Genomic DNA, 222,548 nt, shown 5'->3' with positions numbered 1-222,548 from the left:
CATGCTTGAGCCGCGGCGGGTGGCGGCGCGGGCCGCCGCCGAGCGGCTGGCCGCAAGCCTCGGTGAAACGCCGGGTGGCCGCGTTGGCTATCGCATCCGCGGCGAGAGCGTGCCCGGCAACCGGATCGAGGTCGTGACGGAAGGGATCCTCACCCGCATGATCCAGTCCGATCCCGAACTTCCGGGCATTGGCTGCGTCATCTTTGACGAGTTTCACGAGCGCGCGCTTCAGGCCGATCTCGGCCTTGCGCTCACACTTGAGCTTCGTGCCGCACTCCGGCCCGAGCTGAAACTCATCGTCATGTCCGCAACCCTCGATGCGGAGCCCGTCGCGGCTCTGCTCGGAGATGCCCCGCTCGTCACTTCGGAAGGGCGAGCCTTCCCGGTCGAGACCCTCTGGCTCGATCGCCCCTGGGCGAGCGGCCCGCCGCGGCGTGGCCAGTTCGAGGCGGCGGCGGCCGATCTCGTCGAGACAGCACTTGCCGGAACCGAAGGCGGTGTGCTCGTCTTCCTGCCAGGACAGGCGGAAATCGGGCGTGTGGCTCAGCTTCTCGAACGCCGCGTGCCGCGAAACGTGATGATCCAGCCTCTCCATGGCGGTCTCAAGCTCGCTGCGCAACGGGCCGCGCTGACGTCGCTCGCCGAAGGACGCAAGCTCGTGCTCGCCACCTCCATTGCGGAAACCTCCCTCACCATTCCCGATGTGCGGGTTGTCGTTGATGCGGGCCGTGCGCGCCGGGCACGCTTCGATCCCGGCTCCGGCATGTCGCGCCTGGTGACGGAACGCGTGACGCGCGCAGAAGCCGAGCAGCGGCGTGGCCGCGCCGGACGCGTTGCCGCCGGTTGGTGCTATCGGCTCTGGACGAAGGGGGAGGAAGGGGCGCTTGCCGCCTTCCCGCCTCCCGAAATTGCTTCCGCCGATCTCGCGCCGCTCGCACTTGAACTCTCGCTCTGGGGCGCGGCCGAGACCGACGGGCTCGCGTTCCTCACGCCGCCGCCCGATGCGGCCTTCACCGAGGCACGTATGCTGCTCGCGGAGCTCGGTGCGCTCGACCCCGACGGGCGAATCAGCAGCCACGGCAGGCAATTGGCCCGGCTGCCAGTCCACCCCCGGCTCGCCCACATGCTGGTTGCGGCACAGGAGCGTGGCGGTGCCGGGCTCGCGGCCGATCTCGCGGCGTTGCTTGAAAATCGTGATCCGTTGCGCGCACGGGGAGGTGGTCGCGCGCCTGCGGACCTTCTCCTGCGGATCCGGGCGCTTGCAGATGCCGCCAAGCTGATGCGGGACGTGCCGGTCGAGGTGGACCGCGGGGCGCTCGCCGCGATCCGGCAGGAAGCCGCGCGCCTTCGGCGTCTCGTTCCAGGAGCGTCCGGCGCGGGAGAGCTCTCCGTCGGAGGGGCGCTGTCGCTCGCCTATCCCGATCGGATCGGCAAGCGCCGCGACGGCGAGGCGCCGCGCTTCCTGCTGTCCGGCGGCAAGGGGGCTCTGACCGCACCAGGCGAGCCGCTCGGCGCCGCGCAGATGCTGGTGGCCGGCGATCTGGACGGCAATCCGCGCGAGGCCCTCATCCGGCTTGCCGCGCCCGTCACCGAAGCCGAAATCCGTGCGCTGCATGGCGGACGGCTGCGGCATGTTCAGTCTTGCGAATGGTCGCGGCGGGATCGGGCAGTGATCGCGCGCGACCGCCTGATGCTCGGCGCACTCGCGTTGGAGGACAGGCGCTGGAGCGATGTGCCACCCGAGGCGCTTGCAGCGGCAATGGTGGAGGGGGTGCGTGATCTCGGCCTCGAGATCCTGCCTTGGAGCGATGCCGCGCGGCGGTTTGCGGGACGCGCGGAATGGCTCCGCGCCCATGGAGGTGCGGAACTGCCCGACTTTTCGCCCGACGGCCTGATCGCGACGCTTGAGAACTGGCTGGCACCGCATCTTGGCGCCGTCCGCCGGGCAGAGCAGCTCGGGGGGCTCGATCTGCTCGCCATCCTTGAGGCGCGGCTTTCATGGGAGGAGCGGCAGATGCTTGATCGCCTTGCGCCGCCTGCGATCACCGCGCCCACCGGCACGCGCCTGCCCGTGGATTATGGCGGCGATGCGCCCTCGGTCTCTGTGCGGCTCCAGGAGCTCTTTGGCCTTACGCGACACCCGACGGTGGGGCCCGAAGCCATTCCGCTTGTGCTTCACCTGCTGTCACCGGCGCAGCGGCCGGTGCAGACAACCTCGGATCTGCCGGGCTTCTGGGCCTCTTCCTATGCCGATGTGCGGCGCGACCTGCGCGGCCGCTACCCGAAGCACTCCTGGCCCGAGGACCCCGTCGCCGCTGAGCCAACGCGGAGAACGGTGCGGCGGCGATCCTGACCGGCGCCGCTTTTCCTTGAGAGCGCGGCGCAGGAGTGCTCTAGTGCTCAAGGAAGAGGCAGACAAAAGCCGCTCAGGGAGGATCGAGATGAACGCTCCGCTTCGGGAACCGAGTTTCCGCGAATCCGTCGACATTATGTTCAACCGGGCCGTGCGCCTGATGGATCTCTCACCCGGTCTCGAGGAAAAGATCCGGGTGTGCAATTCGACCTACACCGTGCGTTTCGGCGTTCGCCTGCGTGGCTCGATCCACACCTTCACCGGCTACCGCTCCGTTCATTCCGAACACATGGAACCCGTCAAGGGCGGTATCCGCTTCGCGCCCAGCGTGCATCAGGACGAGGTCGAAGCGCTTGCCGCGTTGATGACCTACAAGTGCGCGTTGGTTGAAGTGCCGTTCGGCGGCTCGAAGGGCGGGCTCCGGATCGACCCGCGCGAGTGGGAGGAGCACGAAATGGAGCTCATCACCCGCCGCTTCGCCTATGAGCTCGCCAAGCGTGACCTGATCCACCCGTCCCAGAACGTGCCCGCGCCCGACATGGGCACCGGGGAGCGGGAAATGGCCTGGATCGTCGATCAGTATCGCCGGATGAACACGACCGACATCAATTCCGCTGCCTGCGTCACCGGCAAGCCCCTCAATGCGGGTGGCATCCATGGCCGCGTCGAGGCAACCGGGCGCGGTGTGCAATATGCGCTGCGCGAGTTCTTCCGGCACCCGGACGATCTCAAGGCGGCCGGTCTTGATGGCACTCTCGATGGCAAGCGCGTGATCGTGCAGGGGCTCGGCAATGTCGGCTTCCATGCCGCGAAGTTCCTCTCGGAAGAGGATGGCTGCCGGATTGTCGCGGTGATCGAGCGCGACGGCGCCATCGTCAATCCCAAGGGCATTCCGATCGAATTCCTCAAGACCCATATCGGCGCGAACGGAGGGGTCAAGGGTTTCCCGCGCGGCACATATGTCGAGGATGGCTCTTCCGTCCTGGAAATGGAATGCGACATCCTGATCCCGGCGGCGATGGAGGCGGTCATCACCATCGAGAACGCGGCCCGCGTCCGTGCGCCGCTGATCGTGGAGGCGGCAAACGGCCCGGTCACTGCTGGCGCAGACGAGATCCTTCGGGCGAAGGGCACGGTGATCATGCCCGATCTCTACGTCAACGCAGGCGGCGTGACTGTCAGCTACTTCGAGTGGGTGAAGAACCTCAGCCATATCCGCTTCGGCAGGATGCAGCGGCGCCAGGAAGAGGCGCACAGTCTCATGCTCGTCAACGAGATCGAGCGCATCCTGCACGAGACCGGCGCGCAGATGAACCTCTCGGATGCCTTCAAGCAGGAGTTCGTGCGTGGGGCAGGCGAGCTTGAGCTTGTGCGCTCCGGCCTCGACGACACGATGCGTATCGCATACCAGTCGATGCGCGAGATCTGGCATGGCCGCAAGGATGTGGAAGACCTCCGTATCGCCGCCTACATCGTCTCGATCAGCCGGGTTGCACAGAGCTACCGTTCCAAAGGCCTCTGACGGCATGTCTGGTCGGAACTGCCGCTTCTGCGGATGAGAAACGATCCGCGCAGCCGCGTCTTGCTGTGGCCCAGATGTTCCTCTCAGATCCGCAGTCAGTCCGGCTTTCGGATCAGAAAGGCTCGCACGCCGTCGCCTATGTCGGCCTCGCCCGCGAAGGTATAGCCCTGCTCGGCGCAGAAATGCGGGAAGTCGATGCGGGCGGCGGGATCGTCGGCCAGCACGCGCAGCACCGTGCCGGGGCCGAGGCCGAGAAGCCGCTTGCGCGCGCGCAGGACCGGCAGGGGGCAGAGGAGCCCCCGCGCATCGAGTTCCGCATCCCAGCTCGTGCCCGTGTTCATGGGCCGAGAGCTAGCTTCCGGCCTTGCGCTTGTCCACGCCAATGTGACGCGTTCCGGAGGTGACGGAGCGGCGGGAAGCCGCTAGGTTGCGCGCCAGTCCGGGGCAGGCAGACGGAGAAGAGATGTTCGGTGTGGATCTTTGGGATGCCTCGCTGGTGCCGGCGCTCGGCGTGGCGCTTGCCGCGGGGGTGTTGAGCTTCCTGTCCCCTTGTGTCCTGCCCATCGTTCCGCCCTATCTCGCCTTCATGGCCGGGGCATCCATGGACGAGATGGCGACGGGTCGCGGTGGCACGCGGCGCGCGCTTCAGGCCGCCGTCTTCTTCGTGCTTGGGCTCTCGACAGTCTTCCTCTTCCTGGGCCTCGCGGCCTCGGTTTTCGGACGGCTGCTGCTCAGCCATCAGCGCGAGATGGCGATGCTCGCAGGTGCGGTCATCCTCATCTTCGGCCTGCATTTTCTCGGCGTGATCCGGATTCCGCTGCTTTATCGCGAGGCGCGCTTCGAGACCGCTGCAAAGGGCGGCACGGCCTTTGGCGCCTATGTGCTGGGGCTCGCATTCGCCTTTGGTTGGACGCCCTGCATCGGCCCGGTTCTGGGCGCGATTCTCTCGCTGGCCGCGACGGAAGGCTCGGTCGAGCGGGGCATGCTGCTCATGGGATTCTACGCGGTGGGGCTTGGGCTTCCCTTCCTGCTCACGGCCATATTTCTCCAGCGCGCGCTGGGCGTGATGGCGCATCTCAAGCGTCACATGGGGGCGATCGAACGCGCCATGGGCGTGCTGCTGGTGGCCGTCGGGCTTCTCATGATGACCGGCGCCTTCAGCAGCCTTTCCTTCTGGCTGCTCGAAACCTTCCCGGCACTCGGTCAGATCGGATAGCCCCAGGTCGCGGACCCGGTTGACCCCCGGCTGGAACCGGCGGTAGCGCTGCCCGCCGGTTCCGTTTGTGCGCTGCGCGGCTTATTCCTCGGGCAGCGCGTAGACCGCGACCTGATCGCCGACCTGATCCTTGATGATCGTGTTGCCTCCGGCGACGAAGGCCACGTACTCGCGGCCCTTGTATTCGTAGACCGCCGGGTTCGCGACGGCGGGGGCCGCGACGATGTCTTCCCAAAGCACTTCTCCGGTCTCGAGCGAATAGGCGCGGACCTTGGCATCCATCGAAGCGCCGATGAAAATCAGCCCACCCGCGGTGACCGCCGGGCCACCGATTGTTGGCGAGCCCATGCTTTCTGGCATGTAGAAACCGTATTTCTGCGATGCGCCCATCGGGACGCGCCATTTTACATCACCGGTGTGCATGTCGAGCGCAACAAGCTCGCCGTAGGGGGGCTTCCAGCAGGGCATGCCGAGCCAGTTCATCGCCACATCAAGCGACATCCCGTACGGCGCGCCGGCCTGGGGATAGAAGCCGCTCTCGTTGCCGGAGCCGCCCGCGAGCTTCTCGTATTCGTCCCGCGGGTAAAGCTTGATCTCCTGCACGATGTGCGAGGTGTTGACGACTGCCGTCTGGCTCTCCGGGTCAAAGGCGACGCCGCCCCATTGCACGCCGCCCGAACTGTCGGGGTAGGCAAGCACGCCCGAGCCCTTCGTGGTCGGCGGCGAATACATCCCGTCGTATTCCAGGTTGTCGAAGAGGCGCGAGCACTGGCCGAAGCCGAGGAGATTGGCGAGCCACCAGACCTCGGGCTTCTCCGCCTGATCGAGCAGCGGAGCGGGCTTGGTCGGGAAGGGCTGGGTCGGCGCATAGACCTCGCCCTCAATCCTGCCGGCCGGCACGGGGCGCTCCTCGATCGGCCAGACATCCTCGCCCGTCTCGCGATTGACCACGAACAGGAAGCCCTGCTTCGTGGACTGGATGAGCGCCGGGATCTCCTCGCCATCGACGGTGATGTCCATGAGCGTCGGCGCTGCGTTGATGTCGTAATCCCAGATATCGTGATGCACCCACTGCCGCGACCAGACAACTTCGCCGGTCTCGATATCGAGCGCGGTGGTCGAGGTCGCCAGCGGGATCTCTTCGGTCCGGTTGCCACCCCAGTAGTTCGGCGAGGGTGAAGAAACCGGCAGGTAGACCAGTCCGCGCTCTTCGTCGACCGACATCGCCGTCCAGACATTGGCGGTTCCCGTCTTCGCTCGGACCGCCTCCGGCAGCGCCTGGAAGGTCCATTCAAGCGCGCCGGTTCGGGCGTTGAAAGAGAAGACCGACCCCGGCGGTGCTTCGGCGAAGGCCCAGTCCTTGCCGGCCCAGCCGAGGATCAGGTGATCGCCCACCACCGTCGGTGGCTGCAACAGCGAGAGCGGCCAGCGTGCATTCGTGGTGTTCCACTGGTTGAGATCAAGCACGCCGTTGTTGGCAAAACCGCTGCAAGGCGTGCCAGTGTCGGCATCGACCGCGAAGAGCTGCGCGTCCATCGTGCCGAGATAGACGATCTTCTGGCAGCTTTCGCCCCCGGCCGGGGCGCTCGTCTCCCAGTAGGCCACGCCGCGGTTCTTGAGCGCCGGTTGCGTCAGCGCCTCGAGCGTCGACTCGGTGTCGAAGGTCCACTTCTCCGCACCGGTCTCGGGATCGAGCGCCACGATCCGATAGAAGGGCGTGCCGATATAGAGTGTGTCGTTGGCAAAGATGGGCGTTGCGGACCAAACGGTTGCGGGACGTTCGCCCGATCCGTCCGAGACATCGCCGGTATGATACTCCCAGGCCTTCTCGAGCTTGCCGACATTCGAGGTGTCGATCTGATCGAGGGGCGAATATTTCTGCGCGCTGAGCTGGCCATGGAAACTGTTCCAGACCGGCCCGTCGGGCACGAGCGGTACAGGCTCCGTTGCGGCTTCCTCCGGGGCAGGAACGGCTGCGGGAGCGCTTTCTGAGCTCGCTTCTTGCGCAAGCGAAAAAGGTGTGGCGGCAAGGCTGGCGAGGAGGGCGAGAGGGGAGACGAGACGGATCATGCCGGATACCCCCGCTTCGCAATCGAGTCGAATAGAACGAAGACAAGTGCCGCGATCATCGCACCGAGCAGCCAGGGGCTGTGCAGGAACCAGGCCGCCGCGGCGGTGCAGGCTGCGCCTATGAAGCCAAGGAAACGGAAGAGGGTCGCCGCTTCGCCCGCGGGCTCGAAGATCATCACGAGGCCCGCGATCGCCAGCAGCCCGCAGGCGACTGCGACGAGCATCGCCCCGAAGCTGCCCGTCACACCGGTCAGCGGAACAAGATAGAGATAGAGCGAAATGCCAAGCCCCGCGAGGGCGCTCACAAGGAAAAGGACGGCGGCAGGCGTGTAGCGCGGCGGGGAGTGAGGCATCGCGTGATCTCCTGAGCTTCAATGACGGCTTGGCGAATTACTTGTTCAAGTAACGGTCAGGGAGTGCTGCCGTTCCATCAAAACATGGCAGGGGGCCGCGCATCAACCGTGCGCGCCCGAAAGTAGGGCATTGGCCTGATCCTTGGGCACATGCTCCGTCGGAGCTCGGCCGCCGTCAGCGGGCGGGTGTCTCCGCGGCCTTGGCGCGCGCCTGATACCAGGCGAGCACATGAAGGCGGATCGCAGAGGCCAGGCCGCAGTCGGCGCCGCGTGCGGCATCGATCTCGGCGGCGAGATCGTTGAGGCCGCGCCCCTCGGCGGCTGCGATTGCACGGAACGCCATCCAGAACGCCGGCTCGAGCGAAACCGAAGTGCGATGGCCGCGCAGGGTCAGGGAATGCTTCTGCGGGCGGGACGTGTGCATCGCGAACGCGCTACATCCCGCTCTCGCCGCCATCGCCGTCGCTGCGCCGGTGGCCGTCGAGCTGGCGCGCGGCGCGTTCGGCCTCGAGGCGGCGCGCGGTCTTGTCTGCGCGGCTTTCGCCGGCTTTTGCAGCCGTGCCGCTGCCGTCGCGGCGAGCAGCGTCACGGGCACGCTGCTTGCGGATGGTACGCAGGTTCATGATCTTGCTCATCGCCGCCCCTCCGCGTCCTTGCCTCAGAGCGCGTCGGTTGCGAAAGTATCGCAGGCGGCAGGATCGCCGGTGCGGAAGCCGGTGTCGAACCAGCGCTGGCGCTGGGCGCTCGTCCCGTGCGTGAAGCTGTCGGGCACGACCTGGCCTCCTTGCGCGCGCTGGAGCGCGTCATCGCCAATCCGTGCCGCAGTGTCGAGCGCGCTGCGGATGTCGTCCTCGGTCAGCTCCAGCCCGCTCGCCGCATCCCGGGCCCAGAGCCCGGCATAGCAATCGGCCTGCAGCTCGATGCGGACCGAAAGCGCATTCGCCTCCGCCCGGCTCACCGAACTCCGTCTCTCGTTGACCTTGCCAAGCAGCCCGAGCTGATCCTGCACGTGATGCCCGACCTCATGGGCGATCACATAGGCCTGGGCGAACTCGCCCTGGCTGCCGAGATCCTGCTGCATGACGCGGAAGAAATCCATGTCGAGGAAGATGTTCTGATCGGCCGGGCAGTAGAACGGCCCCATGGCCGAGCGCGCATAGCCGCAGCCCGAGGTGGTGCCGCCTTCGAAGAGCACCAGCGTCGGCTCCTCGTAGGTGTAGCCCGAGCGCGCGAAGATGTCGGACCAGACGGTCTCCGTTTCGCGGAGCACGACGGCCACGAACTCTTCCTGGGAATCGTTGATCTGGTTCGGCCCCGACGGTGCGCTCTGCTCCGTGAGACTTCCCATGCCCCCGCCGCCCTGGAGCAGCGGGGTCACGTCGACGCCGAGAAAGGCGCCGACAATCAGAATGGCCAGCAGGCCGAGCCCGCCGATGCCGCTGACGTGACGTGTCGTGCGGCTGCCCCGGTAGCCGGCGGCTCCGCGCCGGTCCTGGATGTTGCTGCTCGTGTTGCGTCCGCGCCAGCGCATGGCTGCCTCCGTTCAGGGTTTCGGGCCAAGCATGTCCTTTGGCTGAACCACTCTATCAAACGTTTCCTCGTCCACGAAGCCGAGCCTGATCGCTTCTTCCTTCAGCGTGGTGCGATTCTTGTGCGCGGTCTTCGCCACCTTGGTCGCGTTGTCGTAGCCGATGGTCGGGGCGAGGGCCGTCACCAGCATCAGGCTTTCCCACATCAGCTTCGAGATCCGCTCCTCGTCGGCCTTGATGCCCGCGATGCAGTTGTCGGTGAAGGCGCCCGCGGCGTCGCCGAGAAGCTGCATCGACTGAAGAACGTTGTAGGAAAGCATCGGCTTGTAGACGTTGAGCTCGAAATGGCCCTGCGAGCCTGCGAACCCGACGGCGGCATCGTTGCCCATCACATGGGCGCAGACCATGGTGAGCGCCTCGGCCTGCGTCGGGTTCACCTTGCCCGGCATGATCGAGGAACCGGGCTCGTTCTCGGGCAGGATCAGCTCGCCAAGGCCGCAGCGGGGGCCGGAGCCGAGCAGGCGCACGTCGTTCGCGATCTTGAAGAGCGAGGCGGCGACGGTCTTGAGCGCGCCCGACATCTCGACCATCGCGTCATGCGCGGCGAGTGCCTCGAACTTGTTGGGGGCGGTCACGAAGGGCAGCCCGGTGATCTCGGCGATCTTCGAGGCGACCGCTTCGGCAAAACCCGTCTTGGTGTTGAGCCCGGTGCCGACCGCCGTGCCGCCCTGCGCGAGCGGATAGATGTTGTGAAGGGCCGCGGTCACCCGCTTGATCGCCTGCTCGACCTGATAGGCATAGCCGGAGAATTCCTGGCCGAGCGTCAGCGGCGTCGCGTCCTGGGTGTGGGTGCGGCCGATCTTGATGATGTCCTTGAAGGCTTCCGCCTTCTCCACCAGCGCGGCGTGGAGCTTGCGCAGGCCGGGCAGCGTCACGTCCCGCGCGGTCATCGCCACGGCGACATGCATTGCGGTCGGGAAGGTGTCGTTCGACGACTGGCTCATGTTGCAGTGGTCGTTCGGGTGTACCGGCTTCTTCGAGCCCATCTCGCCGCCGAGCATCTCGATCGCGCGGTTGGAGATCACCTCGTTGGCGTTCATGTTGGACTGGGTGCCAGACCCCGTCTGCCAGACGACGAGCGGGAAATGGTCGTCGAGCTTGCCCTCGATCACTTCGGTTGCCGCCGCCGAGATCACCTCGGCGAGCTTCGGATCGAGCTTGCCCTGGGCTGCATTCACCTCGGCACAGGCCCGCTTGATGACACCGAGCGCGCGGACGATCGCCACCGGCTGTCTTTCCCAGCCAATCGGGAAGTTCAGGATCGACCGCTGCGTCTGGGCGCCCCAGTAGCGGTCGGCCTGAACCTCGAGCGGTCCAAAGCTGTCGGTTTCGGTGCGCGTCGCGGTCATCTGCCCCTCCTGCATGTGGAATTCGCGCTTCGTATATCGCTGCGGAGCTGTGAAATCCAACGGCTAATTGATGCCGAAGCCGGGTGTTTCGCAATATTCTTTCGCGAGGTGAGCGGGCCCGGGCTTGCCGCGCAACGCGAAAGGTATCATGTGATTGACACTTCCACGCGAATGGCGCGTAGTGAGACGCGCCAAATTCACAGTATGAAAGGGGAAATCCGATGGACGCGCTGTCGCTCAACCCTCGGTTCCTGCAAGAGCTGATCCTCAAGACGCGAGCGGTGATGGCGCAGACCAGCGAGCTCTCGAACGAAGACAGCGATACCGTCGATGAAGTGGCCTCGGCCCGCTATCTCGGCGATGATCGCAATCTCTCCGTCGACGAGGTGATTTCCGAGATCGAGGATCTCGAGCCCGACCAGCAGGCCGAACTCGTCGCGCTGATGTGGATCGGCCGCGGCGACATGGAGCCCGAGGAATGGGACGAGGCGGTGCAGCTTGCGATGCAGCGTCGTTCCGGATCTACCGCCGAGTATCTGCTCACCCACCCGCATCTCGCCGAACACTGGGACGAGGGTGTGGACAAGATCTTCGATGGCAGCGATCTCGTCGAGACCGGCGAATACTGAATCGCCGCCTCACCTGAGCCGGACCTGTCCGGCTTGATCTGCGTCATGGCTGCGCGGCCCGCACATCCCGAAGGCTTCTGCAGGATTGGCCGGAGGCAGAGGCACAATGTTGGGGCGGCGCGGAGTTCTGGTCGGAGGCGGCGCGCTTGCGGCCGCGGGCGGCGGGTTGTTGGCCTTCAACGCGGCGGCGGGGCGCGCCTACGAGGCGGAGGTCACGGCGGTCTGGGCCGATGCCGGGATGCCGTCCGGATACGGGGCCGCGGAGGTCTATCGCCGCCTCGTCCACTTCGCGACCCTGGCGGCAAATGCGCATAACACCCAAGCTTGGTATTTCGACCTCTTTCCCGACCGGATTGCGATCCGCCCGGATTTCTCGCGGCGCACGCCGGTGGTGGATCCCGACGACCATCACCTCTATGCGAGTCTTGGCTGTGCGGCGGAGAACCTGCGCATCGCCGCCGAGGCCTCGGGTTTCGTGGCCTCTGTCACCGGCAATGACCAGGGTGTGATCGTTCGCCTCGATCCCGCGGCGCCACGACCCTCCGAGCTCTTCGCCGCCCTGCCGCGCCGCCAGTCCGTCCGGTTCGATTTCGCCGGCATGCCACTCGATGCGGCGACCATCTCCGCTCTCGCCGAGGCGGCTGCGATCCCCGGCGTGGAGATCCGGCTCCTGACCGACCGCCAGGCGCTCGTCCGGATCGCCGAGCTGGTGGTCGCCGGAAATACGCTGCAGCTCGGCGACCCGGCCTTTCGCGAGGAGCTGCGCCGCTGGATCCGCTTCAACGGCTTCACCGCCGCCGAGACAGGTGACGGTCTCTTTTCGGCGACCACGGGCGCGCCCTCGATGCCGACGTGGCTCGGGCGACGCCTGTTCGATCTTCTGCTGAATGCGGATGCGGAGAACCGGAAATACGAGCGTCAGGTCGCCTCGTCTTCGGGTGTCGCGGTATTTATCGCCGATCGGGCAGAGCCGGAGGGCTGGATCGCCGCAGGCCGAGCAGCGCAGCGGTTCGCGCTTGCCGCCACCAGTCGCGATATCCGCTGCTCGTTTCTCAACCAGCCGATCGAAGCGGTGCCGGTACGTGCCGAGCTTCAGAGCTATCTCCAAACGGATAGGCGGCCGGATCTTCTGATGCGCTTCGGGCCTGGCCCCGCCGCCCCGCGTGCGCTTCGGCGCCCGGTGGCGGCGGTCCTCGCCTGAGGCGGCCCCGGCTCAGTGCTTGCGGAACTTGTCGAGGCTCACCACCTCGGCATCATGTTCCTTGGGCTTTGACGAGGCTTCGGCGGTTTCCTCATCGGCCGCATCCTCGTCGTCTTCGTCCTCATCGTCGTCCTCGATGTCGAAATCCTGCTGCCCGTCGAAGCGCAGGCCGAATTCGACCGAAGGATCGACAAAGGTCTTGATCGCCTCGAACGGGATCACGATCGGCTCGAGCACATTGCCGAAATTGAGCGTCACCGTGAAGCGGTCGGACATGACGGCGAGATTGTCGAACCACTCCTGGAGCACGATCGTCATTTCCTTCGGATAGCGCTGCCGGAGCGACTCGGACATGTCGACCCCGGGGTGGGCCGTGTCGAAGGTGATGAAGAAGTGGTGGTTGCCCGGCAGGCCTTCTTCCGCGACCTGGCTCAGCACATCCATGATGAGCTGTCGCAGCGCCTTGTGCATCAGGCGGCCGTAGTTGATCGTGTGCGTCATGGCGGGCGGTTCCTAACTGGGTTTCCACGACAATATATGATTCAGGTGTCAGGAAAAGGGGGGGCGCGATTTTCGCACGCGTCGCGCCGGACGTTGGCGCTTCGGCGCTTGCGCGGATTTGCATCCGCCGCCGCCCCGGTTTAGGGGTTGGCGTCGGTTTTCTGGGGGTGGCTGCATGGCATTCTTCCGCAAGCTCAAGGACAAGCTGTTCAAATCCTCCTCGAAGATCGAGGAGGGCCTTGATGCGATCATCAGCGAGGGCGAGGATCAGGCTCCGGACGCGGCGGAGGTTCCCGAAGCTCCCGCCCCGGAACCGGCTGCGCGTGCAGCCGAGCCCGAGCCCCGGCCTGCCACGCCGGCACCGGCGCCTGCGTCCACGCCGGATACGTCAGCGGCGGAGGAGCCGCGGCGCGGCCTTGCCGGGCGGCTCTTCGGCGGGGCCGAAAAGGGCCGTGTGCTCGATGACGAGATGCTCGAAAGCCTCGAGGATCTGCTGATCACGGCGGACATGGGAGTCGAGACCTCGCTCAAGCTCACCTCCAACATCGCCGAGGGCCGGTTCGGCCGCCGGGTGGGCGCGCGCGAGATCCGTGAGGCGCTCGCGACCGAGATTGCCGCGGTGCTGGAGCCGGTGGCGCGGCCGATGCCGATCTATCCCAAGCGGCCGCAGGTGGTGCTGGTCGTCGGGGTGAACGGTTCGGGCAAGACCACGACGATCGGCAAGCTCGCGAGCCAGTTCCGCGCCGCGGGCAAGTCCGTGGTGATCGCGGCGGGCGATACCTTTCGCGCCGCGGCAGTCGAGCAGCTCCAGGTGTGGGGCGAGCGGGCCGGGGTGCCTGTGCTCACTGCGCCGCATGGCTCGGACCCTGCAAGCCTTTCCTTCGAGGCGATGGAGAAGGCCGAGGCGGAAGGCGCCGATCTGCTTCTCATCGACACCGCCGGGCGGCTCCAGAACCGCAACGACCTGATGCAGGAGCTCGCCAAGATCGTCCGGGTGATCCGCAAGAAGGATCCGGAGGCACCGCACAACACACTCCTCGTGCTCGACGCCACCACCGGGCAGAACGCGCTCGCCCAGGTCGAGATCTTCCAGAAGATCGCCGATGTCTCGGGCCTCGTGATGACGAAGCTCGACGGCACGGCGAAGGGTGGGGTTCTCGTGGCGCTGGCCGACCGCTTCGGGTTGCCGATCCATGCGATTGGCGTGGGCGAGGGGATCGACGATCTCTCGCCCTTCGATCCGGAGGACTTCGCCCGCGCCCTGACGGGGCTCTGAGGCGATGGAAGCGTGGATCGCAGGCTTCGAGGGCACGCCGGCCGCGGAGCACCTCGCGATGGCGCTCGCCCTGCTGGCCGCGGTCAGCCACGCGGTTTTCGGCGCGCTCCAGAAGGGCCGGCACGACCCCTGGCTTTCCCGCGGGGCGATCGACATCAGCTATTCGCTGATGGCGCTGCCGGTCGCGCTGCTGCTCGTGCCCTGGCCGGAGGGGCGGCAGTGGCTGATTCTCCTCGGCGCGGCGATCATCCATCTTGCCTACAAATACGCCCAGGCGCGGGCCTATGACCGGGGAGACTTCACGGTCGTCTATCCGATCGTGCGCGGCATGGGGCCGCTCGTCACGGTCGCGGCGGCGGGGGTGGTCTTCTCGGAGAGCTACTCGGCGGTGCAATGGGCGGGCGTGCTGCTCCTGTCGGGCGGGATCTTCTCGCTTTCGGCCTTCAATCTCGCGAGCGTCAGCATCGGGCGGCGCCGGCTTCTGGCCGCACTTGCCTGGGCGATGGTGACCGGGGTGCTGGTCTCGACCTACACGACCTATGACGCCTACGGGATCCGCGAGACCCCCAACCCCTTCACCTTCCTCGCGTGGTTCTTCGTGCTAGACGGGGTGCTCTTTCCCTGGATCGCGCTGCGCCACTACGCGACCATGCCCGATCCGCCCGACCTCGGGCCGCTGTTCCGACGGGGGATCATCGGCGGGCTGGTGGCCTATGTGAGCTTCGGCTCGGTCATGATGGCGACCCGGCTCGACAAGGTGGGGGAGGCGGCGGTCCTGCGCGAGACCTCGGTGGTCTTCGCCGCGCTGATCGGCTGGCTCTTTCTCGGCGAGCGGGTCGGGCCCTGGCGGGCGGCTCTCGTAGTTCTGATCGCGCTTGGCGCGGTAATTGTGGAATTCGGCTGAAAGCCGCGGTAGGAGCCGGACATGGCTGAGCGCAAGATACATCCCCTTCTCAAGATCGCCCTCGAAGTCGGGCCGATCGCGATCTTCTTCCTGGCCTACCGGATGGCGCCGGTGCCGGACGGGCTCGATGCGACCGAACGCCAGCTCGAGCAGATCCTGTTCTCGACCAAGGTCTTCATCCCGACGATCCTCGCGACCCTCGGGATCAGCTTCGCGCTCACCCGGAAGCTTCCGAAGATGGCGGTCATCACGGCGATCGTGGTGGTGGTGTTCGGGGGGCTCACGATCGTCCTGCATGACGATACCTTCGTGAAGATGAAGCCGACGATCCTCTACTGCATCTTCGCGGGCATCCTCGGCTTCGGGCTGCTCCGTGGGCAAAGCTATCTTCGCTATCTGATGGACGAGCTCCTGCCGATGCAGCGGGAGGGGTGGATGAAGTTCACCCGGCGCTTCGTGGTCTTCTACCTGTTTCTCGCGGTGCTGAACGAGGTGGTCTGGCGCGGGTTAGGGACGGACATGTGGGTGAATTTCCGTACGTTCGTGCTTCCGATCGCCAACTTCGGCTTCGTCATGGCCCAGCTCCCGCTCTTCCAGCGCTATTCGATCGTCCAGAAGGCCGACGAAGGGGTGTGAGGGGCCGGGGTGCCCTGACCGTGAAAACGGGGGTTTTCACCGTGAAAATTTTGGTAAGTTGCTGAAATTTCGGATTAAAGTGGCTAACAAATTGTGAATGGGCGTTTTGTTGGCCTTTGAGGGCCGACATTGCGCCGGTTTTGGTTGGTCGGACCTTGGATTCGTGTGCGGCGGTGCACTGCATCCCGGACATGAAGGGCGGGAAGCGGTTGTTCGCTGCGCCCAAAACTAATGTCCGCAAGAGTGCAAACGAAGCCGTTGTGGGTTGCCATACAAGGAGCGATTAGCACGCCTGCCCAGCGCTCTGGCCCTGTGTACAGAGGAGGCGGACTGATCAACCGAACCTTGTTGACGAGGTCAGAGGCTGGTGAGCTTGCCCGCGATGCGCAGAACTATGTCGTCAATAATCGCGTCTGCCTGCGCATCGATGTCGCCACTGTAATCGAAGTGGATCGAAACGAGATCGGTAGGGATGCCAGGGAAAATCGTCTTGTCGAGAAAGACGGGGATCACCTCAGCCTCCGAAACCCTTTGGGTGAAACAGTCCCGCTCGAAAGTGGGCCAAACCTTGTCCTTGTGGTGCTGGTCAAGAATTGCGACAACCAAACGCGATTTTCGGACAAATATGTCCAAGAACTGTTGGGACCAAAGGCCGCCCAGATAATTGTCTTCATAGTTGCGGTCGTAGAACACCGAGATGTCGAGTTCCCGGAGTTTCTGGCCGATGAAGTCGGCAATGTCGCGGTTTTCACCCGCAAAGGATATTGCAATATCCCACTCGAAATCACGAGGATCATCGCGGAAACCGCAGCGCTGGCGAAGGTCTTCCCAGTTCAGGTTCTTGATGTAGTAGAAAAGGGCTGGGTCTTCGATCGCGAAGTTTTTGGTGTCGGCGTCATAGTAAAACAATCGGGCGCAGGTCTCCTTCTGATCAAGTAGAACTCGCAACCGGTGATCCTTGACATTGTTTATGCTGCCCTTGATGTCGTGACGAGCATTCGCGAGTTCGTTCAGGTCGACGTTCGATTGCTCCAACTCGGATACAGCCCGCAGCAGCTTGTAGTAAGGATCGTTCGTCGGACGGAAACGCCTACCGCGGCAAAATTCGCGAACCGCCGGATCGTAGTTGTGATGGAGCGTCTCCACGACTTGAGCCTTGATCGTGTCCTGTGTCCAGTTGATGTGGTGCGTCACTTCGCGAGTTTGATCGACATTCGCCGAGATGCAGATCGTTTTGCATATCTGCTGGGTGAGCCAATAGTCGCCCCTACTGTCCGTTATAATGGCTTCTTGCTCTTCGATTTTGATGTTCAGTCGAATGCTTCCGAGCTTGATCATCTCGCCGATCACGGCAGGAGTACCCGGGGCAATGCGGTGAATGCCCATGCGCTTCGCAATGTCCGGGACCAGTTGGATGAGGTCCGATCCAACGTTGTTGATCCCAATAATGATGAGCTTTGGCAGCCCATCACGATTATCCCGTTCGGCAATCACTTTTGCCAGATTAGCAAGACGTTCTTTCGTTTCTTTGTTGAGACGGTGGAAGTCGTCAACGACGAAGGTCTCATCACCGGATTCTTCGCTAATAGCCTCGATGATCGGGAGATCCTTGGGCTCGCGCGGCGTCAAAAGTCTTGGTGCGTTCTCAGGGAAGATTTCCGCAAGCGCTTTCTTGACGGTTGTAGTCTTACCTGTGCCTGATTGACCTTCGACGACGACCGGCTTTCCTTTGCGTCGCAAATCGACGAGAAGTGCTGTGAAGTTAGGGGGCTTCACGAATGTGAATTCAGGCACGCCCTCCGTAACGAAAACATCTTCCAAATATGCCATTTGAGTCCCGAAATTGCGGACACTTTCGTTTTCCGATCACCGAAGGTGGCGCAATTACGTTTTTTCTTCAAGAGCGTCTGCACGGCAGATGGACAAATCGAGCGCTGTATGGTGGGCACCGCACATACCGCTGGTCATCTTCGAGCAAGGCGGATCGCTTATCCGCGATGGTTAACCACTATCGGTTGGAAGCGGCCATCCGACGAATGCAGAACGAACGACAGCTTAGGGCCGAAGGTAGTCGTTTGGTTCGGCAGATCAGAGGAAGGGCCGCAGGCCCGGCGGCGCTGCGCGCCTTGTTCGGGGCCGGGGGCCGAGTTGTTTCGCAGTAGGTTAGGCGGCAGTTGTGCATGGACGATCCGCCCTACCGCCGGATCAGGTCCAGCGGGGCCTGCGAGAGGGGTTCGGCGCCGGTTTCCGTGACGAGGGAGGTGCGGGCGAGGGTCATCGCGAGGCCGTTGGCCTCGTCGAAGAGGATCATGTGGATGAAGAAGGTGTTGCCGGGGCGGAGGATGTAGCTCTGGCCCTCGTAGAACATCGGCCAGTCCATCCAGTTCGGCGCGAAGGTGGTGCCCAGGGAATAGCCGCAGGCGTTGAGCTTGTTGGCGCCCTGGCCGCGGGCCTCCATCACGGCGGCATGGGCCTCGAAGACGGCGCGGGCGGGCTCGCCGGGGCGCAGCGCGGCCTCGGCGGCCAGCAGCGCCTCCTCGCAGGCGGCGTGCATCGCGGCGACGCGCGGGTCGAGCCGGCCGATGACGACCGTGCGCATGAGTGCTGCGTGGTAGTGGCGCCAGGCGGCGGCGAATTCCAGCGTGAGGAGGTCGTCGGGATCGAGCGTGCGGCGGCCGGTGAAGTAGCGGCACATGAGCGCGCCGGGGCCCGAGCCGATGATCTGCTCGTTGGCCGGGTCGTCGCCGCCGCCGCGGTAGATCGCGCCCTGAAGCTCGGCGAGGATGTCGCCCTCGTAGGCGCCGGGGCGCGTGGCTGCGGTCGCGGCGGCGAGGGCCTCGTCGGCGAGGGCGGCGGCGCGGCGGACATGGGCGATCTCGGCGGGGCTCTTCACGGCGCGCAGGCGCGTGACGAGGAGCGAGGCGTCCTCGAGGCTGCCGAAGCCTTCGAGGGCGTCGGTGAGGCGGCGGCCCTTGGCGGCGGTGAGCCCGTAGGCCTCCCACTCGACGCCGAGGCGGCGGCCGGAGAGGCCGAGCTCGGCGAGGATGCCGCGGAGCTCGCGCTCCGGGGCGGCATGTTCGCCATCGGTCCAGATGCGGATGTCGCTCACGCGCGAGGTGAAGCGGGCCTGGAGGCGGTCGGCGGAGCGGGTGAGCAGCACGAGGCGGCCGTCGCCGGTGAGCACCATGGCCTGGAAATGCACGTAGCCGAAGGTGTCGTAGCCGGTCAGCCAGTACATGCTTTCCTGGCGGAAGAGCAGGAGCGCGTCGAGCCCCGCGCGCTCCATCTCGGCGAGCACGGCCTGCTGGCGGGCGCGGAACTCGGGCTCGTCGAAGTGGAGGTTGCGGGGCGGCGTGCTATCCTGCGGCATCGATCACCGGCTTCAGGCGTTTCTCGATGACCTCGCGGGTGAGCGGGCCGGGGTGGCGGAAGAGGATCTTGCCGCCCGGGCCGACGACGAAGGTTTCCGGCACGCCGTAGATGCCCCAGTCGATGCCGGTGCGGCCCGAGGCGTCCTCGCCGACCATGGCGTAGGGGTTGCCGAGCTCGGCGAGGAAGGCGGCGGCCTTCTCGGGGCTGTCCTTGTAGTTGATGCCGATGACGGGGCGCTCGGGGGTGCCGAGCTCCATCAGCACCGGGTGTTCGGCGCGGCAGGGCGCGCACCAGCTTGCCCAGAAGTTCACGAGCTTGATGCCGGGGCCGGTGAGGTCGGCGTCCGTGGGCGTGGGGCTGCCGGGAAATTCGGAGACATAGGCGAGCGGCGGGGTGGTCTTGCCGATGAGCGCGGAGGGGAGCGCGTTCGGGTCCTCGCGCTGGAGGCCGAACCAGGCGGCGACCGCGAAGGCGATGAAGAGGAGCGGCGGCAGCGCGATCAGCGGGTTGAAGCGACGCTCAGCCACGGCTGCGCCCCCGGATCTCGGCCTCGGCGCGCTCGAGCGCGCGGCGGACGCGGGCGCTGCGCCAGAGCGAGACGGCGACGAGGGCGGCGAGGAGGGCGATCGTCGCGCCATAGGCGCCGAGGACGGTTCCGGCGTAGCGTCCGAGGTCGGGCATCATGCCTTGTGGGCCTCCATGGGGCGGGGGGCGGCCTGCTGGGCCTGCATCTGTTCGATGGCGCGCAGCCGGCGGGCGCGGATTTCGGTGCGGGTGCGCAGGAGCACGAGGGTGATGAAGAGCAGCACGAAGCCCGCGATGCAGAGGAGCAGCGGCCAGTAGAAGGCGTTGTCGACGTTTTCGCGCTGGTCCATCGAGAGCGACGGGCCCTGGTGCAGCCCCTGCGACCAGAAGAAGACGGCGTAGCGCGAGAGGACGGCGAAGACGGAGCCGACGAGGCAGAGGATCGCGGTGAGGTCCGCGGCCTTTTCCGGGTCGTCGATGGCGGACCAGAGCGCGATGTAGCCGAGGTAGAAGACGAAGAGGATGAAGAACGAGGTGAGGCGCGGGTCCCAGGCCCACCAGGTGCCCCACATCGGTTCGCCCCAGATCGCGCCGGTGAAGAGCGTGATGAGCGTCATCACCGCACCGATGGGCGCGGCGGCACGGGCGGCTAGGGCTGAGACGTGGTGGCGGCGGATGAACCAGATCATCGAGGTCACCAGCATCATGAACCAGGCGTTGATGGCCATGAGCGCCGCGGGGACGTGGATGAAGAGGATCTTCACCGTGGCACCCTGCTGGTAGTCGTCCGGGGTGCCGAAGAAGCCCCAGCCGAGCCCGGCTGCGAGGCAGAGGACCGTGAGCCCCGAGAACGCGGGCAGGAGCGCCCCGGAGAGGCGCATGAACTGCACGGGATTGGCGAATTTCCAGATCGACATGCCGCCTTTTAGAGCCGACGGGCGCGCGGTTCAATCGCCTGAAAGTACTGTAACACCTTCGTGGGCGCGCGAGGGCTCAGGGCAGGATCACGCCGGGCTCGCCGACGGGCCCGGCAAGCGGGTCGAGGGGCAGGTCGGCGGGCGGCGCGGATGCGGTTGCCGGCGCGATGGCGAGGGTGGGCGCTGGCGCGACGGGGTGCGCGGTCTGCGGCAGGGCGATGGGCGTGGCGGCGCGGGGGGCGGCCTCGGCCGGTGCGACGGTTTCCGCCGAAGCAGTGTCCTTGCCGCCGCAGCGGGTGAAGGCATCGCTCCAGCCGCGGGCATAGGCGGTGTCGTTCTCGAAGGAGGTGGCATCCCGGAGGCGCGGGCCGCTGCCCGCCGCGGAGGATTGCCCGGAGGTGCAGCCGTCATCGAAGCCCTGACGGTAGGCGGGAGGGGCGTCTGCCGCGGGGGCGGGCGGGGCGGCTTCCGGGCGCGCGTCGGGGTCGCCGCCGGCACAGGCCGCGAGGAGGAGGCAAGCGGCGAGGGCGCGTCCGGTCATGTCTCTCAACTCCTCTCCGGGAGATATTCCCGCATAGGTTGAATAGCATGAACGGTATGCGCCGGGCAATCATGCCGCGCAGCAATCTGTGCAGGCGTCAGCGCAGGTTGATGCGCAGGGCAGCGGCGGCGGCGAAGGGGGCGAGGGCGAGGATGAAGAGGGTGAGGCCCGCCAGCAGGGTGAGGGCGGGCATCGGGTCGGTGCCTTCGGCGGCACTGGCGACCGCGCGGGCCCCGAAGATCAGCGTCGGGATATAGAGCGGCAGGACGAGCACCGAGAGGAGCAGGCCACCGCGCCGCAGGCCGACGGTGACCGCCCCGCCGATTGCACCGAGAAAGCTGAGGCCGGGGGTGCCGAGGGCGAGGCTGGCCATCAGCCAGGCGAAGGCATCGCCCGGCAGGTTGAGGGTGATGGCAAGCACCGGCGCCACGATCACCAGCGGGAGGCCGGTGGTGAGCCAGTGGGCGAGCGCCTTCAGCGCCACGAGGCCCTCGAGGGGCAGCGGCGAGAGGGAGAGGATGTCGAGGGTGCCGTCCTCGTAATCGGTCTGGAACAGCCGGTCGAGGGAGAGCTGGCAGGCAAGCAGCGCGGCGAGCCAGAGCGTTCCGGGAGCGATGGCGCGGAGCCTTTCCGGGTCCGGGCCGGTGCCGAAGGGGACGAGCAGCACGACGATGAGGAAGAAGGAGAGGCCGAGCCCGGCGCCGCCGCCGGAGCGGAGCGCGAGCCTCAGTTCCCGGCCGAGGACGGCGGAGGCGGTCTTCATGGGGCAAGGCCTTCGAGGAACGGATCGTGATGGCCGGCGGTACCGGGACTGGCGGCCACGACGGGCGCAAGCGTGAGGTCGCGGGCGCTGCCGACATCAAGGGGCACGTGGGTTGCGATGATCGCGGCGCCGCCGCGGGCGCAATGCGCGCGGATGGCGGAAAAGAGCAGGGCGCAGGCGGGGCCGTCGAGCGAGACGGTGGGCTCGTCGAGCAGCCAGAGCGGCCGGTTGGGGGCGAGCGCCAGGCGGGCAAGGCCGAGCCGCCGTTTCTGGCCCGCGGAGCAGGCATGGGCGGGGCGCGCGGCGATCGCACCGAGATCGAAGGCCGCGAGCGCGGGCGCGATGTCGGGCGAACCGAAGAGCGCGCCCCAGAAGGCGAGGTTCTCGGCTACGGTGAGCTGTGGCTTGATGGCGTCAAGGTGGCCCGCATAGGCGATGCGCTCGGCATAGGCGTCATGGTCGCGGCCGAGCGGGATGCCGTCGAGGGTCACCGCGCCGCGGCTTCGCGGCAGGAGGCCTGCGAGCACGCGCAGGAGCGTGGACTTGCCCGAACCGTTGGGTCCGCGCAGCCCCAGCGCCTCGCCGCCGTCGAGCGTGAAGGAAACGCCCTCGAGAACGGGGCGACCGGAGCGTTGACAGGCGAGATCGGAAACGTCGAGGCGCATGAATCTCCGCATAGACTATTGACGCGGCGCCGGAAAGGGCGAGGCTGGCAAGGGACGGTGCAGATTTCTCCGAAATGTATACCGTTGTATTCTTTTCACCGTGCCTGCCATGTGCTAGAGGACGCACGGGCGGCACGGGAGCCGCGATTCACACAATCACGAGGGAGCATAGAGCCACCATGACCATTCAAGTGGGAACGGACACTGCAAAGACCCGCCGTTCACTGAGCGTGGACGGGTCCGAATATGCTTACTACTCGATCGCTGCGGCGGAAGAGGCTGGCCTTGGCGCATTCGAGAAGCTTCCCGCATCCCTCAAGGTCGTTCTCGAGAACCTGCTGCGCTTCGAGGACGGTGGCAAGACGGTCTCCGTCGACGACATCAAGGCCTTCGCCGAATGGGCGACGAATGGCGGCAAGAACCCGCGCGAGATCGCCTATCGCCCGGCCCGCGTGCTGATGCAGGACTTCACCGGCGTTCCGGCCGTCGTGGACCTCGCGGCGATGCGCGACGGCATCGTGACGCTCGGCGGTGACGCGCAGAAGATCAACCCGCTGAACCCGGTCGATCTCGTCATCGACCACTCGGTGATGATCGACGAGTTCGGCAATCCGCGCGCCTTCCAGATGAACGTGGACCGGGAATACGAGCGCAACATGGAGCGCTACGTGTTCCTCAAGTGGGGCCAGAAGGCGTTCAACAACTTCCGCGTGGTGCCGCCGGGAACCGGCATCTGCCATCAGGTGAACCTCGAATACCTCGCCAAGACCGTCTGGTCCGATACCGATCAGGCGGGCGGGCTGGTGGCCTATCCCGACACGCTGGTCGGCACCGACAGCCATACCACGATGGTCAACGGCGCGGCCGTGCTCGGCTGGGGCGTGGGCGGCATCGAGGCCGAAGCCGCGATGCTCGGCCAGCCGATCTCGATGCTCATCCCCGAGGTCGTGGGCTTCAAGCTCACCGGCTCGATGGTCGAGGGCACGACCGGCACCGACCTCGTACTCAAGGTCGTCGAGATGCTGCGCAAGCACGGCGTCGTCAGCAAGTTCGTGGAGTTCTACGGCGAGGGGCTCGACAACCTGCCGCTCGCGCAGCGCGCCACGATCGCCAACATGGCCCCCGAATACGGCGCGACCTGCGGCTTCTTCCCGATCGACAGCGAGACCCTGCGCTATCTCACCCAGACGGGCCGCCCCGAGGAGACCATCGCGCTCGTCGAGGCCTATGCCAAGGCCAACGGCATGTGGCGCGGCGCCGACTACGAGCCGATCTACAGCTCGACCCTGCATCTCGACATGGGCGAGATCGTTCCGGCGATCTCCGGTCCGAAGCGCCCGCAGGACTACCTGCCGCTCACCAGCGCCTCCTCGGCCTTCGAGAAGGTCGTTGCCGACTATCGTGGTCTCGATCTCTCGGATGACGCCAAGAACATGGCGGACGAGGGCCCGGTGGCGACGAAGCCCGTCGACGTCTGCAAGACGGCCAAGGTCGAGGGCGAGGCGTATGAGCTCAAGGACGGCTCGGTCGTGATCGCCTCGATCACCTCCTGCACCAACACCTCGAACCCCTATGTGCTTATCGGCGCCGGTCTGGTCGCCCGCAAGGCGCGCGCACTCGGCATCACCCGCAAGCCCTGGGTGAAGACCTCGCTCGCTCCCGGCTCTCAGGTCGTGACCGAGTATCTCGAGGCCGCAGGCCTGCAGGAAGATCTCGACGCGATCGGGTTCAACCTCGTTGGCTATGGCTGCACGACCTGCATCGGCAACTCCGGGCCGCTTCAGCCGGAAATCTCGAAGGCGATCAGCGAGAACGATCTGATCGCGACCGCGGTGCTCTCGGGCAACCGCAACTTCGAGGGCCGCATCAGCCCCGACGTGCGTGCCAACTACCTCGCCTCGCCGCCGCTCGTGGTCGCCTATGCGCTCGCCGGCGACATGAACATCGACATCACTTCGGAGCCGCTGGGCCAGGGTTCGGATGGCAAGGATGTCTATCTCAAGGACATCTGGCCGTCCGATGCCGAGATCGCCGAGCTCGTCGAGAAGGTCGTGACCCGCGAAGCCTTCGTCTCGAAGTATGCCGATGTCTTCAAGGGCGACGAGAAGTGGCAGGGCGTCGAGACCACCGACAGCGAGACCTACGACTGGCCGACGAGCTCGACCTATGTCCAGAACCCGCCCTACTTCCAGGGGATGGGCATGGAGCCGGGCACGATCAGCGACATCGAGGGTGCGAAGGTTCTGGCGATCCTCGGCGACATGGTCACCACCGACCACATCTCGCCGGCGGGCTCCTTCAAGCAGACCACGCCCGCGGGCAAGTATCTGATCGAGCGTCAGGTCGGCGTGCGCGACTTCAACTCCTACGGCTCGCGCCGCGGCAATCACGAGATCATGATGCGCGGTACCTTCGCCAACATCCGCATCAAGAACGAGATGCTGGACGGGGTCGAAGGCGGCTACACCAAGGGTCCGGACGGCGAACAGACCTCGATCTACGATGCCGCGATGGCCTACCAGGCCGAGGGCACGCCGCTCGTGATCTTCGGCGGCATGGAGTACGGCGCAGGCTCTTCGCGCGACTGGGCGGCGAAGGGCACGAGCCTTCTCGGCGTCAAGGCGGTGATCGCCGAGAGCTTCGAGCGCATCCACCGCTCGAACCTCGTCGGCATGGGGGTCATTCCCTTCGAGTTCACCGGCGGCGACACCCGCAAGACGCTGGGCCTCAAGGGCGATGAAACCGTCTCGATCAAGGGCCTGTCGGGCGATCTGAAGCCGCTCTCGCAGGTTCCGGCGACCATCACCTACGGCGATGGCTCGACCAAGGAGATTACGCTCAAGTGCCGCATCGATACCGCGGTCGAGATCGAGTATGTCGAGAACGGCGGCGTGCTGCACTACGTGCTGCGCAACCTCGCCCGCGCCTGACCCGCTCCGCGATGAAGGGCGGGTGCCGGAGCTGATCCGGCGCCCGCCTTCTCTTCCCCCTGCCTTCTCTTCACTTCGGCGACAGAGTGCCCGGCGCTCGCGAAGGCTTTACTGGCGCCCCCCGTGCCGTGCGGCTACCCCTGTAAGGCCCCAAAAGACACGGAGCATCGATGCCTCTTCTCGCGCTTGTCCTTGCGCTACTCCTGTTCGTTTCGCCGCAGGCCGGACGCGCGCAGCAAAACGCGGTGGTGCTCGAGCTCTATACGAGCCAGGGCTGTTCGTCCTGCCCGCCCGCCGACGCGCTGCTGCCGAAACTTGCCGACATGCCCGGCGTGATCGCGCTCGCCTTGCATGTCGATTACTGGGATTATCTCGGCTGGAAGGATTCCTTCGGCAACGTCCAGTACACCAAGCGGCAGAAGGCCTATGCCAAGGCGCTGCATCACCGGCCGCTCTACACGCCGCAGGCGGTCATCCAGGGTCAGGACATCATCGTCGGCCATCAAGAGCCGCAGATCGTCAAGGCGCTCAACGCCTATATGTCCGAGCCTTCGCCCGTCCGGCTCGATATCGATCGGGGCGCAGGCGGGATCCTGTCGATCCGGGCGACCTCGCGCGATGGCGCGGCTCTGCCCGGGCCCTTCGATGTCCAGCTCGTGCAGTTTCTCGAATCCGAAGGCGTGGATATCGAGGGTGGCGAGAATGCCGGCCGGAACATGACCTATACCAACATCGTGACCGACTGGCGCACGGTGGCGCATTGGGACGGGCTCACGCCGCTCGATCTCGAGATCACCGATCTCGCGCCGGATCAGCCCGTCGCGGTCATCGTGCAGGAAGCGGGAACCGGACCGGTCGTCACGGCCGCCGAGCTGCACTGAGCCGCAGCCCAGGCCGCGCGCGGCTTCAGGTCGGACCGGGTTCCGTCGCCGCCGGCAAGGATTTCGACCAGCGCCGGTGCAGCCAGTAATACTGACCGGGATGGGCGCGGATCCGGGCCGCCAGCGCGTCGTTCACTGCCTGCATCATTTCCCTGGCAGTTCCGCGCGCGATCGGCGGATCGACCTCGACCTCGATATGCATCCGGTCGGTCAGGCGATGGCTGAACGTCGGGATCAGCGGCACGTCGTATTTGAGCGCGAGCTGGGCTGCGACCAGGGAGGTGGGGGCGGGACGGCCGACGAAATCGAGCGGCTCGGCGCGGTGATCGTACTGGTCGATGAGGAGTGCCACGATGTTGCCCTTGGCGAGATGGGCCACGAGGCCGCGGGTGCCGCGGGCGCCCTTCTCGAACATCGGGGTGCCATTCGCATCCAGCCCGCGCTTGTAGATTGCGTTGATATAAGGGTTCTCCGTCCGCCGGTAGACTCCGGCGCAGGTGATACCGAGCGATGACATCCAGGCCCGCGAGCCTTCCCACTGCCCGAAATGCCCCGAGACGAGCACGGCTCCCTTGCCGTTGATGGCAGCCGCGCGAATGGCCTCCACGCCCGGCCCGGAGGGCGGCGGCGTAAGCAGATCATCGTCGCGAAACCGCTCGCCATGCAGCGTCTCGAGAAAGGTGCGCCCGAAGTTGTCGCCGGTCTCGCCCACGATGCGTGCTCGCTCTCCGGGCGAAAGCTCGGGGAGGACATAGGTGAGATTGGCTTCGATGCGGCGGCGCAGGCGGCGGTTGCGGGTGACGATCTGTCGGCCGATGAAGCCGCCTAGGCCGGCGCGCGCGCGATGCGGCAGGAGACGGGTGAACTCCACCAGCGCATAGACCGGCACGCTGGCGAGCCGGTCGAGGAGCGCGTTTCTATTCTTCTTGGCCATGGAAATCCCGGTCCACCGGAGGCGGCGGACCCGTCTGCGAGGGGCGCGTGCGCTCTGCCGCGCGCGCGGGGGCAGAGGAAAGCGGGAAGTGCCCTGCGCCGGGAGCGGGCCCCGGCGCGCGGAAGTTCAGTGCTTGATCGGGTTGATCATCATCACCATCTGGCGACCTTCGAGGCGCGGCATGGATTCGATCTTGCCGAGTTCCTCGATATCGCCGGCGACACGTTCGAGCAGCTTGCGTCCGAGATCGGCATGCGCCATCTCGCGACCGCGGAACCGGAGCGTCACCTTGACCTTGTCGCCACCCTCAAGGAACTTCACCACCGAGCGCATCTTGACGTCGTAGTCATGCGTATCGGTGTTGGGGCGGAACTTGATCTCCTTGACCTCGATGGTCTTCTGCTTCTTCCGGGCCTCGGATTCCTTTTTCTGCTGTTCATACTTGAACTTGCCGAAATCCATGATCTTGGCGACCGGCGGCGTGGCATTCGGGGAGATTTCCACCAGATCCAGCCCGGCCTCTGCCGCGAGCATCATGGCGCGGTCCGGAGAAATGACGCCGATATTCTCACCTTCGGCTCCGATGAGACGGATCTCCGAAGCACGGATGCGTTCGTTCACGCGGGGCCCGGTATCCCGGGTCGGCGGAGCATTATGTGGTCTGCGGGCGATGGTCGTTGCTTCCTTTTGATCGTTGACGGGACGAAAAAACCGGAGCACTGCCCCGGTATCGTGCCTTAACATAGTGCAAAACCGCAGCAAAGTGAAGGCTCTTCGGTGTCCGTCCGCCGATTCGTAGCGCTGCGCGGGGCCGCGCCGAAATCGTCGTGAGGCGATCACAGAACCGTGGGACATGTTGCAAGCGAGCGAGCAGCGCTGCATTTCATCGCTGGCAGAAGTCATTCGGCTCGCAGACCTCAGGAGGAAATTTCGCATGTCGCGTTTCATTTGGGTGATCGTCGTCATCATCGCAATCGTTCTCGGATACACCCTTTTCATGGGGTCGGAAGAGACCGAGACCCCGGTTCCGGTCACGGAGACCACCCCCGAATCGCCGGCGGATGCTGCTGTCGAGAATGCCGGCGAAGCGGCGCAGGACGCGGGCCAGGCCGCACAGGATGCGCTCGAGGCCACGGGCGATGCGGTGGACAACGCCGCCGAGAGTGCGGGCCAGGCGGCTCAGGACGCGCAGGATGCGGCCGGGGAAGCGGTCCAGTCGATCGAGGAGAAGGCGCAGGAGGCGACTGACGCGGTACGCGAGGAAGCCAACGAGGCAATCCAGAAGATCGACAACGCCACCACGCCCGAGACGACGGCCCCGGAGACGCCGGAAACCACCACACCGGAGACCACGGCGCCCGCGGGTGACGAGTCCTCGATCGACAGCCAGATCCGCGGCATGGTGAACGAGAGCACCCCGCCCGCCGCGGAAGAAACCCAGCCTGCGCAGCAGTAAGACTGCGCGGCAAAGCTCCTGCAGCCGAGCTTCAGCTGAGCCGGCTGCAGAAGCGCGCGATGCGGGCGCAGGCCTCTTCGAGGGTTGCGTCCGCGGCCGCATAGCTGATGCGGAAATTCGGCCCGGACCCGAAAGCGGCCCCAAAAACCACGGCAACGCCTTCGGCATCCAGAAGCTCCCGCGCGAAATCCTCGTCGGTCTCGATCCGGGCTCCCTCGGGTGTGTGGCGCCCGATGAGTTTCGCGACCGAAGGGTAGACGTAGAAGGCGCCTTCCGGCACCGGGCAGAGCAGCCCCTCACAGGCATTGAGCCGCTCGACCACGAGATCGCGGCGGCGCCGGAACGCGGTGCGCGCTTCGGACAGATAGTCCTGCGGGCCTTCGAGCGCCTCGACCGCGGCCCACTGGCTGATCGAGCATGCGTTGGTGGTCGACTGGCCCTGGAGCGTGATCATCGCACGGATGAGCGGCGTGGGGCCCGCGGCATAGCCGATGCGCCAGCCGGTCATCGCATAGGCCTTGGAGACGCCATTGACGGTCAGCGTGCGATCGATGAGGCGGGGCTCGACCTCGGCTGGGGTGCAGAAGCGGAAGGGGTCATAGGCGATGTGCTCGTAGATATCGTCGCTTAGCACCCAGACATGATCGTGGGCGACGAGGACATCCGTAAGCGCCTTCATCTCCTCGTGCGAATAGCCCGCGCCGCTCGGGTTCGACGGCGAGTTGAGGATCAGCCACTTGGTCTTCGGCGTAATGGCGCCCTGCAGCGCGCCGGGGGTGATCTTGAAGCCGTTTTCCATCGTGCCGGGCACGATCACCGGCGTGCCGCCGGCGAGGCGGACGATGTCGGGGTAGCTCACCCAGTAGGGCGCGGGGATGATGACCTCGTCGCCGGGATCGACGGTGGCCATCAGTGCATTGAAGAGCGCCTGCTTGCCGCCGGTGGAGACGATGACTTGTTCGGGGGCATAGTCGAGCGAATTCTCGCGGGAGAACTTGCCGCAGATGGCGCGGCGGAGCTCGATCAGTCCCTCGGGCGAGGTGTAGCGGGTCTCTCCGCGGTCGATCGCGGCCTTCGCGGCGGCACGGATGTTTTCCGGCGTGTCGAAATCGGGTTCGCCGGCGCTGAGGCTGATGATGTCGCGCCCCGCCGCGCTGAGCTCGCGCGCCTTGGCGGTGATCGCCACGGTGGGGGAGGGCTTGATGCGCCCGAGAGCTGCGGACAGGAACGACATGGGGCACCCCTTTGCAATCGCGACCCCGGTGTCTTAGGGTCCACCGCGAAGGCAGGCAAGCCTGCAGGCAGACGAGCGCGAGGGGTTCAGCGCAAGGGAGACGCAGATGTCCGGCACCAGTTCCGGCAACCCCGCGGCTTCGGACGGCGAAGACTATTCCGATGCCGCGGCCACATTCGGAGATCGCATCACGCTGGCGCGCGAGGCGCTCGGCCTTGACCAGTTGGGGCTTTCCGAGAAGCTCGGGGTGAAACTCACGACGATCCAGAACTGGGAGGAGGACCGGGCGGAGCCGCGGGCCAACAAGCTTCAGATGCTGGCAGGTGTGCTCAACGTCTCGATGATCTGGCTGATAAGCGGGCGCGGAGAGCAGCCGGGTTTTGCCGGGCAGGAGGCGCATCGCGTGGTGGAGGAATGCCTGGCCGAGCTTCGGGAACTGCAGGGCGAACAGCGACAGATTTCGGAGCGCATGGTGCAGGTCGAGCGCAGGCTCCGCCTTGCCTTCGACGGCGTCGAACCCATCTGAGGCAAACCGGGCGATCGCGCGGTTCCGGGCGGTTGACAGGGCCTGGAGCGAAGGGGATACCCGAGAGGTTTCCAGGTTGCGCCGGCATTCGCGGCGCAGAATCCAAGAGGGGCGCACATGAAGGGCGACAAGAAAGTCATTGAATATCTGAACGCGGGGCTTCGCAGCGAGCTGACCGCAGTCAGCCAGTACTGGCTGCATTTCCGGCTTCAGGACGACTGGGGCTTCGGCAAGCTTGCGGCGAAGTCCCGGGCCGAAAGCATCGAAGAGATGCACCACGCCGACAAGTTCATCGAGCGGATCCTCTTCCTCGAAGGTCATCCCAACCTGCAGAAGCTCGACTCGCTCCGGATCGGAGAGACGGTGAAGGAAACCCTCGAGTGCGATCTCGCCGCCGAGCATGACGCGCGCAAGCTCTACATCGAGGCGCGCGAGCACTGCGAAAAGGTCGGCGACTATGTCTCGAAGAACCTCTTCGAGGAACTGATCGCCGATGAGGAAGGCCATATCGACTACCTCGAGACCCAGCTCGATCTGCTTGGCAAGCTCGGCGAGGAGAAATACGGCCTGCTGAACGCCAAGTCCGCCGACGAAGCGGACTAAGCCGCTTCAGAACGCGCCAGCCAGCCCCCTCGGGACGGAGCCGCTGCCCTGCGCTCCGTCCGCCTCGGGGCAGCCAGCGCGGAAGACGGGTTCCCGGGCCCCCGGCCTCGGTGGCCGCACCTGCTCCCTCGGAGATCCTGATGATCCCGCGCCGGAGCGCTATTCTTCCCGGTCTTTTCCGACATCACCGCGACCCGAATGGCTTTGCGGCCAGCTCTTGGCCTGTGGCTTTTCATCGCGGCGGAAATGGTCTTAAGGTGGGGCGGGGCATAATCAGAAAAACAAGCGTGCCTTGAAACAGGGAGGGGAAAATGTCCGAAGATTTCAGGCGCGATGCGCTGGCCTATCATTCCGCCGAGCCACGGGGGAAGCTGCAGATCCTGCCGACAAAGCCAATGGCAACGCAGCGCGATCTGGCACTGGCCTACAGCCCCGGCGTGGCGGTGCCCTGTGAGGAAATCGCCGCCGATCCCTCAAAGGCCGCGCTCTATACCGGGCGCGCCAATCTCGTTGCGGTCATCTCCAACGGCACTGCGGTGCTCGGGCTCGGAAATATCGGGGCGCTCGCCTCGAAGCCGGTGATGGAGGGCAAGGCCGCGCTGTTCAAGAAATTCTCCGGGATCGACGTGGTCGATCTCGAGGTGGATGAAACCGACGTTGATGCCTTCTGCGAGACGGTGCGGCGGCTGGAGCCAAGCTTTGGCGGCATCAATCTCGAGGATATCGCCGCCCCGGCCTGCTTCGAGATCGAGAGCCGGCTCAAGCGCGAGATGGGTATTCCGGTCTTCCATGACGACCAGCACGGCACGGCGATCGTCGCGGCCGCAGGCATGATCAACGGGCTTGATCTCGTCGGCAAGTCGCTCGAGGAAGCGAAGATCGTCTGCAACGGCGCGGGTGCCGCGGCGCTCGCCTGCATCGGGCTGCTGGTGAGCTTCGGAGCGCGGAAGGAAAACATTCTCGTCTGCGATTCCAAGGGCGTGGTGCATTCAGGCCGCGCCGCACAGCTCGACAAGTACAAGACCGCCTGGATGCGGGATACCGAGGCCCGGACGCTGGCCGATGCGATGAAGGGGGCGGACGTGTTTCTCGGCGTCTCGGTCGCCCGTGCGGTCGATCGAGACATGGTGGCTTCGATGGCGCCGAACCCGCTTATCTTCGCCCTCGCCAATCCCGAGCCGGAGATCCGGCCGGAAGAGGTGGAGGCGGTGCGCTCGGATGCGATCGTCGCGACCGGGCGTTCGGACTATCCGAACCAGGTCAACAACGTGCTCTGCTTTCCGTTCATCTTCCGCGGCGCGCTCGATGTCGGCGCAACGGAGATCAACGATGCGATGAAGCGTGCCTGTGCCGAGGCAATCGCGCGCATCGCGCGGGCCGAAGCGGCGGACATGCAGTCAGCCTATGCCAATCAGGATCTGAAGTTCGGGCCCAATTACATCATTCCCAAGCCGTTCGACTCGCGGCTCATGCTGGAGATCGCGCCGCTGGTCGCGCAGACGGCGATGGATACCGGCGTCGCGACGCTTCCAATCGAGGACATGGCGGCCTATCGGGAGAAGCTCCAGAGCTTCGTCTACCGTTCGGGCATGCTCATGAAGCCGGTCTTCGAACGGGCGCAGCGCGATCCGCGGCGGGTGGTGTTCGCCGAAGGGGATTCCACGCGCGTCCTGCATGCCGCCTCCCGCGCGGCGCGCGACGGGATCGCGCGGCCGGTGCTTGTCGGCAACGCGGAGGCGATCCGTCAGAAGATCGCCGAGCTCTCGCTGAGCCTGACCATCGGCAAGGAGATCGAGGTCGCAGATCCGGAGAAGATCGATCCGCAGAGCTATGCCGACCAGCTTCACCGTCTTGTCGGCCGCGACGGCATCTCGCCCAAGGAAGCGCTCCGCGGCGTGCGCAGCGATCCCTCGGTCTTTGCCTTTCTGATGCTCGAGCGCGGTGAGGTGGATGCGGCGATCTGCGGCACCGGCGGGCGCTTTGCCCATCATCTGACCCGGCTCAAGGGCATCATCGGGCTGAAGCCCGGAGCGACGGGGCTTTCGACGATGAACGCGCTGGTCATGCCCTCCGGAACGTTCTTCATTGCCGACGCCTATGTTTCGGTCGATCCCTCGGCTGAGGAGGTGGCGGATCTTGCTATCCGCGCCGCAGAGGCGGTCCGGCGCATGGGCCTCGAGCCGCGTGCGGCCCTCGTGAGCCATGCGAATTTCGGTGACCGGCCGAGCGCCTCTTCACGCAAGATGCGCCGGGCCGTGGAGATCCTGCGCCAGCGGCAACCGGATTTCGAGTTCGATGGCGAGATGCATGCCGATACTGCGCTCGTCGATTCGCTCCGGGCGAAGGCGCTGCCAGGAAGCAGCCTCAGGGGCCCCGCGAACCTTTTCATCATGCCGAATGCCGATGCGGCGCATATCTCGCTCACCCTGCTCAAGACACTGGGAGGGGCGGTGCCCGTCGGGCCGATCATGATGGGTGCGGCGAAGCCAGCCTATATCGCCTCGCAGTCGGTGACGGTGCGGGGGCTGCTCAACCTTACCGCGCTGGCGGTTGTGGAAGCGCAGGCATCGGCGGAGGCCGACGAGAACCGACTCGCGGCGGAGTAGCGCGCAGCGGCTTGAGCCGGGGTGGCGGGCGCACGGCGCCCCGCCATCCGCATGTGCAGCGGTGCCGTGTGGCGTCACGGAGATAGATGCAAGGCATTGAAGGCGTGCTATCCTACGGGGCTGGCGCAACCTTTTCGAAGACACGCATCATGACGCCCTCAACCTCCGTTTCGGCCTATGACGAGATATCCATCAATACGCTCGGCCTGCCATTCGTTGCCCTGATCCTGCTTGTCGTTCTGCCGCTCTCGGTGGCTGCAGGGTTTGCGTCGGGCCGGCACAGACGGCAGCGATTGCTCGCGGCGGGCGGCGCGGTCGATGTCGTGGTCGGCGAGATGGCCATGAACGCCTTTCTCGCGCTTCTCGGTCTGCTGCTGGCCTTCACCTTCGGCAATTCGCTCGCCGTCTCGCTTTCGATCAAGGCGGCGACCACGGACGAGGCCTCCGCGCTCGGCACCGCCTTTCTCCGCGCGGACTATCTCGCCGAGCCCGGACGGACCGAGCTTCAACGCGCGCTCCTCGAGTATGGCCGGACCAGGGTCGTACCGAAGCATGCGCCGATCGACAGTGAGGAAAAGCTCAACGCCTTTCTCGAGACGACGCTCACGGCTCAGGCGCGGCTCTGGCCGCTGACGCTCGAGGCGACGCGCGATCCCACGCCGCCGCCGATCCAGACCTTCGTGGCCGGGGCGATGAACGCGGTGCTGGACGCACATCTCTACAGGGTTTCGTCCTTTTCGGTGCCGGTTTCGGCCTTCACCCAGGCCATGGTGCTCGCGGCCGCCGCCACCGCGCTCTTTCTCGTGGGCAATCGCGCAGGCATGCTCGGCCAATTTCTCACTTGGCGGGCCTATGCCTTCGCGTTCTTTCTCAGCGCGATCATGTACACGATCATCGATCTCCGGCGCGGCAACGCGGGCTTCATCCTCGCCGATGACAGCACGCTCCGCGCAACGATCCTCGACATGGAGCAGGCTCTTGCGGACAGGCAATAGGTGGAAGACGCGGCTGGGGGACATTGCGCTGATCGGGGCGATTCTGCTGGCCGCGGGGACGATGGCTGCCGTTGCGGAGAGCGCATCGCTGCCGGTGAGCGTGCGCCTGGAGGAGGAGCAGCCGCTGCCACCCGGCGCGGAGCTGGAGGTGGAACTGCTGGATGTTTCTCGGGCGGACGCATCCTCGATCCGGATCACCTCCGGGCGGGTGGCGGTCAGCACGTTTCCGGTCTCGCTGCGACTCTCCTACGATCCTGCCGCAATCGACCCGCGGATGACCTATGTCGTTGCCGCGGTGCTCCGGACGGGGGGACGTGTGAGCCATCGCACCATGACGGCCTGGCCGGTGCTGACGCGCGGCGCACCGGAGCGGGCCGATATCGTTCTGGAGCAGGTGGCGGAGGCGCCTCCGGCGGATGCGGCGCGCATCAGTGGCGTGCCCTGGGCCGTGACGGAAATCGGCGGCCGGGCGCTCGTGGCAGACGATCCGCCGACCATCGCCTTTCTCGAGGATGGGACCTTCTCGATGTTTGGCGGCTGCAACCGCTTTCGAGGGAGGGCGGCGCTTTCGGCGGGGCGGATCGCCTTCGTGCAGCCGATTGCCGGGACGAAGATGATGTGCCTGTCCGAGCGGATGAAACTCGAGCAGGATATGCTGGAGGCACTCGACCGGACGGCCAGCTATAAGCGGTCGGGCGCGCGCCTCAGCTTCACAAATGCGGCGGGCGTCGTGACCGTCCGGTTTGTGGAGCGGCCGGAGGGCTAGAGCGCGGCGACGCGCAGCCTTCCAATCTGGAAAGGCTGCACGCGCCCCGCCGGGCGGAGTTCTGGCGCGGCTCAGATCTCCGAGATCGCCTCGAGGGATTCGGGCAGGATCTGGCCGCCGTCGACCACCAGGGTCTGACCGGTGATGTAGCCGGCCTCGTCGGAGGCGAAGAAGAGGGCGGCGTTGCCGATGTCCTCAACCTTGCCGAGACGCTTCAGCGGGATCGAGGCGGTCATGGTTTCGAGATATTCCTCTCCCAGGCCGGTGAGGCCCTCGGTCATGATGTTACCCGGCATCACGGCATTGATCGTGGTGTTGTAGCGCGCGAGCTCCATGGAGGCGGTGCGCAGGAAGCCGAGCTGTCCCGCTTTCGAGGCGCCGTAATGCGACCAGCCGGGGAAGCCCGTCACCGGGCCGGTGATCGAGGAGGTGAGGATGACCCGGCCCCGGCCCGCCTTCTCGAACTGCGGGATTGCCGCCTTCACCGCGAGGAAGGCGCTCTTGAGGTTGGTCGCGAGCACCTTGTCCCAGTCGTCCGGATCCATCTCGATGATCTTGGTCTGGGGGAAGATGCCCGCATTGGCACAGAGGATGTCCAGCCCACCGAATTTGCGGACGCAGTCCTCCACCATGGTCTGGACATCCGCCCAATCGGAGACATCGCCGCAGACATAGGCTGCGGTTCCGCCGGCTGCGGTGATCTCCTCCGCGGTCTGGCGGGCACTGTCCTCGCCGCGGGCCGCGATCATGACCTTGGCGCCCGCATTGGCGAAGACCCGGGCGATCCCCTTGCCGATGCCCTTCGAGCCGCCTGTAACGAGAACGGCTTTTCCGGCGATGGGTGTGAGCATGGGCGTCTCCTTCCTATTCTAGTCGGTCGTTTGGCCGCGCAGGAGGCGCAGCAGGGCGGGCAGGGTGAGCCCGATGGCAAGCAGCAGCGCGGAGGCGGCGACGCTCAGCATACCCACGGTCGGAACCAGGGGGGAATAGCCGGAGACCATCTTTGCATACAGCCATTCGGGTAAGGTCGAGTCGGCTCCCGTGGTGAAGAGCGAGAGCGGGAAGTTGCCCCAGGAGAGCAGGAAGGCGAAGAGGCCTGCCGAGATCACGCCGGGCATGAGCAGCGGTATCGTCACCTCACGCATCACGCTCCAAGTCGTGCAACCCATGTCGCGGGCGGCTTCCTCGAGCGCCGGATCGAAGCTGTAGGCGCGGATGGCGATGACGAGCGTCGCGATCGGGCCGATCCAGACCAGATGCGCGATGACGGCTGTCTTCCAGGTGGGGGTGACGCCGATCGCGTTGAACCAGATGAGCAGGGCGAGGCCGAGCACGGTCTGGGGGAAGAATATCGGCAGCAGGATGAGCTTCTGGAAGAGGCGCCGGTAGCGCCACTGGTAGCGGGCATAGGCGAGCGCGCCGAAGAATCCCGCAACCATCGAGATGACGGTGACGATGGCAGCGACGCGGAGCGAGGTGGCGAGAAGGTCGGACACGGTCGGGCTTGCGATCGCCTCGCCATACCAGTCGAAGGCGTAGCGGCGGATCGGGAAGGTGAGGTAACGCGCCTTGGAAACGGATGCGAAGCCCACGGCGACGATGGGGAGGTAGAGGATGGCGAGTACGAGGATGCCATAGCCGAGGAGGAGCGCACGGGTGACGGCGGTGGGTTTCATCTCACTTTCTCCCGCCGAACATCGCGTCGAGATCCACGCGGCTCACGCTGAAGAGCGCCACGGCTCCTATGATGGCGATGAGCACCATGGCAAGTGCAGCGCCAAGCGGCCAGTTCTGGCCGTAGGTGAAGGCGGTCTCGACCTCGTCGCCCATCACGATCACCGCCTGGCCGCCGAGGAGCTTCGATTCGGCGATGGCGCCCGCGGAGAGCACGAAGCAGAGGAGGCAGCCGATGACGATGCCCGGTGCCGCGAGGGGAAGCTCGACCTCGCGCAGCAGCTGCCAGCGCGAGGCACCGAGATCGACGGCCGCCTCGCGGGCGTCGTCGGGCACCATGGCGATGCCCTGGGCGAGGGGGAAGAGCATGAAGGGGAAGTAGACGTAGACGAGGCCGAACACGATCACGGGAACGTTGTAGAGCAGCCCGTCGAAGCCGGCGAAGCCCCAGGACCGGAGGTAGCCCTCGATGAGCCCGCCCTTCATCAGCGTGAGCACCCAGCCGAAGAGGCGGATGTTCTCCGAGACGAAGAGGGTCATCACCACACCCACAGTCAGCACCAAGGTGAAGCGGCGGTAGACCTTGGCCATGGCGAAGGCGAGCGGCCAGGAGATCACGAAGAGTATTGCGGTTGCGGCGATCGCCATGCCGAGCGACCAGATGAGCGAGCGCCAGTAGCCCTGGCGCAGGATCTCGCCATAGGCCGAGAAGTCGGGCAGATGCGCGAGCGAGAAGACCTTCTGGGGCATGATCGAGAACGCGGCCACAACGACGAGCGGTGCGACGAAGCTCAGGAGCAGCAGCGCCGTGATCGGCAACGCGGTGAGATAACCGAGGCGGGCATTCAGCCGGTCCATGGCTCAGGCCCCCTTGATGAGATGGCAGCTCGAGAGATCCCAGCCGAGACGGACGTCAGTTCCGGGTTTGCCTGTGATACGCTGCTCGCGCAGGACCTCAACCGTGCCCTTCCGGTCGTCAGCGAGGTCGATCTCGTACTGCAGGCGGCTGCCGAGGGCATATTCGGCGTGGAGGACGCCCTGGATCTGGAAATCCGCGGCTTCTCCGAAGTCGAGGAAACGGACGGCTTCGGGCCGGACGACCAGGGTGCCGGGGCCCTTGAGGCCCGTCTCCGCCGCGAGACCCGGCCGGATCACGAGGCCGGAGCCGGCCATGTCCGTCCCATCCGCCGTCACGTCGAAGAGGTTCACCTCGCCCATGAAGCCCGCGACGAAACGGCTGACGGGGCGGGCGTAGATCTCGTCCGGCGTAGCGATCTGCTCGAAGCGGCCGGCGCGCATGATCGCAATCCGGTCGGACATCACCATCGCCTCTTCGAGCGAGTGGGTGATGTAGATGAAGGTCTTGCCAGTGCGGGCATGAAGATCCTTCAGTTCCTTCTCGAGCGTCTTGCGCAGCCGGTAGTCGAGCGCGGAGAGCGGTTCATCGAAGAAGAGGATCTCGGGGTCGAAGGCGAGTGCGCGGGCAAGCGCCACGCGCTGCCGTTCGCCGCCGGAGCACTGCTGAATGCGCTTGCTGTAATAGTCGGGTGGCAGGCGCAAAAGGGTGAGAAGCTCCAGCGCGCGGGCCTTGCGCTCAGCGGCCGGAGTGCCCCGGATCTTGAGCGGGAACTCAATATTTTCGCCAACGGTCCGATGCGGGAAGAGTGCCAGCGACTGGAAGACCATGCAGGTCGGGCGCTTGTTGGGCGGCAGTTCATCGATCCGCTGATCGCGGAGCCAGATCGAGCCGCTCGTCGGGGTCTCCATTCCGACGAGCAGGCGGATCAGGGTCGTCTTCCCGCTGCCGGAGGGACCCACGATGGTCAGGAATTCGCCGTCCTGCACGTGGAGATCGATCCCGTGCAGGGCGGTGAAGTCATCAAAGGTCTTTTCCAGCCCGGCAATCGTCAGGATTGTCCGGGCGGGAGCCTTGATGGCGGCGGGGGCGGATGCCTCAAGCACGTTTGGCCGCATTGTAGATCGTGTAGAGTTCGTCATAGGACGTGACCACGTCGTACTGGACAGAGCGGGCCATCTCTTCCTCGAGGCTGTCCCACTGGATCGCGTCGAGCTCCTCCTCGTCCCAGAGCGCGAAGACCTCCGGATTGCCCATCTGGGCCACGGGATTGTAGGTGCCTTCGGCGAAGCCCACGGCCTTGCAGATCTCCGGCGCCTGAACGAATTCGAGAAAATCCTCGGCGAGCGGCGAGGGGTCAGGGTTGTTGACGGCAGATGTGAGCTCGATCCAGACGACGCCGCCCTTGCCGTCGAGGGGGCCGGATTTCGGTGTGATGCCGCGGATATTCGTCAGCCCGTCGAGGCGGGCGGGGCTGGCGGTGTAGGTGCCGCCCGTGAAATAGGCATCGATTTCGCCGTTGATGAGTGCAGTGTTCATCGCGACGAGATCGTCAGAGAGAAGTTTCGCGCCGCCAAAGATCTGGCCGGCTGTGGCTCTGAACGTCTCGAGCCCGTCACCCTCAAGGGGCGCAAACGGGTTCTGGTCGCCCGTCAGGCACATGTGGATGATGTTCCAGTTGTCGTAGGTGAGGATGCCGTAGCGATCCTTCATCGCCGGATCGAGGAAGAGTTTCCAGCCCTGGTCCTCGGCCATCTCGCGGCTGATCTTGTCGGTGTTCACCACGAAGGAGAACGGGCCGTAGCGCTGGGGCATGCCGATCAGATCACCATTGTCGGCGAAGGCGAGCGGATAGGGCGGGTTTGCGAAACCCTGGGCCATCTTCTCGAAATAGGGCATGAACCGCTCCTTCTCGAGCGGTTTGATGAGGCCTTCGGGATAGAGCCGCGCTCGGGCCCAGGGCTGGTTGAGGTTTATGAGGTCCCAAACCTTGATCTCGCCCGCGCGGAGCTTGTTGACCATGTCCGGATCCGAGGTGCCGCTTTCGGCGCGGACGGTGGCACCGGCGTGCGCCTCGCGGAAGGGGCCGAGCACGTCGTCGGTATTGTAGCCTTCCCAGCACAGAATGTTGAGTTCGTCGGTGCGCGCAGCAAGGGCACGGGAGCCCAGACCCATCGCGCCGAGACCCGCCAGCGTGAGAACGCCGCGGTTAAATTCTCTTCGGGTGAATGTCATTGTCACGCCTCCTCTTCTCTCTGTCTGCCGCATACCTGAGCAGCGTCGGCCTGATGCCTGGATGCGGATCCTGGCGAGGGGCGCAACGCCGAAAACATGAGCAGGAGACCTGCTTCTGTCACATTCTGCAAGAAGTTTTGTTGTGAGTCACAGGAAAACTGTTTAACTTGCATCAAAACTGGGCAGCACCGGGACCGGATCATGGGCGGATTGTATACTGAGAGTTTCCTCGAGCGGCTGCGGGCCGGAGCCATGGCGCTGGCTGGGGAATGGGGGCTCTCCGGACGCACCGAGGTTTCTCTCCTGACGATTTCCGAGAATGCGACCTTCCGCGCAGATGACCCGGAGCGGGAAGCGCCGGTAATCCTGCGGGTTCATCGCCCAGGGTATCACACACGGGCCGAAATCGAGTCTGAACTTGCCTGGATTGAGGCGCTGCGGGCTGAAAACGTCTTGCCGACGCCCGCGCCCTTGCCCTGCCGCTCGGGCGGGCATGTGGCGGGGTTCGATCTTGATGGCGAGCGGCGCGACGTGGTCGCCTTTGCGTTCATGTCAGGCCGGGAGCCCTTGCCGGAGGAGGATCTTGAGGAGGGTTTCCGCGAGCTTGGCGAGATCAGCGCCCGATTGCACGCCCACGTGCGGCGCTGGACGCGTCCGGCTGGATTCGTGCGCAAGACCTGGGATTTCGACACGACCGTGGGCCGGCGGCCGCATTGGGGCGACTGGCGTGCGGCGTTGGGCCTGCGGGAACCGGGCAGGAAACTGCTCGAGCGCGCAACGGTTGAACTCGAACGGCGGCTTGCCGAGATCGGCACGGGGCCAGAGGTCTTCGGACTGATCCATGCCGATCTTCGGCTCGCGAATCTGCTGATCGATTCGGGGCGTATCGCGGTGATCGATTTCGACGACTGCGGTTTTGGCTGGTTCCTGTTCGATTTCGCGGCGGCAATCAGTTTCTTCGAGACAGATCCTGCGATCCCCGGTTTGCAGGCGGCCTGGCTCGATGGCTACCGTTCGGTTGCAGAGCTGCCCGTAACGGCAGAAATGCAGATGGAAACCTTCATCATGTTGCGCCGCCTGCAACTGACCGCGTGGATCGCGAGCCATGCGGAGACACCGACGGCGCAGGAGATGGGGGCGGGCTTCACTGATGGCACGCTTGCCATCGCCGAGCGCTTCCTGTCCGGGCGGTCCTGAGAGATGGACGCGAAACCCCGCCAGATTCTCGACATGAACGCTTTCGACGCCTCCCGCGACGGCAATGGCGGCGATCCGCTGCTTGTGCGGCGCCAGCAGAACATGGGCGCGGCCTCGGTGCTGTTCTTTCGCCGACCGATCGAAATGGTCCGGGCGGAAGGTGCCTGGATGGAGGCTGCCGACGGCACGCGGTATCTCGACTTCTATAATAACGTCCCCTCGGTCGGGCATTGCCATCCGCGCGTGGTGGAGGCCGTGTCACGCCAGATCGCAACGCTCAATACCAACAGCCGCTATCTGACTCAGATTCTCGAGACCTATCTGGAGCGGTTGAAGGGAGAATTGCCCGAGGCGCTCTCGAATGTGGTGCTGACCTGTTCGGGGAGCGAGGCGAACGATCTTGCGCTCCGGCTCGCGCGCATGTCGACGGGCGGCACGGGCGTTGTCGTCACCGAGACGGCCTACCACGGCAATACCGATCTGGTGATGCAGGTCTCGCCGTCCGCCTTCAAGATGGGCGGGCCGCCCGACTGGGTCGAAAGCGTGCCGCCGCCGGGGCCGGAAGCCTATGGCGACGACATTGCGGGCGGATTTGCCGCCGCCATCGAGCGCGCGGCCGAGGCGCTTGCTGCGCGCGGCCACCGGCCTGCCGCGCTCATCTGTGATTCGATTTTTTCAAGCGACGGTGTCTTTGCCGATCCGGCAGGTTTTCTTGCTCCGGCGGTGGCGCGGATGCGGGCCGCGGGCGGGCTCTATATCGCCGACGAGGTGCAGCCCGGCTTTGCGCGGACAGGCAGCGCGATGTGGGGCTTCACCCGGCACCGCGTGGAGCCAGACATCGTGACCATGGGCAAGCCGATGGGGAACGGTTTCCCGATGGCAGGCATGGCCGCGCGGCCGGAGCTTCTCGAGGCCTTCTGCGCCCAGTTCGGGTATTTCAATACCTTTGGCGCCAATCCGGTGGCTGCTGCTGCGGGACTCGCTGTTCTCGACGTGATCGCCGACGAGCGGCTCATGGAGAATGCCGCCCGGGTCGGTGCGCATCTCGCGGCCGGACTCGCCGGGCTTGCTGCACGGGACGACCGGATCGGCGCGATCCGGGGCGCGGGGCTCTTTCTCGGGCTCGATCTCTGTCGCGAGGGAGATGCGGGGATGCCGGATCCCGAACTCGCAGCGACGGTTATCAACGGGCTGCGCGGACATGGCGTGCTGATCGGTGCGGCAGGGAAGTTTGGCCATACGCTGAAGATCCGGCCTCCGCTCTGCCTCAGATTTGCCGAGGCGGATCGCTTTGTCGCCGCGCTGAGGGCGGCCCTGGCCGAGGCCTAGGCGATCCGCGTGGTGTGTATATGCTGCGGCCGGGCAGGGTTCGCCCGGTCTCGCCCTCCGTGCGCTGTTTTCGGGCTCCAGGGCTTGCGAAACGCGCTTATCCCTCGGGAGCAGGAAGACTTGCACGACAGCGCCAAGGGAATAGGCCCGCGCGCTTCTCCGAAGCCCGAAGGCGTGGATGCCCCGGATGATCTAAGATCTTATTTTAAGAAGAAGATTTGGTGGAGCCAAGGGGAATCGAACCCCTGACCTCTTGCATGCCATGCAAGCGCTCTCCCAGCTGAGCTATGGCCCCATTTGCGCGACGGCCGGTGGATGTTTCCATCTGACCGTCGCTGCAGGTCCGCTTCATATTGAGCTGCCTCAGACAGCGCAAGCCCAAAAAAGCAGGTTTTTCACTCGTCGTCGTCGTTTCCGCCAACGTCGGCGATTTCGTCGAGAGAGACGTTGTCATCGTCATCCTCGAGGAGGTCGTCGTCGAGATCGTCGTCGCCGTCGATGACGTCATCGGTCTCTTCGATATCGGGCAGATCCTCGACCTCATCGGCGGCCGCTGGCTTTGCCTTCTCGGGCCGCAAGGCCTTGGGTTTGCTGTCAGTCAGGCTTTCGAGCGAGAAGCTCGCGCCACAATTGGGGCAGGTGAGCGGATCCATGCGGAGATCATAGAACCGCGTGGAGCAACTCGGGCAAATACGTTTCACGCCCCACTCTTCTTTGGGCATATGTGTCCTCGTTCAGGTTGAGAGCGAATCCGGCGTGCGATGCCATGCGGGTCCGGTGTTGTCAAAGGCTTTGCGGATCGTCACCAAGGTTTAACCTCACCGTCATACATTTGCCGCGGAGTAATAAAATTGCTTGAAGGCGGCCGTGAAAATATTACTGTTGCGGCAAGCGATAATACGGGATGCTGGTGGACTATGCTGTACCATGCCTATGAGATGACTCATGCGGCGATTTCGCCGATGCGCACAGTTGCGCGAATGGGAAAGGAAGTGCTGCGGAACCCATTGAATCCGGTGGCGGAAACCTATGGTTCCCGCACCGTCTCTGCCGCGCTCGAGATGTTCATCAATGCTACGCGGCGCTATGGAAAGCCTGAATTCGAGATCGAATCGACGGTCGTTGACGGAATCGAGACCCCAATCCAGGAAGAAGTTGTCTGGACGAAGCCCTTCTGCGACCTGCTGCATTTCAAGCGCGACTCGGCCGCGGCCGACGGCCGCGACGATCCGAAGCTGCTGATCGTTGCGCCGATGTCGGGCCATTATGCCACGCTGCTCCGCGGCACGGTGAAGGCGATGCTGCCCGAGCATGATGTCTATATCACCGACTGGAAGGATGCGCGCGACGTGTCCGTCTCCGAGGGCAGCTTTGATCTGGACGATTATTCGGATTATCTGATCGAGGCGATCGAGTTCCTTTCCAGGAGCGGCGAGCGGGTGCATGTGATGGCGGTGTGCCAGCCCGGGATCCCTGTGACGGTCGCGGCCTCGCTGATGGCGATGTCGGACAATCCGCGGCGCCCGGCGTCGATCATCCTCATGGGATCGCCGATCGACACGGCTCAGAATCCGAAGCAGCCGAACATTCTTGCCGAGGGCAAGCCGCTCAGCTGGTTCGAGCATAATGTGGTCACCCATGTTCCTTGGCCGAATCGCGGCTTCATGCGCCGGGTCTACCCGGGATTCCTGCAGCTTTCCTCGTTCTTTGCCATGAACCTCGACCGCCACATGGATGCGCATGTTGGCCATTTCCGCAATCTGGTGCGGGGGGACGGTGAGAGCGCCGAGGCGCATCAGCGTTTCTACGATGAATACATGGCTGTGATGGATCTCACGGCGGAGTTTTATCTCCAGACCATCGAGCGGGTATTCCAGAAGCGTCTGCTGGCGGAGGGCAAGTATTACCACCGCGACACGCATGTCGATCCGGGTGCGATCACCGACATCGCGATCATGACGGTGGAAGGCGAGACCGACGACATCACCGGCCTCGGCCAGACCGAAGCGGCGCATACGCTGGCCAGGAACCTTCCTGACGACAAGCGGAAGCATTGTGTTGTCGAGGGTGTCGGCCACTACGGCGTCTTCAACGGCTCGCGCTGGCGCAACATCACCCAGCCGCAGGTGCGGGATTTCATCCGCGCGAACCGGCAGGCCGTCGCCAGCTGATCTCCGCGCAATGGCGGAGACGCTCAGGATCGGAGATCCGGCGATCGAGATCCGCCTGCGCCGACACGCGCAGGCCCGCCGATTTGTACTGCGCGTGTCGCGGGACGGGCAGGGCGCGGCGCTGACATTGCCGAGGGGCGTACCTGCCACCTCGGCAATTGCGTTTCTTCAAGCGAACGAGGGCTGGCTGCGCACGCGCTTGATGGCGAGCGGCGCACGCGTCGCCGTGGCTGACGGTGCCATCCTGCCGTTCCGGGGTGGCTCCCTCAGCGTGCGCCGGGCCGAAGGGCAGCGGCGGATGTCCTTCGCGGACGGTGTGCTGAGCGTTCCGGGGGCGCCCGAGATGGTTCCTGCAAAGGTGCGGGGCTGGCTGCGTGAGGCGGCACGGCAGGTTCTGATCGCGCGGAGCGAGTTTCATGCCGCGCAGCTCGGTCGGCGTTTCTCCGGCGTCACGCTGCGTGATCCCCGCTCACGCTGGGGATCGTGCAGTGTCGATGGCAGGCTGATGTATTCTTGGCGGCTCGTCATGGCGCCGCCCGAGGTGCTCGACTATGTCGCGGCGCATGAGGTGGCGCATCTGGCGGAGATGAACCACTCGCCCCGATTCTGGGCGGTGGTGGAGCAGCTGTTGCCGGATCATGCCGCGTCGCGGGACTGGCTCCGGCGCAGCGGGGCGACATTGCATCTCTTCGATTTCGGGCCAGCGTGAGGCGCGGAGGGGAATTTGACATGGAGGCTGTTTGTGATCACATGTTCAACATGGCTGACAGAGACCGCCCCACCGAAAATACAGTTCCGGCGCATGAGCGTGTCTACCGCAACTTGCGGGCGCGGGTGATGCATGGCGCGCTGCCGCCCGGAGCAGCGCTGACGCTCCGGGGGATTGCCGCGGAGTTCGGCGTGAGCATGACGCCTGCGCGCGAAGCGGTGCGGCGGCTTGTGGCCGAAGGTGCCTTCAAGCTCTCGTCTTCCGGGCGGGTCTCGACACCGGAACTCACCAACGACCGTATCGAGGAGCTGGCGGCGTTGCGCGCCCTCCTCGAGCCGGAGCTGGCGTCACGTGCCTTGCCGCGGGCACATTTCGCGCTGATCGAGCGGATGCAGGCGATCAACACGGTGATCGAGCAGATGATCGAGAAGCACGACGCGGGCGGCTATGTGCGCTCGAACCTCGAGTTTCACCGCACGCTCTATCTCCGGGCGCAGGCACCCGCGATGCTGGCTCTGACCGAGACGGTCTGGCTGCAATCCGGCCCGACGATGCGATCGCTTTACGAACGGCTGCAACGCAAGGCGGCGACCGAAAACCACCGCAAGATCATCGCCGCGTTGCGGGCCGGGGACGATCCGGGTCTGCGTCTCGCGATCCGTGTTGATGCGACGCAGGGCCTCCGCATGCTCACCACCTGATTTCGCGGGGCGGCTACTGGAAAAGCTGCCCTTGCACCCCCACCTTGCCCTCGCGCGCTTCCGCGCCTGAGGTCATCGGTTTATGGAAATCCTTCTACCGCTTCTCGTCGGCCTCGTTCTGCTCGTCGGTGGAGGCGAGCTGCTTGTGCGCGGGGCCGTCGCCGTTGCGGAACGCTTCGGCGTTTCGCCACTCGTTATCGGCCTCACTCTGGTGGGTTTCGGAACCTCGACACCCGAGCTCGTCACCTCGGTAAAGGCTGCCCTCGACGGTTATCCCGGCGTCGCCTACGGCAATATCGTCGGCTCCAACATTGCCAACATCCTGCTGATTCTCGGGGCGGCGGCGCTACTCTTTCCGATCGGGGTGACCTCGGCGGCGCTGAAGCGCGATGGCGCAACGATGGTTGCCGTAGCTCTTGCCTTCGCCATGCTGGCGGCTTTTGTGCCTATAAGTCGCCCGCTCGGCGCACTCTTCGTCCTGGCGCTCGGCGGCTACATCTGGCTCGCCTTCCGGCAGGAACGCCAGATCCCGGACGATCATGGCGCAGTCTACGACAAGGGGCTTGCACTGTCGGAGGTCGAAGCGGCGCTCGTGCCGCGCCGGGCACAGACGGGCGCTCTGCTCTTGCCACTCGCGACCGCGCTCCTTGGCATTGCGGCTGTCGTGGGCGGCGGTGCGTTCTTCGTGAAGGGGGCGGTGGGTCTTGCCCATCAGCTGGGCATTTCCGACACGGTGATCGGCCTGACCGTCGTTGCGCTCGGCACCTCGCTTCCGGAGCTCGTTACCTCGGTGATGGCTGCACTCCGGCGGCAGACGGACGTTGCTTTCGGGAACATCGTCGGGTCGAACATCTACAACATTCTCGGCATCGGCGGGGTGACCGCGATGATCGCGCCGACCGCGGTGCCGCAGGACATAGTGCGCTTCGATAATCTCGTGATGGTGGGTATTTCCGCCATCGTCATGGTCTTTGCCTTCACCGGGCGGCGGCTCAGCCGGGGCGAAGGCGCGGTGCTGCTCGCGGGATATGCGGCCTATGTCTTCCTGGTCTGGCCGTGACCCGTCGGGTACTCAGAACATGAAGTAGCGCTGCGCCATCGGGAGCTCTTCGGCAGGCTCGCAGGTGAGGAGTTCACCGTCTGCGCGCACCTCGTAGGTTTCTGGATCGACCTCGATCCGGGGGCAGGTGTCGTTGAGCTTCATGGCGGCCTTGCCGATGCCGCCGCGGGTGTTCTCTACGGCAAGCGTCTGCTTTGCGAGGCCGAGTGCTGCGCCGACACCTTCGGCCTCGGCGGCGGCGGAGACGAAGAGCACGGCGGAGTTCTCGACCGATCGGCCATAGGCGCCGAACATCGGCCGGGTGTAGACCGGCTGCGGTGTCGGGATCGAGGCGTTGGGGTCGCCCATCTGGGCGCAGACGATGGTGCCAGCCATCAGAACCATCTCGGGTTTCACGCCAAAGAAGGCGGGCGACCAGAGCACCAGATCGGCGCGCTTTCCGGTTTCGACGGAACCTATGTGCCTGGAGACCCCGTGCGCCACCGCGGGATTGATGGTGTATTTCGCGACGTAGCGCTTCACGCGGAAGTTGTCGTTCGCACCGGTTTCCTCGGGCAGCCGGCCGCGCTGGACCTTCATCTTGTGGGCGGTTTGCCATGTGCGGATGATGACCTCGCCGATGCGCCCCATCGCCTGACTGTCGGACGAGATGATCGAGAAGGCCCCCATGTCGTGGAGGATGTCCTCGGCGGCGATGGTCTCCTTTCGGATCCGGCTCTCGGCGAAGGCGACATCCTCGGGGATCGCCTTGTCGAGGTGGTGGCAGACCATGAGCATGTCGAGATGCTCCTCGAGGGTGTTCACCGTGTAGGGGCGGGTCGGGTTGGTGGAAGAGGGGATCACATTGGCCTCCCCGCAGACCTTGATGATGTCGGGTGCGTGCCCACCGCCGGCGCCCTCGGTGTGGAAGGCGTGGATGGTGCGGCCCTTGAAGGCGGCTACGGTGTTTTCGACGAAACCGCTCTCGTTGAGCGTATCGGTGTGGATCATCACCTGCACGTCCATGTCATCCGCGACCGAGAGGCAGCAGTCGATGGCCGCGGGCGTGGTGCCCCAGTCCTCGTGGAGCTTCAGGGCGCAGGCGCCGCCCTTGACCATTTCCTCGAGCGCGGCTGGCCGCGAGGCGTTACCCTTGCCCGCGAGCCCGAAATTCATCGGGAAGGCGTCGAGGCTCTGGAGCATCCGGCCGAGATGCCACGGGCCTGGCGTGCAGGTTGTGGCGAGCGTGCCATGGGCGGGGCCGGTGCCGCCGCCCAGCATCGTCGTGATGCCGGAGTGCAGTGCGTCGTCGATCTGTTGCGGGCAGATGAAGTGGATATGCGCGTCGAACCCGCCTGCAGTCAGGATCCTCCCTTCGCCTGCGATGACTTCCGTGCCAGGGCCGACGATGATGTCGACGCCGGGCTGTGTGTCCGGGTTCCCGGCCTTGCCGATGGCGGCTATCCGCCCGTCCTTGAGCCCGACATCCGCCTTGTAGATGCCCGTCCAGTCTAGGATCAGGGCATTGGTGATGACGGTATCGACCGCGCCCTCGGCGCGGGTGCACTGGCTTTGCCCCATGCCGTCGCGGATGACCTTTCCGCCGCCGAACTTCACCTCCTCGCCATAGGTGGTCAGATCCCGCTCGACCTCGACGATCAGGTCGGTGTCCGCCAGCCGCAGCCTGTCACCCGTCGTAGGGCCATACATGTCGGCATAGGCGGCGCGGGAGATGGGCGTGGGCATGGGGTCTTGTCCTCCGGGGTGCTGTTGTCGCAGCGCGCAATTGAGTGCAGACTGACACACACGCCGCCGGGGGCAAAAGCCCCCACTGGAGCGGGATCGACAAATTGCTCAGAAAATAGTCATTTTTGGCCGTTGAATCCGGTGTGAATGCCGGAACCGAGGCAGTTCGCTTCCATCCGGTATCTGCCGCGATCGCTCAGGGTCGCGAGAATTCCCGAAGATCCGTGCTGCGCCGTTCGGTCAGCCGGGTGAGGCAGGAGAGGCGGATGAGCGGCTGGATCGACCCGCCCTCGTATTGCGCGGCCTCCGCCTCACAGGCTGCGTCGCGATAGGCAATCCATTTGCGCTGTGCATCGAGCAGTGCAGGGCCTGCGCCGACCGCATCCGCGGTGGCTTTCGCCTCCGTCCAGGCTGCGTTGAGTTCGGCATCGGCAGCCTTGTAGTCTTGGTCGGCGCAGACATTCATGTCGAACTGGGTATAGGCCTTCGCGCAATCGACATCCTGGGCGAGGGTTGAGGATGCGACGAGGCCGGCCAACAATGCCGTCGGCCAGAATATGGGATGGGCCATGGGGCCTCCGGTGGAAGTTCAGAGCGTCATGCGAAGCGAGACGATCTCGGGATCGCGGCGGGTGAAGGCGGGCGGATCGGGGTCCGGTCCGAAGCCGAGCTTGCGGTAGAGCGGCACCGCATCGACCCGTTCGTTGAGCGCATCGAGGCGGATTTCACGATAGCCGAGGGCACGGGCTTGCGAGATGAGTTCTTCGCAAAGCCGCCTGCCGAGCCCGTGCCCGCGAGCGGCGCGGGTGACATACATGCGGTTGAGTTCGCAGACCTCTGGCGCATAGGGTTTCAGCATGACGATCCCGACCCCTTCGCCGCCGAGTCGCGCCAGCAGGCACTCGCCATGGGGCGGCGTGAAGTGATTGCGAAAATCGGCAAGCTGACCTTCGAAATCCTGCGCGATCAGATAGTCATCGATCAATCCGGCGCGCTCGGGCCAAGCCGCGCGCATGTAGTCGAAAAAGGCACGGGCGAGTTGCGAAGCCAAGGCGATATCGTCGTCACTCCGAACGGGCGTGATTGCCGCCGCGTGGGTGTCGGGCCCCATCATGGGGTGAGTGCCCTGCGCCGGGGTAGGGTTCCGGCAAGCTCGGTCGAAGCTTCACGGCGGCTGTCAATCATGGCGCAGTCTCCTTTCCCCCTCGTTTGCCGGAGCCGAGATTGCGCGCAAACCGGCTCGGCCGCAAGCCGGGCGCCACATGTGCCGTCAGACGCTGGCTTCGGAGGCCGCAAGCACGGACTCTGCATCCTGATACCCGGCCTCGATCCGGCGGCGGATCGCGGTAGCAGAGAAATCCGAGGCGCCGGTCACGACGCGCGGGTCCGAGCTGCCGATATGGATGATCTCGTCGAGATAGCTCTCCGGGGCGAGACCGCGCGCGCCGGGGAAGGCGTCCATGAAGCGCCGCTGCACCTCCGGCTCGAGATCCCGAATGATCTCGATGAGTGTGTTGCGGGTCTTGAGGCGCTGTAGCTCGGAGTGGAGCCGGCCCGAAAACTGCAGCTCCACCATGCGTTCTGAGACCTCGTTGATGTTTGTCGGCACCTTGCCGCGGCAGGGGAGCGGGGCGACAAGAATGAGGCGGCGCCGAATGTTGGGTCCGTGGTCGAAAAGATCGAGCGCGGGTTGCAGCGGGGTCGAGTCGAATGGTCCCCCATCCCAGTAGCTGTGACCGTCGATCTCGGTCATTGGAAAGCCCGGTGGCATGCTGCCGCTCGCGACGATGTCGTCAAGGGCGACATAGGCGCCGCCACGATTGCGGAAGCACTGGATCCGGCCGGTTTCCACATCGATCGCGGAGGTCGCGAAGGCGACGGGGCTGTCGTTGAGTTTGTCGAAATCGACATGGCGCACGAGCGTGCTGCGGAGCGGATCGGTCGAGAGCAGTGCCGTCCAGGTGGGTGCAGCCCAGACGTCGAGACGGGGCCGGTACATGCCGAAATTGATGACCGAGGAAAGCGCCCGGCCCGCCTGTGGCAAGAGGAACGGCGCGCCGACCGTGAATTCCTTCCAGATGTCCTCAAGCTCGCGAAGCGGGTCTCCGCTCGCGGCGCCCACGAGCACGGCTGCGGTTATTGCACCGATCGAAACGCCCGTGACGATATCCGGCTTGATCCCAGCTTCGTGGAGACGTCTCCAGACGCCGAGATGATAGGCTCCGACCGCACCGGCGCCCTGAAATACGAGCGCGGTCTGGGTTCGTCCCGCCATTGCGTTTCCTCGATATGGTCTTCTTCTTCGGGTCCTCTGACGGGGCCCATGGCGCAATGTTACTACGTTTGAAAGGCGCGTGCAGACCCAAAGATGCGCAAACACACCAGTTTCGTCGTTATGCGATTATTTATCTGCGTTCTGGAACGCCCACAGGTGTATGGTCTGGAGGCCTTCAGGGCTCAGCCGAGCAATGAAACCTTTCGGCGGTCGCCGGCGGCAAAGCGGCGCAGCACGGCCGGATAGAGCTTGTGCTCCATGGGCAGGAGGCGCGCGGCAAGGCTGTCGGGCGTGTCCTCCGGTTCGATCGGAATAGCGGCCTGGCCCAGGATCGGCCCGGCGTCGAGATCCGTCGTGACCTCGTGAACGGTACAGCCATGGATCGCCATGCCGGCATCAATGGCGCGGGCATGGGTGTGAAGGCCGGGGAAAAGCGGCAGGATCGAGGGATGGATGTTGAGCATCCGTCCGGCCCAGCGCTCGATGAAGCCCGGAGTGAGAACGCGCATGAAGCCGGCGAGGCAGACGATTTCGGTGCCGTGCTCCTCGAGCGTTCGGGTGAGCTGTGTCTCGAAGGCGGCACGGTCGCCCTTGAAGATGCGGTGGTCGATGGCAAGCGCCTCGACACCGAGTTCGGTGGCCTTGGCGAGACCGCCCGCATCGGGCCGGTTCGAGACCACGACGCAGGGGAGCGCCGGATGCTGGCGGTCGGACATGTCGCGCAGCAGCGAGACCATATTGGACCCGCTGCCGGAGATGAGGATGGCGACGCGCTTGCGGATCACAGGTTGCCCCGGTAGCTGACGCCCGCGCCGGGCACGAGCGTGCCAATGCGGAAAACGGTTTCGCCTTCGGCCGCGAGCAGTTCGGCAAGCGTATCGGCGGCTTCCGCATCAACGACGGCGACGAGGCCGATTCCGCAGTTGAAGGTCTTGAGCATCTCGGCGGTCTCGATACCACCTTCTGTCCGGAGCCAGGCGAAGACCGCTGGCAGCGTCCAAGCATCGAGGTCGATCTCTGCCCCGACGCCTTCGGGCAGGATGCGCGGCAGGTTCTCGGTAAGCCCGCCGCCGGTAATGTGGGCAAGGCCCTTGAGCCCTCCGGCCCGGAGCGCCTTGATCGCCTGCCTTGCGTAGATGCGCGTTGGCGTCAGCAGCGCGTCGCCCAGAGCACCTTCGCCGAACGGGCAGGGTGTGTCCCAGCCGAGACCGGCTTCGGAGACGATGCGGCGCACGAGCGAGTAGCCGTTCGAATGGACACCCGACGAGGCGAGGCCGAGCAGAACATCCCCTTCGGCGATGCCGGAAGGCAGGTGGCCGCCGCGTTCCATTGCTCCCACCGCGAAGCCTGCAAGGTCGAAATCGCCCTTGGCGTAGAGCCCCGGCATTTCCGCGGTCTCGCCGCCGATGAGCGCGGCGCCGGCCTGGGCGCAACCCTCCGCGATGCCCTCGATGATGCTGGCAGCCCCTTCGACATCGAGCTTGCCGGTGGCGAAGTAGTCGAGAAAGAGTAGCGGCTCTGCGCCCTGGCAGACGAGATCGTTGACGCACATCGCCACGAGGTCGATGCCGACCGTATCGAGGCGGCCGGTGTCGATGGCAATCTTGAGCTTGGTCCCGACGCCGTCAGTGGCGGCAACGAGGATCGGGTCGCTGTAGCCAGCGGCGCGGAGGTCGAACATTGCGCCAAAGCCGCCGAGCCCATCCATCACACCGGGGCGCTTCGTGGCGGCCGCAGCGGGCTTGATGCGGTCCACGAGCGCATTGCCTGCGTCGATATCGACGCCGGCTGCGGCATAGGTGAGCCCGGTCTTGCGTTCGGTCACGGATTATCCCCCCGTCCTTTGGGTGTTGCGCCGTGAGCCCTCTAGCGCAAGTCTCAAGCCAAGGGAACATGTGCCGGTATCCCTTGGCTGAGGGAGAGGGCAATGGCGCACACGTCTCCGGCTGGCGGAACAGGCGCTTGACCCGCTTACGGCGACTGGCTAGCACGGAGGCCATGGCGGGCCTGTAGCTCAACGGTCAGAGCAGAGCGCTCATAACGCTTTGGTTGGGGGTTCGAATCCCTCCGGGCCTACCACGAAAGCCCGTGGTTTCCGCGCCATGCGGTTTCAGGCTTCTGCCGGTCATGCTCAGGCTGACATCGCAGCTTTGAGTGCCGCATAGACCCTTCCCTCGCTCATGTGGGCGACATTGAAGCGCATGAATGCGGCGGCCGACTGCGAGGGGCTGAAGACATTTCCGGGCGCCATGATGATGTTTTCCTCAAGACAGCGCTGCGCCACCTCTCCGGTATCGATACCGTCGGGAAATTGGCACCAGAGATAGAAGCCGCCGCGCGGCACGACCCAAGGCGTGATCCCGAGCGGCCGGAGGTTGGCGATGGTGGCCCTGCGGGCCGTGGCAAGCCGGGCGCGGATTTCGGCCAGATGCTTGCGATAGCCGCCGCCCGAGAGCGCGCCGGCGATCAGTTCGGCCGATACCGGGCTCGGGCCGCCAAAGCTCGTCGCGACCTGAAGGTCGGTCAGCGCCTCGATCCAGTCCGCGCGTCCGGCAATGTAACCGCAGCGGACAGAGGCCGAGAGGGTCTTGGAGAATCCGCCGATTCTGAGCACGCGGGACAGGCCGTCGAGCACCGCAAGGCGCGGTGAGGGTTCGGGTTCGAGATCGGCGAAGGTATCGTCCTCCACGATCGTCACGTCATGGGCCTCCGCGAGTGCCAGCACCCGGTGGGCGGTCTGGGGCGAGAGCGCGGCGCCGGTCGGATTGTGGAGCGCGGAATTGGTGATGTAGAGTCGTGGCGCGGTCGCAGTGCCAAGCGCGGCCTCGAAGGCGGCAAGATCGGGTCCTTCCGGCATGCGGGGCACACTGGCAATGTCCACCCGGTGGGCGCGCAGGAGTGCATGAAAATTGAAATAGCCGGGATCGTCCACCAGCACCGTGTCGCCGGGCTGAAGCAGCAGACGGCAGATGAGATCCATCGCCTGAGATGCCGAAGCGGTCAGCATGAGCTGATCCGGCTCCGCCGGGAGGCGCTCTTCGGCGAAACGGCCGAGAAGATACCGCCGCAAGGCGGGTGACCCGCGGGCCGCGGCATAGTTGGTGAGCAGGGCCGGGTCAGCTTTGGCAAGGGCCCGCAGGCCGCGCCGCAGGGCGGCGTGTGGCATCCAGTCCTCCGGGAGCCAGCCGCATCCCGGCTGGAGCGCACCGGGCTCTGCATCGAGCGCCTGACGTGAAACCCAGAACGGATCGACATTGCGCGGGCGCCGTGCACCCATCGCAGCGACATTCAGCGGCGGAATGGCGAGGCCGGTCACGAAAAATCCCGAGCCGGGCCGGGCGTGAATGATGCCCTCGGCAGCGAGGCGGTCATAAGCTTCGACCACGGTTGCGGGTGACACTTCCATCGCTCGGGCGAGGCCGCGAATCGAGGGCAGCCGGTCACCAGCCACAAGCGCCCTGCGCGCGATCTTGTCGCGCACCACCTGCATCAACATCCCGGTCTTGGTCATGCTTCCGTGCGTTCCCCCCCCAGACTGTAATGCTTCTGAAGGCAATACAGTTTGGGGATATTGTATTGCTGTGTGTCTGTTCGCGCCAGCCCTTCCGACCTATGCCAATCGGATGAAACGCGAGGCTGATATGGGACATCACAGAACAGGTTGGGGCAGCGGGCTGCTCGGGGTGCTGATCTTCAGCGGGTCGCTGCCCGCAACGCGCGTCGCCGTGCAGGATTTCACGCCGCTTTTCCTCACCTCGGCACGGGCGGTGATCGCGGCGTTGATCGGCCTGCTGGTGCTGCGGACCCTGAAACAGAACCGGCCGGCGCGGCGCGATCTCGGACCGCTCCTTGTTGTCGCGCTGGGCGTGGTGATCGGTTTTCCGCTGCTGACCGCACTTGCGCTCCGCCATGTCACCGCGGCGCATTCGGTTGTTTTCATCGGGCTCCTGCCGCTCGCAACGGCGGGCTTCGGGGTCCTGCGCGGTGGCGAGCGGCCGAAACCGGCATTCTGGTTCTTCTCGATTCTCGGCGCGGTTTCGGTCGCGGGCTTTGCGCTCTTGCAGGGGGCCGGCGGTTCCATAGAGGGCGATCTCGCGATGCTTGCCGCGATTATCGTCTGCGGGCTCGGCTACGCCGAGGGCGCCGTGCTTTCGCGCCGTCTCGGCGGCTGGCAGGTGATCTGCTGGGCGCTCGCGCTGTCGCTGCCGGTCATGTGCGGGCTGGCGATCATGGCCTGGCCGGGCACCCTGCGCGGTGTCTCTCCCTCCGGCTGGATGGGCCTTGGGTATGTTGCGGTGTTCAGCATGCTGTTGGGTTTCGTATTCTGGTACAGGGGACTCGCACTTGGCGGCATCGCAGGCGTCGGGCAGCTGCAACTCCTGCAGCCCTTCTTCGGGCTTGGTATCGCTGCGGTGCTGCTCGGGGAGCCGATAGCCTGGCCGATGATTGCCTGCACGCTTGTCGTCGTGCTCTGTGTGGCCGGAGCGAAACGCTTCGCGGCATGACGGCGGGCCCGCCCAGGCGCATATGGGCCGTGACGGCGACTCGCATGGCTGACCAAAAGACCGTGTGGAACGCTGGGTCCGGGTTCGTTCGTACTGGACAAGGCCGTGCCCTGCGCCGAAGCTCCCGCCGCGCCGCGCATCTCGGGAGCTCACGAATGAAGAAGATCGGCTTTCTCTCCTTCGGGCACTGGAGCCCTGCTGCCGGATCCGGCACGCGCTCGGCCTCGGATGCCTTGCTCCAGTCGATTGAACTCGCGGTTGCTGCGGAGGAGCTCGGTGCGGACGGCGCCTATTTTCGCGTGCATCACTTCGCGCGCCAGCTTGCCTCTCCCTTTCCGCTTCTTGCCGCGGTGGGCGCGCGTACGAAGCGCATCGAGATTGGCACTGCTGTCATCGACATGCGCTATGAAAACCCGTTCTACATGGCCGAGGATGCCGGTGCGGCGGACCTGATCGCGGGCGGGCGGTTGCAACTCGGGATCAGCCGCGGCTCGCCCGAACAGGTGATCGACGGCTGGCGCTACTTTGGCTACTGCCCGCGCGAAGGCGAAGGTGATGCGGAGATGGCGCGCGAACATGCCGAGGTGTTTCTCGACATGTTGCGCGGAGAGGGCTTTGCCGAGCCCAATCCGCAGCCGATGTTCGAGAACCCGCCGGGTCTCCTGCGGCTCGAACCGCATTCGCAAGGCTTGCTTGAGCGTATCTGGTGGGGGGCCGCGTCGGATGCCACGGCCGTCTGGGCGGCGCAGCGGGGCATGAACCTCCAGAGCTCGACGCTCAAGAACGACGAGACCGGGGAGCCCTTCCATATCCAGCAGGCGCGGCAGATCCGTGCCTACCGCGAGGCCTGGGCAAAGGCGGGCCATGCCCGGACCCCGCGGGTTTCGGTCAGCCGGTCGATCTTTGCGCTGACCGACGACCGGGACCGGATGTATTTCGGCCGCGGCAACCAGAGCCGAGACCAGATCGGCATGCTCGATGCGACCACGCGGGCGATTTTCGGGCGCAGCTATGCTGCCGAGCCCGATGCCCTCATCGCGGAGCTCGCGCGCGACGAGGCGATTGCCGAGGCTGATACGCTGCTCCTGACCGTGCCGAACCAGCTTGGCGTCGAATACAACGCCCATGTGATCGAGGCGATCCTGACCCACGTCGCGCCGGCACTCGGCTGGCGGTAGGCGCTGCCGGCTGGTTCAGCCGGTTGCGCCGAGGCGGCTGCGGATGCGGGCGCGGGTCTCTTCGGGCTCCTCGGCCAACGCTTCGCCGAGCGCGCGCAGTTCGCGCCGGAGGCCATGGATCTGGTCGACCAGCCCGAGCACCATGGCCGCGGCGTCCTCGTCAAGCTCGAAGTCCGAGGCGAGTTCGGTCAGGAGCTGGAGCCGGGCAAGATCCGCTTCGGTAAAGGCCGGGGCGCCGTCGCGATTGCAGGGAACGACACAGTTGGCGGCGACGTAGGTTTCGAGGTGTGCGACCGTAAGTCCCTCGACCCGTGCGACAATCTCGGTTCGGGAATAGAAGCGGCCCATCAGAACACCCCCTTGCGTGGATCATAGGCGTGGGTTTCGCGCCAGCGACGGAAGAACTCCTCGAGCCCGGGATCGACCTCCGGCGGCGCCACGATCTTGAGCGTCACGAGTTGGTCGCCGTGCGTCGCACCTTTTTTTATCCCGCGCCCGCGGAGGCGCATCACCTGGCCGGTGGTGGCCCCCTTCGGAATGCGGAGCGCCACGCGGCCATCGATGGTCGGGATCTCGATCCGGGCGCCGAGCACGGCCTCGTCGAGGCCGATCGGCAGCTCGACATGGATGTCCTCGCCCTCGCGGCGGAAGGTGGCGTGGGGTTCGACGTGAACGAGCACGAGTGCATCTCCCGCGGGGCCGCCGCCGAAACCCGCACCGCCCTTGCCGCGCAGGCGGATCGTCTGGCCATCGGCGAGGCCTTCCGGGATCTTCACATCAAGCGTCGCGCCTGTGGGCAGGGTGATGCGCTTCGTTGCGCCCTTCGCTGCCTCCAGGAAACTTACTTCGAGCGCATAGCGCTCGTCCGGTCCGCGCATCTCGAAATGGGCCTCCTGGCCGCCCGCCCCCTGTCGGAAGCCACGCGGGTCGAACCCGCCCTGCCGGGAGCCGCTTTGGCGTGCGCGCTGGCCGAAGAGATCGGCGAAGATGTCGGAATAGTTGCCGAAATCCTCGTAGCCGCGCGAGGTGTGGTAGGTCGCTTCCGGGCCTTCGGCATATTCGCGGTAGAACCGGCGCTCGGGCTGCTCCTGGCCACTTGCGTCGATCTCGCCGGCATCGAACCGGGCGCGCTTCTCGGGATCCTTGAGGAGATCGTAGGCCGAAGCCGCGGCCTTGAAGCGCGCCTCCGCACCGGCATCGCCTGGGTTGAGATCCGGATGGCTCTCCTTCGCGATCGTCTTGTAGGCCTTCTTGATTTCGTCCTGGCTCGCCGTCCTTGCGACGCCGAGATCGGCATACGGGTCCTCGCTCATCCCCATCCGTCCGTCTTGTCTTCTGCTCGGCCGCGACAGTCCTGCGCCGGGCGCGGTTTGTCAACGGCACCTCAGAGGATGAGAATGGCGCGGAAGTCGTTCACGTTGGTGCCGGTCGGCCCGGTGACGAGGATGTCGCCCGCATGATCGAGCGCAGTCCAGGCGTCATTGCGCGCAAGAAGCGCCCGGGGATCTGCTCCGGCGTTGCGGATGCGGCCCGCGGTGCCGCCATCGGCAAAGCCCCCGGCGTTGTCCTCCGAGCCGTCAATGCCGTCGGTATCGGCGGCGAGCGCGTGAATTCCCTCGATCCCGTCGAGCGCAAGTGCAAGCGAGAGCAGGAACTCGCTGTTGCGTCCGCCCTTGCCCTTGCCGCGCATGGTCACGGTGGTTTCGCCGCCCGAGAGCAGGACCACGGGTTTCGTGAAGGGCCGGTCGCGGGTCGCGATCTCGCGGGCGATTGCGGCATGGACCCGGGCAACATCGCGGCTTTCGCCCTCGATCGCATCCGAGAGGATCATGGCGGGGATGCCAGCGTCTTCGGCGGCGGCCTGTGCCGCTTCGAGCGAGACGGCGGCCGAGGCTATGACATGCACCTCGTTTCGGGCAAACGCCTCGTCTCCGGGCTGCGGTGCGGCGCAGTCGGGGCCTGCAAGGTGGTCATGCACCGCTTGCGGCAGATCCAGCCCGTATTCGGCGACGATGGCGCGCGCCATTTCCGGCGTCGCGGCATCCGGTACGGTGGGGCCGGAGGCAACCATCGCGGGATCATCGCCGGGAATGTCGGAGACGATGAGCGAGACGACCCGGGCCGGGTAAGCCGCGGCGGCAAGGCGGCCGCCCTTGATGCCAGAGACGTGCTTTCGGACGATGTTCATGTCGGTGATCGGCGCGCCCGAGGCGAGCAGCGCGCGGTTGACCGCAAGCTCATCGGCCAGGGAGAGCCCTTCCGGCGGGCAGGGCAGCAGCGCCGAGCCGCCGCCGCAGACCAGCGCCACGACGAGATCGTCTTCGCTGAGGCCCTCGACGGTGTCGAGCAGGCGTCTTGCAGCGAGGAGCCCGGCTTCGTCGGGCTCGGGATGGGCGGCCTCGAGCACCTCGATGCGCTCACAGGGCGCGGCATAGCCGTAGCGGGTGACGACGACCCCTTCGAGCGGACCCTGCCAGTGCGCCTCGAAGGCTTGGGCGAGCTGGGCCGCGCCCTTGCCCGCGCCCACGACGATGGTGCGCCCTTTTGGCCGTTCGGGCAGGAAGGCCGCGACGGAGCTGTCGGGAAGGGCGGCGGCGACGGCAGCGTCGAGAAGGCTGCGGAGAAAGGCGCGGGGATCCTGGTGAGCTTTCATCCGCGCGCTCACTTGCCGACGAAGACCGGCGGGCGCTTCTCTGCCTGCGCCGCCAGCCCCTCGGCGTGATCGGCGGAAGCAAAGCAGGCGGCGACGCGTTCCCGGGCCGCCTCCGCGTCGAGCGTGCCACGCGAAAGCTCCACGATGGTGCGCTTCATGCCGCGCTCCGCGAGCGGGGCGAGGCTCGAGAGGATTGCGACGAGCTCGTCCACCTTCTCGTCGAGTTCGCCTGTCTGCATCAGGAAATCGAGGAAGCCCATGGCATGCAGATCCTCCGCCTCGAAGCGTTCGGCGAGGAGGAACATGCGCCGGGCCATCTGCGCGCCGACCCGGTCCATGGCGCGACGGATGCCCGCGGGTTCGTAATGAATGCCGAGCCGGGCGGGCGGGGCGAAGGCCTTCATGCCGGTGATGCCGACCCGGAAATCGCACGCCAGTGCGATCTCCACGCCGCCGCCGTAAGCGCCGCCATTGAGCCGCGCGATGGTCGGGGCGGGAAACTCCTCCAGCGTGTCGCAGAGCCTGGTAAGCGGATTGTCGGACCAGTCGTTGCCGCCCGCGGCCACATCCCCGAGCGAGGCCCCGGCACAGAAGCTCTTGCCGGTGCCGGTGACGACAAGCACGCGGAGGTCAGGGTGCTCCCACCAGCTTTCGAGCACGCCCGTCATCTCCGCCATCGCGGTGCGGTCGAGCGCGTTGTGCGCTTCGGGGCGGTTCAGGGTGATGCGGCCCACCGGACCGGTGATTTCAGCGTCGATCATGGCCTCAGACCTCGAATTCGGCAAAGACGGGAGCATGGTCGCTGGGCTGGTCCCAGCCGCGGACATGGCGGGCAATGCGGCTGCCGCCGGATTTCGGCGCGAGATCGGGGCTTGCCCAGATATGGTCGAGGCGCCGCCCCTTGTCGGCGGCGTCCCAGTCGCGGGCCCGGTAGGACCACCAGGAATAGAGAAGGCCCTCGGGAATGTCCTTCCGGGTCACATCGACCCAGCCCCCCGCGGCCTGCATCGCGCCCATCGCCTCGGTCTCGACCGGTGTGTGCGAAACGATCTTCAGGAGCTGCTTGTGGTTCCAGACGTCATCCTCGCGCGGCGCGATGTTGAGATCACCGACGAGGATGGCGGCTTGCGGCGGCTCTGCTCTGAACCACCCCTGAAGTTCGGCGAGGAAATCGAGCTTGTGGCCAAACTTCGGGTTCACCTCGCGGTCGGGCACGTCGCCACCGGCCGGAATGTAGAAATTGTGCAGGAGCACGCCGGAGGGCAGGCGCGCCGCAACGTGGCGGGCATCCCCCTTGAGGCAGACGTCGCGATGGCCGGCATCCTCGATCGGCACGCGGGAGAGGATCATCACGCCGTTGTAGCCCTTCTGGCCGCGTGCGACGACGTGCGTGTAGCCGCGCGCGGCAAACCCTTCGAGCGGCAGTTTCTCCACCGGACACTTGGTTTCCTGAAGGCAGAGGATGTCCGGCGCTTCCTCCTCGAGGAGCTTCAGCACGATCGGCTCGCGCAGGCGGACCGAATTGATGTTCCAGGTGCAGATCTTGAGCGGCATGGAGGCTCCGGCGTTGTTCTGCCGGAGTTTTAACGTTCGCACCCGCCGCGACAACCTCGAATCCGTCCCTGGCGCTGCGGACGTGCCCTCCGGACGAAGGGCGCGTCCGTCGAGGGGCCGGTCTCAGGCCGCCACGAGACGATAGCCGCCGGGCTCGGTCACGAGGATGCGTGCATTGGACGGATCGGGCTCGATCTTCTGGCGCAGGCGGTAGATGTGCGTCTCGAGCGTATGGGTGGTGACGCCCGCATTGTAGCCCCATACCTCGTGAAGCAACACGTCGCGCGGCACGACATCCGCTCCGGCGCGGTAGAGGAACTTCAGGATGTTGGTTTCCTTCTCCGTAAGCCGGATCTTGTGATCCTGCTCGTCGAGCAGAAGTTTCGCGGCCGGCTTGAAGGTGTAGGGCCCGACCGAGAAAACCGCGTCTTCCGATTGTTCATGCTGCCGGAGCTGGGCGCGGATGCGCGCAAGCAGCACGGGCAGCTTGAAGGGCTTCGCGACATAATCGTTGGCGCCCGAGTCGAGGCCGAGGATCTGGTCGCTGTCGGTGGCGTGGCCGGTCAACATGACGATGGGGCTCTTGACCCCCTGCTTGCGCATGAGGCGGCAGACCTCGCGGCCGTCCATGTCGGGAAGGCCGACGTCGAGCAGGATCAGGTCATAATGCTGTTCCTTGGCGCGGGTGAGACCGTCGGCACCGTCAGAGGCTTCGAATACGTCGAATTCCTCGGTCAGGACCAGCTGATCGGCGAGCGCCTCGCGCAGGTCGCTGTCGTCGTCGACCATCAGGATCTTTTTCACTGCACTCATCTTGTGATCTCCCTTTCGCGTGATGACCTGCTCGTTCACATCGGGTGGAACAATATCTGCACATCGGAACTCACGGCACTGTGTCCCCTGGATGGCTTATGTTTCATTTTGCTGTGAATGGCGGTAAACGCGCGACGGGAAAATCCGATCGGACCGACATCATGAGCCTGCTCTTCTCGCCTCAGGAACGTCTTGCGCGCGCCCGCGCTGACCTCCGGATGGGGGCGGCGATCCTCGTTTCGGGTGCGGCAGGGGATGCCGTGGTGCTTGCGGCCGAAGCCGCGACGGAGGAGCGCCTTGCGGATCTCCGTGCGCTCGGGCCCCTTGATCTTGCGCTCACGGCGCGACGGGCGCGGACGCTCCGCGCGCGGGCCTATGACGGCGATCTGGCGCGGGTCACGGTGCCGGGGGACGTCGATCTCGGCTGGGTGCGGGCTTCGGCCGATCCCTCCTTCGATCTCCTCTATCCGATGAAGGGGCCGTATCTCTCGCGGCGCGGCGGCGATGCCTCGTTGCATCTCGCAGCAATAACCCTTTGCAAACAGGCGCATCTCCTCCCTGCGGCGCTTGTCGTTCCTGTCGCTTCGGAGGTTGCGGAGCGGCTTGTCTCCACGGCCGGTCTCATCCGTGTGGAGCTCTCGCACCTGCCTCTCGAGCGCCCGGATCCGGAGATGGTCGAGATCGCCGCGGCGCGGGTGCCGCTGGAGGTTTCCGAGGCGGGGCGGGTGCATGTGTTTCGGCCTCGGGATGGGGCGGAGGAGCATTATGCGGTGGAGATCGGCACGCCGGACCGGGCGGAGCCGCTGCTTTGCCGCCTGCACTCGGCCTGTTTCACCGGGGATCTCATCGGCAGCCTCAAATGCGATTGCGGCCACCAGCTTCGGGCCGCGCTGGCCCAGATCGGAGCGGAGGGGGCGGGTGTCCTGCTCTATCTCAATCAGGAGGGCCGGGGGATCGGGCTTGCCAACAAGATGCGGGCCTATTCGCTGCAGGATCAGGGCTTCGACACCGTCGAGGCAAACCACCGCCTCGGCTTCGAGGATGACGAACGCGATTTCCGTATCGGCGCCAACATTCTGAGAACAATGGGTTTTTCCAAGGTTCGCCTGATGACGAACAACCCCGCCAAGGTGGCGATGATGCAGAACTGCGGCCTGAGCGTCGTCGAGCGGGTGGCGCTGCGGGTGGGGCGTGGCGTGCACAATGCGCATTACCTCGATACCAAGGCGAAGAAGAGCGGGCATCTCCTGTGAGATCCGGCGATCTCGCCGTCGGGCGCTGGGGGGCGCGGTTTCTCGGGCGGCGCTTTCCCTGTGCCACGGGGCGCGGCGGGATCGGGGTCAAGACCGGCGAAGGTGACGGGGTCACGCCCATGGGCAGCCACCGGATCGAGGCGGTTTTCTGGCGTATGGAACGCATATGGAATCCGTATGGACTCCGTATGGCAAGTTTTCCTGTCAACTTTCGCCCGATCGGGCTCCGCGACGGCTGGTCGGACGATCCGGCGGACCCGGCCTACAACGACCTCGTGAAGCGGCCGCACCGCTTTTCGCACGAAGCGATGCGGCGGGCCGATCCGATGTACGATCTCGTGGCGGTGCTCGACTGGAACCGCGCTCCGGTGGTGCCCGGCCGGGGCAGCGCGATCTTCCTCCACGTCTGGCGCGGCCCGCGCCGCCCGACGGCAGGCTGCGTCGCCTTCCGCCGCGACGACCTGCGCTGGATCCTCGCGCACTGGCGGCCGGAGAGCCGGGTGGTGATCGGGAGGTGAGGCGCGGCATGGACGCTGACGGCGACATCCTCGCGCGGCTGGCGCGGTCGCGGTTTCGCAGCCGCTTCCGGCTTGGCGCGCGGGAGCGGGCCTATGCGGATGCGAAGGGCCGTGCGGTGATCGCGGCCCATGCGCAGGATTTCGTCGCGGAGCGCCTCGCGCCCGCCTTTCCGCGCAACGACGGGCGGCAGACACCGATGCGAGGGCATCCGGTCTTCATCGCCCAGCACGCCACCGCCTGCTGCTGCCGGACCTGTCTCGAGAAATGGCACGGGATCGTGCCGGGGCGGGAATTGAGCCCGCAGGAACAGGCGGCTATCGTCGCGCTCCTCGTGCGGTGGATCGACCGCGAGATGGGATATGACCCCGCACGGGCCTGCGCGACGGGAAAGGGGGCGCCATGAGCACCGGCACACCGGCCACACGGTTTCTCGCGAGCGCGAATGTCGCGTTCCGTGCCGTCGAATACGACTATCACCCCGGCCATGACCGGGTGGCGTTGCAGGCGGCCGAGGCGCTCGGGTTGCCGCCGGGGCTGCTGCTCAAGACGCTGATGGTGGAGGTGGGCGGCAAGCCGGCCTGCACCGTCCTGCCGGGCGACCGGACGCTTTCGATGAAGCGGGTGGCCGCGGCTTTCGGGGCCAAGGCGGCGGCGATGATGCCGCCCGAGAAGGCGGAGCGGCTGACCGGCTATCACACCGGAGGCATCAGCCCCTTCGGCCAGCGCCGCCGGGTGCCGGTGGCCTTCGAGGCCTCGGCCCTGGGGTTCGACGAGGTGGGTATCAATGGCGGCAAGCGCGGCCTGATCCTGCTCCTCTCGCCCGAGGCCGCGAGAGCCGCGCTCGGGGCAACGGCCGCACCGCTCTGCGCCGAGGGGTGATCCGGGCGGCGCGGGGCCGGGGGCTGCGCGCGGCGGCCCTTGCGCCCGGCCGGAGTTTGCGGTGAAGGTCGCGCCCGTTATGCCGGCCCGTATGCTTCGCGGCCGGGCAAAGGGGCGGCCAGGAGACAAGATGCTTGAACTGGACCTTCGGGACGAGATCGGGTTCGCGACGCACCCGCACTACTGGTTCGATGCCGGCGGGACGCGCTTCGGCTACTGCTATATCCGCAAGAATGGCTGTACGTGCTTCAAGAAGCTGATCTGCGACACCTCCCCTGCGGGGCGGCCGGGGACCGAGCGCGGGGCGGAGATCCAGTTCATGAACGCCCATCACCGCATCCGCAGCCATGCCGAACTCGAGCGCTGCGCCCGGATGATTCTCGTCACGCGCGATCCGTATGAACGGCTGATCTCGGCCTATCTCAACAAGTTCGTCGTCCGCAGTGGAAATCGCGGCATCTTCAACAACTTCCGCCGCGTGATGCAGGAGGAGCCGGAGACGGCGAGCTTCCGCAGCTTCGTGACCGGCTACTGCCGTGAGCCTGCTCGGCGGGACGTGCATGTGCAGCCCCAGCGCGCCCATCTGCTTCCGATCCGCTATGACGCGGTCTTCCCGCTCTGGGAGCTTTTCGAGGGCATGGCGGCGCTGGTCGGGACGGAGATCGCCGGGCAGTATTTCCGGAAGCCGGAAAATCCGACCGCCTATGGCTCGGAGGGCACGAGCGCGGTCGATGTGCCGGCCGAGGTCCTGCGCGAGGCCTGGGTGGCGGGCGAGGGGCTGCCGTCCCGGGCGGCGCTGGCCGATGAGGAGCTGGGCGCATGCGTGCGGGAAAGCTACGACGGCGATTACCGGATGCTCGCGGCGCTGCATGCGCACTGAGGTTGGTGTTCCGGCTCCGGTCGCGTAGGCTCTCGGCCGGGGATCCCGGCTTCGGGGCGCGCGGGCGTGCTCCCCTGGCTGCTTACGGTTCGGGAGGACGGCGATGGCGCGAGGCGCCCGGAGGGGCAGGGGATGCGGGCGGCTGGGCCGCCGCGCCGTTCTCGCCCTCGGCCTGCTGGCGGTTTCGGCGGCGAAGGCCGGCGCGGCCTGCAGTCTTTCGCTGGTGCTCGCGCTCGATGTCTCCTCCTCGGTCGATGGCCGGGAATACCGGCTTCAGCGGGAGGGGCTGGCCGCCGCGCTTGCCGATCCGGCGGTGGTGGAGGCCATAGCGGCGCAGGGCGGCATCTGGATCACCGCCTTCGAATGGAGCGGGACGGAACAGCAGTTCGACTGGCTCGAGTGGACGCATGTCGAGGATGCGGGCTCCATCGGCCGGGCCGCCGCGCGGGTCGCGGCCGCGCGGCGCGCCTCGGAGGGCTTTCCGACCGCGCTTGGCTATGCGCTCGGCCATGCTCTTGCCCGTCTGCGGGACGCCCCGGAGCGTTGTCTGCGGCAGGTGATCGATGTGGCGGGCGACGGGGTCAACAACCACGGCTTTCCGCCGCGGAGCACCTACAGGGCCAATGACATGACGGGCATCACGGTGAACGGGCTCGTCATCGAGGGCGAGGTGCCGCCGCCGGTGCCCTTCTACCGGGCCGAGGTGCTGCACGGGCCGGGGGCCTTTCTCGAGGTGACGGCATCCTACGAGGATTACGCTGAGGCGATGCGGCGGAAGCTCCTGCGCGAGCTTGCCGCCCAGTATGTGATGGCCCGGTGAGCGGGCGCGGTGCCGCGCCACCGGGCCGCGCCGCGCTCAGGCGGGCAGGATGTTGTGCGCCGGGCCGAAGGGGAAGCCGGTGATGTTCTCGGCGCCCGTCTCGCCCACGACGAGGATGTCGTGCTCGCGGTAGCCGCCCGCGCCCGGCTGGCCCTCGGGAATGGTGAGCATCGGCTCGATCGAGACGACCATGCCGGGCTCGAGCACGGTGTCGATGTCCTCGCGCAGTTCGAGCCCCGCCTCGCGGCCGTAGTAGTGCGAGAGGATGCCGAAGGAGTGGCCGTAGCCGAAGGTGCGGTATTCCAGCAGGCCGCGTTCGGCGAGGAAGGCGTTGAGGGTCTCGGTGATCTCCGAGCAGCGCGCGCCGGGCCGGATGAGCGAGAGGCCGAGCTCGTGGGTCGCGACATTGGCCTCCCAGATGCGGAGGCTCGCGGCGTCGGGTTCGCCGAGGAAGAGCGTGCGTTCGAGCGCGGTGTAGTAGCCCGAGATCATCGGGAAGGCGTTGAGGCTCAGGATGTCGCCGGGCCGGAGCGCGCGGGCGGTGACCGGGTTGTGGGCGCCGTCGGTGTTGAGGCCCGACTGGAACCAGACCCAGGTGTCGCGGTATTCGGCTTCGGGGAAGGCCTCGGCGATGGCGCGCTCCATGGCGTCGCGACCGGCCATCGCAATGTCGATCTCGCGCGCGCCGGGGCGGATCGCGTCGCGGATCGCCGCGCCGCCGAGATCCGCGACGCGGGTGCCTTCGCGGATGAGGGCGATCTCGGCGGGCGATTTCACCATGCGCTGGGCCATGATCGCGGGCGCGATGTCGGCAGAGGCCGAGGGGGCGAGGAAGCTGTCGAGCTTCGCGCGGGCCTGGAGCGTCAGGTGATCGCCCTCGATCCCGATCCGGCGTCCGGTGCCCGTCCGGCTGGCGGCGGCGCGCCAGAAGTTGTCGCGCTGCCAGTCGGTGTAGGTGAGCGCCTCGCCGTGGCAGCGGCGGCCGGGCTGGCCTGCGTCGATGTTCGCCGCGATTACGGTGCTGGCCTCGGCGGTGACCACGAGGCCGTAGGGGCGGCCGAAGGAGCAGTAGAGGAAGCCCGAATAGTAGGCGATGGCCTGCATCGAGGTGAGCAGGGCCGCGTCGAGCCCGGCGTCGGCGAGGATGGCGCGGAGGCCCGCGAGGCGGGTCTCGTATTCCTCGGCCGCGAAGGGCAGCGTGGCGCTCGGCCCATTCGGGAAGGCAAAGAAGTCGGGGCGTGAAGACGGGTGCGTCATGGCACTTTCCTCGTCTCGGGCATTCCGGTGGAGCCGGCAATGCCGTGCTTCCCGGCGTACAGGACGAGGGGGGTATGGGATGTGGCCCAATGCCGGCCGGCGACGCCATCGCCGGACCCCTGCGCGCGTTTCTGCCAGATCGCGGGGGGAAAGGAAAGAGGCCCGCTGCGCGCCGCAGGCTCAGGCGGAGTTTTCGAGGCGGCCGATATCGTGGTGGAGCGGCGCCGCGGCAAGGGGGCCGAGGGCCGGGGGGGCGAGGGCGCGCTCGATGGCGCCGTAGAGGCTCTCGGCGGTTACGGGCTTGCCGAGAATGGCGGTCATGTCCGCCGCACGGCATGCGGCGGCCTTGTCGCCAAAGGGGAGGTCGGCAATCCCGAGCACGGGCACGGAGCCCATCGGCGCGGCGATGCGGCGGACCCGGCGCGTCACCGAGGCCGCATCGAGCCCCGGCATGTCGAGGTCGAGCAGAACGAGATCGAGCCGCCCGCCGAGCACACCCTCGATCACCTCCGAACCATGGGTGGCAAAGGTCACCTCGTTGCCGCCGAGGCAGAGGTAGGAGGCGAGAATGCGGCGGGCATCGCCCGGCTGTGCGGTCAGGATGATCCGCGCGGCGCCGCGGGGCAGTGGCGGCTCCGCGGCCACGCTGTCTTCCTCGCAGAGGGCCAGGGGCTCGGGGTCTGGCCATTGGCTGCCCTGCGGCTGCGCGGCGGGGGCAGGAATTCGGAAGCGGAAGACGCTTCCCTTGCCCTCGCGGCTCTCGACACCGATCTCGCCGCCCATGGCCACGATGATCTCCTTGCAGATCGCAAGGCCGAGGCCGGTGCCGCCGCGGCGGCGGGCTTCATCCGCGTCGGCCTGGGTGAAACGCTGGAAGAGGGTATCCAGCGCCACGGCCGGGATGCCGATGCCGGTGTCGCTGACCTCCACGGCGAGCATGCCGCCGCCCTCGGGCACGTGGTCGAGGCTGAGCTTGACCGAACCCTCGTCGGTGTATTTGAGGGCGTTTCCGACGAGATTGGTCAGGACCTGCCGCAGACGCATCGGGTCGCAGATCACCGCGCCGGGGATCCCCGGGGTGAAGGATGCCGTGAGCGTCACCGCACCGCCACGGATCGAGGCGGACATGAGCGAGACGACCTCGCGCGCCAGGTCGCGCACATCGGTCTCGGTCGGGTGAATCGCGAGTTGCGTGGCATGGAGCTTCGAGAGATCGAGGCAGTCGTTGACGATGTTGAGGAGCTGTCGCGCGGAGGAGTGGACGATCTGCGCGCGTTTGCGCTGGGCGGCGGAGAGGGTGTCGTGGAGCATCAGGTCGAGCACCCCCATGACGCCGTTGAGCGGTGTGCGGATCTCGTGGCTCATGGTTGCAAAGAACCGGGAGCGATTGGCGGCGGCGCGTTCGAGCTGGACCTGCCTGCGCTCGAGCTCGCCATTGCGCTCGACCGTCGCGGTGATGTCGCGGTTCACGCCGATGATGATGAGCATTCCGTCGGCTTCGCGGGCGCAGTTCGATGTGGCTTCGATATACTTCACCCGGTGGCGGTCACAGATCCGGAACGTCGTGGAGAGCGGCGTGCCGCAGGACAGGGCGGTGCGGACCGCGGCGTCGGCCGCGAGGCGGTCCTCGGGGTGCACCCGGTCGAGCCAGTCGATATAGCGCAGCTCCGCCTGATCTTCGGGGATATCGTAGAGCTCGCGCATCCGCGCATCCCATTCCACCTTGCCGGTGGTGGCGTTGTATTCCCAGACGCCGAGCCGGGAGGCCTCGACCGCGACGGTGAGGCGGCGTGTCGCGAGCGAGAGCGCCTGATCGTTGCGGCGCAGCGCAGCGACGTTGCGCCGCCGTTGCTCGGTCAGATTGCGCATGCGGATGAGCAGAAGGCCGAAGCCGATCGCGGAGGCGATCGTGAACCCGCGGATGGACCAGAGCGCCGTGGAGGAGGGGTTCCAGCCGTTGACGGGGTGGGCGGCGAGCATCCAGTCGCCGCCGGGTACGTGGACGGGCGATATCACCGGATCGGCGCCGAGTACCTCGGGGCTGCCGACGAGAAGCGCGCGCAGACCCGGACCCGCCTGCGTCTGCCGGTCGCCTTCGGTGAGCGCGACATCGAACAAAGCGCCGCTGTCGCGAAGCCCGGCGCGGGCAAAGAGCATTCCGGCGTCGATCGCGGCAATGGCCTGACCCCAGAGCTGATCGCCGGCATTCGGAGCGGCAAGGCGGACCGGCGCCCAGAGCAGCAAGGCCGGTGTGACGGCGCCGGGAAGGCTGCGGGCGCCGTTTTCGTCCGGGTTGCCCTGGCGCAGGAGCGTGAGAAGCGTCTCGTTGCTGGGCATCTTGCCGGCCGCGACGAGCTTGTCGCCGCCTCCGGGAAGCAGTGCGAGGCCCATGATGGGCGCAGGATCCGATGCGATTGCGGCGGTTATGTCCTCGAGGCTTCCATCGAAGAGGCCGGGGTCGGTGGCGGCCACGCCCGCGAGCCGGACGAGGGCTTCGAACTGGGTGTCGAGCATCTGCTCGAGGCGCAGTCTCAGGGTATCGAGATGGTGCTCGACGGCATCACGTTCGGTCTGGAGCGCAAGCTCGCTGGTGGTGCGGTCGGCGACGGTGCCGAAGGCGAGGATGAGAGAGATGGCAGCAGCAGCGGGGGCGTAGCTCGAGATGCGATGCGCCGCGCCGCCAATGCTCATGCAATCCCTCCGGCTTACAGCGCGATCCCGCTCCCTTGGAGCGGTCGCGTTGGCCCAAGACCGGCGGTGAAGCCGTTCGCGGTTCCAGACCCCACTGCGGCGACTCTCGTTCGAGCGAGGCTCAACAATTCAAGGTTGTTGGTTCTGGTAAATTACTGCCAAATGGTGGAGTCGCGGTCAAGTTGTTTCTGGGGAGAACAGAAAGCTGAAAACTTAGGCATGGATGAATAAATTTTTGAAACATAAAATAAATTTTTATAGTGCTGTGGTCCTGGTTCAGATACAGGGGCGGCCCTGGCTTGAGGCGGGGCCGGGATACTCCGATGCGTCTTGTCGTATCGCGTGCAGGCGGCGCGTGTGTGAGACTCGACAAGGATCGCTGATCGGAGATTGACCCTGCGCCAAACCGTGCCAGTTTCCGCAGGCATGACCAGGCACCCACCGCTTCTTTACTGGATCCGGCGCGACATGCGGCTTTCCGATCACCCGGGGCTCGCTGCGGCACAGCAGTCGGGACGCCCCGTGATCCCCGTCTTCGTGCTCGATCCGGAGACCGAGGACATCGGCGCCGCGCCGAAATGGCGGCTCGAGCAGGCGATCGCGGCATTTCGCGAACGCCTGCGCGGCATTGGCAGTGATCTGGTGCTGCGGCGGGGCAAGGCACTCGACTGCCTTCGGGCGCTGGCCGAGGAAACCGGCGCGGGCGCGGTGCACTGGACGCGGCTCTACGAGCCTGCCGCCATTGCGCGGGACAGCGCGGTGAAGGCGGCGCTGCGCGCGGCGGGGCTCGAGGCCGAGAGCCACCCCGGGCATCTGATCTTCGAGCCCTGGGCGGTGGCGCCGAAGTCGGGGGGCGATGTCTACCGGGTGTTCACGCCGTATTTCCGGGCGCTTGAAGGGATCGAGCCGGGGCCCTGTCTCGATGCGGTGGAGGCGCTTGCCGCACCGCGGGACTGGCCCGGGACGGATGCGCTTGCCGACTGGGCGCTCGGGGCGGGGATGCGGCGGGGCGCCGACGTCGTCGCGGGGCATGTCGAGGCGGGCGAGCCGGCGGCGCAGGCGCATCTCGAGGCCTTTCTCGACGCGCCGGTGCGGGACTATGCCAAGGGCCGCGACCGGCTCGATCTCGACCGCTGTTCGGGGCTTTCGCCCTATCTCACCTGGGGCGAGATCTCGGCGCGCGAGGCCTGGCATGCGGCGGGCCGGGCGGCGCGCGGGGGCAAGCGCGACGGCGCGCTCGCCTTCCGCCGCGAGCTGGGCTGGCGCGAATTCGCCTGGCACCTCGGCTATCACACGCCCGAGCTTTTCGAGCGCGAGTGGCGGGCGGAGTGGCAGGGATTTCCCTGGCGCGGCGAGAGCGCGGATGCCGCAGCCTGGCGGCAGGGGCGCACGGGCGAGCCGCTCGTCGATGCGGCGATGCGCGAGATGTATGTGACCGGCCGGATGCACAACCGGGCGCGGATGATCGTCGCGAGCCATCTGACCAAGCATCTGCTGACCGACTGGCGGATCGGAATGCGCTGGTTCGCCGATTGCCTGATCGACTGGGATCCGGCCTCGAATGCGCTGGGGTGGCAGTGGGTGGCGGGCTGCGGGCCGGATGCCGCGCCCTATTTCCGCGTCTTCAACCCGGAGACGCAGGCGGAGAAGTTCGACCCGGAGGGCGCCTATCGTGCGCGCTACCTGCTGGGCTTCGAGGGGAGCGATGACGCGGTGGCGCGCTCCTATTTCGACGCGGTGCCGGAAAGCTGGGGGCTCTCGCCGGAGGATCCGTTGCCGGAGCGGCGCGTCGGGCTGGCCGAGGGGCGAAAGCGCGCGCTGGCAGCTTACGAGGCGTTCAAGGACGGCGGCTGACCGGCTTCTGCTGCCGGCAGGACACGGAGGCGCGCTTCCTGACCGGGCCGCGCTCATCGACCGCATGCTCGTGTCGAGCGCGAGGCAACCCGGATCCAGGGTCCGATCGGAGGTTCGCCTGATCCGGGCTCAGCTGAGAGGAAGGGCCCGCTCCACGAGGCGGACCCAGTAGGAGCAGCCGACCGGGATCGCCTCGTCGTTGAAGTTGTAGCCCGGATGATGGAGCGCCGGGCCGACGCCGTTGCCCATGAAGATGAAGGCGCCGGGGCGGGCGTTGAGCATGAACGAGAAATCCTCCGCCCCCATGATCGGAGGCGCCCCGCGCACGACGCCGGTGGCGCCCGCGATCTCCTCGGCTATTCCTGCGGCGAATTCCGCCGGGGCGGCGTGGTTGGAGGTGACGGGGTATTCGCGGGAATAGTCGACCGCGGCGGTGGCGCCGAAGGCGGCGGCGGTGTTCTCGACGAGCGTTTTCAGGCGGGCCTCGCAAAGATCGCGGATCTCCGCGCGCAGGGTGCGGATCGTGCCCTTCATCCGCACGCGCTCGGGGATGACGTTGTAGGCGTTGCCTTCGGTGCGGAAGCTCGTGACGGAGACGACGGCGGCTTCGAGCGGATCGGTGTTGCGGGACACGATGCTCTGGAGGCCGATGACGATCTGGCTGGCGACAAGGGTCGGGTCGATGCAGGTCTGCGGGAAGGCGGCGTGGCCGCCGCGGCCGGTGATCTCGATGCGGAACTTGTCGGACGAGGCGAGGAAGGGCCCGGAGCGGATGGCGAATTCGCCGAGCGGGCGGGTCGGATCGTTGTGGAGGCCGTAGACCTCCTCGATGCCGAAACGCTCCATCAGGCCGTCCTCGACCATCTCGCGCCCGCCGCCGCCGCCTTCCTCCGCCGGCTGGAAGATCACCACGGCGGTGCCGTCGAAATTGCGGGTCTCGGCGAGGTAGCGTGCCGCACCGAGGAGCATGGCGGTGTGGCCGTCATGGCCACAGGCATGCATGGCGCCGGGGGTGGCGGAGGCGTAGGGGAGGTTTGTCTCCTCCTGGATCGGGAGCGCGTCCATGTCGGCCCGGAGGCCGATCACCCGGCCCGACCCCGTCTTGCGGCCGTGGATCACGCCGACGACGCCGGTCCGGCCGAGGCCCGTTACCACCTCGTCGCAGCCGAAGGTGCGGAGCTTGCCCGCGACGAGCGCGCTGGTGCGATGGGTTTCGAACTGGATTTCCGGGTGCCGGTGGATATCGCGGCGCCATTCGGTGATCTCCGGGGCGAGTTCGGCGAAGCGGTTGATGACGGGCATGGGGCTCTTTTCACGGGCGGCGTGGGGTTGCGTTGCTCCCGGCTTACCGGGCCTCGGTGCGGCATTCAACGACGGCGGGACAAGGCTTTGCTAGGAATGACAGGCATGGCAGTGTAGACTTTAGTCTATGGCTTGCCCGTGAAACAGAAGCGTTTTCAGGAGGTGACGGCAGGGGAGCGCAAGAGGGGGGCGCGCATGGATGGCGAAGGCCCGCAGCACGTCCGGTTGGGCGACGTCGTGTTCGATACGGGGTGCGGGGTGCTGCGTGATGCCTCGGGAGAGACGCGGCAGCTGAGGCCGCAATCGGCGCGGGTGCTGGCCGAACTCGTCCGCGCCCGGGGGCAGGGGGTCTCGAAGGCGGAGCTGATCGACCGGGTCTGGGGCGATATCGCGGTGACCGAGGACAGTCTCGTGCAATGTGTCGCCGACATTCGCCGCGCGCTGGGCGACGGTCAGCGGACGCTGGTGCAGACACTGCCGAGGTTCGGCTACCGGCTGGCCCTGCCCGAGCGTGCAGGGCCCGAGCCCGCGGGGACGGAGGAGGTCGGGGCACTCGATCAGGCGCCGATCCGTTTCGCCGTGTCAGTGGACGGCACGCGGCTTGCCTGGACGGCTTCGGGGCAGGGACTGCCGATGCTGAAGGCGCCGAGCTGGATCTCGAACATCGAGATGGAGGCGCGGAGCCTCATCTTCACGGAGTTCTATCGCAGGCTCGGCGCGCATGTGCGACTCGTGCGTTTCGATCAGCGCGGCACGAGCCTCTCGGACCGTATCACCGGGCCGCTCGATCTCTGGGACATCGTGGAGGATATGCGCGCGGTGGCCGATGCCGCGGGGCTCGAGCGGTTTCTGCTGTTCGGGCCGTCGCAGGGGGTCGCCTTCTCGATCGCCTTCGCGCATCGCTACCCGGAACGGGTGCTCGGCATCATCGGGCGGGGTGGCTTCGGGCGCGGCTGGGTCGCGACCGGCGACGAGGCCGGGCGGCGCAAATACGAGGGGAGCCGGGCGCTGATCGAGGCGGGCTGGAACGACAGCAACCCGGAGTATCGCCGCTTCTTCACCGCGCGGCTCATTCCCGACAGCTCGCCCGCCGTGGCGCGCGAGTTCGACGAGATGCAGCGCCGGGCCTGTGATGCGGCGGCGATCCTCGCCAATCTCGACCTGATGGTGGGGCTCGACATCGAGGCGCTGGCGCGGGAGGTGACCGCGCCCGTGCTGCTGCTGCATTCCCGCGGCGATCGCTCGGTCTCGGACGCGGAGGGGCGGCGGCTCGCCATGACCCTGCCGAATGCGGACTTCGTGCTGCTTGACGACGACAATCACATCTTCCTGCCGGGAACGCCGGGGTTTCACCAGGCGCTTGCGGCGATCGAGCGGTTTCTCGCGGGCTTCGGCCCGGCCTGAGGCGGCTATTCCGAGAGGTGGCGGATCAGGCGGCGGATGAAGGTCTCGGCGGCGGAGAGCTGGTCGAGGGAGAGGTATTCGTCGGGCTGGTGGGCTTCGGTGATCGAGCCCGGGCCGCAGACCACCGTGGAGAGGCCGCGTTCCTGAAACTGTCCGGCCTCGGTCTGATAGGAGACCACATGGGTGCCGTTGTCTCCGGTCAGCGCGCGGGCGAGGCGTTCGGCGGCGCCGTCTGGTTCGGGCACGAGCGGCGGGATCGCGATGGTGCTCTCGAGGATGAGCGACGTCTCGGGGCGAATGGCCTGCATCTCCGCCTCGATCCGGGCGGCCTCGGCCTCGAGGCGCGCGCGCCATTCGGCGATGCTCTCCTCGGGCATGACGCGGACCTCGCCGATGAAGCTGCAGTCGCGCGCGGTGATGTTCTTGGCGGTGCCGCCCTTGACCACCCCGACATGGAGCGTGGTGTAGGGGGGCACGAAGGCGCCGGGCAGGGCGGCGCGGGCGTTCTCGGCCATGGTGTCGGCGGTCCAGGCGATCATGCGCGCCGCGGCGGTGACGGCCGAGACGCCGGTGTGGACGAGGCTCGAATGCACCTCGTGGCCGCGGGCGTGCCCGGCAAACTCCCAGCTGCCCTTGTGGCCGGTGACGACGCGCATCTCCGAAGGCTCGCCGACGATCACCGCCTCGGGGCGGGGGCCTGTGGCGAGGATCGCCTCGATCAGCTCGGGGGCCTTGAGGCAGCCGATCTCCTCGTCATGGCTGAGCGCGATGAGGATCGGGCGGCGGAGCGGCGCGGCGGTCATCTCGGGCACGAGCGCGAGGGCGGCGGCGGCAAAGCCCTTCATGTCGCAGGTGCCGCGGCCATAGAGGCGGCCGTCGCGCTCGGTGAGCGTCCAGGGATCGCTGCTCCAGGCCTGGCCGGTGACCGGGACGACATCGGTATGGGCGGAGAGCACGACGCCGCCGGGCACGTCGGGGCCGATGCGGGCAAAGACGCTCGCCTTGCCCCCGGCAAGGTCGGGGACGCGGACCGGGGCGATGCCATGCTCGGCGAGCCAGCCCTCGACGAAGGCGACGAGATCGAGATTGCTCGCCGTCGAGACGGTGGGAAATGCCACGAGACGGGCGAGCATGTCGCGGGAAACCGGGGCCGGTGCCATGAGAGATCCTTGCTGCAAGGCCCGGAGTCTTGCGGATCTGCCGGAGCGGCGTCAAGGCGCAGATGGAGGTTGAGCGGAGGCGCGGGTTCATGCTTAGCTGCCGGACATGCCCGAGGCGCGGCCTGCCGGTGGGCCGGGCGCGCCGGAACGGAGCTGCGGGGAGTGAAGCATGCTGGACGGGCCCGAACCGGTTCTGCGGGTGTCGGATCTCAGGACGGTCTTCGCGACCCGCGACGGCGAGATCCATGCCGTCAACGGTGTGAGCTTCGCGATCGCCCCCGGCGAGGTGCTGGGTGTCGTCGGCGAGAGCGGTTCGGGCAAATCCGTGACGATGATGGCGCTCATGGGGCTGCTGCCGAGCCCGCCCGCGCAGGTGAGCGGCGGGCCGGTGCTCTACCGCGGGCAGGACATGCTCACGCGCTCGGGGCGCGAGCGGCGGCGGCTGCGCGGCGGCGAGATCGGCTTCGTGTTCCAGGACCCGATGACGAGCCTCAATCCGGTCTTCACGGTGGGCTACCAGATCATGGAGCCGATCCGGGCGCATCTCGGGCTTGGCCGGCGGGCGGCGCGGGCGCGGGCGGCCGAGCTGCTGGCGCTGGTGGGCATTCCCGATGCCGCGCGACGGCTCGACGACTATCCGCACCAGTTCTCGGGCGGCATGCGGCAGCGGGTGATGATCGCGATCGCGCTCTCCTGCGATCCCAAGCTGCTGATTGCCGACGAGCCGACCACGGCGCTCGACGTGACGATCCAGGCACAGATCCTCGAGATCGTGCGCGAGTTGCGGGCGCGGCTTGGCATGGGGATCATATGGATCACTCACGATCTCGGGCTGGTGGCCGGGCTCGCCGACCGGGTGATGGTGATGTATGCGGGCCATGTGATCGAGCACGGGCCGGTGCGCCGGATCTTTGCCGATCCGCGGCATCCCTACACGCGCGCGCTGCTTGCGACCGTGCCGCGTGTCACGGGCACGCGGGCGCGGCGGCTGCCGGCGATCGAGGGCCAGCCACCGGTGCTGACGGGCCCACCGCGCGCCTGCCCCTTTGCGCCGCGCTGCCCGCAGGCCTTCAACCGGTGCCGGGTCGAGAATCCGGGCCGGCGCTATGTCTCCGAGGGCCATGACGTCGCCTGCTGGTGGGATTTCTCCGCGGGGGAGCCCTACCATGACCCCTGAGACCGCCGGGGAGCCGCTCCTGCGCGTCGAGGGGCTGAAGGTGCATTTTCCGGTCACCCGCGGGCTCTTGCGGCGGCGGGTGGGGGCGGTGCGGGCGGTGGATGACGTGAGCTTCGACATCGCGGCGGGCGAGACGCTCGGGCTGGTGGGCGAGAGCGGCTGCGGGAAGTCGAGCACCGGCCGTGCGATCCTGCGGCTCTATGCACCGACCGCGGGGTCCGTGCGGCTCGAGGGCCGCGAGATCTCGCGGCTGGACGGGCGGGAGCTCCGGGCGCTGCGGCCGCGGATGCAGATGATCTTCCAGGACCCGCAGGCGAGCCTCAACCCGCGCATGACCGTGGGCTCGATCATCGCCGAACCGCTGCGCGAGCACACCGGGATGGGGCGGGAGGAGATACGGGCGCGGGTGCAGGAGCTGCTCGATGCGGTCGGTCTCGCGCGGGCCTATGCCAGCCGCTACCCGCACGAGTTCTCGGGCGGCCAGCGCCAGCGGATCGGCATCGCGCGGGCGCTGGCGCTCAATCCGAAGTTCATCGTCTGCGACGAGCCGATCGCAGCGCTCGATGTCTCGATCCAGGCGCAGGTGGTGAACCTGCTCGAGGATCTGCAGGAACAGTTCGGGCTCACCTATCTCTTCATCAGCCACGATCTCTCGATGGTTCGCCATCTCGCGCGGCGGGTCGCGGTCATGTATCTCGGGCGGATCATGGAGCTCGGGCCGCGGGATCCGCTCTATGCCCGCCCCCTGCACCCCTACAGCGCGGCGCTGCTTTCGGCGGTGCCGAGCCCGGATCCGGAGCTCGAGGCGCGGCGGGAGCGGATCGTGCTCCGGGGCGATGTTCCGAGCCCGCGGCATCCGCCGGAGGGTTGCGTCTTTTCAACGCGATGTCCAAAGGTCTTTGACCGCTGCCGGCGGGAGATCCCCGCGCTGCGCGCCGCGGGTCAGGGGCGTCGCGTTGCCTGTCATCTGGTCGAGCCGGAGGGGGAGCCGGGCCCCGACATTCAGCAGAGGAGAAGTGGATGATCTCGAGAGGAATATTTCTGGGCGCGGCGGCGGCCTCGGCCCTCTGTGCGAATGCCGCACTGGCGGAGCGGGGCTCCGACGGCCAGCTCAACATCCTCTACTGGCAGGCGGTCTCGACGATGAACCCGTATCTGTCGAACGGGACGAAGGACATCGAGGGTGCGAGCCTCGTGCTGGAACCGCTGGCGCGCTTCGATCCCGAGGGCAATCTCGTGCCCTATCTGGTGGACGAGATCCCGACGCGCGAGAATGGCGGTATCTCCGAGGACCTCACGAGCATCACCTGGGTGCTGAGCGAGGGGCTGCTCTGGTCGGATGGAAGCCCGGTGACGGCGGAGGACGTCGTCTTCACCTGGCAATACTGCACCGATCCCGCGGGCGGCTGTTCGCAGGCCTCGAACTTCGCGGGCATAGAGACGGTCGAGGCGCTCGACGCCCGCACGGTGAAGGTCACGTTCGAGAAACCGACGCCCTATCCCTACGGCGCGTTCGTGAGCGTCGAGGCGCCGGTCTTGCAGAAGGCGCAGTTTGCCGATTGCCTGGGCGCAAAGGCTGCCGAATGCACGGAGGCCAATTTCAACCCCATCGGCACCGGGCCTTTCGTGGTGACGGAATTCAAGGCCAATGACGTCATCACGCTCGCAGCCAATCCGAACTACCGCGATGCCGCCAAGCCAGCCTTTGCCAACGTGGTGCTGAAGGGGGGCGGTGATGCGGCCTCGGCGGCGCGTTCGGTGCTCGAGACCGGGGAATTCGACTACGCCTGGAACCCGCAGGTGGAGCCGGAAATCCTCGCGCAGATGGAAGCGGCCGGGAAAGGCGAGATCCTCGCAGCCTTCGGGTCGCTCGTCGAGCGCATCCATGTGAACCAGACCGACCCGAACCCCGCGCTGGGCGCGGAGCGCTCGACGGTGGGGCATCCGCATCCCTTCCTCTCGGACCCGCAGGTGGTGAAGGCGCTGAGCCTCGCGATCGACCGGGAGATCCTGGTCGAAACCGGCTACGGCGCGGGCGGGCGCGTGACCTGCAATCTCATCCCGGCACCGGAGATCAATGCCTCGACCAACAACGACTGGTGCAAGGCGCAGGACATGGAGGAGGCCGCGCGGCTTCTCGACGAGGCGGGCTGGGTCAAGGGGGGCGACGGCATTCGCGCCAAGGACGGTGTGCGCATGAGCCTGCTCTTCCAGACCTCGACGAGTTCGGTGCGGCAGGCGGCACAGGCGCTCATCAAGCAGTGGTGGGGCGAGCTGGGTGTCGAGGCGGAACTGCGCCAGATCGACGGCTCGGTCTTCTTTGGCGGCGATCCCGGCTCGCCGGACACGATGCAGAAATTCTATGCCGACATGGAAGAATTCGCCAACGAGTTTTCCGGCACCGATCCCGAAGCCTATCTCGGAGACTGGGTCTGCTCCGGCATTCCGAGCCCCGAAACCCAGTGGCAAGGCAGCAATTTCTCGCGTTTCTGCGAGCCTGAATACGATGCGCTCTTCGTCGAGCTCGGCAGGACGGCCGGGGCGGAGGCGCGTGCGGCGATCATCATCAAGCTCAACGACATGATCGTGAATTCGGGCGCGTTCATACCGCTTGTCCATCGCGGCAGGATCTCGGTGAAGTCGAACACGCTGGGGGGTGTCGATCTCAACCCCTGGGACAGCGAGCTCTGGAACGCCGCCGACTGGTATCGCGTCAAGAGTTGAGCTTTCCGGCGCGGGCCCTCCAGGCTATGCGAGGGGCCGCGCCACCGACATTCGTGGGAGATCTGCGGTCTCATGCTGACCTACACGCTCCGGCGCCTGTTCTTCGCCATTCCGACGCTGCTCGTCATCAGTTTCCTGATCTTCGCCCTGCTCGATCTCTCGCCGGGCGATCCGACCTCCAACCTGCCGCTGACGATCCCGCCGGAGGTGCGCGAGCAGATCCGCCAGAGCTTCGGCCTCGGCGAGCCGTTCATGGTGCGCTATCTGAAGTGGCTGCACCAGTTCAGCATCAACGAGCCGCTGAACGTGCTGGAGCAGATGACCGGCTGGACGATTGGCGATGGCGGGCGGATGCGGGTCATCAGCTGGCAGACGCGCTCGCCGGTGGTCGATCTCATCGCCGAGCGGTTGCCGCAGACGCTCTGGGTGGTGGGGCTTTCCTATCTTCTCGGCATTCTCATCGCGGTGCCGATCGGGGTGCTTTCGGCCTGGAAGCAGTATTCCTGGTTCGACCAGTTCGGCACGTTCTTTGCGATGGTGGGATACTCCGTTCCGACCTTCTTCACCGGGCTCGTCTTCATCATGATCTTCTCGGTGCATCTCGGCTGGCTGCCGATGATCTATGACACGAACCTCAAGGTGACGGATCTCGCGAGCTTCTGGTTGCAGGTGAAGCAGATGGCGATGCCGGTCATGGTGCTGGCGCTCTACAATGCCGGGCAGATCAGCCGCTTCATGCGCGCCTCGATGCTCGACAACCTCAATCAGGACTATGTGCGCACGGCGCGGGCCAAGGGCATGGGCGAGAGCAAGGTCCTGCTCGTCCATGTGCTGCGCAACAGTCTCATTCCGGTGGTGACGGTGATCGCGATCGGGGTGCCGCAGATCTTTGGCGGCGCCATCATCACGGAGCAGATCTTCCGGGTAAACGGCCTCGGGCAGCTGCTGATTTCAGGTATCCAGGGCACCGACATCCCGCTGGTGCAGACGCTCACCTTCATCTTCGCGATCCTGATCGTCCTCTTCAACCTGATCGCCGATCTGCTCTATGGCATTCTCGATCCGCGGATCCGCTATGACTGAGATCACGGGGGCCGCGGCGCCCGAGCGCACGCTCTGGAGCGATGTCTGGTACCAGTTCCGGCATCACCGGGGCGCAGTGGCCGGGGTGATCATCCTGGGCATCATCGTGCTCGCGATCCTCATCGGCCCCTGGCTGCATGGGGTGGATCCGCAGCATATCGACATTCGGGCGCGCAATGCCCAGCCCTCGCTCGCGCATCCGATGGGGACGGACAATATCGGCCGGGACATCTTTGCCCAGGTGTTGCAGGGCGGGCGCGTCTCGCTCTCGGTGGGGGTGACGGCCATGCTGCTCTCGCTGCTGCTCGGGACGCTGGTGGGGGTGCTCGCGGGCTTTTTCCGCAGGCTCGACGGGGTGCTGATGCGGCTGACCGACCTTTTCCTCGCCCTGCCGCTCCTGCCGCTGCTGCTCGTGATCATCATGCTGTTTCGCGACACGTTGCGCGGTCTCTTCGGGCCGGAGACGGGGATCTTCCTGCTTATCGTCTTCATCATCGGGATCACGAGCTGGATGCAGACGGCGCGGATCGTGCGGGGCGATGTGCTCACCCTCAAGGAGCAGGAATTCGTGCTGGCGGCGCGCTCGATCGGTACGCCGTCGCACCGGATCATCCTGCGCCACGTCCTGCCGAACATCCTCTCGCCGATCATGGTTTCGGCGACGCTCGGGGTGGCGAACGCGATCATCACCGAGTCGGCGCTGAGCTTCCTCGGCCTTGGCTTTCCTTCGGATTTTCCGACCTGGGGGCGGTTGCTGTTTGACGGGGCCAATTTCATGATGCTGAACCCGGCGCGGGTGATCTGGCCCGGGCTGGCGATCTCGTTAACGGTTCTGAGCATAAATTTCATCGGCGACGGACTGCGCGATGCTCTTGATCCGCGCATTCGCGGGCGTTGATTTGATTCCAAAGGAAAAATCGACAACTACTTGGCAAATCACGATGCTTCGCAAGTGCGTGAATGTTGCCCGACCGCCACTAGTTCGCAGATGCAACAATTGTGATGCATTGCAAAATAAATTCGGAGCGCAATATCAGCCTCAACCGACCCGGCATCGTGAGGCTCGGAGCTGAGTGGAAGGTGCTTCGCAATCGCGGAATCCTCGGCGCACATGCACAAGTTGTTAACAAAATGTAAGTGCAGTGTCGGGGCAGGTAGGCGAAAGGAAACAACAATGGCATTCGGGCTGCCAAATATCAGTTTCGTGGGTTACCCGGTCCCTATTCCGTGCGCAGGTCATGCCGGGCTCGGGTTGCGGGAAGTGCTCCGGAGTGACGTTCCGGAGATCATCGAGCATCTGCGCGCGCTGGACGCCGAGGACCGGCGCATGCGCTTCTGTGCCTCCGTCAATGACGGCCATGTGGTGCGTCATGCCGAGGAGCTTCTGGAACGCAGTTCCTTTGCGCTTGCCGCCCATGACGGGCCGCTCTGGTCGGGGCCGTTTCACCGGCCGGGGCCGATCCGGGCGTTGGCGGAGTTTTCCGTCCACGGGCTCGCGGCGGAGATCGGCATCAGCGTCGACAAGTCGCTCCGGCGCCGCGGCGTTGCGACCTATCTGATCCAGACATCGGCGCGTTTGCTGCAGCAGCGCGGTGTGAAGCGGATCGTTGCCTACACCATGGCGGAAAACCGGTCCTTCCTGACCCTTGCCCGCAAGGCCGGCGCGGAGATCGTGCGGGACGCCAGCGAGGTCGAGGTCTTTTTCGATGTCGATACGCTCAACCGGACGTATCTGCAGCGGCGCGTGAGCGATCAGGTCTTCCACCGGGTCGCCTGACGCGCCCGCAGCGGGCCGCCTGCGTCGAGGGTCGATGGCAGAAAGTGCTGCGATCCCGACAGGCGGTGGCACGCGGAACGATTTTCTTTTGGGCCCGAACCTTGTGGAACCGGTTCCCGATCCCGACGTTGAGTGCTAAATCCCGACGGAACACGGAGGCACGACATGGCAAATGAATCAGTGACGAAGAAGGAAGCGGCGGCCGAGGCTGTCGATACCGAAAAGCTTTCGCGCGACCTCGCCGCGCTCAAGGAAGACTTCGCTCACATCGCGAGCACATTGCGCGAGCTCGGCCTCCAGAGCCGCGACGCGGCGCTCTACGAAGGTCAGCGCCGGATCGCCGCGGTGCGCAGCGAAGCGCATGGCCAGATCCAGAACCTGCGCCAGAGCGCCGACGATCTCGGCCATCAGGCTCTCGATACCGTGCGCGAGAAACCCGGTGTGGCGCTGCTTGCGGCCGCGGCCGTGGGCATGATCTTCGGCTTCCTCACGGCGCGCAAGTAAGCGGTCGGCATGCTGGGTGAGCATCTCCTGTTTTCCGCAGACCTGCGCGCACGCCGGCTCATTCGCTCCGTGCTCTGGTCGGTTCTGGCGCTTGTCATGGCGCTCGGAGGGCTCGGCTTTATCGGCGCGTCCCTCTGGACCTGGTTCGCGTCCCTCTGGGGTTCGGCCGCGGCGTCGCTCGTCGTGGGGCTGATCTTCCTCGCAGTGGCGCTTTTCGGGGTTCTGATGGCGTCGTTCACCCGAAGCATGCTGCCGCCGCCGCGCCGGGCGGTCGGCATCGACGATCTCGCCCAGGCATTTCTGGCCGCGGCGGAGGTCGGGCGCACCGCGCGCCGCAAATGAGCACAAACGCGTTCCGCGGAGGCGGGACGCGTTTGCCCTTGTATCAGGCGCGATGCTGCGGCATTCAGGCGCCATGAAACTGCAGATGACCCGATCACCCGAGATTATTTGCCGCTGACAGGTTCGGCGGCGCGCTTCTGCATTCCCATTCTCCGCGACATGTGCTAGCCCGCCGCGCCTGAAACCGGCAGAGCCAGTGCATGCGAGGCGCAATGACCGAGATCACGCTCTACAATACACGGACCCGGCGCAAGGCACCCTTCCGGCCGATCGATCCGGGCAATGTGCGGATGTATGTGTGCGGTCCGACGGTCTATGATCGGGCGCATATCGGCAATGCGCGCCCCGTCGTGGTCTTCGACACGCTCTTCCGGCTGCTTCGGCATGTCTATGGCGACGCACATGTGACCTATGTGCGCAATTTCACCGACGTGGACGACAAGATCAACGCCCGCGCCCAGCGCGACGGGCGGGGCATTCGCGAGATCACCGACGAGACCATCGGCTGGTATCACGCGGACATGGACGCGCTCGGCGCGCTGCGGCCGACCTTCGAGCCGCGCGCGACGGAATATATCGGCCAGATGATCGCGATGTGCGAGGTGCTGATCGCGCGGGGGCATGCCTATGTGGCCGAGGGGCATGTGCTCTTCTCGGTCTCGAGCTATCCCGAGTATGGCAGGCTTGCGCGGCGCTCGCTCGACGAGATGCGGGCGGGGGCGCGCGTCGAGGTGGCGCCCTACAAGCGCGATCCGATGGATTTCGTGCTCTGGAAGCCCTCGGACGCCGATTTGCCCGGCTGGGAAAGCCCCTGGGGGCGCGGGCGGCCGGGATGGCATATCGAGTGCTCGGCGATGGCGCATGACCTGCTGGGGGCCTCCTTCGACATTCATGGCGGCGGGATCGACCTCGCCTTTCCCCATCATGAGAACGAGCTGGCGCAAAGCTGCTGCGCGCATCCCGAAGGCAGCTTCGCCAATGTCTGGATGCACAATGGCTTCCTGCAGGTCGAGGGCGAGAAGATGTCGAAATCGCTCGGCAACTTCTTCACGGTGCATGACCTGTTGCAGAAGGGCGTGCCGGGCGAGGTGATCCGCTTCGTGCTGCTCTCGACCCATTACCGCGCGCCGATCGACTGGACCGAGGCGAAGGTCGAGGAAGCGACGCGGACGCTCCGGAAGTGGCGCGGGCTCACCGCAGCGGCCGAGCCTTCGCAGGACGTGGCGTCGGCGGTGGTTGAGGCGCTCGGGGAGGACCTCAACACGCCGGCGGCGATCGCGGAGCTTCACCGGCTCGCGGGCGCAGGCGATGCCGGGGGGCTCAAGGCCTCGGCGGCCTTGCTGGGGCTCCTGACCGACGCGCTCGGCGGCTGGGCCGAGGCCCCGGATGCCGGTGGCGCGGTCAGTGCGCTGATCGAGACGCTGATTTCCGAGCGCAGCGCGGCGCGGAAGGCGAAGGATTTCGCCCGCGCCGACGCGCTGCGCGACGGGTTCGCTGCGGCGGGTGTCGTGGTCAAGGATACGGCGCAGGGCGCGACATGGGAGCTTGCGCCCGAGTTTGATGCCGCGAAACTGGAGGCTCTGAGATGACCCGCGAACGCCTCTATCTCTACGACACGACGTTGCGCGACGGGCAGCAGACGCAGGGAGTGGATTTCTCCGCCGAGGACAAGATCGCCATCGCCAAGGCGCTGGATACGCTCGGGATCGACTATATCGAGGGCGGCTGGCCCGGGGCCAATCCGACCGACAGTGCCTTTTTCGCCAACCCTCCGCTGCTTCGGACCGCGCGCCTTACCGCGTTTGGCATGACGAAGCGGGCCGGGCGCTCGGCGGCGAATGACGATGTGCTGGCAGGTGTGGTGAATGCGGGCACGGGCTCGGTCTGTCTCGTGGGCAAGACCCATGATTTCCATGTGCATACGGCCCTTGGCATCGAGCTTGAAGAAAACCTCGTAAACATCAGGGATTCCATCGCGCATCTGGTTTCCCTGCGCCGCGAGGCACAGTTCGACGCCGAGCATTTCTTCGACGGATACAAGGCCAATCCGGGGTATGCGGTCGACTGCCTGCGGGCGGCGTTCGAGGCGGGCGCACGGTGGGTGGTTCTGTGTGATACCAATGGTGGCACACTGCCCGCGGAGGTGAAGGCGATCACCGAGGCGGTCATTGCCGCGGGGATTCCGGGCGATCACCTGGGCATCCATACCCACAATGACACCGAGCATGCGGTTGCCAACAGTCTCGCGGCCGTCGAGGCCGGGGCGCGGCAGATCCAGGGCACGCTCAACGGGCTCGGCGAGCGCTGTGGCAACGCCAATCTCGTGAGCCTGATCCCGACGCTGCTCCTCAAGGAGCCCTGGGCAAGCCGGTTCGAGATCGGGGTCAGCAGAGCAGGGCTTGCCTCGCTCACGCGGGTCAGCCGGATGCTCGACACCATGCTGAACCTCGTGCCCGATCGCAGCGCGCCCTATGTCGGTTCTTCGGCCTTCGCCCACAAGGCGGGGCTGCATGCCAGCGCGATCCTCAAGGATCCCTCGACCTACGAGCATGTGCAGCCGGAGCTGGTCGGGAATGCGCGGCTCATTCCGATGTCGAACCAGGCGGGGCTCTCGAACCTGCGCAACCGGCTGGCGGAGGCCGGCATGGCGCTCGAGGCGGGCGATCCGCGGCTTGCCGACATTCTTCGCGAGGTGAAGGTCCGGGAAGACCGCGGGTTTGCCTATGACAGCGCATCGGCGAGCTTCGAGCTTCTGGCCCGCCGCGCGCTCGGGCTCATGCCGCGCTTCTTTGATGTCGAGCGCTTCCGGGTGACGGTGGAGCGGCGCATGAACGCGAAGGGCGAGATGGTGACCGTCTCCGAGGCGGTGGTGGTGGCGCGCTTCGGCGACGAGCGCGTGATGAGCGTTTCCGAAAGTCAGGACCCGGTGACCCACGCCGATCAGGGGCCGGTCAACGCGCTCTACCGCGCCCTGGTGAAGGATCTCGGACCCTATCAGGCCTTCATCGACGACATGCGGCTGGCGGACTTCAAGGTGCGGATCACCTCCGGCGGGATCGAGGCGGTGACGCGCGTGCTGATCGACAGCGAGGACGGGCAGGGGCGGCGCTGGTCGACCGTCGGTGTCTCGGCCAATATCGTCGATGCGAGCTTTCAGGCCATCCACGACGCGATCCTCTGGAAGCTGGTGCGCGACCAGGCCGAGGTGGCGGGGGTCGCGTGAGCGTCGAGGCCTGCGCGGCGCTGGTGGCCCGCACCGATGCGGATCGCTGGCGCGCGGCCTCGCTGGCCGCGCCGGAGGCTCGTGCCGGGTTGATGGCGCTCCATGCCTTCAATATCGAGATCGCGCGGGCGCCCTGGGTGGCGTCAGAGCCGCTGCTGGCCGAGATCCGGCTGCGCTGGTGGACCGATGCCATCGAAGAGATCTATGCCGGTGCGGCGCCGCGCCGGCATGAGGTGGTCGAGCCGCTTGCCGAGGTAATCCGGCGTGCGGATTTGCCCAAGGCGCTTTTCCTGGAGACGATCGAGGCACGGCTCTTCGATGCGGAGGTCGCGCGTTTCGCCGATGTGGCAGCGTTCGAGCGGCATGTGAACCGGACGGCGGGGCACATGACCGTGCTGGCGGCGCGCAGTCTCGGAGCGCCGGATGCCGCGCTTTCGGTGGTGCGCGAGTATGCCTGCGGCGCGGGAACGGCGGCCTTCCTGAGGGCGTTGCCGGAATATGCCCAGCGCGGGCATGAACCACTGCCGCCCGGAGCGGAGCCGGCGGAGCTGGCCCGGACGGCGCTTGGGCGGATTGCGCAGGCACGGCGGGCGCGGCGCAAGGTGCCGGGAGGTGTGCTGCCCGCCCTGTTGCCCGGCGCGCTGGCCGCGGCGCGGTTGCGGCAGGGGCTGAAGAGCAAGGCAGGCTTCGGGATCGGCGGCATGGAGCTCTCGGAATTCGAGCGGCGGGCCCGGCTTGCCTGGGTGGCCTTCACCGGGCGGTGGTGAGAGCCGGGATCAGGGCCTGTCGTCGCAGCTCAGCAGGGTGAGCCAGATCAGTGCGCCACCGGCCATCGCGAGCATCGGGATCATCGCGAGGTTGACCGCCTGCCAGCCTTCGACAGCGCTTCCCCCCGAACAGTTCATCAGGCCCCCCGAGGCGAGCGAGGCGAGGCCCACCATGCCGAAGACGGCAAAATCGTTCATGCCCTGCACCCGCCCGCGCTCTTCGGGGCGATAGGCGGAGGTGAGCATCGTGGTTGCGCCGATGAAGCCGAAGTTCCAGCCGATCCCGAGCAGGATGAGGGTGGCGAAGAAATGGCCGAGATCGACGCCCGCAAGCCCGACGGCGCCGGCTCCCGCGAGGATCACGAGGCCCAGGGCAAGGATGCGTTCCACACCGAAGCGGGTGATGAGATGGCCGGTGATGAAGGAGGGCGCGAACATCGCCAGGACATGGGCGCTGACCACGTTGGCCGCATCGGTCGTGCCGAAGCCGCAGCCGACGATGGCGAGCGGCGTCGAGGTCATCACGAGGTTCATGAGCGCGTAGGAGACCATGCCGCAGATCATCGCCACCGCGATGCGGGGCGTGCGGATCAGATCCCAGTGGCTGCGGGCGCGGGGGCTGCCGGGCTGCGGCGCCGGGGGCTTCGGGGCGTCGAGGAAGACGAAGACCGTCGCGCCGAGGATGTTGAGCACGACGGCCGCGACATAGGCGCCGGCGAAGGGAACCGGGGCCAGCGCGCCTTCGGTGAGTTTGACGAGCTGAGGCCCGAGGATTGCCGAGGCGAGGCCTGCGGCCATCACCCACGAGATCGCTTTGGGACGGAATTCGGCGCTTGCGCCATCGGTGGCTGCGAAGCGGTAGAAGCCCTGGGCCGACATGTAGCTTCCGGTCAGGAAAGAGCCAAGCAGAAAGAGCGCGAAGGAATTGCTCCAGAGCGCCCAGGCGCACAGCGCCGAGCCGATCGCGCCACCGGTGACGCCGGCGTAGAAGCCCGCCGCGCGGCCGCGGACCTGCATGAGATGCGAGAGCGCCGGGGCCGAGAGCATGGAGCCGAAAACGATGAGCGAAATCGGCAGCGTTGCCCAGCACTTGTTGGGGCTGAGCAACTGGCCGGCGAGGCCGCCGAGGATGAAGGTGATGGGCATCTGGCTGCCCAGAATGACCTGGGCCGCGACAAGGACGCGCACGTTGCGGCGGGCCCTTGCGTCGCCATCTGTCATCTCGGACGAGAGGGGGGTATCGGCGCTGCTCATGGGCTGGCTTCTAGCGCCCGCCGATGGATTTTCCAAGCGCTCCTGTGAATTCCTGAATGTTTGCCCGGCGGGGTGGCGCGGCGGTCTCGTCAGGCTTGCGCGCGGGCTCCATCCAGAACGATGTCAATGCGGGTCATGACCGTTTCGAGGCAGGTTTCGGGCGGGTCATTGTCGTGAAGGCTGAAGCGCAGCGCCTGGGTGAAGATCGCGAGGACCACGTAGAGCGTGCCGGATATGTCGAGATCCGCACGCAGTTCGCCGGACGCGATGCCGTCTTCGAGGGTTTCGCGGAGTGGCATGAAGGCGGCGCGGAGCTGTTCACGGTTCTGCTGTTCGGTTTCCGGTGGCCATTGCCAGGCATAGGCCTGGAGCACGGCAAGGAGCGGGCGGTCGGATAGCTCATGCTCGACCCAGGGGCCTATGATCTGTCTGATCTTCTCTCGGGTGTCGCCTTCCAGGGCCAGCGGCCCGGCGAGACGGTCGATCTGGCTCTGGTGGAATTCGTGCATCACGGCATAGAGCAGGCCCGCCTTGCCGTCGAAATAGGCGTTGATCAGCGAGTGCGAGACGCCGGCCTGCGCCGCGATCTGCGTCACGCTTGTCTCTTCAAAGCCTTGCATCGCGAAGAGATCGCGCGCGGCCTCGAGAAGCTTGCGCTTCGTTGCCTCGCGCTGGTTCGATTTCGGTGAGTGCCGGGCTCCGGCGGGTCTGTAACTGGACATGTCATATGTTTGTGGAAATAAGATGACATTGTCAATGACAATGTCATTGACAATGTTAGTATGCGATACCACGTCCCATGTGCCGGGAAGCAAGAGAAGCGCGTCAGCTCGGGGCTGAAGCAGCGAAAAGCAACGGACAGTGGGAGAACAAGAACATGGTCGACAGGCTGGACGGCGGATTCCTCCGCGTTCTGCTGCAGGGCCCGCGCGCCTTGCCGGAGGATGTGGAGAAGCTCGCGGCATTTCTTGGCGTGATCTGGTATTTGCTCGAAGAGGCCGCGGGCGACTGCGAGACGGACCGGGACGCGGAGGAGCAGCGCGGCCGCGAGATGGAGATGCTGTTCGATCTGGAGGACCGGATTGCCGAAAAGGTCGCGGAGATCCCGGTGAAGACCGTCTGTGGTGCCTTGCACAAGCTCGAGATCTGGAGCCGGCTCAATGCCGACGTGGACACCTACGAGGTTTCGCGTTGCGACTTGATCGTCCGCTCGGTCCAGCGCGATCTGGAGCGGATCAGCGTGAGCCAGCGGAATGCTGCACGCAATGCCTGCGTTGCCTGCGCGTCGCAGGGGCTCTAGCGGGGACAGCAAGCTCGTGCGTATCAGCGAGAGGCGGAGGAGCAGGGCATGGTCGGGCGCATCATCGAGACGGCGGAGGATGTCGCGGAAGGTGCGGCGCATCTTGCCCGTGTCGAGCCGCGCTTCGCGTGGGCGCTCGAGCAGATGGGGCCCTTGCCGCTGCGACGGCGCCCGGACGGGTTTGCGCCGCTTCTCTCGGCCATCGTCAGCCAGCAGGTCTCCACTGCCGCGGCGCGGGCAATCTGGGCGCGGGTCGAGGCGCTTGGGCCGGTCGAGGCCGCGCGGATCGCAGCCTGCAGCGACGAAGACCTGCGCGCCTGCGGGCTGTCGCGCCAGAAGATCGCCTACACGCGCGCCATTGCCGGGAGCGGCATGGATTTCATGGCGCTGCGGACGCTCCCGGACGCGGAGGTCGTCGCCAGACTCGTGCAGGTGAAGGGTATCGGGATCTGGACCGCGGAGATCTACGCGATGCTCGCGCTCGGACGGGCCGACGTCTTCGCACCCGGGGACCTTGCGCTCCGAGATGCAACGCAGAAGCTCTTCGACCTGCCCGCAAGGCCGACCGAAAGGGCGCTGCGCGACATGGCCTCTGCCTGGTCGCCCTGGCGCTCCGTGGCCGCGCGCCTGCTGTGGGAATACTACCGCATCCTGAACCAGCGCGACGGCGTGCGCTGAAGCTTCGACGTGCAGGACATTGACACCGACCGAGGCATTTCCGAGAGTCGGGCGCCGCAATACACACCCAAATCGAACAGAAGAGACAGCGACCCGATGACAAAGTTGACCGGGCCCGAGCGGCCTGCCGTGTCCGGCGAGGCCGACAGCCTCGTGATCTTTCTCCATGGCTACGGTGCCGATGGTAACGATCTGGTGGGACTCGCCGATCCGCTTGCGCCGCATCTGCCGAACACACGCTTCATGGCGCCAAACGCGCCGGAGCGCTGCGTCGGCAATCCGATGGGGTATCAGTGGTTTCCGATCCCGTGGATGGACGGCTCGTCCGAAGCGCAGGCGCTGGGCTCTGCGGAGACCTCGTTTCGGCTGCTTGACGCATTTCTCGACGAGGTTGAGGCCTCTGGCATGCCGCCGGAGCGGACGGTGCTTTTCGGCTTCAGCCAGGGAACGATGATGTCGCTTCAGGTCGGGCTGCGCCGCAAGGCGCCGCTTGGCGGGATCGTCGGGTTTTCCGGGCGGCTGCTGCGACCCGAGACGCTGGCCGGCGAGATCGCCAGCAAGCCGCCGGTGCTTCTTGTGCATGGCGATGCGGACCCGGTGGTGCCGTTCGCAAGCCTCAAGGAAGCCGCGGATACGCTGGTGACCGTTGGCGTCGAGACCTATGCCCATGTGTCCAAGGGGATGCAGCACGGGATCGCGCCCGACGGGCTTGGGCTCGCCCTTCAGTTCATCCGGGCAAAGCTCGGGATCGAAGGCTGAAGCCACCAAGGTCTCCGGTCAAGCGCAGGTGGCGACACGCTGCCGGCCGATGGAACCTGTTTTCGGTGTGGGCGCAGGATCGCTTGCGGAACCGGGTGCGCCGCGCTGATGGATGAGCGCGGGGCAAGATATCCCTGTCCTTGAAAGCATCACGGTGCGGCAGCTGTTCTGCCGTCTGTCATAAATTTGTGCAGAGCGGGGGCTAGCGTGCCACACGACCGGAATACTGCATCATGTAGAGGCTTGTGTGGTGTTCCGGACGAGATATAGTCAAGCGATGGTTTGCACGGCCCGCGCCGTCGGATCGGTGCCGGGACGGGCTGCCTCCAGTCGGGAGAGCGCATGCTGCAGAGCACCCATACGCCGAGTTTTGTCCGAAGGCCGACCGGCCTGCGCGATCATCCGGCCCTTGTCCTCAACGCGGACTACCGCCCCCTCTCATATCTCCCGCTTTCGCTCTGGCCCTGGCAGGAAGCCGTAAAGGCGGCCTTCCTCGACAGGGTGATGGTCGTTGCGGAATATGACGAGACGGTACACTCGCCAAGTCTGACCATCCGCATCCCCTCGGTGGTGGTGCTGAAGGAATACGTGAAGCCGGCGAAATCAACGGCCTTCACCCGATTCAACCTGTTCTTGCGTGATGAGTTTTCGTGCCAGTATTGCGGTGCGAAGGATCATCTGACCTTCGACCATGTGCTCCCGCGCTGTCGCGGCGGGCGTACGACATGGGAAAATGTCGTGGCCTCTTGCGGCCCCTGCAATCTGAAGAAGGGGTCGAAGACGCTCCGCCAGGCCGGGATGAGCCTGCGACGCAGGCCTGCACGGCCGTCCCCGGATCAGCTCCGCAATGTCGGGCGCAAGTTTCCGCCCAATCATCTTCATGAAAGCTGGATGGACTATCTTTACTGGGATGCCGAGCTGGAGGCGTAGGCGCGGAACCAGAGCCACGCCAGAATGAGGCAGCAGATGCCGTTCCAGCTCGCCATCGAGAGGCCGAGGAACTCCCAGGACACCTGATCGCAGAGGACGGCCGGCGTATCGAGCAGCCGGTCCAGCAGTTCGGAGGAGCTCATGGAGCCGACGTCTGGCCCTGTGCAGCTGTCCGGGCCGGGCCACCAGCGGCGTTCGATGCCGGTGTGGTAGAGCGAGATACCTGCGTTCACCGTCATCGCAAGGCCGCCGACAAAGGCCCAGAATCGGATCGGCAGCACGATCAGCAGCGCGAAGCAGGCGATTGCGACCCCATGCGGCCAGCGCTGCCAGATGCAGATCGGGCAGGGGGCGAGGCCGCCGACATACTGGAAGACAAGGGCCGCCCCGAGCAGGGCGGCGGATCCGATGGCGGCGCCGAGGCCGCGGCGTTGCAGTTCGTTCAATGCGCCAATCCCAGGATCACGAAGCCGCCGACCAGTGCGGCGACAAACAGGCTGAAGACAAGGCCGAGCCGCTTCTCGATGAAGTCACGGATCGGTATGCCGAACTTCCAGAGAAGCGCGGCAATGACGAAGAAACGAAACCCGCGGGCGATCAGGCTCGCGAGCATGAAGATGCCGAAGTTGAGGCCGGTGGTGCCCGAGAGGATGGTAATGACCTTGTAGGGGAAGGGGGTTATGCCGGCAATGAGCACGGCCCAGGCGCCCCACTGGTTGTAAGTCTCGGAGAACTGGCCGAATTTCGCTTCCATCCCATAGAACTGGAGCACCGGCTTGCCGACCTGTTCAAAGAGGCCCCATCCGATGAAGTAGCCGAACGCCCCACCGAGGACGGAGGCAAGCGTGCAGACCCCCGCGATGAGCCAGGCCTGCCGTGGCCGGGCAATCACGAGCGGGATCAGGAGGATGTCGGGCGGTATCGGGAAAACTGAGCTCTCGATGAAGCTGACAGCTGCAAGGGCCCAGATGGCATGGGGTGATGCGGCAAGTGACAAAGTCCAATCGTAGAGCCTTCGTAGCACTTCATTCACACCTTCTAACGATACTGACAGGGACTAGCAGCATGCTCCGCCGGTCGCGTCAAGCGCGTTGGTGGACCGGCATGCGGATGGATGCGGGCCGCAGGGCAGGGAGCGAGAATGAGCCGGATCGAGGAGATCAAGCCGTCTGCGGCGGGCCTTACCCGGCGCCGGCTGGCGACCATTCTCCTCGCGCTTGCTGCTGCCGTCGCCATTTCGGGCGTGACCGGCACCTTCATCTGGAAATTTCTCTCCGTCCGGTCGGATATCGATCCGATGCCGGAGCTTTCCGCCGAGCGCGCGGCGGGGGTGTCGCGCCGGGTGGGGGTGGCGTTCGACGATGCCGAGTTGAGCTGGGCGCACTGGTTCCGCTCGCGTGGCCTGTCGGTTCCGCCGCCGGCCGAGCTTGTCTTGTTCACGAATGCGCTGCCATCGCCCTGCGCAGGCTCTGCCCCGGCGACCGGGCCGTTCTATTGCCCGATTGATGACACCGCCGCGTTCGATCTCGTCTTTCTCAACGCGCTGGAGAAGCGGATGGACCGGGACAGCGGTCTGGGCACCGCGCTGGTCGTCGCCCGCGTGATGGCGGAACACATTCAGGCAGCCCTGGGCGTGCCCGATGCCGCCATTGGCAGGGAGGACCCCGAGTTCACCCGTGGGCTGGCATTGCAGGCCGACTGCCTCGCCGGGGTCTGGGCTGGCATGGCGGCGAACCGTCTCGGAACCGTGCCGCCGGGCTTCTATGCCCGGCTCATGCAGCGGGCGCAGTATCTTAGCGAACAGAAGTCGGGCCATGGCCAGGCTGATCAGCCTGCGCTCGACATCTTCCTGTTTTCCGACGATCAGGCCCGCGAAACGGCCTTTCGCAGCGGACTTTCAAGCCGCGATCCGCGCTCCTGCCCTGGTCCGCGCTAAGCCGCGCTCAGGCTCCGGTATCGCGCTCCAGGGGCTCCAGCGCGCCGCGGCGTGGCGTCCCGTCGGGCTGGACCGGCAGAACCATGCGGGTGCAGCTTCCCGTCGGCACGCGGACCCAAGCGTCCCCCTGCCAGTCCTGGGTGCTGGAACCGGGCGCCTCGCGCTCGCCGATCCCGTCGTTTTCCCCGGCGCGGGCGACACCGTAGCAGCGCTCCTGCCCGTCCTGGGCGTTGCCCGCCATTGCGAGGCCAAGCAGAAGGCTGGCGGCGACAAGCGTCGTGCGGAACGGGAAGCGGGTGGTCATGGCTCTTCTCCTGCGAGCATGGGCTCTGCACAGCTTCGCCAATCGAGCGTGGAGTTCAACCCCTGTCCTTGAGCGACGGCGCGTGCGATGGTTCGCCGAACATGAGACCGATGCGGCGGGAGGATGCCTTGACCCGACTGACAATTCCAGAGTTTCCGGCAGACCGGCTCGCCGCGCCGCTTGAGCTTGCGCGTCTTCGCGTCGTTCCGAGCTGGATCGACTACAATGGTCACATGACGGAAGGCCGGTATCTGCTGGCCTGCTCCGAAGTGACGGATGTGTTCCTGCGGATGATTGGCGCCGATCCGGCCTATGTGGCGAGCGGAAAGAGCTACTACACCGTCGAGACCCATATCCAGCACCTCGGCGAAAGCAAGGCGGGCGATCTCCTCACGGGTACACTCCAGCTCATCGCTGCCGACGAAAAGCGGCTGCATGTCTTCGTGCGGTTCGCGGTGAAGGGCCGGGTGGTGGCCTCGATCGAGCAGATGCTCCTGCATGTCGACATGGCGGCCGGTCGTGCAGCTCCTGCGGATGCGGCGGTTCTGAAGCGGCTTCGGCCGATTGCGGAGGCCCAGAGCGGGCTGCCGCTGCCGGACGCGGCGGGTCGGGCGATCGGCGCGAGACGCGAGCCCGTGGCCGGATGATTGCGGCGGTTGCTCTCATGTCGCAGGCATGCTCAGATCGCCGTGACACAATCGAGAGGCGAGATGAACGGGCAGGCATTCGCGGACGGGTTTCCGACGCTCGAAGTCGATCTCGGAGTGCGCCCTGCGTTGCTGCGACTGGGCGGGGTGCTGCGCATTCGCCATCTGCCCGAGCTTGAAACCCTTGGTCGGGGCGCCGCCGCACAAATCGCGGCGGGGAAGCCGGCCGAGGGCATTGTGCTCGATATGTCGCAAATCCATGGACTCGACACCGCCGGTGCCTGGTTCGTGCTTTCGCTGGCCCGCAGACTCGAAGCCGAGGGGGGAGCGGTGCGGTTTGCCGGCCTTTCGGCGCAATGGCAGGGGCTTCTGGACACCGTCGAGGCAAGCCTGCCCGGTGCGCCGCCGCAACCAGGCAGGCCCGGTTTCATATGCTGGCTCGAGCATATCGGCGAGGCGACCAGCGGCGCCTGGCGGACCTGTGTCGAGATGTCGAATCTTCTCGGCGAGATCATCGTGCGGTGCGTGGGGCTGGTGTTCAACCCCTTGCGGTTGCGCTGGACGGCGCTTGTTCATCACATGCAGGCGGTCGGATTCGATGCCGTGCCCATCGTGAGCCTGATGGCCTTTCTGATCGGCGTCGTGCTCGCCTTCCAGGGGGCGGTGCAGCTGCGCCAGTTCGGGGCGGAAATCTTCGTGGTGGACCTGATCGCGATCTCGATCCTGCGCGAGCTTGGCATTCTGCTTACGGCCATCATCGTCGCAGGGCGTTCGGCCTCGGCATTCACCGCGGCAATCGGCTCGATGAAGATGCGCGAGGAGATCGATGCGATGCGCACTCTGGGGCTCGATCCGGTGAGTGTGCTGATCGTCCCGCGGGTGCTGGCGCTCGTCATCATGCTTCCGATCCTCGGCTTTATCGCCGACCTGGCAGGCCTGATCGGTGGTGCGCTCATGTCCTGGATCACGCTCGGCGTCTCGCCGGAGATGTTTGTCGCGCGCCTCTGGGACGATACGGACGTCTGGCAGTTCGTGATCGGCATGGTGAAGGCTCCGTTCTTTGCGCTCACGATTGCCCTCGTTGGCTGCTACGAGGGCCTCAAGGTCGAGGGCAATGCGGAGTCGCTCGGGGCACGGACCTCGCGCTCCGTTGTCGAGGCGATCTTTCTCGTCATCGTGCTTGATGCGGTCTTCTCGATCTTTTTTGCATTGGTGGGCAAGTGACGAACGTGGCCGGGGAGATGCGTGAGGCAGTGGTCGAGGTGCGTGGGCTTTCCACACGCTTTGGCGATCACGTCGTGCACGACGGCCTTGATCTCGATGTCTACCGGGGTGAGGTGCTTGGCGTCGTCGGCGGATCGGGCACGGGCAAGTCGGTGCTGCTGCGCGAGATTGCGGGGCTCATGCGGCCGAGCGCGGGCACGATTCGGGTTTTCGGCACCGATGTGCTGGACGCCCCGCAAGAGGCGCGGCGCGCGGTCGAGCAGCGCTGGGGCGTGATGTTTCAGGATGGGGCGCTCTTTTCGTCGCTTGATGTGCAGCAGAATGTCGAGGCGCCGATGCGCGAGCAGCTTCCGGAGCTCGCGCGGGCCACGCGCGAGGCCCTGGCGCGGCTCAAGGTCGTGATGGTCGGTCTGCCGGAGAACGCTTGCGAAAAGTTTCCCTCGGAGTTGTCGGGGGGCATGAGGAAGCGGGCGGGGCTCGCCCGTGCGCTTGCGCTCGATCCCGAAATCGTCTTTCTCGACGAGCCTACCGCCGGGCTCGATCCGATCGGCGCGGCGGCGTTTGACACATTGATCCGAAAGCTCACGGACGCACTCGGACTTACGGTCTTTCTGGTGACGCACGATCTGGACAGCCTTCATGCCATCTGCGATCGGATTGCGGTGCTGGCCGAGAAAAGGGTTCTCGTAACCGGAACTATGACGGATATGCTGAAGGTCGATCACCCTTGGGTGCGTGAGTATTTTCACGGGCCGCGTGCCCGTGCCGCACTGGCTGGGGGTTGAGGAGGAACCATGGAGACGCGTGCCAACTACGTCCTCATCGGGGCCTTCACCCTTGCCGGGATCCTCGGGCTGCTCGGGTTTTTCGTCTGGTTGGCGAAATACCAGGTCGATCGTCAATACGACTATTACGATATTCTCTTTTCGGATGTTTCCGGTCTGTCGCAGGCTGCGGATGTGCGGTTCAATGGCCTCTCGGTGGGAAGCGTGGTGAGCCTTAGGCTCGCCGAGGACGATCCCTCGCTCGTGCGGGTGCGGATCGAAATCAAGGCTGGAACGCCGGTCAAGACAGATACTCGGGCGCAGCTCCAGGTGCTCGGTGTTACCGGCACCTCCTTTGTTTCGCTTTCGGGCGGGAGCCCGACGGCGCCGGAGCCACCACCACAGCCCGCGACCGGCGTGCCAGAACTGATGGCGGAGCGCTCGGTGGTGGAAAAGCTGACGGAGGATGCGCCTGATCTCATCAGCGAGGCGGTAAGCCTTCTGCGCGACCTGCGCGGTTTTGCAAGCCGCGACAATCAGGACTACATCGCCAGCATTCTGAAGAATGTCGATCTGGCTTCGGCCAAGCTCGAGACCGCGCTCGCCGACTTTTCGTCGATCTCCAACACGGTTTCCGATGCCACTGGAGAGATAGCGGCGTTCACCAATCAACTTGCGCCGGTCGCTTCGGCGTTCCAGGAGACGCTGGCGAAGGCCGACACGATGCTGAGCGAGGCAACTACCACGTTTTCGGATGCCCAGACCACGCTCAAGACGGCGACGAACACCCTGGGCACGGCGAATGGGGCGCTCAGCGAGGCAGACCGGCTCGTCCGGGAAGACGGCGCAGCGACCCTGGCCGAATTGCGTGGCACGGTTACCGACCTGCGGGCGGCGCTTGACAAGATCGCCGGCGAAGCGAGCGGTGTGTTGCAGGACTATGGCACGACGGCGCAGCGGGCGACGGCGCGACTCGACGATCTGGAGAAGACGCTGGCGGCGATCGATGCAGTGATGACCGAGGCGAACGTCACGCTCGAATCGGTCGATTCGGCCTCGAAGAGTTTCGAGGATCTGGTTGATGGCGATGGAACCCTGCTGGTCAGCGAGGCACGCGCAACGCTTGCGCGCACGGACAAGGCTCTGGATGCCGTCAATCAGGTGCTTGACAGTGACATGCCTGCCGTCGTCGCAGATGTGCGAAATGCTGTGGCAACGGCAAACCGCGTCGTGACGCAGGTCGGCGCGGATGTCACGGCCTTCACCGGCCAGATGGCGCCGTTCGCGGCGGATGCGCAGGGCGCGCTGGCCGCGGCAGTGGATACTCTTCACAACGTCAACGGCACACTGGCGCGGCTCGATGGTGCCATGGATAGCGCGGAAAGGACTCTTTCGGCGGCCTCGACGACCTTTGATACGGTCAACGGCATTCTCGAGGATGAGGCGAAGCCTACAGCCGCTGATATCCGGCTCGCTGCCGCGCGGGTGGGGGATGCCGTCGAACAGATTTCGGCGGATCTTCCGGCGGCGGCGGCAGATTTGCGCGGGGTGATCTCGCAGGCGTCGGATGTGATGGGGCGCGTCGACACCATTGTGTCAGGGGCTGCCGGCCCGGTACAGACCTTTTCGCAGCAAGGGCTTCCCGAGTTCACGCTGCTCAGCCGGGAACTGCGCGATCTGGTTCTGCGACTTGACCGGATCGCGGCGCGGCTCGAGCGCGATCCGGCGCGGTTCCTTCTTGGCGGGCAGGCGCCCGACTACAGACGTTGATGGAGACAGGATGCGACTGACCTCTTCTCCCCTTGCCATCGCATTGCTCGCACTCGGCGGATGCAGCACGATCTCATCACTCGACTCGGCGTCCCGCAGTCTTGACACCTATGAACTCACGGCCGTCGAAGCGGCGGGGCCAGCGGCGCGGAGCGGCGGGCCGACGCTTGCCGTGAGCGCTCCGACCTCCTCGGGAGCGATCGCATCTGACCGGATCGTCATCAAGCCTGACGCGCTGCAAGTGGCCTTTCTCGGCGACGGGCGCTGGGTCGATCCGGCACCGGTCCTGATCCAGCAGCTCCTGACCCGTTCGCTTTCGAGCACCGGCCGGTTCGGCCTCGTTACGACAAACAGCACCGGACCCTTGCCTGACCACACTCTTGTGGTGGATATCGAGGCCTTCCAGGCGGAGATTGCGCCGGAAGGTGCTCCGGCACCCGTGCACGTGGTCGTGCGCCTCAGCGTCACGGTCTTGAATGAAGGCGACGGCCGTGTCGCCGCTCGCCGGCGTTTCGAGGCGGACGCACGGGCAAGCGACGACAGCGCGGCGGTGATCGTGCCTGCATTCGATACCGCGACCGAGAGGGTCCTGCGCGAGGTGGTTGCCTGGGCGGCATCGGCGGCCCGGGTCTGAGATGGCGGGCGCCCGCCATCTCTTTCGGCGACAATTCTTCCTCTTTGTATGGCTTATTGCGTGCCTCGTGTTCGCAGTGGAGCCCGCGTCCGCAGAGACTGCAGATCGTGCACGGACGAGTCTGCGGATCGGGATACATGAGAGGCCGCCCTATGCGATCAAACGCGAGGATGGCAGCTGGGACGGGCTCAATGTCGATCTCTGGAACCGGATTGCCGAAGACAGGGGCTATGATTTCATCTGGGTCGAGGATGAGGCGCGGGATCCGGATTCCCAAGTGGCGAGCGGCGCCGTGGATCTCTCGATTGCTCCGGTTGAGGTCCGCCCGGCGGATATCCGACGTATCGATTTCGGATATCCCTATGATCGGGCGGGTTACGGTATCGCAACCTCGGAAAATCGCTGGCGCGGTATCGTAATTACCCTCGCCGCCCTTGGCTCGCCGGAGTTTCTTGCGACGATAGGGATCCTCTCGCTGCTTGCGCTCGTCGCGGGCGCAGTGGTCTGGTTCGCCGAGCGGCACCGCAACGCGCGGAATTTTCCGCCGAAGATGGGCAAGGGTCTTGGCAACGGCTTCTGGTGGGCTGTGGTGACAATGACAACAGTGGGATATGGCGACAAGACGCCCATCACCAACGCTGGACGTCTCGCCGCTGTGTTCTGGATGTATGCAGCCCTTATCCTGACCTCGGTCGTGACCGCACAGCTGACCGCGCGGATCACGCGGGCCGTTGGATCCGTCGAAATTTCCACCGCATCCGACATTTCAGGCGCATCGGTCGGCACGCTGCAGGACAGCAACCTGCGCCGCAGGCTCTGGCAGCTTGGGGCGGACATCAAGGTGTTCGATTCGATCGACAAGGGGCTTGCCGCGCTTGCGTCAGGTCAGCTTACCGCGTTCGTGGCGGACGAGCCGGAAATGCGCTGGATCTCCGAGCATGTGGTGCAGGGCGACAGAATTCGGGTTCACGAACTGGCCGTTGGTTTTCATGAATACGCCATGCGTTTCCCCAAGGAATCCGCTTTTCGTGATCCGATCAATCTGTCACTATTGCTACTATTGGAGCGCGAACACTGGATGTTCGGTGGGCGCAGCTATCCAAGTGCCGGGGTTGAGTCGTCAGTGCCCTAGAGTTGCGAGTTTCCCGTTGGTTTCGATTTGGTTCGGAGACGGTTGGTGCTGCCGGGAAGAGTTTCATGAAGGTGGACGGCAAGTCATATCGCTCGCTCTGGTTGGATCACGATGGTCGCACTGTCAGGATCATTGATCAGCGATGGCTTCCACATGAATTCTGGATCGTCGGGATCGCAACGCTTGAAGAGGCTGTGGCGGCTATCCGCGACGGGCAGGTGCGTGGCGGACCGCTCACCGCAGCCGTCTGTGCCTATGGAACGGCTTTCGCGATGCTGGAGGATCCCTCGAATGCTTCGCTGATGCGGGCTTGCGCGCATCTCGCAAGCTTTGCTGCATCGAGCGCCGAGGCGGCCTGGGCGTTGCGGGAAATGAACAAGGCGCTGCTGTTTCGCCGCCCTTGGGAGCGACGCGAGGCGGCCTACAAGCGGGCGCTCGAGCTTTCCGAGGCCGATGTCGAGCATAACCGGGCAATTGGCACGCATGGTCTGAGGATTCTGAAGGATCTTGCGCAGCAGACGCCTGGTCGGCGGCTCAATATCATCGCGCCCTGCACTGCGGGGTGGCTTTCGACCGTGGATTGGGGAACGGCCATGGCGCCGATCTATCGGGCGCATGCGGCAGGCATTCCGATCCACGTCTTTCTTGACGAGACTGCAGCCGATCGGGCGAGTGCCGCGGTCATGCGCTGGGAACTTGCAGGGCAGGGGATTCCCCGGACCGCCATCACCGTCGGGCATGGTACCGCGATGATGGAATCGGGCATTGTCGATCTTGTGCTCCTGGGAGCGCAGAGTGTGACGCTCCAAGGCGATGTGCGTAATCTCGAGCCATTGAGCGGCTGGGCTGCAGTTGCGCGGGCCCATGGCGTGCCCTGCTACGCGGCTGTAACGTCCACGGCGATTGGCTGGGGCGGTTTGCCGCTCCGCGGCGATGGTGCCTTGCCGCTTGTTTCAGAGGTTGCGCCGGATATCACGCTGGCGCGAGACCTTTGCGGGCTGATAACGGAGCGGGGCATCTGTTCGGCCTGCCGGGATGATCTGCGTCGTCTCTTTCCGGATCGAATCGCGGCGTGAGCGGCCCTGTTGCTTCAGTTGAAGATACTGCGCGGCATGTAGAATGCGACGACCCAGTTGGGAGCATCGACTATCTCCGAGATGCGAAGATCGCCGCAGACTGAGCTGAGCATGTAGGCCTCGACCGCGCCCATTCCATGTAGCCTGCCCAGGAGGTCGATCATGCCTGAAACGGCAGATCTCGCGGCCTCCATGAGGTCGGGGGCTATCCCCGTGGTGACCTCGTATCCATTGGAGTCGACATGACCTGTCACGGGGGCGGGTGTCGTGAAGCGGGGGAAGGCGAGGGGTGTCGCCTTAAGAAGATCGAAGCGCAGGGTGACATCCATCCGGCTTTCGATCGCGGTGCCGCAGACTTCGCCGTCGCCCTGAGCTGCGTGAGTGTCGCCGATCGAGAACAGGGCACCACTGACTTCAATAGGAAGATAGAGGGTGGTTCCGGCTGTCAGATCCCGAATGTCGAGATTGCCACCGACCCGCCGCGGGGGGATGATCGAATGGCAGCCGTTTGCCGCCGGAGCGACGCCGAGTGTGCCGGCAAAGGGCCGGAGCGGAACACGGGCCATGTCTCCGAATGCCATCGGCGCATCCGTTCCTGTCTGATAGTGCCAGAGATGAAGGGCCGGATCGGGGAATTGATCCGCAAGAAGACCGAAGCCGGGAATGTTGGCCGTCCAGCCGAAGCCGGAGGGGGTGAAGCCATCGATCTCTATCTTCAGGATGTCGCCGGGCTCGGCGCCGTCGATGCGGATCGGGCCTGTGACGGGGTTCACGCGATCCGGGTCGTTTCGTGCAAGATCGGCTGCGGTACTTACCGGCGTGATCTGGCCGTCTGACGCGTCGCGACAGCGGAACTCGACACGATCTCCGGGAGCGACTGTCCGGACGGGTTCGAGCCGGTTGCTCCAGCCGAAATGGTGATCGCGGGCATGAATGGTGTAGCTCGGTGTGGCGGTGCACATGCCCAAAGCATATGCATCCGCTTCCCGGATCGGCAAGGGCGTCGGATGGCGGAAGGGTCAGTAGAGGCGGTCGCCGTACTTCCAGTCATCGGCGTCAGGCGTGACGACGTCGAGATCAAAATCGTTTTCGACGAGCATACGTGCCGATGTCTCACCACGCCCCGCCGCCTCGCGGACGGCAGCCTTGCCGGCTTCAACATCGCGCGGAACGCCGCGGCCCCGCATGAGATCAAGGCCGTAGTTGAACTGGCCGATTTCGCTGCCCGCGACCATCGCGCGCCGGTCCCATTCGGCGGCCTGGTCTGGTGCTTCGGGGCCTCCAAGGCCGTTGTCTTCAAGCCAGGCCATCCACTCCATGGCCTCCGGATTGCCACGATGCGCGAGGTGTCCGAACAGTTCGCGGGCCGTGACGTTGTCTCCGGCTTTGGCAGCAGCATAGCCGTAGATGCCCAGCATGGGATCCGCCTCGTCATGGCGGAGGCGATCCAGTGCCCCGCGGATTGAAAGCTCTTCGGGATTGAGAGTGCCCTCCACACTACCGTCGATGCCCTGCTCGGCGAGGGCCGGGCTGGCGATTCCGAGGGCCGTGATTGCTGCTGCCACTCTGAGGCTCTGCCACATGAATCTCTTTTCCGGATCTGTCTGGATCGATGGGCTCGATTTGAGCACGGGTGGGCCGCCGGAGTGTCAGGAGCCTGCGAAATCGTTGCAAGAAGTTTGCAAAAAGCTCGGTCAGGTTGTTGGTGCTCGGTAGCCATGGCCATGCACTGTCTCGATCAGGGTCGGGCGCGAGCGATCGGGGTCGAGCTTGCGGCGGAGTGTCAGAATATGCTGATCGAGTGCGCGGCTGTTCGGCATGAAATCCCGGCCCCACCCGCTGTCATAGAGCGCATTCTTCGAGAGAACGTCGCCGGGGCGGTCTGCAAGACATCGCAGAAGGCGAATATCCCGCGCCGTGAGATCGATTTCTAGGCCGGGGCGTCGTCCGGATAGGCGGCGAGGGCTGACGTTCAGATCTCCAATGGTGAAGGCATCGGGATCATCAGTGGGATGCGAGGCCGAGCGGCGCAGGATGCCGCGACGGGCGAGTGGAAATGCGGCGAGGGCGGCTAGCGCAAGCACGAAAGGAATTGCCAGCCGCCAAGGGCGGGTTTGGGGCTCGAACAGCGCCGCGGTGAGGGCATCCGGCGTCGCTCCGATCATATCGGCAAGCGCTGTTCTGTTGGCGAGGAGGCAAACATGGTCCGGGCGTGCAAGGCAGTAGCGAAGCGTCTCTCCGCTCGCATCGCTGGCCTCCCACGTGGCCGGGTCGGCCGAGATGCGGAGGGCGTCGAATGCAGGCAAGGCTCTCAGAGCCGCGGCGTCGATCAGGTGAGGGAGTGAGTCCGGATCTGGGTACATAAGCTGACCTGACGCATCCCATACCGCGGCAGCCTCGACAATCGGAGAGGCTGAGATGCGGAACCGCACGGAAGCGGGGTCGCCGGATCCTGCCGCGTCCGCAATCGCCTCGCCAAGCGAACGCAATTGAACCTCTGCATTCGTGAGAAGCTCGTCGGCTTGCGCTGCCGCGCCAGCAAGAACAATTGCCGCCAGAAGCAGCGCTTTCAGCACAGGATTTCCCTTTCGTTCCGGAACACGCATCTTGCTGTTCCAGAAGCGGACCGCAATCAAACCTTGGTCGCGAGCAGGGATGGCTCAGCGACCCTTTCGCTCGGGAATAAGGCCGCGAGGGGCAAAGCGCAGGACCAAAAGAAGGATGAGTCCCATGAAGAATGGGCGGAGATGCGCTGCACCTTCGAGCAGGTGATTGCGCAGGAAACCCGTGGGATCCATACCCGCAGTCACCAGTTCCATGAGCCAGCGTCCAGCAGGCTCGGCAATCACCCACACGTACCAGATCACGAAAGCGCCCAGCACCGCCCCCCAGTTGTTGCCTGAGCCACCGGCGATCACCATTACCCAGATCAGGAAGGTGTAGCGGAGCGGGTTGTAGGATGACGGGGTGAACTGGCCGTCGAGCGTGGTGAGCATTGCACCGCCGATCCCGACAACGGCCGAGCCGATAACAAAGACCTGAAGATGACGGCGGGCGACGTCCTTGCCCATAGCTTCGGCCGCATCGCGGTTGTCGCGGATTGCGCGCATCATCCGTCCCCAGGGCGAATGCAGTGCACGCTGGGACAGCCAGAGAATGGCAATGAGAACCACTGTGAAGAGGCAGGCATATGCGAGACGTACGGCAATCGTCGACGCCGTGGTCGGATCGGTGCCGAGACGGTTGGCCAGCGAGATCAGCCAGTCGGCCGATTGCAGGTCACGCTCATAGGGAACCGGGCGGGGCAGGCCGGTCACGTTCTTGACCCCGCGCGTCAGCCAGTTCTCGTTCTTGATGACGGCAAGAATGATCTCGGAGATGCCGAGGGTTGCGATGGCAAGGTAATCGGAGCGCAGGCCCAAGGCGATCTTGCCTATGACATAGGCTGCGGCCGCGGCGAACAGCCCGCCGACTGGCCAGCCGATCAGGATCGGGAGGCCGACGCCACCGAGATAGCCTTGGGCGGCCGAATTCACCGCCTCGATCGCGTCGGAGGCTGGGTCCAGGAAGAGACGCATCACTCCATAGGCCAAGAATACGAGGATCAGGGTGACTGGCCCGCGGTAGGCCGTGATGCGGCTTCTCACGAACAGGATGAGGGCGAGAAAGAGGGCGATCACGAGTGCCGTGAGGCCCAGATTGATTCCACCGGCAGCCCAGGCGGCTGGGACCGGGGGCATGGCTGTGAGTACTGCGCCAACGCCGCCCAGAGCCGCAAATCCCATGATGCCGACGTTGAAGAGCCCGGCATAGCCCCACTGAATATTCACCCCGAGCGCCATTACCGCCGAAATCAGGCAGAGGTTGAGGATCGCGAGCATCACCTGCCAGCTCTGGGCGAGACCGACGAGGAGGAGGAGTGCGGCCATGCCAGCATAAAGGATTGGCACACGAAAACGGTCGAAGAAGATCATGCGCGATCCCTCCGGCTTTGAATCCACACGAGATGATCGCTCTGCCGGACTCGGGCAGGTGCCTGAAATGCTGGAGGCAGAAAAGGCCGAAGCAGCTGTCTCATATCACTCGCCCCCGGAATATGCCTGTGGGGCGGATCAAGAGCACAACGACAAGTATGATGAAGGAGACCGCAAACTTGTAGTCGGTGCCGAGAAGCTGCACCAGGCCGTCAGGCTGCAGGTCCTCGGGAAGGAGGTATCGCAACACGCCTTTCCAGGCGTATGTTACGGTCACCTCCGAAAAGGCAACGATGAAGCCGCCAGCAATTGCCCCGAGCGGCTGGCCGATCCCTCCGACGATGGCAGAAGCGAAGATTGGCAGCAGGAGCTGAAAATACACGAAGGGTCTGAAGGACTTGTCGAGGCCGTACAGCACGCCGGCAATGGTGGCGAGGGTCGCGGCGAGGATCCAGGTGATGCGCACGACACGGTCCGGATTGATGCCCGAAAGCAGTGCGAGATCTTCGTTGTCAGAGAATGCCCGCATCGCCTTGCCTGTACGGGTCTTTTGCAGGAACCAGAAGACGAACGCGACAACAATGATCATCACGAGCACGGTAACAAGCTGGCTGGTGCGAAGCGCAAGCCCCTGGTCGAGGCCGGTCCACGCCTTGAAATCACTCACCCGGAAAACGAAGCGCGCGCCGTCTTCGAAGCGCTGGTCGCTGGTGCCAATAAAAAGGCGGGTCAACGCGTTATAGATGAACATGACCCCAACAGAGGCCATCACGAAGACGACGCCGGGGCTGCGCTGTCGACGGTAGAATCGGTAAACCATCCGGTCGGTGCCGAGGGCGAGCAGGATTGCAGCAGCGATGCCCGCAGGCATGGCGAGGAGTGCGGTCGGCAGAACCCCTAGAGAAATGCCGGCGGATTGAAGCCCCCAGGTCGCAAGGATCGTGACCATGGTGCCGAAGGCCATCATGTCGCCATGGGCGAAGTTGGAGAAGCGCAGAACCGCATAAATGAGCGTGACGCCTAGTGCGCCAAGTGCGAGTTGAGAGCCATAGGCCAAGGCCGGGATCAGGACGAAGTTCGAGAGCAGGACGAGTGCGTTCCAGAAGTCCATTGATGCTCCCATTGAAGGTTCGGTTGCGCCGCAGAGAGTGCCTTTCTCTCAGGTGTGTGACACCTCCGGCAATCCGTCAAGCCCGGCCTGCACGTCGCTGGCAGCGTTGGGTTGGAGAAGCTCCAAGATATGGTGGCTTGAGCAAAAAATATACGAAAGCAATGTACTGTGAGGAAGCAAGAGAGATGACCCCTCGAGGAGAATATTTGATCCGCAATCCGTTTCGCCATCGGCCAGCACGGTGCCTGGAAGCCTCGACCCAAGACCGCCATCCGGACCTGGCGCACTCACATGCCGCTATTCGAAATCAGAAACACTTGGACTTGCGCTCTTGGGAAGTGGCTGCACAGTCCGGCGAGTGATGAAGACATACGCAGAAGCAAGCCCTGTCAGGTGATTTGCTGTCTCCATTTTGAGATCCACAGCTGTGCGGGCCGGGTGCTCGAAGCGTCTATTGTCACACAGTCTCACGACAGCATCAGTGCGATGGCGTGGAGAACCGCCGCATTATCGCTGAGGTGAAAGGGGGGCAGCATAGACGCTGCCCGTAACAGTCAGCCGCCAAGAAATGTCCGGCGGACTTCCGGATTTGCCAAAAGCGCTTCGCCGGTGTCGGTGTAGCGGTTCTGCCCCTGAACAAGAACATAGCCGCGGTCGGCAATGTTGAGCGCCTGGCGTGCGTTCTGCTCAACCATGAGAATGGCGAGCCCGGTTGCGGCGATTTCAAGAATCTTGTCGAAGAGCTCATCCATCACGATGGGCGAGACGCCCGCGGTCGGCTCGTCGAGCATCAAGACCTTTGGCTTTGTCATGAGCGCGCGGCCCACTGCGACCTGCTGCCGCTGTCCGCCGGAGAGCTCACCCGCTGGCTGAAGACGTTTTTCGCGCAGGATCGGAAACAGGTCGTACACTTGCTCCATCGTGTCGGAGAAGTCGTCGTCTCGGATGTAGGCGCCCATCTCGAGATTTTCCTCGACCGTGAGGTTCACAAAGACATTGCTCGTCTGGGGAACAAATCCCATGCCCGCCTTGACTCTGTCCTGAGGAGTGAGCGCAGTTATATCACGCCCATCAAGCGTTACTGCCCCGGAGCGCAGCTTGAGCATTCCGAAGACGGCTTTCATCGCGGTCGACTTGCCCGCACCATTGGGGCCGACGATCACCGCAATCTCGCCTTTCTCCACGCCGATCGTGCAGTCGTGCAGGATGTCGGCTCCTCCATAGCCGCCGGTCATGTGGCTGCCCGAGAGATAGCTCATGGCTGGCGCTCCGCGCGGGCAGGCTTGTTCTTGAGACCACGACCGAGATAGGCCTCGATGACGGCTTCGTTGGCCATCACCGCGTCGGGGGCGCCCTTGGTCAGAACCTTGCCCTCGGCCATGACGATGACGGGGTCGCAAAGCCGGGCAATGAAGTCCATGTCGTGTTCAATGAGGCAGAAGGTGTAGCCGCGCTCGGTGTTGAGCCGCTTGATTGCTTCGCCAATGGTGCGCAGAAGCGTGCGGTTCACACCGGCACCGACCTCGTCGAGAAAAACAATCTTGGCATCCACCATCATCGTGCGGCCGAGCTCGAGAAGCTTCTTCTGGCCCCCCGAAAGATTGCCCGCAAGTTCGTCGGCAACATGGGGGATTTCCAGGAAGTCGATGACTTCATCAGCCTTTCGCCGCACTTCCGCTTCTCGCGCCTTGACGCGGCCGGGGTGGAACCAGGCATCCCATAGCACTTCTCCGGGCTGCGCAGGTGGTACCATCATGAGATTCTCGCGCACTGTGAGCGTCGGGAATTCGTGGGCGATCTGAAAGGTGCGGAGCAGGCCCTTGTGAAAGAGCTCGTGCGGTGGAAGGCCGGTGATTTCGCCACCATCGAGAAAGACCCGACCCGAGGTGGGTGTGTAGTGACCGGCGATGACATTGAAAAGAGTTGTCTTTCCCGCCCCGTTTGGGCCGATGAGGCCAGTTATGGAGCCTTGAGCAACCTCGATCGAGGCGCCGTCGACGGCGCGGATTCCGCCGAAATGCATATGGAGGTCTTCAACACGGATCACCTGATGGCGGCTCCCGGTGCGGGGCCCGGTCCGCTTGGCGCGGACCGGGCCAATAACTGTATCTCAGCGATACTCGATTGTTTTCGGCGCGTTGTCGACGATTTCATAGACCCGGTAGGAACCTTGGGCTTCGCCCGGCCCGATGAGTTCCACGCCCGATGCGCCGACGTAATCGATGTCGGTGCCGGCAGCTGCGAGTTCGAGCCCTTTGGCGAGTTCGCCGGGAAGGATTTGTTCTCCCGGTGCATTTGCGACTTCCATGAGATGGTCGCGGATACCGGTACGGTCTGCCGAACCGGTCGCAGCCATTGAGAGGGCAATCAGGGCCGCGGCATCATAGCTCTCGGGAACGTAGGTGCCGGTGGGGTCCATGCCGGCTGCTTCGGCAACCTTGGCGAAGGCATCGGCGCCCGGGCCTTCGGTGCCTGGAAGTGTGCCGATAACCTTGCCGTTGATCTCTGGTCCGACGGCGTCAATCAGGCTCTGGCCATACATCCCGTCGGCAAAGACGAAACTCTCGAACGCTCCGGTGTCAAGTGAGGCCTGCACGATGCCTACACCGCCCTGGTCGACGTAGCCGAAGACCATGAGTGTCTCGGCGCCCGAAGCTTGAAGTGCAGCGACTTCGGCGGAGTAATCGCCCTTTCCGTCCTCATGACTTTCGCTCAGTGCGACGGTTCCGCCTTCGGCCTCGTAGGCAGCTGCGAAGCTGTCGGCGAGCCCCTTGCCGTAATCGTTGTTGGTATAGGTGACTGCAACAGTGTCGATGCCGCGGCCCTTGACGACGTCGGCGAGCACTTCTCCCTGACGCGCGTCCGAAGGCGCCGTGCGGAAGAAATAGCCGTTATCGTCAATCGTGGAGAGGGCGGGCGAGGTCGCCGATGGCGATACCATTACGACGCCATTTGGCACCGCGACATTATTGGCGATTGCGGTCGTCACGCCCGAGCAGTCAGCTCCCATGATCGCAACGACATTGTCGGAGGTCACGAGTGTCTCGGCGGCGGTGGTTGCCGCGGCCGCATCGATGCAGGTGGAGTCGCCACGGATCACGTTGAACGTGGCGCCGCCGGGAAGCTTGCCGCTGTCGGACGCTTCCTTGAATGCCAGTTCGGCGCCGCCGGCCATCCCCGGCGTAATCGACTCCAGCGGTCCGGTGAAACCGAGGATGATGCCCACATTGACCGCGTCCTGGGCGGAGGCTGCTCCGGCCAGAAGGGTTCCTGCGGCTGTCGCGAGCAAGATGCGTCTCATATGAAGTCTCCCGGAAGAAAACATTGATTTCAGGCTCCCATCTGGTGTCCCGGGGCGCCGGGCGAGATTCGTTGCACCGAGATTAGCCGCTTGGCGCAGCATCGCAAGCGGCGTGCCTGAAATCATATGCTGCCAGGCCATCTGCCAGGCAGCAGCCGGAAGGAAAGGCGTCAACGGGCGCTTAACGCTTGTCCGCTATCGGCAAGACAGGAAGACCGCCGTGCGACCAGCGGCTGCAACAGCGCCGGGTTCGACGCGCGTTTTCACCAGACAAGTACAAGGACCAGTTCGGCATGACCGCATCGAAGCTCAAGACAGGTGGCAGTCTCGTCGTTCGGATCGGCAGTATGCTGTTTCTGCTCGGCATTCTGATCGTTGCATCGACAGTTACAGGTTTCGTGGTATTCCGCGGATTCTCGCAGTCTACCGCTCAGTTTCAAGGTGAGCTGGTTCCAAGCCTTCGCGAAAGCTCCGAGATGGTCGACACTGCTGGAGATATCGGCCGGGGGCTGTCGGCTGTCCTGATGGCGGGATCGGAGGATGACCTGCGCGCCGCTGCGGAACAGATCCGATCGGCGATCGAAACACTGCGCGCTGCGGCCAGGGGGCTCGGTGAGAATGCGCCGCCGGCGATGGACGCTGATTTCGATGCTCTTGAAACGCTCGTCCCACGGCTTGTGGCGGCACGCATTCAAGATATCGGCATGGATGAGCGCACTCTTTCGGGAGCGGATGATCTGACCGCTGCCGCAGGGATCGCCACGGATGGCATCGCGACGTTGCAAAAAACGCTGCTTCTGGACGTGTCGCGTGGTGACACCGTCTCTGGCTCGGCAGGATTGCCGCGTGTGCGCGATTTGCTCGACCGGTCGATATCCCTTGAGCGGGCAATCCAGAGCATCCAGTCGGTTGTTCTGACTGGCGCGTCTGCTGACGATGCCGCAGGTGTCGAAAGGGCAGGCCAGACGGCAGACGAGCTGGCTTCCCGGATCAACGACCTCAGCGCTGCGCTCAGTCTGGACGATGCGGTCACCGCAGCAATCGACCAGGTCCTGACCCAGGCGGCCGGAGACGAGAGTATTCTCGATGCCCGTGGTGCGGTGATCGAGGCGCGTGCGGATGCCGACGAGGCATCTTCACTGGCGGCGGCAAAGGTTGACGCGATCGCTGCCGCGGCGCGGGGGCTGGGTCAAGGGTCGGTTTCCGAGATCGGTTCGGCAAGCGAAGATCTTGCTGGATCGGCGGCCCGTGGCCGCGCGATCATGCTCATCATCGGTGCGATCAGCGTCGCCGTTCTGGCATTTACGGCTGTCGGTTCAATGATTTTTGCAGTGAGGCCGCTTCTTGCACTCACCCGTGTGACGGAGCGACTTGCGCAGGGAGACATGGCGCCGGTCCAGGGCTTCGAGCGGCAGGGAGGCGAGATTGCGCGTATGGCGGCCGCACTCGGGGTCTTCCGCAACAACATGCTTGAACGGACACGCCTCGAGGAGGAGGAGCGCGAGAGAGAGGTGGAGGCGCATCGTCGCGAGGTCGAGGCACGGGGGCGGGCGGAAGCGGAACAGCGCGCCCGGGAAGATGCCGAGCGCAAGCGCAAGGCCGAAGCAGAGGCCGCCGAACGTGCACGCGAGGCGAGCGAGCGGCTGCAGAAGGAGGAAGCTCGCGCAAAGCTCGAAGCCGAGCGCACGGCGCATGCGGCGGAACAGGAGCGTATCGTTTCGGCTCTTGCCGCAGGTCTCAAGGGGCTCGCGGCGGGCGATCTGGATACTCGCATCGATAATCGATTCCCGGATGCCTATGAGCAGCTCCGCGTCGACTTCAACGACGCTCTTGGCACACTTTCCGAAGTGATCGGCGGGCTTGCGGAGAGTGCTTCACGGATCGACAACAATTCGTCCGAGATTGCATCGGCCTCGAACGATCTCTCACATCGCACGGAGGAACAGGCAGCGGCGCTCGAGGAAACCGCAGCGGCGCTCGAAGAGCTTACGGCAAGTGTGCGTGCGGCTGCGCAGCATGCGGAGCAGGCGGATCAAAACGTCACGGCGACCCGCAACAATGCTTCCGAGAGTGGCCGCGTCGTGCGTGAGGCAGTCGCAGCAATGGGGGAGCTCGAGAAATCCTCGGAGCACATCTCGCAGATTGTGGGTGTGATTGATGATATCGCCTTCCAGACCAATCTCCTTGCGCTTAACGCAGGCGTCGAGGCGGCCCGTGCCGGCGACGCCGGACGCGGGTTTGCGGTTGTCGCGTCAGAGGTCCGGTCGCTCGCCCAGCGTTCGTCGGAAGCCGCGAAGGAAATCAAGGCGCTGATTTCGGCGAGTTCCGATCAGGTCGAGCGGGGCGTGGATCTGGTGCGGCAAACGGGCAGCTCTCTCGAGACAATCGTAGATGCCGTGAGCGGCGTGGCAAAACTCGTGAGCGACATGGCCGCGGCGGCGCGGGAGCAGTCGGCCGGACTTTCGGAAATAAACACGTCGGTCAACCAGCTTGACCGCGTGACGCAGCAGAATGCGGCGATGGTGGAGGAGGCGACCGCAGCAAGCAATGACCTCAAATCGGAGGCTCAGACGCTTGCCGGGCTCTTCTCGCGCTTCAAGGCAAGTTCTATCAGGAGTGCGCGAACCTCCAGCAAGGATCATAAGCCCGCCGGGAGTTCAAAACCCGTGTCTGCATCGCGCCCCATTCGGCCGCAGGGCAATAACAAGCCTGCGCCGCGCCGGGTGGCGGCCGTTGCGGGAAGCCCGGCCGCCGTAGCGCGTCGGGAGCCGGTCGATGACTGGAGCGAGTTCTGAATACCCGCCGGGCCCCTGTTCCGCGACCTGGCGCCAGACCTGCGCCCTAGACGTAACCGGCGTCGATGAGACGGCGAGCCATGGAGCGGAAGGCGCCTGCTTCCGGGCTCTCGGGGTGCGATACGACAACCGGCACGCCTTCATCGCCGCTGACCCGGATTCGGAGATCCAGGGGCACCTCGCCGAGGAAGGGCAATCCCTTCCTCTCGGCATCCGCTCGCGTCCCGCCGTGTCCGAAGAGATGCGCCTCATGGCCGCAGTTGGGGCAAATGTAGGTCGACATGTTTTCGACGAGACCCAGAATTGGCGTCTTTGTCTTCTCGAACATGTCGATGGCCTTGCGGGCATCGAGCAGGGCGACATCTTGTGGCGTCGAGACCACGATCGCGCCGGTAAGCGCGTACTTTTGTGAGAGGGTGAGCTGAACATCCCCCGTGCCGGGTGGAAGATCGACGAGCAGAACATCGAGCTCTCCCCACTGGACCTGACCCATGAGCTGCTGGAGCGCGCCCATCAACATGGGGCCGCGCCAGATCACTGCCTCACCTTCTCCAACGAGGAGACCAATGGACATCATCGTGACGCCATGACCGGTCAGCGGCATGATCTTTTGTCCATCGGGCGACGCGGGGCGGCCGGAGACTCCCATCATGCGCGGCTGGCTCGGACCATAGATGTCGGCATCAAGCAGCCCCACCTTCTTCCCCGCTTGGGAAAGGGCCACTGCAAGATTGGCGGCCACTGTGGATTTCCCGACGCCGCCCTTGCCGGAACCGACGAGGATCACGTGCTTGAGGCCGGGCACGGCGGAAGGTCCGGTCTGAGGGGTTGGATGACGCCCGACCTTGAGGGAAGGGGGCTCCTTCTGTGGCGCGGGTCCATGTGCGGTCAGCACTGCAGAGGCTCGTTCGACACCCGGCAATGCCGCGACAAGGCTTTCGGCACTGGCGCGAAGCGGCTCGAGTTTTGGTCCCTCTGACGGATCAACTTCAATCACGAAACGCACGGTCCCACCCTCGACGGAGAGCGCCCGGATCATGTCGGCGTCAACAATGTTCTCGCCGCGTCCTGGAACCTCCAGCTTGCGCAGCGCGGCAAGTACCGTTTCGCGATCGATGGCCATGGACTCTCCTTTCCTGCATTCGAGGCGCAGGTTTCGCTCTCCGGGGCGTTCGTTGCAAGCGCCAAAGCGGGCTCTGGGAAGCGTGTTTTGCGGGCAACCGCCGTCGGCGAGATCTTTGCAAACGGTAAATCGGCTTGCGCAGGACGCATGGCAGACTTGAGCATTCGTCCGGTTGTCCAGAGCGCGAGACCACGTATATTGCAATGCAACATAGAGGGAAACGGACGGGCATGACCCGGCGTGGACCGAACAAGTCCGGCGGCGCAACGTCTTCGGGAGAAACGGCAGAGGCCGCATATCCCGAGTTGGCGGGCAGATAGATGCCAAGCCCCAGCTGGTCAGACAAACCGGAGGAATTTGCGGATGGCCATGAGGGCCATGTCGCACAGGAACGGCCATCGCGCAATTGCGAGGGCATGAACAGATATATCCGCTACGGGGATCCGCCCGGGCGGTCGAGACAAGGAAGTGAACGATGACCGACGCAGTTCTTTACAACCGTGACTACAGCTTCGCCAACGAAACCGGCTTTGTTGCGCGCTTGAAAAAGCGCGTTGCCGACTACCGGCTGTACCGGCGCACTCTGAATGAGCTTCGTGCTCTCGACACCCGTGATCTGAACGATCTCGGTCTGTCCCGCTTCGGCCTCAAGGCCATTGCCTGGGAAAGCGTTTACGGCGCGTAAGTCTTGACGCGGCTGCGGCTGCATCAATTCGAACTGTCTCGATGGGGCCGGGCGTTCGCGTCCGGCTCTCTTCGTTGCGGAGCGGCTCTCAGAAAACTTCAGAAAAACGGGCCTCGATCGTCACGGGGAAATTTACCGAGCGGGCGATGAAACAGACGTGGTGAATCTCACCGTGGATCGCGTTTGCCCGATCGAGATCGCTTCCGTGGCGGACATGTATGTGCGGGCGAAGCACCGCCGACACGAAACGGCCGGCGCCGTTGGCTGCCGTTTCGCCATGAGCCAGTGGGCTGTCCTCGTAGGCCATGACGATGATGCCGGCATCGCTGGCGAGATGCAGATACCAGAGCATGTGGCAGGCTGAGAGGGCAGAAAGAAGAAGATCCTCAGGATTTGGAAGGGCAGGGTCACCGCCAAGCATGGGATCGTTCGAACAATGGATTACCGGGCGACCCGGCACCTCAATCGACCATTTGCGGTCATAGGCGCGGTAGCCGCTGGTGCCGTTGCCGCGATTTCCGGTCCAGACAACGTGAGAGGTGAACTCATGGTACCGGGGCATCACGAGAAAAGCCTTTGTCAGAACGGGATCGAATCTGCTTCCGTCACGAAGCGCGAGACGACGTTCTTGCGCCCCGCCTTCTCGAAATCGATGGTGAGTTTGTCGCCTTCGACGGCCGCGACCGTGCCATAGCCGAATTTCTGGTGGAAGACCCGCGTCCCGGGGTCGAAGGCCGCCACGGCCTCGGCGTCGATCACCATGCTTCGTGTCTCGCGCGGCTGGGAAACCGGGCGGTTGCCGGCGCGGGCTTGCATCCGCTTCCAGCCGGGGGAGTTGTAAACGTCGGCTTCTGCAGCCTTCTCGGCGAGGCCACCATGGCCTTCATCAATTCTTCGCCCGCCCGCAGGGCCGCCGCCATAAAGGCCGGGTGGAGTCAGAACCTCCACATGGGCTGCTGGCAGTTCGTCGATGAAGCGGGACGGCAACTGCGATTGCCATTGGTTATAGACGCGGCGGTTTGCCGCAAAGGAGATCGTGCAGATCCGCTCGGCCCGGGTGATGCCGACATAGGCAAGACGACGCTCTTCCTCGAGACCCTTGAGGCCATTCTCGTCCATTGCGCGTTGTGAGGGGAAAAGTCCGTCCTCCCACCCCGGAAGGAAAACACATGGGAATTCCAGTCCCTTCGCGGCATGGAGTGTCATGATCGAGACCTTCGCGGTGCCGTCATCCTGCTCGTTCTCCATGACGAGAGAGACATGCTCCAGAAACCCCTGGAGATTCTCGAACTCTCCCAGTGCCTTTACGAGCTCCTTGAGGTTCTCAAGCCGACCCGCGGCATCTGGCGAGCGCTCTGCGCGCCACATGTCAGTGTAGCCGCTTTCGTCGAGGATCTGCTCGGCGATCTCCACATGATCGGTCTCTCCGGCACGCACGAGGGCATGCCAGCGGTCAAAACCGGCCACAAGCTCACTGAGTGCCTTGCGGCCGCGGGCAGCCAGGCCGCCCTCCACGACAAGTCGCCGCGCGCCCTCGAGCAAGGAGAGTCCATTCTCCCGCGCGACGCGATTGATCTCCAGCACGGCCTTGTCTCCTAGTCCGCGCTTGGGCTTGTTGACGATTCGCTCAAAGGCAAGGCCGTCATCAGGGCTTACGGCCACGCGGAAATAGGCCATGGCATCACGAATCTCGGCCCGCTCGTAAAAGCGCGGCCCGCCGATTACACGGTAGGGCAGACCGATTGTAAGAAACCGGTCTTCGAAGGCACGCATCTGATAGGATGCTCGTACCAGAATTGCGATGCCATCGCGGGAGATCGGGTCAAGACCTCGGGTGCCATTCCCGAAAGCCTCGATCTCTTCGCCGATCCAGCGCGCTTCCTCCTCGCCGTCCCAGTGGCCGATGAGGCGCACGCGCTCCCCTTGGTCAAGCTCTGTCCAGAGCGTCTTGCCGAGACGGCCTTCGTTCGTTGCGATCACGCCGGAGGCAGCGGCGAGGATGTGGGGCGTCGAGCGGTAATTCTGCTCCAGCCGGATCACCTTCGCGCCCGGAAAGTCCTTCTCGAATCTCAGGATGTTGCCGACTTCCGCTCCCCGCCAGCCGTAAATCGATTGGTCGTCATCGCCGACGCAGCAAATGTTCTTGTGCCCGCCCGCCAGCAGGCGGAGCCAGAGATACTGCGCGACGTTGGTATCCTGGTACTCGTCTACGAGGATGTAGCGGAACCAGCGCTGGTATCTTTCCAGAATGTCCGGATGCGCCTGAAAGATCATGACCACATGCAAAAGCAGATCGCCGAAATCACAGGCGTTGAGCGTCTTCAGGCGCTCCTGGTATTGCGCATAGAGTTCGCCTCCGCGGCGGTTGAATGCGGCGGCCTCGGATGCGGGAAGTTTCTCTGGTGAAAGGGCACGGTTCTTCCAGCCGTCGATCAAGCCCGCGAGCATTCGCGGAGGCCAGCGCTTCGCATCGATGTTTTCAGCTTCGATGAGTTGCTTGAGCAGCCGAAGCTGATCGTCGGTGTCCAGAATGGTGAAGTTCGATTTGAGACCAGCGAGTTCTGCGTGGCGGCGCAGGAGCTTGACCGAAAGAGCATGGAACGTTCCAAGCCAGGGCATTCCCTCGATTACTCCGCCGACGAGGCTGCCCACTCGGGTCTTCATTTCGCGGGCAGCCTTGTTGGTGAACGTGACCGCGAGGATCTCGTTGGGCCTTGCCCGGCCTGTATTGAGCAGATGTGCAATGCGCGTCGTCAGGGCACGAGTCTTGCCGGTACCTGCGCCGGCAAGCACGAGAACGGGTCCGTCGAGTGTCTCTACGGCGGCGCGCTGATCGGGATTTAGGCCGTCGATATAGGGTGCGGGTCGCGCAGCCATCGCGCGTTCCGACAACGGCCGTGCTGCGGCCTCGAAGGCTTCCGTTTCGTCTTCTGACCAAGTGCTCATGGCGGGAGATTACGCGGCCCGTTTTGAAAAGGGAAGCCAGTGTTCTCCTTGTGTTCGTCGGGCGGCGATGATTATTTCAAATTGAACCGGCGAAGCGTTCGTGGTTTACGGCAGCGATGGATCCGGGCATTTCGGCCCGGATGAAGTCCTTCAGGAAGCGTGGCCGAGTGGTTGAAGGCACTGGTCTTGAAAACCAGCAACGGGGTAACTCGTTCGTGGGTTCGAATCCCACCGCTTCCGCCAAATTGATATCGAATTTGATTTCGATAAAATCAAAGAAGAATCTTTGTCTGAGAAATATTTCTTCGATGGCATCTGTATCTTGTTGTGCGATGCGATTTCAGAATTGAAGAAATTTACTTCAGGAAATTTGATCGCGGCGCTGTGGTGGCTGCCGTGGTCATCAAAGCCGGAATATGGCGATTACAGATTTCGATTGCGACGTTGGTGTGGGCGTTGATGACGCTCCGAAGACGGTCACTGGAGGGTGGAAGCTTGAAGCTCTCTCATCGCGTGTCTCCTGTTATTGTCGGCGGTCCCTAATGGAAGTCGCGACTCGGGAACAGTTGCTTGGCTTGCTCGCGCGGATGGCGGGTGCCGGCTGGAGGATGCGAGAAGCGGGAGGGGGAAACGGCCGGGGACTGGGTGACGCCAGCCATGTCGCCTGAAGGATGATCGAGTTCAGCGAGTTTGTGAGACAGATCCTCGATCTGATCAGAGATAAGGTGAATGACAATGCCCTCGCGTTCCAGCCGCCCGGTTACACGCAGCAATCGCCCAGCCATCACGATGCGCCGGAAACGGCGGTAAACGCGAGGCCAGATGACAATATTGGAAACGCCTGTTTCGTCTTCCAGCGTCAGGAAGATCACACCTGAAGACGTGCCGGGTCTCTGACGGGTGATGACAAGTCCGCAGACGGTGAGGCGCTGCAGCGGGGCTGTGGGCAGTTGATTGTGCGGGGTGAGGCCGGGGATCGATGGGCGCAGGAGTTCCATCGGATGAGCCCGCAGCGTAAGCCGTGTGGCGACGTAATCCTCGATGACCTCCTGGCCTAGATGCATCAATGGCAGATGGACGGGGGGTTCGCGCAGACCTTCTCCATCCAGCGGATCGGAAAACAGCGGAAGCGGTACGGGCGTGCGGATCGCCCGCACCTGCCAGAGCGCATCACGCCGGCTCAGCCCCATGCTGGCAAAGGAGTCGCTTTCAGCCAGACGTTCCAAGGTGGCGGGTGCGATCCCTGCCCGCAACCAGAGGCTTTCGGGATCGGGATAGCCATTACCTCGCGCCGCGACGATCCAAGCCGCATCCTCGGCGCGAAAGCCTTTGATCTGGCGCAGCCCGAGCCGTAATGCCAGCTGCCCATCCGCGCGCGGCTCAAGCCTGTGATCCCATTCTGACTGGTTGACACATATCGGGCGCACCTCGACCCCGTGATCGCGTACATCGCGCACGATCTGCGCGGGGGCATAGAACCCCATCGGCTGCGAATTGAGCAGTGCGCAGGCAAAGATCGCCGGATGATGGCATTTGAGCCAGGATGAGACATAGGTCAGCATCGCGAAGGCGGCCGCGTGGCTTTCTGGAAAACCGTAATCGGCGAATCCCTCGATCTGCGAGAAACACGCTGCAGCGATGTCCTGAGTGTAGCCGTTCTTCAGCATCCCCGTGATGAAGCGTTCCCGATGTGCGGCGATCGTGCCCATACGGCGGAAGGAGGCGAGCGAGCGGCGCAGTTGATCGGCTTCTTCGGCAGAATAGCCCGCGCCCACGACCGCGATCTGCATCGCTTGCTCCTGAAACAGCGGCACGCCCAGCGTCTTGCGCGTGACTTCTTCCAGTGCGGGACCGAAGGGTTCAGGGGCCTCCAGCTTCTGCCTGCGGCGGATATATGGCTTGACCATGCCGCCTTGAATGGGGCCCGGGCGGACGATCGCGACCTCGATCACGAGATCATAGAATTCCCGAGGCTTCATTCGGGGGAGGAAGTTCATCTGCGCTCGGCTTTCGACTTGAAATACCCCCACCGCATCGGCGCGTTGCAGCATCGCATAGGTTGCTGGATCTTCCTGAGGCACCGTGTCGAGCCTGTGACGAATTCCATTATGGGCGTCGAGCAGATCGAATGCCTTGCGCAGGCAAGTGAGCATTCCAAGGCTGAGTATATCGACCTTGAGGATCTCAAGTGTATCGATGTCGTCCTTGTCCCATTCGATCACCGTGCGATCTTTCATCGCAGCATTTTCGATCGGACAGAGTTCGTCGAGGCGGCCCTTCGTTATAACAAACCCGCCGACATGCTGTGACAAGTGGCGAGGGAAGCCAATCAACTCGCCGATCAGGCGGATCGTCAGGGCAAGTCGCCGATCATCAGGGTTCAGGCCCAGCTCGCGGATATGCTCGGGATTGACTCCGCCATTTGACTGTCCCCAGATCTGGCACGACAGTGCCGCCGTCACATCGGTTGAAAGCCCCATCACCTTGCCCACCTCGCGGATCGCGGCGCGGGTGCGGAAATGGATCACCGTGGCACAGAGCCCGGCACGGTGACGTCCGTATTTTTCATAGATCCACTGGATCACTTCTTCACGACGTTCATGTTCAAAATCGACATCGATATCGGGTGGCTCCCCGCGATGGCGGGAGATGAAGCGCTCGAAAACCATCGCTATCATGTCAGGACTGACATCCGTGATCCCCAGCAGATAGCACAGCACCGAATTGGCTGCAGAGCCTCGTCCCTGGCACAGGATGCCGCGGCGGCGGGCTTCGGCGACGATGTCATGGACGGTCAGGAAATAGGCCGCATAATCCAGTTCTCCGACGAGGCGCAGTTCCTTGTCCGCCAAGGCATGGACACGGTCCGGGGCGCCGTCGGGGTAACGCCGAATTATCCCCTCGCGGGCAAGACGTTCGAGGCGTGCTTGTGGAGCTTCGCCTTCGCTGATCTCGTCAGGATATTCGTAACTCAGTTCGGACAAATCGAAATTGCAGCGCGCTGCAATTTCCAGCGTTTGACGGATCGCTGCCGGATGATGACGGTAAAGCCGCACCATGTCGGGAGCGCCTTTCAGCCGTCGCTCGGCATTGGGCAGGGCACGGGTGCCGATCTGGTCGATGGTTATACCTTCGCGCAGGCAGGTCAGCACATCGGCCAACGGGCGACGCTTGCCGTGATGCATCAGCACATCGCCAATAGCGACCATTGGTGTCGAGCAGCGCAGCGCCATTGCCGCACAGTCGCAAAACCAGCTCTGATCCGAACCGTCGTATCTTGGTGCGGCGCCCAGAAAGACAGAACCCGGATAGCAGCGAGCGAGCCGCTGCAGGGGCTTACATGCGGTGGCCATACCGGAGATCGGCAGTGCAATCAGGATCATGCCCTGACAACTGGCCTCCAGATCGGAGAGACCCAGATGGCATTCGGCCTTGCTGGCGCGCCGCTTGCCCCGCGTCAAGAGCCGTGCCAGCCGGTGATAGGCCGTCCGGTCGGTAGGCAGGGCGACCCACTCCACCGAGGTATCGCGCAGCATCAGCCGGGCACCTACGATCAGCTTGGGGAGTTTCAGCATCCTTGGGCGTGGCAGATCGCGCGGCTGCCCCACCTGCTGACGCGAACTGGGATCGATCTGCTGGGTGGAGCGGATGCTCAACGCCTCCTCGGCCTTCTGACACAAGTTGTGCAGGGCTGAATAGGCTCGCACCACACCTGCCAGCGAGTTGCGGTCAGTAATCGCGATTGCTTCCAGGTTCAGTTCGGCGGCTCGCAACATTAACTCCTCGGGATGGGACGCGCCGGTGAGGAAGGTGAAGTTGGAGGTGACACAAAGTTCGGCATAGGCGTGTGGCATTGAGAACGTGCTGCCTCCGTCGTCTGACAACAGCTCGCGGGATATATCTGGAAAGGAGGGAAGATCGGCTTTGATCACGCAAATTCCCCCTGCACGAACCACCCCGGACTTTGCGGTGTGTAGAACAGCCAGAGGCGGCGCCCCTCGCGTGTGTCAATTTTCCAATAGTCACGCATGCCAGAACGCCATGCGTCGTCCGACAGCCACCATTCGGGCGCGATCCGTTCTGGGCCGATGGCGCGGGCAGTGGTCAGGTGCAGACGACGCCAGCAGAACCGCTGGGGGGGATGGGAGCCGCATGCCGTGATCGGCTCTGGCGGGAACAGCCGGATCGGGCGTGGGCGCGAGGAAATCCAGTTGGATTCTGGTTGGCTGAAGGCTGCGGGTGCGATGAGAAAACTGTGTTCGGGGATATGGCTGTCAGCAGGCAGAAGCCGCTGGATATTTTCCAGACCGATCCGGGTGCCGATACGGGTGATCAGATCGCTTAGCTGATTGGGATTGGCCCGAACGGTTACGTGGCTTGTATGCTGGATGGGCAGGGGCTCGACTTGCGTGGCCTCCAGCCGGATCTGGTCTATTCCAAATCCTGCGTCCACATTACTCACGCCACGTTCAAACAGGGGCAGGATGCGGGAAGCATCGCGCATCGGTGCGGCTAGGTGCAGTTCCACCCGCTGGCTGTCCAGATCGACCCGGCGCAAGCTCAGCGTCAGGTGGCGTGCGCCTGTCTGTTGCATTGCCAGCTTGTCGCAGAGTGGGCTCAGCAACCGTGCGATGACCGCCATCACATCAGGCATCCGTCCGATCGGCTCGGGCAATGTCATGCGGGTGGCGTAGTGTGGCGGCTCGGTTTCTGGAGTGATGGGCTCGGGAGCATGGCCCAACGCCTGATCAAGGCGCAGCAGAAGGTCAGGGCCGAACCTGCGTGCGAGTGGTGCGCGGGCGGTGGCCCTCAGATCCGCGATGCTGCGCAGTCCCAGCCTCTGCAGGCCGATCATCGTCTGGGGGGCAAGGCGCAGTGCCGCGACGGGCAGGTCATTCAGTTCTCTCCCGCCTTCGGCAAAATGCGCGAAAGCCCAGGCCGCGCCGCGCGTATCTGCGCACCCCAGCCTTAGTGTCAAACCCGCTTGCCTGGCCCGGATGCGCATATCCTCCAGCATTGCGGCTTCGCCCCCCCAAAGCCAGGTTGAGCCTGTAACATCCAGCATCAGTCCATCCACGCCGTCCTGGCCGACCCAAGGGCAATAGCGCGTGGCCCATCGGCGCAGGGCCGAGAGGAAACGTGCATCCAGATCGCAGCGGGCGGAACGGCTGGTCAGTTCGGGAGAAAAGCTGCGTGCATCGGCAAGGCTCATGCCGCAATGCAGTCCTCGCGCCTCGGCCTGCGCGTTGAGGCCATAGATCCGCTCGGTATTGGCCTTTCTCAGCGTGAGTACGAAAGGGCCTTCAACTGGGCATATCCGTAGTGCCCGCTCGATTGCCAAGCGCGGAAACCACATGCAGACGATGCGTCTCCGGATTCCATCGAACATTCCAGGCTCCGGGTGTTCCTGATTTGTTCTTGATAATTTCCCATCGCATCAGAGTCGAGTCATCCTTCTCGGGATCGAAGATCGGCGTGGCCCGCCAGCGCGTCTCGGCTGCATTAGATCCCATCCCCTCTGGGATGATACACAATCCCGTTGTGCTCCCCGACTTGGCTGCGAGTTGAAGCCTGCGCCCTTCGCGCAGGTTCAGTGGCCGGGTAATTTCGATCACGACGAACGGCAGGGTGCCATCTCTCAAGGCTTCTTCTGCTACGGCCAGACTGTCGGTTTGATTCCGAGTGCAGACAAGCAGTAGATCCGATGGAGTCAGAAAGGGAATGAAGCCTGCGGGATGCAGTCTGTCCGCACGCCATGCTTCATGCACCCAGAGAAAGGTGCATCGCGTCAAAGCGGCTGTAATCGCGGTAAAGGCAAAGGCTGCGGGACCGCAGATTTCATGTACGCGAGCGGCGCGAAGAGGGAAGGAGGGAAGATAATGACGCGGCATGCTCAATATTTACGGAAATGCTCCACAATTTCAAACGACCCTGTTCACTCTATCCACGATAACCTCCTTGAGATCCGGGTCCCAGATTTCAAGCGTAATAAAATGTTTTCATCGAAATATTTATAAAATACATTTTTATTAAATTCCAATTAATCTGAAGATATGATGTTTTTTTGAGGATGCACTTTCGACTGATTAAAATTTGCAAACCTTCCAATATTCTGTGGGGCCTGAAAGTTGTCGGTCGAGGGCATCAGACGCGCCCCCACCGCGGAAGGGTTTGCGGCCCTTCCGTGCTGATGCGGTGACGCGTACCCCCCCCCGCCTGGCTCGTCCACTTGCAACACCGAGCGCCCGGATCTGGGCTACGCAATCAAGACCGACGGCCCATCGAAACCGTCACGTCATTCGCAAGCGAAGAAGATTAAGTGGAAGGGTGATGCTGGACTCCGTCACTTTAAAAAAAAGATCCGGACTAGGATAGCCATCTCAACATGCATGAAGCCGAAAATCGTATGTTGAAGGATTTCTATCTTGGCTTACTGAGATTATTTGCAGAGCAGGGCTCGTTCTATTCGGCAGCCGTCTTGGTGTCGTCTTCTGGGTCCTGGCCAGAAGTCTTTTTCGCTGCTGTTTTCTTTTTCGCGGCCTTTGGGGATGCAGCCCTTTTCACTGGGGTTTTCTTAGCCGCTGTCTTCTTTTTCGGCTTCTTGGCAGCAATCAACTCGACAGCTTGCTCTAGGGTCACATCTTCCTTCGTGATGGTTTCAGGAAGGGTCGCGTTGACCTTCTCCCATTTCACATAAGGTCCGTAGCGCCCTTCGTAGACGCCGATCGAGCCGCCATCCGGATGTTCGCCAAGTTCCCGGATAGGCTTTGCGGCCGTTCGTCCACCGCCGCGTGCGGCCTTCAGGGCGATGAGTTCAACAGCGCGGTTCATGCCGATCGTGAGAACCTCCTCGGGGTCCTTGAGGCTGGCATAGGTTTTGCCGTGCTTCACATAAGGTCCGAAGCGACCGATGGCTGCTTCGACCTTTTCCCCATCCTCGGGGTGCATCCCGATGAGGCGAGGAAGGGACAGAAGTTCAAGGGCCCGTTCAAGGTCGATCCGTTCAGGGTCCATGCCTTTTGGAATGGAAGACCGCTTCGGCTTTTTGTTCTCCTCGGTCACCTCGCCGAGCTGGACATAGAGGCCATAAGGGCCCGCGCGGAGCGTGACCTTCTCGCCTGCATCATCATGTCCAAGGAGCTTTCCGTCCGGTCCCGCAGCATCGCCGCCGGGCACCTCGCCGGAGAGAGGGCGGGTGTAGCGGCATTCGGGATAGTTCGAGCAGCCGATGAATGCGCCCCCTGAGCGTGCCGTCCGCAGCGAGAGACGCCCGGTACCGCAGGCCTTGCAGCGGCGCGGTTCCGGATCCTCGGGGGTTGCCGGAAAGAGATGCGGTTCGAGTACATCGTTGATCTTCTCGAGAACCTCGGTGATCCGGAGACCTTCCGTCGCGCCAAGTGCCTTGGAGAAGTCGGTCCAGAAATTTGCCAGAAGATGCTTCCAGTCTTCCTCGCCAGTGGTAACCCGGTCGAGATCTTCCTCGAGATCGGCGGTGAAATTGTAGTCGAGATAGCGGCCGAAGTAGTTTTCCAGGAAGGCGGTGACGAGACGGCCCTTGTCCTCGGGGATCAGCCGGTTCTTGTCCTTGCGCACGTAGGCCCGCTCCTGGATCGTCGATACGATCGAGGCATAGGTCGAAGGCCTGCCGATGCCGAGCTCCTCCATGCGCTTCACCAGCGTTGCCTCGGTGTAGCGTGGCGGCGGCTGCGTAAAGTGCTGCTCGGGCGTGATCTCACCCTTCTTTGCGGCCTCACCCCGCGAGATCGCTGGAAGACGGCGGTCGTCTTCGTTCTCGGCGTCGAGTTCGATGTCGTCGCGACCCTCGAAATAGACCTTGAGGAAGCCGTCAAAGGTCACAACCTGACCTGTTGCACGCAGTCCGACCACGCCATCGACCGAACCGACCTCAACTACAGTGCGTTCGAAACGGGCCGCTTCCATCTGGCTTGCAATGGAGCGTTTCCAGATCAGCTCGTAGAGCCGGGCCTGATCGGGCTCGAGCCTTGGCAGATCGCCTGGCGCCCGGGACATGTCGGTGGGCCGGATGCACTCGTGCGCTTCCTGGGCATTCTTTGCCTTGTTCTTGTACATGCGCGGCGATTTTGGCAGATAGGAATCTCCGTAGCGCGCCTTGATCGCGTCACGGGCTGCCATGACGGCCTCGGGCGCCATGTCGATACCATCGGTCCGCATGTAGGTGATGTAGCCAGCCTCATAGAGACGCTGCGCGGTCGACATGGTCTGGCGCGCACCAAAACCGAACTTGCGGCTTGCTTCCTGCTGGAGCGTCGAGGTCATGAACGGCGCGGCGGGGTTGCGGGTTGCAGGCCTCGCCTCGACCGATGTCACGGTAAGATCGCGCGCCCCGATCTTTCTGACGGCATCCGTCGCAGCAGCTTCGTCTCCGAGATCGAACTTGTCGAGTTTCTGGCCGTCGAGGCTGACGAGCCGGGCGTCGTAGCATTCGCCTGAGGGCGTTTCGAGCACGGCCTTGACGGTCCAGTATTCTCGCGCCTTGAAGGCTTCGATCTCCATCTCGCGCTCTACGATGAGACGGAGCGTCACGGACTGCACACGCCCCGCTGATTTCGCGCCCGGCAGCTTGCGCCAGAGCACGGGAGAGAGCTTGAAGCCGACGAGATAGTCGAGCGCGCGGCGAGCGAGATAGGCTTCGACAAGCTCCATGTCGATGGCGCGGGGGGCCTTCATGGCCTCGGTCACGGCGCTTTTGGTGATTGCATTGAAAACGACACGCTCGATTTCCGTATCTTTTTTCACCGCTCGGCGTTTGGTCAGCGCCTCGAGCAAGTGCCAGGAAATCGCCTCCCCCTCGCGATCGGGGTCGGTTGCGAGAATCAGCTTGCCGTCGTCCTTCAGCGCCTCGGCGATCGCCCGGACGTGCCTCTGGCTGTCCGAAGCGATCTCCCACTTCATCTCGAATTCGTTGTCCGGATCGACGGAACCGTCCTTCGGAGGAAGGTCGCGCACGTGACCGTAGGAGGCCAGGACGGTATAATTGGATCCGAGATACTTGTTAATTGTCTTTGCCTTGGCAGGCGACTCAACAACAACTACGGCCATGAAACATCTCCCGCGCCGCCGCCGGGGCTCGGCGGACGCCGGGCGGTTAAATGAGCGCAGGGACGGAGCTTGTCAACCTGAACACGGTCCGGCGCGGTGTCACGCGAGGCTCACGAGCCCACCCGGATGGCGTCGGATTTGTCCCGAAAGTTCGAGATCGGTGAGCTCGGCGGCGATCTGGGCGGCGGGGCGACCGGTTTCCCTGATCAGCACGTCCTCAGGCACCGGAACGGGGCCCAGCAACGTGAGAAGCGGTTCGTCAGAACGAGGCGGCGGCGTCGCTACCGTTTCGGACGATTGCGGGTGCTCTATTGGACGGGCTCCGTTTCGCGGCGTACGATCCTTTTGTATATGCGGCATTTTCTGGGATGCGAGAGCCTCAAGCACATCTTCGGCGGTGCGCACGAGCGCTGCACCGTCGCGAATCAACTGATTGCAACCACCTGCGCGTGGATCGAGAGGGCTTCCGGGAACCGCCATCACTTCGCGACCCTGATCCAAGGCATTCCGTGCCGTAATGAGGCTTCCGGACCGAAGCGCTCCCTCGACGACGACCACGCCTTGCGCGAGGCCGGAGATGATACGGTTGCGACGAGGAAAATCTTGTGGTCGCGGTTCATGGCCGACCGGCATCTCGCTGAGCCGCAGACCCCGATCCGCGATCTCGGCGGCGAGCGACGTGTTCGCGGCGGGGTAGATAGTATCGATACCGCCCGCCTGGACCGCGATCGTTCCGTGCTCGATTGCCGCGCTGTGCGCCGCCGTATCGATGCCGCGCGCAAGACCGGAGACGATGACATAGCCAAGCGCGCCGAGGTCTCGGGCGAGCTGCGCGGACATCCGCGTTCCGATGGCTGACGCATTTCGTGCGCCCACGAGAGCTACGGACGCCCGGAAGCCCAGAGCCGGATCGCCTATCGCCCAAAGAAGGGGGGGAGCGTCTGCGATGGTTGCAAGAAGCGGCGGATAGTCCGAAGCACCGAGCAGCAGCGGTCGGGCTGCGACGGCGAGGGCGGCTGCCCATTCTTCCTCCGCGATCGCGCGGCTGCAGGGGACGTAGTTCCGGACGCCGGCAGCGGCTGCGACTTCGGGCAGGGCCGCGAGGGCGGCTTCCGCCGAGCCATGTTCCCGCAGAAGGCGGATGAAGGTTGTAGGGCCAACGCGGCTCGATCGGAAGAGTCTCAGCCAGGCAATTGCGCCCTGCTCCGTCGTCGGCAGCGCGGAGCTAGGGATCTTGTCGCTGCACGAGGGCTTTTCGGGCATGGGTTCTCCTTGCCTCATCAGAGACCCGAACCGTGTTAACGGGGCATGAATGAGCGGGTCTGTCAGGTCGCTGACTGTCTCTCGTCGAAGTCAGCTGCAGCCTGCATAGAGGGCCTTGTCGCGCAACGCTCTACCCAGTCACGGACGACTGAATCTTCCGGAATGGCCTCGCGAAACCAGTGGAAGGGCGAGCTCATCAGAAGGTCGGCGGCCGAATACTCCGGGCCGAGCAGGAAGGCACTGTCGGAGAGCGCCGAAGAGAGTCGTTGGAGAACCGCATTGAAATCGCGGAACGTCGTGTGAAGCAGTGGATGCTCCAGGCCGATGCGTGAGAAGACAATGGTCGGTTCGACAACGTCACCATAATAGGCAAGCCAGCTGAGATAGCTTCCGCGCTTGGCCTCTCCGGACAGCGGCGCAAAGCGTTTGTGCGGGAAGAGATCGGTCAGATAGAGAATGATCGCCGCCGTTTCCCAGATCATTTCGCCGTCATGCACGAGAAGTGGCACCTTGCCCTCCGGATGCGGGTTGGAAGAATCTGGCTGGCCGCTTCCATCAAAACGCCGGATGCTGACAATCCGAATGTCGAGCTGCTCCATGATGTCGAGTTCATAGGCGAGCCGGATCAGTCGCGTGGAGCGCGAGACGGGAGCATGATAGAGCGTGAGCATAACGGGGGATTCCTTTCGGTTATTTTATGTTGATGGCGCTATATTGAAGCGCTCCCGACGGTTTGTGCCGAGACTGGGGCGGGCCTCAAGTTGCAGCGAACGTCTGATGCGTCTTGTTCACTTGCTGCGAAACCTGCAGCCGTCGGCCACGGCAGCTCAGCTCGCGGCGGAAACAAGTGTATCGGAACGGACGCTCTATCGCGACATTGAGAGCTCGCGTGCGCCCGGTGCTCCAATTGATGGCGAGACGCGTTACGGATACAGTCTGGTCGAGGGTTCCTAGCTGACGCCACAAATGTTCTCCCGCCCGAGAGTTGAGGCGCCGGTAGTGGGCCTCGAGGAGGTGCGCGCCGAAGCCGACCCGGAACTTGCTGCCTGCGCCGGGCTATTTGCGCCTCATGGTGTCGAGGATGATGGAAGTTTCCCGCACGGGAGAGAGCCTGTGCCCGCACCGCGGTACCATGCTTCGCGAGTTCACGGCACGTTTGCGCGCGGAAACGGCCAGTGGACCCACGCGAGGCCGGGTGCGCGGTCGTTGCGTTCGCTGTGTTAGGTGCGTGCGGCGCAAGATCATTTATGTTCAACTTCCGATTGATGCGCTATTGTCTGCGCGCTGGTCGCTTGCGGGCAAATCGCAGTAAATCGGCAGAGCGGGCCGGTATCGGTGAGGCCATGCCTTCTAGGGCGCGCATCCGAGTTTCCGTGGGGTTCGTTCTCCGATCCTGTCTGGGTAAGGGTGGCGGGCCCTCTTTGCCACGGCGCGCGAAATTCGAGTTGAAACAATTTCTGCATCTCTCCGTGTGCCGCATCACGGTGCATGGAGCCGTGCTACAAGGAGCAATTACATTGGCTGAAGTAGTGTCCACGGGGGCGACCCTGACGTTCATCAATGATGGCGACGGTGTGACGATTGATCCTCAGACCGGCAACGTGACCGTTGAATCGGGTGCGGCGCGTGACAGCATCGAGGTCAAGGTAAGCCTCGGGTCGGTCGAGACATCGGATTTGCATGAATTCCTTATCAAGATCACGGATCTGCAGGCTTCTGACACGACGCGGACCGTCTTCGAAAGCGTCGATGCCCTCGCCTCGATGAGCCATCTCTACTATGTCGAGCCAGAGTGGAGCCTTGCGTCCGAGGCGGGGTTGACCTTTGCGCGGCTGGTGCCAGCAAGCAACTCTCGCGCTCATGGTGATTGGACCAAGGCGCGTGGGGACGGGCTCTATCGCACGCTGCTCCGCTGGTCCGGGGACGAACTTGACTATAGCCTCAACCGCCGCATGAGCTTCGGGGCGCGCGTTGCCAAGACCGGGGCCGATTGGACCGGAATCAGGATCGATGCTTACAAGACATCGGATGGCGCTTCGAAGCTCCATGCGCGGGAGTATGTCGGCTCGAAGGGTAACACTACCCAGCTTGCAACCACCGATGTTGCCTGGGAATATGGCGCCTGGTGCTGGCTGGATGTGCAGGTCGTTGGTGATGTGGTGAAGGCACGTCTCTATCCTGAAGATTCGACCGCGCCGGACTGGCAGATTGTTGTCAAAACGACGCAGCTCGCGAACGGGGCTTTCGGTCCCGGCGGATTTCCTGCTCTCGATCAGAGCCCCGTCATCGACATTCGTGAGATGAGCTACCAGCCTGCGACCTGATCGGCCGCGTTCGGACGGCCATCCCGCAACTATGGTCAGCCCGAGTGCTAGATGCGCTCCGGGCTGACTTGCTCAAGTGCCCACTGCCGTTCGCGAGATCGCAGCATGGACCGTGCATCTTCCCTTAAAATCTAAAACTTTAGCGGACTTGGGCAGATCCTGTTCCGGCCGGCTGGTTGCATCGCTGAGATCAACTTGCCAACTTCGTTTCAAAATTTTTCTCAAATTACTGTCTTTATTGAGTTAGTGCGTCATGCATCACGTCGGGTCGTTTCTTTTCGCCGCCTGTGCCTTGTCCGACATTGCAGATCACGACCCGCATTAACCTAAAAAGACTCTAAAAATCGGACAAATTCTCTAACGCGCAGGTAAGCAATTTTCCGTTGTATTGTCCGTGCATGCGCCTGACGTGCCCGCTCTCTGACAAGGAGTAGAGTGATCCCACCAGGCAGCCGGAGGAAGAAGATGAATTGGTTCGCTGAAGTGCTGGATGACCTGATTGCTCAGAATGAGCGGATCGGATCCGACACTATTGCCGAGTTGCGCCGAGTTCGGGACCGTCTGTCCAAGGATGGCGGCATGCTGCCCCGTCACGAGGCGACCGCGATGCTGGAAACGCGTCTCTCGGATGCCGAGACACTTGATCAGGCGGCGGCGATCTTCGGGGATATCCCCGTTGAGTTCGGCTTCGACGAGGCGACGCTCATAATCCTCAACGAAGGGGGGCGTTACTTGTCCCGCCGGGTTATTTCCACGCTGCCAGATGAGTGGTGGACCGACTACCAGACGCTCCGTCTGTTTGACAATGATCCGCTGATTGGCGGCATTGTAGCCCGCGAGCACGAGCTCTATCTGGACGAACTCCTCCCGACCGATGTGACCGCGCCGCGACCGTATTCCAAAGCCGCGCTCGCTCGCGGGATCGGCATCAACGGCGTCATCTTCAAGATTGCCTATCCCAGTGGACTTGTCGCCGCCGTCATCCTCAATACCTGCCGGACGCCAGAATTTGCCCGTACCCAGTATCGCAAATATCGCGATGACCTGCAGGCGCTCGCCTTCGCGACCTGTGACGCGCTGGTCTACTTCTCGCAGGTCGGTATTTCGACGATGGCGAAGCTCGAGGCGGAGGAAATCCACTTCCTGCGCCTTATTGCGATCAGCGAAGATCCGGCCAAGGCGCTCGCCATGGATTGCCGTTACGGGTCGGCAAAAACCCTACAGATGCAGATCGTTCGCAAGCTCGGCGTCAAATCGATCTTTCAGGCAGTTCTGATCGCGGCACGACGCGGCCTGCTTGACGCTGCAATCTTCCACGCTGATGACGTCATCGGCACGCGCCCGCGCATCGCAGGCTGGGATGTGCTGGAGACTCTGCGCAGTCTTGGCGATGCGCAGGAAGAGGAGAATTTGCCTGAAGAACCAGCCTGATGTTCGCCAAGCTCTTCTGGGCCATGCAGAAACCGGATCAGCAATTTCAGGCGGCCGACCCTCCGACAGTGAGCCCGCCGATCAGGATGGTCGGCTGTCCTACGCCGACAGGCACCCACTGTCCCTGCTTGCCGCAATTTCCCATGCCTGGATCGAGCGCCATGTCGTTGCCGATGGCGCGCACCTGCTTGAGCGCGGTTGCGCCGTCGCCGATCAAAGTGGCCCCCTTGACTGGGGCGCCGACCCTGCCGTCCTTCACCCGGTAGGCCTCGGTGCAGGAGAATACGAACTTGCCATTGGTGATATCCACCTGACCGCCACCGAACCCGACAGCATAGATCCCGTTTTTCATTTCTGCGAGCACCTCGGCGGGGTCCGTCGTGCCGCCCTCCATGATGGTGTTGGTCATCCGCGGCATCGGCGCATGCGCATAGCTCTCACGGCGTCCGTTTCCCGTTGCGGAAACGCCCATCAACCTCGCATTCTGCCGATCCTGCATGTACCCCACAAGAACACCATCCTCGATGAGAACGTTGCGCGCGCTGGGAGTGCCCTCATCGTCGAAGCTGATCGAGCCGCGGCGGTCGGGGATAGTGCCGTCATCCACGACCGTTACGCCCCTTGCCGCGATCTGCTGGCCCATGAGGCCTGCAAAGGCTGAGGTCTTCTTGCGATTGAAATCGCCCTCCAGCCCGTGCCCCACTGCCTCATGGAGCAGGATGCCCGGCCACCCGGACCCGAGCACCACATCCATGACACCCGCCGGCGCAGGCTCCGAGCGGAGGTTCCCCGTCGCGATGCGCAGCGCCTCGCGCGCCACACCTTTCCAGTGATCAGTGCCCATGAGCGGCGCGAGTCCGTGCCGCCCGCCACCGCCGGCCGAACCGCTCTCTCGGCGGCCGTTCTCCTCCACGATCACCGAGATATTGAGCCGCGCCATAGGGCGGGCTTCTGCAAGCCTCAGCCCCTCAGGGCGAAGGATCTCCACCTCCTGCATCGAGGCCGCAAGGCTTGCGGATACCTGGACTACGCGCTTGTCGAGTGTTCGGAGGAAATCGTCGATCTCGCGCAGCATCTCGACCTTCACCGAGAAGACCGCATCGTCGAATGGATCGTGATCAGTGTAAAGGCGCTGATTCGTGGCCTTCGGGGCAGGGGCCATGGTGCCTCCGCCGTCTCCCACCGCAAGCCGAGCAGTCTCGGCGGCACGCTTGAGCGCGGACTCGGAAATCTCGGTCGAATGCGCATATCCCGCGGTCTCACCCCGAACTGCGCGAAGCCCGAAGCCCTCGGCGGCATCGTAGCTTGCAGTCCTCAGGCGTCCGTCATCGAAGAAGAGGGCTTCCGATCTGCGCCGTTCGAGGAAGATCTCGCCATCATCTGCACCGGCCGTGGCGGATCGCAGCACGCTGAGGGCGGTCTCCACGTCGAGCACCGTGTCGAAGGGGCGGAAACGCTCGGATGTCTGCATGCTTGCTCCGATGGATAGCGCAGCCCGTGAAGGGCATACGTTGGTACTGCCTGTCTTGTCCTTTGCACTGTAATATGGTTGATCTGGATCAAGCTACAAGACAATGGGCCGCGCGGGGGCGACCTCCCTTCGTACGCGGCCCGGCCAGCACGGGATGGACAGCATGACGAAACAGTGGATCGGCCGCGCGACGGGTGTGCTCGCAGGCTTGGTCGCAGCCCCGGTTTTTGCCCAGAGCTCAGGGGAGCCCCAGAACCTGCCGATCCTCGGTGCCCCAACGCCGGGCGGGATCAATCACCAGATCGCCGCGACCGAGCTTGCCCATGACATTCACTGGCTCTCGGGCGGCATCCACGCGATCATGATCGTGATCGTGCTCTTCGTCACGGCACTCCTTGGGATCGTGATCTTCCGCTTCAACAGCCGTGCCAATCCGACGCCCGCCAGGTTTACCCACAACACCAAGCTCGAGATCGCTTGGACGTTGATTCCCGTCCTGATTCTCATCGTGATTGGGTCGTTCTCGCTGCCAATTCTCTTCAAGCAGCTCGAGATCCCGGAAGCCGACATCACGATAAAGGCGACCGGCAACCAGTGGTACTGGAGCTACGAGTATCCTGACTACGAGATGACCTTCGACAGCCTGCTGCTGCCAAAGGACGACCTCGCCTCCTACGGTTATGACGATGATCTTTACCTGCTTGCGACCGACACATCGATGGTTGTTCCGGTCGGTGCCGTGGTGAAGATGCAGATGACCGGTGCCGACGTGATCCATTCCTGGACGGTCCCCGCCTTCGGCGTGAAGCTCGACGCTGTGCCCGGCCGCCTCGCCGAGACGTGGTTTGCCGCGGAAGAGGAGGGCGTCTACTTTGGCCAGTGTTCAGAACTGTGCGGCAAGGATCACAGTTACATGCCGATCACCGTCAAGGTCGTGAGCCAAGAAGCCTATGAAAAGTGGCTCGACTGGGCGATTGACGAATATGGCGGCACGCGGCCTGAAAATGTCGCGATGAACAACTGAGGCTCATTAGATGACCGATGCAAGCTGGGTTGGCGCTGATTCCGGCCCGCGGGAAGCAGGTTTTGGCGATTACCTCGAGCTTCTGAAGCCCCGGGTCATGCGCCTCGTTGTTTTTACCGCTGCGGTCGGCATGTTCGCCGCATCCGCGCCCATCCACCCGGTGATTGCCTTTGCGGGCCTCCTCTGCATCGCGGTCGGGGCCGGGGCGTCGGGGGCTCTCAACATGTGGTGGGACTGGGATATCGACGCGGTAATGCGCCGGACTGCCGGCCGGCCCATCCCTTCCGGACGGGTGGAGCGTGGCGAGGCGCTGGCGATTGGGCTCGTGCTCTCGGTTTTCGCGGTGGTCATGCTCGCGCTTTTTGCGAACATGGTCGCGGCCGGCTTGCTGGCCTTCACGATTTTCTTCTACGCAGTCATTTACTCTATGTGGCTCAAGCGCTCGACCCCGCAGAACATCGTCATCGGCGGTGCCGCCGGGGCGTTCCCGCCGATGATCGGCTGGGCCGTGGCAACAGGCGGCGTCTCGGTCGAGAGCGTGCTGATGTTTGCGCTGATCTTCCTCTGGACCCCGCCGCATTTCTGGGCCTTGGCGCTTTTCCGCAATGATGACTACACCCGGGCGGGAGTGCCAATGCTGCCAGTCGCAGCCGGAACGCGGGTCACGCGCAACCATATTCTTACGTATGCGCTCATCCTTGCGCCTGCAGCAATCCTGCCTGCATTTACCACGATTGGCGGGCCGGTCTATCTCGCCGGGGCGCTGGTGCTGAACGTGATGTTCCTCGGTGGGGCCTGGGGGCTTTGGCGGCGCAACGACGCGATGGCTGAAGCCGATCGCTATCGGGCCGAGAAGCGCTTCTTCGGCTTTTCCATCCTCTATCTTTTCCTGCATTTTGTGCTGATCCTGATTGAGACGGGGCTGCGCGCTGTCGATCTGTCGCCGGCACATTGGCCGATGCTTTCTTGAGGTGATGCGATGAGGCCCGACAGCCACGAAATCTATTCCCGCCGCCGCAGCCGCAATGTCGGCCTTGGGTTGGTGCTTGGCGCTTTCGTCCTGCTCGTCTTTGCTGTCACTGTGGTGAAGCTCACGGAGGGTCAGAAAATGGAGGCCTTCGATCATCAGTACCGTACGAGCCTGCTGCCCAAGACGGAGGAGAACTAAGCCATGTCTTCTCCCCGGAACCGCCGGACGGCACTCTGGCTCTTGCTGATCGTGCCGGTGATGCTCGGAGGCAGCTATGCCGCCGTGCCGCTCTACAACCTCTTTTGTAAAGTAACGGGTTACGGCGGCACTACATCGGTTGCCGATGGTCCCTCGAGCAGGATGCTTGACCAACTCATCACGGTGCGTTTCGATGCCAACACGGCTCCGGGCATGCCTTGGGAGTTTCGGCCCGTCCAGCGCACGATGAAAGTGCGGCTCGGCGAGACGGCTTTAGCGTTCTACGAGGCCTACAATCCGACCGATGAACCGATCGCAGGTACGGCGAGCTACAATGTATCACCCTATGCCGCTGGGGCGTTCTTCGACAAGATCGCCTGCTTCTGCTTCTCGATGCAGATCCTCCAACCTGGCGAGCGGATAGAGATGCCGGTGAGCTTCTACGTCGACCCCGACATGCTCACTGACCGTGAAGGGCGTTACGTCAACGATGTAACCCTGTCGTACACGATGAACCGGACCGAGCTGCCGGAGGGCGGCGCCGCCGCGCTCGAAACCGGATTGAATACGCAACTTGCGGCCGCTCCCGTGGCGGACGGCACGACGAGACAATAGGGAGACCGCAAAAATGGCAGGCCACAAGAACCACGACTATCACATACTCGCTCCGAGCATCTGGCCCTTCATCGGAGCGGTCGGCGCCTTCGTTATGCTGATGGGCGCCGTGCTGTTCTTCCACGACATGGGCCCCTGGATCCTGCTGATCGGGCTCGTGACCGTGCTCTACGTCATGTATGGCTGGTGGTCCGACGTGATCTCCGAGAGCCGGATCGGGGATCATACACCGGTTGTGCGCATTGGCCTGCGCTACGGAGTGATCCTCTTTATTGTCTCCGAGATCATGTTCTTCGCGGCCTGGTTCTGGTCTTTCTTCAAGAACGCTCTGTATCCCATGCCTGCGATCGACGAAACGTGGCCGCCGCCGGGCATTGAGACTTTCGATCCTTGGCACCTTCCGCTCATCAATACGCTCATTCTTCTCTGCTCCGGCTGTGCGGCGACCTGGGCTCACCATGCGCTCGTGCACGAGAATGACCGTCAGCAGCTGAAGTGGGGCCTCTGGCTTGCGATCGTGCTTGGGGTGCTCTTCACTTTTTTCCAAGCCTATGAATACAGTCATGCGGAGTTCGGCTTCTCCGGCAACGTCTACGGTGCGAACTTCTTCATGGCGACGGGCTTCCACGGCTTCCATGTCATCGTCGGCACTATATTCCTCACCGTTTGCCTGATCCGCGCCTATAACGGCGACTTCACACAGGAACAGCATGTGGGCTTCGAGGCGGCCGCTTGGTATTGGCATTTCGTTGATGTGGTTTGGCTTTTCCTCTTTGCGGCCGTTTACATTTGGGGTGGGGGCGTCCCGGCGCACTGACCTTCTTGCGATTGCAGGTCAGCATCAGGGCCGCCCTTAGGCGGCCCTTTTTCTTTCGTGAATAAGATTGAACGGGCTCTTCCAGCGCCCGCTCAGCGGCAGACCGCCTTCAGGGCTGACCAGTCCTGCTTCGGCAGGAGCGGCCTGGATCCGCGTGTGCGCGCAGCGGCGGGTGTGAAGGCGGGTGCATCTTCCGTGCCGGTTCGGGGAAGAAGATCGCGTCTTGCCAGTGCTGCCTCGAATGGCGAGGGATCTATACCGAGCCGCGCGAGCCGGGCAATCGCCTCGGCGACCTCGGCGGGTGTCGGTGGCGTCAGGGCCGCGTCAGCAGCATCGGCCAAGGCGGTCGCACCGATTTCCCCCGTCAGGACATAGCGGAGGTTCTGCGCTGGTCCTACGGTTTCCATCAAGCGCTCGACAGGGCTTCGCTCGAGGCCGATCTCGACCCAGCCCGCGACCTCTTCCGGGCCGTCGGCCTCTGCGATCGTGGCCCGGTCGAGCAGGATGGTGCGCCCCGGCAATGTCGCGACCGGCGCACCATCGGGTAATCCGAGCACCCGCAACCGCGGGGCCTGACCATCGGTGGGGACAAGCCGTGCTGCGATCCGGTCGAGCGCACGGTTGCCCGCCACGCCGCCGCAGATACCGCCGCCGGTCTCCATCAGCGAGATGAGCATCCGGTCGCCAAACTCGGAGGCCTGCTCCGCTGGGACCATGCGAATGGCTTGGCTGCGGACAGTGCCGGGACCCACCGAGGCGATGCCGATCATCAGGAGCGCTATCACCGAAAGCATGAGATAGGGCGGCCTCCGGCGGGTGCCTGCGGCCGGCTGTCCTGGTGTGATCTCCCCGCGAGACACCTCGGCAATGGCCGAAATCATCATGGTGTCGCCGATGGCGATCGTCTCGTCTCCCTCGGCGTTCATGGCGTATATCGTTGCGTCGCCGTCCTGCCCGATAACCTGGATTCCGGCCAGCGCCCAGTGCCCGAGCGGTGCCTCGCTGGAATCGGTCAGCGTGATCGTAGACGTGCCGAAGGTCACGAGAACCTCTTTCGGCGGAGCGTCGGAACTTTCCCGCCAGATCCCGGTGGTTTCGAGGCGGACATATCGGTCGAGTGCGGTCATGCGGCGGAGCAGAATGTCCTCGGGAACTGTTGCAGCCCTTTGCTCCTATCCCGCTCCGCGGCGCTTGTCACGAGCCGAGCGCGTAACCTGAGGCTACAAGATTCTTCCTCAGGTTGAGCTTGGAGATCTTGCCCGTCGCGGTGTGCGGCAACTCCTCAAGGAAGAGGATGTCGTCAGGAAGCTGCCATTTCGCGAAATGCTCCGCCAGTGCGGCGCGAATGCTTTCCGGGTCTGGAGTGGTGCCCGGCCTCGGCACGACGCAAAGCACCGGCCGCTCGCCCCATTTCGGATGCGACCAGGCCACTGCGGCAGCCTCGGCAACCTCTGGATGGGCGATGGCGGCATTCTCCAGCGCTATCGAGCTGATCCACTCGCCACCCGATTTGATGATGTCCTTGGAGCGATCCGTGATGCGCACATAGCCGCTCTCGGTCATCGTCGCCATGTCACCGGTATCGAACCAGCCATCGGCATCGGTCGCGTCCGTGTCCGCCTTGAGGTATCGCCGCACCACGGCGTCGCCTTTCGTGAGCAGCCTGCCTTGGGCGACTCCGTCCCAAGGCAGGTCGTGCCCCTCTTCGTCAACGATCCGCAGATCGACACTGAAGGGCGGGTGGCCCACCGTCTCCTGGAAGTCGAGCCGCTCCTCCGCCGACAGAGCAAGGACCTCTGGCTTGAACGAGCAGATCGTGCCGATCGGGGACATCTCGGTCATGCCCCAGGCATGGAGCACATGAATGCCGTAATGGTTCTGGAAGCGCTCGATCACCGCACGCGGACAGGAGGATCCGCCGATTGCAACGCGCTTCAGCGTCGAGAAGCGGAGGTCACCCGCATCAAGATAGCTCAGTAGCCCGAGCCAGACCGTCGGCACGGCGGCGGTGATAGTGACACCCATCTCGAGCATCTCGTAGACCCCGGCGGGGGTCAGGTCCCGCCCTGGCAACACGAGCGCGCAGCCCGACAGCGGCCCGACGAAGGCCGTGCTCCAGCCATTAGCGTGAAAGAGCGGCACCACAGGCATCAACGTGTCGGCGGCGCCGAGGGATAACATGTCGGGGCTCTGCACTGCCAGCGCATGCAGCGTGTTCGAGCGGTGGGTGTAGACCACCCCCTTGGGATTCCCTGTCGTTCCAGAAGTATAACAGATGCCGCAAGCATCGTGCTCGTCACCCTGAACCCAGTCGAAATCGCCATCTGCTTCCGCCAGCCACTCCTCGTAGGCGATCATCCCGTCCGAACCTTCCGGCATATGCGCGGCATCGGTCAGCACGATCACGTTCCTTACGGCAGGCAACTGATCGCGGATTCTGGCGATGATCGGCACGAGATCGAGATCGACGAAGAGCATCCGGTCGCCGGCATGGTTGATGATGTAGACGAGCTGTTCGGGTGCGAGCCGGGGGTTTAGTGTGTGCAGCGCGGCGCCGCAGCCCGGAATGCCATACCAGAGCTCGAGGAACCGGAGCGTGTTCCAGCCCATCACACCCAGAATGTCGCCGCGCCCCAAGCCGTCGGCATTGAGCTTCTTTGCGACACGGAGCGCGCGAATGCGCTGCTCCGCCCACGTGCTGGTGACGATTGGCCCCTCGATACTGCGCCCGGTCAGGGGCCGCTTGCCATGAAACCTCGCGGCATGGTCGATCAGCCGCCCCACCCTCAGGGGCATGTCCTGCATGAGGTTGTGCATCTGGGTGGTCCTCCCATTGTTTTGGGAAGAGCCTAGCAGAAGTCGGCGCAAATGCCGCACGGGAAGTTCAGCCCGCGTCCGGGCCGAGAAAGGCGGCGAGGAGCGCCCGGACGATGAGATGGCCGTTGGCATCCGCCGCCGCGTCGTCGAGGCCGCAGACATCCTTCATGCCGAGATGACCCTCAACCCCCGAGACCGAGGCGAGTGCGGTGACGAGGCGGTCGAAATCGGCCGGGGTCAGCCTGTCGCGGGCGGGGCCGAGCGCATAGGCATACATCGGCACCCGCCGGGCGCCGCGGGAGACGCGCGCCGCACCGTCCCCCGAGGCAACCCAGGCATCGAGCACGCGGGCGAGGAACTGTCGGAACTGCGGCTCGGACTCGCGCACGAGGGCGAGCAGGTAGTCATAGACCCGCAGTACCCGGGTCTCGATGTCCCGGGCATCCCCCACCACCGCCTCGGGGCTCAGCACCTTGCCGCTCAGCACCGCCTCGATGGTGAGGGCCTGAGGGTCGGAGAAATAGCGGTAGGCCGTGGCGCGCGAGATGCCCGCCGCCTCGGCCGCGGCATGGACGGTGACGGGCTGGCCCGCATCGAGCAGCTCCCGCGCCGCCGAGAGCATGGCCGCGCGGGTGCGGCTCTTCTGGCGCGCGCGCCCCTTCGTATTGGTCGGCATGCATTCCTCTTGAGACGATTGTCCCATAATGATACACGAGTCTCGTTTTTGGATCAAAGGAGATTCGTGATGGCGGATCATCGAAGTGATACCTACTGGCTTCTCGGATGCCTGCTGAAGTTCCACGCCCGCCATTCCGGCACGGGCGGGACCTGCACCGTCGTCGAGGGGCTGATCGCCCCCGGCGCGGGCGCGCCGCCGAACCGCCACGCGGGCGAGGCGGAATCCTTCTACGTGCTCGATGGCACCTTCGAGTTCACGGTGGAGGGCGAGACGATCCCGCTCGGCGCGGGCGGCTTTCTCGCGGTGCCCGACGGGGCGGTGCATGCATTCCGCAACAGCGGCGAGGCGCCGGCGCGGTTGCTCATCTACAACACGCCGGGCCGCGTGCACGAGGAGTTCTATTCCCTCTGCGGTCAGGCGCAGCCCGTGGGCGCGACCATGTTTCCGGAGAATGCACCCGAGCCGGACATTGGCGCCATCATCGAGACCGGAACGCGCGCGGGGATCGTGTTCGTGCAGGAGGGGGCGCCCGCCTGAGGCGGGCGCATCAGCGCCCTCTCAGACGAGCAGCACCTGGGTGCCGACCTTCGCCCGGTCGAAGATTTCGACGATGTGCTCGTTGAAGAGGCCGATGCACCCCGAGGAGGATTGCCGACCGATCTTGCGGATATCGTTGGTGCCGTGGATCAGATAGTATTGCCAACTCAGATTCATTGCCCGCACGCCTAGCGGATTTTCGGGGCCGGGACCGACATAGCGCGGAAGATCGGGGTTGCGTTCGATCATGTTCGGGGTCGGGCGCCATTCTGGGGCAGGGCGTTTCATCACGATTTGTGTGCGCCCGCGCCGGCTCATCTCGTCGGTGAGCGGCACGGAGGTCGGGTAAATGCGATAGAACCCATCCTCGCCCCAGTAATGCAGCACCCTGTCATTCATGTCGCAGAGGATGGCGTCATTCTTTAGAGTGGTGAAGTAGTCCTGCCACGCGCGGCTCTGGAGGCCGGATATGCGGCGCTTGATCCGGCCGGGGCCATCGGTGATCGTTTCGCCGAGCGCATCCGTGGTTTCCGCGCCAAACGCCCGGCCCGCGCCAAGGGCAAGACCCCCCGCGAGGGCCATACGGGCAAATTGCCGCCGACCGGGATTTCCAAGCCTGTCTGTCATGCGCTCCTGCCTCTCATCGGTTTATCGCAATATGTCGCGATCGTTGCGGTGGAACGACCTCGGGTCAATAAGCTCGCGCGCCGATAACTACATCTTGAAGGTGGTTAATTCAGCTCCACTGGGTGTGTCAGCCAGGCAGCGCAGATCCGGTAGCATTCACGCGGCCTCGGAGCTCTCTGTGCCGAAGCGGCCGTAAAAGGTCTCGCCACGCTCGGCCACTTCGCAGAGAAGCTGAGGCGGGGCGAAACGCTCGCCTTCTGCGGCGGCAAGCTCGTAGCAGATCTCTACGGCATTTGCGGGGCCTAGCATATCGATCCAGGAAAACGGGCCACCGGACCAAGGCATGAAACCCCAGCCGAGAATAGCGCCGACGTCGCCCTCTCGGATGTCCATAAGAACGCCCTGCTCAAGGGCCCGTATGGCCTCAAGAGTCTGGACCATTGCGAGCCGGTGCTGGACACGGATTACGTCCGGCTGATCACTGAGCGGTAGCCAGTGTTCGCGGAGCCCCGTCCAGAGCAGCTGGCGTTTGCCTTTCTCATCATAGGTATAGAAGCCTGCCTTAGCCTTGCGACCCAACCGACCCTCCTCGAAGAGGCGGAAGAGCACGTCATCGGCAGGGCTTTCAGGATAGGCGTCTCCCATCGCGGCCTTGGTGGCTTTGGCGATCTTCACGCCGAGGTCGATCGAGACCTCGTCGGAGAGCTGGAGCGGCCCGAGAGGGAAACCGAGCTGCTTGGAGGCGTTCTCGACCAGCGCGGGTTCGATCCCTTCGGCGACCATCCGCACACCCTCGTTAAGATAGGGGATGATGCAGCGGTTCGCATAGAAGAACCGGGAATCATTGACGACGATCGGAGTCTTGCGGATCTGGCGGACGAAATCGAGCGCTTTCGCGACGGCGCGGTCGCCAGTCTTGCGGCCCTTGATGATCTCGACCAGCATCATCTTATGGACCGGCGAGAAGAAATGAATGCCGATATACTGTTCCGGATTGCGGCTGGAATTCGCGAGCTCGCTGATCGGCAGGGTTGAAGTATTAGTCGCGAAGATTGCATCCTTGGGCAGATGGGCTTCTGCATTGCCGGTGGCTTCGGCCTTGACGCCGAGATCCTCGAAGACCGCCTCGACGACGAGATCGCAGCTCGAAAGAGCGGCGTAGTCCTGGCTCGCGGTGATGCGCGCCAGAACCTCGTCCTTCTTTTCCGGGGTCGTTTTCCGTCGTCTCACGCCCTCGTCGAGGATGCCCTCGGCATGGGCGCGACCGCGGTCAGCGGATTCCTGATCTCGGTCGATGAGCACGACCTCGATGCCGGCCATGGCAGCAACATAGGCGATTCCAGCTCCCATCATGCCGGCGCCAAGAATGCCGAGCTTCTTCACGCTCTCGTCCGGCAGGGTGGGGCGGACGGCGCCCTTTTCCAGTGCCTGCTTATTGAGGAAGAGTGAGCGGATCATCGCAGAGGAGGAAGGGTTGAGCAGGATCGAGGTGAACCAGCGGGCCTCGATCCTGAGCGCGGTATCGAAGGGAACGAGCGCGCCTTCGTAAATCGCCGAGAGCATGGCCTTCGGCGCTGGATAAACCCCCTGGGTCTTGCCTGCGACCATGGCTGAGGCGCCGACAAAGGTCATGAATCCGCCCGGATGGTAGGGGGCGCCCCCAGGCATCTTCCAGCCCTTCCGATCCCAAGGCTTCACGATCTCGTCTTCCTTCGCCGAGAGCACCCAGGCTCGAGCGCGCGAGAGCAGCTCCTCTGGGGGCACGACCTCGTCAACGAGGCCGGCGCCCTTCGCGAGCTTCGGTGCCAGCATCTTGCCCTCGAGCAGGATGGGCGCCGCTGCCATCAGGCCGAGCATGCGGCTCACGCGGGTGGTTCCGCCCGCGCCGGGAAAGAGGCCGACCAGGATCTCGGGGAGGCCTACCTTCGCTTTCGGGGTGTCGGCAAGAAAACGGCGGTGGCATGCAAGGCCGATCTCGGTGCCTATGCCCGCCGAGAGGCCAGGGGCGGCCCAGGCGACCGGCTTACCGCCCTTGAGGGTCTTCGGGTCCATGCCGGCCCGCTCGATCTTCCGCAGGAGGTCGTGCATCGCCATGATGCCATCGAAGAGGCCACGGGCCGGGTCATCGCCTGCCGCTTCCTTCATGCCCGCGAGTACGGCGAGATCCATGCCGCCGGCGAAGTCGGGCTTTCCGCTGGTGATGACGATGCCCTTCACGTCCTCATTGGCCAGGGCCGCGTCGATTGCGACGTCGAGCTCGCGGATGCCGTCTTCGGTCAGCACGTTCATGGACCTTCCCTCGAGATCCCAAGTGATTGTCGTGACGCCTTCTGCGTCGGTCGTGCTCGTGAAGCTCGTCATCGGAGATCCTCCCTCGGGTCTTGGGGCTGCGGGAGCATTTCCACGGTGAAAGCAAGACCTTTCACCGTGAAAGCTCCACAAAAAGCATTGAATTCGTTTCGCTGGAATTTCGCGTTGCGCGTGAAACAGGCCGCCTTATTAACCTTTTGCCTCGGAGTCATCGCGATCAGAGCTCCTTCAGCACGCGGCCATCGCGGGTGGCATACCACGCGCGCGCCCCCGCAGTATGAGCGAGGAGATCAACGCCTGGATAGTCGCAGGTCTCCTCGGGGCTGCAGGTGCCGAGCACGAGGAAGCGGGCGGGCAGGCCGGTGTCGTTGCGCATGTGATGGCCGTTGGGCACGCCCGCGGGATGAGCCGTCATGTCGCCGGGCTTGAGCGAAGTTTCGCCCGCGTCCTCAATCAGCGTGAGCCGCCCCTCGAGCATAAGGACGAACTCGTCTTCCCGCGCGTGCCAGTGGCGGAGCGACGAGAGGCCGCCGGGGTCGATCGTGACGAGACTTGCGCCGAACTGGGTGAGGCCTTTCGCGTCGCCCAGGCGGCGGATGTGGCGGCCGTTCATCATTGTGCCCCAAGGCTCGGGGTAGCTTGCTCCGGTGCGCTCGGGAAGCGCAGCGATGTCGATCACACCGCCCGGACCTTGCGGGGCCGGATCCTCGAAAGAGCCGGTTTCCTCTTCGGGAGCGAGCGGCGTGCCGTCCCGGCGGGTGAAGCGCGGGATGCCGCCCGATTTCACGCAAAGCCGGTTGCGGCCCGAATAGGTGCAGACATCCTCGCCGTCCCGCCACCCTGCGACGAGAAAAGTCGCAGGCTGCCGCGTGCGGTTGACGAGGCAGTGGCCATTGCGGCGTCCGGCGGGGAAGGCCGCGGCCGCACCGGGCCCGAGCGCGGTTTCGCCGGTATCCTCTATGAGGGTGAGGTGTCCTTCGAGGATCCAGACGAATTCGTCCTCGGCTGAGTGCCAGTGGCGCATGGACGAGGTTGAGCCCGGCGGGAGGGTCTCGATGCGCACGCCGAACTGGGTCAGGCCGCCGAGATCGCCGAGCGCAACGGTGGCGAAGGGACCGGGATCGTCGGCGGGTGCGGCATAGCCAGTGGCGGCTTGCATTACCAGGGGCGGAAGTTCGACCTTCGGCATCGCTGGTTCCTCTCCGTGCTGCGCGGACCTTACACGCGCTCGAGGATGGTGGCGGCCCCCATGCCGGAGGCAACGCAAAGGGTTACGAGCGCCGTGCCTTTGCCGCTGCGTTCGAGTTCATCGAGGGCGGTGCCGAGGATCATCGCCCCCGTCGCTCCGAGCGGGTGGCCCATGGCGATAGCGCCGCCGTTCGGATTGACCTTCGCGGCATCGAGATCGAAGGCCTGCAGGAAGCGGAGCACAACGGCGGAGAAGGCTTCGTTCACCTCGAAGAGGTCGATGTCGGCGACCGTCATGCCCGCTGCGGCGAGCGCCTTTTCAGCCGCGGGCACTGGGCCGGTGAGCATGATGGTCGGATCGGTGCCGACCTTGGCGGTGGCGGTGATGCGCGCGCGCGGCGTGAGGCCGTGACGGGTGCCAAAGTCACGGTTTCCGATGAGCACGGCAGCGGCGCCATCGACGATACCGCTGGAGTTGCCCGCATGATGGACATGCAGAATGCGCTCGAGATGAGGATATTTCAGCAGAGCGACGGCATCGAAGCCGGGCATGATCTCGCCCATCTCGCGGAAGGAGGGATTGAGAGCGCCGAGCGACTGCATGTCCGTGCCGGGGCGCATGGCCTCATCCCGCTCCAGGATCGGGAGCCCGTTCCGGTCTACAACTGGCACGATGGAGCGGGCAAAGCGGCCTTCCTCCCAGGCGGCGGCGGCGCGTTTCTGGCTCTCAACCGCGTAGAGGTCGCAGTCCTCGCGCGAGAAGCCATGCTCGGTGGCAATGAGATCAGCCGAGATGCCCTGCGGCACGAAATGGACCTTCATGGCCAGCGCGGGATCGACGGCGATGGCGGCGCCGTCCGAGCCCATGGGCACGCGGCTCATCATCTCGACGCCGCCCGCGACATAGGCCTCGCCCGCACCTGCGCGGACCTGGTTGGCGGCAAGGTTCACCGCTTCGAGGCCGCTCGCGCAGAAACGGTTGATCGAGAGGCCGGGAACGCTTTCGCCGAGGCCCGAGGCCAGTACCGCCGAACGGGCGAGGCAGCCACCCTGTTCGCCGATCTGCGTGACGTTGCCCCAAACCAGATCTTCCACCGCGTTGGCGGGCAGACCGGTGCGGGCCATAAGCGCGTCGAGCACGAAGGCCGAGAGGCATAGGGAGGTGACCTCGTGGAGGCTGCCGTCCTTGCGGCCCTTTCCACGGGGCGTACGGAGCGCGTCGTAAATGAAGGCATCTGTCATGGAGTTTCCTTTCCGGCGCGCGCCCCTGCCGGGTCCTGCCGGCTTTCAATGGTGGCTGGACCGAGGCCGGATGGGCTGCCGGGGCGGGGTCCGTATTCGGGCAATCCGTGGGCGAAGTGGAGCCAGGGCTTGTGGTTCTCAACACCGCAGCGGAGCCCAGGTGTAGCCGTGTCACGAACGTCGAGGCTGCCGATCATCAACTTGGCCTCCGTGTTTGCCAACGCGTGGAAGATCGGGGTGCCGCAGGCCGCACAGAAGCAGCGTGCGGCGACGTCGGCGGAAGCGAAGCGCTCGGGCGTGCCCTCGAAGACGACTCCGTGACCAGTGACGAGCAGGGCAACGGCAGTGCCGGTTGTGAGTTGGCACATGCGGCACTGCTAGAGACGACGCCGCCGGTTGCAGTATGGCGCACTGTGCCGCACTGGCAGCCGCCGGTGACCGGCTTGACCGGGGCCCCGGTGTGCGCTTCCATCACACCGCTCCGGTCCGGGGGTGGCCGGGCATCATGTCGTAGGGGTGTTTCCAGCCAGGGAGGCGGGCGATCGCGTCGCGCCAACGGGCGATATTGGGGAAGGCCGCCATGTCGGCGCCGAACTCATTGGTGAAATACATGTAGCCCGCGCAAGAGATGTCCGCGGTGGTGAGACGCGGGGCAGCGATCCATTCGTGCGCGGCAAGGTGGGACTCGAGCACCTTCATCGCTGCGGTGGCGCGGCCGCGGAAGAAGTCGATCACCTCGGCGCTGCGCTTCTCCTCCGGCAAGAAGTTCAGCTGGAAGCGCAGGGTCGCAATGTAGGACGTGAGCTTGTGGTTGTCCCAAAGGATCCAGCGCAGTATTTCGCGGCGCTCTTCCTCGGTCTCCGGACCGAAGCGGCCGAGGGTGCCGGTGAGGTAGTCGAGGATGACACCGGACTGGCTGATTTTCAGTTCGCGGTGTTCGAGGACCGGGGCCTCGCCCATCTCGTTGATCGCGAGGTATTCCGGCGTCCTGGTGCCGCCGTTGAAGAAATCGACGAAGATGGCTTCCCAGTCGGCGCCTGCGAGCGACAGCGCGAGGGCGGCCTTGTAGGCGTTGCCAGACTGGGCGAAGCAGTGAAGCCGATAGTTGTGCATCAGGGTGTATCCTTGGGTCTTCCTGCTTGCGCGGCTCAGGCGCCGCGCGGATCCTGGTAGGTTTCGAGGGTGATGCCTGCCTCGAGGAGGGTGGGACGTTGGGGCAGGCTGTCGAGGGCGGAGAGCCAAGTGAGGCGGCGTTCACTGCCGTGGTGGTCCGTCGGGCGGAAGGTCTCGGGGCGATCGAGGCTGCCCGCGGTGAGTTCGGTCGTCGTGCCGCCGGTCTCGCGGTAGAAGAGTGGCGTGCCGCAGCGGTAGCAGAAGCCGCGATTGGCGATGTTGGAGGAGGCCCAAGTGGAAGGGCTGCCGTTCCAGGCGATGCGGGTTGAGGCTACCTCGGCAAGTGCGGCGAAGGGGCCACCGGTGGCACGCTGGCACATGCGGCAGTGGCAGAGTGTCTGGCCGACAGGGCCGGGGGACACAGCATAACGAACTGCCCCGCACTGGCAGCCGCCGCTAAAGCCCGCCTCGAGCATCAGAATGCCTCCGCGGGCAGCGCCATGACCGGCTCGGCGCCAGAGAGGATGCGGGCGAGGTGGAGTTTCGTCGCCGGGAGCTGACGGGCCATGTAGTAGCGGCCGGTTGCCAGCTTTTCGGCGTGAAACGGTTCGTCGCCCGCAATAGCGGCCTTCGCCATCCGCGCCCACATCAGACCGAGGGCGGTATGGCCAAAGAGGTGCAGGAAGTCAGTCGAGCCCGTAAGCGCCTCGTTGGGGTTCTTCATGCCCTCTTGCATGAAGAACATGGCGGCGGCCTGGAGATCCTTCGACGCAGACTTGAGTGGGTCGAGAAAACCGGTCTTCAGCGCGTCCTCGGTCTCGTTCTCCCGGATGAAGGTTTTCACGGTCTCGAAGAAGGCCATGAGGTGCCGCCCGCCGTCTTGAGAAAGCTTGCGGCCGACGAGATCGAGGGCCTGCACGCCGTTGGCACCCTCGTAGATCATCGCGATGCGTGAATCCCGGACGAATTGTGAGAGGCCCCATTCCTCAATGTAGCCATGTCCGCCGAGGACCTGCTGCGCGGCGACACAGCTCTCGAAGCCCTTGTCGGTGAGAAAACCCTTCACGACGGGGGTGAGGAGAGAGACGAGCCCTTCGGCGGCCGTGTCGCCTCCGCGGACATGGGCATCGACAAGGCTCGCAGCCCAGAGCACAAAAGCGCGGCCGCCCTCGACGAAGGCCTTCTGGTCCAGGAGCAGGCGGCGGATGTCGGGGTGGACGATGATCGGATCGGCGGGGCCGGAGGGATTTTCGGGGCCGGTCACCGCGCGGCCTTGGAGCCGGTCGCGAGCGTAGGCGGCTGCGACATGATAGGCGGCGGCGGCTTGGGCAAGCCCCTGCAGGCCGACGCCGATGCGGGCCTCGTTCATCATGGTGAACATTGCCCGGAGGCCCTTGTGCGCCTCGCCGAGCAGGTAGCCCGTGGCGCCGTCGTAGTTCATCACGCAGGTGGCGTTGCCGTGGATACCCATCTTCTCCTCGAGCTTGCCGCAGGAGAGACCGTTACGCGCACCAACGCCGCCTCCGGCATCGGGCAGGAACTTCGGCACGATGAAGAGGGAGATACCCTTCACGCCCTCGGGCCCGCCGGGGATCTTCGCGAGCACGAGGTGGACGATGTTCTCCGCGAGGTCGTGTTCGCCCGCCGAGATGAAGATTTTCTGGCCGGTGATGCGGTAGCTGCCGTCCCCCTGTGGTTCGGCCTTGGCGCGCAGGAGGCCGAGATCGGTGCCGCAATGGGGCTCGGTAAGGTTCATTGTGCCGGTCCACACGCAGCTTGCGAGTTTCGGCAAGTAGAGGGCCTTCTGCTCTTCCGAGCCATGGGCGCGGATGGCAGAGTAGGCACCATGGGCGAGGCCCTGATACATGTTGAAGGCCATGTTTGCCGATACCTGCATCTCGCCGACCGCGGTCGCGATCACGTAGGGCATGCCCTGGCCTCCGTGCTCGGGGTCGCAGTCGAGCGCTGGCCAGCCGCCCTCGCGCATGAGCTCGAAGGCCTCGCGAAAGCCCGAGGGCGTGCGCACGACGCCGTTCTCAAGCACGCAGCCCTCGCGATCGCCCACTGCGTTGAGGGGGGCCAGCACGTCGCGAGCGATGCGACCGGCTTCCTCGAGGATCGCAGCCGTGGTGTCGGGATCGAGCTCCGCATAGCCCGGTGTCGGGCTTTCCGCGATGCGGAGCACGTCATGGAGGAGGAAGGCCATGTCGCGGAGCGGGGGCATGTAGTCTGCCATCGTATACGTCTCCATGATCCAGAGGGGCGTTCAGGCGCTCGCCCGCTGGAGATCTTCGCGTTCGAGGATCTGTTCACCCCAGGCGAGCTGCTGGCGGAGCTCGGTGATCGCAGCGTCGAGCTCACTGCGCTGAGCCTCCATCGCCCGGAGGCGTTCGAGGCCGAGGGCATAGGTGCGGCTGAACTGGGTTTTCTGCTGGTCGCCGATATCGTAAAGATTGAGCAGCTGGCGGATCTCCTCGAGGCTGAAGCCGAAGCGCTTGCCTTGCAGGATCAGTTTCAGCCGTGCCCTGCAGCGCCGTGTATAGAGGCGGCGGGTGCCTACCCGTCGAGGTATGATGAGTTCCTTGGCTTCGTAGAACCGGAGGGTGCGGGGAGTCACGCCGAATTCGGCGCACATCTCGCCAATGGTCAGAAGGGTGTCGCCCATGCCTTTTTCCGTCATTTCGCTCCTGCCCGGGGCGCAGGATGGTCCCGCTATAGGCGAGGTGCAAGACAAAAGGGTGACGTTCGCGTCAAGTTGACGCTGCGTCAGGTGGGACAATTAAGGGGGGCTTATGCCGCGCGCGGTTGTTGCCACCAGGTCGTCCGCGCGGGTTCGCGCACTGCTGTTTGCCGAGCTGGCATGTGTTCGCGCCAGCCTAGCTGCTCCCGATGTTGGCAAGGCAGTATGAAGCTCTTGTTGGCTTCCGGCTGGTTGCCTGGCGGGTGGCTGCGCCCCTTGGCTTTTCGGGGCGCGCAGCCTAGCAAGTTGCCAAAGACCTTTGGTTCGGGAGACGGAGATGAGCGGAGCGGCTAGCGGCGTGGACAAGGAGCGCGCACGGGGCTTTGTCGCAAGCATTCCGCATTCGCGGGATCTGGGTATGGATCTGGTCGATATTGGCCCCGGCTGGGCGCATCTTTCGCTGCCCTATCACGAGCGGCTGATCGGCGATCCGGAGACGGGTGTACTGCATGGCGGCGTTGTCACGGCACTGCTCGATACATGCGGCGGAGCGGCGGTGCTGAGCCATCCTGAGGCGGGGCTGTCGACGGCGACGATCGATTTGCGCATCGATTACATGCGGCCCGCGGCGCCAGAGCGAGAGCTACATGCCCGCGCCGAATGCTACCGGATGACGCGCTATGTCGCCTTCGTGCGCGCGGTTGCCTATACCGACAGCCCCGACGAACCGGTGGCTGCGGCCCATGGCGCCTTCACCGTTGCGAGGGCGGTGGAATGACCCGTCGCAGCGTCGAACCAGAATCGATTCAACGGATGGAAGAGCGCCGCGACGAGGCGCTCGCGCGGATGGCGGGCGGGGTGCCCTATGTGCAGCATCTGGGAGTTGCATTCGAGAGGCGGGGCGACGAGCTGACCGCGCGGCTTGCCTATGACGAGCGGCTGATCGGCAACCCGGCCCTGCCGGCGCTGCATGGTGGGGCGATCGGGGCGTTTCTCGAAATCACCGCGATCATGGAACTGGCTTGGCAGGGCGTATGGGAGCGGATGGAGGCGGGCGGCATGGCGCTGGCCGAGATCGAGGCTGGGCGGTTTCCGGCCTTTCCTCGGACGATCGATTTTACGGTGGATTACCTGCGTTCGGGGTTGCCGCGAGATTCCTACGCACGGGCGCGGGTGAATCGGGTCGGGCGGCGCTATGCGAGCGTCCATGTCGAGGCTTGGCAGGAAAACCGCGCGCGGCTCTTTGCGCAGGCGACCGGGCATTTCCTGATGCGGCAGGACGGGGATGTCTGAAGCGATCACGCATCGCCGGATTCTCCGCATTGCGCTTCCGATCGTTCTCTCCAACGCCACGATCCCGATCCTCGGTGCTGTCGACACCGGCGTAATTGGTCAGCTCGGGCAAGCAGCGCCGATCGGGGCGGTGGGGATCGGCGCGGTGATCCTCTCCTCGATATACTGGGTATTCGGTTTCCTGCGGATGGGCACGACGGGGCTCGTCGCTCAGGCGCGCGGCGCAGGGGATGCTACGGAGACTGGGGCGCTGCTTATGCGCGGCGTGATTGTTGCGGCGGTCGCGGGGCTCTTCCTCATCACGGCCCAGACGCTGGTCTTCCGCGCGGCCTTCGCGCTTGCGCCCGCCTCGAAGGAGGTCGAGAGCCTCGCGCGTTCCTATCTCGCGATCCGTATCTGGGGGGCGCCGGCGGCAATCTCAGTCTATGCGCTCACCGGCTGGTTGATCGCGATGGAGCGGACCCGGGGCGTTCTGGTGCTCCAGGTGGTGATGAACGGCATCAACGTGGTGCTCGACCTCCTTTTTGTGCTCAGCTTCGGCTGGGGTATCGAGGGCGTGGCGGCGGCGACGCTAATTTCGGAATACACTGGGCTTGCGCTGGGCCTCTGGCTCTGCGGCGCGGCCTTTGCAGGGGATCAGTGGCGCGACTGGGCGCGGGTCTTCGATCGGGGAAGGCTTGCACAGATGGCCGCGGTTAACGGCGACATCATGATCCGCTCGGTGATCCTTCAGGCGAGCTTCACGGTGTTTCTCTTTCTTGGCGCGGGATTTGGGGATAAGACGCTGGCGGCAAATCAGGTTCTGCTTCAGTTTTTGTCGATAACTGCTTATGCTCTTGATGGTTTTGCATTCGCCACCGAAGCTCTGGTTGGGCAGGCAATGGGGCGGAGGAGTCCCGTCGCATTGCGGCAAGCGGCGATCGCCGCGTCGCAATGGGGTGTCGGGTTCGCGGTCGCGCTGGCGGCAGTCTTCCTTGCGCTGGGGCCCAAAATCATCGACCTGATGGCGAAGGCGCCCGAGGTGCAGGAGGCGGCGCGGGTCTACCTGCCCTGGATGGCGGCAGCACCGCTTCTCGGAATCGGCGCTTGGATGCTCGACGGGATCTTCATCGGTGCGACCCGGACGCGGCAGCTTCGCAACGCGATGATCATGTCGGTTGCGGTCTATGTCGGTGCGCTATTCCTGCTAGTGCCATCGCTCGGCAATCACGGTCTTTGGGCCGCGCTCATGGTGCTGAACGTGACCCGCGGGATCACGCTTGGGCTGCGCTATCCCGCGCTCGAGGCATCGGCGCGGTGAAGCGGTATTTTTTGACGGGGATCGTGTAGAAGACCCCTTGATGACCGGGAACGGAGCCTGTATGTCGCCGTCCACCGGGCGATTAGCTCAGCGGTAGAGCGCTACGTTCACATCGTAGATGTCGGCAGTTCGATCCTGCCATCGCCCACCATCCCCGACTCTTTGACGGGGATCGGCCTCGCCGGACCGCTGCGACTTGCAGTTCCGGGTGATTAGCTCAGTTGGTAGAGCGCTTCGTTTACACCGAAGATGTCGGGAGTTCGAGTCTCTCATCACCCACCAGCCCGGCCGGTATTCCACCTCCACACCGGTTCGAGACTGATATTCTCACGAGTTTCTCTGGGAAATTAACAGATTCGCAAGCCTGTTCGCGCTTTCCTCCGGCTCGGGAATTTGGGCGGAAAGCAGAGCGGTCTTCGCCTTCACACGCCGCGTTCTTTCTAGAAGGGATGAAGGAGGATGAGTCGAATGGCGAAGAAGCAGGTTGCCAACGATCCGGCGGGTCTACTCGCCGCCGTTTTCAGCGGCGGTTTTGGGGTCCAGACGCATCCGGCGCAACAGACGTGCAGCGTCGAGGAAATCTCGCGGAAGGTTCTCACCTTCTGTTCCGAGCGGGCAATATCACCATTGCCGGCGGTCTATGAGCTGGTTTTCGGTTACTTTGCCGGCGATCACGCCGAGATCGTTGAGGCGGTCGATGCGGAGCTTGCCAACGGTGGGATCGATACCGAGCGGGTGCTCGTGCTGCACGAGAAGTTCCTGCGCGGCAGCGATCTCGCAATGGCGGTGGACTGCATTGGAGCCGAGCTCGGTGTCGAACTCTCGTCGCTCGAACGGATCACCCGCAGCGGACTCGATGGTGCGATCCGGTCGCGGGGCGAGCTCACACGGATTTCTTCTGGGCTGACCGGTCGGGCAAATTCACAGGAGATGATGCGGCTCGTGCAGCGCATTCGCGAGATTGTAGTGCAGGAGTCAAACAATGTTACGCTCATGACTGAAGGGCTTGATGTCGCGCGGAATCGGCTCGCCACGATCGAGCGGGATCTTGAGACCTGCGTCCGGGCGGCGAACACCGATTTCTTAACCGGCATTGCAAACCGCCGCGCGCTCGATGCGCGGCTTGCAGCGATGGTGCGGCGTTCCTGCAGCATCGACGGGCATGACTTCGTGGTGATGTTCGACATCGACCATTTCAAGCGCGTCAACGATACCCATGGCCATGCGGTCGGAGACAATGTGCTGCGCGAGTTCGCGGGGCTTTTGAAACGGGAATGCAGCGCGATGGGTGCGTTTGGCGGGCGTTGGGGGGGCGAAGAATTCTGTGTGCTTCTTTCAAGTCGCGACGAGAACGGCGGGGCGATTTTCGCCGAGGCGGTGCGCCGGCGGCTTGAGGAGGTGCACTGGCAGCGCCTCTCCGACGGTGGCGAGATCGGTCAGATCACGGCTTCGGCCGGCTATGCGCTCCGGATCGAAGGGGATTGCCAGAACGTGCTCGTGGAACGTGCCGATCGTGCTCTCTACGCGGCCAAGCACCGCGGGCGGAACCTGTGCGTTGGTGCTCAAGAGCTTACCTTCTGACAGCTGCCGGTTTCTCGGCTCTTCTTGATCCCGAAAGAATTTTCAAATCCAGGGATCTGCAAGGTGGACCTCAAAACATGGTTCGAACGTCGGCTGTCATGCCCAACCACTTGGGCAGTTCACCGATATCGGAGAGGACCACATCAGCGAGCACGGCGAGATCCTCCGTGCAGGCAAGGCCAGTTAGGACACCCACGGTGTGCATTCCCGCCGTGCGCCCGCTTGCGAGGTCATGCGTGCTGTCACCGATCATCGCGCAGCGCTCAGGTGCAAGACTTGTCATATCGCAGAAGGCGCGCAGCATGCCGGGGCCGGGCTTGGCGCCGTAGCCGCTGTCGTACCCGGCGATGAAGGCGAAGCGATCGAGCACGCCTGCGGCTTCCAGATGCGCGCGGGCGGGATCCTCGGCATCGTTGGTGGCAACCCCTAGGACGAAGCCTGCCCCGCGCAGGCGGTCGAGGAGTGGCACGAGTGGGACGGCCTCGATCTGGGGAACGTCGGCCGTTGCCGCGGTGATGTGCCGCCGCACAGCGCGTTCGTCGAGATGGGGCCGAACATGGCGTATGGCCTCAACGATTACCTCGAGCGTTCCGGCTATGATCGGGCTCGTCGGCGCGAAGCGGCGCGTCTCGAGGTCGTAGTGGAAGGCGCGGGCTAGGGCACGGGTGCTTTCGGGCTCGCCTCCCGTCAGGCCATGGATAAAATCCGCACACCAGTTCGCCCAAGTCCTCTCGAAATCGAAGAGTGTGCCGTCCTTGTCAAAAACGAGTCCCGCGATCTCGGGCGGCGCGGAAGCATTCCGGGGCAAGATCATGTCGGGCCGAAATCCAGTTTCATTTGCTGAGGAGCACGAAGCCTAGTCCGGCCCGTGCCACCACCGCAAGCGTAGTGGCGCGGGCCAGAGATCACGGCTGCATCAGGTCCAGTTCGGGAGATCTCCGCCGGGCAGCGCGGCGCGAGCGCGGGCGATCTCGGCGGGGTCGACCGATGCTGCCCCGGCAAGTGCAAGTACATTCTCGTCCGACATCAGCACGAAATCGAGCAGGAAACCCAGAAACTCGGGGTCCGAATGCCGTGCCCGGAGGTCGGTGGCGGAAAGGCCGGTGGCGGCGAGGAAGTGCGATAGGGCTTCGGGATCGCCTGAAAGCCAGATCAGCGCATCCTGTGCGAGCGTTTTCGCAGCGTCGGTGTTCACGATGTGTCCCATCAAAACGGGCGGCCCGAAACCATTCGTTAATACATTTCGCCCTAGTGTCCTAAGCGTTCGATGAACGGCTCTCAATATGTTTTCTGGAGGTGCCTGAATGTCTGGTCGGGTTCTGGTTGTGGACGATGTGCCCACCAACCGACTGCTGTTGCGCGCCAAGCTTTCATCTGCCTACTACGACGTGGTCGTTGCTGAGAACGGCACGAGGGCGCTCGAGTTGGCGCGGAGCGAGCAGCCGGACATGATCATGCTCGACGTGATGATGCCGGACATCGATGGCTTCACCGTCTGTTCGATCCTGAAGTCGCAGGAAGAGACGGCCCATATTCCAGTCATCATGGTGACCTCGCTAGACACGCCCGAGGAGCGGATTCGCGGGCTCGAGGTGGGGGCGGACGATTTCCTGTCGAAGCCCTTCAACGACCTCGCGCTTTTTGCCCGCGTACGCAACCTCATGCGCATGAAGATGATGTTCGACGAGTTGCGACTGCGCGACATGACCTCGCGCGAGTTGGGGCTCACCGACTACATTTCTGAACAGGACATGGAGCCCGAGGTCGGTGGCCCGATCCTGCTCGCCCCGCGTTGCCAGCGCGAGGGCGAGGAATGGGATGCTTTCCTGCGCGATCGGCTGAACGTGCCGACGATTCTCACATCCTCGGAGCGTGAGGCACTCAACCTCGCCCGGCTTGAGCTGCCAGACTGTTTCGTGGTGCATCAACATCTGATGGAAGGCGGCGACGGGCTGCGATTCGTCTCTGCACTCCGGGCCCGGCCCGAGACGCGGCAGTCCGCGATCATCCTTGTCGTCGAAAATGGCGACATCCAAACCGCGGCAAAGGGGCTCGATCTCGGGGCGTCGGACTACATCGAGGCGCCGTTCGATCCGAGCGAACTCGTCGCGCGGATCCGTTCGCAGCTCCGGCGCAAGCGGTATTCCGACTGGCTGCGCTCGAGTGTGCGCAACGGGCTAAAGATGGCAGTGATCGATCCGCTTACCGGGATCTACAACCGACGCTATGCCGCGCAGCACATGAACCGGGTGATGGAGCGGGCGCGCGAGATTGACGGGCTTTTCGCGGTGATGATGATCGATCTCGACAAGTTCAAGGTGATCAACGACCGCTACGGCCATGACGCTGGCGATGCGGTGCTGCGCGAGTTCTCTCGGCGGCTGCAGGAGAATATTCGCGGGGTGGATCTCGTTGCGCGCTTCGGCGGCGAGGAGTTCTTCGTTGCCATGCCGGATGTGGATCAGTTGGCAGCAGCAGCCGCGGCGGAGCGCATACGGGGCGCCATCGAGGGCGCTCCCTTCATTCTGCCCCATGGCGCAGGCGAGGCCCATGTTACGGTTTCGATCGGAGTAGCAATCGCGGATTCCTCCGACGAGGATGCGGAAGCTATCATCCGCCGTGCGGACCTTGCGCTCTTTGAGTCGAAGGAAGGCGGCCGCAACCGGGTTTCCTTTTTCGCCCAGGCGGCCTGACGTTTTGGAACCGGATCAGCCGGGTTCCGGATCGGGCGATTGAGAAGCCGGGGGCCGGGCTTTCAGTCCCGGTCCCTTTTCCCGTGTTCACGCTTGTCATGCGGACTACGACGCAGCGCTATGGCATAGGTTGCACGATCATCAGGCGGCATCTCCGCGATTTGTTCAGCGAGAAGGCGGGCACCGTGCTCGGCGAGCTCGTCCAGCGAACGGCGTCCGGCCTCGAGAATGCCGCGCACCCGGTCGATGTCGAAGGGTTCTGCCTCAAGCGCATCGGCGAGCGCGCTGCGCTGCGCGCCGATGCGTTCGCGCGGGCCGATCCATTTGTCACGTCCCGCGCGCAGCTGGGCGATCATGTTTTCACGGTATGGTTCGGGCAGGTCCCGTGCCATTGCCCATTCTCCGCCTGGCGGCGGCCTGTCGGGCTTTCCATGCAGTGCGGCGCCGATCACGAGGCCGACGACGGCGAGATTCACGCAGAGAGAGGCGACGAGGGTCCAAGCGAGCCAGTTCCGCCGTATTTTGCCGGCTGTCATGGTCTATCCCTCCGCAAGCGCCAAATCATAGAGCGCGGTCACGCCCGTCGCGGTGTCATCGTAGCTGGCCGTGTCGTAAATGCCGAAATTGTTTGAGAGGCTTACGCTGCCGCTGAGCCCGGCGCTGAAGCCGATCGCGGTGCAGACGATGAGCGCCGCCGCCACGCGCCACCCGCCGAGACCCGCGAAGAGCCCGGCGAGACGTGCGCCGAGAGCTTGTGGCTTCGGTGCGGCGCGGGATACTCTTGGCGCTGCTGCCGCGCGTTCGGCGTCGAGGCCGGCGGCATCGGCTAGGATCGCGTTCATCAGTTCGAGACGGGGCGCGACAGTTTCCTTGCGCGCAGCTGCGAAGAAGGCCTCGAGCGAGGCGGCGTCGGCATGATCCCTGTCAGTCGTCATCGATCCATCCATCCTTCCCGTCATTGTGGCTCTCCGGCAAGTCCGAGTTCGGAGCGCCTAGGGGTGAGTTCCGCCGCGAGCGCGCGGCGGGCGCGGGTGAGCAGGCTCTCGACCGCTTCGATGCTCGTCTCCATGATCTCGGCGATCTCCGGGTTGCTGCGCTCTTCCATGTGCCGGAGCACGATAGCAAGGCGTTGACGTTCCGGCAGGGCCGCGAGGGCCGCGGAAAGGGCGGCAGCACGATCGCTCTCCTCGAGGCGAGTGACCACGCCCTGCGTATCGTCCGCCATCTCGGGTATTGCATCCGTGGTATGCTCGCGCCGCTTGCGCAATCGGTCGACGCAGAGATTGCTCGTGATCCGGTAGAGCCAGGTCGAGACCTTGGCGCCGTTCTTCTGCCAGTTGGGGGCAATGCGCCAGAGCCGGAGCATGGCTTCTTGCGTCACATCCTCCGCCTCCGCCGGATCGTGCAGCATGCGCTGCGCGACAGCAAAAATCCGCGGAGTGAAGCGCCGGGTGAGCTCTCGCGCGGCCGACTGGTCGCCCGCAGCGTAGGCCGCGAGCAGGTCCGTGTCGGCCGGTCCGGTGGACCTGCTGGAGGGAAGAGGTCTCATGCGACTCGTCTTGGCTCAAACGGATGCCTCAGTCACCCTGAAAAGCGGGGTATGCGCCCCCAGGCGGGGGCGCATCCGCTGCTTCGGTCAGTTCCAGCCCTGCTGGCCATTGCCGCCGCCGCGCATCTGGCAGGCGCCGTCTTCATTCTGCATGGCACTGCGCATCTGGCCGCGCGGGCCGTCGCCGCCGCGCATGCCGCGCTCGTCATCCGTCATTCGACCCCGCTGCATCTGGCCCTTACCCCCGTCCGAACTGCTGTGGCGTCCATGGCTACTCATCAGCCCGGTGGGCAGCGCAGCTGCTTCGGCCTCCGAGATCGCGGCGTCGCGGTCCTCGTCGGCGAAGCTCAGAAGCATGTTTACCCTCTGATCGGCAAACGCCGCGATGGGGGCCTGGCCTGCTTCGGTCGCGCCGACCATGGCAAGAATCCGGTCGGCGCGCTGCTGTGCGCGATCGACACCGAAGATGTTGCCGAAGCCATTGCGGGGCTCGGGCATCTGCGCCGCGATCTCTGCGCGGTCCAGATTGCCGTCGGCGCTGGTGTCAGCGTCTGCAAAGCGTTCGGTGGCACGGGTAACCAGTTCGTCGCGGCTGAGGAGACCATCGCCATTGGTGTCGATCATGGTGAAGTCGATCTCGCGCGCCATGCCGGGGCCGCCGTGGCTGAAGCCGGTATCCGCGACCGCAAGGCCGGTTGCGCCGAGCGTTCCCAGCAGGATGGCGGCGGCGGTGAGGCGGGACTTGGTGGTCATCTTGCTCTCCTGGACTTTTCCGGCTGGTGTGTGCCGTTCTGATGTGAGGTCAAACGGGCGGGATGCGGATTTCCGGCGCAAAAAAGTTATCACGGGAGCGCGAGGCGGTGGGGCTGGCTGCGCGGGCCGGCATCGGCTATGTTCCCGCCCATGATCGAGACGAAAGAGAACGGGACTGGCATGGAGACGCCACGCGACACCAAACAGTCGATCTTGCGGGGCTGGCGGCGGCGCTGCCCGGCCTGCGGCGAGGGGCATATGATGGAGGGGTATCTGGATGTGGCTCATGCCTGCCCGGCATGTGGCACCGAGCTTTACCACCATCGCGCGGATGACGGGCCGGCCTGGGCAACGATCCTGCTCTCGGGCCATATCATGGCGCCGCTCATGCTCATCGTCTTCGAGGTTTTCCGGCCCCAGGGCTGGGTGATGGCTCTTGGGTTTTCGGTGGTCTTCGTGCTGCTCTCTCTCTGGATGCTGCCCCGCATCAAGGGCGCTTTCGTCGGGCTGCAATGGGCCAAGCGGATGCACGGCTTTGGCGTCTCGCCTTCGGATGCGATGACGGGAGCCTGAACAGGTGGCCGAGCCGGATGCGGCGGCGCGGATCCGAGATGCCGCAACCATCATACTCGTACGTGAGCGCAGCGGGGTTCCGCAGGTCCTGATGGGTCAGAGGGGTGCGAAGGCCGTCTTCATGCCCGACAAGTTCGTCTTTCCAGGTGGAGCGCTTGACGCGGAAGACACGGCGCTGGCTCAAGAGGCCCCGGAGGATGCCGAAACACGTGCACGGCTCTTGGTGCGCAGCAATCCTGAGGTGGCGCGCGCGCTTCCCTACACGGCAGTGCGCGAGCTCTGGGAGGAGACCGGAATCATGCTCGGCCGGGCCGATGCCGGCGCCGCTGCGCGGCCGGTTCCCCCCGGGTGGGCGGGGTTTTACGCTCGCGGCGTCGTGCCAGATGTCTCCGCGCTTCGACTTGTTTTCCGGGCGATCACCCCCCCGGGCCGTCCGCGGCGGTTCGATGCACGCTTCTTTCTCTACGAGACGGGCGGGGAGTGGGCGGATGATGCCCATACGCTCGAGAACGACGGCGAGCTGCGGCATCTGCAGTGGCTCGACATCGCCGCGGCGCGGCAGATGCCCTTGCCCTTCATAACCGAGGTTGTCCTCTCGGAAATGGAAGCGCGGCTCGCCGCTCCGGGAGAGGCTCGACCGGTGCCGTTCTTCGATCATGCCGAGGATGGCTCGCATTTCCGCTTGCTCTGATCTTGACAGAGCCATGCGGATAGGTAGAAGGACGCTCTGGAATTCTGGCCGCGCTCTCCGCGGCCCGGGCGGTTTTACGCGGGGACCCGCGGGGAAGGATGAGAGATGGCGAAACCGACGACGATTAAGATCCGGTTGAACTCGACCGCAGACACCGGACATTTCTACGTGACGAAGAAGAATTCGCGCACAATGACCGAAAAGATGGTTGTAAAGAAATATGATCCGGTTGCGCGCAAGCACGTTGAATACAAGGAAGGCAAGATCAAGTGATCTAGGCCCTCCGGACGCCTCAGCCCAATCCGGCGGGCAGAAAGCCGAAGAAGCCTGTCCATAGCGGCAGGCTTTTTTCGTTCTCGGGGGAGATTGGCCCCTAGATCAGGACCGCTCCACAGATGGAGCGGTCCAGAGTTACGTCGGCTCGGAGCGTTTTTCGATCTGAAGGTGGTTGGTGGGCGGCCCTTATTGCTGCGGACGTGGCGTGTCGGCCGTGCTCGGGGGGAGTGCGGGGTAGGTGACTACCGGCTCGTCTCCAGTGAGCGAGGTGAGGAAGGCGGTGATTTTCGCGGCATCTTCGCTCGAGAGAGCTTCACCAAGCTGCGAGACACCCATGATTTCGACCGCATCGGCGAGGTTCCAGACCGCACCCGAGTGAAAGTAGGGCAGGGTCAGCTCGATGTTGCGTAGGGTCGGGACCTTGAAGACATAGGCATCAGACTCGGACCGCGTGACCTCGTAGCGGCCGCGGTCGTCCGGGGGCAGCACGGACCACTCGGGTTTTTCGACGACGCCGAAGGGCTGGTAGCTGTCGCCGCCTAGGTTGATGCCGTTGTGGCAAGCGGTGCAGCCAGAATCCATGAAGAGCTGGAGCCCTGCCTTTTGGGTCTCGCTGAGCGCAGTGTCATCACCACGCAGGAAGAGGTCGAAGGGGGCATTGGGCGTGACAAGAGTCGTCTCAAAGGCAGCAATCGCCTCGCGGGCATTCTCGAAGGTGAGCGGGTTGCCATCAGTGGGGAAAGCTGCGGCAAAATAGGAGGCATAGCCAGGAATCCCCGTCAGCATTTCCATGACATGTTCTTGGGTGGAGCCCATCTCGACGGGGTTCACCATCGGGCCACCGGCCTGATCTGCAAGGTCTGCGGCGCGACCGTCCCAGAACTGTGCGGTGTTGAAGACGGCATTGAAGACGGTCGGCGAGTTGCGACCGCCCTTCTGCCAGCGGTGACCGATCGAGACTGTGGCGAGATCAGCGCCCCCGGTGCCAAGATTGTGGCAGGTGTTGCAGGAGATGTTGTGGCCCTCGGAGAGGCGCGGCTCGAAGAAGAGCATCTTGCCGAGCTCGATCTGTTCACTGCTCGGAAGAGCGCCATCGACGGTGACAGGGCCCTGCGGGATCGGCTCGAAGTAGCTCAGGGCATCTTCGCGCAATTGCTGGGCGGCGGCGGGAAAGGCTGCGGAGGCGGTTGCGCCGAGGATGGCTGCTAGCTTGAGAATTCTGGCTTGCATGGTTTGACTGGCTTTCATATTGATACATTGCATTTAATGAATCAATATTAACCTTTGATCCTCATGCGACAAGATACAATTGCACTGCGATCCTTTCGTGACGGTGCGTCCTTGATGCGCTGATCAAATGCGGGCTAGCAATTCCGCTTTCTTGGCCTCAAATTCCGCCTGGGTCAGGATGCCCTTTTCATGAAGCGCAGCAAGACGTTCGAGCATCGCGAAGATGTCGGCCTCCTGTTTGGCTGGTGCAGGTGCAGATCCCTGACCGGCGCGCGTGGGCTCAGGAGAGTGAACCGCCGGAGACGGGTTAGCCTGAAGTGTTGCCGCAGGTTCGGCGAGGGATGATTCGGGGGGCTTTTCCGGGCTGGGTGGCTGTGCCGCAGGTGCAGTGGTTGCCGGAGCAACGATTGGAAGGTCAGAGAGACTCACGAGGCCGAGCTGGCTTGTAAGGGTAAGGCTCTGGTCGCCACTCTGCTGCTGGGATACGCCCGAGATCATGTGCTCGCCGGTGTCATAGATCGTGACCTTGCCCGCAATGTCGATGGCAAGACGGTGCACGGCTGGGAAGAAGGCATAGCGGAGGTTGTTCTGGGCGCCGCTCGAACTCGGGCTACCAAGAGTATCGGGCCACCATGTTCTGCCGCCTGACACGAAGAGGCTGACGCCGGGGGTGCCGCCGCCACTACCCTGAATTTGGAACTGGGAAGCGGCCGGGCGGGCCACGAAGAGGCGCTCATTGCGGAGAAGGCCCGAAAGCTCGGTACAAAGGGCATCAACGCGGGCCTTGAGCGAATTGTTGAACATGTCGCCGACCATCGTCATTCCGCCCTGGGACCATTGCCCCATGCCGCCGAGATCAGGATGATTGAACTGTGCCTGGGTGCCGTAGCCCGCGGCGAGTGCACGCAGAAGCTCGGTGACGGCATCTTGGCTGACGCCGTGGCGTGTGGCAACTTCGCCGACGGCGCGTCGGCCTTCTTCACTCAGAAGAGGCATGAGTCTGATCCTGTGGTTGTTCTTGTTGCCCGATTGTTAGGGACGCAGGCAATGCACAGCAGACCCAGCGTCCGACAGGTCCAATATGGGCGCCTGCCTGGGAGGAGGCAATCACTCGTCGAGAATATACTCGGCGATCATGGTGCGCTGGATCATATTGAAGTTGTCGTCAGAAATCATCGTGACACGCACGCGGCCCGCTTCGTCCTGCCAGACCGAGATGCCCTCCATGTTGTCGAGCTCACCGAACCGGGTTTCAAGCAATGTGCGCTCATCATCGAAGCCGTTCGGACCGAGATGGAAGCTGCGGACGCGGGTGGTAAAGCCCCCCAACCAGCGGAAATCGCGCTCGAGCACGTAGAGTCGTCCATCGGGTCCAAAATCCGCAGATGTAACAAGGTAGCGGCCATCGCGGCGGATCGAGAGCGTTTTGTCCCAGCGGCCGTTCTTGAGGCGATATACGGGGAAGGGGCGCTCGAGGCGCCCAGAGCGCTCGGGGATGGCGTAGAGCGTACCGTCGGCATCGAAGGTTATGGCCTCGAGGCCGGAGTTGTTCTGAAGATGGCGGAACTCAGGATGGCCGTCTAGATTAAGGGCCGGGCCGTCGAGATCCGGATAGCGGCGGATGCGGTGGAAGCCCTCGAAGGAGATGTAGGCCGTGCCATTCGGGGCAATGGTGAGGTCCTCGGCATCTGTCTCGTGCTCTCCGAGGTGCTTGCCGGAGATGGCATGGAGCTGGCCCATAGCCATGAGCTCGACCCCCTCAAGCCTGCCGTCACGGCGCTCGAGCCGGGCGCGGGCCCATGAGCCGCGATCGGAAATCGTGACGAGGCTCCGGCCGCCGTCGAGTATGGCGAGGCCCGAGAAGCCACCGAAGCGTTCGAGCGGCGCACGCCAAGTTACTTCTGCCTCAAACACGAGGGACTGCCCTCCATCCACGGTGGAGGTGGCAGGCAGAAATAGGAGGAGTAGGAGGAGAAGGCTACGGGTCTTCATTCGTCGCTCAGCACTTGGGCACATTGCGGCGGGAGATCAGAAAGCCGAAGCGGTGGTTTGGGTTTCGGCTTTGGCGCCTTGGGATCTGGCGGCCCAAGCGCGTCGGTCACCCACCAGACGGCGTCGGCGCAGCCGTCGCCGGGCGGAACCGGATCGGGATTGACGCAGCCCTTAGCGCCCTTGGGGCAGTTGAGCCGAACATGGAAATGGGTGTTGTGGCCCCACCAGGGGCGGATCTTGCCGAGCCAAGCGCGGTCTCCGGCCGGGGCATCGGCGCACATCTTGAGCTTGACAGGGGGCGTGATGAAGATGCGGTTGACCCGCGGATCGCGCGCCGCGGCTTCGAGCAAGCGGGCATGAGCGCGGGTCCAGTTGCCGTTGACCGAGCGCTGGTCGGATGAGCGAACATTCAGCGAGGAGATGCTGTCGCGCTCAGCCGGGGTAAGATTGAGACGTCCCGGTGGCAGGAGCCAGATGTCCGCATCGAGGCCGATCTGGTGAGATGCGTGGCCTTGCACCGGGCCGCCGCGGGGCTGGCTGAGATCGCCGACATAGAGCCCGTTCCAGCCGACCTTTGTCGCGGCACGGCTGAGTTCCTCCACGAAGCGGATCATCTCCGGGTTGCCCCAGTAGTGATTGCGCGAAAGGCGCATCGCCTGCCAGGTCGGGCCGCTTTCGGGCAGCGCTACCGCGCCAGCAAGGCAGCCTTGAGCATGGCGACCGATGGAATAGGGATCGTGCGGTGAGGGGGTGCTCTTGCGGGAAAAGAGGGCCTTCGCATCCTGAGCGTCCGCGGCGGATGGGGAGATCGCAAGTATTACAGATGCGATCAGGGCGGTGATTGCGGCACACCAGTGTCGGATCATCTGTGCCTTTTCCTCGTTTCCTGTCGCTCGCCCCCTCCGCTGAACTGTAGCAGCACGAGCCCACTTACGAAAAGGAGGATGACAGGGCTTATCCCGAGGTGTTGCGATCCTGTGACCGCCGTCATGGTCGCGATGAGGGTAGGGCCAATGAAGGCGGTGACACGGCCCGAGAGAGCATAGAGACCGAACGCCTGTGCGCTATCTATCCGCGCGCGCGCGATGTCGATGAGGAGGGTGCGGGATGCGGCCTGGAGCGCGCCCGAGGCAGCCCCCAGAAACGCTCCGGCGGCCAGGAAGATGATATCGGGGAGCGATGAGCCTGCGGGAAGAGGGAGGAAGGCGAAACTCTCCCGGCTGGTCGCCAGAACAGTCATGCAGACCGCGACGAGCATCCATATCGCGGTGGTGACAACTGGCCGAGGACCATAGGCGCTATCGGCCCTGCCGCCGACCCAGGCGCCAAGCGCGCCGGCTCCTGCGGCCAGGATGCCGAAGGTGGCAAGCTGGAAAAGGCCCCAGCCGAGAACGCCCGCCGCAAAGATGCCACCGAAAGCAAAAAGTGCTGCAAGACCATCGCGATAGAGCATGGAAGCGAGGAGGTAGATGAAGAGGTTGCGGTGACTGCGGGCTCGAGCGATAGTGCTGCCGAGGTCGCGCAAGCCTGCACTGATGGCCGGGCCGAGCGTGCCGCGGCGCGGGCGGTCGGGGGTGAAGAGAAATAGCGGCAAGGCAAACACGACATACCAGAGCGCCGTCAACGGCCCGGTCGCCCGCGCAGGTTCCCCCGCGGCGGGATCGAGGCCGAAAATGGGGGCGAGACCCGCCAAGGTCCGCTCTGAGCCCGGTTCGGGTGCAATGAGGGCAAGCACCAAGACAAGGGAGAGCAGGCCACCGACATAGCCAAGCGCCCAGCCCGAGCCGGAGATGCGGCCAAGTGTCCGGCCCTCGCCAAGCTGGGGCAGCAGCGCATTGGTGAGGATGAGGGTGAGTTCCGATGCGGCAAAGGCAAGCGCGAAGAGCATGAGGACAGGAAAGGGAGCCGGCATGGCCGGAATCGCGAGCCATAACCCTGCGCAGCCTATCACATACGGGATCGAAAAGACTGCGATCCAGGGTTTGAGCGAACCCGTCCGGTCGGCGATGGCGCCGAGGATCGGAGCAAGAAGCGCCGTCGCGCCGCCCGCGACTGCGATCGCCGTGCCCCAGAGTGCCTGACCTTCGGCCGGATCGTCGATGACTGCCGTCACGAAGTAGGGCGCGAAGACGAAGGTGACGATGAGAGTCTGGAAGGGCTGGTTGGCCCAGTCGAAGAGCATCCAGGCGAGGATGCCGCGGCTTTGGCGGCGTTCAGTCATGGGATTTCCCAAGAGGGCACTGCATAAGCGTTCTAAGACCTGCCGTCGCTTCTGCAAAGGCCGGACTTGCGGGCGGGAGCGCGCACGATTAGGTAGTGTTCATATACAAGCCGCAGCCACCGGAACCGCGTCGCATGATGTCTCTGCTACAGATCCTTCTGCTCGTCCTCGACATTATGTGGTGGTTCGTGATCGCCCATGTGGTGATGAGCTGGCTGATCAACTTCAACGTGCTGAATCGAAACCAGCCACTGGTCTGGCAGATTTGGGTCGGGCTCAATCGGGTCCTGGAGCCGATCTACGGGCCGATCCGCCGGGTGCTGCCGAGCATGGGCGGGCTGGATCTCTCGCCGCTGATCGTGATCTTTGCGCTCTACGCAATCCGCATCATCCTGTTGAACAACGCAGCTGTCTTCCTCTGACGAGCTAGGCGGGGAACCGTCCATCGATCGTTGCGAGCCATGCAGTGATCAAGATCATGCCTGTTGCGTCGATCCATTCAAGTCGCTCGCCGAGAAAAGCATGCTGAGCAGAATGGCCGTGACTTGGCCTGCGGCGGTGACGGCCGAGGCGACGCTGAGCCGGGCGAAGCGGCGACCCAAAACCTCGGCGCTCGCATATCTGAGCGCACCACAGAGCACGGCGACCTTTGCGAACTTGCCGGACACCAGGCTCGCGGGCACATCGAGTCCGATCATCAGGATTATCCCGCCAACCCAATCGCCACTCCGAGCAGCTTCAGGGCGCCCGGGCGCTCGTCGCCGAACAGAACCAGTCCGGCAACGAGCAAGGTGAAGAGCGGGGTCGTCGCGTTGAGGATCGCCGCGAGGCCGAGGCGATGGTCTGCTGCCTCTAGACGATGAGGCCGAAGGGCAGGACGTTGTTGAGAAATCTCATTCCGAGAAATGCGAGCCAGCTGCCGCGCGCGGCGCGGGGTGGCCACCATAAAGCTCCAGAGAGCAAGTGCGGCGGCCCACTCGCAGGAATCCAATGGTGAGCGGTGGAGGCTCGTGGATAGCGATGCGGATGAAGTGGAACGATCCCCCGCAGAGGCTCGGGAGCGCAAAAAGCATTCCCAACTCGTGGCCAGCGCGGCTGGGCGGGCGGATCACGATGTCATGAATGTTTCCTGAGTGATCCGTTTGCGGGATTCAGTCATGACGGCGGCGGCAGGCGTGGCACTCGACCTGGCTCCTGGAAAGAGCTGCGCTCAGGTGAGATTGCGCGGAATGATGAAATCCTTGAGAGTGCCAGAGTTCCACGCGATGGCGGACCACGCATCGGCCTTGAAGTCGATGATCGCAGTGGCTGTCGTGGGATAGCGGTCGAAATCACCATCGTTGGGCGGCATGGCGAGCAGGCGCCTTGCAAAATCGCCGATGCCGGGCTGGTGCCCGATCATGAGAAGGCTTTCTGCGGTGGCTGGCGCGCCTTGAAGTGCGGTCATCATTGCAGCCGGCCCCGCCTGGTAGAGTTGCGGTTGGAATTCCGCGAGGCAGTCGGGGATTTCGGAGGTGACGCCGCACCAGGTTTCTTGCGTGCGCTTTGCTGAGGACACCAAGGCCTGGTCGGGCATATAGCCCTTCCCGGCCAGCCACTTGCCCATGGCGGGCGCATCGCGGAGCCCGCGCTTGTTGAGAGGACGGTCAATGTCTTTCTGCTCCGGATCGGACCAGCTCGACTTGGCGTGGCGCATGAGGATGAGGCGTTTCATTTTTTCTGCGTGCCATGAAAGGCGGCCATGTGGAAGGCCGATTGTGCATCGATGCGCGCAGCGCGACCGACGGGGCAGGCGCGGCGCACGGCGCAGCCTCGGGAAAGGCAATCGCTGCCCGCGGATGTATCGAGAAAGCGATGACAGGTGGCGGTGTCGTAACGGCCGAAACCGAGCGCGCCTGCCGGGCAGGTGGTGCGGCAGGGGGCCTCGCAGGTCTCACAGGGGCCGGAGGCGTTTGTGGCCTCCAGCTCTAGCCTGGTCGGCAGGGCCAGTGCGCCTCGGAAGGAGGCGAAAAGGCCCTGACGGTCGTGGACCATGAGCACCACGGGCGAGGTCCAGGCCCGGCCACTGCGCAGCGCCCAGCTGGTGAAGGGATGCCAGGGCGGGCCAGTGAAGGGAAAGAGCGGCAGAGCGTCGAAACGACTGGCAAGTTCGCCAATGACACGTTCAGACCAGCGATCGATGGGATCGGGGTGACCGTCGGACTGTTCCGGGCTCGGGCGGAAGCGTTCCCAGAAGACCCGGCCGTCGGGGCCAAGCAGCACGAGAGTCCGGGTGGCCGGAGGTGTTCTGTCGCTGGGTGCGGTGTGAAAAGCGCCCATGAGTGCGAGACCTTCGGCCTTTGCAGCGGCCTCGATGACTGCGAGGGTCATGGTTTGCGGAACGGCACAAGGAGGCTCCAGCCAAGACGGTTGGGGTGCGTATCCTGCCATTGGCCAAGTCCGATCTCCATGCCGAGCTGGCCGCCGCGCGGCGATGCGCGGTAGGTGCCGAAGAGGCGGTCCCAAAGAGAGAGCGAGAAGCCGTAGTTGCTGTCATGTTCGTCGCGATGGATCGAGTGATGGACCCGGTGCATGTCAGGCGTCACGATAACCCGGCAGAGTGCGGCATCGAACTGGGGCGGTAACGCGAGATTGGCGTGATTGAACATGGCCATGCCGTTGAGCAGGATCTCGAAGAAAATAACTGCGACCGCCGGCGCGCCGAGCGCGTATACGGCACTGACCTTCAGCACCATGGACACAGCGATCTCAAAAGGATGAAAGCGGATGGCGGTCGCAACGTCGATGTCGCGATCGGCATGATGCACCCGGTGGATACGCCAGAGCAGCGGTATCTTGTGGGCTACGAGATGCTGCGCCCATATCAACAGGTCCAAGGCAAGAACGCAGAGCAGGATCTCGAGCGCCGCAGGCCAGGCGAGTGCATTGAAGAGCCCCCAGCCGCGCGCCGCGGCATCAAGGGCCGCTCCGGTGGCGAGCAGGGGAATTGCGACCCCGAGGAGCCGGAGCATGAGGCTGCTTAGGAGAACGAGCGCCCAGTTAGTAAGCCATCGACGGGCGCGGGGTTGGCTGCGCGGGCGGCGGGGCAGCAGGGCCTCCGCCGCGGCGAGGAGAAGAAACAGCCCGGCGAATGCGCCGAGACGGATCAGGGTTTCGTTTTCCATGGCATCCAAGCTGCCCGGAGGGAGGTGCAGGTCAAATCACGACGCGCTGATTAAGGTGCCTGCGCCGTGCTCCGTGAAGAGCTCGAGCAAGACGGCATGATCCTTCTTGCCATTGAGGATCACGACCTTGCGAACGCCGTGCTCGATCGCATCGAGGGCCGTCTGGGTCTTCGGGATCATGCCGCCCGAAATAACGCCCGAGGCCGTCATGTCACGGACTTCCTGCGCCGTGATCTGGGAAATGACTTCGCCGGCCTTGTTCTTCACGCCATCCACATCGGTCAGCAGCAGAAGCCGGTCGGCTTCCATGGCGGCCGCGATTGCCCCCGCAGCGGTATCGCCGTTCACGTTGAAGGTCTCTCCGTTGCGACCCATACCAACCGGTGCGACAACAGGGATGAAGTCGGAGCCGACGAAGCCGAGCAGAAGGTCGGGGTTCACCTCGACCGGCGTGCCCACGAAGCCAAGATCGATTGTGGTTTCGACCCCGTCCCGGATAACCGTCTTGAGATCCTTCTCGCAAATCATCAGATTGGCATCCTTGCCCGAGAGGCCGACAGCCTGGCCGCCCTCTGCGTTGATTGCCTGGACGATACCCTTGTTGATGCGGCCGGCCAGTACCATTTCGACGACCTCGACGACCTCGGCGTTGCTCACGCGCTTGCCGTCGATGAACTCGGAGGGAATCTTCAGCCGGTCGAGCATTTCGTTGATCATCGGGCCGCCGCCGTGGACGATCACCGGATGGACGTTGCACTGCTTCATCAGAACGACGTCGCGGGCGAATTTCTTCATTGCCTCGGAATTGCCCATGGCATGGCCGCCGAACTTGATTACGATGGTCGAGCCGTCGTAGCGCTGGAGATAGGGCAGCGCCTCGGAAAGCGTCTGCGCCGTTATCATGTTATCGCGCTCGCGCGCGGCAGAGCTCTTCACTTCCTTGTTGCTCACGCTCTTCTCCCTGCCGAAATGCGCCCATGGCGCTTGCCCGCGAACTGCCGAGGCGAGATACTGGATGGCGAGGCGGGAAACAAGGAGGCAGCTCTGACCATGCTACGGATTTCACTGTTCGGAGCCGCGGCACTTGTGCTCGCGGCGTGTTCGGAGCCGAGTGGCGGAACATCCGGCACGGAGGTCTCGCAGGCGGATGCCGGATCCGGCTGCGTGGCGCGGTTCCAGTATTTCGATACGGTCAAGGCAACGATGTCGACGCCGACAGGTCGGGATGACAGAGCTTCGGTTCCGGCGGCGCTCCAGTTTCCGATCGCTCGTCTGCAGCAGGCGGGCTGCATGACAAAGAGCGCTGATCTGACGCTCGAAGGGCCAGTCGTGCCGGTGGTGAACTCGGGGTCGGAAATTGGCCCGACGATGATCCACGCCGGGGTGGTGACTGACATGGGCGATGACGGGCGAGCAAAGCGATATTTCGAGGCGCGCGGTGTCACAGTGCGCTCGATCGGTCAGCCGGGACTTGGGCGGCGCGTCTATCTCGGGCCGTTCACGACGCAGGGGGCACTGGATGCGGCAATGGAGGCGTCGCGGGAGGGCGGCTTTGCCTATCCCTATGTAACGACATTCGTCGGATGAACCGTTCCCGGATCGTCTCCGGCGGGCGGGTGAGAGGGCTCCTCAGCTGTGTGGTACTACTTGCGGCCTTGGCCTGCACCGCGGTCCCGCCTCCAAGGGGCTGGCGCGATCCCGAGGTGTGCCGTGCGCATTTCAAGGCCTACGAATCTGCGCGACGAAATTTCCAGAATTCTCACCTCGACCCCTACAACCAGAATGCCACTGTCGCCCGCGAGGCGCAGCTCTTGCGGTTGGATGGCTGTATCACCCGGCAGAAGGATCTGCAGGGGCTGCTCGCTGCTCAGGCACGGCTCTCGCCGCATGTGGTGACGGATTCGGGCACGCCCCTTCATCCGCCGGTCGCGGTTCAGGCTGGAATTGTCGATGGGTTCACTAGTCAGTCGCGGGTGACGACCTATTTCGCCGCGCTCGGCTACAATTCGCGCAGCGTGGGCGCGGAGGGTCTCGGACGGCAGATCTTTCTTGGACCGTTCCGCAGCGAAGGTGCGGCTTCCGAGGCGATCAGGGTGGCACGTGAGGCGGGCTTCATCAGCCCCTACGTCTCTAGGACCCGCTACTGAGCGCCCGGTGGCACTCAGCTCATTCCGGCGATGGTGGCACGGAGGGTTGCAAGTCCATGTCCGGTCTCCGACGAGGTGACGATGATTTCGGGAAAGGCGGCGGGATGTTTCGCAAGACCGGCCTTCACGCCCTCGATGATCTTTTCAAGATCCTTCGCCTTGGGCTTGTCTGCCTTGGTGAGCACCACCTGAAAGGTAACGGCGGCGCGGTCGAGGAGTTTCATAATCTCGGTATCGACTGGCTTGAGCCCGTGACGGCCGTCGACAAGGACAAAGGCTCTGCGGAGTGTCGGACGGCCTGAGAGATAGGCCTTCAGAAGGGTCTGCCAGCGCGCGACCACGTCTTTCGGCGCCTCTGCAAAGCCGTAGCCTGGCAGATCGACGAGGTAATGCGCCTCGCCCAGCGTGAAATAGTTGATCTCTTGGGTCCGGCCCGGGGTATTCGAGGCGCGCGCGAGTGCCTTGCGGCCGGTAAGAGCGTTGATGAGGCTTGATTTTCCGACATTGGAGCGCCCGGCGAAGCAGACCTCAAGGCGGTCGGCTGGGGGTAGCGCCTCCATTGCGGTGACGCCTTTGAGGAAGTCGCAGGGGCCCGCAAAGAGCAAACGGCCAGTTTCGGCCTGGTCCTGCACGGGCTCGGGGGCAAGGGTGAAGGGAACCTTCATGGAGCGGCCTTTTTGAGTGCTGTGATGTCGGCGCCGCGGATAGCGTCGAAAGGGGCCGTGATGTGGTCAACGGGCCAGTCCCACCAAGCTAGTGCGAGGAGATGTGAGACCGTGGCTTCATTGAAGCGACGGCGCACAATCCGAGCGGGGTTTCCGGCGGCGAGCGCGTAGGCCGGCACGTTGCGGATAACGGCACTGCGGGCGGCGATGAGGGCGCCGGGGTCGATGGTGATGCCCGGCATGAGAACAGCATCCGTGCCGATCCAGACATCAGATCCGACAACCGTTTCGCTCTTGTGGCTGGCCGGATCGAAGCCCTGCGCCCAAGCGCCACAGAAAACATTGAAAGGGTAGGTGGAGAAACCGGCAATGGCGAGGGTTCCGCCATTCATCAGAATTCGCACACCGCTTGCGATGGCAACAAAGCGCCCGATCACCAAGCGGTCACCAAGGAAGTCACTATGGTGGAGGTCGTTCCTCTCGAAGAACGCCTCAGGCTCCGCCGGGGCATCATAATAGGAGAACTCGCCGATATGGACATTCGTGCGGCCTGCGACGAGTGCACGCGGAAACACAACGCGGGGAAAATCCGCGAGGGGGTGGAGCGCTTCGGGGGAGGGTCCGGTCATGCGGGGGTGGCTATGTCGCCGAGTGCGACCCGTCCACTGCCGGTCACTTCAGCATAAATACCGAAGTCGCGATGGTGCCAGTTCGCTTCTAAGGTACCGAGCGTGTCTGCATCGATCCGTCCGGTCTCGGGATTGGCGGCCGTTGCCATGCATCGGGTGATGCGTTCGCGAATGGCAAATGTGGCGGTTCCGATTCGGATTTCGCGGCCCACGAGATCAAATTCTTCCCAAGGGGCGAGGCCCTCTAGCCAGATGTTGCCACGGAAGCGCTCTTCCGCGAGATCGCAGCCAGTCCGTGAGGAGAGATCCGCGAGACTCGCGCGGTTGAGGATTGCGACAGACGCGAAGCGGCTGTCTGTGAAGCCATTCCCGCCCGCCCGCACGACATGACTCGGCCGCGCCCGGCCGGGATTGGAAAGTGGCAGAACCCAGTCGATAAGACGCACGGCTTCCGCGGGATCATCGGGATTGACGGTGAGTGGCGCCAAGTCTGGATGAGTGAGGGTTATTTGGCCGGTTGCCTCGTCAGTTTGGGCGCGGATTGCCATAAGGGAGGGGGACTTGGCGCCGCGGCTGAAGTTTACGCATGGAACCCAGCCGATCACGCTATTGCCGACCTTGGAGGCATCATGAACGATCGCCCAGACTCGATCCCAAGGCATCGTTTGCCCGGCCTCAAAGGCCGAGGCCGAGATTGCCTCGGCCCCGTGCGCCTTGATCGGGTGGCGCCAGAGGCTGGTGACCCGGGCTTCCACTCCTTACTGCGCCTTTGTCTTCTTCCGCAGACGGCCGAACATGTTGCCGAGTAGATCTGGTTTCACGCCCTGGCTGCGCATGATGATGAATTGCTGGGTAAAGGTGATGATGTTGTTGAAGAACCAGTAGATCACCAGACCAGATGCGAAACGGCCGAGCATGAAGGTGAAGATCAGCGGCATCCAGTTGAAGATCGCGGCCTGCGTCTTGTCGGTGGGAGCTGGATTGAGCTTCATCTGCAGCCACATCGAGATCCCCATGAGGATCGGCCATGCGCCGATGGAGAATACCGCAAGGAAACTGCCGGGGCCTGGAGGCGCGAAGGGCAGAAGACCGAAAAGGTTTAGTATTGAGGTCGGATCAGGTGCGCTCAGATCGTGAATCCAGCCGAAGAATGGCTGTTGGCGCAGCTCGAGCGTGACGAAGATCACCTTGTAGAGCGAGAAGAAGATCGGGATCTGCAACAGGATCGGCAAGCAGCCTGCCGCCGGGTTGACCTTCTCGCGCTTGTAGAGGGCCATGACCTCTTGCTGCATCTTCATCCGGTCGTCTCCCGCCTGTTCCTTGATCCGCTCCATTTCAGGCTGGAGTTTCTTCATTTTCGACATCGAGACGTAGGACTTGTAGGCGAGCGGGAAGAGCAGCGCCTTGATGAAGAGCGTGAGGCAGATGATCGCAAGGCCCATGTTGCCGAGCACGCCATGCAGGAAGTGGAGCGCACGGAAGATCGGCTTGGTGAGGAAGAAGAACCAGCCCCAGTCGATCGAGTCGACGAAACGGTCGATGCCGAGATCGTTCTGGTAGTAGCGGATGGTTTCCCATTCCTTCGGACCGGCAAAGAGATAGGTGCTCATCTGCTCGGTCGTGCCGGCACCGACGGTCATCACGGGCAGCCTCACGTCCGTCTGGAAGGTGTCGTTGCCTTGGGTGTATTTCGTGACGGAGGTGAAGGACTGCCCGGGGTCGGGAATAAGCGTCGACATCCAGTAATGATCGGTGAAGCCGATCCAGCCATTGCTGGAAATGTCGCGGCGCTCGGCGGCGGCGCGTTCGCCCGGATCAACCGGAAGATCAACCACCTTCTTGTATTTGAGCTCCTCAAGCTCGCCATCGGCCATCTCGATGACGCCTTCGTGGAGGATATAGAAGTTCTTGAGATTTGTCGGGGTGCCGTGACGGGCGATGATGCCATAAGGCGCCATGCGCACTTCATCACCGGTCGTGTTCTCTACCGACTGCGTCATGGTGAACATGTAATGATCGTCGACCGAGATGGTGCGGCGGAAGATCAGGCCGTTGCCGTTGTCCCAGCGCAGGGTGACCGGATTGTCTTCGCTGAGCGTGGTGCCACTTTCGACTTCCCAGCGCGTTGTCGGGCCCGGAACGGCGTCATAAGAGAGCCCGCCAGCAGGCGCCCAGCCGTAGAGCGCATAATACGCCTCCGGTGCGCCCGCGGGCGTGAAGAGGGTAACGTTCGGAGAGTCCTTCGCGATCGTCACGTGATACTTGTTGAGGCTCAGGTCATCTATCCGACCGCCGACGAGCGACAGCGAGCCGCTAAGGCGCGCGGTCTCGATCGGCACACGCGGCGTCTGGGCCAGCGCTTGGGCCCGAGTCTTCGTCTCCACGGGCGCGATCTGGGGCGTTCCGGCCTGCTCGCCGGTACCAGAGGGAACCGCGACGCCGGTAGTCGTGCCGCTCTCGGTTGCTTGAACCTCCGTCTGAGCCGTTTCGGGGGGCGTGGTCGGCTCGGGAGGCGGGAACAGCAGGAACCAGACCAAGATGACGGCGAAACTCAGCGCGGTCGCCAAGATCAAGTTTCTGTTCTGGTCGTCCATAAGAACGGCTCCGGTCAGATGCGGGAAATCTGACAGGGGTTCAACAGGGGCTGCAATGAAAGGTCAAGGTGTATTCGGATCAACACGGGCTGAGGCGTCAGCCTCCTGATCCTGTTCGGCGGCCGCGCAATGGGTGCGCAGCCAGTTGAACGTCTCCTCGAGCGACATCGGCTTTGCGATCTTGTAACCCTGCCCGAAGTCGCAGCCGAGCTTGCCGAGCATCGACTGGGCCTCAGCGGTTTCAATGCCTTCGGCGAGTGTTTCGATGCCGAGCGCTCCGGCCATTGCGATCATCGACGCAGTGAGCTGCTGCTGCTCGGCGCTCGTCTCTATGCCGAGGATAAAACTGCGGTCTATCTTGATCCGGTTGACCATGAAGCGGCGCAGGTTGGAAATCGAGGCATGTCCGGTGCCAAAATCGTCGAGCTCGATCACGAAGCCGGAGGACGCAAGACCCCTCAAGTTGCGGACGACCATGTCCGCGTCGCTCTTAATTAGCACCGTTTCAAGCACCTCGATCGCGAGGCGCTGGGGCTCGACATCAAAGCGCTCCACATCCCATTTGATCTTCTCGATGAGGCGTGGATTGCGAAGCTGGGCAAGGGCGAAGTTCACCCCAACCCTAGGCACCGCGAGCCCTTGGGCATCCCAGGCGGTCAGTGCTTCGAGCGCGCGGGTAAGCACAACTTCGCCGAGACGTTCGGTAAGGTCGGTCTGATCGGCGAAATCGAGAAAGGCACCAGGTGCAAGCAGGCCGCGTTTGGGGTGCCTCCAGCGCACGAGCGCCTCGAAACCTGCGAGCATGTCGGTGGCGAGGTCGATCTGAGGCTGAAAATAGGCAATGATCTCGCCATTCTCGAGGCCGTGGACAAGCTCGGCATAGAGGGTTTCGCGTCGTCGGACTTCTTCTCGTTGGCTCGCACTGAAATAGCGAATCAGGCCCATGCCTTCGGCTTGGGCCTCCGAGAGCGCGATAGCGGCATTGGCGAGTATGAGGTCCGGGTCGGCCTCGTCGTCGGACATGAGTGTCACGCCGATGGAACAGGAGAGTCGCCGCGCGCCGCCACGGATCGAGAAGGGCTTCGTGAGTGCCGCCTGGATGCGGCCCGCGATCGCCGCGGCCGAGTTTCCGTCTTCGAGATCGCCGGTCACGACCACGAAATCGTCCTGGCCGAGATAGGCGGCGAAATCGCCACCGCGCAGGCATTGCTGGACGCGGCGGGCAGCAATGCGGATCACCTCGTCAGCGACACGTGTCCCGAGCGCTTCGCGCAGGATCTTGAAGCGATCGAAATCGATCCGCATCACGGCGGTCTGTGTGCTGCGGCGCTCGGCCCCGAGTGCGAGGCGGGAAATGTAGGCATGAAGGTAGGCGCCGTTCGGCATCCCGGTCATGGGATCGTGCAGGAGCCGGAAGCGGTTTTCGCGATCGGTCTCGTAGGATTTGGCGACCCATGTCTCGATCTTGCGCCGGGTTGGGCGGACGAGAAGGAAGTAGAGCGAGAGGCCTGCTCCCACCTGCAGGAGAAGCGACGCCGCGAGAGCCCAGAGACAGCGGGTGCGGCTGAGATCCGCCTCGGCGCGGTCGGTCACGGCGATGAGGTCGAGCTTCGGTAGAATGTCGTTCTCGATGCGTTCAGAGAGGACGCGCGCACCTTTTGCGGCACCGCGTTCATCACGCGCGATGGCAAGACCTGCGGTGATGACGGCGGAAATGTCATTGGTGAGCATTTCATCACGCGGAATAGTTTCCCGCGACATTGCCGTGCGCCGCTCAGAGGCGGTGGCGAGGCGCTCGATGTCCCAAGCAAGCCGTGTACGCGTCTTGCGGCTTTCGGGGCCAATGGGCAGGATCGTCAGGCGATCGGCCGTCGTGATCACTGTTCGTGCCGCGGCGGCTTCGTTGGCACTTGCAAGGGCCATTTCACTCGCGACACGCTCCCAGTGCAGCGCGCGCTCGAGAACCAGATGCGAACTGAGCGCAATGATCAACCCGACGCACATCACGAGCATCGTGACGCGCACGAACTGACGGTCCGGCGCCGCGCCGGAGGGGGATGTGGTCTGGGTCGTCATGGGCCGGAAGGTAGCGCCTTCCGACATCCCATTCGTTAAGGTCGCCACGTTCGCGTGAGGGGAATTCGCTGAAAATTTTAGGGATTGACCGGTTACGCCTCTAAAGTGCGCTAAAATCAAACAGATTGGGGTCGAGCAGGTGGCTCGGATTGGCTTGGGTAAGGGCCCGGAAGATAATCTGCCGCCGGCCCGGGCTACGGGCCTCCCACTCGTTCACCATTTGCTTGATATGCAGCCGCTGGAGGCCATCTTGGCTGCCGCAGAGATTGCAGGGAATGATCGGATAGTTCATCGATCGCGCGAACTTGTCGCAGTCCGCTTCCGCAACGTGGGCAAGTGGCCTCATGACGTAGACATCGCCCTCGTCATTGAGAAGCTTCGGCGGCATGGCGGCGAGTTTCCCGCCGTGGAAGAGATTGAGCAGGAATGTCTCGATAATATCGTCGCGGTGGTGGCCGAGCACTATTGCCTCACAACCTTCCTCGCGGGCGATGCGGTATAGGTGGCCCCGCCGAAGGCGCGAGCAGAGCGCACAGAAGGTCTTGTTCTGCGGCACCTTGTCGAGAACCACCGAATAGGTGTCTTGGTATTCGATGCGGTGAGGCACGCCCATCCGCTCGAGGAATTTGGGCAGGACGGTCGCGGGAAAACCCGGCTGCCCCTGATCGAGATTGCAGGCGAGCAGATCTACTGGCAGAAGGCCACGCCATTGTAGTTCGACGAGGGCTGCGAGCAGCGTATAGCTGTCTTTGCCGCCCGAGAGGCAGACAAGCCAGCGTGTGCCACGCTTCACCATGCCGTAGGCTTCGAGTGCCTCGCGGGTCTGGCGGATGATGCGCTTTCGCAGCTTTCGGAACCCGGTCGAGGTCGGAGCGCCGTGGAAGAGCGGATGAATTTCGGTCTCGTCGAACATGGCAAATCCCATACAGGATGCCGGGGCGGAGCGGCAAGCGCGGCTGCGGGTCCCGACCGTCGTAAAGGCCCTGTTAAGTATCTTTTCCGATTGTCGGCGCGGAGTTCCCGGTAACCTAAAGAGTCAAACCATGCCCTCCCCAGCTGCGTTGAAGTTCATTGCCGCCGGTTTCCTGATGAGCGTGCTCGTCTGGTCGCTTCTGCCCGAGGCATCGCACACTCTCAAGAATTCCGACTGGGCGCAGGTGCCCGATAGCTTCTCATCTGATGCTGCCATCACAATTCTGCAGGCCCGCAATGCGATGCCGGAGCCATCCTTCATACCCGCTGCGGGTCAGGCGAGTTCTGAGATCACCAGTGAAACCAGGTCTGCACCCAAGGAGGAGCAGACCGTCGAGTGAGTGATGCGGGGCCGGGGGATTAGCCCTCCCGGAACGCCCGCTTGAAGTAGTCGGTCATCGGCTTCAGGAAATAGCTGAGAGCCGAGCGCTCGCCGGTCTGGATGAACGCCTCGACCGGCATGCCCGGCAGCACAACTTTGTCGCCGAGCTTCTCAAATACGGTCGAATCGAGTTCTATATCGGCTTGAAAGTAGCGCACTCCGTGCTGAGGATCCTCGATCGCATCGGCTGAGATCGCAATTATATGCCCCGAGACCTCCGGTGTCGAACGGCTGTCAAAGGCAGAAAAGCGCATCGTGGCTTCCTGACCTAGATGGACCTGGTCGATGTGGATGGGCTCGATCCGTGTACGGGCAATAAGCGGTGTGTCCTTCGGCACGATATACATTACCGGTTCGGCGGCGCGGATAACGCCGCGCAGGGTGTCGGCCGTGCTGCCGTACACGATCCCGGTCACCGGGGCGCGAAGGTCGAGCTGGCTGATTTGCTCGATGAGTGAACGGCGACGCTCGCGCAGCTCGATTTCGCGGTATTCGAGGTCCCGGAGTTCCTGGATCGCCTCTTCCCGCATCTGCGCTTCCTGACGAACGCGCTCAATCTCGATTTCGGCGATCTTGCCGCGGTTCTCGGCGATGGAAGCTTCGACCTGGCCTGCCGTGCCGCGGAGCGAAGCAAGCTGGCGCTGGGGGGTGAGAACTCGGGTAATCTGCGTGAGGCCTTGGGACAGCAGCTCTTCTTGGCCCTTGAGCTCGCGTGCGAGGAGGTCGATCTGCTCGCGGGTCGCATCCTTGAGCGCGACGAGGCCATCATTCTGGTTGGCGATCTGAGTCTGGCGTTCCTCGAGCTGCTTCGTTTCCTCTGCGAGTAGCGCCCGGCGCGCCTCAAATTGCTGCTTCTGTGCCGCGATCAGTCCGGCGGCCTCTTTCGATTTTTGTGCCTTCTCGACGAGTGCGGGATCGAAGGTGATCGCGTTGAGCCCATCGCGTTCAGCCGAAAGGCGGCTCTTGCGCGCAAGGATCTCGTACCATTGTCCTTCGACGATGCCGAGATCGGTGCGGAGGTTCTGGCCGTCGAGTTCGACAAGAATGTCACCGGCAGCGACTTCATCGCCGTTGCGCGCGTTGATTGCGGCGATTACGCCGCCGGTCGGATGCTGGACCACCTGCCGATTGCCCTCGACCGCCACGGTGCCGGGAGCGACAACCGCGCCAGCGATGCGGGTTACGGATGCCCATACACCCGCGCCCAAGACGAGGAAGGCGACAGCCAGATAGCCGATCAGCATGAAGCGGCGGAGGCCCCAGCTATCTGATTGGGATGCGATCTTCATCAGTTTACTCCGCCTGAACACGGGGGGCGACTTGGGCGTAGTTGCGCACATGCGCCTTCAATACTTCGTCGCGAGGACCGAAGGCCTTAGCGGTGCCATTGTCCATGATGAGGATGAGGTCGCATTCGGCGATACCGGCTGGGCGATGCGCCATGATGATGACGATCCGTCCCTCTGCCTTCGCCTGGCGTATTGCGAGGTTGAGCGCGTCTTGGCCGCCTGCGTCGAGATTGGAGTTGGGCTCGTCGAGCACTAGGAAGACCGGATCGCCATAGAAGGCGCGGGCAAGGCCGATGCGCTGCTTCTGGCCGCCGGACAGCCGACCGCCACCGGTCGAAACTGGCGTGTCGTAGCCCTGTGGCAGTCCGAGGATCATGTCATGGGCGCCGGCTTTCCTGGCTGCCGCGACGACCTGTTCGGCATTCGGCTGCATTTGCATCCGGGCAATGTTCTCGGCGACGGTGCCGTCGAAAAGGACTACATCCTGAGGTAGATAGCCGATGTAGCTGCCAAGTACGTCTGGCTCATATTGATCGAGCGCCGCCCCATCGAGGCGGACACTTCCTGAAGCAGGGCGCCAGATGCCGGACAACACACGGGCAAGTGTGGATTTTCCAGAAGCTGAAGCACCGATCACGCCGAGCGCCTGGCCCGGGGCAAGATTGAAGGAAAGCATCCGAAGGCTTGCCTTCTGCTGCTCAGGCGGAAAGACCGTGATCTGATTGACTTCGAGGCGCGCATTCGGGCGCGGCAGGGCGGTGACTTCGAGCTCCTCAGGTGTCGAGCCCAGAAGCAGTTCCAGACGCTTCCAACCTTGGCGGGCGCGGATGACCATTGGCCAGCCACCGATTGCCTGTTCCACGGGAGCCAGGGCGCGGCCAAGCAGGATCGAGCCCGCTATCATGGCACCAGGAGAGAGCTGGCCATGGAGTACGAGATAGGCCGCGAGCCCCAGAACTGCCGATTGGAGAAAGAACCGAAAGGTCTTGCTCATGGTCGAGAACTGGCTGACCCGATCGCTTGAGGCGATCTGGGCCCGGAGCGCGCGTTCGCGCAGGATCTGCCAGCGCTCCATCACCGATCCCGACATTCCGAGTGCACGGACCATCTCGCCTTGCTGCCGGATCGTCTCAGCAAATGCCTCACCTTGGGCTGTGGCAGCAGAGGCGTCGAGTTCGTGGCGCCGGGTGGTGAGCTGGTTGAAGAGGGTGATCACGACGAGGATGAGGCCGCCCACGATGGCAAGGTGCCCAAGCCAGGGATGGAAGGAATAGATCGCGAATATGAAGAGCGGCGCCCAAGGCATGTCGAAGACAGCAAAGAGCACGGGTGAGGCGAGGAGGCGCTGGATGGATTCGAGATCCTTGAGGCCAGACGCGGGCCGGGAACGTTCGGTCGACAGTACGGAGCGGCGCAGTATTGCCTTGAAGACGCGAGCATCGAGACGGCTCTGCAGCGTTGCCCCGATCCGAGCGGCGACACGTCCGCGAATGAAGTCGAGAAGACCCATTAGCGCGTACAGCCCGGCCACGAGAATCGTTAGGCCCAGCAGCGTCTCAACCGACTTGCTGGGCAATACCCGATCGTAAATCTGAAGCATGTAGAGCGAGCCGGTCAGCATCAGCACATTCACGAAGGCGCTGAAGACTCCAATCGCCACGAACAAACTTTTCATGCCGCGCAGCCCCGCCGTGGGGGTGGTCAGCTTGTCATTCACCTATTCATCCTCCGGTTGCCGAAAGTCCGGCACAATCGCACACGGGAGCCTAATGGCCGGGTCGCTTCGCGTGCCCGCATTCGCGGCCTTCTGCCACAAATGCGATCAATTGACGCGGCAATTCTTTCCTTAGTCTGAATGCCGGCATCAACTTGCCGGTGGGTCATCTGGTCAGATGTCGAGCCATACTCGTTCCAGGTGGTTTTCGTAGGTCGGGTGCATTGCAAGACCATGCACCTCGGGCTGCATGTGACGGTAGAGCGACCGCCAGTAGGGCTGGATCATGATGCCGGAAGACTGAAGGATCTGCTCCATCTCCGCCATCAGCCGCCGACGGTCGCTTGCCTGACTGAGTGCGAGCGCCTGGTCGAGCAACTTGTCAAAGCGACTATCGGAGAAGGCTGTTTCATTCCAAGGCGCGCCGGTCCTGTAGGCGAGCGCGTAGGTCTGGATCGCCAGCGGACGCATATTCCAGTTTGTGCCGGAAAACGGATAACTCATCCATTCTGACCAGAAATCTGCACCGGAGAGGACGCGACGCGTGGCGTTGAAGCCTGCGTCGCGAAGCTGTGCGGCAACCGCATCGCAGGTATTGCGGCGCCAGTCATCATCAATGGAAACGAGAGTGATTTCCTTCTCAGCGAACCCCGTTTCGGCGAGCAGTTCTCGCGCGCGCTCGAGATCGGGTTCGAACGGCGGCAAGGGTGCGTATTCCGGGTGCATGGGTCCCGCATGGTGGTTCTCGGCGATCTGTCCTCGCCCTTCATGGCCGAGATCGAGCAGCGTCTGGTTGCTGACAGCGAACTGGATCGCTCGCCGAAGACGAGGGTCGTCGAAGGGAGGGTGGTCGACGTTCATCCGCACGCATATTGTCGCTCCAGAGACCACCTCGGTACGCGCCAGACCGATAGCATCGAAGCGATCGACATAGGCGGCCGTGGTTTCGAAGTTGCAGTTGATTCGTCCAGTCTCGAACGCTTCGATTTCGGCGGACGGGTCCGTGCCGAGATCGACATATTCGATCGCGTCGAGGAAAACGGGGCCCTGTACTTTTTCGCCCCACCAGCCGCCCGGGTCCGTGCGGCGCGTGAGAAGGCAGCGCTCGCCAACAGCGAACTCCTCGAGTTGCCAGGGCCCGGTGCCAACCGGCGCGAGCGCGAGATCGCCACCCGATGCGTCGAAATCGCGATGGACGATCAGGGCCGGATAGTCGGAGAGGCTCGGCACAAGGGTGACGTCCGGGATGGAGAGGGAGAGGCGTACTGTCAGATCGTCCACGCGCTCCACCGCACCGGGCCGAAGGCCGTAACGTTCAGTGCCGCCGCTCCCGGCAGATATTCTTGCGGCGACTCCCGCGACCCGGGCGGCCATCGAGTTGCCGGGCACGGAGGCGTCGCACCAGCGGCTGAAGTTGTAGATCACGTCATCGGAGGTGAACGCGTCCCCATTGGTCCAGCGCACGCCAGGCCGGAGGAACAGCGTGTACTCAGTCGCGTCGGCGTTTACCTCCCAGCCTTCGAGGAGGTGTGGCTCGAATGTAAAGTCAGAGGTGAAGCGGATCAGGGATTCGATGAACGCCCGCGCAATATTACCCTTCTCGGACCAGTCAAAGAGCCGGGGATCGGTGATCGGCATCACGGCCATCGAGATGCGCAAGACTCCGCCGGAGCGAATGGAGTCGGTCTGGGCCTGAGCCGGTGCAGGTGCGAGCCCCGCGAGCTGGAGAGCCGCAGAACCCGCGAGCCCAAGGGCGGTGGAGCGAATCAAGAATTCCCGGCGGCCGATTTCACCCGCTTCCAGTTCGGCGAGATGCTTCAGGATGGCAGGATGCTGCGGCTGCGCGCTGTTGCTGTCCTGCGACATTCGGCCTCTCCACCCACCCGATTTCCCCGGGCAAGTGACAACCCGGTTCCGGATCGTAGCACAGGCGTAGGATGGCATGCGACCAGTAGGACAGGGCGATTGCCATGGCCAGCGCGGTTGTGATCGAGCTGATAGTCGGGTGGCTGGCGTAATTTATGCGCCAGCCACAAGAGATTTAGAACTTCAGGACGTAGGCTGCACCAAAGACCCACGGATCGATCTCGGCCTTGCCGATCTTTTCGCCATTCACCTTCACGTCGCTGTTGATGTCGATCCAGCGCACGTCGGCCCGCAGCGAACCGCGTTCATTGAGATCGTAGTCGAGGCCGGCATGAAACGCGACACCCCAAGAATCTGTGAGACTGAGACTGGTGCCTTCAAGTGCGCCTTGGGTTTCTTCGTTGAAGAAGGTCGTATAGTTCAGACCGACACCAAGGAATGGTGTGACCGGACTCGTGTTCTGGAAGTGATACTGCACAGAGACCGTCGGCGGGAGCTGCTGCGTCGTGCCGATCTTGCCGCCAAGCTGATCGCTGTTGATCGAGTGCTCAAACGGCCAAGCGGCAAGAATTTCGATGCCGACGTTGTCCCAGACGAAATACTCAGCAGTAACGGTCGGGCGCAGGCTGTTGCCGATGTCGAGTGTCGCTGCGCCGTTGAGGACAGTGCCATTGTCGTCCTTGGGCACAACGTAGCCGAGACCAAGACCGAGGGTCCAGTCGCCCTTCTGCTGAGCCAGAGCGGGAAAAGCGGTAAGTGCCAGAGCGGCGGTCAAGCCGGCGGCGGCGATCGGAAAGGTTTTCATGATACAGCCTCACTCTTGAAGTCAGGCTTCCATCGGACAAGCGCGCAGCGCGGACCTTGACACGGATCAACTCGGACTGCCCATCTTGCGATGCTGTGGTATTTTTGTGTCAGATCTATTGTCGCGCACGGCGGCATGACGGCAATGCCGGACTGTGACGAAGTGTATGGGTCAGGCGTGATGAAATGCGGGCACTGCAGCCTGAAGCGGGCGGGCAAGTAGCATCCCTGCCATCATCGCTGCAAGGAAGATGACGCCGGGAAGGCCGCCATAGCTGATCGAGGCCATTGCCGGACCGGGGCAGAGGCCGACAAGCGCCCAGCCCATGCCGAAGATAATGGCGCCGATCGCAAGTGGGCGGTCCACCTCGCTTCGGGCTGGCATGGGAACTGGCGAGCCGAGGAGGCTCTTGCCGCGGTGGCGTATCCAGAGCCACGCGAAAACCATTGGCACGATGGCGCCGGTCAGGACGAAAGCCAGCGTCGGATCCCATGCGCCGAAGAGGTCGAGCCAGCCCTGCACGCGAGTAGTATCGGTCATGCCTGAGATCATGAGCCCGAGGCCGAAGAGAGCGCCTGAGAGTGCGGAGAAGAGGTTGCGCATCAGATCAATCCCAGAACATGGCGGGCGAGCAGCATCGTGACGCCGCCCGAAAAGAGATAGAAAAGCGTTGCGACGATGCCCCGCATTGAAAGCCGTGAAATTCCGCAGACGCCGTGGCCGGAAGTGCAGCCATTTCCGATGCGCGTGCCGATGCCGACGAGCAGACCGCCCGCGATGAGCAAAGCGACCGAATGGGTTGCGTTTGTTGCAGGCGCACCGAAAACGCTGGCGGCAAGTGCGGGCGCGCCCGCCAGAGCCAGAACAAAGGCGAGGCGTTCCGTGAGATTCGAGCGGCCAGTGCCATCAACAAGGCCGCCAAGGATGCCGCTTGCTCCCATGATGCGACCATTCATCACGAGAAAAATCGCGGCTGCACAGCCGATCATCAGCCCGCCGATGAGGCCAAACGTCCAGTCCGCCTGCCACATGCTCAAAGCTCATTCACTGGGATCTTGAGGTAGCGTTTGCCTTGATCGTCCGGCTCGGGCATTTGTCCGCCGCGCATGTTGACCTGGATCGAGGGGATGATGAGCTTAGGCATGTCAAGTTTGGAATCGCGTTCAGTCCGCATCCGCACAAAGTCCTCAGCCGTGGCGCTGCCGCCAACATGGACATTGAGTGCCTTCTGTTCGGCCACGGTGGTTTCCCACGCATAAACATCACGGCCCGGCGCCTTGTAGTCGTGTCCGACAAAGATATGTGTCTCATCGGGAAGGGCGAGAATCTTCTGGATCGAGTTGTAGAGCGTTTCAGCCGAGCCTCCGGGGAAGTCTGCCCGCGCAGTGCCGAAATCAGGCATGAAGAGCGTGTCTCCGACAAAGGCCGCATCTTCGATGACGTAGGTGAGACATGCGGGCGTATGGCCAGGGGTGTGCAAGACCCGGCCGTGCAGGTTGCCGATCTCGAAGGTGTCGCCGTCCTTGAACAGCCTGTCGAACTGGCTGCCGTCGCGCTGGAATCGAGTGCCTTCGTTGAAGATCTTGCCGAAAGTGTCCTGCACCGCGGTGATCTTCTCTCCGATGGCGAGCTTGCCGCCGACCTTTTCCTGAATGTAGGGCGCGGCAGAGAGATGGTCGGCGTGGACATGGGTCTCGAGCAGCCATTCGGGTTCGAGACCGTTCTCCTGCACATACGCGATGATTGCGTCGGCCGAGCGTGTGTCGGTGCGGCCTGATGCGTAGTCGAAATCGAGGACGCTGTCGACGATGGCGCACTTTCGGCCCTCAGGATCCTTCACCACGAAGGAAACGGTGTTGGTGGCCTCGTCGAAAAAAGCATGCACTTGAGGTTTCATGGATTGGCCCTCCTTGTCTGATGCCGAATATAGGCTTCCCTTTATGCATATCAAGAACTGAATGTTTGTGTGAAATTTTGAACTGAGTGATCTGCGCATAGGGAACCGTGCAATTACGCGCTCCGAGCAGTCAGTTGCCTGCGATGTCGTGTTGGTCGAGGAGATAGCGATTGAAGAGTGGGAGGCTTGCACCGCCAAGGGCGCGCGCGATGGGGCCGATTGTGCCGGCGCGGATTGCCGGGGGCACGAGGCCGGTGAGGTTGAGTTTGGAGAGTTCGCTCCGGACTTTCCCGAGCAGACGGGCCTGCACATCCGGTGGAAACGATCCGTCTATCACTGCGGCCTCGAAATCGATCACCGCGGCTGAGGATGCTACGGTATGCGCAATCGCATGCCCAGCTTTGGCAAGCCAGTCGTCGAGAAGTACCCCGAAGGGCGCCCAGTCAGAATCGATGCTGTAGATACCGCTTGTGTCGATGCCAGCGGCAATGAGCTGGCGTTCCAGAATGACGAGGGAGGCGCGATCGAAGAGCGGGACGGAGCCACCTGTACCATCCGGAATGGGGGTTGCGCCGATTGCGCCGGCGTTGCCCGTTCGTCCCGGATAGAGTCCGCGATTGAGCACGACGCCGCCGCCGATGAAGGCGCCGACATAGAGATGGATGAAGTCGGATAGGTCTGAATTCCCGCCAAAGGCGAGTTCGGCCCCGCACGCGGCCGTCGCGTCATTCTGGAGATAGACCGGGTAAGGGAGCTCTGCGGCAAGTTCGGCGCGAAGGTCGATATGCCGCCAGGCATCCATTTCTCCAGCGTCAGCGTCGATTTCCCGAACCCAGGCCCATAGCTGGAATGGAATGGCGATGCCGAGCCCTGCAATGCGTTCCGGCGCGATGCCCGCCGTGGTCATGCAGGCCTCGATCTCGGCGTGTATCGACCGGATTGTCGCTTCGGGGGTCGGGTAGGCATAGGCCTGTCGAGTGGCGCGTCGGACGCCGCCGGCAAAATCAACCAGTACCATTTCAAGGCTTCGGCGACCGACCTTCGCGCCGATGAAGTAGGCACCATCCGGATTGATTGAGAGCGGTACGGAGGGCTGGCCCACCCGCCCACGCTGCGGCTCTCCACGGATGAGCAATTCATCTGCCTCAAGTTGGCGCATGATGACCGACACGGTCTGCGCCGAGAGGCCGGTCATGCGGGCAATCTCGGATTTCGCCAGCGCCTTGTGGCGACGTACCAAGGTGAGCACGAGGCGTTCGTTATACGCTCGCATACCCGCCTGGTTGGTCCCGCGCTGGGCGCGGCCAGGGATTTCAAGCGGACCGCTTATTCCGGATTGTCCCGACATCTCACCCCTTTCTCCGTCCTCAGTCTAGCTAAGGATACCGAAGCGACCTGTCATCCGGCAAATAATAAATCACATGGAGTTATTTATTGACAGGGCGCTCGGTTTGCGGTCCAATCTGCACAACCGGACGCTCGACGTGCCGGCTGAAACTGGGAGGAATAAATGCTGAAATCGATGAAGGCCGCAGCGCTTGCGGGGGCCGGGTTTATTGCGCTGGGCGCAGGGCAGGCTTCTGCGGAGGACATGACCGCCTGTCTCATCACCAAGACCGACACCAATCCCTTCTTCGTAAAGATGAAGGAAGGCGCGGCCGCGAAGGCCGAGGAGCTCGGCATGACGCTGAAGTCCTACGCTGGCCGCATCGATGGCGACTCGGAGAGCCAGGTAAGCGCAATCGAGACCTGCATTGCCGATGGCGCGAAGGGGATCCTTATCACTGCCTCCGACACCGCTGGGATCGTTCCTGCCGTTCAGAAGGCGCGGGACGCCGGAATTCTCGTCATTGCGCTCGACACTCCGCTCTCGCCGGTCGATGCCGCGGATGCGACGTTCGCGACCGACAATTTCCTTGCAGGAGAGCTCATCGGTAAATGGGCAGCGGCCAAACTTGGCGAAGCTGCAGCGGATGCAAAGATCGCCTTTCTTGACCTTACGCCCTCGCAACCCTCGGTGGATGTGCTTCGTGACCAAGGTTTCATGAAGGGATTTGGCATCGAACTCGGCAATCCCGATGTGATCGGAGATGAGGATGATCCGCGAATCGTTGGCCATGATGTGACCAACGGCAATGAGGAGGGCGGCCGGACCGCGATCGAGAACCTCATGCAGAAGGATCCCCTCATCAACGTCGTCTACACGATCAACGAACCTGCAGCGGCCGGTGCTTACGAGGGCCTGCGTGCGGTGGGCCGTGAGGGCGACGTGACGATCGTATCCGTCGATGGCGGGTGTCCCGGCGTGAAGAATGTGCAGGAGGGAGTCATCGGCGCTACCTCGCAGCAATATCCGCTGCGGATGGCGTCTCTCGGTATTGAGGCGATCAAGGCCTATGCCGATACCGGCGAGCTGCCGAAGCCGACCGAAGGCAAGGATTTCTTCGATACAGGCGTTGCGCTCGTGACCGATCAGCCGATGGAGGGCATCGACTCCATCACCTCCGAGGAAGGCCTGGCCCTCTGCTGGGGTTGAGCGCGGTCGCTTAAGACCGACTGACGGCAGGGCCGGGCGCCGCAGAATGCGGCCTTGGCCCGGTACCGCAACGCAAAGCCACAAGCGACATGCAATAGGGGGAACCACAAGATGTCGGCCTCGGCCAAGACCCAACCGTCTCAGGAGTTCGAACGGGCGCTTGACGGCGCGTCCAAGGACGTTGCCTCGTTCGAGCGTCGCAAGCACACACCGCTCGAAAGCTTGCAGCATACGCTGCATTCGCATCCGGCGTTGGTGCCGCTTATCGTTCTGCTAGCTTCGATCCTTGTCTTTGGGCTGATGCTCGGCAGCCGGTTCTTCTCTCCCTTTTCGCTGACACTCATCCTTCAGCAGGTTGCCATCGTCGGTATCGTAGGTGCGGCGCAGACGCTGGTGATCCTGACGGCCGGGATTGACCTTTCGGTCGGCGCAATCATGGTGCTCTCCTCGGTGGTGATGGGTCAGTTTACCTTCCGCTACGGACTACCCGCCGAGATTTCGATCTTGTGTGGCTTTGCCGTAGGTGGGCTGTGTGGCCTCATCAACGGTATTCTTGTCGCGATCGTGCGGCTGCCACCCTTCATCGTGACGCTTGGAATGTGGCAAATCGTGCTTGCATCCAACTTCCTTTACTCGGCCAACGAGACAATCCGCAGCCAGGACATTGCCGCCAACGCGCCGATCCTCCAGTTCTTCGGACAGAGCGTGCGTGTCGGAGGCGCGGTATTTACGTTTGGCGTCATCGCCATGGTGATCCTTGTCCTGAGCTTCAACTATGTGTTGACGCAGACCGCTTGGGGTCGGCATGTCTATGCGATCGGCGATGATCCCGACGCGGCGGAGCTCGCGGGCGTCGAGGTCAAGAAGATGCTCATCTCGGTCTATGTGATCTCTGGCCTTGTGTGTGCACTGGCGGGCTGGATGTTGATCGGCCGCCTTGGCTCGGTTTCGCCGACAGCTGGCCAGTTCACCAACATCGAGAGCATCACCGCTGTGGTAATCGGGGGCATTTCACTCTTCGGCGGCCGCGGTTCGATCCTGGGAATGCTGTTCGGGGCGCTCATCGTCGGCGTCTTCGGCCTTGGTCTGCGCCTTGTTGGAACGGACCCGCAGTGGACCTATCTCCTCATCGGTGTTCTCATCATTTCCGCGGTCGCCGTTGACCAGTGGATCAGAAAGATTGCGAGCTGAACCATGGCTGAACCCATTCTGACCGCACGCAAGCTGGTGAAGCGCTATGGCCGCGTCACCGCCTTGGATTACGCTGATTTCGATCTGCACAAGGGCGAGATCCTTGCCGTGATCGGCGACAACGGGGCTGGCAAGTCCAGCATGATCAAAGCGATCTCCGGGGCTGTCATTCCAGATGAAGGCGAAATCCGGCTCGAGGGCAAGCCGGTACAATTCACTTCGCCGATGCATGCACGGGCTGCAGGGATCGAGACTGTTTACCAGAACCTTGCGCTGTCACCGGCGCTTTCAATCGCTGACAATATGTTCATGGGGCGGGAGATCCGGCAGTCCGGCGTGATGGGCCGGTGGTTCCGCAAGCTCGACCGCAAAGAGATGGAGCGTTTCGCCCGCGAGAAGCTCTCGGAGCTTGGTCTGCTTACTATCCAGAACATCAACCAGGCGGTGGAGACGCTTTCGGGTGGTCAGCGCCAGGGGGTGGCGGTGGCGCGGGCCGCGGCCTTCGGCTCGAAGGTGGTGATCCTCGATGAGCCGACCGCCGCGCTGGGCGTGCGCGAGAGCCGCAAGGTACTCGATCTCATTCTCGATGTGCGCTCCCGCGGACTACCGATTGTGCTCATCAGCCACAACATGCCTCACGTTTTCGAGGTCGCGGACCGGATCCATATCCACCGTCTCGGAAAACGGCTGTGTGTCATCAAGCCCAGTGACTTCACAATGTCGGACGCGGTGGCCTTCATGACCGGCGCAAAGGAGCCGCCGGCTGAGGCGATGGCGGCGTGAGCAAAGCGGCCGCACTCGCGGAGCAGATCCTCGCGCGGGCCGGCGATGCGCAGCAGCGCTTCTTCGTCGCCATTGCCGGACCGCCAGGCTCCGGCAAGTCGACCCTCTCAGAGGCGCTCCTGCGCACGCTCGAAGCCACATCCCCCGGCCGAGCCGCCCTCGTTCCGATGGATGGCTACCACTACGACAATGCCGTTCTGGAAGAGCGCGGCCTCATGGCCCGCAAGGGCGCACCGGAAACCTTCAATGTGGATGGATTGCTCGCGGATCTGGCGCGGATCGTGCGGGGGGGTAAGCCCGTTGCTGTGCCGGTCTTTGACCGGGGGCTGGATCTCTCGCGTGCCTCCGCGCGGATCATTGCACCAGAACACCGTATCGTGCTTGTGGAAGGGAACTATCTTCTGCTCGACGTCGATCCTTGGCGTGCATTGAGTTCTGTTTTCGATATGTCTGTCATGGTCGAGGCGAATGACGAAGAACTTCGGCGGCGGCTTGTCCAGCGGTGGCTCGATCATGGATTGGAGCCGGAGCTGGCTCGTTTGCGAGCAGAGGGTAACGATCTTCCAAATGCGAGAATGGTTCTGGAGCGGTCGCAGGCTCCGGACATTAGATTCGACACGGAGTGCGATTAGCCGTGGCCGCGGCCAAAGCCAAAACAGCAACAATTCAGACGCGGCAAAATCGGCATATCCCCAGAAAGGGCTGACGGGCGTTCGGAAGTAATACATCGAACGCCCGTCATTAACAGAAGCCAAGACGACGAGATTGAGGGGTGGGGTAAGTCGTCTGGGCCCGATGATCCGTGTTCCGAGATCATGAATCCATTAACCAGATTCTCTGCTTGTGTCGCAATACGTGAATAACAGTGGCGTGTTTGCCACGGTCCCGGATCGCTTGGCTTTTTGATCCGCGTCGACAAGATTCTATCCGGTTAAAGAGCTAAAGTTCCATAATAATATATTTAAAATCAATGCGTTAGGATTTAAATCTTGCGCCATCGCAAGCGGCTGGTCGCCGACGGTGGTCGTGAGCGGAATTCAGCCTATGCCACCAGCGCAAGGCGAACACACTGTAGCTCGCGCCTCACGAAAGCAATTTCTCCCAAGGTGCCGCTTCGCGCGACAGGCGCTTCGCGCGACAGGCGCTTCGACGACAGACAGGCGACACGATCAGAGCTGATGTTCAATGCTTGCTAGCCTCTGCATGTTTGTATGGTCCATGTATCCAAATATGTGGCGCTTTGCGCCGCTTGAAGGAGGGAGCGAAGATGCCGGACGTCCACAGACTGACCGTCGAACAGCTGTCGGAAATCGTAGTCGACATTTTCGCGCGAGCCGGCCTCTGTCACAGCCAGGCACATACAGTTGCCGCCGTGATCGTCGCGGGCGAGAGAGATGCCTGCAAATCCCACGGGATCTATCGCATCGAAGGGTGCTTGCGGACGGTCAAGGCCGGAAAGGTGCGGCCGGATACCGATCCCGAGCTGCATGACTATGGCGCGGGGGTGATCCAGGTGGACGCGCACGACGGCTTTTCCACTGCGGCCTTTGCTCTTGGCGCTCCGGTTCTTGCCGAACGGGCGCACAAGCTCGGCATAGCTGCCATGGCAATCAATAACTGCACGCATTTTTCCGCGCTCTGGCCCGAGGTGGAACGGCTGACCGACGAGGGTCTGGCCGCGCTTGTCATGTGCCCAAGCTATGCAACGGTGGCGCCGTCAGGTGGAACCGCGCCCCTGCTCGGGACCAACCCGATCGCCTTTGGCTGGCCGCGCCCGGAGCGGCCGCCTTACGTGTTCGATTTCGCAACTTCCGTAGCCGCGCGGGGCGAGATCGAGCTGCACCGACGCACCGGCACCGAGCTGCCGGAAGGCTGGGCAATCGACGCGGAGGGACAAGCGACCACCGATCCTGAGAAGGCGCTGGCTGGTGCAATGCTGCCCTTCGGCAACCACAAGGGTTCAGCCATTTCGACCATGGTCGAGCTGCTTGCTGGCGCGATGATTGGGGACCTGACAAGCCCTGAGGCGCTCGATTATCTTGGCACAACGGCGCTCCTTCCGCATCACGGCGAGCTGATCGTTGCCTTCAGCCCGAAGCGTTTTGCCGCTGGGCGTCCTGGTGATCCCTTCGCCCGTGCTGAGATGCTTCTCGAGGCAATCGCCGGGCAGGGTGCGCGCCTGCCGTCTCAGCGCCGCTTCACGGCACGCGGTCGGGCACTGAGGGACGGCATCGAACTGACAAGTGCGGAAATGGACTCGCTCGAGCGGATGCGCAAATTCGGCCTCGATGTCGTTAACTGACGACATGGAGGCCGCAGGCAGTCCTTTATCAAAGCGCGCGTGGCTCTTAGAGTTCGATATAACAGGCGATTGGCGCTGATGAGATTGTGGAACTTGGCGACAATCTGCTCTGCATGGACCGTTGCCAGCCGAGCGCACGCCTCGATGTAGCGAGCACTTTTCGCCGTGATCATGTGCACCTGCTCGATCACGTATTGCACGGGAAGTAGGTCGTTGAAAGGAGAGTATTAAATCCTCAGCAGTCTTCGGCGCCCAATCGAGAAATCGCGAGAACAATGCTGTATAGTATGGATTTCGCCCTGCTTCCGCCACTGCGATCTAGAACTTCCGATCGGCGGCAATCATGGACAGGGCATTCTGCGTAAGTACGGCCTAGGCGAAGTCCTCCTGTGGAGCCTGTATCTTCGCCAGATCCGGGGCTTTATGAAACGCTGCGGCTCCTCGGATCACGACACGATAGATCGATGCCAGAGCGTCGAAGAAGTGCTGGAGATTGAGGAAGTCAATTTGAGAAACGATCGTCGAGCGGTTGGGGAATGTACTGACGAGCTCTTCAGCTGCAAGAGTGCTAGTGCTTCGCGGAACGGAGCCCGCGATGCTCTGACCTGTTTCGCGAGCCGGACCTCATCAATCGGTCCTCCCGGGGCGAGCGAGAGGTCGAGGATCTCGTTGCGCAGCCGACCGTAGACGAACTGCGCGTCGGACCCACGCTCGCGTGGCTTCTCGCTGGCGGCAAACGGTTTTATCGCCACAGGATTCTTGCCTGTTGAATACCTTGCAGTGTTCACCGGGAATCCCGGTGCTGCTGGTGCCCGAGGCCGGACTCGAACCGGCACACCTTGCGATGGCGGATTTTGAATCCGCTGCGTCTACCAATTCCGCCACTCGGGCGAGCGACAGCCTGACCTCCACGGTCCGAGGCCATCTCTAGTGTTTCGCATTGGGTTCCGCAATATTCATCATGCGCCCTCATAGTGGCCGCACTTCCAGAGATCATCGACCTGATAAGCTTGCCGGATCAGGGGATGTCTGGCACAGGAGGGCAAACAACAAAGCGTGCAAACCACGAACACGCGTTACAAAACGGATGGTTCGGCTCTGCCAACGCGCTGCGACGTTGCTGGGTAGTCGATCTGTGGGGGGAGGGTCGAATGGCGCGTTTGCTTCTTATGGAAGATGACGCAGAGGAAGGCGAATTGCTTGCTGAGATCATTCGGAGAGACGGGCACGAGGTGGTGCTCCTTCCCAATGCCACGGCATGTTTCACGCATCTCGAGACCCATCCCGTAGATCTTCTGCTCAGCGACATTTTCGTCAAGGAAGATGGTCAGCATGTACCGAATGGCGGACTGCTTCTGATCTCAAAATTACGCCAGATCGATCACATCAGCTCCGAGAAGTTGCCGATCATCGCGATATCGGGAGGCTTCGCAATCAAGGGAGGCGCAAGCGCGCTGCGCTCGGCGCGGGATGTGGGAGCAGACGTCCTCTTCGAAAAGCCCGTGCCGATCGACGAACTGCTGTTAACAATCAGGGAGCTGCTGCAGCGCGACGCATAGAATGCGCTGGGGTAATAGCCACGGAAGTCAGGCGATGCGCGCAATCGGTGCAGCGGCGACACGGCTTTCCATGCGCTTCGGAGAACAATCCGTCACGTAGCGTGTGAGCAGCGAGAGGTAGAAATTGAGCTCGCTGGCCTGCCGGGAAAGATCCTCCAGCTTACGGGCGACAAGTTCCCGGCTCCTCGGATCATGCTGAACATCGGAGCCGTTGAGGGCAAGGCTGAAGATCGGTGTGGCGATATCAGCAAGTGTGTGGATGGCGATCTGCTCGCGATGTTCGAGAGTGGGTATGGTGAAGTGCGTGTCGGACCGGAACGCATTCTGCAGTGCGCCAATGAAATAGCGAAAGCGCAGGATGACCTGACAGGCTCCGTCCTCGGCGACATGGATCAGGGCGCGAAGTCGGGCGAGGGTAAGGCTCGGCAACTCGATCACCAGCTCGGGGTCAGAAAAGACGTGAGCCGACATCGGCAGGTGTTCCAGAAGCCGATTAATGCTGTCTGAAAGCTCCTCCCGAAAGACCCCGTGGATAGTATCGGCACGCGGAAAGGTGATCCGGTGGCGCATGACGGTGCCGGTAATCTCCACAGAGCGCACGCAGAAAGCTCCGCCGTTGACCCGCGACAGAGTCATGGAGAAGACGTCAGATGCCTCCGGGGACGACACAACCTGGTTCATTGAGGATAGCCACCATTTGACGAAAATTTTTGCCTTTGCTGAGGCTTATGGGGCTTTGGTTTCCAAATGGTTAATTCAGTTCCTCAGCGCAGTGAAGCGCTCGGGTCTGCCTGTCCTGCAGGCAAACGAGTGGGCTTCCTGCTCAGGTGTCATCAGCGCCAGAATCGGAGTGGAGCGTCGGTTCCACATGGTCGCCCAGCTTCCGCACAGCGCCCACGTTCGCCACGACAACGCCCTTGCCATCATGAACGGGCGCTCCGAGAATCTCGACATCGATTTTCCGGCTGTCCGCTCGGAGGAGTACCCGCTTCAGGTAGTACGGCTTGCCTGTCCGAAGTGACTTGCTAATTGCGCTTTGGGCGAGGTCCCGCGTTGCGGTGTCGAAACGCGCCTCGGTCTCTTCCGGGCTTAATGCCTGACCATCTGGTGCGATGCCGAATATGTCGAACATCTTCTCCGACCAAGTGACGCTGTTGTCACGGAGGTCGACCTTGAAATGGGCAACTTCATCTGCGGCCTCGACCAGGCGTGCACGCGTTATCAGTTCCTCGCGCAGGATGTGTTCCTCGTAGGCGTCATATTCCGAGAAGATCAACGTCACGCCGCGCAGCGTTTCATTCTCGTCGAAGAATGGAGCGGACTTCAAACTGACGATCTTTGATCCTTGCTCGAACTGATGCTCCTGCACCTCGCGCAGCCGGAACGTCTCGTTGGCGATATGCGTGAGTGCAGGGAACCCCGCGGGCAGGGCGCACTGGCTGAGATGCACGCGCTTGTTGGTCGTGTGAGGCAGGTCGAAGGTAAGCTCTGCGCTCCGGCTTGCACGTACGATCTGGAGCGCGTTGTCGACAACGAGAATGGCCGAGGGGGCCGACTGAAGGACCGAGGTCAGTTCGCCGGTGACCTCCTTCAGTTCGGCCGAGTTGACCTGAAGCTCCTCGTTTACCGTGACGAGCTCTTCATTGGTGGATTGAAGCTCCTCGTTGGCCGTCTCGAGCTCCTCGTTGCTGGCCTGAAGCTCTTCGTTGGTCGACTGGAGTTCCTCGTTAACTGACTGCAGCTCCTCGTTCGAGGTCTGCAACTCCTCGATCGATTGCTGCAACGCCTCCCGTGTCGTCAGCACCTCGACCTGAAGCTGTCGCATCATGCTGTCCCGGGTGCCATTCGAGAGTTTCTCGTAGTCGATCTCCGGAATCTCGTTGCTTGAGGTTGTGAAGGTGAGCAATGCATATTTTTCCGAGTCGTTTGCCATCGAAATCGGAAAGGCCTCCATCCTGACATGCGTGTAGTCTGAACCCGGAAGTTCGTGCAGTATGCCCTTGCGGCGGCTTCCACGCCGGAGGGCAACCGCGCAGAGGCTCGGGGCCTCACCGCGCAGTGGCGGCTTCAGCAACGACAGTTTCAGATCGAGCCGGGTGTTTTCCGAAATCTCGACGAAATCGTTGAGCTTGCCGTAGACACGGATGATGTCGTGGTTCGCTGTGACCAGCAGCGCATTCGGAGAGATGGCCCGGGCAAGTGCGTCGAACATCTCGCGCTGCAGTCCAGTACCTTCCAACATTGGCCTGTCCGCTAGCGTCGATTGCCAGGGGGCCGTGTCAGGCGTGATATTGGCTGCGTTCGATTTCGAGCTGTTGCGCGCGATTCTGCGCTTGCGGAAGAGCTTGTTGGGTTCCGAAACAGCCTCGAAATCGACATTGAGCGCTCCGATGCTCTCGGATGTTCCGAGAAAGAGCAGGCCATTGGGATTGAGCGCATAATGTATGCGGTTCAGTACCCGCTCCTGAAGCCGCGGGTTGAAGTAGATCAGCAGGTTCCGAAGGCTCACCAAGTCGATGTTTACGAAGGGTGGATCCTGGAAAACGTTGTGCGCAGTGAAACGGATCACCGATTTAAGCACCTGCCGGACGTGCAGTTTGCCATCCGAAATCTCGAAGTAGCGGTCGAGCAGATTCGAGGGAATATCGTTCGCCGCCGACTGCGGATAGGATCCGGCACGCGCGAGATCAAGGGCACTGAGGTCGATATCGGTAGCAAATATGAGCAACCGGTCCTTCGTGAGATGCTCTATGCCGCCAAGCGCTTCGGAAACGAGAATCGCAACGGAATAGGCCTCCTCACCTGTGGCGCACCCCGCAATCCAGATGCGGAGCTGTCCGTCGGCGCAATGTGCGACCTGCTCGGCGATTGCCTTGCACAAGCATTCAAACTGGGGGCCATCCCGGAAGAACCGTGTCACCGAAATGAGCAGGTCCTTGAAGAGCGCATCGACTTCGTTAACCGACGAGCGGCAGTGGGCGACGTAGTCCTCGTAATCGGCGATGCCGAGCGCGATCATCCGCCGCTGGATACGGCGATGTACGGTACTCTCCTTGTAATCGCGAAAATCGACGCGGGTGCGCGCAAGCAGAATGTGAAGCAGGTCCGACATCTTGTTGCGGCTGTTCGAAACGGTGCGGAGCGGATCCAGGTTTCTCGGGTTCGAGAGAATGCGCAGGAGGTGCTGACCGATCTGGTGCGGCGACATGACAAGATCGACACAGCCTGTCTCTGCCGCGGACGCAGGCATGCCGTCGTATTTCGCCGTGGCGAGATCCTGTGCGATGGTGATGCCACCAGCTTCGCGTATCGCCTGTACACCGTAGCTGCCATCGCTGCCGGTGCCTGAAAGGACGACCCCCATGCAGTTCTCGCCGCATTCTCGGGCAAGACTGGTGAAGAGGCGGTCACCCGAGGGTTTTGGGGTGCGCGCGCCGCCAATGGGCGGGACCAGAGTCAGTTTCTCATCTTGAATTACGATGTCGGCATTCGGCGGTGTGAAGTAGATCTTGTTCGGTTCGGGCACAATGGGTTGCCCGATCTCGACCACCTCCATGTCCGATTCCCGCGCGATCAGAGTCGACATCAGACTCTTGTTCGTTGGCGACATGTGCTGAGCGATGACATAGCTTGCGCCCGAATCGGCAGGAAGGTTCTGCACCAGCTGTGTCAGGGCTTCGAGCCCTCCGGCCGACGATGCAATGCCGATGATGTAGTGCGACTTGCTCGCGGTCATTCTTCCCTCTCCGGCCATCCCGGCCTTCGATCCGTAGCCGTTCCCTGCAATTGTCCTTGGTAGGACAAATGCTCCTGATGCGATGGAAACTAAAACAAGCGCCGCAGAGTTGCCATGCCTTCGATTGGTTGGTTCAGAAGGTCGCGTCAATGAGACGGTGCAGGCCTTTTTCCGAATCCGCGAAATGCGAGAGGATCTGCCTACGACGCGCCTTTCCCAGATCGATCCGCGTCGGTGGTGTCGTGTTCAGCTGCCACGTCATGCGCGGAGCAGACATTCCAGTCTGCGCTGCAGTGCGTTCGAGTCGGATCGCCTGACGCATGGTTCGCGGCAGATCCCCGCTTTCGACAAAATTGGCAAGTGCGGCGATCGTGCGTCGCGGCCGGCGGGCAAGGCGCTCTTCGCGGGTAACGAGGATATTGTCGACGCCGAGCTCACGAGCAAAGTCGCGATAGATCCGGCGGTGATCGAGCCATGCGAAAGGCCCCTCTGGATCTGTCGCTGCGATGATCGCATCAATCCGTGCGTCGAAATCGCTCTGGCTTGGCATCGGAAGATCGCTCGAAGCCGTCGCATATCGCTCGGCGAGCCATTGGTCCTGGCGCCGCAGCAGCAGGGATACGCGAATCGGTGTGAGACCGGTGACGGTGTAGGACGAAAGCCCGGCGATGCGGCGCGCCACCTTTTCCGGGCTGGGGCCACGGTTGTGCCAGAAGTTCGTTGCGCCGAAGGCGAGGAACTCGTCGGCTAGTACAACAGTTCGTTCTTCGGCGCGAGCGCGCTGGATGAGGGGCGCGAGCTGACTGTGCAAACGGAACCGCAGAAGTTGTGCCTTGAGCTCATTGCAGCGGACATAGGCGCGCAAGGTGGCCAGGACAGGTTCAGGCGCTCCTTGCCCGCGGCGCAGCACAATCAGGTCGCGGGCTTTTGCAAGGATATGCCGCTGCAGGAAATGCGCACTGACGCCGGGAAGACCGATCTGGATCACGAACATGCGTGTTGTTCCGCTGCAGCGAGGGCAGGGCCGGGAGAAAGCCCCGGTCGGCATCATGCCGCTGCATCGTGTATCTGCAATGGTTTATGAAAAGCTCGCCGTTTCTCTCGCGGCCGTGTTGCCCTCTCCACGCGATTTCGCTGTCTGATTCTCGGAGGGTAGGGCCTTGGCGAGGCTCTTCCGCAGCGTCCGGTTCGAGACCTCGGAGCGGGCGTCAACAGCGGCCGCGAGCTTGGGCGAAAGCAACGGATCCGCATTGAGCACAGTGTGCAGGCGCCAGGTGTTTTCTCCTTCGACAGTACTTGGCGTGGATTGTCCTTGCACTGTCGACCCAGGTGCCGGAAGGAGTTGCCGGTCGCCGCGTCGCCGATGAACCGGCCGATCTGCTCAAGGATCCGGAACGGATTCTCGCCGAGCAGCTCGAGATGGAAAATGTTCGGGTTTTCCAAGCCGAGCCGGGTGGCAAAGCTTAGAGCCTGATTCAAAACTCAGTCAAACATAGCAATACCTTGCGAGGCGCCTGGTTGTGAGACGGATATGGGCGATGTTGATCCAGGCCTCGGCGGAGGCGACGGATTTCTCCCAATCTTTGGCGAGACGGCGGCATCGACCGAGCCAGGCGAAGGTCCGTTCAACGACCCAGCGGCGTGGCAAGACCTCGAAGCCGTCTGCGGTGTCAGAGCGCTTGATGATCTCGACCGTCCACTCGCCCATGTGTCTGAGCGCGCCGCGCAGCTTCGGTCCGGCATAGCCCCCGTCGGCGAAGATGTGACGGAGCCAGGGACAGGCATGGCGGATCGTCCTGAGCACCGCCGGCGCCCCGTCCCGATCCTGGATATCGGCGGAATGAACGACTACTCCGAAGAGCAGGCCCAAGGTGTCCACGACAATATGGCGCTTGCGCCCCTTGACCTTCTTGCCGGCATCGAAACCGGAAATCCCCCCGCTTTCAGTGGTTTTCACGGTTTGGGAGTCGATCACGCCCGCGCTCGGACTGGCTTCCCGCCCCTCCAGGTCCCGGGTCTCCATCGTCAGCGCGAAACGGATCGTCTGCAGCAGGCCGCTGTCACGCCAGTCGTAGAAATAGCCCTGCACCGTCGAGACCGGAGGAAACTCCTTCGGCAGCATACGCCACTGACACCCCGTGGAAGCGATGTAGAGCAACGCATTCATCACTTCGCGCAGATCCGTCGTGCGCGGGCGACCGAGGCGGCTCGGCGGTGGCAGGAAAGGTTCGATCAACGCCCATTCCCGATCCAACAGGTCGCTTGCATAACGCGGGCATTCCCGCCGATACTCCCGTCGAGCGGCTTCAGTCCAGGGCATTGTCGGCTCCATTCAGCGTGCAAACCGAACGGAACCACAACCAACTGAAGACGCTCAACTCTTTTCCGGGTGGGCTCTTAGCGTGACGGCTGCATGATCGAGCCACGCATGGCCGCCAGCAAGTTCGCCATTGCTGGCGATCGTCTTCAGCCGCGGGTCGAAATCGGCTTATTGAACCGCGGATTGTCCTTGCCGGATTCCGCATAGCGCGAGGCAGGCCAGCGCGCTTGGCTCCGCAGGCCGATGACGATCTGGATGGGCTGCTCCTGCGCCCAGCCCCTCTGTGGACGCAGCAAGCCGTGGGTCCGGGGGGGCGGATCGCGCCTCTGCCAGAAGAGCACGGTGTGCAGGGAGATGTTCTTGGCGCTGACGACGAGCGTTCGCTCCGATGCCGCTGCCTCGCGTTCGAGCTGCAGCAGCCGGGCGCGCATCCGTCGACGCAGCAACAGGGCAACCTGCGGGCTTATTCGCATGTAGCGGAGGAGATCCATGCAAGGCGACTCTTCTGCCGCGCCCTGCGAGCCGTGCACCAGAAGAATCTCTCGTGCCCGGGACATGAGTTTTTCTGCAGGAAGGTGGTGCCGGCCTTGGGTCACCCGATGTGAAAGACCGGCATCGCGTGTTTTCCTTTAGCCGAGCGCGTCGTTGCAGCGTGCGCAGGTCTGCGGGTGTGTGTGACTGCCGACATCGGGCAGGATCTTCCAGCAGCGCGCGCATTTTGCACCATCCGCTAGGGCTGGAACGACTGCGATGCCTGCCACATCGTCGAGGGTGAAAGCACCCTCGGGAGCCGGTGCATCCGTGAGCGTCACGGTGGAGGTGATGCAGAGATCGTGGAACGGCACGCTGCGCAGAAGCTCAAGCGCTGCCGGATCCGTCACATGAACCACGGGTGCGGCCTCGAGGCTGGCTCCGATACGCTTTTCACGACGTTCGACCTCCAGCGCCCCGGTTACCACGCGGCGCGCAGCCCGGATGGTTTCCCAGCGGGCCGCGTTGGCGTCGTCGCGCCAGTCCACCGGGGTCTCGGGGAAGTCGGTCAGGTGGACCGAGCTGTCCTCGCCGGGGAAGCGCTCCAGCCAGACGTCCTCCATGGTGAAGCAGAGGATTGGCGCAAACCACGCGGTCAGCCGGTGGAAGAGCAGATCCATTACCGTGCGCGCCGCCCGCCGCCGCAGGCTCGTTGCCGCGTCGCAATAGAGGGCATCCTTGCGGATATCGAAATAGACCGAGGAGAGATCCACGGTACAGAACTGGAAGAGCTGCTGGAAGACGCGCTGGAAGTCGTATTTCGCGTAACCGTCACGCACGATGCCGTCGAGCTCGCAGAGCCGGTGCAGCACCCAACGCTCCATTTCCGGCATGTCCGAAGCTGCGACGCGCTCTTCTTCCGGGAACCCAGCGAGTGCGCCGAGCATGAACCGCATCGTGTTGCGCAGGCGGCGGTAGCTGTCGGCCGTGCCCTTCAGGATCTCCGGCCCGATCCGTTGGTCGGCGGTGTAATCCGACTGTGCCACCCAGAGCCGCAGGATGTCCGCGCCATACTGCTTCACCACCTCCTCGGGCAGGATGGTGTTGCCGAGCGACTTGGACATCTTCATGCCCTTCTCGTCGAGCGTGAAGCCATGCGTGAGCACGCCCTTGTAGGGCGCGCGGCCCATGGTGCCGCAGGCCTGCAGCAGCGAAGAATGGAACCAGCCGCGATGCTGGTCCGTGCCTTCGAGGTAGAGGTCTGCCGGCCGGATCCCGTCTGGTCGGTCGCGTAGAACGAAGGCATGGGTGGAGCCCGAGTCGAACCAGACGTCGAGGATGTCGGTCACCTTCTCCCATTCGTCATGGTCGTAATCGTTGCCGAGGAAGCGGGCCTTGGCGCCTTCTTCGAACCAGGCGTCTGCTCCTTCGACTTCAAAGGCCTCCTTGATGCGGGCATTCACCGCCGCATCACGCAGGATCTCGACCTTGCCTTCGCCGAGCGGCTTCACGAAACAGGTGAGCGGAACGCCCCAGGCACGCTGGCGCGAGAGCACCCAGTCGGGCCTGGCCTCGATCATCGAATGGATGCGGTTCCGGCCGGTCTGCGGCGTCCACTTGACGAGCTGGTCGATGGAAGCCAGCGCCCGCTCGCGGATAGTCTTGCCATAGTCGTCCATCCCGTCGTCGAGCACCTTGTCGATGGCGGCGAACCACTGCGGTGTGTTGCGGTAGATCACCGGTGCCTTGGAGCGCCAGGAATGCGGGTAGGAGTGCTTGAGGCGGCCGCGGGCGATGAGGGCGCCCAGTTCGACCAGCTTGTCGATGACGCGTTTGTTGGCGTCTTTCTCCTTGCCCTTGTGGTCGAAGACCAGAGCGCCACCGAAAAATGGCATATCGGGCCGAAAGGCGCTGTCCTCCAGCACATTGTGCGTCATCGGCAGCCCGTGCTTCACGCCGAGGATGTAGTCATCCGCACCATGGGAGGGCGCGGTATGCACGAAGCCCGTGCCTGCATCGTCGGTCACATGCTCGCCTGGCAGCAGCGGGACGTCGTAATCCCACTCTCCGTTCGCCCCTTCGGCGCCGCGGAACGGATGGGCGCAGACCAGAAGGTCAAGCTGGGCGCCCGTCACATCCCGCAGTCGCCGGTACATGCCCGGCTCCAGGCGGGCCTGGGCAAAGACACCATCAGCGAGCGCATCGGCCAGCAGATAACGGTCGCCAACCTTCGCCCAGCTTTCGTCGGGCGTGCCGGTGACCTCGTAGAGCCCGTAGGAGATGCCGGGATTGAAGGCGACCGCCCGGTTCGACGGGATCGTCCAGGGGGTCGTCGTCCAGATCACCACATTGACACCGAGAAGATCGGAGAGCGATCCCGTCGGTTCGACTGCCTCGACCACCGGGAACTTTACCCAGATCGTGTGGCTCTGGTGATCCTTGTATTCGACCTCGGCCTCGGCGAGCGCGGTTTTTTCCACCGGGCTCCACATCACCGGCTTCGAGCCGAGATAGAGCGAGCCGTTCATGACGAACTTCATGAACTCGTCGGCAATCACCGCCTCGGCATGATAGTCCATCGTGAGATAGGGATCGTCCCACTTGCCGGTGACGCCCAACCGCTTGAATTCCTCGCGCTGGATGTCCACCCAGCCTTCTGCGAACTTGCGGCATTCGGCGCGCAGCTCATTGACCGGCACCTCGTCCTTGTTCTTGCCCTTGGCCCGATACTGCTCCTCGATCTTCCACTCGATTGGCAGCCCGTGGCAATCCCAGCCGGGCACGTAGCGGCTGTCCTTGCCCATCATCTGCTGTGAGCGGACGATGAAATCCTTCAGAACCTTGTTGAGCGCGTGCCCGATATGGAGATGGCCGTTGGCGTAAGGGGGGCCGTCATGCAGCACGAAGGGCTCGCGGCCATTGGCGCTGGCCCTCAGGCGGTCGTAGACCCCGAGGCGCTCCCAGCGGGCGAGCCATTCGGGCTCGCGCTTCGGCAGGCCCGCGCGCATCGGAAAATCGGTGGTCGGCAGGAACAGGGTATCTTTGTAGTCGGGAGTATCGGCACACATCGGCGAGGTCCGTCGGAAATTCCTGGAAAAGGGGGATGCGGTCACGCGGAAACGCGCGTCAGGACCCGGCAGCCCTGAACGTTCAGGACGCCGGGACGGTAATTCGAATGCCGATGCCGGGTTTCCAGATCATGCGCGGGGTATAGCGCCGCGTCCACGGGCCTTCAATCTGCATTTTCCCGCAGCTTTTGCCGGGAACGGGCCCTCATGCGGGAAAGGTCGGACCTCATACCTTGCGCCAGGACCCAGCCGCTGTTATCTCCCTCAAAGCCCGATGAATTTGATCGGATAATGGGGGTGCTGCGTGAAGGATGCCGGAATGGAACAGCCCGCGATACGGCTGTCGCTTGAGGGCATCGGCCATGATTATGGCAATGGCACCGTGCTGCGTGATGTCTCGCTCGACCTGCGCGAAGGGGAAGTCACCTGTCTGCTTGGCCCCTCGGGCTGTGGCAAGTCCACGCTTCTGCGGATTGCCGCCGGTGTCGAGCGGCAAACCCGCGGCATTGTGAAGGTCGACGGGCGGCGCGTTGCAGGTGACGGCGTCTACATCCCGCCGGAAAAGCGCGATATCGGCCTCGTCTTCCAGGATTTCGCGCTCTTCCCGCATCTCCGTATCGAGGAGAACGTGGCCTTCGGGGCCCGCGGCGGCGCATCCGAGCGTCGGCAACGTGCCCTTGCCCTCCTCGAACGTGTCGGCCTCGGCAGCCATGCCGGGCGTTATCCGCACCAGCTGTCGGGCGGCGAGCAGCAGCGTGTCGCACTGGCTCGGGCGCTTGCGCCCCGGCCGCCCATCCTGCTGATGGACGAGCCCTTCTCTGGCCTCGATCATCGTCTTCGCGATGATATCCGCGACCAGACGCTCGAGATCCTGAAGGAAGAAGGCACGGCGGTCATGCTCGTTACCCACGAGCCCGAAGAGGCGATGCGCATGGCCGATCAGATCGCGCTCATGCGGTCCGGACGCATCGTGCAGGTGGGCGGACCCTACAACATCTATAATGCCCCCGTGGACAAGGAGGCGGCGATGTTCTTCTCCGACATCAACGTCATCCACGGCGTGGTAAAGGATTTCCAGACCGATACGCCCTTTGGCCAGTTCCTCACGCCCGGCCTCGCCGACAAGGCCGACGTGGAGATCATCATCCGCCCTCAGCACCTCAAGATGGATTTCGACCGGAACGGCAGAGGGCCGCTCCCCACGGCGCAGGACGGTGTTCCGGCCCGTGGTCGGGTGGTGCGGGCGCGCTTCATCGGCAACCAGAGCATCGTCGAACTGGTGATGGATCACGATGGCTCGCAGCTCAAGGCCACGATCCCGGGCGTGTTCCTGCCCAAGGTCGGCACGCCGCTCTGGCTGTCGCTCAGGCGCGACCGCTGCTTCGTCTTCCCCTGCAGGCAGCAGAGGGTGCTCGACACCCCGTATTTCGCATGACGCTCTGGCGGATACACTTCGATTGGGGTTTGAATGCGGCTCGAAGACGCCATATGTGTGTGGCGTGGAGGCCGGTGCCTTGCAGGTGCCGGTTCGTCAACGGAGACGAAACATGCTGAACAATATCGGACCGGCCGGCCTGATCCTGATTGCGATTGTGGTGCTGGTGCTCTTTGGCCGCGGCAAGGTAGCGGGCCTGATGGGCGAGGTCGGGAAGGGCATCACCAGCTTCAAGCGCGGAATTCGCGAAGGCAGCGATGAAATCGAGAATGCCTCGAAAAGCGATCCTGAACGCGCTCGCGATGTGACGCCCGAGAAGGACAAGGCCTGAGCCCGGCAGACGCACGGACTGGTCTGCAAGACGGGGCCTGAAACATGCTGGATATCGGCTGGTCGGAACTTCTGCTGATCGGGATCGTCGCGCTGATCGTGGTGGGCCCGAAGGAATTGCCCGGACTTTTCCGCACCGTCGGCCAGTTCACCGGCCGGGCGCGGGCCATGGCGCGTGAATTCCAACGTTCGCTTGAGCAGGCTGCTGAGCAGAGCGGCCTCAACGAGGCGGCCGACGGATTAAAGGCCGTCGATCGCGTGAATATCAAATCCGCCTTCGACAACATCGCCTCGGCCAGCGGCACGGCGACGGCAAAGCCCGTTGCGCCAGCCTCAGCCGAAGTGTCGCGCTCCGACAATCTGCAGCCTGATCCCGCGGCACCCGAGCCCGCGGCGGATTTGGACGGTGGCGCAAAGAGCGCTCCGGCCACGCAAGGGGATACCCCCGGTGCCAAAAGCACTGCGCCATGAACGAGACCCCATGACTGACCGGGATATCGACGACACGACGGCGCCGCTCATCGAGCATCTCGCCGAACTGAGGACGCGCCTGATCTATTCGGTGCTCGCCTTCACCGTCTGCATGATCCTCTGCTTTGCCGTGGCGCGGCCGATCTTCAATTTTCTGGCCCATCCGCTGTCTCAGGTGCTGATCGCGAACGGGCAGAAGCCGGACCTGATCTTCACCGGGCTTCAGCAGGGGTTCATGACCCAGGTGCGGATCTCGCTCTTCGGGGGCTTCGTCTTCGCCTTTCCGATCATTGCCTACCAGCTCTGGCGCTTCGTTGCGCCGGGGCTTTATCGGCAGGAAAAGAATGCGTTCCTGCCGTTCCTCTTTGCCTCGCCCGCGCTCTTCATTGCCGGGGCGGCGTTTGCCTACTATGTGATCCTACCACTCGCCTTCGACTTCTTTCTGAGTTTTCAACAGTTTGCGCCGGAAGGCCTCGATCCTGCGGCGATGGCTGACAGCGAAGTCGGAATCCAGTTCCTCGGCACGATCAACGAGTATCTCGGGATCACGATGAAGTTCATCATCGCGTTCGGGCTCTGCTTCCAGCTTCCGGTGCTGCTCACGCTCATGGGCAAGGCCGGGCTCGTGAGCGCGCAAGGCCTTGGCCGGACGCGGAAATATGCTGTGGTCGGTATCCTGACCCTCGCAGCGGTCGCAACGCCGCCGGACGTCGTATCGCAGGTGATTCTCTTCTCGGTCGTCTACGGGCTCTATGAGGTATCGATCATTCTGGTGCGGATGGTCGAGCGCAAGCGCGAAGCCGAACTGCGGGCGCAGGGGCTCTGGGACGAGGATCTCGAATCCGACGAGCACGCGGTCGAGGAAAAATCGTGAGCGATTCCGAGCTCTTGTTGCGAGTTGCCGAAGCGCTCGAACGAATGAGCCCGGCCCCCTTCGGGCGCCCGGATCTGGATGCGGCGGAGGCTTTCGTCTGGCACGTTGCGCCGGACCGGCTGGAACCGGTGGTGAAGGTGGCGCGGGTCGGGATCTCTCTGCTCGTGGGAGTTGACCGGGCGCGGGATACGCTTCTGGCCAATACCATGCAGTTTGCGAGTGGTTTTCCGGCCAACAACGTGCTGCTCTGGGGCGCGCGGGGCATGGGAAAATCAAGCCTTGTCAAGGCTGTGCACGCGGAAGCCTCATTGGCGCATCCGGGTGTGAAGCTCATCGAGATCCAGCGCGAGGATCTGCCGAGCATTGGGCGGCTGCTCAATATCCTGCGACACTCGGAGAGCCGCTTCATCCTCTTTTGTGACGACCTGTCTTTTGATAAGGATGACAGTCATTACAAGAGCTTGAAGGCGGTTCTTGACGGTGGGATCGAGGGGCGGCCGGAGAATGTGATCCTCTATGCGACCTCGAACCGGCGGCATCTTATGCCGCGGGACATGATCGATAACGAGCGGCAGGCGGGGATCAATCCGAGCGAGGCGGTGGAAGAGAAGGTCTCGCTGTCGGACCGGTTCGGGCTCTGGCTTGGCTTTCATGCCTGCAACCAGGATGATTTCCTTGGCATGATAAGGGGTTATTGCGATGCCTTCGGGATCGCGATCGATGATGCGACCCTGCGGGCCGAGGCGATCGAATGGAGCCAGACACGGGGCGGGCGCTCGGGGCGTGTGGCCTGGCAGTATGTGACCGATCTCGCCGGGCGCCGGGGGGTGCAGCTCGGGTGAGCCGCCGCCGCGGGGTAGCTGGAATCCATATGGATTCCGTATGGAATCGATATGGCATCCGTATGGCAACCTTTTAACAATTCGTCAGGGAAGTCAGGCAGCAGAATGAAACGCAAGCGAGGCCACGGGGCGGTGATCGGCGCCATTCTTCTCGGTGCAGCCGGTCTTGCTCCGGCGGCTGGCGCGGCGAGCTTCGACTGCACGCTGCCCGATCTCGCACCCGACGAGCAGGTGATCTGCAATGAACGCGATCTCAATGATGCCGATGTGCGGATGGTGACGACCCTCGATTTTCTCACCGGGCTCTTTGCGATGGGGCGCCGCGGCGACATCATGGACGATCAGGCGAAATGGCTCCATGAGCGGATGGCTTGCGGCGCGGACGCCGATTGCATCCGCGCCGCCTATGCCCGCCGCCAGCAGCAGCTTCAGGACATCTACGATTCCATCGACCGCCCGCTCTGAGGCGAGGGCGCGCGCCGGGCTCAGATCCAGCCGAGAAGCTTCCACCAAATGAAATCGAGCGGGACGAGCAGGACGAAGGTCAGGAGCGCCAGCGCCAGGGTGACGCGCAGAAGGGCGCGGACCGGCTCGCCCGCAAGCCCCATCGCGACGATGAGCGGCGCGACCTGATAGGGAAAGATCACCGTCGAGAAGCCGATCACCTGGGTCATCAGGACCGCCTCGACCGAGAAGCCGGTTGCGGCGGCGAGATCGGGGGCGAGTGGGGTCAGCACCGCCGGGACACCCGGCATGGTGGAGATGAGCGCGGTAAGTGTGGCAAGCGCCGAGAGCGACAGGAAGTTCGCGAAATCCCGGCCGGGGGCCAGCGGCAGGACGGTGGTCACAAGTTCGGCCAGCCGCTCGCCAAGGCCACTGGCGCTCACCACGGCGCCGAGCCCGAGGACGCCGGCGACGAGGAGCAGGGTGCCGAAGTCGATGGCGCTGCGGAACGCCTCAGGCGAGACGAGACCGACGCGGGGCAGGAGCAGGATCACGGCGGCGGCCAGCCCGATCCAGGCGGGGTTGATGCCGTGGAACCGGTCTGTCGCCCAGAGGGCGAGGGTGACGAACAGGAGGCCGAGCAGCCAGAGTTGCTGCCGGGTTCCGCCGCCTGCGTCTGAGGGGGCGGGCGCCGCGACGGCGGCCGGGGAGCCGGTCCTGGCAGGATAGGCGCGCAGGATCAGGGCGACGATGGCCACCGATTTCAGGATGCCCAGAACCGGATAGTGCAGGACGAGGTAGTCGGTGTATCCGATGCTGATGCCATGCAGATGCGCCGCGGCGCCCGAGAGCACCATATTGGGCAGGTTTGCGGGCAGGATCGCGAAGCTCGGGATGTTGCACCCGAAGGCGACAGCGAGCGCGACGCCAGTGCGGCCGTTCGAGCCGCGCTCGAAGCCGAGCGCTTCGGCCAGCGCCATGCCGATCGGCACAAGCGCCATCGAGCGGCCGACGGAGGAGGGCATCAGGAAGCCAAGTGCGGCACCCATGGCGACGAGCCCGGCGATGAGGCCCGGATAGCTTCGCGACAGATGCGGCGCGGCGGCATTGCCGAGGCGCGTGCCGAGCCCCGTGATACGGATCGCGGCGACCAGCACGAAGCCTGACATCACCAGCCAGATCGCGGGCGCGGTGAAGCCCGAGAACACCAGCTCGGGGCTGGCAAGGCCCGGGATCAGCAGGAGCGTGAAGAAGATCAGCGTACCGAGGAAGGCAGGCACGAGGCCGGTGCTCCAGAGGCCGAGCGTCACGAGCACGATGGCAAGCGTGTGAGCCTGGTGGCGGTCGAGCCCGGCAGGGACGGTCAGGGCGATGGCCGCTGCCGCGGCAAGGATGACACCGAACTGGATCTGTGCGCCGTGTTTCATGGCCGAACTCCGCTTCTCCGAACAGGTCTCCGCGATAGCGGTTCCGCGCCGGATGTGACAGAACGATAGAATGACAAAAGATGTCGAAATTCGGACAGTGGCCGTGGAGGGTCTGCCGCTGCCCTCGCCGCGGGGTTTTCTCGAGGATCCGCGGCGCCCGGTCATCGCCTGGGTCGGGCGGGCCGAGCGTGGGTTCGCCATTGCCCCGCACAGCCATCCGCGGGCGCAGCTCGCGCTTTGCTATGACGGGCTGATGCGGCTTCAGGTGGGCGAGGATGTCTGGTTCGTGCCGGAACGGCACGGCATCTGGATTCCGCCGGGGATGATGCACCAGCTCGTCGCGCAGACCGAGATCCTGGTGCATCACCTCTATGTCGATGCCCGCCATGCGGCGCGGAGCGGGCTTCCCGAGCGGCCGGTGGTGGTGCGCGCGACGCCCCTCCTGCGCGGGATCGCCGGGCGGCTTGCCGGGGCGGAGGGGGCGCGGCTAAGTGCGGCGGCGGCGCGGCGGCTCGCCTGGGTGGCGTTTGACGAGATGGCACGGCTCGAGCAGCCGGATCTGCGGCTGCCGGGCGGGCGGGACCGGCGGCTGGTGGCGGCGATGGACGCGCTGCTGGCGCCGGGCGGCGCGCGGCTCGGGCTGCCGGAGGTGGCACGGCATGTCGGGGTGGGCGAGCGGACGCTGGCGCGGCTCTTTGCGGCGGAAACCGGCCTCGGCTTTCGCGCGTGGCGCAGCCGGATGCGCTTCATGCTGGCCCTCGAGGGGCTCGAGCTCGGGGAGAGCTCGGCGGCGCTTTCGGTGCGGCTCGGCTATTCGACGCCGAGCGCCTTCATCGCCGCCTTCCACAAGGCGTTTGGCGCGCCGCCCTCGGCCTTTCGCAGGGGCTGAGGGCGGCGCGGCCGAAGGCCTTCAGGGCATCGGGCGGGAGGCGAGGATGCCGTCGGCGCCGCGGGCGATGGCTGCGACGCCGGTGCGGGCGACATCCACGACGCCGAGCGGGCGCATCAGCGAGACGAAGGCGTCCACCTTCTCGGGCGCGCCGGTGATCTCGAAGACGAAGCTTTCGAGCGTGGTGTCGACCACACGGGCGCGGAAGACGTCGGCGAGGCGCATCGCCTCGACGCGGCGCTCGCCGGTGCCCGCCACCTTGATGAGCGCAAGCTCGCGCTCGACGGCCGGGCCCTCGACGGTGAGGTCATGGACCTCGTGCACCGGGACCATGCGGCCGAGCTGGGCCTTGATCTGCTCGATCACCGCCGGGGTGCCGGTGGTGACGATGGTGATGCGCGAGCGATGGCCCTCGTGGTCGGTCTCGGCGACGGTGAGGCTGTCGATGTTGTAGCCCCGGCCGGAGAAGAGGCCGATCACACGGGCAAGCACGCCGGCCTCGTTGTCGACGAGCACGGCGAGCGTGTGGGTTTCCTGGTGATCACCTAGCGGATTGCGAAGGTCGTAGGCGCTGTGGCGGCTTGCGCCGCGCTTGATGGCGAGTGCGTTCATCCTGTCGTCTCCATCACGGGAAGGACGGTCTCTGCGAACCCGGCGGGGAAGAGCCGCGAGGCGAGGGCATCGAAGCCGTCGATCTTTTCGAACTGGCCCTTGTTGAGGACCCGGATATTGGGGCGCGAGGCCTTGATGCCTTGCGCATTTGCCTTGGCGTGCCGTGCGATCCGCGTGCCGAGCGTGGGCATCGGTGCGGCCGGATCGGGGGCGCCGAACCAGAGGAAGTGATCGCGCGCGAGGCCGAAACCGCTCCGATCGGTGTGCGAGCGGAGGACGTCCACGGGCATGTCCCGGCGCCAGAACTCCCGGCACAGCTCTCCGAGGAAGATATAGTCGAGATACTCTTCCCGGAGGCTGGACCACGCGAAGTTCTTGAGCGCGGCGGGCATGGTCAGACGAGCACCGCGCCCTTGGCGCCGATCGCGTTGGTGGCGACATCCTCGTTGAGCAGCATGTCGTTGTGGGCATTGCCGCTCGGGATCATCGGGAAGCAGTTCTCGTGCTTCTCGACGAGGCAGTCGAAGATCACCGGGCCATCGTAGGCGATCATCTCGCGGATGGCCTCGTCGAGGTCGGCGGGGTTGTCGCAGCGGATGCCCTTGGCGCCGAAGGCTTCGGCCAGCTTCACGAAGTCGGGCAGGGCCTCGGACCAGGAGGAGCTGTAGCGCTCGCCATGGAGCAGCTGCTGCCACTGGCGGACCATGCCGAGGCGCTCGTTGTTGAGGATGAACTGCTTGACCGGCAGGCGGAACTGCACGGCGGTCGACATCTCCTGCATGTTCATCATCCACGACGCTTCGCCCGCGACATTGATGACGAGGCTCTCGGGGTGGGCGATCTGGATGCCGACGGAGGCCGGCATGCCGTAGCCCATGGTGCCGAGCCCACCGGAGGTCATCCAGCGGTTCGGTTCCTCGAAGCCCAGGTATTGCGCGGCCCACATCTGGTGCTGGCCGACCTCGGTGCAGATGTAGCGGTCGAGATCCTTGGTCAGGGCCTCGAGGCGCTGGAGCGCGTATTGCGGCTTGATGATCTTGTCGGAGTTGCGGAACTCGAGGCAGTTGCGGTCTCGCCAGATGCCGACCTGCTTCCACCAGCGCTGGATCGCGGCGGAATTGGTCTTCGAGCCGCGCTCCTTCCAGAGGGTCAGAATGTCCTCGAGCACCGAGCCGACATCGCCGACGATCGGCACGTCGACATGGATGTTCTTGTTGATCGACGAGGGATCGATGTCGATGTGGACCTTGAAGGAGCCGGGCGAGAAGGCGTCGGTGCGGCCGGTGATGCGGTCGTCGAACCGCGCGCCGATGCAGAGCATGACGTCGCAGTCATGCATCGCCCAGTTGGCCTCGTAGGTGCCATGCATTCCGAGCATGCCGAGCCAGTTGCTGCCCGAGGCCGGGTAGGCGCCGAGGCCCATCAGGGTCGAGGTGATGGGAAAGCCCGTGGTTTCGGTGAGCTCGCGCAGCAGGCCGCAGGCCGCGGGGCCCGAGTTCACGACACCGCCGCCCGAATAGATGATCGGACGCTCGGCCTTTTCCAGCGCCTCGACAGCGGCGAGGATCGCCTCCGGATTGCCCTTGCGCTGCGGCTGGTAGTGCGAAACCGGCGTCTTTTCCGGGGTGCAGTAGCTGCCGGTGGCGAACTGGACGTCCTTCGGGATGTCGACGAGGACCGGGCCGGGGCGGCCGTTGGTCGCGACGTGGAAGGCCTGATGGATGGTCTTGGCCAGCGCGTCCGTGTCCTTCACCAGCCAGTTGTGCTTGGTGCAGGGCCGGGTGATGCCGACAGTATCGGCCTCCTGGAAGGCGTCGTTGCCGATCAGGAAGGTCGGAACCTGTCCGGAGAGGACGATCATCGGGATCGAATCCATCAGCGCATCCGCCATGCCGGTGACGGCATTGGTGGCGCCGGGTCCGGAGGTGACGAGGACGACGCCGGGCTTGCCGGTTGAGCGGGCATAGCCCTCGGCGGCATGGGTCGCGCCCTGTTCGTGCCGGACCAGGATATGGCGGATGTCGTTCTGCTGGAACAGTTCGTCATAGATCGGTAGCACCGCGCCGCCGGGATAGCCGAACACGGTATCCACGCCCTGGTCCTTCAGGGCCTGAACAACGATCTGTGCACCGCTCATGCGACGGGTCATGATGAAAACTCCGATCTGTCGCGGCCCGGAACCGCCCGGAGCCGCTGCCTCCAAAAGCAAAAGGCCCCTCGGAAGGGGCCCATGCGCGGGTTCCGGACAGGGCCTAGTGTCCTGTCCGTCTCCCGCGCTGTCTTACGATGAGTACCGAATGGTTCATGCGATTCTCCCTGGAAGGCCTTCATTATGCAGGTCGGAGGATGCGGTCAACCAAAGAGTTCGCACATAATTGCGTGCTGCGCTGCGAACGTGAAGTTTTATTTCGGGATCACCGGTCTAACGGGGCATATCCGGCATGGCATACAAATAGTTGGTATTCAAATGAATGGTATGGCAATGGAGCGCCATGCAGGACCACGCCATCTCCCCCCGTCTTCAGTTCGGTTTCATCTTTGTCGGGCTCGCCCGCCGCTGGCGGCGCGCGCTCGACGAGCGTATGGCGGCGATCGGCCTCACCGATGCCACTTGGCCGCCACTCGTGCATCTGCGCCGGTCCGGTGGCGGCATCTCGCAGGCCGAGCTCGCGGCGCGTGTCGGGATAGATGCCTCCTCGCTCGTCCGGCTGCTCGACGTGCTCTGCGGACGCGGGCTCATCGAGCGGCGGCCCGCGCCGGACGACCGGCGCACGCGGGCGCTGTTTCTCACCGCCGCGGGCGTGGCCGCGGTCGAGGCTGCTCTCGTGGTGCTGCAGGCGGCGGAGGAGGAGATGCTCATCGATCTCGACGATGCGGAGCTTGCAGCGATGCTGCGGGGTTTCGGGCGGATTGAGGCGCGGATCGCGCAGGTGCGGGAGGAGCGTGGGGCATGAGCGGGCTTCTGGAGACACTGGGGCTCGACCGCGGGCGGCTCGCGTTCGGGATGCGGACGGCACTCGCCGCCTCGGCCGCGCTGCTGCTGGCCTGGGCGCTCGGGCTCGAGCATCCGCAATGGTCGGCGATGACAGTCTGGGCCGCCTCGCTGCCGGTGCGGGGGCAGCTCGTCGAGAAGAGCGCCTACCGGCTGCTCGGCACCATCTTCGGCGCGGTCTACGGCATGGGCCTGATGATGGTCTCGGGGGGCGCACCGGAGCTTCTGGTGCTGGGGCTTGCGCTCTGGCTCGGGCTTTGCGGCTTCACCGGCAACGTGCTGCGCGGTTTTGCCTCCTACGGGGCGATGCTTGCGGGCTATTCGGCGGCGATGGTGACGCTGCTCGACAGCGCGCACCCCGATCATATCCTCGCCCTCGGGCTCGACCGGATACTGACCGTGGCGCTCGGTGTGCTGACGGCGTTGCTCGCGGGGCTGCTTTTCGCGGCGCCGGGGCGGGCGGCGGATGCCGTGCAGCGGACACGGGCGCTTACGGCGCCGCTGCTGCGCGACATTGCGGCGCATCTGGCGGGGCGGCGGCTCGAGCGGGCCGGGCAGGAGGCGATGCTTGCCGAGATGGCGGCGATCGAGATGACGCTCGATCTCGAGGGGGCCGGGTCCCGCCGGGCCCGGCGCATGGTACGCGAGGCTCGCGGTCTGCTGCTCGCGCAGGTCGCCGCATTGCTCTGGCTCAGGGCGCATGAGGTGGGGCCGGCCGAGGCGGACGCGCAGCTTGGCGCGGCGCTCGAGGCCGCCGCTGGGGCGACGGACGGGCCTTCCGGGGCGCTCCAGGCTGCGGCGGCTCTTGCGGGCGACCATCCCGGGCTTCTCGATGTGCTCGACGGGCTGGCTGCGGCCACGGCGCCCGGCGGGCAGGCGGCTCCGCTTGCGCTGCATCGCAACTGGATCGGTGGCGTCGAGGCGATGGTGCGTTCCGTGCTGGCCGCGCTTGCGGTCGGGGCGGTGTGGCTCGCGACCGGCTGGGAGATGGGCGGCTTCATGCTGCTCGGCACCGCGATCCTGACCTCGATCTTCTCGACATTCGAAAATCCGGTGGTGACGCTGCGCTACGTGTTCATCGGCCAGATCGCCGGGGTGGTCGCGGCACTCCTCTGCCGCTGGCTCCTCTGGCCGTGGGCGGGGAGTGAAGTGGGGCTCGTGGTGGCAATCCTGCCCTTCATCCTGCTCGGCGGCCTTCCGGGTGCGCATGCCCGCACGGCGCCGATGGCCTTCGACTGCAACATGGTGATGTTGCTTCTGCTGCAGCCAGCCTGGCCGCAGACCATGAGTTTCGGGCATTCGCTGATGATGGGAGCGGCGGTGCTGGGCGGGCCGCTCGTCTCTCTGGCGGCGTTCCGGCTCATCCATCCGATCGACGCCACGCGGCGGCGCGAGGCGCTGCGACGCGCGACGGTGGCCGATCTCGAGCGGCTCGCAGCCGGCGGCGGAGCGTGGGATACGCGCGAGGCCTGGCGGATGCGGAACCTGCACCGGGTGCTGGTCGCGATGTTCTGGTCGTCGCGCGCGCTGCCCTCGAACCGGGCCGTGGCCGACGGGGGGCTCGGGTTTCTCACGGTGGGAAGCGCGATCCGGCATCTCCACGGGCTGGAGGCGCAGCCGCTGCCGGATGCGGCGCGGCGGCGCGTGAGGCTCGCTCTGGCCCGGCTCGGGGCGCTCGGGCAGGATCCCGTCGCCGCCGGACGGGGGCTGGCCATGGCGGCGCGAGGACTTTCAGGGCTCGAGGGGGCGGATACAGGCCTGCTGGCGGAGGCGGGGCGGCAGATCGCAGCCCATCCCGGCCTCTTCGGGTCGGGCGCTGACGCGGCCTATTTCGGGTTGGCGGGCAGGTCGATCGCGGCGAGCTGGGCGCGGATCGCGGTGCCTTCGCCCTGCTCGTGGGCGGCGGGCTGGCGGTCGGCCTCGGTCAGCCGTCGCCAGTGGCCGTCGGTGTAGATCTCAAGGGGCTCGTACCGCGACTTGTAATCCATCTTCTCGCTGCCGGGCACCCAGTAGCCGAGATAGACATACGGCAGGCCGGATTCCCGGGCGATGCGGATGTGATCTAGGATCACGAAGGCGCCGATGCTGTCGCGGGTGAGATCCGGGTCAAAGAAGGAATAGACCATCGACACACCATCCGAGAGGATGTCGGTGAGGCAGACCGCGACGAGCTCGCGGCGGCTGCCGCTCGGGCCGGGGCGATAGTATTCGATGACGCGGCTTCGGACCGGGGTTTCCTCGATCATCGCGGCGAACTCGTGCATGTCCATGTCGGCCATGCCGCCGGTGGCGTGGCGGGCATCGAGATAGCGGCGGAAGAGCTCGTACTGCGTTTCGGTCGCCCAGGGGCTGCGGGCGACACGCTCTATGGTCTCGTTGCGCTTCATCACCCGGCGGCGGCCGCGGGACCAGTTGAAGTCATCGACCACGATGCGGGCGGAGAGACAGGCGGTGCAGGCACCGCAGGACGGGCGGTAGAGCACGTTCTGCGATCGGCGGAAGCCCTGGTGCGAGAGCACATCGTTGAGACCGGTGGCACTCTCGCCCTGCAGCGCCGTGAAGAGCTTGCGCTCCACCTTGCCGTCGAGATAGGGACACGGCTGCGGCGCGGTGACGTAGAACTGATGTGTCTGCGGCAGGGTGTGACGCATGGCGGTCCCGTTCGGCTATCTCCCGTGAACGCAAACGTTAGCAACAGGTCTCGCGGCGGAGCAACTTCTTTCTGTTGCGTTTTTTCTGCGATCGCGAGGCTGTCAAAGCTCGGGGCGGTTGATTGCGGTGGTCCGCAGGAAGATGTCGCCGAGGCCCTGGCGGTAGCGGGTTGTCAGGATCATCGCGCAACTCAAGAGCTGAACCGGAAAAACCGCCATTGATACGACATAGATCAGTGCGTGCAGGAAGGCGGTCAACGGGTCGAGACGGGCACCGTCGGACTTGCGCAGTTCTATGCCCATGAAGCGCATGCCCCAGGTTGCGGAGCTGTTTGCGATGGTGGCGGTGCGGTATAGAAGGCCCATGCCGGCAAGGACGAGCGGAAAGGCCGCGAATCCGAAGCCGAGCGTGAGCAGCCCGAAGAGCACGCCGACCGGCACTCCGAGGGCCATCACGACCAGTACATCCACGATCCACGCCACGAAACGGCGCGTCGGCACGCCGTCATAGAACTGGCCGTCAAGCTCGGGATCGGGCAGGCCGGGCATCGCGGCGGAAAAGGTCGAAGTCTGCATTCTCGGCGCTCTCCATCATTCTGTGATCATGAGATGGGGAGTGCGGGCGGCGGCTGCAAGGCGGGCCGCCCGGAGGCAGGTCTCAGCGGCCGATCTGGGCGAGATCATAGGGCGTCGTCTGGTAGATCTCGTTGATCCAGTTGCCGTAAAGGAGCTGGCCGTGGCTGCGCCAGCGGTTCTCGGGGGTGCGCGACGGGTCGTCCTCGGGGAAATAGCCGATGGGCATCGCGATCTGGCCGCCCTTGGCGAGGTCGCGGTTGTATTCGTCGCGGAGCGTCGTCGAGTCGTATTCGAGGTGGTTGACCATGACGAGGGCGCGGTGATCGGCATCCTCGATGAGGCAGGGGCCGACATCTTCGGAATGGATCAGGATGCGCAGATCCTCGTTGATCTCGAGATCCTCGGTGCGGAGTTCGGTCCAGCGGCTCACCGGCACGATGAAGCTGTCGGAGAAGCCACGCAGGAAGGGCGAGGTCGGCTCGACGACATAGTGGCGGAAGCAGCCGAAGGCCTTGCCCGGCAGCATGTGCTTGGGGATGCCATGGAAGTGGTAGAGCATGGCCATGCCGCCCCAGCAGACCGCCATGGTGTGATGGACGTTGGTCTGGGTCCAGTCGAAGATCTCGCGAAGCTCGTTCCAGTAAGAGACGTCCTCGTACTGCAGATGCTCGATCGGCGCGCCGGTGATGACGAGCCCGTCGAACTTGCGCGACCGGGCATCCTCGAAGGTCTGATAGAACGCTTCGAGGTGGTCCATCGTGGTGTTCTTCGGGGTGTGGTCGGTCATCCGCAGCAGCGTGAGCTCGATCTGGAGCGGGGTGGCGCCAATCAGGCGCGCGAACTGCGTCTCGGTCTGGACCTTCTTGGGCATGAGATTGAGCAGTGCGATCTGGAGGGGCCGGATGTCCTGACGGCGTGCCGTTTCCTCGGACATCACGACAACGCCCTCGCGACGGAGCACGTCGTGAGCGGGGAGGTCGGCGGGAATCTTGATCGGCATTGCACTTCTCTCGTGTGGGGAATGCCTAGATAGGCCCTGCACGTCTGGCGGGCAAGGGCCGGTCGGCCGCGGGGGGCTGGCATGGGGAATGCGCTGTCTCACGCGGGATCAGCCGTCAATGGCGGCGGCGTGTTGCCACCGCTGAGGGCGCGGGAAGCCGCACGCGAAGGTGCAGATCGCCAGTGCCGGGCGGGTCAGGCGCGCGTGGTGCGGGCGAGGGCCGTTTCGATCAGCGCGTCGAAATCCTGCGGATCGCGGACCTCGGAGACCTCCGCGGCCTCCACCGTCACGCCCCAGCGCTGGGCGATCGCGGCATAGCGCGGCAGGCGGTGATCGAGCAGCTCGCGGAAGCCGTGGCGGATGAAATCATCGGGATCGACGGCCTCGGGCGCCACGCCGCGTTCCTCGAGGTAGCGGTTCCAAGTGTCGAAGAGAAAGGTCTCGGTGTAGTACATCGGCTTTGGCGCGCGGTCGAAGCGGCGGGCGAGCAGGTCGAGATGAGCCTCCGTGCCGCGGATCCAGACCGGAAGCATTGCCGAGCAGATATCGGCCATCACAGGATCCTCGGGGTTTCCCGGCTCCACCACCTCGCAGAGCGAGCCGGACATGTCGCAGACGAAGTTAGCGTAGCCGTAGATCTCGTGCGCCTTGCGGATGAAGAGCAGCGCATCGCGGGTTGCGGCGATCTCGGCGTCACGGTGGAGCCGCTGGCGGCGGACATATTCATTGAAGGGGATGCCGCCCTTCGCCGGATCGCCCGGCTTGCCGAGATAGGTCGAGAGCGGCTCGAGATTGTGAAAGGTGATGTTGGAGGCGATGTAGATCGAGTCCGACATCAGCAGCTTGCGCAGGAACGGGTTGCGCATCGCCTCGCGCTTGAAGTTGTCGACGATGTGCTCGCCCATATAGCGGGTGCCGATGCGGAAATCGACGGAGTAGTGAAACCACTCGGCCTCCTCGCGCAGCATGGCTGAGAGTCGGGTCTTGCCGAGGCCGGACATACCGAAGAGTGCGACGCGCTTGTGGGAGGCATCCCTCCAGTCCTGCGGCGAGTGGTAGAACATCATGACTTCCGGGAAGGCCTGTTTGGCTCTGCCTAACGGGGCAGGGCGCGCGATGCAAGCCGCCAGAAATCGCCAGAATCAGAAGGAATATCCGATCCTGAGCCCCGCGCCCCAGACGCTGCCGTCGTCGTAGGTGGTGTCGAGCACGTTCGAGGTGTCGCCGAGGCGACCGTAGGTGATGCCGCCAGTGATGTTGATGCGCTCGATGTCGTAGCTCAACGCCGCGGCGCCGAGGGTGCGGCCGTCATAAGGTCCGAGTGTGGTGAGCGAGCCGCCCTGGGAGGGTTCGTAGATGAGGGCGACGGAGCCTGCGAACTTGTCGGTGAACTGGCGGCCGACACCGATCGTGTAGGTCGTCCAGTCGTCGGTGTAGTCGACAAGGGGCATGCCCACGACCTGCGTGTAGGCAGGTGGAGCGATGGTGAATTCAGACCAGTCGACCCAGCGGACCGAGCCGAAGAGCAACGTGCGCTCGGCAACGCCGGTCTGGAATTCGAACGAGACCGCCTGCGGCGTGGTGATGTCGGTCTCGTCGTGAATGGTGCCGAACTCGGTGCTCGCAAGCGTGTGCTCGATCTTGGAGTAATAGGTGAGAGCAACACGGAGCGCGATCTCGGGGCGACTGTAGGCTGCACCCAGCAGGTAGCCCCAGGCCCAGTCCTTGTCGGTTTCGGCGGTGTAGGGCGGGTAGCCTGCGCTGGGGCCGATGAAGGGGATCGAGGCGTCGGCGTCGAGGCGCTCGGCGCGCAGGCCGCCGTATATCTTCACATCGGACCGGATATCGTAGGCGAGGATGCCGGTGAACTGGTAGGTGTCGAGATCGGCGGAGGTGCCGTCGTAGGAGAAACCCGGATAGGCAAAGCTGCCGCGACCGTAGCTGGTTGCCGCGCCGTAGGGCTGGTCGAACACGAGGGCGTAGGAGAGCTTTTCGGTGATGTCGCTCTTCCAGGCGGCGCTGTAGTTCCAGTAGTCCTCGAAGAGATCGCCGGTATTGCCGGTGACGGTGACGCCGGGGGCAATCGTTGCGTTCTCGCCGCTCTGGTGCGGATTTCCGTAGGCGATGCCGAGCTCGCCGTAGGTGCCCTCCTCGAACAGCAGCCGGACCGTCATCGGGACCGCCCGCTCGATGGCGGCGGCCTGGGCGAGGCCTGCCAGCAGAAGCGGCGCCAGTCCCAGAGCCGCTGCGGCTGCGGCCTTGGCTTCGTCGCGCATGGTCTGAGTCTCCCTGATGCAGCGCCCCGTTCGGGGCGCTCGATACGCTGGTACCTTGGGGGCCATCTTCGGGCCCCGGTTGCAGCCGGAGGTTGATAATCGCGCTGCGAGCGTCATCGATCAAGCATCTTGGAGGAGCGAACGGTGCTTTCCGGAACGAGTGCGGCCCGCCGGTATCACCAGCGGGCCGCAGGACGTGTTGGCCGGGAGCCCGGGCGATCCGGGCCTGGCAGCTTACTTCTTCATCGCGTCGAGCGAGGTCTGCAGGATCGACTTGGCTTCCGCCTTGTCGCCCCAGCCGATGACCTTCACCCACTTGCCTTCCTCGAGATCCTTGTAGTGCTCGAAGAAGTGCTTGATGCGGTCACGGGTTTTCTGGGCGACGTCCTCGAGATCCTGGATATGGGCCTGGAACGGATCGACCTTCTCGGCCGGCACGGCGATGAGCTTGTCGTCCATGCCGCCGTCGTCTTCCATCTTCAGCACGCCGATCGGGCGGCACTTGATGACGTTGCCCGGGTAGAGCGGGAAGTCGCAGATCACGAGCACGTCGGTCGGGTCGCCATCGGCGTGGAGCGTGTTCGGCACGAAGCCGTAGCTGCAGGGATAGAACATCGGGGTGTTGACGACGCGGTCGACGAAGACGGCACCCGACTCCTTGTCGAGCTCATACTTCACCGGAGCGCCACCTGCGGCACCGCCGGTGATCTCGATCACCACGTTGATGTCTTCCGGCGGGTTCTTGCCGGCAGGGATCTTGTCGATGTTCATTCACGGTCTCCTCGGTTCAGGCGGGTCGGCGCCCGCCTAGCACGGGGCCGGAAGCAAAAAAAGGGGGAACGTCAGGGCTTGCGACGTTCGGACAGGATGTTGGCAAGGATGCCTGCCACGATGAGCGCCCCGCCGGCGAAGACCGCCCAGTCGAGCGGCTCGCCGTAGATCCACATGCCGGCTAGCGCCATGGCGGGCAGGCGGAGGAACTCCATCGGTGCCACGATGGTAGCGGGCGCGTTGCGGAGAGCGGAGGTGAGGGCGAAATGCGCCGAGACCCCGGTGACGCCGGTTATGGCGACCCAGGGCAGCAGGCCCGGCGTGGGCAGCGTAAGGCCACCGGGGA

The 222,548-nt window shown here is 64.1% G+C and carries 219 protein-coding genes, 6 tRNA genes and 1 pseudogene (2 of these 226 cut by a window edge); 99 read left to right on the top strand and 127 right to left on the bottom strand.

Going from position 1 to position 222,548, the window contains the following annotated elements; translation table 11 throughout:
• Positions 1-2,353, top strand: partial view of an ATP-dependent helicase HrpB gene (gene hrpB, locus ACF66B_RS04575; protein ID WP_111430335.1) — the 3' portion only. 155 nt of this gene lie to the left of the window's left edge; the window shows 2,353 of its 2,508 coding nt (coding positions 156-2,508); its start codon lies off the left edge, out of view; its stop codon occupies positions 2,351-2,353.
• Positions 2,354-2,441: 88 nt separating this feature from the next.
• On the top strand, positions 2,442-3,875 hold the full coding sequence (locus ACF66B_RS04570) for a Glu/Leu/Phe/Val dehydrogenase (RefSeq protein ID WP_111430336.1): 1,434 nt from the start codon (positions 2,442-2,444) through the stop codon (positions 3,873-3,875).
• Between the two features lie 95 nt (positions 3,876-3,970).
• Here the strand turns inward: ACF66B_RS04570 and ACF66B_RS04565 are convergent, their stop codons facing one another.
• Positions 3,971-4,216 (bottom strand): sulfurtransferase TusA family protein, encoded by a 246-nt coding sequence (locus ACF66B_RS04565; RefSeq protein WP_111430337.1) that lies wholly within the window; start codon positions 4,214-4,216, stop codon positions 3,971-3,973.
• A 122-nt stretch (positions 4,217-4,338) separates the two neighbouring features.
• Here ACF66B_RS04565 and ACF66B_RS04560 point away from each other — a divergent pair, with 122 nt between their 5' ends.
• Complete coding sequence (locus ACF66B_RS04560; protein ID WP_111430338.1) at positions 4,339-5,091, top strand: cytochrome c biogenesis protein CcdA; 753 nt, start codon at positions 4,339-4,341, stop codon at positions 5,089-5,091.
• Positions 5,092-5,172: 81 nt separating this feature from the next.
• On the opposite strand, the gene ACF66B_RS04555 is transcribed toward ACF66B_RS04560, so the two are convergent.
• The 6 genes from ACF66B_RS04555 to fumC form a co-directional block, all read right to left on the bottom strand.
• The gene (locus ACF66B_RS04555; RefSeq protein ID WP_111430339.1) at positions 5,173-7,161 is read right to left on the bottom strand and encodes a pyrroloquinoline quinone-dependent dehydrogenase; all 1,989 of its coding nucleotides are present in this window, start codon (positions 7,159-7,161) and stop codon (positions 5,173-5,175) included.
• Complete coding sequence (locus tag ACF66B_RS04550) at positions 7,158-7,514, bottom strand: hypothetical protein (RefSeq protein ID WP_111430340.1); 357 nt, start codon at positions 7,512-7,514, stop codon at positions 7,158-7,160. Before ACF66B_RS04550 ends, ACF66B_RS04555 begins: the two co-directional genes overlap by 4 nt.
• Before the next feature lie 175 nt (positions 7,515-7,689).
• Positions 7,690-7,938, bottom strand: coding sequence for a ribbon-helix-helix domain-containing protein (locus tag ACF66B_RS04545; protein WP_111430341.1), 249 nt, complete (start codon positions 7,936-7,938; stop codon positions 7,690-7,692).
• 10 nt (positions 7,939-7,948) lie between these two features.
• Positions 7,949-8,149: a DUF4169 family protein gene (locus ACF66B_RS04540; protein ID WP_111430342.1), complete on the bottom strand. Its 201-nt coding sequence runs from the start codon at positions 8,147-8,149 to the stop codon at positions 7,949-7,951.
• Positions 8,150-8,172: 23 nt separating this feature from the next.
• Positions 8,173-9,045 (bottom strand): neutral zinc metallopeptidase, encoded by an 873-nt coding sequence (locus ACF66B_RS04535; RefSeq protein ID WP_111430343.1) that lies wholly within the window; start codon positions 9,043-9,045, stop codon positions 8,173-8,175.
• A 12-nt stretch (positions 9,046-9,057) separates the two neighbouring features.
• Positions 9,058-10,452, bottom strand: coding sequence for a class II fumarate hydratase (gene fumC / locus ACF66B_RS04530; protein WP_111430403.1), 1,395 nt, complete (start codon positions 10,450-10,452; stop codon positions 9,058-9,060).
• A gap of 221 nt (positions 10,453-10,673) precedes the next feature.
• Between fumC and ACF66B_RS04525 the strand changes: the two genes are divergently transcribed.
• Complete coding sequence (locus ACF66B_RS04525; RefSeq protein ID WP_111430344.1) at positions 10,674-11,081, top strand: DUF3775 domain-containing protein; 408 nt, start codon at positions 10,674-10,676, stop codon at positions 11,079-11,081.
• 106 nt (positions 11,082-11,187) lie between these two features.
• Positions 11,188-12,282 carry an Acg family FMN-binding oxidoreductase gene (locus ACF66B_RS04520; protein WP_392664158.1) on the top strand — a complete coding sequence of 365 codons (1,095 nt, stop codon included), beginning with the start codon at positions 11,188-11,190 and terminating at the stop codon, positions 12,280-12,282.
• Positions 12,283-12,294: 12 nt separating this feature from the next.
• On the opposite strand, the gene ACF66B_RS04515 is transcribed toward ACF66B_RS04520, so the two are convergent.
• A complete protein-coding gene (locus ACF66B_RS04515; RefSeq protein ID WP_111430345.1) occupies positions 12,295-12,783 on the bottom strand; it encodes a ClpXP protease specificity-enhancing factor SspB in 489 nt (162 codons plus the stop codon).
• Between the two features lie 175 nt (positions 12,784-12,958).
• Between ACF66B_RS04515 and ftsY the strand changes: the two genes are divergently transcribed.
• From ftsY to ACF66B_RS04500, 3 genes are read left to right on the top strand one after another with little or no spacing between them, the layout of a single operon-like run.
• Positions 12,959-14,059, top strand: a complete 1,101-nt coding sequence (ftsY, locus tag ACF66B_RS04510; protein WP_111430346.1) for a signal recognition particle-docking protein FtsY — start codon at positions 12,959-12,961, stop codon at positions 14,057-14,059.
• Between the two features lie 4 nt (positions 14,060-14,063).
• Positions 14,064-14,963 carry a DMT family transporter gene (locus ACF66B_RS04505; RefSeq protein WP_111430347.1) on the top strand — a complete coding sequence of 300 codons (900 nt, stop codon included), beginning with the start codon at positions 14,064-14,066 and terminating at the stop codon, positions 14,961-14,963.
• A 21-nt stretch (positions 14,964-14,984) separates the two neighbouring features.
• Positions 14,985-15,599 carry a septation protein A gene (locus tag ACF66B_RS04500; RefSeq protein ID WP_111430348.1) on the top strand — a complete coding sequence of 205 codons (615 nt, stop codon included), beginning with the start codon at positions 14,985-14,987 and terminating at the stop codon, positions 15,597-15,599.
• 357 nt (positions 15,600-15,956) lie between these two features.
• Here the strand turns inward: ACF66B_RS04500 and ACF66B_RS04495 are convergent, their stop codons facing one another.
• The 8 genes from ACF66B_RS04495 to ccmA form a co-directional block, all read right to left on the bottom strand.
• The gene (locus ACF66B_RS04495) at positions 15,957-17,393 is read right to left on the bottom strand and encodes a TIR domain-containing protein (RefSeq protein ID WP_392664153.1); all 1,437 of its coding nucleotides are present in this window, start codon (positions 17,391-17,393) and stop codon (positions 15,957-15,959) included.
• A 400-nt stretch (positions 17,394-17,793) separates the two neighbouring features.
• On the bottom strand, positions 17,794-18,969 hold the full coding sequence (locus ACF66B_RS04490) for a Xaa-Pro peptidase family protein (protein ID WP_111430350.1): 1,176 nt from the start codon (positions 18,967-18,969) through the stop codon (positions 17,794-17,796).
• Complete coding sequence (locus tag ACF66B_RS04485; protein ID WP_392664150.1) at positions 18,956-19,498, bottom strand: DsbE family thiol:disulfide interchange protein; 543 nt, start codon at positions 19,496-19,498, stop codon at positions 18,956-18,958. Before ACF66B_RS04485 ends, ACF66B_RS04490 begins: the two co-directional genes overlap by 14 nt.
• Positions 19,491-19,655, bottom strand: a complete 165-nt coding sequence (gene ccmD, locus ACF66B_RS04480; RefSeq protein ID WP_111430352.1) for a heme exporter protein CcmD — start codon at positions 19,653-19,655, stop codon at positions 19,491-19,493. Before ccmD ends, ACF66B_RS04485 begins: the two co-directional genes overlap by 8 nt.
• On the bottom strand, positions 19,652-20,413 hold the full coding sequence (locus tag ACF66B_RS04475; RefSeq protein ID WP_111430353.1) for a heme ABC transporter permease: 762 nt from the start codon (positions 20,411-20,413) through the stop codon (positions 19,652-19,654). Before ACF66B_RS04475 ends, ccmD begins: the two co-directional genes overlap by 4 nt.
• A 76-nt stretch (positions 20,414-20,489) precedes the next feature.
• Positions 20,490-20,954, bottom strand: a complete 465-nt coding sequence (locus ACF66B_RS04470; protein ID WP_111430354.1) for a hypothetical protein — start codon at positions 20,952-20,954, stop codon at positions 20,490-20,492.
• 97 nt (positions 20,955-21,051) lie between these two features.
• A complete protein-coding gene (gene ccmB, locus ACF66B_RS04465) occupies positions 21,052-21,717 on the bottom strand; it encodes a heme exporter protein CcmB (RefSeq protein WP_111430355.1) in 666 nt (221 codons plus the stop codon).
• On the bottom strand, positions 21,714-22,382 hold the full coding sequence (ccmA, locus tag ACF66B_RS04460; RefSeq protein ID WP_111430356.1) for a heme ABC exporter ATP-binding protein CcmA: 669 nt from the start codon (positions 22,380-22,382) through the stop codon (positions 21,714-21,716). Before ccmA ends, ccmB begins: the two co-directional genes overlap by 4 nt.
• Positions 22,383-22,561: 179 nt before the next feature.
• Between ccmA and acnA the strand changes: the two genes are divergently transcribed.
• Together acnA and ACF66B_RS04450 are read left to right on the top strand one after the other, a co-directional pair.
• The gene (gene acnA / locus ACF66B_RS04455) at positions 22,562-25,312 is read left to right on the top strand and encodes an aconitate hydratase AcnA (RefSeq protein WP_111430357.1); all 2,751 of its coding nucleotides are present in this window, start codon (positions 22,562-22,564) and stop codon (positions 25,310-25,312) included.
• A 170-nt stretch (positions 25,313-25,482) separates the two neighbouring features.
• Entirely contained in the window at positions 25,483-26,193 is a 711-nt protein-coding gene (locus ACF66B_RS04450; protein ID WP_111430358.1) for a DUF1223 domain-containing protein, read from the top strand.
• A 25-nt stretch (positions 26,194-26,218) separates the two neighbouring features.
• Here ACF66B_RS04450 and ACF66B_RS04445 read toward each other — a convergent pair whose 3' ends face one another.
• Both ACF66B_RS04445 and infC read right to left on the bottom strand, forming a co-directional pair.
• Entirely contained in the window at positions 26,219-27,127 is a 909-nt protein-coding gene (locus tag ACF66B_RS04445; protein WP_111430359.1) for a lauroyl acyltransferase, read from the bottom strand.
• A gap of 126 nt (positions 27,128-27,253) precedes the next feature.
• The gene (gene infC / locus ACF66B_RS04440) at positions 27,254-27,799 is read right to left on the bottom strand and encodes a translation initiation factor IF-3 (protein WP_392664807.1); all 546 of its coding nucleotides are present in this window, start codon (positions 27,797-27,799) and stop codon (positions 27,254-27,256) included.
• Positions 27,800-28,061: 262 nt separating this feature from the next.
• On the opposite strand from infC, the gene ACF66B_RS04435 reads away from it, so the two are divergent.
• Positions 28,062-28,583 carry a hypothetical protein gene (locus ACF66B_RS04435; protein WP_111430361.1) on the top strand — a complete coding sequence of 174 codons (522 nt, stop codon included), beginning with the start codon at positions 28,062-28,064 and terminating at the stop codon, positions 28,581-28,583.
• A gap of 31 nt (positions 28,584-28,614) precedes the next feature.
• Here ACF66B_RS04435 and ACF66B_RS04430 read toward each other — a convergent pair whose 3' ends face one another.
• Positions 28,615-29,817: a pyridoxal phosphate-dependent aminotransferase gene (locus ACF66B_RS04430; protein WP_111430362.1), complete on the bottom strand. Its 1,203-nt coding sequence runs from the start codon at positions 29,815-29,817 to the stop codon at positions 28,615-28,617.
• Positions 29,818-29,923: 106 nt separating this feature from the next.
• On the opposite strand from ACF66B_RS04430, the gene ACF66B_RS04425 reads away from it, so the two are divergent.
• From ACF66B_RS04425 to ACF66B_RS04405, 5 genes are all read left to right on the top strand, one after another.
• The gene (locus tag ACF66B_RS04425; protein WP_111430363.1) at positions 29,924-30,343 is read left to right on the top strand and encodes a helix-turn-helix transcriptional regulator; all 420 of its coding nucleotides are present in this window, start codon (positions 29,924-29,926) and stop codon (positions 30,341-30,343) included.
• A gap of 117 nt (positions 30,344-30,460) precedes the next feature.
• Entirely contained in the window at positions 30,461-30,946 is a 486-nt protein-coding gene (gene bfr, locus ACF66B_RS04420) for a bacterioferritin (protein WP_111430364.1), read from the top strand.
• 311 nt (positions 30,947-31,257) lie between these two features.
• On the top strand, positions 31,258-33,552 hold the full coding sequence (locus ACF66B_RS04415) for an NADP-dependent malic enzyme (RefSeq protein WP_111430365.1): 2,295 nt from the start codon (positions 31,258-31,260) through the stop codon (positions 33,550-33,552).
• 149 nt (positions 33,553-33,701) lie between these two features.
• Complete coding sequence (locus ACF66B_RS04410) at positions 33,702-34,547, top strand: hypothetical protein (protein ID WP_111430405.1); 846 nt, start codon at positions 33,702-33,704, stop codon at positions 34,545-34,547.
• On the top strand, positions 34,531-35,313 hold the full coding sequence (locus ACF66B_RS04405) for an META domain-containing protein (RefSeq protein WP_392664140.1): 783 nt from the start codon (positions 34,531-34,533) through the stop codon (positions 35,311-35,313). Before ACF66B_RS04410 ends, ACF66B_RS04405 begins: the two co-directional genes overlap by 17 nt.
• A gap of 71 nt (positions 35,314-35,384) precedes the next feature.
• Here ACF66B_RS04405 and fabG read toward each other — a convergent pair whose 3' ends face one another.
• The 5 genes from fabG to ACF66B_RS04380 are packed head-to-tail and all read right to left on the bottom strand — an operon-like array spanning position 35,385 to position 40,078.
• Positions 35,385-36,164, bottom strand: a complete 780-nt coding sequence (gene fabG, locus ACF66B_RS04400; protein ID WP_111430367.1) for a 3-oxoacyl-ACP reductase FabG — start codon at positions 36,162-36,164, stop codon at positions 35,385-35,387.
• A gap of 18 nt (positions 36,165-36,182) precedes the next feature.
• Positions 36,183-36,989, bottom strand: coding sequence for an ABC transporter permease (locus ACF66B_RS04395; RefSeq protein WP_111430368.1), 807 nt, complete (start codon positions 36,987-36,989; stop codon positions 36,183-36,185).
• Between the two features lies 1 nt (position 36,990).
• On the bottom strand, positions 36,991-37,845 hold the full coding sequence (locus ACF66B_RS04390) for an ABC transporter permease (protein WP_111430369.1): 855 nt from the start codon (positions 37,843-37,845) through the stop codon (positions 36,991-36,993).
• Positions 37,846-37,848: 3 nt separating this feature from the next.
• Positions 37,849-38,949 (bottom strand): ABC transporter ATP-binding protein, encoded by a 1,101-nt coding sequence (locus ACF66B_RS04385; RefSeq protein ID WP_111430406.1) that lies wholly within the window; start codon positions 38,947-38,949, stop codon positions 37,849-37,851.
• The gene (locus ACF66B_RS04380; protein WP_111430370.1) at positions 38,942-40,078 is read right to left on the bottom strand and encodes a PotD/PotF family extracellular solute-binding protein; all 1,137 of its coding nucleotides are present in this window, start codon (positions 40,076-40,078) and stop codon (positions 38,942-38,944) included. The genes ACF66B_RS04385 and ACF66B_RS04380 overlap by 8 nt, the downstream gene beginning before the upstream one ends.
• A 96-nt stretch (positions 40,079-40,174) precedes the next feature.
• On the opposite strand from ACF66B_RS04380, the gene ACF66B_RS04375 reads away from it, so the two are divergent.
• Together ACF66B_RS04375 and ACF66B_RS04370 are read left to right on the top strand one after the other, a co-directional pair.
• Positions 40,175-41,275, top strand: coding sequence for a phosphotransferase enzyme family protein (locus tag ACF66B_RS04375; RefSeq protein ID WP_392664134.1), 1,101 nt, complete (start codon positions 40,175-40,177; stop codon positions 41,273-41,275).
• 3 nt (positions 41,276-41,278) lie between these two features.
• Positions 41,279-42,604 carry an aminotransferase class III-fold pyridoxal phosphate-dependent enzyme gene (locus ACF66B_RS04370; RefSeq protein ID WP_111430372.1) on the top strand — a complete coding sequence of 442 codons (1,326 nt, stop codon included), beginning with the start codon at positions 41,279-41,281 and terminating at the stop codon, positions 42,602-42,604.
• A 219-nt stretch (positions 42,605-42,823) separates the two neighbouring features.
• On the opposite strand, the gene ACF66B_RS04365 is transcribed toward ACF66B_RS04370, so the two are convergent.
• Positions 42,824-42,899, bottom strand: a tRNA-Ala gene (locus ACF66B_RS04365).
• 100 nt (positions 42,900-42,999) lie between these two features.
• Positions 43,000-43,326: a TIGR02300 family protein gene (locus ACF66B_RS04360; RefSeq protein WP_111430373.1), complete on the bottom strand. Its 327-nt coding sequence runs from the start codon at positions 43,324-43,326 to the stop codon at positions 43,000-43,002.
• A 195-nt stretch (positions 43,327-43,521) separates the two neighbouring features.
• Between ACF66B_RS04360 and ACF66B_RS04355 the strand changes: the two genes are divergently transcribed.
• The 4 genes from ACF66B_RS04355 to ACF66B_RS04340 all read left to right on the top strand — a co-directional run bounded on the left by ACF66B_RS04355 (position 43,522) and on the right by ACF66B_RS04340 (position 47,245).
• Complete coding sequence (locus ACF66B_RS04355) at positions 43,522-44,775, top strand: polyhydroxyalkanoate depolymerase (protein ID WP_111430374.1); 1,254 nt, start codon at positions 43,522-43,524, stop codon at positions 44,773-44,775.
• A gap of 10 nt (positions 44,776-44,785) precedes the next feature.
• A complete protein-coding gene (locus ACF66B_RS04350; protein ID WP_111430375.1) occupies positions 44,786-45,484 on the top strand; it encodes a SprT family zinc-dependent metalloprotease in 699 nt (232 codons plus the stop codon).
• A 50-nt stretch (positions 45,485-45,534) separates the two neighbouring features.
• Complete coding sequence (locus ACF66B_RS04345) at positions 45,535-46,185, top strand: GntR family transcriptional regulator (protein WP_111430407.1); 651 nt, start codon at positions 45,535-45,537, stop codon at positions 46,183-46,185.
• Positions 46,186-46,267: 82 nt separating this feature from the next.
• A complete protein-coding gene (locus ACF66B_RS04340) occupies positions 46,268-47,245 on the top strand; it encodes a calcium/sodium antiporter (RefSeq protein ID WP_111430376.1) in 978 nt (325 codons plus the stop codon).
• 12 nt (positions 47,246-47,257) lie between these two features.
• On the opposite strand, the gene ureC is transcribed toward ACF66B_RS04340, so the two are convergent.
• The 6 genes from ureC to purM all read right to left on the bottom strand — a co-directional run bounded on the left by ureC (position 47,258) and on the right by purM (position 53,070).
• Positions 47,258-48,970: an urease subunit alpha gene (gene ureC / locus ACF66B_RS04335; protein ID WP_111430377.1), complete on the bottom strand. Its 1,713-nt coding sequence runs from the start codon at positions 48,968-48,970 to the stop codon at positions 47,258-47,260.
• Positions 48,971-49,166: 196 nt separating this feature from the next.
• Entirely contained in the window at positions 49,167-49,541 is a 375-nt protein-coding gene (locus ACF66B_RS04330; RefSeq protein ID WP_111430378.1) for a lysozyme inhibitor LprI family protein, read from the bottom strand.
• Positions 49,542-49,559: 18 nt separating this feature from the next.
• Positions 49,560-50,084 (bottom strand): GNAT family N-acetyltransferase, encoded by a 525-nt coding sequence (locus tag ACF66B_RS04325; RefSeq protein WP_111430379.1) that lies wholly within the window; start codon positions 50,082-50,084, stop codon positions 49,560-49,562.
• Positions 50,085-50,240: 156 nt separating this feature from the next.
• On the bottom strand, positions 50,241-51,245 hold the full coding sequence (locus tag ACF66B_RS04320; protein ID WP_111430380.1) for a patatin-like phospholipase family protein: 1,005 nt from the start codon (positions 51,243-51,245) through the stop codon (positions 50,241-50,243).
• 182 nt (positions 51,246-51,427) lie between these two features.
• Entirely contained in the window at positions 51,428-52,027 is a 600-nt protein-coding gene (gene purN, locus ACF66B_RS04315; protein WP_111430408.1) for a phosphoribosylglycinamide formyltransferase, read from the bottom strand.
• A complete protein-coding gene (gene purM, locus ACF66B_RS04310; protein WP_111430381.1) occupies positions 52,027-53,070 on the bottom strand; it encodes a phosphoribosylformylglycinamidine cyclo-ligase in 1,044 nt (347 codons plus the stop codon). The genes purN and purM overlap by 1 nt, the downstream gene beginning before the upstream one ends.
• Before the next feature lie 178 nt (positions 53,071-53,248).
• Here purM and ACF66B_RS04305 point away from each other — a divergent pair.
• Positions 53,249-53,324, top strand: a tRNA-Ile gene (locus tag ACF66B_RS04305).
• Positions 53,325-53,376: 52 nt separating this feature from the next.
• Here ACF66B_RS04305 and ACF66B_RS04300 read toward each other — a convergent pair.
• Positions 53,377-54,756, bottom strand: a complete 1,380-nt coding sequence (locus tag ACF66B_RS04300; protein ID WP_392664127.1) for a PLP-dependent aminotransferase family protein — start codon at positions 54,754-54,756, stop codon at positions 53,377-53,379.
• Positions 54,757-54,886: 130 nt separating this feature from the next.
• Between ACF66B_RS04300 and ACF66B_RS04295 the strand changes: the two genes are divergently transcribed.
• Both ACF66B_RS04295 and ACF66B_RS04290 read left to right on the top strand, forming a co-directional pair.
• Positions 54,887-55,750: a DMT family transporter gene (locus ACF66B_RS04295; protein WP_111430382.1), complete on the top strand. Its 864-nt coding sequence runs from the start codon at positions 54,887-54,889 to the stop codon at positions 55,748-55,750.
• A gap of 155 nt (positions 55,751-55,905) precedes the next feature.
• Positions 55,906-56,928, top strand: a complete 1,023-nt coding sequence (locus tag ACF66B_RS04290; RefSeq protein ID WP_111430383.1) for an LLM class flavin-dependent oxidoreductase — start codon at positions 55,906-55,908, stop codon at positions 56,926-56,928.
• A gap of 15 nt (positions 56,929-56,943) precedes the next feature.
• Here ACF66B_RS04290 and ACF66B_RS04285 read toward each other — a convergent pair whose 3' ends face one another.
• From ACF66B_RS04285 to ACF66B_RS04260, 6 genes are all read right to left on the bottom strand, one after another.
• Positions 56,944-57,276, bottom strand: a complete 333-nt coding sequence (locus tag ACF66B_RS04285; RefSeq protein WP_111430384.1) for a chaperone modulator CbpM — start codon at positions 57,274-57,276, stop codon at positions 56,944-56,946.
• On the bottom strand, positions 57,276-58,241 hold the full coding sequence (locus tag ACF66B_RS04280; RefSeq protein WP_111430410.1) for a J domain-containing protein: 966 nt from the start codon (positions 58,239-58,241) through the stop codon (positions 57,276-57,278). The genes ACF66B_RS04285 and ACF66B_RS04280 overlap by 1 nt, the downstream gene beginning before the upstream one ends.
• 71 nt (positions 58,242-58,312) lie before the next feature.
• Entirely contained in the window at positions 58,313-59,581 is a 1,269-nt protein-coding gene (locus tag ACF66B_RS04275; RefSeq protein WP_111430385.1) for a glycerate kinase, read from the bottom strand.
• 8 nt (positions 59,582-59,589) lie between these two features.
• Positions 59,590-60,342 carry an enoyl-CoA hydratase/isomerase family protein gene (locus ACF66B_RS04270; RefSeq protein ID WP_162683302.1) on the bottom strand — a complete coding sequence of 251 codons (753 nt, stop codon included), beginning with the start codon at positions 60,340-60,342 and terminating at the stop codon, positions 59,590-59,592.
• A gap of 4 nt (positions 60,343-60,346) precedes the next feature.
• Positions 60,347-61,135, bottom strand: coding sequence for an exodeoxyribonuclease III (locus ACF66B_RS04265; protein WP_111430387.1), 789 nt, complete (start codon positions 61,133-61,135; stop codon positions 60,347-60,349).
• 123 nt (positions 61,136-61,258) lie between these two features.
• Complete coding sequence (locus ACF66B_RS04260) at positions 61,259-61,948, bottom strand: response regulator transcription factor (protein WP_111430388.1); 690 nt, start codon at positions 61,946-61,948, stop codon at positions 61,259-61,261.
• A gap of 161 nt (positions 61,949-62,109) precedes the next feature.
• Between ACF66B_RS04260 and ribA the strand changes: the two genes are divergently transcribed.
• From ribA to ACF66B_RS04230, 6 genes are all read left to right on the top strand, one after another.
• The gene (gene ribA, locus ACF66B_RS04255; protein ID WP_111430411.1) at positions 62,110-63,201 is read left to right on the top strand and encodes a GTP cyclohydrolase II; all 1,092 of its coding nucleotides are present in this window, start codon (positions 62,110-62,112) and stop codon (positions 63,199-63,201) included.
• On the top strand, positions 63,198-63,719 hold the full coding sequence (locus ACF66B_RS04250) for a L,D-transpeptidase family protein (protein WP_111430389.1): 522 nt from the start codon (positions 63,198-63,200) through the stop codon (positions 63,717-63,719). Before ribA ends, ACF66B_RS04250 begins: the two co-directional genes overlap by 4 nt.
• Positions 63,720-63,727: 8 nt before the next feature.
• Entirely contained in the window at positions 63,728-64,123 is a 396-nt protein-coding gene (locus ACF66B_RS04245) for a DUF4186 domain-containing protein (RefSeq protein WP_111430390.1), read from the top strand.
• Entirely contained in the window at positions 64,120-64,599 is a 480-nt protein-coding gene (locus ACF66B_RS04240) for a YbaK/EbsC family protein (RefSeq protein ID WP_111430391.1), read from the top strand. The genes ACF66B_RS04245 and ACF66B_RS04240 overlap by 4 nt, the downstream gene beginning before the upstream one ends.
• A gap of 130 nt (positions 64,600-64,729) precedes the next feature.
• Positions 64,730-65,479 carry a sulfotransferase family 2 domain-containing protein gene (locus ACF66B_RS04235; protein WP_162683303.1) on the top strand — a complete coding sequence of 250 codons (750 nt, stop codon included), beginning with the start codon at positions 64,730-64,732 and terminating at the stop codon, positions 65,477-65,479.
• A gap of 103 nt (positions 65,480-65,582) precedes the next feature.
• Entirely contained in the window at positions 65,583-66,299 is a 717-nt protein-coding gene (locus ACF66B_RS04230) for a DUF1194 domain-containing protein (RefSeq protein WP_111430393.1), read from the top strand.
• A 36-nt stretch (positions 66,300-66,335) separates the two neighbouring features.
• Here ACF66B_RS04230 and ACF66B_RS04225 read toward each other — a convergent pair whose 3' ends face one another.
• Positions 66,336-67,556, bottom strand: coding sequence for an aminopeptidase P family protein (locus ACF66B_RS04225; protein WP_111430394.1), 1,221 nt, complete (start codon positions 67,554-67,556; stop codon positions 66,336-66,338).
• Between the two features lie 180 nt (positions 67,557-67,736).
• Complete coding sequence (locus ACF66B_RS04220; protein WP_111430395.1) at positions 67,737-70,247, bottom strand: ATP-binding protein; 2,511 nt, start codon at positions 70,245-70,247, stop codon at positions 67,737-67,739.
• 426 nt (positions 70,248-70,673) lie between these two features.
• On the opposite strand from ACF66B_RS04220, the gene ACF66B_RS04215 reads away from it, so the two are divergent.
• Positions 70,674-72,101 carry a deoxyribodipyrimidine photo-lyase gene (locus tag ACF66B_RS04215; RefSeq protein ID WP_111430396.1) on the top strand — a complete coding sequence of 476 codons (1,428 nt, stop codon included), beginning with the start codon at positions 70,674-70,676 and terminating at the stop codon, positions 72,099-72,101.
• Positions 72,102-72,230: 129 nt separating this feature from the next.
• On the opposite strand, the gene ACF66B_RS04210 is transcribed toward ACF66B_RS04215, so the two are convergent.
• Positions 72,231-73,403: a M20 aminoacylase family protein gene (locus ACF66B_RS04210; protein WP_111430397.1), complete on the bottom strand. Its 1,173-nt coding sequence runs from the start codon at positions 73,401-73,403 to the stop codon at positions 72,231-72,233.
• A gap of 195 nt (positions 73,404-73,598) precedes the next feature.
• Here ACF66B_RS04210 and ACF66B_RS04205 point away from each other — a divergent pair, with 195 nt between their 5' ends.
• Positions 73,599-74,807, top strand: a complete 1,209-nt coding sequence (locus ACF66B_RS04205; protein WP_111430398.1) for an alpha/beta hydrolase — start codon at positions 73,599-73,601, stop codon at positions 74,805-74,807.
• A 5-nt stretch (positions 74,808-74,812) separates the two neighbouring features.
• Here the strand turns inward: ACF66B_RS04205 and argE are convergent, their stop codons facing one another.
• On the bottom strand, positions 74,813-75,967 hold the full coding sequence (gene argE / locus ACF66B_RS04200; RefSeq protein WP_111430399.1) for an acetylornithine deacetylase: 1,155 nt from the start codon (positions 75,965-75,967) through the stop codon (positions 74,813-74,815).
• Between the two features lie 169 nt (positions 75,968-76,136).
• Here argE and ACF66B_RS04195 point away from each other — a divergent pair, with 169 nt between their 5' ends.
• From ACF66B_RS04195 to ACF66B_RS04145, 11 genes are all read left to right on the top strand, one after another.
• On the top strand, positions 76,137-77,144 hold the full coding sequence (locus ACF66B_RS04195; RefSeq protein WP_392664113.1) for an ABC transporter ATP-binding protein: 1,008 nt from the start codon (positions 76,137-76,139) through the stop codon (positions 77,142-77,144).
• Positions 77,134-78,168: a dipeptide ABC transporter ATP-binding protein gene (locus tag ACF66B_RS04190; protein ID WP_111430412.1), complete on the top strand. Its 1,035-nt coding sequence runs from the start codon at positions 77,134-77,136 to the stop codon at positions 78,166-78,168. Before ACF66B_RS04195 ends, ACF66B_RS04190 begins: the two co-directional genes overlap by 11 nt.
• Complete coding sequence (locus tag ACF66B_RS04185; RefSeq protein WP_111430413.1) at positions 78,165-79,868, top strand: peptide ABC transporter substrate-binding protein; 1,704 nt, start codon at positions 78,165-78,167, stop codon at positions 79,866-79,868. Before ACF66B_RS04190 ends, ACF66B_RS04185 begins: the two co-directional genes overlap by 4 nt.
• A gap of 72 nt (positions 79,869-79,940) precedes the next feature.
• Positions 79,941-80,951, top strand: a complete 1,011-nt coding sequence (locus ACF66B_RS04180; protein ID WP_111430414.1) for an ABC transporter permease — start codon at positions 79,941-79,943, stop codon at positions 80,949-80,951.
• Positions 80,944-81,849, top strand: a complete 906-nt coding sequence (locus tag ACF66B_RS04175; protein WP_111430415.1) for an ABC transporter permease — start codon at positions 80,944-80,946, stop codon at positions 81,847-81,849. Before ACF66B_RS04180 ends, ACF66B_RS04175 begins: the two co-directional genes overlap by 8 nt.
• A gap of 276 nt (positions 81,850-82,125) precedes the next feature.
• Positions 82,126-82,728: a GNAT family N-acetyltransferase gene (locus ACF66B_RS04170; protein WP_162683307.1), complete on the top strand. Its 603-nt coding sequence runs from the start codon at positions 82,126-82,128 to the stop codon at positions 82,726-82,728.
• A gap of 165 nt (positions 82,729-82,893) precedes the next feature.
• Positions 82,894-83,232, top strand: a complete 339-nt coding sequence (locus tag ACF66B_RS04165; RefSeq protein WP_111430417.1) for a hypothetical protein — start codon at positions 82,894-82,896, stop codon at positions 83,230-83,232.
• A 9-nt stretch (positions 83,233-83,241) separates the two neighbouring features.
• A complete protein-coding gene (locus ACF66B_RS04160) occupies positions 83,242-83,574 on the top strand; it encodes a phage holin family protein (RefSeq protein WP_111430418.1) in 333 nt (110 codons plus the stop codon).
• Positions 83,575-83,786: 212 nt separating this feature from the next.
• Positions 83,787-85,163, top strand: a complete 1,377-nt coding sequence (cysS, locus tag ACF66B_RS04155) for a cysteine--tRNA ligase (RefSeq protein ID WP_111430419.1) — start codon at positions 83,787-83,789, stop codon at positions 85,161-85,163.
• Positions 85,160-86,797, top strand: coding sequence for a citramalate synthase (gene cimA, locus ACF66B_RS04150; protein WP_111430420.1), 1,638 nt, complete (start codon positions 85,160-85,162; stop codon positions 86,795-86,797). Before cysS ends, cimA begins: the two co-directional genes overlap by 4 nt.
• Positions 86,794-87,564, top strand: coding sequence for a squalene/phytoene synthase family protein (locus ACF66B_RS04145; protein ID WP_111430421.1), 771 nt, complete (start codon positions 86,794-86,796; stop codon positions 87,562-87,564). Before cimA ends, ACF66B_RS04145 begins: the two co-directional genes overlap by 4 nt.
• Before the next feature lie 9 nt (positions 87,565-87,573).
• On the opposite strand, the gene ACF66B_RS04140 is transcribed toward ACF66B_RS04145, so the two are convergent.
• Both ACF66B_RS04140 and ACF66B_RS04135 read right to left on the bottom strand, forming a co-directional pair.
• Entirely contained in the window at positions 87,574-88,818 is a 1,245-nt protein-coding gene (locus tag ACF66B_RS04140; protein WP_392664104.1) for an MFS transporter, read from the bottom strand.
• A gap of 89 nt (positions 88,819-88,907) precedes the next feature.
• Entirely contained in the window at positions 88,908-89,540 is a 633-nt protein-coding gene (locus ACF66B_RS04135; RefSeq protein WP_162683308.1) for a TetR/AcrR family transcriptional regulator, read from the bottom strand.
• 155 nt (positions 89,541-89,695) lie between these two features.
• Between ACF66B_RS04135 and ACF66B_RS04130 the strand changes: the two genes are divergently transcribed.
• The 4 genes from ACF66B_RS04130 to ACF66B_RS04115 all read left to right on the top strand — a co-directional run bounded on the left by ACF66B_RS04130 (position 89,696) and on the right by ACF66B_RS04115 (position 92,485).
• Positions 89,696-90,118: a hypothetical protein gene (locus tag ACF66B_RS04130; protein ID WP_162683309.1), complete on the top strand. Its 423-nt coding sequence runs from the start codon at positions 89,696-89,698 to the stop codon at positions 90,116-90,118.
• Positions 90,119-90,166: 48 nt separating this feature from the next.
• Complete coding sequence (locus ACF66B_RS04125; protein WP_111430424.1) at positions 90,167-90,796, top strand: DNA-3-methyladenine glycosylase; 630 nt, start codon at positions 90,167-90,169, stop codon at positions 90,794-90,796.
• A gap of 96 nt (positions 90,797-90,892) precedes the next feature.
• On the top strand, positions 90,893-91,555 hold the full coding sequence (locus ACF66B_RS04120; RefSeq protein WP_111430425.1) for a prolyl oligopeptidase family serine peptidase: 663 nt from the start codon (positions 90,893-90,895) through the stop codon (positions 91,553-91,555).
• Between the two features lie 342 nt (positions 91,556-91,897).
• A complete protein-coding gene (locus ACF66B_RS04115; protein WP_111430426.1) occupies positions 91,898-92,485 on the top strand; it encodes an HNH endonuclease in 588 nt (195 codons plus the stop codon).
• Here ACF66B_RS04115 and ACF66B_RS04110 read toward each other — a convergent pair.
• Together ACF66B_RS04110 and ACF66B_RS04105 are read right to left on the bottom strand one after the other, a co-directional pair.
• Positions 92,458-92,931, bottom strand: coding sequence for a disulfide bond formation protein B (locus tag ACF66B_RS04110; protein ID WP_392664099.1), 474 nt, complete (start codon positions 92,929-92,931; stop codon positions 92,458-92,460). The two genes, ACF66B_RS04115 and ACF66B_RS04110, sit on opposite strands and share 28 nt — an antisense overlap.
• A complete protein-coding gene (locus ACF66B_RS04105; protein WP_111430521.1) occupies positions 92,928-93,509 on the bottom strand; it encodes a YqaA family protein in 582 nt (193 codons plus the stop codon). Before ACF66B_RS04105 ends, ACF66B_RS04110 begins: the two co-directional genes overlap by 4 nt.
• A 117-nt stretch (positions 93,510-93,626) precedes the next feature.
• On the opposite strand from ACF66B_RS04105, the gene ACF66B_RS04100 reads away from it, so the two are divergent.
• A complete protein-coding gene (locus tag ACF66B_RS04100) occupies positions 93,627-94,421 on the top strand; it encodes a neutral zinc metallopeptidase (protein WP_162683310.1) in 795 nt (264 codons plus the stop codon).
• Positions 94,422-94,428: 7 nt separating this feature from the next.
• Here the strand turns inward: ACF66B_RS04100 and ACF66B_RS04095 are convergent, their stop codons facing one another.
• Positions 94,429-94,725 carry a DUF2282 domain-containing protein gene (locus ACF66B_RS04095; RefSeq protein WP_111430428.1) on the bottom strand — a complete coding sequence of 99 codons (297 nt, stop codon included), beginning with the start codon at positions 94,723-94,725 and terminating at the stop codon, positions 94,429-94,431.
• Positions 94,726-94,853: 128 nt separating this feature from the next.
• On the opposite strand from ACF66B_RS04095, the gene ACF66B_RS04090 reads away from it, so the two are divergent.
• The 7 genes from ACF66B_RS04090 to ACF66B_RS04060 all read left to right on the top strand — a co-directional run bounded on the left by ACF66B_RS04090 (position 94,854) and on the right by ACF66B_RS04060 (position 101,972).
• Positions 94,854-95,372: a thioesterase family protein gene (locus ACF66B_RS04090; protein WP_392664095.1), complete on the top strand. Its 519-nt coding sequence runs from the start codon at positions 94,854-94,856 to the stop codon at positions 95,370-95,372.
• A 63-nt stretch (positions 95,373-95,435) separates the two neighbouring features.
• Complete coding sequence (locus ACF66B_RS04085) at positions 95,436-96,596, top strand: MlaE family lipid ABC transporter permease subunit (RefSeq protein ID WP_111430430.1); 1,161 nt, start codon at positions 95,436-95,438, stop codon at positions 96,594-96,596.
• A gap of 17 nt (positions 96,597-96,613) precedes the next feature.
• Positions 96,614-97,381, top strand: coding sequence for an ABC transporter ATP-binding protein (locus tag ACF66B_RS04080; RefSeq protein WP_111430431.1), 768 nt, complete (start codon positions 96,614-96,616; stop codon positions 97,379-97,381).
• A gap of 9 nt (positions 97,382-97,390) precedes the next feature.
• A complete protein-coding gene (locus ACF66B_RS04075) occupies positions 97,391-99,130 on the top strand; it encodes an MlaD family protein (protein ID WP_111430432.1) in 1,740 nt (579 codons plus the stop codon).
• A gap of 10 nt (positions 99,131-99,140) precedes the next feature.
• Entirely contained in the window at positions 99,141-99,764 is a 624-nt protein-coding gene (locus tag ACF66B_RS04070; protein ID WP_111430433.1) for an ABC-type transport auxiliary lipoprotein family protein, read from the top strand.
• 1 nt (position 99,765) lies between these two features.
• Positions 99,766-100,896, top strand: a complete 1,131-nt coding sequence (locus tag ACF66B_RS04065) for an ion channel (RefSeq protein ID WP_111430434.1) — start codon at positions 99,766-99,768, stop codon at positions 100,894-100,896.
• 65 nt (positions 100,897-100,961) lie between these two features.
• Positions 100,962-101,972 carry an S-methyl-5-thioribose-1-phosphate isomerase gene (locus ACF66B_RS04060; protein ID WP_111430435.1) on the top strand — a complete coding sequence of 337 codons (1,011 nt, stop codon included), beginning with the start codon at positions 100,962-100,964 and terminating at the stop codon, positions 101,970-101,972.
• Positions 101,973-101,986: 14 nt separating this feature from the next.
• On the opposite strand, the gene ACF66B_RS04055 is transcribed toward ACF66B_RS04060, so the two are convergent.
• The 8 genes from ACF66B_RS04055 to ACF66B_RS04020 form a co-directional block, all read right to left on the bottom strand.
• Positions 101,987-102,934: an acetamidase/formamidase family protein gene (locus ACF66B_RS04055; protein WP_111430436.1), complete on the bottom strand. Its 948-nt coding sequence runs from the start codon at positions 102,932-102,934 to the stop codon at positions 101,987-101,989.
• Between the two features lie 57 nt (positions 102,935-102,991).
• Positions 102,992-103,555, bottom strand: coding sequence for a tetratricopeptide repeat protein (locus ACF66B_RS04050; RefSeq protein WP_392664089.1), 564 nt, complete (start codon positions 103,553-103,555; stop codon positions 102,992-102,994).
• A gap of 111 nt (positions 103,556-103,666) precedes the next feature.
• Positions 103,667-104,548: a winged helix-turn-helix domain-containing protein gene (locus tag ACF66B_RS04045; protein ID WP_162683311.1), complete on the bottom strand. Its 882-nt coding sequence runs from the start codon at positions 104,546-104,548 to the stop codon at positions 103,667-103,669.
• An 84-nt stretch (positions 104,549-104,632) separates the two neighbouring features.
• On the bottom strand, positions 104,633-105,946 hold the full coding sequence (locus tag ACF66B_RS04040) for a branched-chain amino acid ABC transporter permease (RefSeq protein WP_392664086.1): 1,314 nt from the start codon (positions 105,944-105,946) through the stop codon (positions 104,633-104,635).
• Positions 105,947-106,046: 100 nt separating this feature from the next.
• Positions 106,047-107,057: a branched-chain amino acid ABC transporter permease gene (locus ACF66B_RS04035; RefSeq protein WP_111430438.1), complete on the bottom strand. Its 1,011-nt coding sequence runs from the start codon at positions 107,055-107,057 to the stop codon at positions 106,047-106,049.
• Positions 107,058-107,611: 554 nt separating this feature from the next.
• Positions 107,612-108,316: an ABC transporter ATP-binding protein gene (locus ACF66B_RS04030; protein ID WP_111430439.1), complete on the bottom strand. Its 705-nt coding sequence runs from the start codon at positions 108,314-108,316 to the stop codon at positions 107,612-107,614.
• Positions 108,313-109,104: an ABC transporter ATP-binding protein gene (locus tag ACF66B_RS04025; RefSeq protein ID WP_111430440.1), complete on the bottom strand. Its 792-nt coding sequence runs from the start codon at positions 109,102-109,104 to the stop codon at positions 108,313-108,315. Before ACF66B_RS04025 ends, ACF66B_RS04030 begins: the two co-directional genes overlap by 4 nt.
• A gap of 63 nt (positions 109,105-109,167) precedes the next feature.
• Positions 109,168-110,358 (bottom strand): ABC transporter substrate-binding protein, encoded by a 1,191-nt coding sequence (locus ACF66B_RS04020; protein WP_111430441.1) that lies wholly within the window; start codon positions 110,356-110,358, stop codon positions 109,168-109,170.
• Positions 110,359-110,651: 293 nt separating this feature from the next.
• Between ACF66B_RS04020 and ACF66B_RS04015 the strand changes: the two genes are divergently transcribed.
• Positions 110,652-113,153: a methyl-accepting chemotaxis protein gene (locus ACF66B_RS04015; RefSeq protein ID WP_392664083.1), complete on the top strand. Its 2,502-nt coding sequence runs from the start codon at positions 110,652-110,654 to the stop codon at positions 113,151-113,153.
• Positions 113,154-113,199: 46 nt separating this feature from the next.
• Here ACF66B_RS04015 and ACF66B_RS04010 read toward each other — a convergent pair whose 3' ends face one another.
• Positions 113,200-114,276, bottom strand: coding sequence for an Mrp/NBP35 family ATP-binding protein (locus ACF66B_RS04010; protein ID WP_111430442.1), 1,077 nt, complete (start codon positions 114,274-114,276; stop codon positions 113,200-113,202).
• 475 nt (positions 114,277-114,751) lie between these two features.
• Between ACF66B_RS04010 and ACF66B_RS04005 the strand changes: the two genes are divergently transcribed.
• A complete protein-coding gene (locus ACF66B_RS04005; RefSeq protein WP_111430443.1) occupies positions 114,752-114,961 on the top strand; it encodes a DUF1127 domain-containing protein in 210 nt (69 codons plus the stop codon).
• 88 nt (positions 114,962-115,049) lie between these two features.
• On the opposite strand, the gene ACF66B_RS04000 is transcribed toward ACF66B_RS04005, so the two are convergent.
• Complete coding sequence (locus ACF66B_RS04000; RefSeq protein WP_111430444.1) at positions 115,050-115,523, bottom strand: OsmC family protein; 474 nt, start codon at positions 115,521-115,523, stop codon at positions 115,050-115,052.
• Between the two features lie 17 nt (positions 115,524-115,540).
• Complete coding sequence (locus ACF66B_RS03995; RefSeq protein WP_111430445.1) at positions 115,541-117,907, bottom strand: UvrD-helicase domain-containing protein; 2,367 nt, start codon at positions 117,905-117,907, stop codon at positions 115,541-115,543.
• A 153-nt stretch (positions 117,908-118,060) separates the two neighbouring features.
• On the opposite strand from ACF66B_RS03995, the gene ACF66B_RS03990 reads away from it, so the two are divergent.
• Positions 118,061-118,150: transfer RNA gene (locus tag ACF66B_RS03990), tRNA-Ser, on the top strand.
• 296 nt (positions 118,151-118,446) lie between these two features.
• Here the strand turns inward: ACF66B_RS03990 and ACF66B_RS03985 are convergent.
• The 6 genes from ACF66B_RS03985 to ACF66B_RS03960 form a co-directional block, all read right to left on the bottom strand.
• Positions 118,447-121,761: an error-prone DNA polymerase gene (locus ACF66B_RS03985; RefSeq protein ID WP_111430446.1), complete on the bottom strand. Its 3,315-nt coding sequence runs from the start codon at positions 121,759-121,761 to the stop codon at positions 118,447-118,449.
• Between the two features lie 74 nt (positions 121,762-121,835).
• Entirely contained in the window at positions 121,836-123,296 is a 1,461-nt protein-coding gene (locus ACF66B_RS03980) for a DNA polymerase Y family protein (protein WP_111430447.1), read from the bottom strand.
• Positions 123,211-123,798 carry a hypothetical protein gene (locus ACF66B_RS03975; RefSeq protein WP_111430448.1) on the bottom strand — a complete coding sequence of 196 codons (588 nt, stop codon included), beginning with the start codon at positions 123,796-123,798 and terminating at the stop codon, positions 123,211-123,213. The genes ACF66B_RS03980 and ACF66B_RS03975 overlap by 86 nt, the downstream gene beginning before the upstream one ends.
• Positions 123,799-124,369: 571 nt before the next feature.
• Positions 124,370-126,988: a type I DNA topoisomerase gene (gene topA, locus ACF66B_RS03970; RefSeq protein WP_111430449.1), complete on the bottom strand. Its 2,619-nt coding sequence runs from the start codon at positions 126,986-126,988 to the stop codon at positions 124,370-124,372.
• A 99-nt stretch (positions 126,989-127,087) separates the two neighbouring features.
• The gene (gene dprA, locus ACF66B_RS03965) at positions 127,088-128,251 is read right to left on the bottom strand and encodes a DNA-processing protein DprA (protein ID WP_111430450.1); all 1,164 of its coding nucleotides are present in this window, start codon (positions 128,249-128,251) and stop codon (positions 127,088-127,090) included.
• A gap of 62 nt (positions 128,252-128,313) precedes the next feature.
• A complete protein-coding gene (locus ACF66B_RS03960) occupies positions 128,314-128,922 on the bottom strand; it encodes a glutathione S-transferase family protein (protein WP_111430451.1) in 609 nt (202 codons plus the stop codon).
• 106 nt (positions 128,923-129,028) lie between these two features.
• Between ACF66B_RS03960 and ACF66B_RS03955 the strand changes: the two genes are divergently transcribed.
• The 3 genes from ACF66B_RS03955 to ACF66B_RS03945 all read left to right on the top strand — a co-directional run bounded on the left by ACF66B_RS03955 (position 129,029) and on the right by ACF66B_RS03945 (position 132,006).
• On the top strand, positions 129,029-129,205 hold the full coding sequence (locus tag ACF66B_RS03955) for a helix-turn-helix domain-containing protein (protein ID WP_111430452.1): 177 nt from the start codon (positions 129,029-129,031) through the stop codon (positions 129,203-129,205).
• Between the two features lie 563 nt (positions 129,206-129,768).
• Positions 129,769-130,575, top strand: coding sequence for a hypothetical protein (locus tag ACF66B_RS03950; RefSeq protein ID WP_162683312.1), 807 nt, complete (start codon positions 129,769-129,771; stop codon positions 130,573-130,575).
• A 465-nt stretch (positions 130,576-131,040) separates the two neighbouring features.
• Entirely contained in the window at positions 131,041-132,006 is a 966-nt protein-coding gene (locus ACF66B_RS03945; RefSeq protein ID WP_111430454.1) for an autoinducer binding domain-containing protein, read from the top strand.
• A 46-nt stretch (positions 132,007-132,052) separates the two neighbouring features.
• On the opposite strand, the gene tldD is transcribed toward ACF66B_RS03945, so the two are convergent.
• Complete coding sequence (gene tldD, locus ACF66B_RS03940; RefSeq protein ID WP_111430455.1) at positions 132,053-133,477, bottom strand: metalloprotease TldD; 1,425 nt, start codon at positions 133,475-133,477, stop codon at positions 132,053-132,055.
• A gap of 163 nt (positions 133,478-133,640) precedes the next feature.
• Here tldD and coxB point away from each other — a divergent pair, with 163 nt between their 5' ends.
• The 5 genes from coxB to ACF66B_RS03915 are packed head-to-tail and all read left to right on the top strand — an operon-like array spanning position 133,641 to position 137,101.
• Positions 133,641-134,501: a cytochrome c oxidase subunit II gene (coxB, locus tag ACF66B_RS03935; protein ID WP_111430525.1), complete on the top strand. Its 861-nt coding sequence runs from the start codon at positions 133,641-133,643 to the stop codon at positions 134,499-134,501.
• Positions 134,502-134,511: 10 nt separating this feature from the next.
• The gene (gene cyoE / locus ACF66B_RS03930) at positions 134,512-135,471 is read left to right on the top strand and encodes a heme o synthase (RefSeq protein ID WP_111430456.1); all 960 of its coding nucleotides are present in this window, start codon (positions 134,512-134,514) and stop codon (positions 135,469-135,471) included.
• Positions 135,472-135,480: 9 nt separating this feature from the next.
• Positions 135,481-135,669 (top strand): hypothetical protein, encoded by a 189-nt coding sequence (locus ACF66B_RS03925; RefSeq protein WP_111430457.1) that lies wholly within the window; start codon positions 135,481-135,483, stop codon positions 135,667-135,669.
• 3 nt (positions 135,670-135,672) lie between these two features.
• Complete coding sequence (locus tag ACF66B_RS03920; protein WP_111430458.1) at positions 135,673-136,284, top strand: cytochrome c oxidase assembly protein; 612 nt, start codon at positions 135,673-135,675, stop codon at positions 136,282-136,284.
• Between the two features lie 13 nt (positions 136,285-136,297).
• A complete protein-coding gene (locus ACF66B_RS03915) occupies positions 136,298-137,101 on the top strand; it encodes a cytochrome c oxidase subunit 3 (protein ID WP_111430459.1) in 804 nt (267 codons plus the stop codon).
• 92 nt (positions 137,102-137,193) lie between these two features.
• Here the strand turns inward: ACF66B_RS03915 and ACF66B_RS03910 are convergent, their stop codons facing one another.
• The 3 genes from ACF66B_RS03910 to ACF66B_RS03900 all read right to left on the bottom strand — a co-directional run bounded on the left by ACF66B_RS03910 (position 137,194) and on the right by ACF66B_RS03900 (position 140,594).
• A complete protein-coding gene (locus ACF66B_RS03910) occupies positions 137,194-138,228 on the bottom strand; it encodes a hypothetical protein (RefSeq protein WP_111430460.1) in 1,035 nt (344 codons plus the stop codon).
• Between the two features lie 67 nt (positions 138,229-138,295).
• Complete coding sequence (locus tag ACF66B_RS03905) at positions 138,296-139,918, bottom strand: long-chain-fatty-acid--CoA ligase (RefSeq protein WP_111430461.1); 1,623 nt, start codon at positions 139,916-139,918, stop codon at positions 138,296-138,298.
• 67 nt (positions 139,919-139,985) lie between these two features.
• Positions 139,986-140,594, bottom strand: coding sequence for a TetR/AcrR family transcriptional regulator (locus tag ACF66B_RS03900; protein ID WP_111430462.1), 609 nt, complete (start codon positions 140,592-140,594; stop codon positions 139,986-139,988).
• A gap of 69 nt (positions 140,595-140,663) precedes the next feature.
• Between ACF66B_RS03900 and ACF66B_RS03895 the strand changes: the two genes are divergently transcribed.
• A complete protein-coding gene (locus ACF66B_RS03895) occupies positions 140,664-141,134 on the top strand; it encodes a cupin domain-containing protein (protein WP_111430463.1) in 471 nt (156 codons plus the stop codon).
• 21 nt (positions 141,135-141,155) lie between these two features.
• Here ACF66B_RS03895 and ACF66B_RS03890 read toward each other — a convergent pair whose 3' ends face one another.
• The 9 genes from ACF66B_RS03890 to ACF66B_RS03850 form a co-directional block, all read right to left on the bottom strand.
• Positions 141,156-141,761 (bottom strand): L,D-transpeptidase, encoded by a 606-nt coding sequence (locus ACF66B_RS03890; RefSeq protein WP_111430464.1) that lies wholly within the window; start codon positions 141,759-141,761, stop codon positions 141,156-141,158.
• Between the two features lie 156 nt (positions 141,762-141,917).
• On the bottom strand, positions 141,918-144,122 hold the full coding sequence (locus tag ACF66B_RS03885; protein WP_111430465.1) for a 3-hydroxyacyl-CoA dehydrogenase NAD-binding domain-containing protein: 2,205 nt from the start codon (positions 144,120-144,122) through the stop codon (positions 141,918-141,920).
• A gap of 166 nt (positions 144,123-144,288) precedes the next feature.
• Positions 144,289-145,260 carry a cupin domain-containing protein gene (locus ACF66B_RS03880; RefSeq protein WP_392664069.1) on the bottom strand — a complete coding sequence of 324 codons (972 nt, stop codon included), beginning with the start codon at positions 145,258-145,260 and terminating at the stop codon, positions 144,289-144,291.
• Between the two features lie 29 nt (positions 145,261-145,289).
• Entirely contained in the window at positions 145,290-146,501 is a 1,212-nt protein-coding gene (locus tag ACF66B_RS03875; protein WP_111430466.1) for an acetyl-CoA C-acetyltransferase, read from the bottom strand.
• Entirely contained in the window at positions 146,498-146,869 is a 372-nt protein-coding gene (locus ACF66B_RS03870) for a GFA family protein (RefSeq protein ID WP_111430467.1), read from the bottom strand. The genes ACF66B_RS03875 and ACF66B_RS03870 overlap by 4 nt, the downstream gene beginning before the upstream one ends.
• Positions 146,870-146,972: 103 nt before the next feature.
• Positions 146,973-147,614, bottom strand: coding sequence for a glutathione S-transferase family protein (locus tag ACF66B_RS03865; RefSeq protein ID WP_111430468.1), 642 nt, complete (start codon positions 147,612-147,614; stop codon positions 146,973-146,975).
• Positions 147,615-147,649: 35 nt separating this feature from the next.
• Positions 147,650-148,090, bottom strand: coding sequence for a GFA family protein (locus ACF66B_RS03860; protein WP_111430469.1), 441 nt, complete (start codon positions 148,088-148,090; stop codon positions 147,650-147,652).
• Positions 148,090-149,850 (bottom strand): acyl-CoA dehydrogenase C-terminal domain-containing protein, encoded by a 1,761-nt coding sequence (locus ACF66B_RS03855; protein ID WP_111430470.1) that lies wholly within the window; start codon positions 149,848-149,850, stop codon positions 148,090-148,092. Before ACF66B_RS03855 ends, ACF66B_RS03860 begins: the two co-directional genes overlap by 1 nt.
• Positions 149,851-149,880: 30 nt before the next feature.
• Positions 149,881-150,279 (bottom strand): MerR family DNA-binding transcriptional regulator, encoded by a 399-nt coding sequence (locus tag ACF66B_RS03850; RefSeq protein WP_111430471.1) that lies wholly within the window; start codon positions 150,277-150,279, stop codon positions 149,881-149,883.
• Positions 150,280-150,631: 352 nt separating this feature from the next.
• Between ACF66B_RS03850 and ACF66B_RS03845 the strand changes: the two genes are divergently transcribed.
• The 6 genes from ACF66B_RS03845 to ACF66B_RS03820 all read left to right on the top strand — a co-directional run bounded on the left by ACF66B_RS03845 (position 150,632) and on the right by ACF66B_RS03820 (position 154,468).
• Positions 150,632-151,072: a PaaI family thioesterase gene (locus ACF66B_RS03845; RefSeq protein WP_111430472.1), complete on the top strand. Its 441-nt coding sequence runs from the start codon at positions 150,632-150,634 to the stop codon at positions 151,070-151,072.
• A complete protein-coding gene (locus ACF66B_RS03840; protein ID WP_111430473.1) occupies positions 151,069-151,587 on the top strand; it encodes a PaaI family thioesterase in 519 nt (172 codons plus the stop codon). The genes ACF66B_RS03845 and ACF66B_RS03840 overlap by 4 nt, the downstream gene beginning before the upstream one ends.
• Positions 151,580-152,887 carry an MATE family efflux transporter gene (locus tag ACF66B_RS03835; RefSeq protein ID WP_111430474.1) on the top strand — a complete coding sequence of 436 codons (1,308 nt, stop codon included), beginning with the start codon at positions 151,580-151,582 and terminating at the stop codon, positions 152,885-152,887. Before ACF66B_RS03840 ends, ACF66B_RS03835 begins: the two co-directional genes overlap by 8 nt.
• A 76-nt stretch (positions 152,888-152,963) precedes the next feature.
• Positions 152,964-153,038, top strand: a tRNA-Val gene (locus tag ACF66B_RS03830).
• A 55-nt stretch (positions 153,039-153,093) separates the two neighbouring features.
• Positions 153,094-153,169, top strand: a tRNA-Val gene (locus ACF66B_RS03825).
• A gap of 186 nt (positions 153,170-153,355) precedes the next feature.
• Entirely contained in the window at positions 153,356-154,468 is a 1,113-nt protein-coding gene (locus ACF66B_RS03820; RefSeq protein WP_162683313.1) for a GGDEF domain-containing protein, read from the top strand.
• A 70-nt stretch (positions 154,469-154,538) separates the two neighbouring features.
• On the opposite strand, the gene ACF66B_RS03815 is transcribed toward ACF66B_RS03820, so the two are convergent.
• Complete coding sequence (locus ACF66B_RS03815) at positions 154,539-155,282, bottom strand: HAD family hydrolase (protein WP_111430476.1); 744 nt, start codon at positions 155,280-155,282, stop codon at positions 154,539-154,541.
• A 102-nt stretch (positions 155,283-155,384) separates the two neighbouring features.
• Positions 155,385-155,663 carry a DUF3572 domain-containing protein gene (locus tag ACF66B_RS03810; RefSeq protein WP_111430527.1) on the bottom strand — a complete coding sequence of 93 codons (279 nt, stop codon included), beginning with the start codon at positions 155,661-155,663 and terminating at the stop codon, positions 155,385-155,387.
• Positions 155,664-155,772: 109 nt separating this feature from the next.
• Here ACF66B_RS03810 and ACF66B_RS03805 point away from each other — a divergent pair, with 109 nt between their 5' ends.
• Entirely contained in the window at positions 155,773-157,161 is a 1,389-nt protein-coding gene (locus tag ACF66B_RS03805; RefSeq protein WP_111430477.1) for a PleD family two-component system response regulator, read from the top strand.
• 62 nt (positions 157,162-157,223) lie between these two features.
• Here ACF66B_RS03805 and ACF66B_RS03800 read toward each other — a convergent pair whose 3' ends face one another.
• From ACF66B_RS03800 to ACF66B_RS03785, 4 genes are all read right to left on the bottom strand, one after another.
• A complete protein-coding gene (locus tag ACF66B_RS03800; protein WP_111430478.1) occupies positions 157,224-157,697 on the bottom strand; it encodes a periplasmic heavy metal sensor in 474 nt (157 codons plus the stop codon).
• 3 nt (positions 157,698-157,700) lie between these two features.
• A complete protein-coding gene (locus tag ACF66B_RS03795) occupies positions 157,701-158,096 on the bottom strand; it encodes a hypothetical protein (RefSeq protein ID WP_162683314.1) in 396 nt (131 codons plus the stop codon).
• Between the two features lie 20 nt (positions 158,097-158,116).
• A complete protein-coding gene (locus ACF66B_RS03790; protein WP_111430480.1) occupies positions 158,117-158,710 on the bottom strand; it encodes an RNA polymerase sigma factor in 594 nt (197 codons plus the stop codon).
• 87 nt (positions 158,711-158,797) lie between these two features.
• On the bottom strand, positions 158,798-159,463 hold the full coding sequence (locus ACF66B_RS03785) for a hypothetical protein (RefSeq protein ID WP_111430481.1): 666 nt from the start codon (positions 159,461-159,463) through the stop codon (positions 158,798-158,800).
• 150 nt (positions 159,464-159,613) lie between these two features.
• On the opposite strand from ACF66B_RS03785, the gene ACF66B_RS03780 reads away from it, so the two are divergent.
• The 3 genes from ACF66B_RS03780 (at position 159,614) to rpmG (ending at position 161,000) form a co-directional block, all read left to right on the top strand.
• Positions 159,614-160,036 carry a DUF983 domain-containing protein gene (locus tag ACF66B_RS03780; protein ID WP_111430528.1) on the top strand — a complete coding sequence of 141 codons (423 nt, stop codon included), beginning with the start codon at positions 159,614-159,616 and terminating at the stop codon, positions 160,034-160,036.
• Between the two features lie 4 nt (positions 160,037-160,040).
• Positions 160,041-160,727, top strand: a complete 687-nt coding sequence (locus ACF66B_RS03775; RefSeq protein ID WP_111430482.1) for an NUDIX domain-containing protein — start codon at positions 160,041-160,043, stop codon at positions 160,725-160,727.
• Between the two features lie 105 nt (positions 160,728-160,832).
• Positions 160,833-161,000, top strand: coding sequence for a 50S ribosomal protein L33 (rpmG, locus tag ACF66B_RS03770; protein WP_069300304.1), 168 nt, complete (start codon positions 160,833-160,835; stop codon positions 160,998-161,000).
• A 189-nt stretch (positions 161,001-161,189) separates the two neighbouring features.
• Here rpmG and ACF66B_RS03765 read toward each other — a convergent pair whose 3' ends face one another.
• The 5 genes from ACF66B_RS03765 to ACF66B_RS03745 form a co-directional block, all read right to left on the bottom strand.
• Complete coding sequence (locus ACF66B_RS03765) at positions 161,190-162,233, bottom strand: cytochrome-c peroxidase (protein WP_111430483.1); 1,044 nt, start codon at positions 162,231-162,233, stop codon at positions 161,190-161,192.
• 123 nt (positions 162,234-162,356) lie between these two features.
• On the bottom strand, positions 162,357-163,229 hold the full coding sequence (locus ACF66B_RS03760) for an SHOCT domain-containing protein (RefSeq protein WP_111430484.1): 873 nt from the start codon (positions 163,227-163,229) through the stop codon (positions 162,357-162,359).
• A gap of 111 nt (positions 163,230-163,340) precedes the next feature.
• The gene (locus ACF66B_RS03755; protein WP_392664056.1) at positions 163,341-164,147 is read right to left on the bottom strand and encodes an esterase-like activity of phytase family protein; all 807 of its coding nucleotides are present in this window, start codon (positions 164,145-164,147) and stop codon (positions 163,341-163,343) included.
• A 74-nt stretch (positions 164,148-164,221) separates the two neighbouring features.
• Positions 164,222-165,091 carry a penicillin-insensitive murein endopeptidase gene (mepA, locus tag ACF66B_RS03750; protein ID WP_111430486.1) on the bottom strand — a complete coding sequence of 290 codons (870 nt, stop codon included), beginning with the start codon at positions 165,089-165,091 and terminating at the stop codon, positions 164,222-164,224.
• A complete protein-coding gene (locus ACF66B_RS03745; RefSeq protein WP_111430487.1) occupies positions 165,088-166,446 on the bottom strand; it encodes an MFS transporter in 1,359 nt (452 codons plus the stop codon). The genes mepA and ACF66B_RS03745 overlap by 4 nt, the downstream gene beginning before the upstream one ends.
• A 134-nt stretch (positions 166,447-166,580) precedes the next feature.
• Here ACF66B_RS03745 and ACF66B_RS03740 point away from each other — a divergent pair, with 134 nt between their 5' ends.
• Entirely contained in the window at positions 166,581-166,868 is a 288-nt protein-coding gene (locus ACF66B_RS03740) for a YggT family protein (RefSeq protein WP_111430488.1), read from the top strand.
• A 54-nt stretch (positions 166,869-166,922) separates the two neighbouring features.
• On the opposite strand, the gene ACF66B_RS03735 is transcribed toward ACF66B_RS03740, so the two are convergent.
• The 5 genes from ACF66B_RS03735 to argB form a co-directional block, all read right to left on the bottom strand.
• Positions 166,923-167,144 carry a hypothetical protein gene (locus ACF66B_RS03735; RefSeq protein ID WP_111430489.1) on the bottom strand — a complete coding sequence of 74 codons (222 nt, stop codon included), beginning with the start codon at positions 167,142-167,144 and terminating at the stop codon, positions 166,923-166,925.
• Between the two features lie 512 nt (positions 167,145-167,656).
• Complete coding sequence (locus ACF66B_RS03730; protein WP_111430491.1) at positions 167,657-168,160, bottom strand: histidine phosphatase family protein; 504 nt, start codon at positions 168,158-168,160, stop codon at positions 167,657-167,659.
• Complete coding sequence (locus ACF66B_RS03725) at positions 168,157-168,816, bottom strand: ferredoxin (protein ID WP_111430492.1); 660 nt, start codon at positions 168,814-168,816, stop codon at positions 168,157-168,159. Before ACF66B_RS03725 ends, ACF66B_RS03730 begins: the two co-directional genes overlap by 4 nt.
• Positions 168,813-169,610: a sterol desaturase family protein gene (locus ACF66B_RS03720; protein ID WP_111430493.1), complete on the bottom strand. Its 798-nt coding sequence runs from the start codon at positions 169,608-169,610 to the stop codon at positions 168,813-168,815. Before ACF66B_RS03720 ends, ACF66B_RS03725 begins: the two co-directional genes overlap by 4 nt.
• A 36-nt stretch (positions 169,611-169,646) precedes the next feature.
• Complete coding sequence (gene argB, locus ACF66B_RS03715) at positions 169,647-170,513, bottom strand: acetylglutamate kinase (RefSeq protein ID WP_111430529.1); 867 nt, start codon at positions 170,511-170,513, stop codon at positions 169,647-169,649.
• A 147-nt stretch (positions 170,514-170,660) separates the two neighbouring features.
• On the opposite strand from argB, the gene ACF66B_RS03710 reads away from it, so the two are divergent.
• Both ACF66B_RS03710 and ACF66B_RS03705 read left to right on the top strand, forming a co-directional pair.
• On the top strand, positions 170,661-171,197 hold the full coding sequence (locus ACF66B_RS03710) for a hypothetical protein (RefSeq protein ID WP_111430494.1): 537 nt from the start codon (positions 170,661-170,663) through the stop codon (positions 171,195-171,197).
• A 116-nt stretch (positions 171,198-171,313) separates the two neighbouring features.
• Complete coding sequence (locus tag ACF66B_RS03705) at positions 171,314-171,757, top strand: hypothetical protein (RefSeq protein ID WP_162683315.1); 444 nt, start codon at positions 171,314-171,316, stop codon at positions 171,755-171,757.
• 14 nt (positions 171,758-171,771) lie between these two features.
• Here ACF66B_RS03705 and yihA read toward each other — a convergent pair whose 3' ends face one another.
• The 6 genes from yihA to ttcA form a co-directional block, all read right to left on the bottom strand.
• Entirely contained in the window at positions 171,772-172,422 is a 651-nt protein-coding gene (gene yihA / locus ACF66B_RS03700) for a ribosome biogenesis GTP-binding protein YihA/YsxC (protein WP_111430496.1), read from the bottom strand.
• Positions 172,419-173,051 carry a CatB-related O-acetyltransferase gene (locus ACF66B_RS03695; protein ID WP_111430497.1) on the bottom strand — a complete coding sequence of 211 codons (633 nt, stop codon included), beginning with the start codon at positions 173,049-173,051 and terminating at the stop codon, positions 172,419-172,421. The genes yihA and ACF66B_RS03695 overlap by 4 nt, the downstream gene beginning before the upstream one ends.
• Complete coding sequence (locus tag ACF66B_RS03690; RefSeq protein ID WP_111430498.1) at positions 173,048-173,806, bottom strand: MOSC domain-containing protein; 759 nt, start codon at positions 173,804-173,806, stop codon at positions 173,048-173,050. The genes ACF66B_RS03695 and ACF66B_RS03690 overlap by 4 nt, the downstream gene beginning before the upstream one ends.
• A gap of 3 nt (positions 173,807-173,809) precedes the next feature.
• Positions 173,810-175,645: a membrane protein insertase YidC gene (yidC, locus tag ACF66B_RS03685; protein ID WP_111430499.1), complete on the bottom strand. Its 1,836-nt coding sequence runs from the start codon at positions 175,643-175,645 to the stop codon at positions 173,810-173,812.
• A gap of 63 nt (positions 175,646-175,708) precedes the next feature.
• Positions 175,709-177,721 carry a GGDEF domain-containing phosphodiesterase gene (locus ACF66B_RS03680; protein WP_162683316.1) on the bottom strand — a complete coding sequence of 671 codons (2,013 nt, stop codon included), beginning with the start codon at positions 177,719-177,721 and terminating at the stop codon, positions 175,709-175,711.
• Between the two features lie 100 nt (positions 177,722-177,821).
• Positions 177,822-178,634 carry a tRNA 2-thiocytidine(32) synthetase TtcA gene (gene ttcA / locus ACF66B_RS03675; RefSeq protein ID WP_111430501.1) on the bottom strand — a complete coding sequence of 271 codons (813 nt, stop codon included), beginning with the start codon at positions 178,632-178,634 and terminating at the stop codon, positions 177,822-177,824.
• 130 nt (positions 178,635-178,764) lie between these two features.
• Between ttcA and ACF66B_RS03670 the strand changes: the two genes are divergently transcribed.
• Positions 178,765-179,034: a hypothetical protein gene (locus ACF66B_RS03670; protein WP_162683317.1), complete on the top strand. Its 270-nt coding sequence runs from the start codon at positions 178,765-178,767 to the stop codon at positions 179,032-179,034.
• A 19-nt stretch (positions 179,035-179,053) separates the two neighbouring features.
• Here the strand turns inward: ACF66B_RS03670 and ACF66B_RS03665 are convergent, their stop codons facing one another.
• From ACF66B_RS03665 to ACF66B_RS03630, 8 genes are all read right to left on the bottom strand, one after another.
• Positions 179,054-180,364 (bottom strand): HlyD family type I secretion periplasmic adaptor subunit, encoded by a 1,311-nt coding sequence (locus tag ACF66B_RS03665; protein WP_392664045.1) that lies wholly within the window; start codon positions 180,362-180,364, stop codon positions 179,054-179,056.
• A gap of 4 nt (positions 180,365-180,368) precedes the next feature.
• Positions 180,369-182,081 (bottom strand): type I secretion system permease/ATPase, encoded by a 1,713-nt coding sequence (locus tag ACF66B_RS03660; protein ID WP_392664042.1) that lies wholly within the window; start codon positions 182,079-182,081, stop codon positions 180,369-180,371.
• 171 nt (positions 182,082-182,252) lie between these two features.
• Entirely contained in the window at positions 182,253-183,944 is a 1,692-nt protein-coding gene (locus tag ACF66B_RS03655) for an ABC transporter substrate-binding protein (protein ID WP_111430504.1), read from the bottom strand.
• Positions 183,945-184,119: 175 nt separating this feature from the next.
• Positions 184,120-184,749 (bottom strand): OmpW family outer membrane protein, encoded by a 630-nt coding sequence (locus ACF66B_RS03650; RefSeq protein ID WP_111430505.1) that lies wholly within the window; start codon positions 184,747-184,749, stop codon positions 184,120-184,122.
• Between the two features lie 171 nt (positions 184,750-184,920).
• The gene (locus tag ACF66B_RS03645; protein WP_111430506.1) at positions 184,921-185,352 is read right to left on the bottom strand and encodes a DUF6691 family protein; all 432 of its coding nucleotides are present in this window, start codon (positions 185,350-185,352) and stop codon (positions 184,921-184,923) included.
• The gene (locus ACF66B_RS03640) at positions 185,352-185,780 is read right to left on the bottom strand and encodes a YeeE/YedE thiosulfate transporter family protein (RefSeq protein ID WP_111430507.1); all 429 of its coding nucleotides are present in this window, start codon (positions 185,778-185,780) and stop codon (positions 185,352-185,354) included. Before ACF66B_RS03640 ends, ACF66B_RS03645 begins: the two co-directional genes overlap by 1 nt.
• A 2-nt stretch (positions 185,781-185,782) precedes the next feature.
• Complete coding sequence (locus tag ACF66B_RS03635) at positions 185,783-186,646, bottom strand: MBL fold metallo-hydrolase (protein WP_111430508.1); 864 nt, start codon at positions 186,644-186,646, stop codon at positions 185,783-185,785.
• Between the two features lie 130 nt (positions 186,647-186,776).
• Complete coding sequence (locus ACF66B_RS03630; protein ID WP_111430509.1) at positions 186,777-187,994, bottom strand: ROK family transcriptional regulator; 1,218 nt, start codon at positions 187,992-187,994, stop codon at positions 186,777-186,779.
• Positions 187,995-188,156: 162 nt separating this feature from the next.
• Between ACF66B_RS03630 and ACF66B_RS03625 the strand changes: the two genes are divergently transcribed.
• The 5 genes from ACF66B_RS03625 (at position 188,157) to ACF66B_RS03605 (ending at position 193,458) form a co-directional block, all read left to right on the top strand.
• Entirely contained in the window at positions 188,157-189,182 is a 1,026-nt protein-coding gene (locus ACF66B_RS03625) for a sugar ABC transporter substrate-binding protein (RefSeq protein ID WP_392664036.1), read from the top strand.
• Between the two features lie 111 nt (positions 189,183-189,293).
• Positions 189,294-190,373, top strand: a complete 1,080-nt coding sequence (locus ACF66B_RS03620) for an ABC transporter permease (protein WP_111430510.1) — start codon at positions 189,294-189,296, stop codon at positions 190,371-190,373.
• Positions 190,374-190,376: 3 nt separating this feature from the next.
• Positions 190,377-191,156 (top strand): sugar ABC transporter ATP-binding protein, encoded by a 780-nt coding sequence (locus ACF66B_RS03615; protein ID WP_111430511.1) that lies wholly within the window; start codon positions 190,377-190,379, stop codon positions 191,154-191,156.
• Complete coding sequence (locus ACF66B_RS03610; protein ID WP_111430512.1) at positions 191,153-191,788, top strand: nucleoside triphosphate hydrolase; 636 nt, start codon at positions 191,153-191,155, stop codon at positions 191,786-191,788. The genes ACF66B_RS03615 and ACF66B_RS03610 overlap by 4 nt, the downstream gene beginning before the upstream one ends.
• A 635-nt stretch (positions 191,789-192,423) precedes the next feature.
• Positions 192,424-193,458 carry an Ldh family oxidoreductase gene (locus tag ACF66B_RS03605; protein WP_111430513.1) on the top strand — a complete coding sequence of 345 codons (1,035 nt, stop codon included), beginning with the start codon at positions 192,424-192,426 and terminating at the stop codon, positions 193,456-193,458.
• A gap of 446 nt (positions 193,459-193,904) precedes the next feature.
• Here the strand turns inward: ACF66B_RS03605 and ACF66B_RS03600 are convergent, their stop codons facing one another.
• Positions 193,905-194,210: a GntR family transcriptional regulator gene (locus tag ACF66B_RS03600; protein ID WP_392664802.1), complete on the bottom strand. Its 306-nt coding sequence runs from the start codon at positions 194,208-194,210 to the stop codon at positions 193,905-193,907.
• Positions 194,211-194,264: 54 nt separating this feature from the next.
• Positions 194,265-194,349: transfer RNA gene (locus ACF66B_RS03595), tRNA-Leu, on the bottom strand.
• Positions 194,350-194,609: 260 nt separating this feature from the next.
• Between ACF66B_RS03595 and ACF66B_RS03590 the strand changes: the two genes are divergently transcribed.
• A complete protein-coding gene (locus ACF66B_RS03590; RefSeq protein WP_162683319.1) occupies positions 194,610-195,017 on the top strand; it encodes a response regulator in 408 nt (135 codons plus the stop codon).
• Between the two features lie 27 nt (positions 195,018-195,044).
• On the opposite strand, the gene ACF66B_RS03585 is transcribed toward ACF66B_RS03590, so the two are convergent.
• From ACF66B_RS03585 to ACF66B_RS03575, 3 genes are all read right to left on the bottom strand, one after another.
• A complete protein-coding gene (locus ACF66B_RS03585) occupies positions 195,045-195,698 on the bottom strand; it encodes a hypothetical protein (protein WP_111430515.1) in 654 nt (217 codons plus the stop codon).
• A gap of 142 nt (positions 195,699-195,840) precedes the next feature.
• Positions 195,841-198,753: a chemotaxis protein CheB gene (locus ACF66B_RS03580; RefSeq protein ID WP_162683320.1), complete on the bottom strand. Its 2,913-nt coding sequence runs from the start codon at positions 198,751-198,753 to the stop codon at positions 195,841-195,843.
• A 133-nt stretch (positions 198,754-198,886) separates the two neighbouring features.
• Positions 198,887-199,747, bottom strand: a complete 861-nt coding sequence (locus ACF66B_RS03575; protein ID WP_111430517.1) for a hypothetical protein — start codon at positions 199,745-199,747, stop codon at positions 198,887-198,889.
• Between ACF66B_RS03575 and ACF66B_RS03570 the strand changes: the two genes are divergently transcribed.
• Together ACF66B_RS03570 and ACF66B_RS03565 are read left to right on the top strand one after the other, a co-directional pair.
• Positions 199,746-199,895, top strand: coding sequence for a hypothetical protein (locus ACF66B_RS03570; RefSeq protein ID WP_162683321.1), 150 nt, complete (start codon positions 199,746-199,748; stop codon positions 199,893-199,895). The genes ACF66B_RS03575 and ACF66B_RS03570 overlap by 2 nt on opposite strands.
• 154 nt (positions 199,896-200,049) lie before the next feature.
• Positions 200,050-200,220, top strand: a complete 171-nt coding sequence (locus tag ACF66B_RS03565) for a hypothetical protein (protein ID WP_162683322.1) — start codon at positions 200,050-200,052, stop codon at positions 200,218-200,220.
• Between the two features lie 19 nt (positions 200,221-200,239).
• On the opposite strand, the gene ACF66B_RS03560 is transcribed toward ACF66B_RS03565, so the two are convergent.
• From ACF66B_RS03560 to ileS, 3 genes are all read right to left on the bottom strand, one after another.
• Positions 200,240-201,073 (bottom strand): IS5 family transposase, encoded by an 834-nt coding sequence (locus tag ACF66B_RS03560; protein WP_111432154.1) that lies wholly within the window; start codon positions 201,071-201,073, stop codon positions 200,240-200,242.
• 146 nt (positions 201,074-201,219) lie between these two features.
• Positions 201,220-201,564 carry a hypothetical protein gene (locus ACF66B_RS03555; protein WP_111428215.1) on the bottom strand — a complete coding sequence of 115 codons (345 nt, stop codon included), beginning with the start codon at positions 201,562-201,564 and terminating at the stop codon, positions 201,220-201,222.
• A 138-nt stretch (positions 201,565-201,702) separates the two neighbouring features.
• Positions 201,703-204,612: an isoleucine--tRNA ligase gene (gene ileS / locus ACF66B_RS03550; protein ID WP_111428216.1), complete on the bottom strand. Its 2,910-nt coding sequence runs from the start codon at positions 204,610-204,612 to the stop codon at positions 201,703-201,705.
• Between the two features lie 319 nt (positions 204,613-204,931).
• On the opposite strand from ileS, the gene ACF66B_RS03545 reads away from it, so the two are divergent.
• The 6 genes from ACF66B_RS03545 (at position 204,932) to ACF66B_RS03520 (ending at position 209,029) form a co-directional block, all read left to right on the top strand.
• Positions 204,932-206,047 (top strand): ABC transporter ATP-binding protein, encoded by a 1,116-nt coding sequence (locus ACF66B_RS03545; RefSeq protein ID WP_111428217.1) that lies wholly within the window; start codon positions 204,932-204,934, stop codon positions 206,045-206,047.
• Between the two features lie 112 nt (positions 206,048-206,159).
• On the top strand, positions 206,160-206,378 hold the full coding sequence (locus ACF66B_RS03540; RefSeq protein WP_111428218.1) for a twin-arginine translocase TatA/TatE family subunit: 219 nt from the start codon (positions 206,160-206,162) through the stop codon (positions 206,376-206,378).
• Positions 206,379-206,422: 44 nt separating this feature from the next.
• A complete protein-coding gene (gene tatB, locus ACF66B_RS03535; protein WP_111428219.1) occupies positions 206,423-206,848 on the top strand; it encodes a Sec-independent protein translocase protein TatB in 426 nt (141 codons plus the stop codon).
• Between the two features lie 10 nt (positions 206,849-206,858).
• A complete protein-coding gene (tatC, locus tag ACF66B_RS03530) occupies positions 206,859-207,722 on the top strand; it encodes a twin-arginine translocase subunit TatC (protein ID WP_111428220.1) in 864 nt (287 codons plus the stop codon).
• Between the two features lie 44 nt (positions 207,723-207,766).
• On the top strand, positions 207,767-208,564 hold the full coding sequence (locus tag ACF66B_RS03525) for an ATP-binding protein (RefSeq protein ID WP_111428913.1): 798 nt from the start codon (positions 207,767-207,769) through the stop codon (positions 208,562-208,564).
• Positions 208,565-208,669: 105 nt separating this feature from the next.
• Complete coding sequence (locus ACF66B_RS03520; RefSeq protein WP_111428221.1) at positions 208,670-209,029, top strand: hypothetical protein; 360 nt, start codon at positions 208,670-208,672, stop codon at positions 209,027-209,029.
• A gap of 20 nt (positions 209,030-209,049) precedes the next feature.
• Here ACF66B_RS03520 and ACF66B_RS03515 read toward each other — a convergent pair whose 3' ends face one another.
• Positions 209,050-210,435 carry an SLC13 family permease gene (locus tag ACF66B_RS03515; protein WP_111428222.1) on the bottom strand — a complete coding sequence of 462 codons (1,386 nt, stop codon included), beginning with the start codon at positions 210,433-210,435 and terminating at the stop codon, positions 209,050-209,052.
• 70 nt (positions 210,436-210,505) lie between these two features.
• Here ACF66B_RS03515 and ACF66B_RS03510 point away from each other — a divergent pair, with 70 nt between their 5' ends.
• Positions 210,506-211,324, top strand: coding sequence for a helix-turn-helix transcriptional regulator (locus tag ACF66B_RS03510; RefSeq protein ID WP_111428223.1), 819 nt, complete (start codon positions 210,506-210,508; stop codon positions 211,322-211,324).
• Positions 211,325-211,345: 21 nt separating this feature from the next.
• Here the strand turns inward: ACF66B_RS03510 and ilvN are convergent, their stop codons facing one another.
• From ilvN to ACF66B_RS03495, 3 genes are read right to left on the bottom strand one after another with little or no spacing between them, the layout of a single operon-like run.
• Positions 211,346-211,936: an acetolactate synthase small subunit gene (gene ilvN, locus ACF66B_RS03505; protein WP_111428224.1), complete on the bottom strand. Its 591-nt coding sequence runs from the start codon at positions 211,934-211,936 to the stop codon at positions 211,346-211,348.
• Complete coding sequence (locus ACF66B_RS03500) at positions 211,933-212,328, bottom strand: hypothetical protein (protein ID WP_111428225.1); 396 nt, start codon at positions 212,326-212,328, stop codon at positions 211,933-211,935. Before ACF66B_RS03500 ends, ilvN begins: the two co-directional genes overlap by 4 nt.
• A gap of 2 nt (positions 212,329-212,330) precedes the next feature.
• Entirely contained in the window at positions 212,331-214,085 is a 1,755-nt protein-coding gene (locus ACF66B_RS03495; protein WP_111428226.1) for an acetolactate synthase 3 large subunit, read from the bottom strand.
• 343 nt (positions 214,086-214,428) lie between these two features.
• Between ACF66B_RS03495 and ACF66B_RS03490 the strand changes: the two genes are divergently transcribed.
• Together ACF66B_RS03490 and ACF66B_RS03485 are read left to right on the top strand one after the other, a co-directional pair.
• Positions 214,429-214,890 carry a MarR family transcriptional regulator gene (locus ACF66B_RS03490; RefSeq protein WP_111428227.1) on the top strand — a complete coding sequence of 154 codons (462 nt, stop codon included), beginning with the start codon at positions 214,429-214,431 and terminating at the stop codon, positions 214,888-214,890.
• Positions 214,887-216,671: pseudogene (locus tag ACF66B_RS03485) on the top strand (FUSC family protein); the annotation flags it as partial. The gene ACF66B_RS03490 and the pseudogene ACF66B_RS03485, both read left to right, overlap by 4 nt.
• A gap of 83 nt (positions 216,672-216,754) precedes the next feature.
• Here the strand turns inward: ACF66B_RS03485 and ACF66B_RS03480 are convergent.
• The 7 genes from ACF66B_RS03480 to ACF66B_RS03450 form a co-directional block, all read right to left on the bottom strand.
• Positions 216,755-217,579, bottom strand: a complete 825-nt coding sequence (locus ACF66B_RS03480) for an arginyltransferase (protein WP_111428229.1) — start codon at positions 217,577-217,579, stop codon at positions 216,755-216,757.
• Positions 217,580-217,681: 102 nt separating this feature from the next.
• Positions 217,682-218,155 carry an RDD family protein gene (locus tag ACF66B_RS03475; RefSeq protein ID WP_111428230.1) on the bottom strand — a complete coding sequence of 158 codons (474 nt, stop codon included), beginning with the start codon at positions 218,153-218,155 and terminating at the stop codon, positions 217,682-217,684.
• Between the two features lie 82 nt (positions 218,156-218,237).
• Entirely contained in the window at positions 218,238-219,155 is a 918-nt protein-coding gene (gene metA, locus ACF66B_RS03470; protein WP_111428231.1) for a homoserine O-succinyltransferase, read from the bottom strand.
• A 194-nt stretch (positions 219,156-219,349) separates the two neighbouring features.
• Entirely contained in the window at positions 219,350-220,219 is an 870-nt protein-coding gene (locus ACF66B_RS03465) for an ATPase (RefSeq protein WP_111428232.1), read from the bottom strand.
• A gap of 78 nt (positions 220,220-220,297) precedes the next feature.
• Positions 220,298-221,431 (bottom strand): outer membrane protein transport protein, encoded by a 1,134-nt coding sequence (locus tag ACF66B_RS03460; protein ID WP_162683125.1) that lies wholly within the window; start codon positions 221,429-221,431, stop codon positions 220,298-220,300.
• A gap of 234 nt (positions 221,432-221,665) precedes the next feature.
• Positions 221,666-222,202 carry an inorganic diphosphatase gene (gene ppa / locus ACF66B_RS03455; RefSeq protein ID WP_111428234.1) on the bottom strand — a complete coding sequence of 179 codons (537 nt, stop codon included), beginning with the start codon at positions 222,200-222,202 and terminating at the stop codon, positions 221,666-221,668.
• Positions 222,203-222,273: 71 nt separating this feature from the next.
• On the bottom strand, positions 222,274-222,548 hold the end of the coding sequence (locus tag ACF66B_RS03450) for a DMT family transporter (protein ID WP_111428235.1). 616 nt of this gene lie beyond the right edge of the window; the window shows 275 of its 891 coding nt (coding positions 617-891); its start codon lies beyond the right edge, outside the window — the gene reads right to left on this strand; it ends in the stop codon at positions 222,274-222,276.

Origin of the sequence: Amaricoccus sp. B4, assembly GCF_043226085.1 — a bacterium.
In the GTDB taxonomy this organism is placed as follows: Bacteria; Pseudomonadota; Alphaproteobacteria; order Rhodobacterales; family Rhodobacteraceae; genus Amaricoccus.
Note: the sequence above shows the minus strand (reverse complement) of the source record. Positions and strands in the feature narration are given on the sequence as shown.

Excerpts from the sequence above, each read along its gene's own strand:
- ACF66B_RS04535 (WP_111430343.1), bottom strand. The coding sequence starts at position 9,045 with ATGCGCTGGCGCGGACGCAACACGAGCAGCAACATCCAGGACCGGCGC.
- ACF66B_RS03540 (WP_111428218.1), top strand. The coding sequence starts at position 206,160 with ATGCTGAACAATATCGGACCGGCCGGCCTGATCCTGATTGCGATTGTG.
- rpmG (WP_069300304.1), top strand. The coding sequence starts at position 160,833 with ATGGCGAAACCGACGACGATTAAGATCCGGTTGAACTCGACCGCAGAC.
- ACF66B_RS03725 (WP_111430492.1), bottom strand. The coding sequence starts at position 168,816 with ATGACCCTCGCAGTCATCGAGGCCGCTGCAAAGGCCGAAGGTCTCGCA.
- ACF66B_RS03635 (WP_111430508.1), bottom strand. The coding sequence starts at position 186,646 with ATGAAACCTCAAGTGCATGCTTTTTTCGACGAGGCCACCAACACCGTT.
- ACF66B_RS04120 (WP_111430425.1), top strand. The coding sequence starts at position 90,893 with ATGACAAAGTTGACCGGGCCCGAGCGGCCTGCCGTGTCCGGCGAGGCC.
- ACF66B_RS04490 (WP_111430350.1), bottom strand. The coding sequence starts at position 18,969 with ATGCCGCAGGATAGCACGCCGCCCCGCAACCTCCACTTCGACGAGCCC.
- topA (WP_111430449.1), bottom strand. The coding sequence starts at position 126,988 with ATGGCCGTAGTTGTTGTTGAGTCGCCTGCCAAGGCAAAGACAATTAAC.
- ACF66B_RS04560 (WP_111430338.1), top strand. The coding sequence starts at position 4,339 with ATGTTCGGTGTGGATCTTTGGGATGCCTCGCTGGTGCCGGCGCTCGGC.
- ccmA (WP_111430356.1), bottom strand. The coding sequence starts at position 22,382 with ATGCGCCTCGACGTTTCCGATCTCGCCTGTCAACGCTCCGGTCGCCCC.
- ilvN (WP_111428224.1), bottom strand. The coding sequence starts at position 211,936 with ATGAACGCACTCGCCATCAAGCGCGGCGCAAGCCGCCACAGCGCCTAC.
- ACF66B_RS03920 (WP_111430458.1), top strand. The coding sequence starts at position 135,673 with ATGTCTTCTCCCCGGAACCGCCGGACGGCACTCTGGCTCTTGCTGATC.
- cimA (WP_111430420.1), top strand. The coding sequence starts at position 85,160 with ATGACCCGCGAACGCCTCTATCTCTACGACACGACGTTGCGCGACGGG.
- ACF66B_RS04005 (WP_111430443.1), top strand. The coding sequence starts at position 114,752 with ATGACCGACGCAGTTCTTTACAACCGTGACTACAGCTTCGCCAACGAA.
- ACF66B_RS03555 (WP_111428215.1), bottom strand. The coding sequence starts at position 201,564 with ATGGATCTCCTCCGCTACATGCGAATAAGCCCGCAGGTTGCCCTGTTG.
- ACF66B_RS03785 (WP_111430481.1), bottom strand. The coding sequence starts at position 159,463 with ATGACCACCAAGTCCCGCCTCACCGCCGCCGCCATCCTGCTGGGAACG.
- ACF66B_RS04285 (WP_111430384.1), bottom strand. The coding sequence starts at position 57,276 with ATGGGCCGCTTCTATTCCCGAACCGAGATTGTCGCACGGGTCGAGGGA.
- metA (WP_111428231.1), bottom strand. The coding sequence starts at position 219,155 with ATGCCGATCAAGATTCCCGCCGACCTCCCCGCTCACGACGTGCTCCGT.
- ACF66B_RS04205 (WP_111430398.1), top strand. The coding sequence starts at position 73,599 with ATGGATGGCGAAGGCCCGCAGCACGTCCGGTTGGGCGACGTCGTGTTC.
- ACF66B_RS03895 (WP_111430463.1), top strand. The coding sequence starts at position 140,664 with ATGGCGGATCATCGAAGTGATACCTACTGGCTTCTCGGATGCCTGCTG.
- ACF66B_RS03730 (WP_111430491.1), bottom strand. The coding sequence starts at position 168,160 with ATGAAACGCCTCATCCTCATGCGCCACGCCAAGTCGAGCTGGTCCGAT.
- ACF66B_RS04065 (WP_111430434.1), top strand. The coding sequence starts at position 99,766 with ATGGCGGGCGCCCGCCATCTCTTTCGGCGACAATTCTTCCTCTTTGTA.
- ACF66B_RS03650 (WP_111430505.1), bottom strand. The coding sequence starts at position 184,749 with ATGAAAACCTTTCCGATCGCCGCCGCCGGCTTGACCGCCGCTCTGGCA.
- ACF66B_RS03645 (WP_111430506.1), bottom strand. The coding sequence starts at position 185,352 with ATGCGCAACCTCTTCTCCGCACTCTCAGGCGCTCTCTTCGGCCTCGGG.
- ACF66B_RS03640 (WP_111430507.1), bottom strand. The coding sequence starts at position 185,780 with ATGTGGCAGGCGGACTGGACGTTTGGCCTCATCGGCGGGCTGATGATC.
- ACF66B_RS04160 (WP_111430418.1), top strand. The coding sequence starts at position 83,242 with ATGCTGGGTGAGCATCTCCTGTTTTCCGCAGACCTGCGCGCACGCCGG.
- ACF66B_RS03795 (WP_162683314.1), bottom strand. The coding sequence starts at position 158,096 with ATGACGACTGACAGGGATCATGCCGACGCCGCCTCGCTCGAGGCCTTC.
- ACF66B_RS04555 (WP_111430339.1), bottom strand. The coding sequence starts at position 7,161 with ATGATCCGTCTCGTCTCCCCTCTCGCCCTCCTCGCCAGCCTTGCCGCC.
- ACF66B_RS04395 (WP_111430368.1), bottom strand. The coding sequence starts at position 36,989 with ATGAAACCCACCGCCGTCACCCGTGCGCTCCTCCTCGGCTATGGCATC.
- ACF66B_RS03545 (WP_111428217.1), top strand. The coding sequence starts at position 204,932 with ATGGAACAGCCCGCGATACGGCTGTCGCTTGAGGGCATCGGCCATGAT.
- ACF66B_RS04360 (WP_111430373.1), bottom strand. The coding sequence starts at position 43,326 with ATGCCCAAAGAAGAGTGGGGCGTGAAACGTATTTGCCCGAGTTGCTCC.
- ACF66B_RS03620 (WP_111430510.1), top strand. The coding sequence starts at position 189,294 with ATGTCGGCCTCGGCCAAGACCCAACCGTCTCAGGAGTTCGAACGGGCG.
- ACF66B_RS04450 (WP_111430358.1), top strand. The coding sequence starts at position 25,483 with ATGCCTCTTCTCGCGCTTGTCCTTGCGCTACTCCTGTTCGTTTCGCCG.
- ACF66B_RS03500 (WP_111428225.1), bottom strand. The coding sequence starts at position 212,328 with ATGCCCGCCGCGCTCAAGAACTTCGCGTGGTCCAGCCTCCGGGAAGAG.
- ACF66B_RS04135 (WP_162683308.1), bottom strand. The coding sequence starts at position 89,540 with ATGTCCAGTTACAGACCCGCCGGAGCCCGGCACTCACCGAAATCGAAC.
- ACF66B_RS04540 (WP_111430342.1), bottom strand. The coding sequence starts at position 8,149 with ATGAGCAAGATCATGAACCTGCGTACCATCCGCAAGCAGCGTGCCCGT.
- ACF66B_RS04130 (WP_162683309.1), top strand. The coding sequence starts at position 89,696 with ATGGTCGACAGGCTGGACGGCGGATTCCTCCGCGTTCTGCTGCAGGGC.
- cyoE (WP_111430456.1), top strand. The coding sequence starts at position 134,512 with ATGACCGATGCAAGCTGGGTTGGCGCTGATTCCGGCCCGCGGGAAGCA.
- ACF66B_RS03710 (WP_111430494.1), top strand. The coding sequence starts at position 170,661 with ATGCTACGGATTTCACTGTTCGGAGCCGCGGCACTTGTGCTCGCGGCG.
- ACF66B_RS04040 (WP_392664086.1), bottom strand. The coding sequence starts at position 105,946 with ATGATCTTCTTCGACCGTTTTCGTGTGCCAATCCTTTATGCTGGCATG.
- ACF66B_RS03520 (WP_111428221.1), top strand. The coding sequence starts at position 208,670 with ATGAAACGCAAGCGAGGCCACGGGGCGGTGATCGGCGCCATTCTTCTC.
- ACF66B_RS04000 (WP_111430444.1), bottom strand. The coding sequence starts at position 115,523 with ATGCCCCGGTACCATGAGTTCACCTCTCACGTTGTCTGGACCGGAAAT.
- ACF66B_RS03850 (WP_111430471.1), bottom strand. The coding sequence starts at position 150,279 with ATGGGCGACACCCTTCTGACCATTGGCGAGATGTGCGCCGAATTCGGC.
- ACF66B_RS03925 (WP_111430457.1), top strand. The coding sequence starts at position 135,481 with ATGAGGCCCGACAGCCACGAAATCTATTCCCGCCGCCGCAGCCGCAAT.
- ACF66B_RS04165 (WP_111430417.1), top strand. The coding sequence starts at position 82,894 with ATGGCAAATGAATCAGTGACGAAGAAGGAAGCGGCGGCCGAGGCTGTC.
- ACF66B_RS04070 (WP_111430433.1), top strand. The coding sequence starts at position 99,141 with ATGCGACTGACCTCTTCTCCCCTTGCCATCGCATTGCTCGCACTCGGC.
- ACF66B_RS04355 (WP_111430374.1), top strand. The coding sequence starts at position 43,522 with ATGCTGTACCATGCCTATGAGATGACTCATGCGGCGATTTCGCCGATG.
- ACF66B_RS03840 (WP_111430473.1), top strand. The coding sequence starts at position 151,069 with ATGACCCGTCGCAGCGTCGAACCAGAATCGATTCAACGGATGGAAGAG.
- ACF66B_RS04175 (WP_111430415.1), top strand. The coding sequence starts at position 80,944 with ATGACTGAGATCACGGGGGCCGCGGCGCCCGAGCGCACGCTCTGGAGC.
- ACF66B_RS04475 (WP_111430353.1), bottom strand. The coding sequence starts at position 20,413 with ATGTCGATCTGGAAATTCGCCAATCCCGTGCAGTTCATGCGCCTCTCC.
- tatB (WP_111428219.1), top strand. The coding sequence starts at position 206,423 with ATGCTGGATATCGGCTGGTCGGAACTTCTGCTGATCGGGATCGTCGCG.
- ACF66B_RS04415 (WP_111430365.1), top strand. The coding sequence starts at position 31,258 with ATGTCCGAAGATTTCAGGCGCGATGCGCTGGCCTATCATTCCGCCGAG.
- ACF66B_RS03670 (WP_162683317.1), top strand. The coding sequence starts at position 178,765 with ATGCCCTCCCCAGCTGCGTTGAAGTTCATTGCCGCCGGTTTCCTGATG.
- ACF66B_RS03745 (WP_111430487.1), bottom strand. The coding sequence starts at position 166,446 with ATGACTGAACGCCGCCAAAGCCGCGGCATCCTCGCCTGGATGCTCTTC.
- ACF66B_RS03955 (WP_111430452.1), top strand. The coding sequence starts at position 129,029 with ATGCGTCTTGTTCACTTGCTGCGAAACCTGCAGCCGTCGGCCACGGCA.
- ACF66B_RS03865 (WP_111430468.1), bottom strand. The coding sequence starts at position 147,614 with ATGCACAACTATCGGCTTCACTGCTTCGCCCAGTCTGGCAACGCCTAC.
- dprA (WP_111430450.1), bottom strand. The coding sequence starts at position 128,251 with ATGCCCGAAAAGCCCTCGTGCAGCGACAAGATCCCTAGCTCCGCGCTG.
- ACF66B_RS04085 (WP_111430430.1), top strand. The coding sequence starts at position 95,436 with ATGAACGGGCAGGCATTCGCGGACGGGTTTCCGACGCTCGAAGTCGAT.
- ACF66B_RS03860 (WP_111430469.1), bottom strand. The coding sequence starts at position 148,090 with ATGCTCGAGGCGGGCTTTAGCGGCGGCTGCCAGTGCGGGGCAGTTCGT.
- ACF66B_RS03475 (WP_111428230.1), bottom strand. The coding sequence starts at position 218,155 with ATGCAGACTTCGACCTTTTCCGCCGCGATGCCCGGCCTGCCCGATCCC.
- ACF66B_RS03735 (WP_111430489.1), bottom strand. The coding sequence starts at position 167,144 with ATGATCGGACTCGATGTGCCCGCGAGCCTGGTGTCCGGCAAGTTCGCA.
- ttcA (WP_111430501.1), bottom strand. The coding sequence starts at position 178,634 with ATGTTCGACGAGACCGAAATTCATCCGCTCTTCCACGGCGCTCCGACC.
- ACF66B_RS04195 (WP_392664113.1), top strand. The coding sequence starts at position 76,137 with ATGCTGGACGGGCCCGAACCGGTTCTGCGGGTGTCGGATCTCAGGACG.
- ACF66B_RS03835 (WP_111430474.1), top strand. The coding sequence starts at position 151,580 with ATGTCTGAAGCGATCACGCATCGCCGGATTCTCCGCATTGCGCTTCCG.
- ACF66B_RS04435 (WP_111430361.1), top strand. The coding sequence starts at position 28,062 with ATGTCGCGTTTCATTTGGGTGATCGTCGTCATCATCGCAATCGTTCTC.
- yihA (WP_111430496.1), bottom strand. The coding sequence starts at position 172,422 with ATGAAGGTTCCCTTCACCCTTGCCCCCGAGCCCGTGCAGGACCAGGCC.
- ppa (WP_111428234.1), bottom strand. The coding sequence starts at position 222,202 with ATGAACATCGACAAGATCCCTGCCGGCAAGAACCCGCCGGAAGACATC.
- ACF66B_RS04035 (WP_111430438.1), bottom strand. The coding sequence starts at position 107,057 with ATGGACTTCTGGAACGCACTCGTCCTGCTCTCGAACTTCGTCCTGATC.
- ACF66B_RS03995 (WP_111430445.1), bottom strand. The coding sequence starts at position 117,907 with ATGAGCACTTGGTCAGAAGACGAAACGGAAGCCTTCGAGGCCGCAGCA.
- ACF66B_RS03515 (WP_111428222.1), bottom strand. The coding sequence starts at position 210,435 with ATGAAACACGGCGCACAGATCCAGTTCGGTGTCATCCTTGCCGCGGCA.
- ACF66B_RS03605 (WP_111430513.1), top strand. The coding sequence starts at position 192,424 with ATGCCGGACGTCCACAGACTGACCGTCGAACAGCTGTCGGAAATCGTA.
- ACF66B_RS03465 (WP_111428232.1), bottom strand. The coding sequence starts at position 220,219 with ATGTTCTACCACTCGCCGCAGGACTGGAGGGATGCCTCCCACAAGCGC.
- ACF66B_RS04015 (WP_392664083.1), top strand. The coding sequence starts at position 110,652 with ATGACCGCATCGAAGCTCAAGACAGGTGGCAGTCTCGTCGTTCGGATC.
- ACF66B_RS03985 (WP_111430446.1), bottom strand. The coding sequence starts at position 121,761 with ATGCCACACGCCTATGCCGAACTTTGTGTCACCTCCAACTTCACCTTC.
- ACF66B_RS03945 (WP_111430454.1), top strand. The coding sequence starts at position 131,041 with ATGAATTGGTTCGCTGAAGTGCTGGATGACCTGATTGCTCAGAATGAG.
- ACF66B_RS04295 (WP_111430382.1), top strand. The coding sequence starts at position 54,887 with ATGGGACATCACAGAACAGGTTGGGGCAGCGGGCTGCTCGGGGTGCTG.
- ACF66B_RS03460 (WP_162683125.1), bottom strand. The coding sequence starts at position 221,431 with ATGCGCGACGAAGCCAAGGCCGCAGCCGCAGCGGCTCTGGGACTGGCG.
- ACF66B_RS04055 (WP_111430436.1), bottom strand. The coding sequence starts at position 102,934 with ATGTGCACCGCCACACCGAGCTACACCATTCATGCCCGCGATCACCAT.
- ACF66B_RS04240 (WP_111430391.1), top strand. The coding sequence starts at position 64,120 with ATGAGCACCGGCACACCGGCCACACGGTTTCTCGCGAGCGCGAATGTC.
- ACF66B_RS04515 (WP_111430345.1), bottom strand. The coding sequence starts at position 12,783 with ATGACGCACACGATCAACTACGGCCGCCTGATGCACAAGGCGCTGCGA.
- ACF66B_RS04320 (WP_111430380.1), bottom strand. The coding sequence starts at position 51,245 with ATGGCGGGACGAACCCAGACCGCGCTCGTATTTCAGGGCGCCGGTGCG.
- ACF66B_RS04265 (WP_111430387.1), bottom strand. The coding sequence starts at position 61,135 with ATGCCGCTCAAGATCTGCACCTGGAACATCAATTCGGTCCGCCTGCGC.
- ACF66B_RS04225 (WP_111430394.1), bottom strand. The coding sequence starts at position 67,556 with ATGACGCACCCGTCTTCACGCCCCGACTTCTTTGCCTTCCCGAATGGG.
- mepA (WP_111430486.1), bottom strand. The coding sequence starts at position 165,091 with ATGATCCGACACTGGTGTGCCGCAATCACCGCCCTGATCGCATCTGTA.
- ACF66B_RS04230 (WP_111430393.1), top strand. The coding sequence starts at position 65,583 with ATGGCGCGAGGCGCCCGGAGGGGCAGGGGATGCGGGCGGCTGGGCCGC.
- fabG (WP_111430367.1), bottom strand. The coding sequence starts at position 36,164 with ATGCTCACACCCATCGCCGGAAAAGCCGTTCTCGTTACAGGCGGCTCG.
- ACF66B_RS04350 (WP_111430375.1), top strand. The coding sequence starts at position 44,786 with ATGGCGGAGACGCTCAGGATCGGAGATCCGGCGATCGAGATCCGCCTG.
- ribA (WP_111430411.1), top strand. The coding sequence starts at position 62,110 with ATGAGCCTGCTCTTCTCGCCTCAGGAACGTCTTGCGCGCGCCCGCGCT.
- ACF66B_RS03905 (WP_111430461.1), bottom strand. The coding sequence starts at position 139,918 with ATGCACAACCTCATGCAGGACATGCCCCTGAGGGTGGGGCGGCTGATC.
- ACF66B_RS03630 (WP_111430509.1), bottom strand. The coding sequence starts at position 187,994 with ATGTCGGGACAATCCGGAATAAGCGGTCCGCTTGAAATCCCTGGCCGC.
- ACF66B_RS04115 (WP_111430426.1), top strand. The coding sequence starts at position 91,898 with ATGCTGCAGAGCACCCATACGCCGAGTTTTGTCCGAAGGCCGACCGGC.
- ACF66B_RS04210 (WP_111430397.1), bottom strand. The coding sequence starts at position 73,403 with ATGCCCGTCATCAACCGCTTCGCCGAACTCGCCCCGGAGATCACCGAA.
- ACF66B_RS04505 (WP_111430347.1), top strand. The coding sequence starts at position 14,064 with ATGGAAGCGTGGATCGCAGGCTTCGAGGGCACGCCGGCCGCGGAGCAC.
- ACF66B_RS04325 (WP_111430379.1), bottom strand. The coding sequence starts at position 50,084 with ATGATGGGGCCCGACACCCACGCGGCGGCAATCACGCCCGTTCGGAGT.
- ACF66B_RS03560 (WP_111432154.1), bottom strand. The coding sequence starts at position 201,073 with ATGCCCTGGACTGAAGCCGCTCGACGGGAGTATCGGCGGGAATGCCCG.
- yidC (WP_111430499.1), bottom strand. The coding sequence starts at position 175,645 with ATGGACGACCAGAACAGAAACTTGATCTTGGCGACCGCGCTGAGTTTC.
- ACF66B_RS04290 (WP_111430383.1), top strand. The coding sequence starts at position 55,906 with ATGAAGAAGATCGGCTTTCTCTCCTTCGGGCACTGGAGCCCTGCTGCC.
- ACF66B_RS03890 (WP_111430464.1), bottom strand. The coding sequence starts at position 141,761 with ATGACAGACAGGCTTGGAAATCCCGGTCGGCGGCAATTTGCCCGTATG.
- ACF66B_RS04080 (WP_111430431.1), top strand. The coding sequence starts at position 96,614 with ATGCGTGAGGCAGTGGTCGAGGTGCGTGGGCTTTCCACACGCTTTGGC.
- ACF66B_RS04190 (WP_111430412.1), top strand. The coding sequence starts at position 77,134 with ATGACCCCTGAGACCGCCGGGGAGCCGCTCCTGCGCGTCGAGGGGCTG.
- ACF66B_RS04430 (WP_111430362.1), bottom strand. The coding sequence starts at position 29,817 with ATGTCGTTCCTGTCCGCAGCTCTCGGGCGCATCAAGCCCTCCCCCACC.
- ACF66B_RS03585 (WP_111430515.1), bottom strand. The coding sequence starts at position 195,698 with ATGAACCAGGTTGTGTCGTCCCCGGAGGCATCTGACGTCTTCTCCATG.
- ACF66B_RS04180 (WP_111430414.1), top strand. The coding sequence starts at position 79,941 with ATGCTGACCTACACGCTCCGGCGCCTGTTCTTCGCCATTCCGACGCTG.
- tldD (WP_111430455.1), bottom strand. The coding sequence starts at position 133,477 with ATGCAGACATCCGAGCGTTTCCGCCCCTTCGACACGGTGCTCGACGTG.
- ACF66B_RS04550 (WP_111430340.1), bottom strand. The coding sequence starts at position 7,514 with ATGCCTCACTCCCCGCCGCGCTACACGCCTGCCGCCGTCCTTTTCCTT.
- ACF66B_RS03590 (WP_162683319.1), top strand. The coding sequence starts at position 194,610 with ATGGCGCGTTTGCTTCTTATGGAAGATGACGCAGAGGAAGGCGAATTG.
- ACF66B_RS04095 (WP_111430428.1), bottom strand. The coding sequence starts at position 94,725 with ATGACCACCCGCTTCCCGTTCCGCACGACGCTTGTCGCCGCCAGCCTT.
- ACF66B_RS03625 (WP_392664036.1), top strand. The coding sequence starts at position 188,157 with ATGCTGAAATCGATGAAGGCCGCAGCGCTTGCGGGGGCCGGGTTTATT.
- ccmD (WP_111430352.1), bottom strand. The coding sequence starts at position 19,655 with ATGATGCCCGACCTCGGACGCTACGCCGGAACCGTCCTCGGCGCCTAT.
- ACF66B_RS03760 (WP_111430484.1), bottom strand. The coding sequence starts at position 163,229 with ATGCCTCTTCTGAGTGAAGAAGGCCGACGCGCCGTCGGCGAAGTTGCC.
- ACF66B_RS03875 (WP_111430466.1), bottom strand. The coding sequence starts at position 146,501 with ATGACAGATGCCTTCATTTACGACGCGCTCCGTACGCCCCGTGGAAAG.
- ACF66B_RS04345 (WP_111430407.1), top strand. The coding sequence starts at position 45,535 with ATGGCTGACAGAGACCGCCCCACCGAAAATACAGTTCCGGCGCATGAG.
- ACF66B_RS04300 (WP_392664127.1), bottom strand. The coding sequence starts at position 54,756 with ATGACCAAGACCGGGATGTTGATGCAGGTGGTGCGCGACAAGATCGCG.
- fumC (WP_111430403.1), bottom strand. The coding sequence starts at position 10,452 with ATGACCGCGACGCGCACCGAAACCGACAGCTTTGGACCGCTCGAGGTT.
- ACF66B_RS04050 (WP_392664089.1), bottom strand. The coding sequence starts at position 103,555 with ATGTGGCAGAGCCTCAGAGTGGCAGCAGCAATCACGGCCCTCGGAATC.
- ACF66B_RS03525 (WP_111428913.1), top strand. The coding sequence starts at position 207,767 with ATGAGCCCGGCCCCCTTCGGGCGCCCGGATCTGGATGCGGCGGAGGCT.
- ACF66B_RS03720 (WP_111430493.1), bottom strand. The coding sequence starts at position 169,610 with ATGGAAAACGAAACCCTGATCCGTCTCGGCGCATTCGCCGGGCTGTTT.
- ACF66B_RS04010 (WP_111430442.1), bottom strand. The coding sequence starts at position 114,276 with ATGGCCATCGATCGCGAAACGGTACTTGCCGCGCTGCGCAAGCTGGAG.
- ACF66B_RS04410 (WP_111430405.1), top strand. The coding sequence starts at position 33,702 with ATGACGCCCTCAACCTCCGTTTCGGCCTATGACGAGATATCCATCAAT.
- ACF66B_RS03695 (WP_111430497.1), bottom strand. The coding sequence starts at position 173,051 with ATGACCGGACCCTCCCCCGAAGCGCTCCACCCCCTCGCGGATTTTCCC.
- ccmB (WP_111430355.1), bottom strand. The coding sequence starts at position 21,717 with ATGAAGACCGCCTCCGCCGTCCTCGGCCGGGAACTGAGGCTCGCGCTC.
- ACF66B_RS03855 (WP_111430470.1), bottom strand. The coding sequence starts at position 149,850 with ATGGCAGACTACATGCCCCCGCTCCGCGACATGGCCTTCCTCCTCCAT.
- ACF66B_RS04075 (WP_111430432.1), top strand. The coding sequence starts at position 97,391 with ATGGAGACGCGTGCCAACTACGTCCTCATCGGGGCCTTCACCCTTGCC.
- bfr (WP_111430364.1), top strand. The coding sequence starts at position 30,461 with ATGAAGGGCGACAAGAAAGTCATTGAATATCTGAACGCGGGGCTTCGC.
- ACF66B_RS04235 (WP_162683303.1), top strand. The coding sequence starts at position 64,730 with ATGCTTGAACTGGACCTTCGGGACGAGATCGGGTTCGCGACGCACCCG.
- ureC (WP_111430377.1), bottom strand. The coding sequence starts at position 48,970 with ATGCCCACGCCCATCTCCCGCGCCGCCTATGCCGACATGTATGGCCCT.
- ACF66B_RS03480 (WP_111428229.1), bottom strand. The coding sequence starts at position 217,579 with ATGCGTCACACCCTGCCGCAGACACATCAGTTCTACGTCACCGCGCCG.
- ACF66B_RS04280 (WP_111430410.1), bottom strand. The coding sequence starts at position 58,241 with ATGAGCGAGGACCCGTATGCCGATCTCGGCGTCGCAAGGACGGCGAGC.
- ACF66B_RS03790 (WP_111430480.1), bottom strand. The coding sequence starts at position 158,710 with ATGAGACCTCTTCCCTCCAGCAGGTCCACCGGACCGGCCGACACGGAC.
- ACF66B_RS03495 (WP_111428226.1), bottom strand. The coding sequence starts at position 214,085 with ATGACCCGTCGCATGAGCGGTGCACAGATCGTTGTTCAGGCCCTGAAG.
- ACF66B_RS03680 (WP_162683316.1), bottom strand. The coding sequence starts at position 177,721 with ATGACGACCCAGACCACATCCCCCTCCGGCGCGGCGCCGGACCGTCAG.
- ACF66B_RS04330 (WP_111430378.1), bottom strand. The coding sequence starts at position 49,541 with ATGGCCCATCCCATATTCTGGCCGACGGCATTGTTGGCCGGCCTCGTC.
- ACF66B_RS04185 (WP_111430413.1), top strand. The coding sequence starts at position 78,165 with ATGATCTCGAGAGGAATATTTCTGGGCGCGGCGGCGGCCTCGGCCCTC.
- cysS (WP_111430419.1), top strand. The coding sequence starts at position 83,787 with ATGACCGAGATCACGCTCTACAATACACGGACCCGGCGCAAGGCACCC.
- tatC (WP_111428220.1), top strand. The coding sequence starts at position 206,859 with ATGACTGACCGGGATATCGACGACACGACGGCGCCGCTCATCGAGCAT.
- ACF66B_RS04260 (WP_111430388.1), bottom strand. The coding sequence starts at position 61,948 with ATGAGTGCAGTGAAAAAGATCCTGATGGTCGACGACGACAGCGACCTG.
- ACF66B_RS03870 (WP_111430467.1), bottom strand. The coding sequence starts at position 146,869 with ATGTGCCAACTCACAACCGGCACTGCCGTTGCCCTGCTCGTCACTGGT.
- ACF66B_RS04215 (WP_111430396.1), top strand. The coding sequence starts at position 70,674 with ATGACCAGGCACCCACCGCTTCTTTACTGGATCCGGCGCGACATGCGG.
- ileS (WP_111428216.1), bottom strand. The coding sequence starts at position 204,612 with ATGTGTGCCGATACTCCCGACTACAAAGATACCCTGTTCCTGCCGACC.
- ACF66B_RS03910 (WP_111430460.1), bottom strand. The coding sequence starts at position 138,228 with ATGACCGCACTCGACCGATATGTCCGCCTCGAAACCACCGGGATCTGG.
- ACF66B_RS03580 (WP_162683320.1), bottom strand. The coding sequence starts at position 198,753 with ATGACCGCGAGCAAGTCGCACTACATCATCGGCATTGCATCGTCGGCC.
- ACF66B_RS04380 (WP_111430370.1), bottom strand. The coding sequence starts at position 40,078 with ATGACATTCACCCGAAGAGAATTTAACCGCGGCGTTCTCACGCTGGCG.
- ACF66B_RS03575 (WP_111430517.1), bottom strand. The coding sequence starts at position 199,747 with ATGTTCGTGATCCAGATCGGTCTTCCCGGCGTCAGTGCGCATTTCCTG.
- ACF66B_RS04545 (WP_111430341.1), bottom strand. The coding sequence starts at position 7,938 with ATGCACACGTCCCGCCCGCAGAAGCATTCCCTGACCCTGCGCGGCCAT.
- ACF66B_RS04570 (WP_111430336.1), top strand. The coding sequence starts at position 2,442 with ATGAACGCTCCGCTTCGGGAACCGAGTTTCCGCGAATCCGTCGACATT.
- ACF66B_RS03780 (WP_111430528.1), top strand. The coding sequence starts at position 159,614 with ATGATCGAGACGAAAGAGAACGGGACTGGCATGGAGACGCCACGCGAC.
- ACF66B_RS04445 (WP_111430359.1), bottom strand. The coding sequence starts at position 27,127 with ATGGCCAAGAAGAATAGAAACGCGCTCCTCGACCGGCTCGCCAGCGTG.
- ACF66B_RS03805 (WP_111430477.1), top strand. The coding sequence starts at position 155,773 with ATGTCTGGTCGGGTTCTGGTTGTGGACGATGTGCCCACCAACCGACTG.
- ACF66B_RS04390 (WP_111430369.1), bottom strand. The coding sequence starts at position 37,845 with ATGGACCGGCTGAATGCCCGCCTCGGTTATCTCACCGCGTTGCCGATC.
- ACF66B_RS04060 (WP_111430435.1), top strand. The coding sequence starts at position 100,962 with ATGAAGGTGGACGGCAAGTCATATCGCTCGCTCTGGTTGGATCACGAT.
- ftsY (WP_111430346.1), top strand. The coding sequence starts at position 12,959 with ATGGCATTCTTCCGCAAGCTCAAGGACAAGCTGTTCAAATCCTCCTCG.
- ACF66B_RS03960 (WP_111430451.1), bottom strand. The coding sequence starts at position 128,922 with ATGCTCACGCTCTATCATGCTCCCGTCTCGCGCTCCACGCGACTGATC.
- ACF66B_RS03490 (WP_111428227.1), top strand. The coding sequence starts at position 214,429 with ATGCAGGACCACGCCATCTCCCCCCGTCTTCAGTTCGGTTTCATCTTT.
- ACF66B_RS04125 (WP_111430424.1), top strand. The coding sequence starts at position 90,167 with ATGGTCGGGCGCATCATCGAGACGGCGGAGGATGTCGCGGAAGGTGCG.
- ACF66B_RS04170 (WP_162683307.1), top strand. The coding sequence starts at position 82,126 with ATGGCATTCGGGCTGCCAAATATCAGTTTCGTGGGTTACCCGGTCCCT.
- ACF66B_RS04030 (WP_111430439.1), bottom strand. The coding sequence starts at position 108,316 with ATGAGCTATCTCTCGGGCAGCCACATGACCGGCGGCTATGGAGGAGCC.
- ACF66B_RS03980 (WP_111430447.1), bottom strand. The coding sequence starts at position 123,296 with ATGTTCGATGGAATCCGGAGACGCATCGTCTGCATGTGGTTTCCGCGC.
- acnA (WP_111430357.1), top strand. The coding sequence starts at position 22,562 with ATGACCATTCAAGTGGGAACGGACACTGCAAAGACCCGCCGTTCACTG.
- ACF66B_RS03815 (WP_111430476.1), bottom strand. The coding sequence starts at position 155,282 with ATGATCTTGCCCCGGAATGCTTCCGCGCCGCCCGAGATCGCGGGACTC.
- ACF66B_RS04100 (WP_162683310.1), top strand. The coding sequence starts at position 93,627 with ATGAGCCGGATCGAGGAGATCAAGCCGTCTGCGGCGGGCCTTACCCGG.
- ACF66B_RS03915 (WP_111430459.1), top strand. The coding sequence starts at position 136,298 with ATGGCAGGCCACAAGAACCACGACTATCACATACTCGCTCCGAGCATC.
- ACF66B_RS03615 (WP_111430511.1), top strand. The coding sequence starts at position 190,377 with ATGGCTGAACCCATTCTGACCGCACGCAAGCTGGTGAAGCGCTATGGC.
- ACF66B_RS04375 (WP_392664134.1), top strand. The coding sequence starts at position 40,175 with ATGAGCAGGAGACCTGCTTCTGTCACATTCTGCAAGAAGTTTTGTTGT.
- ACF66B_RS04370 (WP_111430372.1), top strand. The coding sequence starts at position 41,279 with ATGGACGCGAAACCCCGCCAGATTCTCGACATGAACGCTTTCGACGCC.
- ACF66B_RS03800 (WP_111430478.1), bottom strand. The coding sequence starts at position 157,697 with ATGACAGCCGGCAAAATACGGCGGAACTGGCTCGCTTGGACCCTCGTC.
- coxB (WP_111430525.1), top strand. The coding sequence starts at position 133,641 with ATGACGAAACAGTGGATCGGCCGCGCGACGGGTGTGCTCGCAGGCTTG.
- ACF66B_RS04245 (WP_111430390.1), top strand. The coding sequence starts at position 63,728 with ATGGACGCTGACGGCGACATCCTCGCGCGGCTGGCGCGGTCGCGGTTT.
- ACF66B_RS04220 (WP_111430395.1), bottom strand. The coding sequence starts at position 70,247 with ATGAGCATTGGCGGCGCGGCGCATCGCATCTCGAGCTACGCCCCCGCT.
- ACF66B_RS04270 (WP_162683302.1), bottom strand. The coding sequence starts at position 60,342 with ATGATCGACGCTGAAATCACCGGTCCGGTGGGCCGCATCACCCTGAAC.
- ACF66B_RS03765 (WP_111430483.1), bottom strand. The coding sequence starts at position 162,233 with ATGCAAGCCAGAATTCTCAAGCTAGCAGCCATCCTCGGCGCAACCGCC.
- ACF66B_RS03570 (WP_162683321.1), top strand. The coding sequence starts at position 199,746 with ATGCGTGTTGTTCCGCTGCAGCGAGGGCAGGGCCGGGAGAAAGCCCCG.
- ACF66B_RS03900 (WP_111430462.1), bottom strand. The coding sequence starts at position 140,594 with ATGCCGACCAATACGAAGGGGCGCGCGCGCCAGAAGAGCCGCACCCGC.
- ACF66B_RS04020 (WP_111430441.1), bottom strand. The coding sequence starts at position 110,358 with ATGAGACGCATCTTGCTCGCGACAGCCGCAGGAACCCTTCTGGCCGGA.
- argB (WP_111430529.1), bottom strand. The coding sequence starts at position 170,513 with ATGATAACGGCGCAGACGCTTTCCGAGGCGCTGCCCTATCTCCAGCGC.
- ACF66B_RS03975 (WP_111430448.1), bottom strand. The coding sequence starts at position 123,798 with ATGCCGCGTCATTATCTTCCCTCCTTCCCTCTTCGCGCCGCTCGCGTA.
- ACF66B_RS04565 (WP_111430337.1), bottom strand. The coding sequence starts at position 4,216 with ATGAACACGGGCACGAGCTGGGATGCGGAACTCGATGCGCGGGGGCTC.
- ACF66B_RS04525 (WP_111430344.1), top strand. The coding sequence starts at position 10,674 with ATGGACGCGCTGTCGCTCAACCCTCGGTTCCTGCAAGAGCTGATCCTC.
- ACF66B_RS03655 (WP_111430504.1), bottom strand. The coding sequence starts at position 183,944 with ATGTCGCAGGACAGCAACAGCGCGCAGCCGCAGCATCCTGCCATCCTG.
- argE (WP_111430399.1), bottom strand. The coding sequence starts at position 75,967 with ATGGCACCGGCCCCGGTTTCCCGCGACATGCTCGCCCGTCTCGTGGCA.
- ACF66B_RS04340 (WP_111430376.1), top strand. The coding sequence starts at position 46,268 with ATGGAAATCCTTCTACCGCTTCTCGTCGGCCTCGTTCTGCTCGTCGGT.
- ACF66B_RS04500 (WP_111430348.1), top strand. The coding sequence starts at position 14,985 with ATGGCTGAGCGCAAGATACATCCCCTTCTCAAGATCGCCCTCGAAGTC.
- ACF66B_RS03885 (WP_111430465.1), bottom strand. The coding sequence starts at position 144,122 with ATGACGAGCTTCACGAGCACGACCGACGCAGAAGGCGTCACGACAATC.
- ACF66B_RS03820 (WP_162683313.1), top strand. The coding sequence starts at position 153,356 with ATGGCGAAGAAGCAGGTTGCCAACGATCCGGCGGGTCTACTCGCCGCC.
- ACF66B_RS04140 (WP_392664104.1), bottom strand. The coding sequence starts at position 88,818 with ATGAGCAGCGCCGATACCCCCCTCTCGTCCGAGATGACAGATGGCGAC.
- ACF66B_RS04275 (WP_111430385.1), bottom strand. The coding sequence starts at position 59,581 with ATGAAAGCTCACCAGGATCCCCGCGCCTTTCTCCGCAGCCTTCTCGAC.
- ACF66B_RS04425 (WP_111430363.1), top strand. The coding sequence starts at position 29,924 with ATGTCCGGCACCAGTTCCGGCAACCCCGCGGCTTCGGACGGCGAAGAC.
- ACF66B_RS03740 (WP_111430488.1), top strand. The coding sequence starts at position 166,581 with ATGATGTCTCTGCTACAGATCCTTCTGCTCGTCCTCGACATTATGTGG.
- ACF66B_RS04470 (WP_111430354.1), bottom strand. The coding sequence starts at position 20,954 with ATGACCGGACGCGCCCTCGCCGCTTGCCTCCTCCTCGCGGCCTGTGCC.
- ACF66B_RS03510 (WP_111428223.1), top strand. The coding sequence starts at position 210,506 with ATGACAAAAGATGTCGAAATTCGGACAGTGGCCGTGGAGGGTCTGCCG.
- ACF66B_RS03845 (WP_111430472.1), top strand. The coding sequence starts at position 150,632 with ATGAGCGGAGCGGCTAGCGGCGTGGACAAGGAGCGCGCACGGGGCTTT.
- ACF66B_RS03880 (WP_392664069.1), bottom strand. The coding sequence starts at position 145,260 with ATGCCGAAGGTCGAACTTCCGCCCCTGGTAATGCAAGCCGCCACTGGC.
- ACF66B_RS04520 (WP_392664158.1), top strand. The coding sequence starts at position 11,188 with ATGTTGGGGCGGCGCGGAGTTCTGGTCGGAGGCGGCGCGCTTGCGGCC.
- ACF66B_RS03665 (WP_392664045.1), bottom strand. The coding sequence starts at position 180,364 with ATGAAGATCGCATCCCAATCAGATAGCTGGGGCCTCCGCCGCTTCATG.